The organism is Burkholderia pseudomultivorans (assembly GCF_902499075.1).
GTDB classification, from domain to species: Bacteria; Pseudomonadota; Gammaproteobacteria; order Burkholderiales; family Burkholderiaceae; genus Burkholderia; species Burkholderia pseudomultivorans.
In genome coordinates this window covers 1-229726 of the sequence record NZ_CABVPP010000003.1, presented here as the reverse complement: position 1 = coordinate 229726, position 229726 = coordinate 1, and the positions used below count along the sequence as shown (strand labels likewise).

Below are 229726 nucleotides of genomic sequence, written 5' to 3'. Positions count from 1 at the left end.
CTCGGCGGCGCGAAGCGCCAGCTCGGCGTGCTGCTGTCGACCGGCATGCTGCTCACCTCGCCGCTGGCCGGCTTCGCGGTGCTGTTCGGCCTCGCGATCCGCTTCATCCTGCTGCGCACGCGCGGCGAGCGCGACGTCGCCGAAATGAGCGCCTTCGCCGGCGGCGTGATCGCGGGCGACGCGCTGTTCAGCTTCACGCGTTCGCTGATCAAGCTCAAGTAACTCCGTTTCATCCACAGGACTTTCGATGGACATCACTGCAATCCGCGCCGATACGCCGCTGACGGCCTCGACGATCTACCTCGACACGGCCGCCGCGTCGCTGCCGCCCGAGCCCGTGCTCGACACCGTCAACGACTACCTGCGCGACACGGGCCGGGTCGGCATCTACCTGCCCGCGTTCCGCAAGGCAACCTACGCGCGCGTCGACGCCGTGCGCGCCCGGCTCGCCGCGTTCATCGGTGCGCAGGTCGACGAAATCGCGTTCACCAAGAACGCCACCGAAGCGATCTCGATCGTCGCGCAGGGGATGCGCTGGCAGCCGGGCGACGAAGTGCTGGTCGCCGATACCGAAATGCTCAGCAACCTGCTGCCGTGGAAGCGGCTCGAGACGACGCACGGCATCGTCGTGAAGATGGTCGCCGCGAACGACGAAGGGCTGCTGTCGCCGGATGCGTTCGCGCAGGCGATCACGCCGCGCACGCGCCTGCTCACGTTCTCGCATGTGCCGAACTCGTCGGGCGCGCTGCAGGACGCCGCCGGACTGTGCGCGGTCGCGCGCACGCACGGCGTGCTGTCGCTCGTCAACGCATCGCAAAGCGTCGGCATGGTCGCCACCGACGTGCGCACGCTCGGCTGCGATTTCCTCGCGGGCTGCGGCCGCAAGGCGCTGCGCGCGACCGAAGGCTCGGGCTTCCTGTATGTGAAGCGCGAGCAGGTCGAGACGCTCGAACCCGTGCTCGCGGGCTGGTGGAACGGCGCCTACGATCGCGCGACCGGCGCGCTGTCGTTCGTCGCCGGTGCGAAGCGCTTCGAGGCCGGCTGCCCGATCGTGCCGGCGATCCTCGGCCTCGGCGCCGCGCTCGACTATGCGCAGCGCATCGGCATCGACGCGATCGAGGCGCGTGTGCACGAGCTGACCGCCTACGCGATCGAGCGTTTCGCGACGCTGCCGGGCTTCGAGCTGTACGGCCCGCGCGATGCGGCGCGCCGCATCGGCATCGTGCCGTTCAACCTGCGCGGCGTCGATCCCGCGACGATCGTCGCGGCGCTCGAAGCGCAGCAATGCATCATCGAGGCCGGCAACTTCATGGCCGACGCGATCCTCGCGCGCTATGGCGTATCGACGATGGCGCGCGTCTCGCTGCACTACTTCAATACGCGCGAAGAAATCGACCGCGTCGCCGAACTGATCCGCGCGGCGGCCCGCTGATTCCCTCCCCGACTACCGACACAGGAACCACCATGAACCAACGTTTTCTGCTGATGAGCAGCTCCCGTAAGGACGCGCTCGGCTATCTCGAACACGCGACCGAGCAGATCCACGCGCTGTTCCGCCGCGAGGCGCGCAAGATCGTCTTCGTCCCGTATGCGGGCGTGTCGTTCAGCTTCGACACCTATGAAGGCATCGTGAAGCCCGTGTTCGAGAAACTCGGCTACGCACTCGAATCGCTGCACCACAGCGCCGACCCGCGCAAGACGATCGAGCACGCCGACGCGATCGCGGTCGGCGGCGGCAATACGTTCGCGCTGCTCAAGCGCATGTACGACGCCAACCTCGTCGATGCGATCCGTGCGCGCGTGCACGCGGGCGTGCCCTACATCGGCTGGAGCGCGGGCAGCAACGTCGCGTGCCCAACGATCCGCACCACCAACGACATGCCGATCGTGCAGCCGCCGACGCTGCGCGCGCTCGGTCTCGTGCCGTTCCAGATCAACCCGCACTTCATCAGCGGCAAGCCGGTCGGCCACAACGGCGAGAGCCGCGAGGAACGCCTCGGCGAATTCCTCGACATCAACGCGCCCGAACAGGTGTTCGCGCTGCCCGAAGGTTCGGCGCTGCTGTCCGACGGCACGACCGGCACGGTGCTCGGCGAACGCGGCGCGCTGCACTTCGCGAGCAAGACGGACGTGCGCACGCTGGCGGAAAACGCGAGCTTCCCGCTCGCGTCGATCACCGGCCCGGCCGACATCGACCAGTGGCCGTCGTTCCGGAAATAAGCGCCGCATCTTTCTTTAAAAAAAACAGTCCCATATCGGTTAGGAGACCTTTTCATGAACAAGAAGCTTGCCGGAATCGCACTGCTGGCCGGCGCGACGGGCGTCGCACACGCGCAGTCGACCGTGACGCTGTACGGCGTGATCGACGTCGCGATCGGGTACCAGACGCACACCAACCCGTCCGGCGACCGCACCGTCGGCTTGCAGCAGGGCAACGAAGGCTTCCTGTCCGGCAGCCGCTTCGGGCTGAAGGGCAGCGAGGCGCTCGGCGACGGCTGGAAAGCCGGCTTCACGCTCGAAAACGGCTTTCTCGCGAACAACGGCAAGCTCGACCAGCAGGGGCAGTTGTTCGGCCGCCAGGCGTTCGTGAAGCTCGGCCACGAGCGCTGGGGCGAACTCGCGCTCGGCCGGCAGTACACGACCGGCAACACGATGCTGTACTACGTCGACCCGCTCGGCGTCGGTGCCGCGCCGACCAACTCGTGGCAGGTCTACCTCGTCGGCCAGCGTTACGACAACGCGGTCAGCTACACCGGCAGCTACGGGCCGATGCAGGTAATCGCCGAGTATGCGTTCGGCGGGATCGCCGGCGACACGCGCGCACGCTCGTCGATGTCGCTCGGCGTCAAGTATCAGTCGGGCCCCGTGACCGTGATCGGCGACGCGCAGCAGACGCGCGACACGCAGAGCCGCCGCGCACGCATCTACCTGGCCGGTGCGAAGGCTGCGATCGGCAGCGTGAACCTGTACGCGAACTATCTGCACAGCGATCGCGACGCGGGCTTCGACTCGTCGAACGGCGGCACCGATACCGCGTCGATCACGAGCATGGCGTCCGGCGCGCCGACCGCCGCCGTCACGATCAACTCGGTGTTCGGCTCGCATCGCCGCGACGATTTCTTCACGCTCGGCGCGAGCTGGCGCGCGACGCCGGTATGGAACTTCGTCGTCGCGGGGATGCACAACCGCACGCTCGCCGACGGCTTCAACGGCGCGCGCAGCACCGTATACGGCGTCGCCGACTACAGCCTCAGCAAGCGCACCGACGTCTACCTCGCGACCTCGTACGAGTGGACGCGCGGCGGCTGGTCGGGACTGTTCGGCAACACGACGACCAATGCGGCGGCGGCCACGGGCAGCGCGCTCAACGGTCGCAACGAGCAGCTGTCGGTGCTGCTCGGCCTGCGACATTTCTTCTGATCCCCGCGCAATTTGCCGATGCGGGTCGCGGCGCGGCGCACGACACGCCGCATCGGCACACTGAACCAAGAGGCATTCGATGGCACTGAAACAGACCCTCGTCATTTTCGACGCGCTCGACGGCGCGACCGTCAACGGGCAGGACATCGCCGCGCTGTTTGAGCCGTACGCGGCGCACGTGACGATCGAGGTCACCACGGTCAACAACGAACCGCCGGAAGACCCGACGAAGACGACCGACTTCATCCGCATCGTGATCCCCGGCACACGCGGCAAGACGGCCGGCGGCGACGCGCGCACGCTCGGCATCGTCGGCCGCAACGGCGCAATCGGCGCGCGCCCCGCGAAGTTCGGGATGGTGTCGGACGCGGACGGCCCGATCGGCTCGCTCGCGGCCGCGTTGAAGCTCGCGCAGATGAAGGCGAACGGCGACGTGCTGCCCGGCGACGTGATCGTCACGACGCACCTGTCGACCGACGTGTCGATGAGCGAGAACAACGGCGTGCCGTTCATGGGGATGCCGGTTTCGTCGGCGACGATGAACCGCTACGAAGTGACGCCCGACATGGATGCGATCCTGTCGCTCGATGCGTCGAAGGGCAACCGGATCGTCAAGCAGCGCGGCTTCGCGCTGTCGCCGACCGCCATGCAGGGCTATATCCTGCGCATGGCGCCCGATCTCGTCGCGATCATGGAATCGACGACCGGCATGCCGGCCGTCACGTTCCCGATCTCGCTGCAGGACATCTCGCCGTACGACAACGGGCTGTCGCACTTCAACAGCATCATGCAGCCGCATGTCGGCACCGACAAGCCGGTGGTCGGCGTCGCGCTCACCGCGCGCTCGGTCGTCGGCGGCAGCGACTCGAGCGCGAGCCACGAGATCGACCTGGCCGAGGCCGTGCGCTTCTCCGTAGAAGTCGCGAAGCGCTTCACGGCCGGCGCATGCGAGTTCTACGATGCGAACGAATGGCGCAAGATCCGCAGCATGTATCCGGACCTGCGCGTGTTCCAGGGCTACGGCAACGCGGCGTAACCGGCGGCGGCGACGCGCGGCTCGACGATCGTGCCGCGCGTCGTCCTGTCTCGCTTCGTGCGGCGCTGTGTCGAGGACGCATCGCCTCTTCGCTGCTTCCGCTACTTCGCTACAGAAACGTCTTCAGATTCACTGCCGGATCCGCCAGTTGCACCGGATCGGGCACCGCCCCCGCCGCGATCAGCCGCCGCGACGCGCCGATGTCGCGCCCGAGGTTCGCCGCGGCCACCGCGACGATTCTCCCGTCGTCGCCGAGCCCGAACGCCGTGAACGGCCCGCTCGCCGGATTGCCGCGCACGACGATGGTCCGCTCGCCGCCGAACAGCCCGAGCATCTGCAGGTTGCAGTCGTACTGATCGGACCACAGCCACGGCAGCTCCGCATACGCGTCGTCCGCGCCGAGCGCATTGGCGGCCGCGACGGCCGGCTGGTTCTCGGCGACCTGCCACGACTCGATCCGCACATGACGGCCGAGCAGCGGATTGAAATGCATCGTCACCTCGCCGGTCGCGAAGATCGCGGGATCGTTCGTGCGGCATCCCGCATCGACGCGTATCCCGTTGTCGACGTCGAGACCGGCCGACTGCGCGAGCTCGACGTTCGGCACGACGCCGATGCCGACCACGACGATATCGGCCGGCACGTCGCCGCGGTCGGTCTCGACGATCGCGCCGCCCGCCGCCGCGCGACGAATCGCACGCGGCAGCGTCGCGAGCCGGAACGCGACGCCGCGCGCGTCGTGCAGCTGCCGCGCAAACGCGCCGACGACTTCCGGCAGCGCGCGCTGCAGCAGCCGCGCGGCCGGATCGATCACCGTCACGTCGCAGCCGAGCTGACGCGCGGCGGCCGCGACCTCGAGGCCGATGAAGCCGCCGCCGAGCACCGCGACGCGCCGCCCCGGCGCCAGCTGTGCGCGCAGCGCCCGCGCGTCGTCGACGGTGCGCACGTAATGCGGCGCGACGCCTGCGTCGATCGGCCCGCCGAAGGTCCGCACGCGCGAGCCGGTCGCGAGCACGAGCCGCGCGTATGGCAGCGTAGCGCCGTCGTCGAGTCGCACGCGCTGCGCCGCGCGCTCGATCGCGTCGACGCGCGTGCCGAGCCGCAGCTCGATCCGCTGCGCGTCGTACCAGCCCGCGTCGCGCACGAACGCACGCCGCTCGCCGTCGTCGCTCAGCAGCGCATCCTTCGACAGCGCGGGCCGGTCGTACGGGAGCTCGCGCTCCGCGCCGATCATCACGATGCGCGCGTCGGCATCGCGTTCGCGCAGCGCCTCGGCGGTGCGCCGCGCCGCGTGGCCGGCGCCGACGATCACGAACGGGTCAGCCGACATTGACTTCCACCTGCCCATCGACGATCCGGATCGGATAGGTCCGCACCGGCTCGGTAATCGGCGCGCATTTCGGCGCGCCGGTGCGGATGTCGATCAGCCCCTGATGCAGCGGGCATTCGACGCAGCCGTCCTCCACATAGCCTTCGGACAGCCGCGCATGGCCGTGCGTGCAGAGGTCGTGCATCGCGAACAGTTCGTCGCCGATGCGGAATACCGCGATCGGTTTCTGGCCGGCGACGCGCGCCGCCGGTTCGTCTTCGGAGAATTCGTCGAAAGCGCCGAGCGGATGCCACTCGGCCAGCGTCGTGTCGTTCATGTCGGTTCCTTGCCCGTGCATCAGATCGGCGTCGCGAGCAGCGTCTGCACGCGCGACGTGTCGTAGATCACCCGCTTGGTCTTGTAGCGCAGCCCGTCCGGCGTGCGCACGACCGTGTCGTAGTACTTGCCGGCCTGGTAGACGTTCGATTCGCCGTTGCTGCGCGTCTGCACGACCACGTAGTTGCTCTCGGTGTCGATCTCGCCGTCGCGCTCGGCGACGATCGTCAGGCCCGACGTCATGTGCCGGTACGTATGCTCGTCGTAGATGTTCGCGTGGCGCAGCGACACCACGCGATCGCGCAGCATCCGCTGGTTCGTGCAGTGCACGATCCCGACCGGCAGCCCGAGATCGGCGTTCTCCTTCGGCACGATCTCGTACGTGCAGTCCTCGGTGAACATCGCCGGCCACTGTTCGAGCCGGTTGTTGTCGAGGTGGCCGATATAGCGGTTCTGCAGCATGTACAGCTCGAACCACGTCTTCATGTCTTCCGTCATGTCTCGCTCCCGCTTCAATAGCCCATCAGCTTCTGGTAGCCGACCCAGAACCGGCGGATGAGGCTTTCGGTGATCACCGTGCCCTGCTGGTCCGGATTGCCGCGCGACATCTCGATCACCGACGTCGCGTCGCCGTCGCGCACCGTGCCGCGCTGCACCAGCTCGGTCGCCTCGGTATCCTCCATCGAGATGTAGCCGGCCGGCCCGACGAGGTTGGCCTGCTTGATGCGCAGCGCGCGCAGCTCGGGCGTGTCGTCCGTGTAGCCGAAGAAGTGGAAGATCAGCTCGAAGTTGTCGGGCCCCTTCGGCAGGATCTGCCGCGCGACCAGCGTGTTGTGGATCTGCTGGATCACGAGCTGCGGGAAGATCGGCTGGATGTGGTTCGTGCAGTCCTCGTCGTATTCCGGCACGAGATCGAGGATCGATTCGTCCTCGAGATGAAAACCTTCGTCAAACGAACGGATGTTCTGCTGCTTGTACGCGGCCGACGTGTCGTCGCCGGTCTTCGTCACCGTGATGATGCTGTGCAGCCCGTGGTTCGCATCCGGAATCGAGCGCGCCTTCATGCCGACGCGGAAGATGTTGAAGGTCGTATGGAACAGGTGCAGCATGCTCGCGTGATACGGGTCCTTCACATTCTCCAGGTACAGCTTCCAGTTCGACTTCGAATACTGGCGCGTGCAGCCGAGATACTCGACCGGCTTGTGGAAGATCCGGTCGATCCACGGCCGCATCTGCTCGCCGAGATAGTCGGGCAGCGGCGCGACCTCGTCGCTGAAGCTCGCGAACACCAGCCCGCGATAGCTGTCGACGCGCAGCTTGCGCAGCCCGTGCTGCTTCGGGTCGAAATCGGCCGGCATTCCGGTCATGCCCTTCTGGCCGCGCCGGAACGGCACGCCGAGCAGGTTGCCGGTATTGTCGAAGCTCCACTGGTGATACACGCACGTATGCGAGCTCGCGTTGCCGCGCGACTTGCGGCACACCTGCGCGCCGCGGTGCGCGCAGCGGTTCACCCAGGCGGCGAGCGAACCGTCGTCGGCGCGCGTGACGACGACCGGCGTGTCGCCGACAAAGGTGCTCTTGAAGTCGCCGGGGTTCGGGATTTCCGCTTCCAGCGCGACGAAGTTCCACGTCGGGCCGCGGAAGATGCGTTCCTGCTCGCGGTCGTAGACGGCGCGCGAGCTGAACACCTTGTACGGCACGCGCGAGCCGTCCGCGTGCGGAAAGCTCACGTCGGACGCATCGTCGCGCGAGGCGAACACGACGGGCGATTCTGTCTGCTCCATGTCGGACTCCTTGGGGGTTCCGTTTCGTTGATCGATGGAGCCGATTTTTGAAAAGCTAATATTCGCCGTCTATCCGGAAAGTGCGATTGCGGCGGCGCAGTATCCACTTTCGGCGGATTTCTGCGCTAGCATGACGACACACTCGGCGCGCGATCGCGACCCATTCGTCCGATCGATACGCGCTCCAACAAGGCCGATGCCCATGTCCCCGACGTCGTTCGAGCCGCTCGCGCTGCGCGCGCACCGGCTGTTCGAATCCCGCGATCTCGACGAGACGCGCGAGCGGATCTCGCGCGTGATGCAGCCGCATGCGCTGCTGCCGAGCGGCCGCGTGCGCGGTGCGTCGCATATGGATTTCGTCCGGCTCGGCGGGCTCGGGATCGGCACGATCGCGTTCGGCGACGCGATGCGCGTGCAGGTCGACGCGGTCGACGGCTACTACCTGCTGATGTTCTGCCTGTCCGGACAGGCCGAGGTGCGCGCGATGGGCCGGCAGCTCGGCGTCGACGGGCAGACCGGCGTGCTGTGCGCGCCGGGCGAACGCTTCGACGCGACGCTGTCGGCCGACTGCGAGCAGTTCGTGCTGCGCATCGACGCGGCGACGGTCGGCGCATTGACCGGCGACCCGCGCGCGACGCTCGATCCGGTGCTGCACGTCAGCGATGCGGCGCTTGCCGCGTGGCGCGAGCAGCTGATGCTGGTCGCGCGCTCGCCCGAACTGCTCGAACGCGCGAACGCGAACCCGCGCGTCGCGTCGCAGCTCGAACACCTGCTGATCGACCTGCTGATCGAAGGCCATCCGCCGTCGGCGCTGCCCGCGTCGCGCCACGAACCGGCGCCGGGCTTCGTGCGGCGCGCGCAGGAGTTCGTGAACGCGCACTATGCGCAGCCGCTGCAGCTTGCCGACATCGTGCGCGCCGCCAACGTGCCGGAGCGCACGCTGCGCGACGCGTTCCTGCAGTTTCGCGGGATGAGCCCGATGCAGTACCTGCGCGCGACGCGGCTCGAGCATGCGCGCGAGCTGCTGCGCGCGGCGGCGTCCGACCGGCGGATCGCCGATATCGCGCTCGACTGCGGGTTTACGCACCTCGGACGCTTCGCGATCGCGTATCGGGAAAAATTCGGCGAATCGCCGTCCGATACGCTGGACAGCAGATCGTAGCCGCGCTGCATCGCAGCTCGCCGCGCACGCACCACCGGCACCGCCGCCGCTGCGTCATCCGAATTCGCCGACGCATGAGGGACTCGACCGTTAGTTGCGAATCAGACGATGACGGCTACGCATGCGCGGTCGGCGCGATCATCTCCCGCGCAATCGCGCAGAACGCGCTCGTCGCAGCGCTTTCGCCGTGCAGCCGGCGGCTCATGATGATCGGCGAGGTCGCCGCGGGCTCCGGCAGCCGCCGGTAGACGACGCCCTTCACGCGCACGCCCTCCACGCTCTCCGGCACCAGCGACACGCCGACCTTCGCGGCGACGAGCCCGAGCGCCGTCTGCAGCTCGCGCACCTCGTGGACGGCCGCCGGCACCAGCGCGCCGTCGCGCAGCGCGGACAACTGCTGGTCCGCGAAGCTCGGGCGCGGCGTGCTCGGATAGACGATCAGCGTTTCGTTCGCGATGTCCGCGAGCGTCAGCGGCCGGCCCGCCTCGGCGAGCGGATGGCCGACCGGCACCGCCGCGATCAGCTTTTCCTCGATCAGCGCCTCGCGCACGAGCTGGTCGTCGTCGAAGCGCAGGCGGCCGAACCCGACGTCGATCCGCCCGCCCTTCAGCGCGCCGAGCTGTTCGAGCGTGAACATTTCGATCAGCGACAGCTCGACGTCAGGCTGCCGCTCGCGGAACGCGCGAATCACGTCCGGCAGCGCGCCGTACAGCGTCGACGGCACGAAGCCGATCACGATCCGCTCCGACAGTTGCGCGAGCCGCCGCGTCAGCGGGCCGAGCTCGTCGGCCTGGTCGACGACGCGCTTCGCCTGCGCATAGAACACGCGCCCCGCATCGGTCAGCTTCAGCGGCCGCGCGCCGCGCACGAACAGCGGCAGCCCGAGCTCGTCCTCGATCGCCTGCAGCTGACGGCTAAGCGGCGGCTGCGTCATGTGCAGCCGCTCCGCGGCCCGCGTGATGTTCATTTCCTCGGCCACGGCCATGAAGTACCGAAGCTGACGCAATTCCATTTCATGCTCCGAAGGTATGGAAGTAGTCGGAAAGAGTGTTGGACGGCCGCCCGCCGCCGTTCCTACCATATGCACCGACAGGAGGAATCGCATGATAGCAACTGCCGCCGCCATCGAGCGCATCGAGACGCTGCTCGTCGACGTGCCGACGATCCGGCCCCACAAGCTTTCGGTTGCCACGATGAATTGCCAGACGCTCGTGCTGGTCCGTGTTCGATGCACGGACGGTATCGAAGGCGTCGGCGAGGCCACGACGATCGGCGGCCTCGCCTACGGCGAGGAGAGCCCGGAGAGCATCAAGGCCAATATCGACACCTATTTCGCGCCGCTGCTCGAGGGCATGGACGCGACCCGCCCGGGCGCCGCGATGGCGCGGGCGCGCAAGCTGTTCCAGGGCAACCGTTTCGCGAAGTGCGCGCTCGAGACCGCGCTGTTCGACGCGCAGGCGCGCCGTATCGGCGTGCCGCTGTCCGAGCTGTTCGGCGGCCGCGCGACCGATGCGGTCGACGTCGCGTGGACGCTGGCGAGCGGCGACACGCAGCGCGACATCGCGGAAGCCGAGGCGATGCTCGACGCGCGCCGCCATCGCGCGTTCAAGCTGAAGATCGGCTCGAACGCGGTGGACGACGACGTCGCGCACGTGATCGCGATCAAGCGCGCGCTCGGCGAACGCGGCGACGTGCGCGTCGACGTGAACCAGGCCTGGACCGAAACCGACGCGATCCGGGCCGGCGCGCGGCTCGCGGATGCCGGCGTGAGCCTCGTCGAGCAGCCGATCGCCGCGTCCAACCGCGCGGGCCTGAAGCGCCTGACGCAGCTCGCGCAGATCCCGATCATGGCCGACGAGGCGCTGCACGGCCCGGTCGATGCGTTCGCGCTCGCGCAGGAACGCGCGGCCGACGTGTTCGCGGTGAAGATCGCGCAGTCGGGCGGCCTGCAGGGGGCGGCGCACGTCGCGGCGATCGCGTCGGCGGCCGGCATCGAACTGTACGGCGGCACGATGCTCGAAGGCGCGGCCGGCACGATGGCGTCCGCGCAACTGTTCAGCACCTTCGCGTCGCTGAAGTGGGGCACCGAGCTGTTCGGCCCGCTGCTGCTCACCGAGGAGATCCTCGTCGAGCCGCTGCGCTACGCGGATTTCAAGCTGCACCTGCCGGCGACGCCCGGCCTCGGCATCACCTTCGACTGGGCCCGCATCGAGCGGATGCGGCGCGGCGCCCGCTGATTCCCCTACGACAACCGCCACCGGAGACACAGATGAACAAGGAAGCCATCGACGCGCTGCTGAAAACCTTCGACGATGCCGCCGAGAAGCCCGGCAACCCGCGCGTGCGCGCGATCGTCAACCGGATCGTGAAGGACCTGTGCTACACGATCGAGGATTTCGACGTGCAGCCGAGCGAGTTCTGGACCGCGCTCAACTACCTGAACGAAGCCGGCAGGGAATTCGGCCTGATCGCCGCGGGCCTCGGCTTCGAGCGCTTCCTCGACGTGCGGATGGACGAGGCCGAAGCGAAGGCCGGCATCGAAGGCGGCACGCCGCGCACGATCGAAGGGCCGCTGTATGTCGCGGGCGCGCCGGAATCGGTCGGCCACGCACGTCTCGACGACGGCACCGATCCGGGCCAGACGCTCGTGATGCGCGGCCAGGTGCTCGGCAACGCCGGCACGCCGATCGCGAATGCGCTGGTCGAGGTGTGGCACGCGAACCATCTCGGCAACTATTCGTATTTCGATCCGTCGCAGCCCGCGTTCAACCTGCGCCGCTCGATCCGCACCGACGCGGAAGGCCGCTACAGCTTCCGCAGCGTGCTGCCGGTCGGCTACAGCGTGCCGCCGGGCAGCAAGACCGAGCAGCTGCTCGACCAGCTCGGCCGCCACGGCCATCGTCCCGCGCACATCCACTTCTTCGTTTCCGCGGACGGATATCGTAAGCTGACGACGCAGATCAACATCGAAGGCGATCCGCACATCTGGGACGACTTCGCATTCGCGACGCGCGAAGGGCTGATCCCGGCAATCCGCCAGGCCGAAGGCGCACAGGGCAAGCCGTACGGCATCGACGGCCCGTTCGCGCTGATCGACTTCGATTTCTCGTTGGTCAGGGAGCGCGACAACGTGCCGGCGAGCGAAGTCGAGCGCGCACGCGCACAGGCCTGAACGGCCATTTACAGGACGAACCGATCAAGCAAGGAGTGCGCAATGCTGTTTCATGTGGAAATGACCGTCAAGCTGCCGGCGGACATGGACCCGGTCAAGGCCGCGACGCTGAAGGCCGAAGAGAAGGCGATGTGCCAGCGCCTGATGAACGAAGGCATCTGGCGGCATCTGTGGCGGATCGCCGGGCGTTATGCGAACGTCAGCATCTTCGACGTGGAAAGCGTGCAGCAACTGCACGACCTGCTGAGCCAGTTGCCGCTGTTCCCGTATATGGACCTCGAAGTGCGCGCGCTTTGCCGGCATCCTTCGTCGATTCGGGAAGACGACCGGTAAGCGCGCCATCGTCGCCGCTTCGCGGCGTCGGCTGCGCGCAGACACGGGCGGCCTGCGGTTTCTTCGCGGGTCGCCCGTGTCGCATCTCACTTCCGTGGATCCCCCTTGTCGGCGGCTGCGTCGCCGGATACCTGCGCGACGCGCCGCGCGACGATCGCCTTCATCAGCGTCTCGTCGAAATCGTCGGCGGTCTTCCAGCCGCTGCCGTCCTTGACGAAGGTGAAATCCCCCTTCAACTGCAGCATCGACGGCATGCCGATCGCACCGAGCAACCGGTCGCGGTAGTCGATCAGCAACGGGCACGACACGCGGTCGCCGTCGATCCGGCTGCAGTCCGCGGCCGGCATCACGCCCTGCACGCTGCTGGTCAGCGTCGAAGGGCTGTCGTCGCCCGGCAGCGGTTTGCCGTAGCTCGGCGATCGGTCCGATACCTGCTTGTCGAACCGTGCGACGCCCTCCCTGAACGCGGTGTCGATGACCTCTCGCCCGAGCGGCGCGCCAAGCTTCGGATTCAGGCCTGCCGCGCTGTAGCGGGCCGTCACGTATTCGGACGGGAAAGTCTGCACGACGAACGTACTCGGGTCCTTGTCGTCATGCCGGACGACGTAACCGAGCGTCGTATGCTCGTCGGCGACCGTCAGGTCTGCAAGGCAGCCGCGCGAGCGATTGGCCTCGTCATAGCCGACTTCGCGATGGTTGGCGACATGCGGATAGGTTTTGCTGCCCCCGTCGAGCGCGTGCATCGGGTCCTTCCGCATCATCTCCACGCGCAACTTGAACATCAGCGAATCCAGCGTCTTGACCGTGGTCGACGCGCCGCACATCGGCGTCGATGCCGGCCACAGCAGATAGGCGCCGACCGCGAGCGCGGCAACGAGCACACCGAAACCGGTCAGCATCCGTTGCCGCTTTTGCCCGCGCTGGACCGACGCGATCGTCTCGTCGAGACGCTGTGCGAAGCGGGGCGGATCGATGTCTTGCAGCATGTCCAGCAGAACGAGCTTCGCGCGCACGTCTGAGAAGCTCGAGTCCAGCACCGCCTGCGTCGCTTTCGCCTCGGCCTCGCCGGTCGTATAGCCTTCGGCGATCAACCAGTCGAGCAGGTCGCGGGCGGAGTCGGTATCGGGAATTTCGTCCGGCCTGTCCTTCAGGCGCTGCCCGACGCGCTCCGCCGCCTCCTCCGTCAGATAACCGCCGACTTCGAGCGCCATCAGCAATACGTTACGGTCGTCGCCCTGCGGCGGTTCGGCGGGGTCCGCCTGTTCCAGTGACATGGTTGTTGTTCTCCGTCGAGATCGATTCGCGATGCCCGACGGCACGGGCACGCGATTCCATTAAGCAGACAAATCGCTTCGATCTCCGGAAACTACTGGATTTGGCCGCGCCTGTCGACTCGTTGCGGCCGGCGGCGTGCGCCCGCTGCCGGCACGCGCTACGCTCCCCCGCTGCCGGACACGTTCAATACTCGTGCCCGAGATGCGCGGCAAACCCCACCTTCTCCGGCGCGATTTCCGTCTTCAGCGTCAGCGCAGGAATCTCGTAATCGCCCGCGTTCTGCCGCCGGTACGGAATCGGCGGCGTGTCGCGCAGCGCGTCGAGACGCGCACCGAGCGCCGCGCGCGTCGCGTCGAAACGCGCGCCGTCCATCTTCCCGGTCCGGTAGATCACGAACGGCGGCAGCACGTCGAAGCCCGGGTAGTACAGCATGCCGTGCTGGATCGGGAACAGCAGGTCGTCGATCGGCCCGTTGATGCCGCGCGCGCTGTAGTGCGATTCCCAGCCGCCCGCCGTGACGATCAGCATCGCCCGCTTGCCGGCCAGCGTGCCTTCGCCGTAGCGGTCGCCCCAGTGCGTGTCCGAATGCTCGCCGACGCCGTAGGCGAAACCGTATGCATACACGCGCTCGACCCAGCCCTTCATGATCGCCGGCATCGAGAACCACCACAGCGGAAACTGCAGGATCACCGCGTCGGCCCACTTCAGCCTGGCCTGCTCGCGTGCGATGTCGTCGCGCTGCGTGCCCGTCTCGAACGCGCGCTTCGAGTCGAGCGACGGATCGAAACGCGCACCGGCATCGGGCGCGCGATCGGTCGCGTCGTCCGCGTCGAGCGTCGCCTTCCAGTTCATCGCATACAGGTCGGAGACCTGCACCGCATGGCCGGCCGCTTCGAGATGCGCGACGGCAAAGTCGCGCAGCGCGCCGTTCAGCGAACGCGGTTCGGGGTGGGCATACACGATCAGCACATTCATGTTCGAGACTCCGTCGATGGAATGACCGCAGGATGCCGTTGCCTTCGGTATATTGGAAATGAATTCCCGATATGCCAGGTATAGCGATGAACAATCTCAGGCGCCTCGATCTGAACCTGCTCGTCACGCTCGACGTGCTGCTCGCCGAGCACAACGTCACGCGCGCAGCCGAAAAGCTGAACGTGTCGCAGCCGTCGGTCAGCGTGCAGTTGCAGAAGCTGCGCGAAGTATTCGGCGATCCGCTGTTGTTGCCGGGGCCGCGCGGGATGCGGCCGACCGCGCGCGCGGAAGCGCTGCGCGAGCCGCTGCGCGACGCGCTCGAGGCGGTCGAACGCGCGGTGCTGCCCGCGACGCCGTTCGATCCCGCGACCGCAACTCATACGTGGCGCGTGGCCGCGACCGACTACGGCGAATCGACGATCGTGCTGCCCGCGCTGCCGGCGCTGCGCGCGGCCGCGCCGCACACGCGGCTCGCGGTCGTCGAGCTCGTGCCGCCGCGCATCGAGCAGGACACGGAGCGCAACGGGATCGACCTCGCGTTCCACATGACCGAAGGCTCGCCGGCCGGCGTGAGACGACTGCCGTTGTTCGTCGAGCGCTACGTGCTGGTCGGCCGCGCCGGCCACCCGAAGCTGAAGCGCCGCCCGACGCTCGCGCAATTCGCCGCACTCGAGCACGTGATCGTGTCGCCCGACGGCGGCGGCTTTTTCGGCGTGACCGACGAAGCGCTCGCGAAAGTGGGCGCGACTCGCCGCGTCGCGCTTTCCGTGCCGCACTTCCTGTTCTTGATGTCGGCCGTCGCCGCCACCGACCTCGTCGCGATGCTGCCCGAGCGGCTGGCGCGCGACGCGCCCGCGCTGCGCGTCGTCGAGGCGCCCGTCGAGGTGCCCGGCTACGAGATGTCGATGCTGTGGCACGAACGCGTGCATCGCGATCCGGCGCATCGGTGGCTGCGCGAAACCATCGCGGCATCGGTGTAGCGCGACGGCGCTGTGCCGGTGCGTCGCCGCGTTGCCTGCCGCGCGCAAATTTTCGTGATCCGGGGCTTGAAACCGCATCGGACACTGTATATATTTACAGTGCTTTTGCACCATTTGACCCGAATTCCGTCACCCATCGACGGACGGATTTTTGTGAGGCGACCATGTTCCAGTCATCCGCATTCGATCCCGAGCAACCCGGCTTCAATCCTGTTCATTTCGAGCGTGCCGCGCAGCGGGCGGTCGTCGATCTGCAGCGCGTCGTCGGCGGTCCCGCGCAGCGTGCGCTCGGCCTGCGCCGACGCAGCCACCCGGCCGCGGTCCGCACGATGAGCTGGCGCGCGCTGCTCGACGTCGAAGAGCTTGCGTTCTCGAATTCGGGGTTTCTGAACCGCAACGACCCGACCGTCGTCGACGCGTTCATCCGGCTGCGCGACAGCCGGCTGGTCGCCGCGGACGTCGACGAGCCGGTCGACTGGCATCGCGACGACGACGACCTGCCGGCCGTCTATCTGATCGTCAAGGCGATGCTCGAAGCGGAGGCCGAGGAACGGGCCGAAGCGGCCTGAACCGCGCCGCTCGGCGTGTGCGCGTCGTGCAGACCGCGCGGCGGTAGCGAACGCGTTACAGCCGCGCCGCGAGCCGCGCGCCCTGGTCGATCGCGCGCTTCGCATCGAGCTCGGCGGCCAGCTCCGCGCCGCCGATCAGGTGCACCGAACGCCCGGCCGCCTGCAGCGGCGCGAGCAGCGCGCGCTGCGGCTCCTGCCCAGCGCACAGCACGATCGTGTCGACCTCGATCAGTTCGTGATCGGTGCGCTGCTCGCCGTACGACACGTGCAGCCCGCGCGCATCGATTCGCTCGTAGTTCACGCCGCCGATCATCTTCACCTGCTTCATCTTCAGCGTGGCGCGGTGAATCCAGCCCGTCGTCTTGCCGAGCCCCTTGCCGAGCGGCGCGGCCTTGCGCTGCAGCAGCGTCACTTCGCGCGCGGGCGGCGACACCTGCGCGCGCGTCACGCCGCCGCGCGTCTCGGCCGGATCGGTCACGCCCCACTCCGCTTTCCACTCGTCCAGATCGAGCGCCGGCGACACGCCGTCCTGCACCAGATATTCGGCGACGTCGAAACCGATCCCGCCCGCGCCGATCACCGCGACGCGCGGGCCGACCGGCCGCTTGCCCGCGAGCACGTCGATATAGCTGAGCACGTTCGGCCCGTCCTGGCCGGGAATCTTCGGATCGCGCGGCGACACGCCGGTCGCGAGCACGATCTCGTCGTAGCCGCCCGCGATCAGCTCGCTCGCGTCGACGCGGCGGTTCAGGTGCAGCTTCACGCCGGTCAGCTCGACCTGCCGCGCAAAGTAGCGCAGCGCTTCATTGAATTCCTCCTTGCCGGGAATCTGTCTGGCCATGTTGAACTGCCCGCCGATCTCGGACGCGGCATCGAACAGGTCGACCCGATGGCCGCGCTGCGCGAGCACGGTCGAGCATGCGAGGCCGGCCGGCCCCGCGCCGACCACCGCGATGCGCTTCGGCTGCCGCGTGCTCGCGTAGACCAGTTCGGTTTCATGGCATGCGCGCGGATTCAGCAGGCACGACGCAATGCGGTTCTTGAACGCATGGTCGAGGCACGCCTGGTTGCAGCCGATGCAGGTGTTGATCTCGTCCGCGCGGCCCTGCGCGGCCTTGATCACGAACTCGGCGTCGGCGAGCAGCGGGCGCGCCATCGACACCATGTCCGCGCAGCCGTCCGCGAGGATCTGCTCGGCCACTTCGGGCCGGTTGATCCGGTTGGTCGTCACGAGCGGAATGCCGACCTCGCCCTTCATCTTCTTCGTCACCCACGCGAACGCGCCGCGCGGCACCGACGTCGCGATCGTCGGCACGCGCGCCTCGTGCCAGCCGATCCCGGTGTTGATGATCGTCGCGCCCGCACGCTCGACCGCCTTCGCGAGCTGGACCGTCTCGCGCCAGTCGCTGCCGTCCGGAATCAGGTCGAGCATCGACAGCCGGTAGATCAGGATAAAGTCGCGGCCGACCGCTTCGCGCGTGCGCTCGACGATCTCGATCGGCAGGCGGATCCGGTTCTCGTACGAGCCGCCCCACGCGTCGCTGCGCTTGTTCGTATGCATCGAGATGAACTGGTTGATCAGGTAGCCCTCGGAGCCCATGATCTCGACGCCGTCGTAGCCGGCTTCGCGCGCGAGCTGCGCGCAGCGCACGAACGCACGGATCTGCCGCTCGACGCCGCGCGCGCTCAGCTCGTGCGGCGCGAACGGCGAAATCGGCGACTTGATCTTCGACGGCGCGACCGCGAACGGGTGATAGCCGTAGCGGCCCGTATGCAGGATCTGCAGCGCGATCTTGCCGTCCTCTGCGTGCACGGCATCGGTGATCGCGCGATGCCGGCGCGCGCCGGCCGACGTCATCAGCGTGCCGCCGAACGGCTTGGTCCAGCCGGCCACGTTCGGCGCGAAGCCGCCCGTCACGATCAGGCCGACGCCGCCGCGCGCGCGTTCGGCGAAATACTCGGCCAGTCGCGGCAGCGTCTTGCGGCTGTCTTCGAGGCCGGTATGCATCGAGCCCATCAGCACACGATTCTTCAGCGTCGTGAAGCCGAGATCGAGCGGCGCGAGCAAGTGGGGAAAGGGTGTCGTCATGATCGGCAGGCAGAGAAGCGATGGCTGCATCGTAGGCCGTGCGCCGCGTTGAACGTGAGGGGGCAAACAGCCATAATGCTTGTCATTTCCGGCCAATATCAGATGACCTCCCCACCCCGCAAGGACCGCCTCGGGCTGCGCCGGCCGACGATTCCGGTCGCCTATCCGCGCCTGCTGCTGCAGGCGCTGGCCGCGCGCGGCGTCGACCTCGACGCGGTGCGCGCCGGCACGGGCCTGCGCGACGCGGTGCTGGCCGAGTCCGACGCGCGCGTCGCGCCATCGCAATGGGGGCGGCTCGTGCTCAACGCGATCGACATCGGCGGCGATCCCGGCATCGGCCTCGCGTTCGGGCTGCTGCTGAAGCCGACCGTGCACGGCTTTCTCGGCTATGCGACGCTGACCGCGCGGGACATCCGCGAAGCGTTGCAGGTCACGCACCGCTACTTCCGGATGCGCAATCGCCAGTATCGTCTGACCTATGCAGAGGACGAACGCGGCGCGACGCTCGAACTGCACGGCGTGCAGGCGAGCCCGGTGCTCCAGCATCACGTGATGTTCGAATTCGTGCTGACCGGCCTCGCGCAGAACATCGCGCAATGGGCCGGCCGCGCGGCGCCGGAGATCGCGCTGCGGTTCGCATGGCCGGAGCCGGCCTATTTCGCACGGTATCGCGACCGCCTGCCGCCCGTGGCCTTCGACTGCGCGGCCAATGCGCTGTGGATCGCGCACGACGTGCTCGACTGGCCGCTGCCGTTCGCCGACGACGTCGCGCATCGGCAGGCGCTCGTGCAGGTCGAGCGCGAATATGCGCAGGTCCGCCAGGAGGAAGGCGACCTCGTCGAACGCGTGCGCGCGGAACTGGCGCGCACGGCGGGCGACTATCCGGGGCCCGACACGCTCGCCGATGCGCTGCTCGTGTCGACGCGCACGCTGCGTCGCCGACTGGAAGACGCCGGATCGAGCTATCGCCAGTTGCTCGACGAAGCGCGGTTTCGCGACGCGAAGCAGTTGCTCGCGGCGTCCGATCTCGACCTGAAGACGATCGCCGAGCGCCTGCAATTCACCGACCCGGCGAACTTCACGCGCGCGTTCCGGCGCTGGGCCGGGCAGACGCCGAGCGCCTACCGGGCCGCGGCGGCCGCGGTGTGACGGGTTCGGCGCGACGCGGGGGCGAGACACGCGCCGCACACCCGCGATGGTCGTCGCGCGCGATGCCGCCCGGCAACGCGAAGCGACGCACCATCCATAGCCGGGGCGGCGGCATCCGCATCGACACTGCCGCCCGTTGGCCGCGCTACCGCACCGGCGTCATCTGCCCGTTGTCGAACGTGAAGACGGTCGTCGGCGCCTCCAGCAGTTCGCCCTGTTTCGTGAACGCGTAGGTCGCCGCCACGCCGCGGTGCGATGCCGAGCGCAACGCGGGAATCAGCTTCGCGGGATCGGTCGTCTGCACGGCTTCGATCGTCTTCGCGAGCAGCATCATCCCGTCGTAATACGTGATGCCGTAAGTCTGCGGCTCGCTCTTGAACCGCGCGCGGTATCGCGCGATGTAGTCCCTGCCCGCTTCGGTGCCGTCGAGGCCCGTCCCGCTCATCGCACAAAAGACGTTGCGCGACGCGGCCTGCGCGACCTGCCCCATATTGACCGAACAGATGCCATCGCCGCCGAGCAGCTTCGCGCGCACGCCGCGCTGCACCATCTGCCGGGCCATCGGCGCCGCCTGCGCCGTATAGCCGCCGAAGAAGATCACGTCCGGGTTCTTGCCCTTGATCGTCGCGAGGATCCCGAGGAAGTCGTTCGCCTGCGAATGCGTGAACTCGCGCGCGACGACCTGCAAGCCGAGCGATTTCGCCTTGTCGATGAACTGCTCGGCCAGCCCTTGCCCGTACGCGGTGCGATCGTCGATCACGGCCGCCGTCTTCGCGCCCAGTTTCCCGGCGGCAAACACGGCCATCGACACGCCGAGCACCGAGTCGCTCGCACCGGTGCGGAACAGGTTGTCGTAGCCGAGCGTCGTGAGCTGTGGATTCGATGCGACCGTCAGCATCGGCACGCGCGCCGCGCTGGTCAGGCGCGCAACCGGAATCGCGACGCCCGAATTCTGCGGCCCGAAGAACGCGACCGGCCGCTGGTCCAGCAGGCGCTGCGCGACCTGCACGCCGGTTCGTGGATCGGCCTGGTCGTCCTCGGACATCATCCGGAACCGCACCGGCTGCCCGCCGACCTGAATCGGCTTCGCGTTCAGCGACTCGATCGCGAGCCGCAGGCCGTTCTCGTCGTCCTTGCCGCTGACCGATTGCGGGCCGGTCAACGGCCCCGAGATCGCGACCGTGACGACCTGCTCCGCGCGCGCGATGCCGGTCGCGGCCGCGCCCAATACGAGCGATGCAACAACGATTTTCGTCTTCATGCAGTCTCCTCAACGATTGCCCGCGATATCGCGAGCCGGATTGGGCCGGCGCCCCGGTGAGCGCCGCGCCATCGCGCCGGAATGCGCGTTCTGAGCCGGTTCGATGCCGACACCTCGCAAGTGCGCACGGGACGTGTCCTAATGAAACGCCGGCATCCGTTCGGTAATTGATACGCCATCCTAATTTTCAGAATGAAAACCAGGACGGCCGGACGTGCAGCGCGCCCGGCCGTCGGGATCGGCAGGTGCGTCGCTACAGGTAGATTCGCGCGCCGCCGATACCGTCTTCCGCTTCGATCCGGATCGGCCCCGATGCGGCGGCGATCGTGTCGTACACGGCTTCCGGCACGCACACGACCGGCACCGCGATTGCATAAAGCTCGGCCGCGACGATCGCTCCGATCGAGATGATCAGGTCGCGCTCCTTCAGGATGATCCCGACCGGCCCGGTGCCGTTGCGCACCGCTTCCGCGAGCACGCTGCTGCTCGAACTGGAGCCTTTCGCATGCGCCATCACCATGATCCGGCCCGCGAGGCTTGCGCCGGCCAGCGGATGGCCGCGATCGATGATCCGGCCGGCGGCCGAGTCGTAGCCGCCCCAGAAGCTCAGCGGCTTCTCGAGCACCACCGTTTGCGCAACCGCATGCCCCGCGACGAGCGTATCGCCCGACAGCACCGTGCCCTCGCCATTTGCTTCAGTCATCGAATCGCACCTTTCCTTCAAACGCCGACCGCACGCATTCGCTCATGCTGCCGTACGCGACCGTCACGCCGATATTCGCGGGCGCATACGACGCCCATTTGCCGGAATTGGTCATCACGAGCCCCGACAGTTGCTTCATCACGGGCGTGATGTACGTGCAGGTATCGACGACGATCTGGATGCCGCGCGCCGCGAAGCGGCTCGCGAGACCAAGTTCTTCGAGTTCCCACAGGATGAACCGGCTCGTATTCACGTAGAAATCGCACTTCGGCCGCCCTTCGAAACGGTCGAGCAGCGCATCGAGCGTGCGGAATTCGGCGAGCGAGAAATGCGGCGTGCCGAGCGCGACCGCGACGAGCGCATCGCCTTGCGCCCCGTGGTTCAGCGTGCGGCGAATCTCGACGAGATCCGCCATCGACACGTCGATCGTCTGGCGCGGCGCCTGCCCGTGCAGCGCCGCATCGAGCGTCGGCGCCTCGGGCGTCACGCCGACCGCGTGAAACAGCGCGACGGCCCCGCTCGACGCGGCCGCCGCGCCGAGCGCCTTCAGCTCGTCCTCGGTGGTATCCGCCGGCAGCCCGACGATCACCGGCACGATCGCGCCGGCGATCCTGCCCACCAGCAGGCCGAGCGCCGCGAAGTAGATGTCGCGCGTCGGCAGATGGCTGAAATCCGGCGCCGTGAAGACGATCTGCCCGGCGCGGTTCGCTTCGACATGCAGCCCCGCATAGGGCGCACGCCCCGTGATCGCGGCGGCGAGGTCGAGGAAGTCGCCGTAACGGCTGGTGCGCGCGCCGAGCACCGAATTCGCGAACACGATCGCGTTCGACTCGGCCCATGCGATCTGCTCGCCGCGCGCGGGCCGGTTCTTCAACTGGTAGGGCGCGCAGGTGAAGCTCGACTCGCAGCCGAGTTGCAGATGCGCGTCCATCAGGCGCTGCGCGTCGCGCTGGATCGTGCGGTCGCCGTGGTACAGCTCGGGATGGATCAGGTCGAGCGAGCCGACGTTCAGCGTGGTCGGCACCGCGACCCGCGCGCCGGTCGCGACGAAGTATTCGACGAAGTCGAGGCTCGTCTGGCCGTGATAAAGACAGCCGTCGATGTGCGCCGACGTGATGTCGATCAGGTGCGGCGCGGACATCACGTCCGCCGTGCGCGCGACGATCCGCATCGCCCGCGCGACGCCTTCGCCGAAATCCCCGCGCAACATCGCGTCGTCGCGGTCGCTCAACTGCAACATAAGTCGCTCCTGTCGGCGGCGCCCGGCGCGCCGGCCTGTGAAGTTCGTGGGGCGACTGTACAACTGGAAATAAAATATGTCCAGAAGACTATCCATCCGGACGACATTCAAACCAATTTGTCGGTGAGAGCGACCAATTTCCCGACACGAAGCAACCAAATCGGAAAAGTGGATGCGATTTTGCGCCAATCCGGCACACATCGGATCGTATTCGCCCCGTGTCCGGCAACGGACGCGCGCCGATGCGACGGAGGCGCCAGCGCCTGGAGAAACGGGGATCGACGGAAAACAGGCGTACGCCGGCGGCGAGCAGCCCCGCCGGACGGCTAACGATGAATCAGCGGCACCGCATCGTGCGCGGCCGCCGGCCCGCCGGTGCGACCGCCTTCCGTTACCGCTTGCCGGTCAGCTCGAACAGTTCTTCGCGCAACGCCTTCGCACGCCCCTTGCCGAACTGCGCCTCGAACTCGTCCTGCGCCGCCTGCCACGCGATCTTCGCCTGCGCGAACGTGCTCGCGCCGAGCGCGGTCAGACCGAGCGCATGCGCGCGCGCATCGTGTTCGGACGCGGCCGCCGCGACGAGCCCGTCGCGCTGCAGCGGCTTCAGCGCGCGCAGCAACGTCGTGCGATCCATCACGAGCGCCTCGGCCAGCTCGCTCATCAGCATGCCGGGCCGATGCGTCAGGTTCGCCATGATCGAGAACTGCGCGGGCGTGACGCCGACCGGGGCCAGATGGCGTTCGTACAGTTGCGTGACGAAGCGCGTCGCCTGGCGCAGCGCCAGGCAGTTGCACGCATGGGCAATCTGGATGTCGTTCATGATGCGCAATTTATATGTGCATATGCATAAAGTCAATGTACACTCCGCCGTAACGGCCGGCCAGGAGACGGACATGGACTATATCGACAAGCTGCGGATCTTCCGGTCGGTGGTGGAACTGCGCAGCTTCACGCGCGCCGCCGACATGCACGGCCTCGCCCGCCCGGTCGTGTCGCGCGCGGTCGCGGACCTCGAGGCACGCTTCGGCGGCCGGCTGCTGCACCGGACCACGCGCCAGGTGTCGCTGACCGAAACGGCCGAGCGCCTCTACGAACGCTGCGCGGCCGTGCTCGACGAACTCGACGCGCTCGAAGTCGAGGCGCAGACGCAGACGCGCGAACCCGAAGGGCTGCTGCGCCTGGTCGTGCACACGACGGCCGCGCTGAACCAGCTCGTGCCGCTGATCGCCGGCTTCAAGAGCGCGCACCCGAAGCTGCGCCTCGACGTGACGCTGACCGAGCGGCCCGTCGATCTCGTCGGCGAAGGCTACGACATCGGCATCGTCGTGCCGTACATGCTGACGAGCGAAACGACCGTGGTGCGGCTCATCGCGCGGATTCCGTTCGTGATCGTCGCGACGCCCGCGTATCTGCGCGCGCATCCGCGCCCGGCCACGCCGGCCGACCTCGCCGACCACCCGTTCGTGCCGCTGTCGCCGTCGCTGCGCCGGCCGGCGCTGTCGTTCCGCGTCGGCGGCGACACGCTGACCGTGCCGTTCCGCTTCGACATCTCGTCGAACAGCCCCGTGTTCAACCGCGAGATGGTGATGCACGATTTCGGCATCGGCGTCGTGCCGAAAACGCTCGTCAGCGCCGAACTCGCGTCGGGCGCACTGGTGCCGCTGCTCGAAGACGCCGAACTGCTCGACGCGTTCGTCGAGATCAAGCTCGCCTACGCGAACCGCGCGCTGCTGCCCGCCAAGGTCAAGGCGTTCATCGACTACACGACCCGCTACTGCGAGCACGAAAACTGGATCACGTCGATGGCGGCCTGACGCGCGGGTTCGCGCACGCCGGCCCGCGGTCGATTGGTACGGCCACGACACCAATCTGATCCCGCCTTGCACATCGCTTCGCGCCCGCGCGCCGCTTAACATGTGTACATGCACATAACGACCCTCACCGACGACGATTGCTTCGCGATCCGGCAGGCCGCCCGCCGGATCTCGCAGTTCTACGAACGCTACCTGTCGCAGGCAGGCGTCACGCCGTCGCAGTACAGCATTCTCGCGCTGCTGCGCGAACGGCCGGGATTGACGATGGCGACGTTGTCGGCCGTGCTGGTGATCGAGCGCACCGCGCTGCTGCGCGCGCTGCGGCCGCTGATCGGCGCGGCGCTGGTCGCCGGGCGAACCGAGCCGCACTGCCGCCGGCAGACCTTCGCGCTCACCGCGCAAGGCGAGACGAAGATCGCCGAAGCGCACGCGCACTGGCGCGACGCGCAGCAGGCGTTCGAGCGGCGCTTCGGGCCGCAGCAGGCGGCCCGCCTCAGAGACGAGTTGTTCCGGATCACGCACAACCTGCCGGAACGTTGACCCTTTCCGCGATCGACGCGGTAGCGCCGATCGCATCGGTAAGTGCATATACATAGGTGAATCGATGGATACGACCCAAGCTGCGGCTTCCCGCGAGGCAGCCACAATCGAACCGCCCGCGAAGCAGCGCCGTCGCGTGCCGTGGATGCGGATCGCGACGGGCGCCGTCGCCGTCGTGGTCGTGGCGGCCGCGCTCGACTGGCTGTTCGTACTGCGCTTTCAGGAGAGCACCGACGACGCCTACGTCGGCGGCGACGTGACGGTGCTCGCGCCGAAGGTCACCGGCTTCGTCGACAGGATCCTCGTGACCGACAACCAGCGCGTGAAGGCCGGCGACGTGCTCGTGCAGCTCGATGCGCGCGACTACGACGCGAAGCTCGCGCAGGCCGGCGCGGAAGTCGACAGTGCACGCGCCGCCGTCGCCGAGCTCGAAGCGAAGCAGCAGCTTCAATACGCGGTGATCGGCCAGCATGCGGCCGACAAGAACGCATCGTCGGCCGAGCTGACGCGCGCCGCGTCGGATCGCGTGCGCTACCGCGAGCTCGTGAAATCCGACGCGGTGTCGAACCAGATCGTCGAGCGCGCGGATGCCGACTACACGAAGGCCGATGCCGCCGTCGCGCGCAGCGACGCCGCGCTGCTCGCGTCGAAGCGCCAGCTCGACGTGCTCGGCGCGCAGCTCGCCGATGCGCGGGCACGCGTGAACACCGCGCTTGCCGCACAGCGCGTCGCCGCGCTCAACGTCGAGTACACGACGATCCGCTCGCCGGTCGACGGCTATGTCGGCAACCGCACCGGCCGCGTCGGGATGCTCGCGAACGTCGGCGTGCCGCTGCTGACGATCGTGCCCGCGACGGGGCTGTGGATCGACGCGAACTTCAAGGAGGACCAGCTGCGCAAGATGCGCGCCGGCGATCGCGTCGACGTGACGCTCGATGCGTCGGGCACGCCGCTGCACGGCCGCATCGACAGCCTCGCGCCCGCGACCGGCGCGACCTTCAGCGTGCTGCCGCCCGAGAACGCAACCGGCAACTTCACGAAGATCGTCCAGCGCGTACCGGTGCGCGTGCATCTCGATCCGCAGCCGGGCCTCGAGCCCGTGCTGCGCCCTGGGCTATCGGCGGTCGTGACCGTGCACACCGCGCACGCGCACTGAACGGGAGCCGACCATGACCACCGCTTTCACCGGCGACCCCGCGTCGCAACCGACCCGGCAGCGCATATTCGCGTTTGCGCTGATGTGCGTCGGCTTCTTCATGGCGACGCTCGACATCCAGATCGTCGCATCGTCGCTGCGCGACATCGGCGGCGGATTGTCCGCGAGCCAGGACGAGCTGTCGTGGGTGCAGACCGCGTACCTGATCGCCGAGATCATCGTGATCCCGATGTCGGGCTGGCTGTCGAAGGTGATGTCGACGCGCTGGCTGTTCGTCGCGTCGGCGGTCGGCTTCACGATCACGAGCATGCTGTGCGGCCTCGCGTGGGACATCGACTCGATGATCCTGTTTCGCGGGCTGCAGGGCGCGCTCGGCGCCGCGATGATCCCGACCGTGTTCACGACCGCGTTCGTGCTGTTCCCCGGCCGGCAGCGGCTGATCGCATCGACGACGATCGGCGCGCTCGCGTCGCTCGCGCCGGCGATCGGGCCCGTGATCGGCGGCTGGATCACCGATCAGTGGTCGTGGCACTGGCTGTTCTACCTGAACCTCGTGCCGGGCATTGCGGTGGCCGCGCTGGTGCCGCGCTACGTGCATATCGACGAGCCGAACGTCGGCCTGCTCAAGCGCGGCGACTATCTCGGCATCGCGCTGATGTCGGGCTTTCTCGGCTGCCTCGAATACGTGCTCGAGGAAGGCCCGCGCAAGAACTGGTTCAGCGATCACGTGATCGTCGGCTGCGCGTGGATCGCCGGCATCTGCGGCTTCCTGTTCGTCGTCCATGCGCTGACCGCGGACGAGCCGATCGTCGACCTGCGCGCGCTTGCCGTGCGCAACTTCGGGATCGGCAGCCTGCTGTCGTTCGTGACGGGCATCGGGATCTTCGTGACGGTGTTCCTGACGCCGCTGTTTCTCGCGCAGGTGCGCGCGTTCAGCTCGCTGCAGATCGGCATCGCGCTGCTGTCGGTCGGGGCGTTCCAGTTGATCGCGCTCTGCGCGTACGCGTTCGCGGCGCGCTACCTCAGCCTGCGCGCGCTGCTCGTGTTCGGGTTGATCTGCTTCGGCCTCGGCTGCTACCTGTACACGCCGATCACGCACGACTGGGGCTGGCGCGAACTGCTGCTGCCGCAGGCGCTGCGCGGCATCGGCCAGCAGTTCAGCGTGCCGCCGATCGTCACGATGGCGCTCGGCTCGCTGCCGCAGTCGCGGCTGAAATCGGCCAGCGGCCTGTTCAACCTGATGCGCAATCTCGGCGGTGCGATCGGCATCGCGGTCAGCGCGACGATGCTCAACGACCGGCTGAACTTCCACTATCTGCGCCTGAACGAGCACGTGAGCGCCGGCGAGCCGCAGATCGCGTCGCTGCTCGATCGCCAGGCCGCGTACTGGACGTCGGTCGCCGGCAATACGCTGAACACCGCACAGGCCGGACTCGCGAACCTGCACCGGCTGATCTATCGCGAAGCGTTGACGCTCACCTATGCGGACGCGTACTACGCACTGTCGCTGTGCTTCGTCGTCGCGCTGATCGCCGTCGTCTTCTCCCAACCCATTTCGCTGAACGCGCCGCCGCCCGACGCGCACTGAGGTCATCGTCATGAAAAAGCTACTCGTCGCGCTCGCCGTCAGCGCGTTCGCCGCCGGTTGCGCGGTGCAGCCCGCGCAGCATCCCGCGTTGCCCGATTCGGTCCGCACGCTTGCGCCGGCCGCGTGGGATACCGAGGTCCCGCGTGCGGACATCGACGCCGCCGCGTGGTGGGCGCAATTCCGCGATCCCGTGCTCGACCGCCTGATCGCGACCGTGCTCGACGACAATCTCGACCTGCAGGCGGCCGCCGAGCGCGTGAAGCAGGCGCAGGCGCTGACCGTGCAGAAGCGCGCGGTGCTGCTGCCCGAGCTCGACGCGACCGCGCATGCGTCCGACGCACGCCAGAACATTCCGCCGCCGCTCGGCTACGTGAAGCAGGCCGGCGCGGGCCTCGCACTGAGCTGGTCGCCCGACGTGTTCGGCGGCGAACGGCTCGACCTGCTGGCCGCACAGGCCGCGCTGGTCGGGCAGAAGCACGCGGAAGACGCGATGCGGCTCGCGCTCGCGGCCGACGCGGCTGCCGCGTATGTCGACCTGCGCTGGGCGCAGCAAGAACTGAAGATCCTGCAGGACAACGCGACGATCCGCCATCATGCGCTCGAACTCACGCGCAAGCGGCAGGCGTTCGGACTGTCGACGGAACTCGACGTCACGCGCGCACAGAATCAGCTCGATGCGCTCGAAGCGCGGATTCCGCCGACGCAGGCGCAGATCGCGCATCAGCTCAATCTGATTGCCGTGTATTCGGGGCGCACGCCCGAATCCGTCGATCGGCTCGTGCTCGCGCAGGCCGGCGATATTCCCGCGCCGCCGGCCGGCTCGCCGCAGACGCTGCCTTCTCAGGCGCTGCTGCGCCGCCCCGACGTGCTGGTCGCGTATGCGCAGGTCGAGCAGCGGGCGGCGCAGGTCGGCGCGGCGAAGGCCGAGCGTTATCCGAAGTTCTCGCTGAACCTGACGGACGGGATTCTCGCGGCGTCGTATCTCGGGCTGCCGACGCTGACCGACAATCTGTTCAGCGCGGCCTTGAGTGCGACGAGCCCGATTTTCAATGCCGGGCGGATCACCGCCGATATCGCGCAAAGCGAAAGCCGGATGCGCGAATCGGAACTCGGGTTGACTCAGACGATGCTGCAAGCATTGCGGGAGGTCGAAGATGCGCGCGCCAATCTCGTCAGTACGGACGAAGCGACTCGGCGGCTCGACAGCGCGCTGGCGGCTTCGGACAAGGCGCTCGGGCTCGCGAATCAGCTCTACAAGGGCGGTGCGACGGATTTTCTGGATGTGCTGTCCGCGCAGGAGGTGTATCTGCGCGACTCGGATTCGCTCAATCAGGTGAAGCGCGAGCATGCGCTCGCGGCGGTCGCGCTTTATCGGTCGCTGGGGGGCGGGTGGAGCAGGAATGACGCGGGAGAAGCAGCGGAAGCCGTGGCGAGGAATTGAGGATGCGATGCGTGCACCGGAAAGCCGTCGATTGCCCGGCTTTCCGGCGCCCGCTTCCCGTTGTGCCGGATGCAGGCCCGGGGCCGGGCGTGTGTGTCGACAGCCGGACCCGGCTTAACGATCCAGCGCCAGCTTCGCGCCGAGCCCGAGCAGGATCGCCCCCATCACCGCGTCGATCGGCTTGCGCAGTTTCGCGTAACCGACTTGCACGCGATTCGTCGAAAACAGCACGGCGACCGTGCAGAACCACGTCAGCGACACCGCGACGACGATCGCCAGCGTCGCGCCGTGCACCCATGCCGGCGCATGCGCGGGCAGCAGCGTGACGAACAGGCTGCCGAAGAATGCCGCGGCCTTCGGGTTCGTGAGTCCGACCAGCAATCCCTTGCGGTACGCATGCGCGCCGCCGCGCACGGCCGGCTGGCGCGCGGCTTCCGGCTGCTGCGCCGACTGACGCAGGCTCGACAGCGTCTTGATGCCGAGGTAGATCAGGTACACAGCGCCCGCGATGCGGATCGCCTCGTACAGCCACGCGAGCTTCGCGACGACCAGCCCGAGCCCGAAGATCGCCATCGCCGCCCAGACGGCATGCGACGACGCGATGCCCAGCGCGGCCAGCAGGCCGGCGCGGCGGTTGCCGAGCGCATGGGACGACACGGCGATCAGGTCGGGGCCGGGGCTGACGCAGGCCAGCAACATCACGCCGCCGACTGCGGCGAGTTGGGGAAGATAGCTCATGGCGGTTCGGGTGGTTTCGTGTGGGTGAACGGGAAGACCGGCCTACTCTAGCACGGCGGTTTTCGGCGCGCTCGGCGCGGCCGCGTCACGCGACCGTGCCACGCCGAGCGCTGCGTCGCGTCACAGCGGCGGCCGCTTCAGCTTGACCCAGCGCTGTACCGACGGCCGCTCCCATTGCGCGCGCGCATAGTCGGCCAGACGCTGCGGCACCCGATCGTCGTTCAGCACCAGACGGTTCAGCATCACAGCGAGATCGACGTCGGCGATGCTCCACTCGCCGAACAGGTTCGCCGCGCCCGGCGCGAGCAGTTTGTCGGCGGCCGCGAACAGCTTCTGCGCGGCGGCCTGTGCGAGGTTCGACAGCGGCTCGCTCGACGGGCCGTAGAACAGCACTTCGGTCGACCGTTCGGTGCGGATCAGCATCAGGTCGCTGCGCAGCCATGCCTGCACCTGCCGCGCCCGCGCGCGCTGGCGCGGATCGACCGGATAGAGCCGCACGCCGGGGAAAGTCTCGTCGAGATATTCGGTAATCGCCGACGACTCCGACAGCGCGAAATCGTCGTGCACGAGCGTCGGCACACGCTGCGTCAGCGACGTCGCCGCATAGTCCGGCGCGAAGTGCGCGCGGTTGCCGAGGTCGACGGTCACCAGTTCGTACGGCAGCGCCTTTTCCTCGAGCGCGACGAACACGGACATCGCGTAAGGGCTCGCGTATTGCGCGTCCGCGTAGAGACGAAGATTAACGGTTTGCACTGCAGGCTCCTGATGGATGCGGAGATCGAGTCGGCACGCGTGGCGCGCGCGGCTCCGAAGGGTCAAAACAGCTCGCGACAGTTTAGCAACGCGGTGGCGGGCCGTTGCGGCGAGTCGATGCGCGGCGGCGTTACCCGGCGTCGGGCCAGCGGTATCCGATCACCTCGTCCAGCGGATACGCCAGCTCGCGCACTTCTTCGAGCTGGTTGCCGCCGAACAGATGGACGTGCTCGTCGTCGTGATGCAGGTAGAAGCCGACATGGCCCTTCCAGCTCGCGGGATCGTCGCGCGTCAACACGGCGATGCAGCCGTAGACCGGCCTCTCCAGCGGCCTGCCCCATTCGAGCCAGGAGCGTGCGAGCGCGGAGCCCGTGCCGCGAATCCCGGCGCGCGTCATGCACCAGTTGACGAACGACGAGCACCACGAAATCTTGTCGTCGTAGCCGACCAGGTTCGTCTCATTGTTGTATTCGACGATGCGCGGGTTGATGCTGTCGGGCGGGTGGCGGCGGATGCCGAGTTCGGCCAGCGCGACGGGCATCCACGGGGGATGGGCTGAATTCGGATCGCGTTCGGGGTTCGATCGGGTCACGTCGGTCTCGGTCGGATGGATCGCCGTCAATCTTCGCATGAATGCGGCGACGCGGTTGCGGCGTTTTCCGGAATGCCGCCGAAACCGCGACGGCCGGCCCATGGCGATATGCGACGCTACTTCGCCCTGAAGCGCAACGTATAGCGTCGACTCGCCTGATCGTCCGACTTGCCCGCAACCTCGATGTTGGCAGCCATGCCGTTCATCTGAACCGTCACCGCACCGCCTTCCAGCACTTCGTCCGCGACATGCAGCGCGGTTCCGGCCGGAATCCTGAACTCGAGGTACTGGTGCCGCTCCAGTGCAAGCGAACTCACGCGTTCAGCCGAATTCGCAAAGTAGTTGTCGTCCGGGACATACATCCACGCGCCCGCCGGAATCCGCATGACGTCGACCTCGAACGTCGACGCGAGCACGCCCTCGCGAACACCGGGTTCGCCTTGCGGACTCCGATAGACCGTTATCTTGCGATCCTCGGCGAGATCGTAGCCGGCGATGCGCTGCCGCTTCGCCGACACGCAGGTGAATCGACCGGACTCGTCGATATCGAACGCGCCCTTCGCGCAGCGGACGCCGAACGTGGACCATTCGTGCGGCAACGTGCCGGAGATCGTCCCCACGTGCGTGGCGTCCGTATCGATCGCTTCGATGTGGCTTCCGGTCGGCAAAACGACGTCGCCCGCACGAAAATCCGACGCCAGCGTGCACACGACTTTCTTTTGATAGTCGCGACTGACCTGCCCGGCGCGATGAGAGAACGCGCCGGGCGCGCAAGCGATGCCTTCGAAGCTTGCCGGCCGGGCCAGCGTTCCTTCCGTGAGATAAGTGCCCTTACCGACGGAGGCATCGATCGAGTCGGACGCGAAGTCGCCGCTCACGGCGGCGCCCCACAGCGGCGTGTTCGGCGGGACGGTGCCGCCCGTTACCGCATGCGGCCAGTCGGGGCTCTGCACGACGGTCGACCCTGCCGGGAACGTTGCGCCATCGAAGACGGCAGGCCGCGTCAGATGGTGCGTGTACCACGCGACACTGGCCCGTTCGTAAAGCTGCTCGATCGCGGCGTTGCCGGCGAGCATGACGGCTTCGATGCCCGCGATGACGATGAAGCCGACCAGGCTGCGCTTCCAGAGCCGGTTCGCGCGAATGGTCCGACCGAGGCCGAGCAACGCCACGACGACGACCAGGCCGATTGTCGCGACGAGTGCCAGAAACATCGCAATGGCAAAGCCCGAGATTCCATAGAGCATCAACGCTGGAGTTCCTTTTATCCGGCAGCAAAGTGTGTGTCGAAACGTCGGGAAGAAGCGCGCGGCCGCATTATCGCGACGAGTTTAACCGCAGACGACCCGAAGCGGCCGATCCGCGCGCAGTCCCCCGCGACAGTCGGTTTTGATGTCGAATCGATATCGCTCTAAACTGGGTGCGCCGTGACTGTTGGGTCAACGCCGTCTTGCGTTGCGCTCGTACACACGGTCGACCACCAGACGAACAAACAGGAAAATCTCATGGTCCGTCTTTTCAGGCGCTGGTTCGGTAACAGCAAGGCAGTCGACGCGAACAACCCGCCGGAACCGGCCGAGCCATCGATTTCCGATGCCGAGATGCTGCGCGACTACTTCTCGCCGTCGCCACAGGCCTTGTCGGCCCTCGCCGATCTCGTGGAAATCATCGTCAAGCCGCTCGACGCAGCCGCACGCGAGCGCCTCGTCGCGTATGTACACCACGCGGAGCCAGGCGAGGACGCGTCGTCGATACTCGACTGGGTGCTCACGCGCGATGTCAGCACGACGCCGGAAGTCATCGACACTTCCGACTGGTGCCTGTGCATCTCGGTCGACTGGCGCGCGTCGTATGACATCGAATGGCAGGCAAACCAGATGCTGGATACGCTGGGCGTCGCGGAGCGCTGGACCTGGCGCGCCGACGGCGACGTTCCCGCCGGATTGAGCGTGCTGGGTCGATGGCTGCACGACAAGGGTTATGTGCTGCTGCACCTCGACACCGGCTCCGATGAATACACGGCGTTCGCCGTCAGGCATGAGGACCTCGATCGGGTACTCGCGCTTGCGAAGGCCGCCGGCGCCGATATCTCGACGGACATCGAGTTTCGGTCATAACGCGCCAGCACTCGCGCGTCAACCGCACGCACATCGCATCCCTCGCCCCGGTTTCGACCGCGTCCTGCATCCTCGCACCCCTTCAATATAATTCATGACATGCCGCCGTTTCATGCGCGGTTCACATGCATCGACAGAAGGGACGCCAATGACGCTCGCCCAGTTGCAGGCGCTCGCCGCCGTGGTCGAACTCGGCTCGCTGACGGCCGCTGCCGATCGGCTCAACCGCAGCCAGTCCGCGATCAGTCACGCGCTAACCGAACTGGAGGACCTCACGGGGGTCAAGCTGCTCGCGCGCGACCGTCAGCCCGTCGTACTGACGGCGGCCGGCGAACGCCTATGGCCGTACGTGCGCAACGTGGTGCGCGAAGCGCAGACGCTGCGCCAGCAGTTCAGCCTGTCGCGCGGCAAGCTCGAAGGCCGGCTGGTGGTCGCGTCGCTGCCGAGCGTGTCGCTCGCGTTCGTCGCACCCGCGCTCGAGGCGCTGAAGCAGATGCATCCGGGCGTGTCGGCAGTGCTGCTCGAAGGCACCGACGCGGAAGTCGAAGGATGGATCGAGGACGGCACCGCCGATATCGGCGTGGTGGCGGGCAGCAACACCTTCGCGAACCGTTTGCCGCTGCTCGACGAGGACTTCGTCGCGGTCGCGGCGGCCGGCAGCTTCGACGATCGCAAGAGCGTGTCGGCAAGACACCTGTCCGCGCAGCCGTTCATTTTCTCGAAGGCCGGTTGCGGGCCCGTGATCGCGGATTACTTTGCGCGCGGCGGCGTGCCGCTGCGGGCCGCCTTCAACGTGGTCGAGATGCGCACGATCCTGTCGATGGCCGAGGCCGGCATGGGCGTGTCGATCGTGCCGCGCATCACGCTCACCTACACGCCGTTCGCCGGCCGCGTGCTGACGCTGTCGCCAAAGCTGCAGCGTTCGGTGCGGCTGGCGTGGAACAGGACCGGCAACGCGGTCACCGACGAATTCGTCAGGCTCGTCGCTGAACAACGCGCGAAAGCCGGCACGGCGCGCGGAAAACGAACCTCGAAGCGGGCATCAAAAGAAAAGTAGCGGGCCGCCGTCCGATGAACGGCGCTCATGCGTGGCTTGCAGATTATTCATGCCGGATGCGCCTGATATGCAATACATTGCACGGAGCCTGTCGACCCGACTTTCCCGCCCCCGAAGGAGACCCCCGTGCCGCCGATGTCCACCCTGCTCGCTTTCGGACTCGTGTCGCTCGGCATGGTCCTGACGCCCGGGCCCAACATGATCTACCTGATCTCGCGGTCGATCTGCCAGGGCCGACGCGCGGGCCTGCTGTCGCTCGGCGGCGTTGCGCTCGGCTTCGTGTTCTACATGTTTTGCGCGGCATTCGGGATCACCGCACTCGTGCTGACCGTGCCGTACGCGTACGACGCGTTGCGCGTTGCCGGCGCGCTGTATCTCGCCTATCTCGCGTGGCAGGCGCTCAAGCCGGGCGGACGCTCGGCGTTCCAGGTCCGGCAGTTGCCGCACGACAGCCGCCGGAAACTGTTCACGATGGGCTTCGTCACGAACCTCGCGAATCCGAAGATCGCGGTGATGTATCTGTCGCTGCTGCCGCAGTTCATTTCACCGGGACATGGCAGCGTCCTCGCGCAATCGCTCGCGCTCGGCTGCGTGCAAATCGCGGTGAGCGTCAGCGTCAATGCGCTGATCGCGAGCATGGCCGGCTCCATCGCGGGATTTCTCGCGCGTCGGCCGGGCTGGGCCCTGGTGCAGCGCTGGCTGATGGGCACGGTGCTGGCCGGGCTCGCGGTACGCATCGCGCTGGAATCGCGCCGGTAGAAGGCGTTCTCTTTCCCACGCCGTGATGTAAAACGGCCGCCGTGATCCCACAACGGCCGCTCTCCGGAAACGCGCGACTTCAAGCCGTCACGCACCCCTCATTCATCCACCTTGAACGCCGCAACCAGCGTCGTCAATTCCGCCGCCTGCTGCCGCAAGCTCTCCGCGGCCGCCGCGCTTTCCTCGACCAGCGCCGCATTCTGCTGCGTCATCTGATCGAGCGACTGCACCGCATCGCCTATCTGGTCGATGCCGGCGCTCTGCTCCAGGCTCGCCTCGGCGATCTCGCGCATCATCGCGCTGACGCCCTGCACCTGCGACACCACATCGCTCATCACCGCCCCCGCCTCGGCGACGAGCCGCGACCCGACGTTCACCGTCCCCGCGCTGTGCTCGATCAGCGCCTTGATCTCCTTGGCCGCCTGCGCACTGCGCTGCGCCAGGTTCCGCACTTCCGACGCGACCACCGCGAACCCGCGGCCCTGCTCGCCGGCCCGCGCGGCCTCGACCGCCGCGTTCAGCGCGAGGATGTTCGTCTGGAACGAAATGCTGTCGATCATCACGATGATCTCGGAGATCCGCTGCGATGCGTTGCTGATCTGCTCCATCGTGCTCACGACTTCGCCCACCACCTGCCCGCCGCGCGCGGCCGCATCCGATGCGCCATTGATCATCGTCGCCGCGGTCGTGGCCGTCTCCGTGTTGTTTCTGACGACGGCCGTAATCTCTTCCATCGACGAAGCGGTTCGTTCGAGATTGCTCGACTGCCCTTCGGTCCGCGCGCTGAGATCCGCGTTGCCCGACGCGATCTGCGCGGACCCGGTCGCAATCGACGCCGAAGCCGCACGGATCCGGTGCACGAGCGTCGACAGCGACGACACGAAGCGGTTGAACGCGTCCGACAACTGGCCGATCTCGTCCCCGCCCTCGACGGTCATCCGGCGCGTCAGGTCGCCGTGCCCGCTCGCGATCTCCGACAGCAGCGTCGCCGCGCGCCGGATCGGCGCGGCGATCGCCCGCCCGACGAACCAGATCACCGCCAGCGCGACCCCGAGACCGACCACGGCCGCCACCAGCGCCGCACCATGGATCGCACGCGTCACCGGCCCGAGCAGTTCGTCTTGCGGCACCTCGACGACCACGTACGCATTCAGCTCCGGCACGAACGACGTCGCGATGAAGCGCGCGCCGCCTTCACCGTCGTAGCTCATATACGCATACGGCTTGCCGCTCAGCAGCACCGACGACGCATCGTCCGGCAAGCCCGGCCGATCCTTCATGAAATGCTTGCCGTCGATCAGCGACGTATCGCGATGCATCATGATCGCGCCGTCCGGACGCACCAGATACGCGAAGCCGGTGTCGCCGATCCGGTACGCGGCGATCCCCTTCGCGAGCGCATCGACGGACAGGCTCATGCACGCCGCGCCGATCGGCACGCCGTCGAGTTCGACGCGGCTGTTGATGAACATCATGTAGCCGCCGACCGTCACTTCGTGATCCATGTGCACTTCGTACGGCATGCCCGACGACAGGAAACGCGTGAGCCACTGATCCTGGTCGGTGACCTTGCGCTGCAATCCGGCTTCGTTGTAGTAGTTGCCGCTCTTCACCGACACCCACTGCACGGACGCGGCCTTCTGCTCGTCCTTCACGTTGCGCGCGAGTTGAATCCAGTTGCGCGCGCCGGCGTCGGGTTCGCCGTCGGCTTCCCACTGCAGCAGGAACGCATCGCGCGCCAGGATGCGCGATGCGGCGATCGGCCCGGCAAGCTGGCGCTGCACGTCCGCGCGAATGCCGTTGACGGCCGTCGGCAATTCCTCGTGGACGACGCGCTCGCGCACCGCGTTGCCGATCAGGCGGACGCTCAATCCGCTCGAAATCGCGACAAACACGAGCAGACAGCTCGTCATGCTGAGAATCAGCTTGTTCTGAATGGAAAGCTTGCGCCAGAAATGCATGGAGAACCCTCGGTAACCGCTCGTTCGAGCCAGTTCGGGTTATCGGCACGCGATGCGCGGAACATCATTGCTGATTCTTGATATTCGTCATATCAAATTCGATATGTCGTTGACGGCGCACTGCGTCGTCAATACGCGACGAAGATCGTCACGCGGCGATTGCGTGCGCGCGACGCCGCATCGTCGCCCGCGACCAACGGCTGCGTATCGGCCCGCCCGACTGCCGCGAGCCGGTGCGGCGCGACGCCCCGCTCGGCCAGATAACGGACGACGCTGCCCGCACGCGCCGACGACAGCTCCCAGTTCGATTCGTATTTCGCGTTCGCGATCGGCACGCGGTCCGTATGCCCTTCGACGAGAATGTCGCCGGTCGCATGCGCGCCCAGCGCCTGCGCGATCCGGTCCAGCACTGGTGCCGACTCCGGCAGCAGGCGGGCGTCGCCGACGTTGAACAGGATCTTCGCGTCGATGCCGATCTCGACGCCGTGCTGCACCTTCACGAGCGAAATCCCGCCGTGCGTCTTCAGCGAATCGAGCAGCGCCAGCCAGGCCGGCGTGCGCGCGGGCACGACGGCCTCGGCCGCGCTCGCCGGACTGCCGCCGCTTCGCTCCAGCGTCCGATAGCGCGCGTCGAGCGCGTCGTATTTCGCGAGCTGCAGCACGTACAGCGCGAGAAACAGCACCATCAGCGTCGTGACCAGATCCGCGTACGAAATCAGCCAGCGCCCCGCCTGCGCGCCTTCGGCGTCCTCGTCGTCGCGATCGGCGGATCCCGCGCCCGCCCGTGTGCCGTCAGTGCGAGCGTTCATCGCGAAACTCCGCGTGGATCACCGCCGCTGCCGTTTTGGGCGAACCGAAATTGCACGCGCCGCTCATGCGAGCGACTCCGACGCGCGGCCGCGCACGTCGCCGGTCAGCCGCGTCTCGATCGTATGCGGCGACTCCTTGCGCGAAATCGCCAGCAGGCCGTCGAGATACAGCTTGCGAAACCGCAGTTCGCTGTCGAGCTGCGCACGCAGTTTTCCGTAGAGCGGCAGGAACACCAGATTCGCGAGCGCGAGACCATAGAGCGTCGCGACGAACGCGACCGCAATGCCGGGCCCGAGCTGCGCGGGTTCGAGAATATGGCTCGTCACCTGCACCAGCCCGAGCACCGAGCCGAGAATGCCGAAGGTCGGCGCATAGCCGCCGGCCTGCTGCCATACGCGCGCGGCGGCCAGATGGCTGCGCTCGTACGCGTCGAGCTCGCGCTGCAACGCGTCCTCGATCACGGCGGTCGACATGCCGTTCGCCAGCAACTCGATGCCGCGCCGCGCGAACGGATGAATGCCGCTGACATCCATCGACTCGAACGCGAGCAGCCCGTCGAGCTTCGCGCGATCGCCCCATTCGAGCAGCGCCGACAGATGCGTGCGATCGACCTCGGCCGCCCGCACGAACGCGAGCCGCAACTGCTTCACCGCATCGAAAAAGCGCGCCCACGTGTTCTGGATCATCACCGCGCCGAGCGTGCCGCCCAGCACGATCACGAACGCTTCGAGCTGGAACAGCGTCGCCAGGTGGCCGCCTTCGAGCGTGAAGCCGAACACGATGGCCGCGCCACCGAGCACCACGCCGGCCAGGGTCAACAGATCCATGGCGCGCGTCAGACGTCGGACTCGGACGGCACGGACGACGCCGCGCCCGCGGTCGGCGCCTTGGCCGCCCGCACCGCATCGAGCAGGCGCTGCTCGATCTCGTCCACCTCGGCCGGATCGAGCTTGAGGTCGCGGCGCATCACCCACGACACCTCGTTGCGCCGCACCTCGGTCATCACGGAGAACAGCCGGTCCGCCACCGCGCGGTCGTCGACGCTCGCGATCAGCTTCGCGAGATCGTAGGTATCGAACGCGGCGACGACATCGAACAGCGTGCGCGCGTCGATCCACGCGAGATCCGCGAGCGAACGGATGTCGCCTGCACGCCGCGCGTTGCGCCGGGAAAAATACGCGACACCCTTCTGCTCGACATAACCGAGCACCTTCGACTTGCGGAACGCGAACAGTTCGTCGGCGATCTCGCCATGCGACAGCTTGTTGAGCAGCAGCTTCCGGTCGACGCCGATCAGCGATTCGAGATCGGCCAGTTCGATCAGCTCCAGTTCGCTGTTGATCGACAGGTCGAACTCGCGATCCGCGACCTGCTGCGCGCGATCGACGATGCGCGCGGCATCGAACGCGACGACCTGACGCGCGTCGGCGGACGCGGCGTGCTCGAGCGCGCCGCCGGCCGGGTCGGCCTGCGCGGCTTCGATCGTGACGAGATTGAGCTTTTCCATGCGTCGCAGCATCGCCATCACGTGCGGGCGCGAATGACCGGCGATCGCGCGGCATTTGCGGATCACGTCGGCGAGCGGCACCGCGGCCGTCTCCGCATGCGCGTGCAGCGGGCGGCGGCTCCATGCGTCGCCCGCTTCGCGCACGTTGCCGGACGCCATCAGCGCGAGCACGTGCGCGTACGACAGCACGCCCGGCATGAAGTCGGCGTGCGTGTAGGTCGCAAGCTGGTCGTCCCTGCGCTTCACGCGGCGGATCGTCGTGCGCACGATATGGCGCAGCAGCGCGGACACGCGCTCGATCTCGTCGTCGAGCAGGCTGGCCGGCACGACCGTCAGCTGGCAGAACGACAGCGCCTTCGCGGTATGCGCGCGCGGCTCGGCCGCAAGCAGCGCGGATTCGCCGAAGAACTCGCCGCGACCGAGCGTCGCGAGCACGACCCGCTTGTCGTCGCAGCGCGTCGACAGTTCGACCTTGCCGTCGGCGATCAGGAAGATGACGGCTTCTCCGGCGAAGCCCTCGGCGTAAATGATCTCGCCGGGCGCGGCCGTACGCGTCCACGATTGCTGACGATTCAAGTTGATTCCCCTGCTGCGCTGATTGCCGTCGACCGCGTCGCATGTTCGAAGCATGGATCGGCGGTCGTCCCCGTGACCCGTTTACGTCATCGCGGCCGCGGTTCTTTAGGGAAATCACACTCGCTTCGTCGTGAAATCGATGTCAAACGTTTGCGAGCGATACAGTCGCGCGAAACAAATTTCATTCGCCGCAGCGTCGACGCAAAATCGAAAGCCGCTCGTCAGCTGCGTCGCACCCGCGCCGTTCAGAACTCCATGTCGAGCTCGTCGATATCCTCGTGCTCGGCCTTCGCGCCTTCGATCCATTCGGCGACGAACGGCTGCGCGAGGATGCGCATGCAGTAGTCGGCGATCTCCGGTTCGAGCTTCACGTCGTAGGTCAGGAAGCGCGTGACGACCGGCGCATACATCGCATCGGCGATGCCGATCTCCGCGCCGAACAGCCAGGGTCCGCCGTACGCGGCGAGACATTCCCGCCAGATCGTCACGATCCGCTCGATGTCGTGCTGCGCGCGCGACCAGATCCGGAAGCCGGGAAAATGCGCGCGCAGGTTCATCGGCAACGCGGAGCGCAGCGCACTGAAACCCGAATGCATTTCGCCGCAGATCGAACGGCAATGCGCGCGCGCATGCCGATCCGCGGGCAGCAGTCGCGCCTGCGGCCGGATCTCGTTCAGGTATTCGGCGATCGCGAGCGTGTCCCACACCTGGTTGCCGTCGTGCGTGAGGCACGGTACGAGAATCGACGGCGACAGCAGCAGCAGCTCGGCGCGCGACGCCGCATCGATCGGCACGCTCACCGTCTCGAACGCGAGCCCGCTCAGCTTCGCGAGCAGCCAGCCTCGCATCGACCACGACGAGTAGTTGCGGCTGCTGATCGTCAGCGTCGTCTGTCCGGTGGATTCCATGTCGCTCCCCTGCTGGATGCCGTGCGTGCCCGCGCACCGAAACGGAGGTCGGGCGGCTCGACCGCACCATGCCGGTGCGACGCATTCGCCGAACTGGCGCAGCTCCGCACGCTGTCGCCGCATGCGCGATCGGCACAATCGGCGCGCGCTCGCTGCGCGCGGCGCCCGCGCTGCCGCGCACCATCCGCGCCGCCGTGTTGCCCAATCGCGTGCAACGCGCGTGCCAGCCGCGCACTTGGCACACGGCTTGCCTCGTTCTCTACAACGCAGCGCTACGAGCGACGGTCATGAACCTGCTTGCCTACCCGTTCTATCAATGGTCTGCAGAATGCCTGCGCCCGGCGCGCGCATGGGCGGCCTGCACGCGCGCGACGCTGTCGCAGTGGCCGCCGGCGGCGGCGACGCCGTCGGGCCGCATGCTCGATGCGCTGTGCGAACTGCTCGAATGCTGCGCGTTCTCGCATCGGCGGCCGCCGTTCGGCATCGAGTCGATCGTCGTCGGCGGCGCCGCCGTGCCGATCGTCGAGGAAGCGGCAGCCGTCACGCCGTTCGGCACGCTGCTGCATTTCCGCAAGGCGCGGCCGGTCGCGCGCCAGCCGCGCGTGCTGATCGTCGCGCCGATGTCGGGACACTTCGCGACGCTGCTGCGCGGCACGGTGCACACGATGCTCGCCGACCACGACGTATACATCACCGACTGGCACAACCCGCGCGACATCCCGCTGACGGCCGGGCGTTTCGGCTTCGACGAATACGTCGCGCACGTCATCGACTTCATCCGCCACGTCGGGCCCGATGCGCACGTGCTCGCGATCTGCCAGCCGACGGTCGCGGCGCTCGCGGCGGTCGCGCTGATGGCGGCCGGCGGCGATCCGGCGCAGCCCGCGAGCCTGACGCTGATGGCGGGCCCGATCGACTGCCGCGTGAATCCGACCAAGGTCAACGCGCTCGCGACGAGCCGCCCGATCGAATGGTTCGCGAAGCATCTGATCAGCGTCGTGCCGACCGGCTTCGTCGGCGCGCAGCGGTGTGTCTACCCGGGATTCGTGCAGGTCGGCGCGTTCATGTCGATGAACCCGGACCGGCACGCGGCCTCGTTCGCCGACCTGTATTACGAGCGCGCGAAAGGCGATCCTGCCAAGGCCGATACGCTGCGGCACTTCTACGACGAATACTTCGCGACGGCCGACCTGACCGCGGAGTTCTATCTGGAAACGGTCGAGAAGGTGTTTCAGCAATATGCGCTCGCGCGCGGCGAGCTGACGGTCGGCGGCACGCTCGTCGAGCCGGCGGCGATTCATCGCACCGCGCTGCTGACGATCGAAGGCGAAAAGGACGACATCTGCGCGGTCGGCCAGACCGTGGCCGCGCAGGAGCTGTGCTCGGGATTGCCGCCGTATCTGAAGACCCATCACGTTCAGACGGGCGCCGGCCACTACGGCGTGTTCAACGGCAGCCGCTGGGAATCGCAGATCTATCCGATCGTGCGCGCGACGATCCACGACAACGAGCCGTACGATCGCACGGCCGATGCGGCGGGCCACACGAACGGCATCCACTACGTGACGCTGCGCGCGCTGCTGGACGCGCAGCCGGCGAGCAGCGCGGCCACGGCGAACGTCGTCTCGCCGCAGCCTCACTGAACGCGCATCGCGCCACGCCGGACGGGCGGCCCCGCGCCGCTACGCGCCCGCTTCCCCCCAGGGCGTCGGCGCCGGCACCGCACACGGGCCGTCGACGTCGATCGACTTGAAGTCGGCGGGCCCGACGATCTCCAGATACTCCATGTCCGGCGAGTAGTCGAACAGGTAGTGGACGATCCCCGGCGCCTGATGCACGCAGTCGCCGGCGGCAACCAGCGTCTCCTGCTCGCCGTACATGAAGCGCGCCCAGCCCTTCAGCATGATCACGATATGGAACTCTGCCTCGTGACGATGCCAGCCGGTGCCCGCCTCCGGTGCATGGTTTGCCCTGACAAGCTGCGCGACGACCTTGCCGTTCGTCGCGGCCGCGATGCCGAGATCGCGATACAGAAAGAAGTCGCGCAGGCCCTCGCCCTGAAACGCCGTGTCCTGCGGCTTCACATGGGAAAAACGGGTGGTGGTCGGCGTGCTCATCGCGGCGCTCCTTGATCGACAGGATCCCCGTGACAAGCATTTCGCGTTCCAGTTTGCACACCGGCACGCCGGCCGTGCAAGCGAAGCGCCCGCCGTCTCGGCAAGGTCGACGCCGCGACGCGGTGCGTCGCTTGGGCCGACCCGCCGCGGCGGCGGGCGCAAGGCTGCCCGACAGCCGTCAGGCAACGCGCGCGGGCTGGGCCCCGCGCATCCGGCTTACGAGCAGGCCTTGCCGTGCGACGGATGGAAGCCCTTCGCTTTCGCATCCGCTTCCGACATGTAGCTGCCGTGCTTGGTCTTGCCGTAGTACTTGTCGGTCGGGCAGTGATAGACCTTCGTGCTGTCGTTGACCCACACCTTGCCTGCACCGCCGCCTGCTGCCGCCGTCGTCGCAGGGGCGCTCTTCGCGGGCGCGACGCCCGAAGCAGCGGGTGCGGAAGCCGCGGTTGCCGGCGCCATCGCGGTCGGCGCGCTCGCAGCCGCGGCTGCCGATGCGCCGTACCAGGCCTTCACGCCCTTGTGACCCGCGCACGCCCCCTTCTTCGACGCACCCGAGTAGAACGACCCGTCCTTGCACAGGCCGGTCGTGCCTGCCGGCGCGCTGGCCGGAACCTGTGCGAACGCACCGATCGACATACCCATGCCGGCGACGAGCGCGGCGATCAACATCGTCTTGTTCATGTGTGCTCCCTGTCAGTGGAATTGCCCGGGCTCGGGACGATCAGCGCACCCAGCGGCACACGCGATGGTGGTGATGGTCGAAATGGCACACGCGGTGCGAATGCGCTTCGGCAAGCGTCGGTGCTAGGACTGCACAGGCGACGGCCGCAGCCGTCAGGATCTTTGCGATGCGGGTCATGACATTCTCCTGGGTAGGCCAGCCGGCCGTCCGGCTGTTACGTCCTTAACGCCGGCCGACGACGACCCGTGCACCGCGCCTGCACTGAATTGACGATTCTTGACGTCACCGACAACGAGCTTTCCAAACTTTCAATCCGGAAACAATGTGGAAGTCGAATGACCCGCCGTTGAATGATTCTGCTTGTGTTGCCGGGACGAGCGGAACGAAGCGCCCGCTCACCGCCTGCGCCGCCTGCCCGTCAGCAGCGTCTGCGCGATGACCGCCAGCAGCAGGAACGCGCCGCTCGCGAGGTTCTGATAGTACGGGCTCAGCGTCCCGACCTGATTGATCACGTTCTCGATCACGCCGAGCAGCAGCACGCCCGCGAGCGGGCCGAACAGCGTGCCGACACCGCCCGTCAGCAGCACGCCGCCGATCACCGCCGCGGCGATCGACTGCAGTTCATAGCTGTTGCCGGCTCCCGGCAGCCCCGAATCGAGCCGCGATGCGAGCAGCGCGCCGGACAATCCGGCCAGCGCCCCGCTCAATCCATACGTGACGACTTTGAGCGCCTCGACGTTCACGCCGAGCATCCGCGCGGCCTCCTCGTTGCCGCCGATCGCGAACACGCCCGCGCCATAGCGCGTGTGATTCAGCACGAACGCGGCAACGAGATACGCGATGCCGACGATCCACACGAGATTGCCGATGCCCAGCACCGAGCCGTTCGCGATCGTCGAGAAGAAACCCGGATCGGCGATCAGCATGTCCTGGCTAGCGAGCACGAGCGACAGTCCCTTCAACCCGAGCAGCGCGGCGAGCGTGACGATGAACGGCGCCATCCGCGCCCGCGCGATCAGCCAGCCGTTCAGCAGGCCGATCGTGAGCCCGACGAACACCGGTGCAAGCAGTGCAGCACCCCATCCGTACGGCGCCGCATACGCGGCGATCACCGTCCCGAGTCCGACGAGCGAGCCGACCGACAGGTCGAACCCGCCGAGCACGATCACGAAGCTCTGCCCGATCGTGATCAGCGCGACGAACGCGGCCGCCGCGACGATGTCGAGCAGGTTCGGCATGCTCAGGAAATGCGGAAACACGCGGCCGGCGATCAGGCACACGATCACGAGGATCGCGATGGCGCCGCGCGCCTGCACGAGCCGGATCAAGCGCGCGCGGCCCGGATCGGGCGACGACTGTGCGGAGAGCGGCGTACTCGACATGTCACGCTCCCGAACGCTGCAGATACAACGCGCCGAGAATGAACGCGGCCTTGAGGATCTGCGCGTACGTATAGCTGATGTTGTTCATGATGAAGCTGGCGTCGAGCAGTTGCAGCAGCAGCACGCCGAACACGGTGCCGACGATCGACACGCGGCCGCCCGACAGCGGCGTGCCGCCGATCACCGATGCGGCGATCGCGTCGAGTTCGAAGTTCACGCCGACGTAGTTCGGATCGCCCGCGCCGAGACGCGCGGTGGCGAACAGGCCGGCGAGCCCCGCGAGCGCGCCGCTCGCCGCATACACCGCGAGCAGCGTGCGCCGCACGGGCACGCCGGCGAGATGCGCGGCGTCGCGGCTCGCGCCGACGAGGATCGTATGGCGCCCGAACGTCGTGTTGCGCACGACGAAGAACACGATGGCCGCACACGCGAGCGCGATCAGCATCACGACCGGCAGCCCCGCAAGCGTGCCGATCCCGATGAAGTCGAATGCGTCGGACGGCGGCAGGCTCACGCGCGAGCCGCCGAGCAGCGCCTGCGCAAGCCCGCGTGCCGCGACGAGCAGCGCGAGCCCGGAAATCAGCGGATCGATGTCGAGCCGCGCGACGAGCGCGCCGTTGAACAGCCCGACCGCGAGCCCGATCGCGACGGCCGCGGCGAACGCGGCACCCGTTCCGTACGGCAGGCACACGGCGATCATCGCGCTCGCCAGCGCCATCACCGAGCCGACCGACAAGTCGATCCCGCGCGTCGCGATCGCGAGGTTCTGCCCGAGCGCGATCAGCACGATCGGCGCCGCCTGGAACAGCAGGCTGCGCGCGGCGAGCGGATTCGAGAAGCCGGGCGTGACGATCAGGTTGAAGACGGCAAGCGCGACGAACGCGAGATACACGCTGTGATCGCGCGCCAGCGCGAAAAGCAAGCGGCGCGACAGGCGGCGCGGCGCGTCCGGTTCGCTGATCAGGTTGGCAAGATTCACGCGGTCCTCGTGGTCGGGTCGATGGGCGGTGCGCTAGCTCTGGTTCGCCAGCAGCGCGGTCACGTCGTCGGGGCTCGCGCCGCGCGTCGGCATTTCGCCGCTGGTCGCGCCTTCGTGCAGGATCACGAGCCGGTCGGCCAGTTCCAGCAGTTCCTCCATCTCCGACGAGGTCGCGACCACCGCGAGCCCCGCGTCGGCCAGCCGCTTCACGAGGTCGTGCACTTCCGCCTTCGCGCCGACGTCGATGCCGCGCGTCGGATCGTCGAGCAGCAGCACCGAAGGCTCGGTCGACAGGCAGCGTGCGATCAGCGCCTTCTGCTGGTTGCCGCCGGACAGCGTCGATATCGGCGCGCCCGCGTTTGGCGTCTTGATGCCGAGCTCGCGGATGTAGCGCTCGACGAGCGCCTCCTGCTTGCGCACCGAGATGAAGCCGAAGCGGGCGATGCGCGGCAGCACGCACACGACGATGTTCTCGCGCACCGACAGCTTCGAGAAAATGCCTTCCGAGCGGCGATCCTCCGACAGGAACGCGAGCCCCGCGCGGATCGCGCGCGACGGGTCCGCGCCGGCAAGCACGCGGCCGCCCACGCGCACCGCGCCGCCGTCCGGCTGCTGCGCGCCGAACACGGCCTTGAAGGTTTCCGTGCGGCCCGAGCCGAGCAGGCCGGCCAGCCCGACGATTTCCTTCGGCGCGACGCTGAACGACACGTCGCGCAGCCGCGTGCCCCAGCGCAGGCGCTCGACCGCGAGCGCCGGCTGCCGCATCGCGTCGGCGGCGGCCGCCGGCGCCGGTTCGCGCACGCCGTGCGCGCCGACCTCGCGGCCCAGCATCGCGGCGATCAGCGCCCGGCGCGGCAGCCGGTCGGGCGTATCGCTGCGCACCACCGCGCCGTCGCGCAGCACGGTAAGCCGGTCGCACATCCGGTAGCACTCCGACAGCCGATGGCTCACCAGCACGATCGCGATGCCCGCCGCGCGCAACTGGTCGACGACGCCGAACAGCACCTCCGCTTCCGCGCCGCTCAGCGCGGACGTCGGCTCGTCGAGAATCAGCACGCGCGCACCGAGCGACACGCCGCGCGCGATCGACACCATCTGCTGCTGGCCGAGACCGAGCGCGCCGACCTTGTCCGCCGGATCGACCGAGAGCCCGTAGCGCTCGACGATCTCGCGCGTGCGCGCGCGCATCTCGCGCCGGTCGATCCATGGGCCGAAGCGGCGCGGCTCGTGGCCGAGGAAGATGTTCTCGGCCACGCTGCGCTCGGGAATCAGGTTGATTTCCTGGTAGACCGCGCAGATGCCGGCGCGCTGCGCGGCGCGCGGGCTGTCGAACGACACCGGCGCGCCGTCGACACGAATCTCGCCCGCGTCGGGCTGGTGAAAGCCGGTCAGGATCTTGATCAGCGTCGACTTGCCTGCGCCGTTCTCGCCCATCAGCCCGTGCACCTCGCCGGCGCGCAGCGACAGCGACACGCCGGCGAGCGCGCGCACGACGCCGAACGTCTTGCCGACGCCGCGCGTCTCGAGCACGACGGGCAAGGCTGCGCCGCCATCGGCGGCATCGGGGGCGGCGGGAAGCTGGGGGTCCATCGCGCGTCGCGGTCGGGTTCAGCGCTGCAGCGCCGGGCGATCAGTAGACGAGATTCGCTTCGAGCGAATGCTTCGCATTCGACTTGTCGTACAGCGCGTCTTCCATGATCTGCTTCTGCGGAACCGGCTTGCCGGCGAACCACGCCTCGAGCGACTTGAACGCGAGCGGGCCGAAGCGCGGATTCGTCTCGACGCTCGCCGCGGCCGTGCCGTTCGCGATCGCGGTGACGAAGTCCTTGGTGCCGTCGATCGATACGACGGTCACGCCGCGCTGCTTGCCGGCCTGCCGCAGCGCGGTCATCGCGCCGAGCCCCATCGTGTCCGCCTGCGCATAAACGGCGTTCACGTCCGGATGCGCGAGCAGCACCTGCTCCATCACCTTTTGCGCTTCGGTCGCCGACCAGTTGGCCGTCTGCGACGCGACGATCTTCATGTTCGGATATTTCTTCAGGCCGTCGGCGAAGCCGTCGGTGCGCTGGCTCTCGACCGTGTTGCCGTAGCCGCCCTGGATCTCGGCGATCGTCGCGTGGCCGCCGGTGGCGTCGGCGAGCGCCTGCGCGGCGCGCTGGCCTTGCCGGAAGAAGTCGGAACCGAGGAAGGTGATGAAATCCTGGCACGGCGTGCCGGCCGTCTGCCGGTCGATCGTCACGACCGGGATGCCCTTCGCGCGCGCCTGCGCGAGCGCGGGCTGCAGCCCGGTCGAATCGTTCGGCGCGACGATCAGCGCCTGCGCGCCCTGGTTGATCATGCTTTCGATATCGGCCACCTGCTTCGCCTGGTTCGCGTTCGCATTCGTATACAGCAGCCGCTTGACGCCGGCCGCCTTCGCCGCCGCGCGCACCGACGCCGTCTCGGTCGCGCGGAACGGGTTCTGCTCGTTCTCCGATTGCGAGAAACCGACCACCAGATCGGACAGCTTCACGCTGCCCGGCTTCGGATTCGTGCAGGTCTGCGCGGAACTGGACCCGATCTTCTGCGCATTGTCCTGCGCCTGCGCGAGCGCGACGCACCCGAACGTCACACCCATCGTCACCACGATACGTTGCAGCTGTCCACGGCTCGGCATCATCGTCTCCAGTCGTTGTGATCGGCCCGCGCACCGCGCCGCACGGTCGGCAGCGGCTTCGCGAACTAATATTATTACTCGATATTATCGCCCGCCCGACTCAGGATAATCCCGTAGCGCGGGGCCGCCCCGTCAGATCGGGCCGGGCATCCAGCGCAGCGTCGCTTCGAGCATCTCGCCCGGCGCCAGCACGCAGCCGCCGACGGGCGCCTGCGGGTCGCGCGCGTTGAAGCAATCGGTCGTGTTCGTCACGGGCTCCACGCACAGCGCATGGGCGTCGGCCGGCGCGAACACGACGAGCTGGTCGAACGGCCGCTCGGCCGTCAGCACGATCTGCCGCCCGCGATCCGGCCAGATCACCGCGGCTTCGCGCGTCCAGCCGACGAAATTATTGTCGAGATCGAACGCGTCGACCTGCAGTCCGTCGCGTAGCGCGTCGACGACCGGATGACGACCGACGCGAGTCGGCAGCACGTGCTCGTCGGTGTGCCACATCGCCTCCACCTGCGCCCTCACGACGGTGTGCGGCGTCCTGACGTAGTACGGGTGATGCCCCATGCCGAACGGCATCGGCGTCGTACCGAGGTTGCGCGCGAACAGCGTGATCGACAGGATGCCGCCGTCGAGCCGGATCGACTGGCGCGCCTCGTAGCGAAACGGCCAGTCGCCCGGCCGTCCGGGATCGGGGCGATGTTCGAAGCGCAGCTCGAGCGACGCGTCGTCGCGCCGCGCGACCCGCCAGGGCCGGCGCCAGCCGTGGCCGTGCAGCGCGTGCGCAAACGCATCGTGCGAACCGGACAAGTCGATCGTGCGGCCATCGAAGACGAAGCGCCCGTCGCGAATGCGGTTGCAGTAGGGGAACAGCGGAAAGCTTGCCATGCCGAGCGGATCGCGACCCGCCAGCGCCGCGCCGCTGGCGGGCCGGAACCAGTGCCGCAGGCCGTCGCGCCCGACTTCGTAGTAGGCGGCGAGCGAGCCGCCGACCTGCGGCGCGACACGCACGCGGGTCGTGTCGCTGGCCAGTTCGATCAGCTCGGCGTGGCGAGGATTGTCCATCGGCATCGATCATCCCGGGACGAGACTGACGACCGTGCGACCCGCACGTCGCCCGACGATCCGCGGCCGGCCTTCTTCCTCGGTCGGGCCCGCGAACATGTGCGGGCAAGCATGGCATGCGGCCGCGCCCGCAGTCAATAATATTTGTTGATATTATTAGTTTAGCGTCGGCGGCCGCGTCAGGCAGGAGTAATACTTTATTGCCGGCCCGGTTGGCCGATGCTACTGTCGGGTCAGATCCAGCCCATCCGCTGTTCGTTACCGTTTTTGCTCATCCTGCCGAGGCCGGACCGCGCTCCTACCGTGAAACGCTCTACTCAACGTCGCCCCACGATGACCGACATCGCCAAGCTTGCCGGCGTGTCGCAATCCACCGTTTCCCTCGTGCTGAACAACGCGGCGGGCACCAAGTTTTCGGACGCCACGCGCGAGAAGGTGCTGAAGATCGCGCACGAGCTCGGCTACCGCTTCCTGCCGCGCGAGGTGACGATGACGCGCAACGGCGAGCGCGACCTGATCGTCTATCTCGCCGACGAGATCTCGACGAGCCCGCACCCGGTCGTCAACATCGACGGCGCGCGCGACGCGGCCTATGCGAACGGCAAGATCCTCGCGGTGTACTCGACGCATGGCAACGTCGATATCGAGCGCCAGGTGCTCGACGCGGTGCTCGCGATGCCGAACCTGTTCGGCGTCGTCTATGCGACCGTCTATACGCGCAAGGTCGCGCTGCCGCCCGAGCTGCTGCGCGTGCCGGCCGTGCTGCTCAACTGCTATACGCCGGACAGCGGCCTGTCGTCGATCGTGCCGGCCGAAGTCGCGGGCGGCCACGCGGCGACCGAATACCTGCTGCGCGCCGGCCACCGGCGAATCGGCTACATCAACGGCGAGCCGTGGCAGGACGCCGCGAAAGACCGGCTGAAGGGCTATCGCACCGCGCTCGCGACGGCCGACATCCCGTTCGCGCCCGAACTCGTGCGCGACGGCGACTGGAGCTCCGGCGTCGGCTTCGAGCAGACGCTGTCGCTGCTGCGCGAGCCGCACCCGCCCACCGCGATCTTCTGCGCGAACGACCTGATGGCGCTCGGCGCGATCGAGGCCGTCAAGCATCTCGGGCTGCGCGTGCCCGACGACATCTCCGTGCTCGGCTACGACGACCAGGAAATCGCGCGGCACACGCATCCGCCGCTGTCGACCATCGTGCTGCCGAACTACGAACTGGGCCGCTGGGCGGTCGAGACCCTGCTGCAGGAAGAGCAGAGTCGTGCGGTCGGCATGCCCGTGCGGCGCCGCGCGATCAAGCTCGACGGGCCGCTCGTCGAGCGCGGGTCGGTTCGCACCGTCGAAACGGCCGCGCAGTCGGCCAGCGCCTGAGCGAACGCCGGCGATTGCCCGGCTTCTCTTTTCCCCGAACCGCTCGCCAGGCTCGCACCGCCGGCTGCCGTCCGGCTTCCGGCATGCCTCCCGTCGATATGAATCCCCCCATGGCCGACGCAGGCTTCAGGGTAAACACCATCGCTAAATTATTAGTAATATTTTCGAGGCATTTCTATACTTGCCACGGCACCGGGCAGCAAGCGGTGCCGTGACACAGCACCACGCGACGGCGGGCGGTACCGGGCGCGCGCGTAGCCCGCACCACGCCGACTTCCCCGCCTTGCCCGCGCGCCCCCGCCCGGGCGCCGTGCCGTTGCGCGACGCATCCTGGCCGTAAACCGCTTCATCCGCATCGAGTCACCAGTCGTCCGCTTCTCCTCATTCATACGGAGTCCAGAATGACTATCACGTCTCGTCTCAAGCCCGCCGCGCTCGCGGTCGTCGTGCTGCTCGCGTCCTGCGGCGGCGACGACTCGTCCGCGCCGTCGGCGTCGCTGCTGGCCGCGCGCGCGTCGGTCGACGCGTCGTCGAGCGCCAGCGCCGCCAACACGGCGGCGGCAGCAGCCGATGTCGCCAATGCGATGCACGGCGGCGACCCGACGCATTTCCCGAATCAGCCGATCACGCTCGGCCTGCCGGGGCCGACGCCCGCGCTGCGCGTGTCGGCGCCTGCCGTCGCGCCGTTCGTGCCGGCCGCGCCGCCCGCCGCCCTCGATACGCAGACACTCACGCTCGCCGACTTCGACACCTACGGGCCGGCGTGGACGAGCAGCGGCGCCAACACGATCCAGATCGCCGGCACGAGCCAGGACGGCGCGAAACTCGTCACCAACGCGCAGCACGCGGCCTACGGCCACGCGTCGTACGAGGCGGACGTCACGATCGGCGCGCCCGCACCGGGCGCCGGCACCGCGAACGCGGGCTTCATCGTGCACGTGACCGATCCGACGGTCGGCACCGACGCGCTGACCGGCTACTACATCGGCCTCGACGCGGTGCGGCACGTGGTGCAGGTGGGCCGCGAGCAGAACAACTGGACCGACTTCATCGATTACCCGGCGCCCACGGTCGTCGCGGGCAGCACGCATCACCTGAAGGTCGTCACGCGCAACAACGCGATCGACGTCTATCTCGACGGCACGCAGGTGATCAGCATCAACGACGCGACCAGCGGCCTGACCACCGCGCTGCGCGCCGGCGCATTCGGCCTGCGCCGCTTCGGCGCAAGCGTCGCGTTCGGCAACGTGACCGTGAGCCGCTACCCGGATGTCGCACCGGCGACCTACGATTTCTCGCGCGTGGTCGGCGCCGTGTACAACCCGTGGAACGCGGTCAACGCGATCGACTTCTGGGAAAACTATGATCCGGCAACGGTCGACCGCGAGCTCGACTACGCGCAGACCTACGGCATGAACACGATCACCGTGTATCTGCATTACCTGAACTGGGTCAATGATCGCGTCGCGTTCCTCGCGAAGTTCGACAGCCTGCTCGATATCGCCGCACGCCACGGCCTGAAGGTCGCACCGATCTTCTACGACGACTGCTGGCATACCGATCCGGCCTGGGGGCCGCAGGCCGCCCCGATCTTCGGCGTGCACAACAGCCGCTGGGTGCAGTCGCCGGGGCTGTCGGTCGAGCAGCAGTACCTGCAGCCGGTCGCGGCCGGTGCGTCGACCACCTACAAGCAGGACCTGCAGCACTACATCGCCGATTTCGTGTCGGCGCACCGCAACGATCCGCGCATTCTCTACTGGGAACCGATGAACGAGCCCGGCTGCAGCGGCAACGGCGCGCTGCAGCCGACGCGCGCGATGATGATGAACGATGCGCGCATCGCGATCCTCGCTGCGGGCGCGACGCAGCCGATCAACTCGCCGAACGTGCAGGAACCGGAAGGCGACTACTTCTCCGACTTCCACGCGTTCCATCCGTACGCGATCAACGCGACCACGCCCGACTACTCGCTGCCGCCGAGCCTGCTCGACAGTCTGAACTCCGAAACGCTGCAGCGCGGCTGGCCGGGCGGCCAGGCCGGCCAGACGATGGCCGGCATCGCGAGCACCTACGGCGGCAAGACCGGCTTTCTCGTCTGGGAGCTGATGATCGGCCGCACGAATACGCGCTTCCACTGGGGGCAGACGGCATCCGCGCCCGCGACCGTCGAGCCGGCCACGCCGTTCCAGGGCACGCTCTACCCGGACGGCCATCCGTGGAGCACGGCCGAGGTGCAGGCACTCGCGAGCGCGTTCGGTTCGCGGCTGCGCGTGCTGAATGCGACGTACTACAACGACACGACGTTCACGACGCCGGTGTTCTCGTCGATCACGCCGCTGGTCGACTTCGACCTGAACACGGAGCGCGGCACCGATTCGCCCGACGCGTCGAAAGGGATCAATGCGACGAACTATGCGATCCGCTGGACCGGCGCGCTGGAGATTCCGAAGGCGGACAACTACACGTTCAGCGTGACGAGCGACAACGTCGCACGCGTGTGGATCGACGGACAGAAGGTGATCGACAAGGCGCAGCCGGGGCTTGCGACCGTGAAGGGCCGCATTCGCTTGTCCGAGCGCAGGAACGTGCCGATTCGCGTCGAATACGTGCACGGCAGCGGCGCGGCCAGCATGCACCTGCAGTGGTCGAGCCCCGGTGCGAGCCGCACGAACCTCGTGCGCATCGCCGAGCGGCCGCTGACCGACGCGCTCGCGCAATAGGCGTTCGGCCCGCGCACTGCGGATGCGGCGCGCGGGCCCTGCTGCTTACTTCAACCGCCCCGACAGGAACTGCCCGAGCCGTTCGCTCTTCGGGTTGACGAGAATCTCGTTCGGATCGCCCTGTTCCACGATCTTCCCCTGGTGCAGGAAGATCACGTGATTCGACACGTTGCGCGCAAAGCCCATCTCGTGCGTGACGACGACCATCGTGCGCCCTTCCTCGGCCAGCGCCTGCATCACCTTCAGCACTTCGCCGACCAGTTCCGGGTCGAGCGCCGAGGTCGGCTCGTCGAACAGCATCACCTCGGGCTCCATCGCCAGCGCGCGCGCGATCGCGACGCGCTGCTGCTGGCCGCCCGACAGATGCGACGGATACATCGTCTCGACCCGCGACGGCAGCCCGACCTTCTCGAGATACTTGCGCGCACGCTTCACGGCCTCGTCCTTGCCGATTCCGAGCACGGCCATCGGCGCTTCGATCACGTTCTCGAGCACCGTCATGTGCGCCCACAGATTGAAGTGCTGGAACACCATCGACAGCTTGGTGCGCATCCGCTGCAGCTGCTTCTGGTCGGTCACGCGCAGCGAGCCGTTGCGGTCGCGCGTGGTCTGGATCGCTTCGCTGCCGAGCGTGATCTGCCCCGAGCACGGCTGCTCGAGGAAGTTGATGCAGCGCAGGAACGTGCTCTTGCCCGAACCGCTCGAACCGATGATGCTGATCACGTCGCCGGCCTTCGCCTTCATCGTGACGCCCTTCAGGACCTCGTTGTCGCCGAACTTCTTGTGCAGGTCCTCGACGATGAGCTTGTACATGCGTGTGTTTCCTTTCGAATGCGCGAATGCGTTAGTGGCCGCGGGGCGACAGGTAGGCCAGCCAGCGGGCCTCGAGCTTGCGGAACGCCCAGATGAGCGTGAACACGACCGCCGCATAGATCACGGCCGCGATGCCGTACGCCTGGAACGACATGTAGGTCGCGGAGTTCACGTCGCGCGTGACCTTCAGCACGTCGGGCACGGTCGCGGTGAATGCGAGCGTCGTCGCGTGCAGCATCAGGATCACTTCGTTGCTGTAGCTCGGCAGCGAGCGGCGCAGCGCGGACGGCAGGATGATGCGCGTATAGAGCTTGAAGCGCGACATCCCGTAGGCGAGACCGGCCTCGATCTCGCCCGCCGAGGTCGCCTTGATCGCCCCCGCGAAAATCTCCGTCGCGTACGCGGCCTCGTTCAGCACGAACGCGAGCAGCGTGCAGTTCATCGCATTGCGGAAGAACGTGTCGAGCAGGACGTGGTTGTGCACGACCTGCAGGCTGTAGATGCCCGTGTAGCACATCAGCAGCTGCACGTAGAGCGGCGTGCCGCGGAACACGTACGTATAGAGCCATACGGGCCCCGAGATCCAGCGGTTCGACGACGCGCGCGCGATCGCGAGCGGCACCGCGAGCGCGAAGCCGGCGACGATCGACACGACCAGCAGCCACAGCGTGATTGCAAGACCGCTGAAGCGGTAGCCGTCGGTATACAGATAGCTCTGCCAGTACTGGCTGATGATTTCGATCACAGTGCAAGCCTCCGGACGCCGGCCGAATAACGCTTCTCGAGATGGTGCAGCACGAGGTTCGACACCGTCGTGATCGCGAGGTAGATCGCACCCGCCGCAAGCGTGAAGAAGAAGAAATCGAGCGTGCTCTTGCCCGCATCCTGCGACGCCTTCACGACGTCGGCCAGGCCGATGATCGACACCAGCGCGGTCGCCTTCACGAGCACCTGCCAGTTGTTGCCGATGCCCGGCAGCGCAAAGCGCATCATCTGCGGGAACAGGATGCGGTGAAACACGCGCCAGCCGCTCATCCCGTAGGCGAAGCCCGCTTCGAGCTGGCCGCGCGGCACCGCGAGAAACGCACCGCGGAAGGTCTCGGTGAAGTACGCGCCGTAGATGAAGCCGAGCGTCACGACACCGGCCACGAACGGGTCGATGTCGATCTGGTCCCAGCCGAGCAGGTCGGTCGCGTTGTTCAGCAGGATCTGGATCCCGTAGAACAGCAGCAGCATCAGCACGAGGTCGGGCACCGCGCGGATCAGCGTCGTGTAGAACGTGCCGAGCGACTTGAGCACGCGGTTCGTCGACAGCTTCGCGGCCGCGCCGGCGAGGCCCAGTATCAGCGATGCGGCGAGCGACAGCACCGCGAGCTTCACGGTTTCGACCGTGCCGGCCCACAGCAGCGGGCCAAATCCTTGGAAAATCATGTCAGCGTATCCATCCAGAGAGGCGGGCGGCGCACGCGGCCCGGGCCGCGCGCGCCGCAAAAACGTCAACCGCCGTACACGTCGAACGCGAAGTACTTCTTCTCGAGCTTCTTGTACGTGCCGTCCTTCAGCATGCCGGCGATCGCCGCGTCGATCTTCGCCTTCAGGTCGGCGTCGTCCTTGCGCAGGCCGATGCCCGCGCCGTTGCCGAGCGTCTTCGGATCGTCGATGTCGCCGCCCGCGAACTGGAAGCCCGCGCCGCGCGGCGTCTTCAGGAAGCCGAGGTCGGCCTGCACCGCGTCCTGCAGCGCGGCGTCGAGACGGCCGGACATCAGGTCCTGGTACACGCCGTCCTGGTTCTGGTACGGCACGACCTGCACGCCCTTCGGCGCCCAGTAGGTCTTGGCGTAGGTTTCCTGGATCGTGCCCTGCTCGACGCCGACCGTCTTGCCCTTCAGCGATTCGGCCGTCGGCTGCAGCGTCGAGCCCTTCTTCGCGACGAGGCGCGTCGGCGTGTTGAACAGCTTGTCGGAGAACGCGATCTGCTCGGCGCGCGCGGGCGTCATCGACATCGACGACAGCACGCCGTCGAACTTCTTCGCCTTCAGCGCGGGAATCATTCCGTCGAAGTCGTTCTCGATCCACACGCACTTCGCGTTCAGGCGGCGGCAGATTTCGTTGCCGAGATCGACGTCGAAGCCGACGACCTTGCCGCTCGCGTCCTTCGATTCGAACGGCGGATAACTGGCGTCGACGCCGAAGCGGATCGTCGACCAATCCTTCGCGTGGGCGCCGACGGCGATGCAGGCAAGGGCAACACTGAGCACGAGTTTCTTCATGGCATTCCTGTAAGTGGCCGAGCACGTCAGGGGCACGGCCCCTGCCCAACCTGCGCGCCATCGTCCGGACACCCAAGTTGTACATACAACTTTGCCGTTTACTGGCCTGCACCCGCAATCCGTGTTTATCTCTATTCGGCGCGCACCCCTACCTTTCTGAAAAATTCTCTTTTATTTCAATTAGCTGAGAATGACTTGCAGCGGCATGACGTATTTCGTCGGACGAATGGTTCAGTCGGCATATCGCGCGCATCTGTCTAGACATCAGTCTCGGGAACGGCGTCGCTCCGAAGGCGTCCGGACCGCGTCACGAAACCGCCGGGACCGACGGACGGCCGCGAAATGCGATTGCGATCGCCGAAGCGGCCGGCGAGCTTGTCTATACTTGACGTCGCCGCGCACCGGCCGCCGGCGGCAAACGACGATACGAAACGGCAGCGATAACCGTGCGGTACGCGCGGCCCGGCGCGCGGCGCCCGGTCCGCCGTCTCTCGAACAGCGATGCAATGACCACACCGATCTATCAGGAAATCAAGGATTTCATCCTCGCGCGCATTCATGCCGGCGAGTGGGCGGAAGGCGACCAGGTGCCGTCGGAAAACGAACTCGCGCGCGAATTCAACGTCGCGCGCATGACCGTCAACCGCGCGCTGCGCGAACTGACGGCCGAGCAGGTGCTCACGCGCACGCGCGGCTCGGGCACCTACGTCGCGTCGCCGAAATACGAGTCGACGCTGGTGGCGATCCGCAGCATCTCGGATGAAGTCGCCGCGCGCGGCCACGGCTATCGCGCACAGGTGCTCGAAGTCGGCGCGGCAATCGTCGACGCGAAACTGGCCGACGAGCTGCAGCTCGATACCGGCAGCCCGATCTTCCATTCGCGCGTGCTGCACTTCGAGAACGACACGCCTGTGCAGCTCGAGGAACGCTGGGTCAATCCGGCCTGCGCGCCCGAATATGCGCTGCAGGATTTCACGGCGACGACGCCGAACCAGTACCTGACGCGCGTCGCGCCGCTGCAGCGCGTCGAATACCGGATCGAGGCCGCGATGCCCGATACGGAGACGCGCCGCCTGCTGACGATGGACGAGCGCGAGCCGTGCCTGATGCTGCATCGGCGCACGTGGTCGCAGGGCATGGTCGCGTCGGTGGCGAACCTGTGGCACCCGGGCAGCCGGTACCGCTTCACCGGGCACTTCTGACGCACGCACCGGCCCGGCGTCAGCGCACGCCGGCTCGCGTCCATCGTTCGATCGCGGCGACCGCGCGCGTCGCGCCGTCTTCCCGCGCGATGCGCGCGCCGAGTTCCATTGCACGCGCCCGCGTGTCGTTCCGTTCGGCAAACGCGATCGCGCGAGCGAGCGCGGCGGCCTGCACCGGCCGGCCCGCAACCCGATCCGCGACGCCGAGCCGCTGCAAGCGGTCCGCCCAGAAGAACTGATCGCCCGCGAACGGTACGACGACCGACGGAATGCCCGCACGCGCGGCCGAATGCGCGGTGCCCGAACCGCCGTGATGAATCGCGAGCGACGTGCGCGGCAGCAGCCAGTCGTGCGGCGTGTCGCCGATCACGCAGACCTGCGGCGGCAGCAGCGCCGCGTCGATGCCGCTCCAGCCCGGATAGAACAGCGCACGCCGACCGTCGAGCGCCGTCGCCAGCGCGTCGGCGATCGCGGCGCGGTCGAACCCGGCCATGCTGCCGAAGCCGACATACACGGGCGGCTCGCCCGCGCCGAGAAACGCCGCGAGTTCGGGCGGCGGCGTCCACTGCGGTGCGGCGATGCGCCACTGGCCGCACGCGAGCGCGTGAGCGGGCCAGTCGCCGACATCGGGCAGCAGCGCAGGCGATACGCCGTACAGCATCGGATGATCGGTCCATACGCGCCGGCGCGGCGGCAACCCGCAGACGCCCGCGCGCGCCGCGTTCGTCGCGCGCCTGAACGCATGCCACAGCAGCGCATTCACGCAACGGTGGCTCGCGCGGTTCAGCCAGCGCGGCAGCTTGCGCGGCGGCAGGAACGGCGACGCAAACGCGGCCGTCGGCGTGATCGGGATCATCCCCGCGCCGATCGCCGGCACGCGTCGATACTCGGCGACCGACAGCCCGACGAACGACACCAGCCCCGACACGACGATCGCATCGCAGCCTGCCGAGGCGTCCGCGACTTCGCGCATCCAGGCCGCCGTATTCGCGTTCGCGATCGCCGCGAGCGCCTTCGACGTGTCGTTGAAACCGCCGCGCCCGCGCACGGCATCCGACAACGCGCCGTGCGGCGCGATTGCGCGGCGGATATCGCCGGACAGCGCGACCGACGGCACGCCGGCTGCTTCGGCCGAGCCGAGCGTCGCGCGGTCGGCCAGCAGCAGGACTTCGTGGCCGGCATCGATCAACGCGCGGCCCAGCGCTGCAAGCGGGCGTGTGTCACCTTCGGTGCCGTAGGTGGCGATGACGAGCTTCATGCGGGACTCCTCGTTCGTCGTTCGCGACGGGAATGCGTGGTTTCCAAAAAAGTGCACGTCGTATACTAATGCAATTCGTACACTTTCTTCCGACATCCACGCCATGCCGAATCCGACCGACGATCCGGGCCGCCGCGCGCGCAAGCGCATCCAGATGCTCGCGCATCTCGCCGACACCGCTGCGCGCCTGTTCGATGCGCACGGCTACGACGCCGTGACGATGGAGCAGATCGCCGCGAAGGCGGACGTCGCGAAGCGCACGCTGTACAACCACTTTGCGACGAAGGAAGCCGTGCTCGCGCACTGGCTCGAACATGAACTCGCACGCGATCTCGCGCACCTGCAACGCGACGTCGCGCGCCGCAAAAGCTTCGCGTCGCGCGTCGGCTGCGTGCTCGATGCCTCGGCGGCATGGTGCGAACAGCATCCGGTCCATCTGCTCGCGTATCTGCGGCATCGCTTCCTGAGCATCGGCGCGGCCGCGCCGGACGGCGACCACGCGCACGGCAGCGACATCGCACTCGTCTGGCAGCAGCTGATCGTCGCGGGCCAGCAGGCCGGCGAACTGAACCGCTCGCTGCCGGCCGAGCAGCTCGCGACGTGGTTCCATCACCTGTATCTTGCGGCCATGCTGCGCTGGCTGACCGTGCCGGGCCTGTCGTTGAAGAAGGAATTCCAGTCGGTGGCGCGGCTGTTCGTCGAAGGTGCGCAGGCGAAAACGCCGGCGCCGCCGCGCGGCGCGTCACGCGCGTAACGGAACGCAACTGTATCGGTCGCGACACACGACCGATGCGAAATGCGCCGTGCCGCAGTATGCTGATGACGTACGGCTGCGCAGCGCGCATCGGGCAATCCCGGATTGCACGTTTTCGCGCCGCCGTCGCGACCGCAATCATGCGTTGCAAGGAGGGATTCGTGATGGCCACCACGCATCAGCATTTCCACCTCGAGCTGCGGCATGCCACCGCGCCAACCTATTTCATCAGCTACCTGTTTCCCGCCTTGCTGTTCGCTTACGAACTGCTGCGCGTCGGCCAGTGGATCCGCGATCACGGGATGCACTTCGCCGGCTTCAAGGAGATGGGTTACGAGTATCTGCTGATGCTGCTGTTCGTCGGGCTGCAGATCGTCGTCGAGGCGGTCTTCCTGCTCGGGGCCGCGATGCGCAAGGATCGCGACTTCGAACACCGCCTGCCGAACGTGATTCTCGGCATCGGCTGCTCGATCGCGCTGCTCGCGATCGATCTCGCGATCCAGTTGTCGTTCTGAGGCGGGCGCCGCCGCGCCGGTTGAACGGCTACGCGCGCGCGTCGCGCAGCAGCGCCGCGACGGCGGCCAGCACGTCGTCGGTGCGCTCGCGATGCGGCAGGTGTCCGCACGCGTCGAGCATCAGGAACGACGACGGTCCCGCGACGCGCGCGGCGATCCGCTTCGGATGCACGTCCGAGCCGTATTCGTCGTGCGCGCCGTGAATCGCGAGCGTCGCGCAGCGCACGCGCGGCAGGTCGTCGTCGAGGCTCCAGTCGCGAAACGGCGCCGACAGCCACGTATCGACCCACGCGTGCAGCACCCACTCGGCCTTGTCGCCGTGATAGCGCGCGAGCCGCTCGAGCTGGCCCGGCGCGTCGAACTGGCGCGCCGCGTCGCGAATGCCGCTCAGCGTGCAGTCCTCGACGAACGCCTGCGCGGCGATCGTCACGAGTGCGCGGCAGCGGTCCGGATAGGCGGCCGCGCATCCCGTCGCCATGCCGCCGCCGACGCTGTGCCCGAGCACGACGAACGCGTCGATGCCGAACCGCTCGAGCAGCGCGCGAAACGCGTGGTCGGCCTCGTCGCGCACGAAGCGCAGGCCGAGTCGCCCGGGATGGCGGTCCGAGCGGCCGAAGCCGAGACGATCGTAGGCGATCACGTCGCGTTGCGTGGCATTCGCGAGCCGTTCGGGGAAGTCGCGCCATAGCTCGACGCAGCCGAGCGAATCGTGAAGGAGCAGGATGGGCGCGGCCGGCTCAGGCGCGGCCGGCTTAGGCGCGGCCGGCTCAGGTGCGGCCGGCTCGAGCCTCGACGGATCCACCGCGCCCCGTCCCGCGCCGCCGCACCAGCGTTTTGCGAACAGACGCCCCTGCGGCGTCTCGATGAAGGTCTCCTCGGTCACGATATCGGTCATGTGTCGGTCGTCTGCGTGAAAGCGGCCGCACGCCGGCGGCCGCATCGAATGCCGACGATGGTGGCCCGGCGATGCGCGCCGCGTCAAGCGCGCCGCTGCTTGCACCCGCGCCCAAAAGCAAAACGGGGAGCCCGCGGGCTCCCCGTTCGCGGCGCAACTCGCGCCGCCGGCCTGCGCCCGCGCGAGCGCGCGCTACACCTCGGTCGCGTACAGCGCGTCGCGTTGCGCGTCGCTCAGCGTATCGAGCGGCACGTCGGGCAGGCGATAGCAGATCATCGTGCCGTACAGCTCGGCGAGGCAATTGCTGCCGGCATCGAGCGCGTAGCCGTCCTCGCCGTCCGGCGCCGGCGGGTACACTTCGCGCCACGCATTGATCGCGGCCTCGATTCGCACGATGGAAACGGGTTCGGTCTTCCGCTCGGCGGGTGATGCGCTCATGGATTCCTCTCGGTTGCGCGCTCCGGCGGGCCTGCCCGGCCCGCGCGGAACGATGAAAACGCCGGAGATCGCCGGCCGCGCGCGCCGCACGCAGCGGATGCCGATCCGCGCCGCGCTGGTCGCGCCGGCCGGGTTGCGGCCCGGCAGGGTCGGGCAATATAACCGGCTTTGACCCCGTACAGACAAAAGCCGACCAAAAAAAACGGGAAGCGCGATGCTTCCCGTCCCGATATCGATGGCGCGCCGTCGTGTCGCGCCTGCCCCGCCCGCTTCAGGCTGCCGTTTCCCGCTCGGTCGCGGGATTCGCCTGCACGCCGCGCTGGCCGCGCCGGTTCTCGGCCACCCACGGCGCGATCTCCATCTCTTCGTAGCGCACGAAGCGGCTCTTGTTCGCGAGCCGGTAGCCGAGCCACACGACCAGGAACAGCGGAATGCCGACGTACGTCGCGACGACGCCCGCCCAGTCGATCCGGTTCGCGAGGAACGCCTGATAGTCCTGCCCGAGCGCGATCACGAGACACAGCACGAACGCGAACAGCGGCCCGAACGGGAACCACTTCGACTGGTACGGCAGCTGGTCGACCGCATAGCCCTGCTTCACGTAGCCCTTGCGGAACCGGTAGTGGCTGACCGCGATGCCGAGCCACGCGATGAAGCCCGTCATCCCCGACGTGTTCAGCAGCCACAGATAGACGGTCTTGTCGCCGTACAGCGACGTGAAGAAGCACAGCGCGCCGACCGCGGTCGTCGCATACAGCGCGTTGCGCGGCACGCCGCCCGGCGACAGCTTCGCGAACAGCTTCGGCGCGCGGCCCTCGGTCGCGAGGTTGTACAGCATCCGTGTCGACGCATACATGCCCGAGTTGCCGGCCGACAGCACCGCGGTCAGGATCACCGCGTTCATCACGCCGGCCGCGAACGCGAGGCCCGCATGACGGAACACCAGCGTAAACGGGCTCACGCCGATGTCGGTCACGTCGGTCTTCAGCAGGTTCGGGTCGGTATACGGAATCAGCACGCCGATCACGAAGATCGCGAGCACGTAGAACAGCAGGATCCGCCAGAACACCTGGCGCACCGCGCGCGGAATCGTCGTGCGCGGGTTTTCCGATTCGCCGGCCGCGACGCCGATCAGCTCGGTGCCCTGGAACGAGAAGCCCGCGATCATCGCGACGCCCATCAGCGCCGGCAGGCCGCCCGCGAACGGCGCGTCGCCGATCGTCAGGTTGCCCCAGCCGTTGCCCGGCGCGCCCTTCAGAATGCCGAAGATCATCAGCAGGCCGACGCCGATGAAGGCGACCACCGTGACGACCTTGATCAGCGCGAACCAGTATTCGGCCTCGCCGAAGCCGCGCACGGTGAGCGCGTTGAGCAGGAACATCACGCCGAGGAACGCCGCGCTCCACCAGATGCCCGGCACGTCCGGAAACCAGTAATGCATCACGAGCTGCGCGGCGACCAGCTCGACCGCGATCGTCACCGCCCAGTTGTACCAGTAGTTCCAGCCGAGCGCGAAGCCGAAGCCTTCGTCGACGTATTTCGCGCCGTAGGTCGCGAACGAACCCGACACCGGCATGAACGCGGCCATTTCGCCGAGGCTCGTCATCAGGAAGTACACCATCAGGCCGATCAGCATGTACGCGACCATCGCGCCGCCGGGGCCGGCCTGCGAGATCGACGCGCCGGACGCGACGAACAGGCCCGTGCCGATCGAGCCGCCGATCGCGATCATCGTCAGGTGGCGCGCCTTCAGCGCGCGATGAAGCTTGGGTGGGTTCGCGGACGAACCGGCTTGGTCGGAATTCGGGAGTGCGGACATAAACGAGACGAACGTTGAGCGGGCCGCTGGCAGCCGGGGCCGGCGCGCATCCGGAACCGGGCGCGCTGCGCCGCCTGCGATGCATTTGATGTGGCCCCGATGCGCGCTGCGCGCCGGGCGCCTGCGGCGAAGCGCGGATTCTACCTGATTCGTCGGAGGGACAGCTCACGCGCCGGCGCGGGCAATCGCGTGCAGGCTTTGCAGAATCAACGGCTTGGACGCGTCCGAATCGGCGAATCGCGCGTCATGTATCAGTCGCCCTGTCGAAAACCGGCAAACACGGGATTAATGGAAATGTCCGTCGGCAAGCATCTTAATATTCAGACAAAATGGCGCGCACCCGGTAATCGATTCAATTCGGATCCGTCCCGTTCATTGCGGCAATCGGTAATAAGGCGTAACCGTATCGCACGGCATTCAGCGGCGCGCATTTTGTCGCGCGTCGTCGAATTGCCGGGTTTTCGCGAGATAATGCGCGGCAATTCGAAATAATCAGCATGCGGAACCGCCGACTGCGCGAATATTCCGCCGCCCGCCTACCGAGGATGAAGTCACACCCATTGCTCGCCGCACTGCGTCGCCATACGGCATCCGTCGTGGCCCGCATCCTGTCGCCCCGCGGCGTGCTCGCGGCGGGCATCGTCCTGCTGCTGTTCAGTTGGGGACTTTCCGCGTCGCTGCTGATCGACGCACGCCGCGACGCGTATGAACACGCGGTCGAAAATGCGCGCAACCTGATGCTGCTGATCGAACGCGATATCGCGCGGAATATCGAGCTCTACGATTTGTCGCTGCAAAACGTCGTCGACGGCATGGCCGATCCCGAACTGATGGCATTGCCGCCGCGCCAGCGTCATCGGCTGCTGTTCGACCGTGCCGCCACCGGCGCCTATCTCGGCTCGATTTTCGTCATGGATCCGCACGGCAATATCGTCGTCGATTCGGGCGCATCGCCCGCGCGACACGGCAATTACGCCGACCGCGACTATTTCACTGCGCATCGCGACCGGCGCGTACAGGGCCTGTATATCAGCCGGCCGTATGCATCGCGGCTGCGCGGCGGTGCGCTGACGATCGCGCTCAGCCGCCGCATCGACCGTCCGGACGGCACCTTCGGCGGCATCGTGGTCGGCACGCTCAGCATCGACTACTTCCGCGCGCTGCTCGACGGCCTCGCGGTCGGCCCGCACGGCACCGCGGCGATCGTCGAGGAAAACGGCACGCTGGTGAGCCGCCTGCCGTACGACGCGCGCGTGGTCGGCCTCGACCTGCACGATTCGCCGCTGTTCATCGAATCGCGCCGCAGCCGCGACGGCGTGCTGACCGGCACCGGCGCAATCGACGGCGTGCGGCGCATCTACGTGTACCGCCAGCTTGCCGGATTGCCGCTGATCGTCGACGTCGCGCCCGCCGAGGTCGACGTCTATGCGTCGTGGCGCCATCGCACGATCTCGATCGTCGTGCTGATGAGCCTGTTTACCGGCTTCATCGCGTGGGGCTCGCTGCTGCTGTCGCGCGAGCTGCAGCGGCGGCAGCGCGCCGAATCGAAGCTGTACCGGCTCGCGCACACCGATGCGCTGACCGGCCTCGACAACCGCGGCACCTTCGACACGGTGCTCGCCAACGAGGCGCGGCGTGCGGCTCGCGGCGGCCGGCCGCTGTCGGTGCTGTTCGTCGACGTCGATCACTTCAAGGCGTTCAACGACTATTACGGCCATCTCGCCGGCGACGACGTGCTGCGCCGGGTCGCGCAATGCGCATCGCGCTGCCTGCGCCGCGACAGCGACCAGATCGCGCGCTACGGCGGCGAGGAATTCGTCGTCACGCTGCCGGACACCGACGCGCGCGGCGCGGCGACCGTCGCCGAAGCAATCCGGCGCGCGATCGCGGCGCTCGACATCGAGCATGCGAAGAGCCCGCACGGACGCGTGACGGCGAGCATCGGCACGGCGACCGCCGACGACGGACGCATCCCGCCCGCGACGCTGCTGCGGCTCGCCGACGACGCGCTGTATCGCGCGAAGTCCGGCGGCCGCAACCGCGTGGCCGACGCCGAGCGGAGCGCGGCCGACGCCTGACGCGGCGTCTCGCCGCCGCATCGCCTCGGCGCGACGCGCTGCCGCCCGCTCCCGCCGTGGACAGCCCGCGCGCGTTCGGCTAGCGTTACGTCTGCTCGCACGGCGATGCGGCGCCGGCCGGCGCCCGCGCCGCGGCGCGCGTTCCCGCCCACTCCGCTCCGCCATGACCGCCCAGTTCCCTGCCCGGCTGCCGCCCTTGATCCGCGGCGCGCTTCGTCCGCTGCTCGATCCGTACCGCCGCTACCGCCACGCGAAGCTGATCCATGCGGCGCGCGTCGCGCTCGCGATTCTCGTATCGATCGGGCTGTCGACGGGGCTGCGCGTGCCGCACGGCGAATGGTCGACGATCACCGTGCTGATCGTCGTCGGCGGGCTGCAGCATCACGGCAACATCCGCAAGAAGGCGGCCGAGCGCGCGCTCGGCACGTCGATCGGCGCACTCGCGGGGCTGCTGCTGATCCTGCTGCATTCGGCCGTGCACGCGCCGCTCGCGGTCTACGGGCTGATGGCGATCGCGTGCGGCTTCTGCGCGTATCACGCGATCGGCAAGGCCGGCTATATCGCGCTGCTGTCGGCGATCACGATGGTGATCGTCGCCGGGCACGGCGACAACGAGATCGTCGACGGCCTGTGGCGCGCGGTGAACGTGCTGACCGGCATCGCGATCGCGCTGGCGTTCTCGTTCGCGCTGCCGCTGTACGCGACCTATTCGTGGCGCTACAAGCTCGCCGACCTGCTGCGCGCGTGCGCGGCCGTGCACGTGCGACTCGCCGGCGACCGCCACGTGAGCGACGACGCGCACCTGAAGGAGATGGCCGCGCTCAGTGCGCTGCTGGTCCAGCTGCGTTCGCTGATGCCGTCCGTGTCGAAGGAATGCGGGATCTCGATGGCGCAGCTGGAAGCGATCCAGCGCAGCCTGCGCCTGTGCATCAGCACGCTCGAAATCCTGTCGAGCGTGCTGCCGGCCCGCGACGATGTTGCGGCCCGCGAATACCTGCGCGTCGGCCTGAAGGGCGTGAACCGGCAGATCCGCGACACGCTCGTCGGCGCGAGCCGCGCGCTCAAGTTCGGCACGCCGAGCCGGCTCGCGCCGCGCCGCCGCGCCGGCGGCCTGTCGGGCGACGCGCCGCCGCAGTTGTCCGGGTACGTGTCGATCATGCTGAAACTGGCCGGCGAGGTCGATCAGTTGCGCGAGAAACTGCTGGATACCGCGCGCGCCTGGAATATCTGACGCCGGCGCGCGGCACGCGGCTCGCAACCTTTCAAATTTCATACGAAACGGCGCAAATACCGGATCGCGCCCCGCTTTCCAGCCGCGCTTTCAGCGTTTTTCAGCGTTTCGCGCCGCGGCGACCGTCGCGCCCGACGCGTCGCGAACCGGCCGCCAGGCCCGCCGCGACGGGCCGGAGCCGCCATTCGGGCTAAAATCAGCCCTTGCCCCAACTTCCCGGACAGCCGATACTCGCATATTCCGCGAAATACGATCCCACCGGACTTCAATCCACGGCAATTCCTATGAGCACGATTCTCGAAAGCCTCCCGACCGGCCAGAAAGTCGGTATCGCCTTCTCCGGCGGCCTGGACACCAGCGCCGCGCTGCACTGGATGAAACTGAAGGGCGCCGTCCCGTACGCATACACGGCGAACCTCGGCCAGCCCGACGAAGACGATTACGACGCGATCCCGAAACGTGCGCTCGAATACGGCGCAGCCGGCGCCCGCCTGATCGACTGCCGCGCGCAGCTGGTGGCCGAAGGCATCGCGGCGCTGCAAAGCGGCGCGTTCCACATCACGACGGCCGGCGTCACGTACTTCAACACGACGCCGATCGGCCGCGCCGTGACGGGCACGATGCTCGTCGCCGCGATGAAGGAAGACGGCGTTAACATCTGGGGCGACGGCAGCACGTACAAGGGCAACGACATCGAGCGCTTCTACCGCTACGGCCTGCTCGTGAACCCGGACCTGAAGATCTACAAGCCGTGGCTCGACCAGACGTTCATCGACGAGCTCGGCGGCCGCGCGGAAATGTCCGAGTTCATGAACCAGGCCGGCTTCGCGTACAAGATGTCGGCCGAGAAGGCGTATTCGACCGACTCGAACCTGCTCGGCGCGACGCACGAGGCGAAGGACCTGGAAAGCCTCGAAAGCGGCATCAAGATCGTGAACCCGATCATGGGTGTCGCGTTCTGGCGCGACGACGTGAAGATCGCTGCGGAAGAAGTGACGGTGCGCTTCGAAGCCGGCCAGCCGGTCGCGCTGAACGGCGTCGAGTTCAAGGACCCGGTCGAGCTGCTGCTCGAGGCGAACCGCATCGGCGGCCGTCACGGCCTCGGCATGAGCGACCAGATCGAGAACCGCATCATCGAGGCAAAGAGCCGCGGCATCTATGAAGCCCCGGGCCTCGCGCTGCTGTATATCGCCTACGAGCGTCTCGTCACCGGCATCCACAACGAAGACACGATCGAGCAGTACCGCGAGAACGGCCGCCGCCTCGGCCGGCTGCTGTACCAGGGCCGCTGGTTCGACCCGCAGGCGATCATGCTGCGCGAAACGGCGCAACGCTGGGTCGCGCGTGCGATCACCGGCGAAGTGAAGATCGAACTGCGCCGCGGCAACGACTACTCGATCCTGAGCACGAAGTCGCCGAACCTCACGTACCAGCCGGAACGCCTGTCGATGGAGAAGGTCGCTTCGACGTTCTCGCCGCGCGACCGGATCGGCCAGCTGACGATGCGCAACCTCGACATCACCGACACGCGCGACAAGCTGCGCGTGTATTCGCAAGTCGGGCTGCTGACGCCGGGCGAAGCGTCGGCGCTGCCGCAAATCAAGGGCGACGGCGACAAGTAAGTCGCTTCGTTCGACGCCGTGCCGCATCGTTTGCATGCGGCACGGTCGGGCAGGCTGCCCGTGCCGCGCATCGTTGCGCACGCAGCCTGCCGCTTCCCCTCTCCCCGCCTGTCCGCTGCCCCGCCGTATTCGCATCCCGCCGCGTGACGCGTCAACCGCACTGCACCGCCGCGCCAGTCATGGCAAGCTGCGAGTCGTCCGACTCCCGCCTCGACGCATGACCACCGTTACCGTCATCCACCTGAACGGCCCGATCAACAGCGGCAAGACGACGATCGGCCTCGTAGCAGCCTCATAGCGGCTGCGGCGGCAAGCCTTCCGTCCCGCGCGTGAACCTGCGCTGACGCTGACGTTCCCGCCCGGCCGATCGCGCGCCGCCATGCACGGGAACCGGACGGGTACGCCACGCACCCGTCCGGCTCCCATGCACCGCACACATCGCCGCGCTTACGAGTGATGCCGCACGCCCGGCACGGCCGCTTCCCGCGCCCCCTTGCGGCTCAGCATCAGCGTAACGACCGCCGACACCGCGAGCGTGCCGGCCACCACGTAGAGCCCGGCCGCATACCCGCCCGTCGCGTGCTTCAGCCAGCCGATCGCGAACGGCCCGACGAATCCGCCGAGATTGCCGATCGAGTTGATCATCGCGATGCCCGCCGCCGCGCCGGCGCCCGACAGGAACGCGCTCGGCATCGCCCACAGCGGCGCCTTCGCGGCACTGATCCCGATGTTGACGACGACCAGCGCGAGCACGGTCAGCAGCGCGGTGCTCGCCTGCCCCGCGAACACGAAGCCGATGCACGCGAGCACGCACGGAATCACGACGTGCCACGTGCGCTCGCCGGTGCGATCCGAATGCCGCGCCCACACGATCATCGCGACCACGGCGGCGATGCTCGGAATGCCGGTCAGCAAGCCCGTCTGCCATGCGGTGAAGCCGAACTGCTTGACCATCAGCGGCGCCCACAGGCCGAGCGTGTACAGCCCCGCCGACGTGCCGAAGTAGATCAGCGCGAGCGCCAGCACGCGCGGGTCGCGCAGCGCCTGCCACGCGCCGGCCGTATGCCCCGCGTGCGTGTGGCGCGCGTCCGCCTCCGCTTTCAGCTTCGCGATCAACCAGTCGCGCTCGTCGGCGCGCAGCCACGCAGCCTGCGACGGCGCATCGGTCAGGCACTTCAGCACGACGAAGCCGAGCACCACCGCCGGCAGCGCTTCGACGATGTACAGCAGCTGCCAGTCGGCCAGGCCGAACATCGGCGGCATCTGCATGATCGCGCCCGACAGCGGCGAGCCGAGCGCGGTCGAGATCGGCGCGGCCGCCATGAACCACGCGGCGGCCACCGCGCGCTGCTTCACGGGGAACCACAGGCTCAGGTACAGGATGATGCCGGGGAAGAAACCGGCTTCGGCCATGCCGAGCAGGAAGCGCAGCACGTAGAAGCTGGTCGGCCCGGCCGCGAACGCGGACACGGCCGACACGATCCCCCACGTGATCATCACGCGCGCGATCCAGATGCGCGCGCCGACGCGGTGGAGAATCAGGTTGGACGGCACTTCGAACAGGAAGTAGCCGACGAAGAACAGGCCGCCGCCGAACCCGAACGCGGTCGGCGACAGGCCGATCGCGTTGTTCATCGTCATCGCGGCGAAGCCGACGTTGACGCGATCGAGAAAGCTGACGAAGTAAAGCAGCATCACGAACGGAATGATGCGCCACATCAGTTTCCGTGCGACGCGGGTTTCCAGATCCGCTTGCATGTGTCTCCTCCTTCGAGGTCGGGCCGTGCGCCGTCGGTCGGAGGACCATCGGCGCCGGCCGGCGCCCGGCTCGCGTCGGATGCGCGAGTCGCGGGCAGAAAAAATGCGTGAATGAAGCGAACGGGCGGCGCGCGGCTGGCGGCGCACATGCGCGGCCGCCCGCGCCGCCGTCAGGCCGCGACCGCCGCGTGCGCGACGCGCTCGCAGACGGCCGCCGTCACCTGCACGGTCGTCGCGCTCCCGCCGAGGTCGCGCGTATGCAGCGACGGGTCGGCCGTCACGGCCTCGATCGCCCGCATCACGCGCGCGGCTGCGTCCGTCTCGCCGAGATGCTCGAGCAGCATCACGACCGACCAGAACGTGCCGACCGGATTCGCGAGCCCCCTGCCCATGATGTCGAACGCGGAGCCGTGGATCGGCTCGAACATCGACGGATAGCGGCGCTCGGGATCGATGTTGCCGGTCGGCGCGATGCCGAGGCTGCCCGCGAGCGCGGCGGCGAGATCGCTGAGAATGTCCGCGTGCAGGTTGGTCGCGACGATCGTGTCGAGCGACGCCGGGCGGTTGACCATGCGCGCGGTCGCCGCATCGACGAGTTCCTTGTCCCACGTCACGTCGGGAAATTCCTGCGCGATCTGCTTCGCGATCTCGTCCCACATCACCATCGCGTGCCGCTGTGCGTTGCTCTTGGTGATCACCGTCAGCAGCTTGCGCGGCCGCGACTGCGCGAGCCGGAATGCGAACCGCATGATGCGTTCGACGCCGGCGCGCGTGAGGATCGACACGTCGGTCGCGGCCTCGATCGGATGGCCCTGGTGCACACGACCGCCGACGCCCGCGTATTCGCCTTCCGAGTTCTCGCGGACGATCACCCAGTTCAGGTCGCCCGGCCCGCAGCGCTTCAGCGGCGCATCGATGCCCGGCAGGATGCGCGTCGGGCGCACGTTCGCGTACTGGTCGAAGCCCTGGCAGATCTTCAGGCGCAGCCCCCACAGCGTCACGTGGTCGGGTACGTCCGGATCGCCCGCGGAGCCGAACAGGATCGCATCCTTGCCGCGCAGCGCGTCGAGACCGTCGGCCGGCATCATCGCGCCGTGCTGGCGGTAGTAGTCGGCGCCCCAGTCGAAATCCTCGAACTCGAACGCGAAGCGGTCGCTGCCGCGGGCCAGCGCTTCCAGCACCTGTTTGCCGGCCGGCACCACTTCCTTGCCGATGCCGTCGCCGGGAATCGTTGCGATACGGTAGGTCTTCATGCGGACATCCTCGATTGATCGTGAGCGTGAACGCACTTTACCGAACCGGTATTGCAGAAACCGGGGCTATACTCAAAGCATCTTTAACTTGAATTCATGAATCCCGTCATGGCGGATACCGTCCAGCCGGCCGATCTCGGTTTCTTCTCGACGCTGGCCGCGTCGGGCAGCCTGAGCGCGGCCGCACGCGAACTCGGGCTGACCGCGGCGGCCGTCAGCAAGCGGCTCACGCAGATGGAGCGGCGCGCGGGCGTGACGCTCGTCAATCGCACGACGCGGCGGATGATGCTGACGCCCGAAGGCGACGTGTACCTGGAATACGCGCGCCGGATCCTCGACCAGATGGACGAACTCGGCGAACTGCTCGGCAGCGCGAAACAGCGGCCGAAAGGCCTGCTGCGCGTGAATGCGACGCTCGGGTTCGGGCGCAGCCACGTCGGCCCGGCGATCTCGCGCTTCGTCGCACGCTATCCGGAGGTGTCGGTGCAGTTGCAGTTGTCGGTGATGCCGCCGCCGCTCACCGACGACGCGTTCGACGTGTGCATCCGCTTCGGTGAACCGCCCGACACGCGCATCGTCGCGCGGCGGCTCGCGCCGAACCGCCGGCTGCTGTGCGCGGCACCCGCGTATCTCGCGCGGCACGGCACGCCCGGCACGCCGCACGACCTGACGCGGCACAACTGCATCGGCATCCGGCAAGGCGACGAGGGTTACGGCGTGTGGCGCCTGACGAGCGGGCGCGGCGCGGCCCGTCACACGGAAGCCGTGCGGATCAACGGCAACCTGACGACGAACGACGGCGAGATCGCGGTGAAGTGGGCGCTCGACGGGCACGGGATTCTGATGCGCGCGGAATGGGATCTGCGCGACTATCTCGCCGACGGGCGGCTGGTCGTCGTGCTGCCCGATCATCAAACGCCGAGCGCCGATATCTATGCGGTGTATGCGCAGCGTCACCAGATGTCCACGCGGATTCGCGCGTTCGTCGATTTTCTGGCGGACGAGCTCGGACGCTTGAAAAGCACGTAGCTCGCCGCCGGCTGCGAGACTCCGCCGCCGCGCGCGAACGCGCGGGCCAGGCTCAGCTGACTGCGGCCAGTGCAGCCCGGTCGCGTGCGTCGGCAGCCGTGGCGAACGCCGCACGCGCGCCGTCGGCCGCGGCCGTGCCGTGTTCCGGCTCATGCGCCACGCGTGCATTCGCGGCCGGCCGCCATCCCACTGCCCCCGCCAGCCCTGTGTGTTCGTTCACGGCCTGCACGAAACGCTCGGCGATCCAGTCGACGAACGCGCGCACGCCGGGCGACACATGCCGGCGCTTCACATAGACGGCCGACACCGCGAGCGCATCGGGTTGCCAACGCGGCAGCACCTCGCGCAACCGGCCGGCCTGGATCAGCGGCTGCGCGGCGACGCGCGTCGGCTGGATCAGCCCGAGGCCGTGCACGCCGCAGGCGAGGTACGCCTGCTCGTCGTCCACGCTGACGATGCCGTCGAGCCGCACCTTGCGCACCGCGTCGTCCACCACGAATTCGAGCTCCGCCGGACGCTGGCCGAACACGCGCGACCCGCACACCGCACGATGCGCGTCCAGATCGTCGGGGGTGCGCGGCACGCCGAAGCGGTCGAGATACGCGGGGCTCGCGCACGTCACGCGCTCGAGTGCGCCGAGCCGGCGCGCGACGAGCGACGAATCGGGCAGTGCACCGAGCCGGACGCTGCAGTCGATCGCGTCGCCGATACGATCGCCCGCGCGCCCGGCCACGGCGAGCATCAGCTCCAGATCGGGATGCCGGGCATGAAACTCGCCGAGCGCCGGCAACACGATCGCGCCCGCCACCGACGCCGGCAATTCGACGCGCAGCGGCCCGCTCGGATGCAGCGCGGCGCCCCGGATGCTCGCTTCGAGCTCGTCGACGTCCGCCGTGATGCTGACGCAGCGCCGGTAATACGCGTCGCCTTCGGGCGTCGGCCGCAACGCGCGCGTCGTGCGCACCAGCAGCGGCATGCCGAGCGCCGCTTCGAGCTCCTGCACGGTGCGCGTGGCGGTGGCGCGCGAAATGCCGAGCGCCTGCGCCGCGCGGGTAAAGCTGTTCATTTCGACGATGCGCGTGAAGATGCGCATCGCGCGGATCGGATTGTCCACCGGACACCTCTGCATGGTTGCACTGTGCCGCGGCGCGCGTTCGCGCACCGTGCGTGCGTGTCGATGTCGACGCAAGCCGCGCGAGCGGCGCGGCCGTCGGGTCAGGCGTTCGCCGCCGCGACGCTGCGCGCCGGTTCGGCGAGCAGCCGTTGCGCGAGCGCCAGCGCGTCGTCACGGCTCGCCGCCGCATTCAGCGGATAACCCCAGACCTTCTCGAAGGCGCCCGAAAAGGCATTGAGCGCCACGCGCCGCGCCGCATCGGGCTCGATCGCGATCATCCCGGGAATCCATTCGCGCGACAGCGCGCGGTTGGCTTTGCTCCACTTCGCGAGCTGCTTGCGCATCTCGTGATCGTTGTCGGCGCGATCGTCGCCGGACGGCGCATCGTCGGTCAGAAGAACGAAGCGTTCGCGGCGCGCCAGCAACGCGTCGAGCTCGGCAATCAGGCGGGCGGGATCGGTGTGGGTCGAGCCGCTGTAACGCAGCCAGACAAACGGAAATTCAGTCGTGACGATTTGCATGTCGGCCTCCAGATGAGAACGATTCTCATTTTATGGAACGAGACCTCATGCGTCATTTCTCATCCCGGCCAACTGCTTTTTCAATCCAGCCAACCACGCGCGGGGTGCGCAGCCCGGCGTTTCAGCGCTGCCGGTCGGTCAGGTACTGGGTCGGCGGCTTGCCCGTCGCCTTGCGGAACATCGTCACGAAGCTGCTCGCGCTTTCGTAGCCGAGGTCGATCGCGACCTGATGCACGCGACGACCGGTCGTCAGCATCTGCAGCGACAGCGCGACGTGCAGCCGCCGGCGCCAGTCGCCGAGACTCATCCCGAGCTCCTTCGCGGCAAGCCGCGTGAGGCTGCGCTCGCTGATGCCGGCGCGCCGCGCGAGTTCGGCGAGCGGCGACCTGTCGGCCGGCTCGTCGAGCAGATGATCGATCAGCTTGCGCAGCCGGCGATCGACCGGCATCGGCAGGTACAGATCCTCGACCGGCGCCGCGACCAGCTCGTCGAGCAGCGTCGCCATCAGGCGCCCCTGCGGCCCGTCGACGTCGTACAGATTCGGAAAGCTCGCCGCCTTCAGCAGCAGTTCGCGCAGCAGCGGCGATACGCCGAGCGTGCAGCAGCGCGTCGGCAGCGCGAGCGCGGCGTCCGGCTCGACCAGCACCGCGTAGAACGTCGCGCCGGCCGAGCCGCGCGCCGCGTGCGGGACGTCGCCCGGAATCCACACCGTGCATTGCGGCGGCGCGCTCCATACGCCGCCGTCGATCTCGCAATAGATCACGCCGCTCAGCGTGTAGAGCAGCTGCGCGTGCCGATGACTGTGCCGCTCCAGCCGCCATTCGGGCTCGACGACCGAGCCGCCGAACAGCACGAGCGGGCGCGGCATCGGAGAATGGACTAGGTTCGCCGCCGGGTCGGTGCCGGCGTCGCGTGGAAGGTTTTGCATGGGACGGTCAGATGGAGAACGCCGGCCGCCGCAGCGCGCCGTTTCTCCGTGCTTATACCAGAAAGGCGGCAACGCGGCCGGCCGCTTCGGCAGGCGCATATCGAAGCGCATACAATGCGGCAGACCGCCGCCGCTGCGCCCCCCTTCCGGAGCCGCCATGTTCGACCTGACCACGCTGACCACCTTCACCGCCGTCGTGCTGGGCCTGTTCCTGATTCCCGGCCCCGCCGTCCTGCTCGTATTGAGCCGCACCGTGCAGGGCGGGCGCAAGACCGGCATCCTGACCGGCCTCGGCGTCGCGAGCGGCGACTTCGTGCATACGCTGTTCGCGGCGGTCGGGCTGTCCGCGCTGCTGATGACGTCCGCGCTCGCGTTCAACGTCGTGAAGTGGGTCGGCGCCGCGTACCTGATCTATCTCGGCGTGCGCGCATTGCTGGACAAGCCGTCCGATCCGTCGTTGCCGAAAGTGTCGCCCGTCACGCCGCTGAAGGCCTATCTGCAGGCGATTCCGGCCGAAGTGCTGAATCCGAAGACCGCGCTGTTCTTCCTCGCGTTCATGCCGCAGTTCGTGCATCCGGAGCGCGGTTCGACCTTCGTGCAGTTCGCGGTGCTCGGGCTGATCTTCGTCGTGCTCAGCTCGCTCTACACGACGCTGATCGCCTGCGCGATCCGCCCGCTCGGTCGCGTCGTGAAGCGGCTGACGTGGCTCACGCGCTGGCAGGGCAAGATCATCGGCTCGATCTTCATCGCGCTCGGGCTGCGCGTCGCGGTGCAGCAGCGATGACGGGCAGCACCGCCGTCGCGCCCGCCGACGAGACGCTGTACACGGACGCGCGCCTCGTCGCGCTCTACGACCTGTTCAACGCGGGCGACCACGACTTCGCGTTCTACGCGTCGCGCATCGGCCGCGCGCGGCGACGCATCCTCGATCTCGGCTGCGGCACGGGCACGTTCGCGCGCCGGCTCGCGGCGGCCGGCCACGACGTCGTCGCGATCGATCCTGCACCGGCGATGATCGACCACGCGCGCCGCCAGCCGGGCGCGGACGCGGTGCGCTGGCTCGCGTGCGAGCTGCGCGGCCTGCCGCCCGGTGAACCGTTCGACGCGGTCGTGATGACCGGGCATGCGTTCCAGTGCCTGCTGACCGACGACGACATCGACGCGACGCTGCACGGCGTGCGCCGCGTGCTCGCGCCCGGCGGCCACTTCCTGTTCGAAACCCGCAACCCGCGCGTCGAAGCGTGGCGCACATGGACGCCGCAGCAGTCGGCGCGCCGCGTGGATTCGCCCGAAAGCGGGATCGTCGAGCTTCATCACGCGGGGTACGAGATCGACGGGGCAATCGTGTCGTTCGACACGCACTACCGGTTCCATCGTGACGGCACGCTGCTGAAAAGCGCGAGCCGGCTGCGCTACATCGCGCAACGCGACCTGCATGCGCGCGTGCTCGATGCCGGATTCTCCGGCGTCGAATGGTGCGGCGACTGGCACGGCGCACCGTTCGACGAAGCGACCAGCGCGGAGCTCATCGCGACCTGCCGCGCGTGAATCGCGAACGAACGCTCGCGCATTCGTCCTGCGCCGGCCTCACCCCGCGACCGGCATCGTCTCCACCGCATACGCATGGCGGATCGTGCGCCCGAGCACCGGATCCTCCAGTTCGATCTCGAAGTGCTCGGCCGGCCGGATGCCGCCGATCGCCGCGAGCGTGCCGCCCAGCATCGCGGTGCCGTCGACGAAGCGGCCGCCGTGCCGCGCGAACTGGGCGAGCAGATCGTCCGGCGTGCGCATCGCGGTGACGCTGCCCTGCTGATACAGCACGCGCTCGCCGCCGATCGTCGCGTACGCGCGCAGCACCAGCCGGTCCCAGTGCGCTGCGACGTCGTCGAGACGCCACAGCGTATTCGCGCACGGCTTGCCGCACATCTGCTTCGATACGGTGATCCCGTACGTCTCGACCTCGCGATCGGTGTGGTCGGACGCGACCCCGACAAAGGTCTCGCCGCCGTCGCGCACCAGCACGAATTCCGCTTCGCCGCTGCTCTGCCCGCCCGACACCTGGATCGCCGGCGCCGGATCGAGGCGGTTGGCCGCGACGCGATAGAACACCGGCGTGGTCGCCGGACGCCTGACGCCGAGCGCTTCCAGCTCGCGAATGTGCTTTTCCATGGCCGCGGTATCGCGGCCCGTCCAGCCGGCGATCACGAGCGTGTCGATCGCGATCCTGCGTTCGGTCGTGCCGTCGCGACCGTCGATCGCGAACGTGATGGTTTTCATCGAATGCTCCTCGTGGCGGACGGCGCGCGGCACACGCGCCGCCGTCCGCAATGGTTCGTGAGCCGGGCCGCGACTCAGGCCGGATCGTAGTAGTGGATTTCGAGCAGCACGCAGCCGCCGTTCGACTTGAACGGGCCGTGCCATGCGCCGGGCGGACGCACCGCATACGTGTAGCCGCTGAACGGCGTGCCGCCGTTGCCGTGCGCGTCGTTGCCGACCGTCAGGTCGCCTTCGACGAGAAACACTTCCTCCCAGTAGTCGTGCACGAACGGCTGCTTCGTATGAAGGCCGGCCGGCAGACGCAGCAGGCGCGTGCGGCTGCCGCGCCGGTTCTCGGTGTCGAGCGCGCCCGACAGGATCAGTTCCTGCGCGCCGGAGGCCGGGTCATAGCCTTCCGGCAGCCGCCAGTCGCGGTTCATGTCGAGCGTATGGAATTCGTCGTGGAGCTTGTTGATCGCCATCCTTCCCTCCTGTGTGTCGTAGCGAATCGGGTCGATGCCGGCGTCAAGCGGCGCGCGGCGTCGACAGTTCCTGGTCCAGCGAATAGCTGCCGAGCATCGAATCGACGAGATGCGAGGCGCGCTGCCAGTCGTACGTGCGGTATGCATGGCCTTTCGTGACGAACGACGCGCCGGCATAGAACAGCTCGTACTGGTTGTGGCGCGACGCGAACTCGGAGCCGACCGCGTCCCATGCGAGCTTGAAGAACTTCACGCGCTCCTCTGACGAGCACACCGGCGACTTCTGCGTCTTCTCGATGATGCGCAGCAGATCGGGGTTCTCGAAGTCGCGCACGCTGGACGGCAGCATGATCATTCCGCCGCCGGCCAGTTCGCGCAGCGTGTTGAGCACCTTCGAGTAAAGCTGCTGCGTAACGACCTGCGAGCCGTACAGCATGTTGCGATCGGGCACGTAGTAGCCGTTGACGACGGCGCCCTTCGCCTCCATCCCGTAGACCCACGCCTCGACCATCGACGCTTCGGCCGCAAGCTGGCCCAGCGTCTCGCGCACCTGCGGAAACGCGTTGGTGCCGTTCACTTCGGAGATCTTCAGGCCGAGGCCGACCAGGAAACGCAGCTTCGTCATCAGCCGTATCTGGCACTGGTAGTTCTGGTAGACGTGCGCGGGCGTCGCATGGAACTGCTTCGCGCACATCGCGGTGTCGCCCGCGACGAACACGCGTTCCCACGGCACCTTCACGTCGTCGAAATACAGCACCGCGTCGTTTTCGTCGAAGCGGCTCGACAGCTGGTTGTCGAACACCGACGTCGCGTTTTCCTCGTACGACTTGCGCGACATGATCTTCATGCCCTTCGCGTTCATCGGCACCGCGAACGACAGCGCGTACATCTCGTCGCCCGCGCGCAGCGGCTGGATGCAGCTGCAGAACACCTCGTTGGCCATGATCCCGCTCGTCGCGAGCATCTTCGCGCCGCGCACCGTGATGCCCTCGGCGTCCTGGTCGACGATGCCGACCGCGAGGTACTTGTCTTCCTGCTCGTGCGCGGCCTTCGACTGGTTGGCCTGCGGATTGACGATCACGTAGGTCAGGAACAGGTCGTTGTCGCGTGCGTAGCGGTAGTAGTCGCGCAGCGCGCCGGCGCGGGCCGGATCGTATTGCTCGAACACGTCGGCGCCCATCACCATCCCCGCGATGCACGACGCGACGTGGTCGGGCGAGCGGCCCATGAAGCCGTAATGGAGCTCCGACCAGGCTTCGAGCGCCGCGCGACGCTCGACGAGTTCGTCGTAGGACGTCGGCAATTGCCAGATCTTGCTGACGCGACGGCCCGTATCGGGCGACGCGAACGTCATCTTCGCGACGTTCTCGTCACGCGCCTGGTAGTCGTACAGGCTCGCGTAGCTGCGGATCGAATTGCGGAAGGCCGCGTGCGCCGTGACGTCTCCGACCGGCTGGCCGTTCAGATAGACCTGTCGCCCGTCGCGCAGCGACGCGATGTGCTGAGACCCGTTCTTGATCATGATGTCCTCCTGGGTGGAATGATTCGGACTGCATTCAAGCCGACGGCGCATGCACGCCATCGAGCGTGCGGTAGCGGCCGCCGAAGAAAATCAGCGGGCGCCCTTCCGCGCGCGCCCGGTGCCGCGTCACGCGGCCGACGAAGATCACGTGATCGCCGCCGTCGTAGTGCGCGTACGGCGCGCACTCGAAGGTCGCGAGCGCGTCGGGCAGCAGCACCGAGTCGTCGTCCGGCTCGCCGGCGCGCCAGCCCCACTTGTCGCCGTTGGCCTTCGCGAAGCAGTTCGACAGGTGTTGCTGCGTCTCGTCGAGCACGTTGACCGCGTAGCGATCCGCTTCGAGCAGGCCGCCGAGGCTCAGGCTGCGACGGTCGACCGAAAACAGGATCAGCGGCGGATCCAGCGACACCGAATTGAACGACGCGACCGTGATGCCGATCGGCACCCCCTGCCTGCGCGGCGCGGTAATCACCGCCACGCCCGTCGCGAACATCGACAGCGCGGCGCGAAAGCGCCGTTGTTCGTCCGCGTTCGAGCCGTGGCCGGCCTGGTTCTCGCTCATCTCGCTCTCCTTGAGTTGATCGCGGCTTCCGCCGTGGAATCCTCCCGGCAAATCACCGAAATTTAGCTTTGTTATTTAGCTTTTATTAAATGCAAACAAAACGGCCGACTCAAGCTGTCGTAAACCCTGATCTTCAAAGCTTTGTTTAAAAGACAACCCTACTGGCGGGATGGATGTTGCGCGGCGCTCGCGAATGTCCACGTACACTGCGGACAGCGTCTTTCCCCGGGGTTGTCGCGCACCGCGGCAGCCCCTGCCTTCCGGAGTCCGATTCATGTCAACCCAGCCGACATCCCGTCCGATCTACATGGACTACAGCGCGACGACGCCGGTCGATCCGCGCGTGGTCGAGAAAATGGTGCCGTTCCTCCACGCGCAGTTCGGCAACCCCGCATCGCGCAGCCACAGCTACGGCTGGGAGGCCGAGCAAGCGGTGGAGGAAGCGCGCGCCCACGTCGCTGCGCTGCTCGGCGCCGATCCGCGCGAGATCGTGTGGACGTCGGGCGCGACCGAAGGCAACAACCTCGCGATCAAGGGCGCCGCGCATTTCTATCAGGGCAGGGGCAAACACATCGTCACGGTGAGGACCGAGCACAAGGCCGTGCTCGATACCTGCCGCGAACTCGAGCGCCAGGGCTTCGAACTTACGTATCTGGACGTACAGGAAAACGGCCTGCTCGACCTCGATGCGCTGCAGCAGGCGTTGCGCGCCGACACGATCCTCGTGTCGGTGATGCTCGCGAACAACGAGACGGGCGTGATCCAGCCGGTCGCGGAGATCGGCGCGATGTGCCGTGCGCGCGGCATCGTGTTTCACTGCGATGCGGTGCAGGCGGCCGGCAAGATTCCGGTCGACGTGAATGCGCTGAACGTCGATCTGCTGACCGTGACCGCGCACAAGGTCTATGGCCCGAAGGGCATCGGTGCGCTGTACGTGCGCCGCAAGCCGCGCGTGCGCATCGAGGCGCAGATGCACGGCGGCGGCCACGAGCGCGGGATGCGCTCGGGCACGCTGCCGACGCACCAGATCGTCGGCATGGGCGAGGCGTTCAGGCTCGCGAAGGAAGAGATGGAAGCGGAGAGCCGTCGTGTCGGCGCGCTGCGCGACCGGCTGCTGGCTGGCCTGTCGACGCTCGACGAGGTCTACGTGAACGGCGACCTCGCGCACCGGATTCCGCACAACCTCAACGTCAGCTTCAACTTCGTCGAGGGCGAGTCGCTGATCATGGGGATCAAGGGCGTCGCGGTGTCGTCAGGCTCCGCCTGCACGTCGGCGTCGCTGGAGCCGTCCTACGTGCTGCGCGCACTCGGCCGCAGCGACGAACTCGCGCACAGCTCGATCCGCTTCACGCTCGGCCGCTTCACGACCGAGGCCGAAGTCGACGACGTGATCGCACAGGTGCGCGACACGGTCGGCAAGCTGCGCGCGCTGAGCCCGCTGTGGGACATGCATCTCGAAGGAGTCGACCTGAGCACGATCGAGTGGGCCGCGCACTGAGCGCGTCGCAGCGAAGGGAAACCGCCGGCGCATCGGCGCGCGGCGGCCTTGTGTCAGCCTTTTTCCTGGCGGGCGATCATGTGCGCGAGATCGAGCGTCGCGCGATCGCCGTTGGTGACGAGGCGATCGATCACCGAGCAGAGCACCTTGAATTCGGTCTTCGTCACGCCTTCGAACAGCACGTTGTTGATGCGCTGCTGCGTTTCCGCGAGCGCCTTCAGCAGCTTGGTGCCGGCCGGCGTGACCGTGAGCCGCATCTTGCGCTTGTCGTCGGGATCGGCGCGCTTGTCGATCAGGCCGAGCTTCTTCAGCTTGCCGGTCTCGATCGTGACGAACGCGCCGCTCAGGTGCAGGTGATCGGCGAGGCGGTTGACGGTCACGACATCGTCGTGCGACAAATGCGCGACCGACACGAGCAGCGAATACTGGATGCCAGTCAGGCCGACCAGCGAGCCGAAACCGTCACGCACCGACAGCAGGCGTGCGGCGAACGGCAGCAAACCATTGATCAGGTGCCGGAATTCAGCGTCCGTGCCGTCGATCAGGCACGCTGGGTTGGTAATCGTCAGAACGGACTCCTCTTGCTGCTTGGCCATGACGTTCACGCTCCGTGCGGTCATGCAAATTTAGCTTTGAAACGAAATTATACGGCAAAGGCACATGCGCCCCGGCCCGCCACCGGGCGGCGCGTGCGGCCGCACGGCCCGCTACAGGAGAATTGACCATGCCCTTCCCGCTTCCCGCCGAGTCGGTGCGCGCGCTGCTCGAATGCTATCTGCGTGCGAAGGACCTGAACCGGCCTGCGCTGATCGCCGACTGTTTCGCGGCCGACGCCGAATTGAGCTTTTCGCTCGCGCGCGACGACATCGATTTCCCGGCGCGCGTCACCGGCGCGCCGGCCATTGCGCACACGCTGGTCGGCGATTTCGGCGAGCGCTTCGAGCGCTGCCGAACCTACTATGTGTGCGTGGAGCCGTCGGTAGACGAACAGGGCGTCAGCGAAATGCCGTGGCTCGTCGTGATGCGCCAGAAGGATAACGGCGCATTGCGGATCGGGCACGGTGCGTATCGTTGGCGATTCGCATCGGACGCGCACGGTGCCGGACGGATTGCCGAGTTGCAGATCCATATCGCGCGCATGGATACGATCGACGATCCGCACGCGGCGAAGCTCGACGCGCTGCATGCGGCGTTCGGCTATCCGTGGCTGCCGCCGCAGGCGCTCGCGCGCGGGTTCGCGGCGCTGGCCGCCGCGCAGCCCGACTGGACGTTCATCGCGCCGTTTCGACAGATTGCGGCTGCGACCGGCGCCTGAGCGCGCCGACGCGGCTTACCGCACGACGTCGAGCGCCTGCCGTACGCCGTCCCAGTCGAGCCCGAATCGCGCGAGATACTTGCGCAGCCGGTCCGCGTCGTTCGGCTGCTTCTTGCCCTGCCGCGACACCGCGAACAGCGTGCGCCCCGCTTCCGACAGACTCGCCGACACGCGGCACACGTCGAGCACGCGCTCGAGCTGCACACGGTCGAACAGGTCGAGTTCGGCCGCGCGCGCGCCGAGCACCGCGTCGACGCGCGCGTCCGCACCCGCGCCGCCCGGCGCGGACCACGTGCGCGCCAGCCGCTCGACCTCCTGCTCCGCGATGTCCTCGGTAATGCGGCCCGCGTCGGCCAGCGTCGCCATCCGCGTGACCGACGCCGACAGCTCGCGGAAATTGCCGGCCCACGCCGCGCGCGGCGACGTCGCAAACGCGAGATAGCGCCGCTTCGCCTCGACGTTGAAGCGCACCTGCTCGCCCTGCTCGCGGCCGAAACGGTCGAGCTCGAATTCGAGGTTCGGCTCGATGTCCTCGCGCCGCTCGGCCAGCCCCGGCAATTCATAGGTCCACAGATTGATCCGCGCATAGAGATCCTCGCGGAACGTGCCGGCGGCCACCATCTGCCGCAAGTCGCGATGCGTGCCCGCAATCAGCTCGAAATCGCTGGTCGCCTCGACATCCGCGCCGACCGGCAGGAAGCGCTTCTCCTCGATCGCCTTCAGCAGCATCGCCTGCTCGTCGAGCCCGAGTTCGCCGATCTCGTCGAGAAACAGCAGGCCGCAGTCCGCTGCGCGCAGCAGCCCCGCGCGCGCGGACTGCGCGCCCGTGAACGCGCCCTTCACGTGACCGAACAGCGTCGACATAGCGGCATCGCCGCGCAGCGTCGCGCAGTTGATCTCGATGAACGGCCCGGCGAGCCGATGGCGGCTGCGCTTCAGCTCGTACACGCGTTTCGCGAGAAACGACTTGCCGGCGCCCGTCGGCCCGACGAGCAGCATCGGCGCGCGCGAGCGCACCGCGACGCGCTCCAGCTGCTCGATCAGCGCATTGAAGCGCTTGTTGCGCGTCGCAATGCCGGCCTTCAGGAACGACACCGTCTCGTCGCGCTCGCGCGTGAAGCGCTGCGCGATCCGGTTGTAGCGCGACAGGTCGAGATCGATCACCGACACCGTGCCCGGCCCGCTCGGCCCCTCGTCGGTCTGTTGCGGCGGCCCCGTCTGTACGAGGCGCGCCGGCAGGTAGCGCGCCTCCGCGAGCAGGAACCAGCAGATCTGCGCGACGTGCGTGCCGGTCGTGATGTGGATCAGGTAGTCCTCGCGGTCGAGGTCGAACGGGTACGCGCGCGCGTAGTCGTGCAGCGTCGCGTAGACCTCCTCGAAATCCCACGGATCGCGAATCGCGACCGCCACGGGCCGTACCTCGGTGTGCGGCGAGATGCGCTCGATATCTTCCTTCAGGCGGTTCGCGAGCCGCCCGTAGCTCGGCGGATGCAGCAGTTCGAGCCGGTCGATCGGCAGGTCGGGCTGGTCGCACAGCGAGACCGTCGGCCGCCACTTGCGCCAGCGGCGCTGCACGCCGCCGGCCTGGTCGAGCACGGTGCCGAGAAAACCGATCGCGACGGTCTTGCGCATTTTTTATCCCACAAGATAAGAAGCGATCCGATTGTATCGGAATTTCTCGAGCGCATTTCGTCGACGGCTCTTTGCAGCGCGCGCCAAAGCAACGCAATTCCCCTTCAAATTCAATGACTTGAAAATTATTTTATGTACCGCGATGCCCGCTGGCACGCTCCTCGCTAAATAGAAAGCGCCGGATGTCCCGCTGGCCCGCGAGTGAAGGTTCGCAAGCCTTGCTGGTGCGCCGCCGCCGAACACGATTCGTCGCGGCAGCGCATGCCGCCATGGACAGACGAAGGCAAAGGGGCGCGCACGGCGCCGCGCCCGGGTTCGACTCCCGGGGCGCCCACCGTTCGATAGCTCATAGGTAGAGCAGCCGGCGAAAGCCGGCGTGTAGCGGGTTCGACTCCCGTTCGAACATTGTCCGCAAGGACAATCTCTTGAAACAGCAGTACCCGCCGGCGTGGGTCGCGAGACCCGCCGCGTGTCGGACCGGTTGCGGTTCCGCGCGATCGGCCGGGCAGCCGGACCGCCTGCGCAAGCGCGCATCGCGACACGAAGCAGCAGGTGTCGCCGTGAACGCGAACGCCGGCCCCCGCGCCGCCCGCCCGGTCGCGTCGCGCCCCGATCCGTACGATGCGTGCCGCCCGGCGGTCATCGAAGAAAAGGACAAGAATATGTGGAAGCGTCATGTGGTGAAAAAGAACGAACGCGCGCTGTTGATGAACGAGGGCGATTTCGTGAAGGTGCTCGAACCGGGCGTGTTCCGGGCCTTCGATCCGTTCAAGCGTCTGTCGGTACAGACCGCGCGCCTCGATGCGCCGCTCGCCGACGCGGCGCTCGCCGACTACCTGCGTCACGACGCGGCGGACGTGCTCGCGCAGCACTTCGTTGCGATGGACCTGGCCGACGACGAAGCGGGCCTGCGCTACGAGGACGACGTGCTCGTCGAGATCCTGCCGCCCGGCACGCGGCGTCTGTACTGGCGCGGCCTGATCGCGCATCGGCTCGAGCGTGTCGACCTGTCGCAGGACAGCATGCTGTCGGCCGCGCTGGCGAAGCGCATCGCGCAGCCGGCGCTGCGTGCGCGCGGCGTCGCGGGCCTGACGGGCGTGCTGCTGGCGCAGGTGCCGGCGTACCACGTCGGTGTGCTGAAGATCGACGGCAAGATCGAGCGGCTGCTCGATCCGGGGCTGTCGGCATTCTGGCGCTTCAACCGCGACGTCGCGGTCGAGTACGTCGACCTGCGCGTGCAGTCGGTCGAAGTCGGCGGACAGGAAATCCTGACGCGCGACAAGGTCGCGCTGCGGCTGAACCTGTCGGCGACGTGGTGCTATGCGGACGTGCTGCACGCGTTCGGCCAGTTGCAGAAACCGGTCGAGCACCTGTATCGCGAGCTGCAGTTCGCGCTGCGCGCGGCCGTCGGCACGCGCTCGCTCGACGAGCTGCTGGAAGACAAGCAGGCGATCGACGAGGTCGTGATCGCGCAGGTGCGCGCCCGGCTCGCGAATTCGGGCGTCGAGGTGCGCAGCGTCGGCGTGAAGGATATCGTGCTGCCGGGCGACATGAAGACGATCCTCGCGCAGGTGGTCGAAGCCGAGAAGGCCGCGCAGGCGAACGTGATTCGCCGCCGCGAGGAAACGGCCGCGACGCGTTCGCTGCTGAACACCGCGAAGGTGATGGAAGAGAACCCGACCGCGCTGCGGCTCAAGGAGCTGGAAACGCTCGAGCGCGTCGCGGAACGGATCGACCGCATCTCGGTGTTCGGCGGTCTCGACCAGGTGCTGAACGGACTCGTCAGCATCAAGGGCGCGCAGTAAATGCAACGGCGCGGCGCATCAGCGCCGCGCACGATGAACGATGGAATCAGGTGAAGCCAATGAGTGAAACGGACTATCAGGTGATGGAGCTGGCGAACGGCAAGCCGGTGAAGATGTGGACGAACGGCGTCGCCGTCGAGGAAGACGCGCGCACGCAACTGCGCAACACCGCACAGATGCCGTTTATTTTCAAACACGTGGCGGTGATGCCGGACGTGCACCTCGGCAAGGGCTCGACGATCGGCAGCGTGATTCCGACGCAGGGCGCAATCATTCCGGCCGCGGTCGGCGTCGACATCGGCTGCGGCATGATGGCCGCGCGCACGACGCTGAGCGCAGCCGATCTGCCGGACTCGCTCGCGGGGCTGCGCAGCGCGATCGAACGCGCGGTGCCGCACGGCCGCGCGCCGGGCCGGCGCGATCCGGGTGCGTGGGGCGACCGCGCGCCGGCGACCGTCGCCGATGCATGGAAGTCGCTGCTGCCGGGCTTTCAGCGGATCGTCGACAAGTACCCGAAGCTGGAAAGGACCAACCATTACGCGCATCTCGGCACGCTCGGCACCGGCAACCACTTCATCGAAGTGTGCATCGACGAAGCGGATCGCGTGTGGTTCATGCTGCACAGCGGCTCGCGCGGCGTCGGCAACGCGATCGGCAGCCTGTTCATCGAACTCGCGCAGGCCGACATGCGGCAGCACATCGCGAACCTGCCGGACCGCAATCTCGCGTATTTCAACGAGGGCAGCCGGCACTTCGACGACTACGTCGAGGCGGTCGGCTGGGCGCAGGACTACGCGCGCCGCAACCGTCAGCTGATGATGGAAGCGGTGATCGATGCGGCGCGCGGCGCGATCGGCAAGCCGTTCGCGATCGACGAGCACGCGGTGAACTGCCACCACAACTATGTGCAGCGCGAACGCCACTTCGGCGAGGACGTCCTCGTGACCCGCAAGGGCGCGGTGTCCGCGCAGAAGGGGCAGCTCGGGATCATCCCGGGCTCGATGGGTGCGAAGAGCTTCATCGTGCGCGGGCTCGGCAACGCGGAAAGCTTCTGCTCGTGCAGCCACGGCGCGGGCCGCACGATGAGCCGGACCGAAGCGAAGCGCCGCTTCACCGTCGACGATCAGGTCAAGGCGACGCAAGGCGTCGAATGCCGGAAGGACGCGGGCGTCGTCGACGAAATCCCGATGGCCTACAAGGACATCGACGCGGTGATGGCAGCGCAGCGCAGCCTCGTCGAAGTGATGCACACGCTGCGTCAGGTGGTGTGCGTGAAAGGATAGCGCGGTGCGCGGCCGGTCGAGCTCGACACGTTTCCGCGCGACGTGCCCGATCATCGATGAAGGACGAACGGCGCGATGCCTGCGGGTATCGCGCCGTTTCGCCGTATGCGCTCACTGCTCGACGGCAGTCGCCGCAGCAACGCGCATGCCTGTGCGCGGCTCGGCAACGGATGGACCGGAGCCGGTCTCGACGAGACTAACGGCTATACTCGACGTTGTCCGGCCCGACGCGTAGGGCTTGCTTACGATACGCCGACTGCCGGGCCGCTTCTGCTTTCCGCCCCTCGTCGATACGAACCGCCATGTTTCGCCGCCTTTCGCTCGCCATCGCCGCCACCCTGCTCGCCCCCTCGCTCGCCGCTCACGCGCATCAGTCCGCGCAGCAATCGATCAACCGCAACTTCAGGAACTGGTCCGTCGTCTGCGACAACACCCGCCGCTGCATTGCCGAAAGCGGCGGCGACGATATCGATTCGCGCACCGGCCTGATCGTTCGCCTGACGCGCGATGCCGGCCCGGACGCGCAAGCGTCGCTGGAGCTGTTCGCGACGGCCCCGCTCGACCTGCAGGCCGCACGCGTGGACGGCCGCCCGTTCGACATGATGCCGGCCCGCTGGCAGGCGTCCGACAGCAATGCGAATACCCGGTTGTATCCGTTCCACGCCCGCACCCACGACGCGGCGACGATCGACGCATGGCTCGCCGCGTCGCGCAACGCGCAGACGCTGAGCTTCGGCGATCCGGCATCGGCGTCCGCATCGGCCTCGACGCCGAGTCTGTCCCTGGCGGGATTGAATGCCGCGCTGCTGCTGATCGACGACGCGCAAGGCCGCATCGGCACCGTCACCGCGCTGCTGCGCAAGGGCGGCCGGCCCGCCGCAGCGGTGCCCGCCGCGCCGACGCTGCCTGCCGCACCGACGCCCGCGCCGCCCGCCGCCCGGTTGTCGGCGGCCGAACAGCGCCCGCTCGTCGATGCGGTGCTGGCGAAATTCGGCGGCGACGTGAAGCGCTGCGCGGCCGACATGGAAGACGAGATGTCGCCGCAGGACCGCCGCAAGACGTCGCAGGCGACATCGCTGTCCGCCGACGACGCGCTCGTGTCGATCCCGTGCCAGACGAGCAGCATGTACAACCATACCGACCTCTGGTATCGCGTGCGCCGATCGCCGCCGTACGCGCCGACGCCGGTGGACTTCGGCGAAAACGCGAACGCGGGACTCGATTCGGCCTCGTTCGTCAACGAGCTGACCCAGGCCAGTTACGATCCGGCCGACGCGACGCTGTCGAGCATCGTCCGGCTGCGCAGCGCCGGCGATTGCGGCTCGAGCGCGTCGTGGATCTTCGACGGTCGCCGCTTCGTGCTGAGCGATGTCGCGATCAACGGCACCTGCAACGGGATGTTCCCCGATCAATGGCCGCGCCTGTATCGAACGGCCGGCGCGACGGACAACCGGCACTGACGCGAACATCGGCGCGCACATGCCGGCCGTGGGCGCCGCTGCCCGCTCGCCGCTATCTGCCGCTACCCGTCACTCGCCGACGATCGAAATCGAAAACCCGTCCCAGCCCTTCTGCCCGACGGTCTGCACGGCCGTCGTCGTCAGCCTCGGCTCGGCGGCGATGCGCGCGAATCCTTCGCGCACGCCGACGACGTCCGGATCGCGGTTGTCCGGATCGGCCACGCGCCCGCGCCGCACGACGTTGTCGACCACGATCACCGTGCCCGGCCGCGACAGCTTCAGCGCGGCGTCGAGATAGGCGCGGTTGTTGTCCTTGTCCGCGTCGATGAAGATGAAGTCGAACGGCGCCTCGCCGTCGGCAATCAGCCGCGCGAGACTGTCCTTCGCGCTGCCGACGACGACCGACACCGCCTCCGCGAACCCCGCGCGCGCGATGTTCTGCGTCGCGACCTTCGCATGCGCCGGATTCAGCTCGAGCGTCACGAGCCGGCCGCCCGGCGGCAACGCGCGCGCCAGCCAGATCGTGCTGTAGCCGCCGAGCGTGCCGACCTCGAGAATGCGCCGCGCGCCGCGAATCGTCGCGAGCAGCTGCAGCAGCTTGCCCTGGTTCGGCGCGACGTTGATCGCCGGCAGTCCGGCCGCTTCGCTCGCCGCCAGCGCCGCATCGAGCGCGTCGTCGGACGGCACGAGCGTCGCGGAGAAATAGGCGTCCACCCGGTTCCACTGATCCTGATCCATCACGCACCTTTCGTCTGCGGAAAAAGCCATTCTATGCACCGCACGCCAATAAGCAACGAACCATTCGTTCTAAGTCGGCGCACCGCGTGCCCATATAATCGCCGAACCATCACAACAACAGACGGAGCACCCATGACCGAACAGGCCTCTTCGAAGTGGCGCCTCGAAACCCTCGCCGTGCACGGCGGTTATCGCCCCGACCCGACCACGCGCGCGGTCGCGGTGCCGATCTACCAGACCGTTGCGTACGCATTCGACGACACGCAGCACGGCGCGGACCTGTTCGACCTGAAGGTCCAGGGCAACATCTATACGCGGATCATGAACCCGACGACGGACGTGCTCGAACAGCGCATCGCCGCGCTCGAGGGCGGCATCGGCGCGCTGGCGCTCGCATCCGGCCAGGCGGCCGTCACCTATGCGATCCAGACGATCGCCGAGGCCGGAGACAACATCGTGTCGGCAAGCTCGCTGTACGGCGGCACCTACAACCTGTTCGCGCATACGCTGCCGCAATACGGGATCACGACGCGCTTCGCCGATCCGCGCGACCCGGCCTCGTTCGAGCCGCTGATCGACGCGCGCACGAAGGCGATCTTCGCGGAATCGGTCGGCAACCCGCTCGGCAACATCACCGACATCGCCGCGCTCGCGGACATCGCGCATCGTCACGGCATCCCGCTGATCGTCGACAACACGGTGCCGTCGCCGTATCTGCTGCGCCCGTTCGAGCACGGCGCGGACATCGTCGTGCATTCGCTGACGAAATATCTCGGCGGCCACGGCACGAGCCTCGGCGGCGCGATCGTCGATTCGGGCAAGTTCCCGTGGGCCGAGCATGCGGACCGCTTCAAGCGGCTGAACGAGCCGGACGTCAGCTATCACGGCGTCGTCTACACGGAAGCGTTCGGGCCGGCCGCGTATATCGGCCGCGCGCGCGTCGTGCCGCTGCGCAACATGGGCGCGGCGATCTCGCCGTTCAACGCGTTCCAGATCCTGCAGGGCATCGAGACGCTCGCGCTGCGCATCGACCGGATCAGCGACAACGCGCTGAAGATCGCGCAGCATCTCGCGCGTCACGAACAGGTGGAATGGGTGAACTATGCGGGGCTGCCCGATCATCCGGACCATCCGCTGGTGGCGCGCTATCTGTCCGGCCGTGCACCGGGCATCCTGACGTTCGGCGTGAAGGGCGGCCGCGCAGGCGGCGCGAAGTTCCAGGACGCGCTGAGACTGTTCACGCGGCTCGTCAATATCGGCGACACGAAGTCGCTCGCGACGCATCCGGCCTCGACGACGCACCGGCAGCTGTCGCCGGCCGAGCTGGCGAAGGCCGGCGTGAAGGAGGAAACGGTGCGGCTGTCGATCGGCATCGAGCATATCGACGATCTGCTCGCCGATCTCGACCAGGCGCTCGCGCAGGTCTGACGCTTCGCGCGCGTCGGCGGCATGCGCGCCGCCGATGCGCGTCGCTTCACGACGGCGCGTGCGTCACGCGTCGCCGCGTCCCGCACGGCGGCGCTGCGCGAGCCAGTCGAGCAGCTGCCGCCCGTCGCGTTCGCCGAACCAGCGTGCGTGGCCGAGCAGATAACCGTCGTACGCAATGTCGACGGTCTCCGGCGCCTCGACAATGCAGCCGAAATACGCGACCTCCGACAACGCGAACTCCGTATGCACGATCGGCAGCAGCGCCACCAGCGCCGCATACGCGTCGTCGCTCAGCGGTTCGAGCGCTTCGTAGCCGTCGAGCAGCGCGTCGATCTGCGCATACTCGACGCGGCGCGCATCGGCCGGCGCGAGCCAGTCGATCGCATTGCGCTCGATCGCGAGCGCGAGGTCCATCACCGCGCAGGTGCGATCCGACAGGCCGAAATCGAGCACGGTCTGCACCTGCGCGCCCGGCTCGGCGCCGGTCCACAGCAGGTTCGACGCATGCCAGTCGCCGTGCGTCCACAGCGGCGCAAGCGCGGGCAGCAGCGGCGCGAGGCGCGCATGATACGGACCGATCGCGTCGGCCACATCGCCGCGCCAGTCGCGTGCGTCGAGCGCACGCACCAGCAGCGGCTGCGCATCGACCCAGCGTTCGAGCGCGCCCGCGAGATCGGCGCACGACAGCACGCGAAAACTCGACAGCAGCGTGCGCACCGGCCGCGCAGGTGCATCGTAGCCGGCCGACACGCGATGCAGGCGGGCCAGCGCCTGGCCGGCCGCATGCGCATGCGACGGATGCATGAACGGCTTCCACGACATCACGCCGCGATAGGCATCGACGCCCGGCGCGACCACGTGCACCTCGTAGGTCCAGTCGCCGAATGCGAACGCCGTCGCGCCGTCGCGCGCCGCGAGCACTTCCGGCACCGGGCAGCCGTGCGCACGCAGATGCGCGATGAAGCGATGCTCTTCCTCGAGCCCCGCGACGTCGCGCAGGCTCACGTGATGACGCTTGACGAACAGCGGCGCGCGGCCGTCGGCCATGCGCACCAGCGCAGCCGCCGAGAACGGCCGCGGGCTGTGCCACGTCAGCCGCTCGGGCTCGCCTGCGCCGTCGATGCGCGCGAGCACCGCCGCGACTTCGTCGTGCGTCATCAGCGGCCAGTCGCGTTCGGCCTGCTCGCCGTCGACGCCGAATTGCGGCGGCGCGATGTCGCGCGATACCGGCCCGTCCGGCTCGAGAGGGAATGACATGAACGACCTAGCTCCGTAAACGAATCATCGCGTGAACCGCGGTGCGAACCCGAGCGGGCTCAGCGCGCGCCGTCGCCCGCCGCAAGCGTGGACCTGCCCGCCGCGCGCAGCGCGTCGGCGGTCCGGCTCCAGTCGCGCCAGCCGACCACCGCCAGCCCGATGAACAGCGCATAGAGCCCGGCCGTCAGATACAGTGCCTTGAATACGAACATCCCGACGTACACGACGTTCACGACGATCCACAGCCCCCACGACGCGATATAGCGCCGCGCGGTCCAGTACTGCGCGACGAGGCTGAATGCGGTCAGCGACGCGTCGACGAACGGCAGCGCCGCGTCGGTCCAGCGCGCCATCATCCCGCCCAGCAGCGCACTGCCGACGACAGCCGCGATCAGGTCGGGCAGCATCTGCCGCGGCCGCACGCCGGTCACGGGCGCCACGTCGCCGGCCGGCGCCGCCGCACTGCCGCCGGCCTCGCTCGCGCGCTGCGCGAGCCAGCGCTGCCAGCCGTACACCTGCAGCACCGCGAACGCGCCCTGCAGCAGCATGTCCGAGTACAGCTTCGCGTCGAAGAAGATCCAGCCGTACAGCGCGACCGACGCGAGGCCGACCGGCCAGCACAGCATGCGCCGCTTCGCGGTCAGCCAGATCGCGAGCGCGCTGACGATCACGCCGGCGATTTCGAGTGGGGACATCGTCCGTGCTCTCCAGTGGTGCCGACGGGCCGCCGCTCACGCGGCCGGCGCCGGCCGGTCAGAAATCATAGGTCAACGATACGCGAGCCGTGCGCGGCGCGCCCGGGAACAGGTACGCGTCGCCCTGCTGCTCGCCCGCGTCGCGCCAGTAGAACTTGTTGAACAGATTGTCCACCGACACGCGCAGCACCGTGCGATGGCCCGCGATCTTCGTCGTGTAGCGCGCGCCGAGATTGAACACGAACCACGACGGCACGCGCGCGGTGCCCTCCTCGTTCGCGTTGCGGGCCGCGCTGTACTCGACGCCGCCGAGCAGGTTCAGGCCCGCGACCTGCGGCACCGCGTAATCCGCGTACAGCGACGCGCGCAGCGCGGGCACGTTGATGATCTGGTGCCCTTCGTACGCGGGCGAGCCCGAATCGTACGCGCGGGCGCGGATCGCCGCGACGCTGGCCGTCAGCGACAGCCGCTGCGTGAGCCGGCCAGCCGCGCCGAGCTCGATCCCCTGGTGCCGCTGCGTGCCGCGCTGCACGAACGTATAGCTGGTGCCCGACGCGTCCGGATCGGCGAACTGGAACGGCTTGCTGATCGAGAACACGGCGGCCGTGAGGCTCAGCCGGTCGAGCCAGTCGTACTTCGCGCCGAGTTCGACCTGATGCGATTCGACCGGCGGCAGGAACGCATATGCGTTGGTCGCGCGCACCGGCGCCTGGTCGCCGAGCGACAGCGCCTTGCTGTACGACGCGTACAGCGACAACGCGGTCACCGGCTTGTAGACGAGCGCGACCTGCGGCAGGAACACCGAGCGGTCGGTATGCGTGGCCGGACCGTCGAGGCTGTCCCAGCTGCGCTGGCGCAGCAGCACTTCCTTGCCGCCCGCGAGCACCTGCCAGTGTTCGCCGAGGCTGATGCGGTCGAGCCCGAACACGCCGTACTGCCACGCATCGAGCTGCGGATACGACGGCCCCGCCACGTTCGGCGACGGCGGAAACGCGACATCGGGACCGTAGATGTTCTCGCTGCCGACGTAGTCGTACACCGCATCCGCCATGTGCACGACGCGACGCTGCACGCTCAGGCCCAGCGTCAACTCGTGCCGCAGCGGCCCGGTCGTGAACTTGCCGGTCGTCACCGCGCGCAGGTCGTCGTTGCGACGATACTCGCCGGGGCTGCGGAAGTCGTACACGTCGTAGTCGCCGTTCGCGCCGAAGAAGAACGGCGACGTCGCGCCGGCCGCGCAGCTGGCCGCGTACGCGCAGCCGTACGGAAACGCGCTGTTGTCGTCGATCATCGTGCGGCTGCGGCCCGCAGCAATGTATGCGCGCCAGTTGTCGCTGAACTGGTAGTCGAAGCGTGCGTTCAGGTTCAGCGCGTCGGTGGTGACGGGCTTCGCCCACGGCTGCGTGCCGAGCGCCTTCGACGTCGTGTTGACCGACGGCACGACGGTGCCGCCCAGCAGTTGATAGCCGGGCGCGGAACGCTGGATCCACTGCTGGAATTCGGCGTTGAGCTGCAGGCTCGCGCGCGGGTTGATGTCCCAGTCGGCGGCGATCGAGCCGAACGTGCGCCGTCCGTTCGTGCCGTCGATATACGAGTGCATGTTCTCCTTCGCGGCGTTGATCCGGAAGCCGAACTGATTGTCGGGGCCGAAGCGGCGTCCGAGATCCACCGCCGCCGACGTCGAGCCGCGGCTGTCGACGCCCGTCGTCACGCTCGCGACGTTCGCGGAGCGCTTGGTCACGAAGTCGATCACGCCGCCCGGTGCGACCACGCCGCTGTCGATGCCCGCGAGGCCTTTCAGGATCTCGACGCGCTCCTTGTTCTCGAGCGGCACGTTCTGCTCGCCGGACACCGTCAGCCCGTCGATGCGGATCGCGCTCGCGAGGTCGACCGGGAAACCGCGGATCGCGAAGCCTTCGTAGTAGCCGACCGGCGCATAGTCGTTGACGACCGACGCGTCGTTGCGCACCACGTCGCTCAGCCGCTTCGCCTGCTGGTCGTCGAGCTGCGCGCGCGTGACGACGCTCACCGAGGCGGGCGTGTCGCGCAGCGGCGCGTCGTCGAGACCGGCCACCGATGCGTCGCGCGCGCGATAGGTGCTGCCGCGCTCGCCGCTGACCGTGATGGTCGGCAGCGTCGCGCCGGCCGTCGCATCGGCGTCCGGCGCCGGCGCATCGCCGGGTGCCGCGGCGGCCTGCGCCGCGAAAAGCGTGATGCCGAGACCGACGCCGAGCCCGACATTCGCGCGCCGCCGCCGTGCGGCCGACGCTGTTGTTCTATTCACCGTCATTGTTCTGGATGGAAAACTCGCCACTCAACCCTGTCGAAACCCGAAGCCCGTTACGAAGCCGCAAAGCGCCGCGCGATACGCTGTCCTGTCGCCGCCCTGACGCCGCTCTCGTGGCGCAGGGTCACGCACGCATACGCGCGCCATTCGCCTGAAGACAAAACCGCATGCGCGCCGGTCGAGCAGGGAATCGCAAGAGGGAACACCGGATTCGGGCGATGCGCCGGCAACGGCGCGGCCCGTCAGCGGGCCGGTCGCCGGTGCGTATATCGTGCGGCCGGCTGCCTCGCGCGGCCGTTGCATGCGGGGGACGCTTCAGACGCCGCGGCGCGGCAGGCGACGCGCGCAGTGCGCGCCGTTCCGGGGAACGGCCGACTGTCCGTCGCGCGCGACATCGCGGCGCGGCGCGCATTTTACCCCGGGTGGACGGGGCGGCAGGGAAAACCGCCGGCGGCGGCGGTCGGCGCTTCGAACCGGTCGATAAACGGCGGAACGAGATTTCGGCCGCCCCGGCGGAGGGCGGCGCGGCGGCATCGGGCCGCCGCAGCCGAGCTATGCGGTATCGGCAGCCTTCAGTCCGCGCGCTTCGATCATCTTCTGACGCATCACGAACTTCTGCACCTTGCCCGTCACCGTCATCGGCAGCTCGTCGACGAAGCACACGTATTTCGGAATCTTGTAGTGCGCGATCTGTCCGTGACAGAACGCGCGCACGTCGTCCTCGGTCATCTGTTCGTCCGCGCGCAGCACGATCCACGCGCACAGCTCCTCGCCGTATTTCGGATCGGGCACGCCGAACACCTGCACGCTCTGGATCTTCGGATGCCGGAACAGGAATTCCTCGATCTCGCGCGGATAGATGTTCTCGCCGCCGCGAATCACCATGTCCTTCAGCCGGCCGACGATATTGCAGTAGCCGTCCGCGTCGAGCGTCGCGAGATCGCCGGTGTGCATCCAGCCGTCGACGATCGTCTCGCGCGTCTTCGCCTCGTCGTCCCAGTAGCCGAGCATCACCGAATAGCCCTTCGTGCACAGCTCGCCGGTCGCGCCGATCGGCACGATATTCCCTTCCGGATCGACAATTTTCACGTCGAGATGAGGCTGCACGCGCCCGACCGTCGTCGTGCGCTTCTCCAGCGGATCGTCGGTCGAGCTCTGGAACGACACGGGGCTCGTCTCGGTCATCCCGTACGCGATCGTGATCTCCGACAGATGCATCTGCGACACGACGCGCTTCATCGTCTCGATCGGACACGGCGAGCCGGCCATGATCCCGGTGCGCAGCGTCGACAGGTCGAACTTCGCGAACTCCGGATGATCGAGTTCCGCGATGAACATCGTCGGCACGCCGTGCAGCGCGGTGCAGCGCTCCTCCGACACCGCCGCGAGCGTCGCGACCGGGTCGAACGCCTCGCCCGGAAACACCATCGCCGCGCCCTTCGACACGCACGCGAGCACGGCCAGCACCATGCCGAAGCAGTGATACAGCGGCACCGGAATGCACAGCGCGTCCTGCTCGCTGAAACGCATCGCCATCGCGATGAAGCGTGCGTTGTTGACGACGTTGCGATGCGTAAGCGTCGCGCCCTTCGGGCTGCCGGTCGTGCCGCTCGTGAACTGGATGTTGATCGGATCGGTCGACGCGAGCGTCGCGCCGAGCGCATCGAGCCGCGCGAGGTCGAGCGTGTCGCGACCCTGCGCGACGACGTCCGGATAGCGCAGCATGCCCGGCGTGTTACCGTCGCCCATCCGGATCACGATGCGCAGCTCGGGCAGCCGCGCCGCGCGCAGCTCGCCGGGCGCGCTATGCGCGAGTTCCGGCGCGAGCGCCTGCAGCATCTCCAGGTACGCCGACGACTTGAACTGCTCGGCCGCGATCAGCGCGCGGCAGCCGACCTTGTTCAGCGCGTATTCGAGTTCCGCGAGCCGGTAGGCGGGATTGATGTTGACGAGGATCGCGCCGATGCGCGCGGTCGCGAACTGCGTGAGCAGCCACTCGCTGCGGTTCGGCGACCAGATGCCGACGCGGTCGCCCTTCGCGATGCCGAGCGCGGCGAGCCCCGCTGCGAGCACGTCGACCTCGTGCGCGAACTCGCGCCAGGTCCATCGCACCTGCTGCTCGCGAAACACGACAGCCGGCCGCGCCGGAAAGCGCGACGCGGTATCGCGCAGCAGCGCGGCAACGGTCGCGTCCGACAGCGGCACGTCGGTGCGGCCGCGCACGATCGACAGTCCGTCGTGCGGCGCGCCGTCTGCGATGACGGTAGTCATGCAAGGTCTCCTGTTCGGTTGCGCCGTGCGTGCATCATCGCGTGAACATCTGCGCGGTCGTGATCGCCATGTCGCCGCCCGGCACGCGGATGTCCTTCAGCTTCTTCAGCGTATCGGCGTCGTACACGGCGACGGTGTTGAACGTGCCGGCCAGATAGAGCTTGCTGCCCGCGCGGTTGAACGACAGGCAGTAGTACGAGTGATCGAGCGGCGCGGCCTCGATCAGCTTCTCGTGCTTCACGTCGTATTTCGTCAGCCGGTTCAGCACGCCGTACATCAGGTTCGGATCCTTCGGCGACAGCCCGCCCGTAAAATACACCTCGGTCACCGGCGCGAAATCCTTCACCGTCGCGTTGCCCGACTTCAGGTCGATGTCGACGTAGCCGTACATCGTCTGGGCGGAGGCCGGATCCTTCCTGTCGTCCTTGAAGCGGTCGGCCGTGTAGAGCAGGTTGAACGTATGCTGCGGACGCTGCTGCGGCCACACGTACAGCACGTCGGGCTGCCCGTACAGCGGCCGCTTCCAGTTGCGCAGCGGCACCGCGACGTCGTACTTGCCCGTCTGCGCGTTCATCCGGTAGATGTCCGCGCCGACGATGAACAGCGAGCCGTCGTCGGCGGCCTGCAGCATCGTCGTCTGGCGCGGCGCCGCGAACGTGCGCACCGGTTTCGCATCGAGCCCGCCGTCGGTCCGGTACACCTGCAGGCGCGGCGACTGCACCTCGTAGCTGTCGCGGTTCAGCCTGGTCGGGTTGACGACGCTGTAGATCTCCTTGCCGTCGGGGCTTACCGCGATCGAGAACATCGCGCGCGCACGTTCGTTGCCCGCCTCGGCAAGCTCCGCATGGAACACGGTCTTGCACGAATCGAGATCGACGCCGTACAGGTCGCCGTAGTGATTGTTCAGCACGTACGCGCGCGTGCGGTCGGGGCTGATCTGGATCGTGCCGGGCCCGAACGCGTCGGGCAGCGTGCAGGTCTTGACGACGCTGTCGGTGCCCGCGTCGATCACCGTCAGGTTGTTCGGATAGTTCGTGACGGCGAGGTATTCGCGTCCGGCCTGCAGCGGGCCGTCGGCGGCGGCCGACAGCGTCGCGGCCGATGCGAGCGCCGCGGCGAGCAGCGCCCGGCTCAGGGGTGTCGTGAATCGCATGGAGAATCCTTGGTCGGAGCCGGGTGGATCACTTGTCTTTGGGGAACACGCTGCCGAGCTGGCGCCAGTCGGTGCCGGAATCGGCCGCGTGCTTGTTCCAGTCGGGATAGGTGCTCATCATGTCGGGCACCTGCGCGGGCCACCAGCACGGGTCGGAGCAGCCGTACAGGTCGGCTTCCATCGGCTGGCACAGCGACGCGACGCCGCCGAACACGTCGGTCTCCCAGCCGGGGTCGGTGGTCGACGTGCAGCCCGCGACCGACGTCATCGCGACGACTTCCTCGAGCCGGTCCTGCTGCGCGGCTTCCTCGAGCTTTCTCGCCTTGTTGTTGAGCGGCTTCAGATGTTTCATGGTCAGTTCGCCTTCCGCGGAATGAGGTAAGTGTCGATGAACGCCGGATTGCCGGCGACGATCCGGCTGTAGACCTCGATGCCGAAATCGATCCAGTCGCGCATCAGCTCGCAGTAGTGATAGGTCGGATGCGCCGGGTCGCCGTAGCGTGCATAGCTCTCGTGATAGCAGCCGCCCGAGCACAGGTTGCGGATCCGGCAGGTCTCGCAGCCGGTGCCGCTGCGCTCGAGGCGCTGCGACAGGAAGTCGTTGAGCTGCGCCTGCGCGACGCCGTCGCGCACGTTGCCGAAGGTCGGCAGCGTCGAGCCCGTGAAGCGGTGGCACAGGTTCAGGTCGCCCTTGTGGTCGACCGCGAGCATCTTGAGCCCTGCGCCGCACGGCAGCGATTTCTTGTGCCCTTCGTGCAGATCGGTGATCAGCTGGTGCAGGTTCGAGAAGCCGATATTGCGGTTCTCTAGCGCGGCGGCGAGATAGCGGCGGCCGAGCGCCTTCATGTTCGCGAACACCTGCGCGAGCGCGTCGGGCTGCAGGTTGAACGTGTCGAGCTGCCCCGACGTGACGGGCGCGAAGCCGACTTCCGCGAAGCCAAGTTCGTTGAACAGGTGATCCCAGATTCCTTCGATGTCGGTCACGCCGCTCGTTAGCGTCACGCGTGCGCCGACCGGCCGGCTGCGATAGCGCCCGAGCAGCATGTCGACCTTGCGCCGCACGACGTCGTAGGTGCCCGCGCCGCCGACCGTGCGGCGGTTCAGGTCGTGGATCGAGCGCGGCCCGTCGATGCTGACCGACAGCCCGAAGCGATGCGCGTCGAGCCAGTCGACGATCTCCTCGGTCAGCAGCGTCGCGTTGGTCGTCATCACGAACTCGACCTGCTTGCCGAGTGCGCCGAACCGCAGCTCGCAGTACTCGACCATCGCCTCGATCAGCTTGCGGTTGCTGAGCGGTTCGCCGCCGAAGAACACGACCGTATAGCGCGGCAGGTCCGGCGACTCCTTCAGCAGCATCTCGACCGACGCCTTCGCGGTGTCGAGGTCCATCCGCCGCCCGGCGGACGGCGTGTCGAGGTCTTCCTTGTAGCAATACGTGCAGCTCAGGTTGCAGCCGGTGTTCACGTTCAGCACGACCGTATCGATCGCGGTGCGCTCGACGCGCTTCACCGCGATCTCGGGCGTGAGCGGCGAGCCGTCGCTGACGACCTCGAGGGCCATCAGCTCGCCGAGCGTTTCGGCAAGTTCGCCGCGCGGCGAGCGACCGCCGAGCCGCGCGAACAGCTCGTCGGCCGTGCAGCTGCTCGCACGCAATGCGTCGAGGATGTCGGCCGTCACGCGATCGGCCGCGAACAGCGAGCTGCTCGGCACATGGAACATCAGGCGCTCGTCGTCGACCCGTACTTCATGCACGTTGCGTTCGACCACGTTCAGCAGGGCGCTCATCGGATTCTCCTTGCGTTCGTCGATTCGGACCGGGCCGCGTCGCGGCCCGGCGCCAGCGGATGCGGGGTCGCTCAGGGCAGCGGCGGATTGTTCCAGCGCTGCACCGCGACGATCATGCGCCCGGTGCCCGTCACCGTGCGCGCTCCGTCGGTCACCGTCGCGACGACGTTCAGGTTGCCCGTGTTGTTGGTGCCCATCCGGCGCGCGGGATTCGGCCCCGCGTCACCCGGCGTGAAGATCCCCGTCGATGCCTGCATCACGCCCGCGAACTGCGTGTCGCGATCGCCCTTCGCCTGGTCGTCGAACGGCGCGACCGACCATTGCGCGGGCACCACGCCGATACGAAACGGCTTGCCGGCGCCGTCGACGCCCCATGCGACCGCGTCGAAACGGCCCTCGACCTTCGGCGTCGCGCCGCCGTTGCCGCCGATGCGCGCGACCGCGAAGTCCGGTTCGACCTTCACGTCGCGAATCTCGCGATAGACCGCGAAGCCGTCCGCACGCGCGGCGCCGACGCTCACGCTGCGCGGACCGGCCGCGCTGCCGTCGGCCGCCTTCACGCGCACCCGCAGATAGCCGGGCGTGCGTTCGAGCACCGATGCGACGGTCACGCCGGGGCCGAACGCCGGCGCGCCCTGCAGGTTCGTGCCGACGATCGTCACGTCGGTCTCGGTGCCCGCCTTCACGTAAGCGGGCTGCACCGCGACGATGTGCGGCTTGCCGAGCTTCGCCGCGCTGAAGTCGAGGCCGCGCTCGTCATGCGCATCGTCGAACATCCGGCCGCGCATCTCGCCGTCGGTCGCCATCAGCACCTGCCGCATCGTCGTATCGCCGACCTTCACGCTCGCGCGCCATTCGTAGCCCGTGTAGAGCGTCGCGGTGCCGGTGCCTTCGAGCGGGCTGCCGTCCGCGAAGCGCCCCTTCAGCTCGACGTCGAAGCGGTCGCCCGCGCCGCCCTTCACGGTCATCGTGCCGTACGCGTCGCCCTTGCCGGGCATGTGGCCGCCGAAGCTCCACGTGCCGGCGAGCGCGGTCGCGGGCGGATGATGCTGCTTCCAGTCGGTCCACGCGCGGCTGTCGTACGGGTAGTCCTTCGCGAGCATCGGCGCCATCTCGGTCAGCGCGATCTTCAGCCAGTCGCGGTCGCGGCCCATCGCCGAATACTCGATCGACGGCCATTGCCCGAGGTGAAAATTCACGAGCCGGTCCCATTCCGCGACCGGGCGGCGCTGCAGCAGCGGACGCGCGGCCGAGTGGCAGCGCGCGCACATCTGCCTGAACTCGTCGTTGCCGGCCGTCTCCTGCGTGTTCAGCCGGCGCTCCGGCGCATAGCGGAAGTCCTTCGTCTCCGACGGCGCAAGACCCTGCGTATCCGACAGGTACTTGACGAGGATGCGCCGCTCGTCGTCGCTGATCGTCAGGCCGTGCATCGTCTGCATGCGCGCAATCGTCATCAGCCAGCCTTCCGGCGTCTTGCGCTGGTGACTGATGCGGCTCCACGAATCCTTCGACTCGGCCGCGTGACAGGCGGCGCAGGTCTGGCTCAGGATCGCGTGGGCATCGCGCGGCGCCTGGGCCTGCGCGTGCGCCGCGCCCGAGGCCAGCGCAAGCGCGCCGGCGGCCGCGGCGGCCACGGCCGCGCGGCGCGGCCTGCTGCGTCGAATGAAAGTCTTGAACAAGGCTCTGCTCCTTTACGTGGGGTCTCGATTCGTCCGGCATCCAGCGCTGCGGCGCTTGTCGGATGCTCTTCAAGCACAGGCCGTGCCAATTGCCGGCGTCGAGTTCGCCACAAGGAAAACACGCGTTTTCGCCGGCGAACGCTCGGGAAAATCCCGATTCAAACCGGCGCGCCAAACCGGCATTCGCGCGCCATTGCAGCGGTTTCGCACGACGCATGCGCCGCATGTCGCGTCTCACGTTGCACGCCGATTCTCAAAATGAGACAACGCGCGCCCGGCGCGGCGCGAACCCGCCGCGTCGCGTCGTGGTGTGCGCATCGCGCCGGCCGCCCCGCCGCGCATGGCTTGCCCGCCGCGTCTCTGCACGCGCGCGCGGCGCTTGGTATGGAAGCTGCTTCGCGGCTCTGCACCCGAACCCCGATGAGCGAGGAGCTTCCATGCAGGCAACGTTGTCCTTACTTCCGCAAACCCACACGTTCATCGCGCGCGCGCCGTCGATGCTGATCGGCGACGCGTGGCTCGGCGCCGAAAGCGGTGCGACGCTGGCGGTCCGCAATCCCGCGACCGGCGACGAGCTGTGCCGCGTGCCGGCATCCGGCGCCGCCGACGTCGATCGCGCGGTGCGCGCCGCCCGCCAGGCGTTCGACGATTCCGCGTGGAGCCGCATGCGGCCGCGCGAACGGCAGAACCTGCTGTGGCGCCTCGCCGATCTCGTCGAACGCGACGCGCAGCAGCTCGCCGAGCTCGAATGCGTGAACAACGGCAAGAGCGCACAGATCGCACGCGTGATGGACGTGCAGCTGTCGATCGATTTCCTGCGCTACATGGCCGGCTGGGCGACCAAGATCGAAGGCTCGACCGTCGACGTGTCGATGCCGCTGATGCCCGACAGCCAGTTCCACGGCTTCATCCGGCGCGAGGCGGTCGGCGTGGTCGGCGCGATCGTCGCGTGGAATTTCCCGCTGCTGCTCGCGTGCTGGAAGCTCGGCCCCGCGCTCGCGACCGGCTGCACGATGGTGCTGAAGCCCGCCGACGAAACGCCGCTCACCGCGCTGCGGCTCGCCGAGCTCGTGCAGGAAGCCGGCTATCCGGCCGGCGTGTTCAACGTCGTGACCGGCACCGGCGTCGACGCGGGCGCCGCGCTCGCGCAGCATCCGGACGTCGACAAGCTGACCTTCACGGGCTCGACCGAGGTCGGCAAGCTGATCGGCAAGGCCGCAATGGAATCGATGACGCGCGTGACGCTCGAACTCGGCGGCAAGTCGCCGACCATCGTGTTCGACGATGCCGACCCGGCCGTCGCGGCGGCCGGCGCGGCCACCGCGATCTTCTTCAATCACGGCCAGGTGTGCTGCGCAGGCTCGCGCCTGTACGTGCAGCGCAAGCACTTCGACCGCGTGGTCGGCGACGTCGCGAATATCGCGAGCAACATGAAGCTCGGCAACGCGCTCGACCCGAGCGTCGACATGGGCCCGCTGATCTCGCTGAAGCAGCAGCAGCGCGTGGCCGGCTACATCGAGCGCGGCCGCGCACTCGGCGCGCAGCTCGCGTGCGGCGGCGAAGCGTACGGGCCCGGCTACTTCGTGAAGCCGACCGTGCTCGTCGACGTCGACCAGAAAGGCCCGCTCGTGCAGGAGGAGATCTTCGGCCCGGTGCTCGTCGCGATGCCGTTCGACACGATCGACGACGCGATCCGGCTCGCGAACGACACGCGCTACGGGCTCGGCGCGAGCATCTGGACCAACAACCTGTCGGCCGCGCACCGGATGATTCCGAAGATCCGCTCCGGTTCGGTGTGGGTCAACTGCCACAGCGCGCTCGATCCGGCGCTGCCGTTCGGCGGCTACCGGATGTCGGGCTTCGGCCGCGAAATGGGCGCGGCCGCGATCGAGCACTACACGGAGCTGAAATCGGTGCTGATGAACGTATAGCCGCAGCGCGCGGCCGCGCCCCCGCCCGTGGTCCGCCCCTCGGCGGGAAACGGGTCGCCGACGGGGGCGCGAACGGCCCGCCGGCGCGCCACGCGAACCCAAGCCGTTCGAGGACGTCCGCCCCGCCCATCGCCATGCACGTCGCCCCCTCTCCTCAGCCGCTGCGCGCGCGCCCGCGAATCGCCCGCGCCGCCGCGTCCCGCCTGGGTCTTAGGTTTTTGACCGGATGGATTTATGCCCGGGCTTATGCCAGACTCGGCGGGCCTTTTTGCGTGCGGCCGCGCCGGATCGGACGGCCCGACAATCTCCTGAGGAGGGGCGACGTGCAAGACTACTTCCCTTCCGGCCAACGAGTTCCGGACCGGCTGCAAGCGGCCCGCCTGATTCGCGAACGGCTGCGTTCGGACGGCGTGCTTCCGCAAGGCTACCTGCGCATCGAAATCGACCAGTCATGGCGGCGCAGCCTCGACCACGGCGTGCGCTGGGACGACGACGCGCGGCTGAACCTGCATGAATTCTGCAATCTCGACGAACTGCGCGACGCGAACCGCCTGCTGCTCGACGCAGCCGCGCCGGAACTCGACTTCCTCGCCGAGCGCTGCGGACGCGACGGGATGATCCTGCTGGCCGATGCGCGCGCAACGATCCTGTCGGTCGAAGGCGACGCGAGCCACCTCGCCGCGATGGGCATCGGCGACATCCGCGCCGGCGCGAGCTGGTGCGAATCGCTGCGCGGCACCAACGCGCTCGGCACCGCGCTCGTCGAAGGCCGCCCGGTCGCGATCGACAGCGGCGAACATTTTCTCGGCCGGCTGAGCCGCTTCTCGTGCCGCTCGCAGCCGCTGCGCGACCCGCACGGCAACACGATCGGCGTGCTCGACCTGACGCGCGAAGGCGAACTGCCGCTCACGCTCGACGGCATGTCGATGCTGATGAGCGCGGCGGCCACCCATATCGAGACGCGGCTGTTCGACGCGTATTTCCCCGAGCACGTCGTGCTGCGCTTCCATCCGCGCCGCACCTATCTCGAATCGAGCTGGAGCGGCGTGCTCGCGGTCGCGGAAGACGGCCGCATCGTCGCGGCCAGCGCGCATGCGTGCGAACTGCTCGGCATCGCGCGCGACACGCTGATCGGCCGCCGCTGCGAAAACGCGTCGCCCGCGCGCCTGCCGTCGTTCATCGCGTTCGCCGAGCAAGGCGGGATGCTGCGCATCGAAGGCGTCGACGCCGCGTTCCACTGCAAGGCGCTGCGCATGCCGCGCGCGACGCGCGTGCCGGCGCTGCGCGCCGGGACGTCGACGCCGGCGGCCGACGCGCGCAGCGATGCGGGCGCGACCGCGCTCGCCGCGCTGGCGGGCCGCCAACCGCGCCTGCTGCGTGCGCTGACGATGGCGCGGCAAGGCCTCAACAACGGGCTGCCCGTGCTCGTGCAGGGCGAGACCGGCACCGGCAAGGAAGTCGTCGCGCGCGCACTGCACGACGCGAGCGTGCGGGCCGGCAAGCCGTTCGTCGCGGTGAACTGCGCGTCGATTCCCGAAGGACTGATCGAGTCCGAGCTGTTCGGCTATCGCGACGGCGCATTCACCGGCGCGCGCAAGGGCGGCATGACGGGCCGGCTGATGCAGGCGCACGGCGGCACGCTGTTTCTCGACGAGATCGGCGACATGCCGCTGCAACTGCAGGCGCGGCTGCTGCGCGTGCTGCAGGAGCGCAAGGTCGCGCCGCTCGGCGCGGGCGACGAGCAGGCCGTCGACATCGCGGTGATCTGCGCGACGCACCGCGACCTGCAGACGATGGTGCACGACAAGACCTTCCGCGAGGATCTCTACTACCGCGTGCACGGCGTGAACGTGCTGCTGCCCGCGCTGCGCGAACGCGACGACATCGACCTGATCGTCGCCGCGCTGCTCGCACGGCTCGGCGCGCCGCAGGTGGGCATCAGCGCCGAACTCGCCGACGTGTTCCGCCAGCACCGCTGGCCCGGCAACATCCGCCAGCTCGAAATGGTGCTGCGCACCGCGCTCGCCGTGCGCGCCGATCACGAGCACGTGCTCGGCCTCGATCATCTGTGCGACGGCTTCATCGACGGCGTGTGTCCGCCGCCAAACGGCTCGTCGGGACTGATCCGCCGCCACGAGGACGAGCTGATCCGCGAATCGCTCGCGCGCCACGGCGGCAACGTCGCAGCCGCCGCGCAGACGCTCGGCATCAGCCGCGCGACGCTGTATCGCCGGCTCAAGCGTTTACAGCCATGATGCCGCGCGCGCCTTCGTCCGCCCTCCGCCCGCCGCGCCGATGCTGAAACTCCTGCTGCGTTTCGTGAAGACCGACGATCGCGCGCAGCTTGCGCGCGCGCTCGGCTGGCTGTACGGCTTCGTGCGGCCGCACCGGCTCGCGATCGCGGGCCTGCTCGCGCTGTCCGCATGCGCATCGCTGCTCGCGCTCGCGCAGCCGTGGCTCACGAAGGAGCTGATCGACCGCGGGCTGGTCGGCAAGGACTTCCGGATGCTGGTCGCGATCGCGTGCGCGATGGTGCTCGCCGGATTCGTCGGCACGCTGCTCGGCGGCATCAACCGCTACCTGCATACGCGGCTGTCGGGCCGCGTGCTGTTCTCGCTGCGCAGCGCCGTGTATGCGCACCTGCAGCGGCTGTCGCCGTCGTTCTTCGGGCAGCGCCGCCTCGGCGACCTGCTGTCTCGCCTCGACGGCGACGTCGCCGAGATCCAGCGCTTCGCGCTCGATGCGCTGTTCTCCGCGGTGTCGAACGTGATCGGCCTGGCCGGCACGCTCGTGCTGCTCGTCACGCTGTCGTGGAAGCTGTCGCTGCTCGCGCTGCTGCTGATCCCGTTCGAGATCCTGTGGCTGCGCACGATGCGCCGCAAGGTCGAGCGCGACGCGCGCGCGGTGCGCGAAGGCGCGGCCGACGTGTCGTCGTTCCTCGTCGAGACGCTCCCCGCGATGAAGTTCATCCAGGCCGCCGGGCGGCAGCGCTCGGAACAGGCACGGCTCGACGGGCTCGGCGAGCACTACATGCAGCGGCTGCTGAAGCTGCAGGTGACGGAGTTCGTCACGCAGTCGGTGCCCGGCACGCTGACGTCGCTGTCGCGCGCGGGCGCGTTCGTCGTCGGCGGCTACTGGGTGATCCGCGGCGACTGGCCGCTCGGCTCGCTGATCGCGTTCTCGAGCTATCTCGGGATGGCGATCGGCCCGGTGAAGAGCCTGCTCGGGCTGTACGTCGCGCTGCAGCGGATGACGGTCAGCCTCGGCCGCGTGATGGAACTGCAGCGCGCGCCGGTCGCCGTGCAGCCGCCGGCCGCGCCGCGCGACCTGCCCGCGCGCGGCGACCTCGAATTCGTCGACGTCTGGTTCGCGCACGACCAGCGCGAACAGCCCGTGCTGCAAGGTGTCGATGCACGCGTGCCGGCCGGCAGCAAGGTCGCGCTGTCGGGGCTGTCGGGCAGCGGCAAATCGACGCTGATCGACCTGCTGCAGCGCTTCTACGATCCGCAGCGCGGCAGCGTGCAGATCGGCGGCATCGACCTGCGCGACGTCGATCTCGACGCGTTGCGCCGTCATGTCGCGGTGGTCAGCCAGGACATCGTGCTGTTTCGCGGCAGCCTCGCCGACAATATCCGCTACGCGGCGCCGCTCGCATCGCGCGACGACATCGCGCAGGCCGCGCGCGTCGCGCGGCTCGACGAACTGGTCGCGACGCTGCCGGGCGGCCTCGACGGTGCGGTCGGCGAGCGCGGCCAGCAGTTGTCGGGCGGCCAGAAGCAGCGCATCGCGATCGCGCGCGCGCTGCTGCAGGCGCCGTCGATCCTCGTGCTCGACGAGGCGACGTCGGCCGTCGACGAGGCGACCGAGCGGCAGGTCATCGCGCAGATCGACATGCTGTTCGGCGACCGCACGCGCATCCTGATCAGCCATCGCGCATCGACGCTCGCGGACGTCGACCTCCATTTCGAGCTGGTGGACGGCCGGCTCGCAAGGCGCGCGCAGCGGGATGCCGTGCATGCGTGACGACCGCTCGACGATCCGCGTCGGCGTCGTCGACAGCGGCTATCCGTCGTCGCTCCGCGCACGCGTGGCCGATGCGCGACGCTTCTCGTTCGACGACGCGGGCGCGCTGCAGGCAGGCGCCATCGAACCCGACCGGCTTGGCCACGGCAGCGCGGTCTGCACGACAATTTCGGCGGCCGCGCCCGACGCCCGACTGCTCGTCGCGCAAGTCTTCGACGCGCGCGGCGTGACGAGCGCCGCGCAGATCGCGCATGCGATCCGCTGGCTGCTGACGCGGCACGTGCACCTCATCAACCTGAGTCTCGGCGTGCGCGCCGACCGCGACACGCTGCGCGACGCATGTGCGCAAGCCGTTGCGCAGCGCGTCGCCGTGTTCGCATCGAGCCCCGCGCAGGGAATGCCGGTATTTCCGGCCAGCTATCCCGGCGTCGTGCGCGTGACCGGCGACGCGCGCTGCGCGCCCGGCCAATGGTCGTGGCTCGACAGTGCGCAGGCCGATTTCGGCGCGCGCGTGTCGAGCGGCGCGTCGCATGCGCCGGCCGGCGCCAGTATCGCGTGCGCGGCGCTCAGCGGCCACGCGGCCGGCTGGCTGTCGCGGCATCGCGATGCCGATACCGCCGCGCTGCTCGAACACCTGCGCACGAACGCCGCCTTCGTCGGCGTCGAGCGGCGCAGCTGCGCGTCATGAGCCGCGCGCCGATCGTCGTGCTCGGCGCGGGGCCGGCGGGCGCCGCCGCCGCGCTCGGTCTCGCGCGGCTCGGCTACCCGGTCACGGTCGTCAGCGAATGGCGGCGCTTCGATGCGGTCGAAGGCGTGTCCGCGCGCGTGCTGCAAGGGCTTCGCCATGCCGGGCTCGCGCAGGCGGCCGACTGCGCGCTGCCGCCGTGCGCGCGCATCACGCGCTGGAACGGCGACACGCGCACGCTCAACCACGAACACCTGATCGATCGACGCCGCTTCGATGCGGCGCTGCGCCGCGATCTCGCCGAGGCGGGCGTCGCCGTCCTGGAAGCGACCGTCCGCGCGGTGCAGGTGAACGACGACGGGCATGCAATCCGCATCGACATGCAGGGCGGTACAGATACGCTGCGCGCGGCCTTCGTCGTCGAGGCGCGCGGCCGGCTCGCGCCGCTCGCGCGCGACGCCACGCGCGGACCGCAAACGCTCAGCCTGCTGAACACATGGCAAGGCGCGCCGGGCGACGCGGCGTCCGCGGTCGAGAGCCTGCCCGACGGCTGGGCGTGGATGGCGCGGCTGCCCGACGGCCGCTGCTACTGGCAGGCGACGCTCGATGTCGCGAGCACGACGCTGCCGCCGCGCGACGCGTTGCCCGCATGGTGCGCGGCGCAGCGCCACACGCCGCTCGCGCGAGATTTCTTCGGGGCTCATGCCACCGACGATGCACGCGTGTTCGCGCGCACCAGCAGCGCGACGCTGTGCGGCGACACGGGCGGCGCGAACTGGCTGCGCGTCGGCGACGCGGCGATGGCCGTCGATCCGCTGTCCGGCAACGGCATCTTCCAGTCATTGTCGTCCGCGCTGCAAGCGCCGGCCGTCGTCCATACGCTGCTCGCGCATCCCGATCGCGCCGCGCTGGCGCTGCGCTTTCACCAGCGCCGCGTCGGCGCGCTGTTCACGCGCTTCGCGCGCATCGGCCGCGACTTCCACGCGCTCGAAACGCAGTGGCCCGACCGGCCGTTCTGGCATGCGCGCCGCAGCTGGCCCGACGATGTGCCGTCGCACCGCGCGGCCGATTTCGATGCGCTCGCGATCGAGCGCGCACCCGTGATCGACGGCGACACGATCGCCGAGGCCGACGTCGTGACCAGCCCCGACCAGCCGCTCGGCATCTGGCATCTGCAAGAGATCCCGCTCGCGCCGATCGTCGCGGCGCTGCGCGCGCAGCCCGCCGCGCAGGTGCTGGCCACGCTCGCACCGCCGCAGGCCGCGCTCGTGCGCCGGTGGCTCGAAACCCAGGGTTATCCGTTCGCGCGCGCGTGACGCGCGGCGTTCCCGCCTCCCCCTTGTCCGTTCGGCCCGCACCGGCCGACATGCACGGCCTACACGCGTTCGTGCGCGCTTCCGTCTCAACTTGAGACTTCCCATGCGACACGCGATGCGAATTGCTACGCCGCTTGCGCGGGATCAAGCGCCGCCCGGTCGCGCCCGCCGAATGAAATGGAACGCCGACCGTGCATTGCGGTCTTGAAAGGGCGGATGGCATGCCATCTGCTTATCGAATGTCACGCACCGCACACGCCGTGCGCCGGACCATCGACTGTTTCACTTGCGAGCCCGTATCCCACATGAAAAAGACTTCTCTCGTCCTGTCGGCAGGATTCCTGATCGGTTGCGCGAACGCGCATGCGCAAAGCTCGGTGCTGCTGTTCGGCGTCCTCGACGAAGGCATCAACTACACGAACAACGTCGGCGGCAAGTCGTCGTGGCAGATGGCGAGCGGCGATCTGTCGACGAGCCGCTGGGGCATCAAGGGCAACGAGGATCTCGGCGGCGGACTGCATGCGATCTTCGACCTCGAAAGCGGCTTTGCGATCGAAAGCGGCCAGCTCGGCTACGGCGGCCGCCTGTTCGGCTTCCAGTCGTATGTCGGTTTGCAGTCCGATCGTCTCGGCACGCTGACGCTCGGCCGCCAGTTCGACAGCGTCTCCGACACGATCGGGCCGCTGACCGCGAACGGCAGCTGGGCCGGCTTCCTGTTCTCGCATCCGCTCGACAACGACAACACCGATGCGTCGTTCCACGCGAACAACGCGGTGAAATACACGAGCCCGACGATCGCCGGCGTGTCCGGCACCGTGATGATCGGGCTCAGCAACGCCGCCGCCGGCTTCACGCAGAACCGCATGCTCGGCGTCGGCCTGAACTACACGTACCGGACGCTGTCAGTCGCCGCCGTCTACGAAAACCTGTCGAACCCCGGCACGACGACGGGCGGCGCGCTGACACCCGACGACACCGGCTTCGTCGCCGGCAACCAGAAGATCTACGGGATCGGCATGAACTACGGGATCGGGCCCGCGACGCTCGGCGCGGTCTATTCGCACGTGAACGTCGGCCGGCCCGACGCGTCGCTGTATGCGGGCGATCTCGGCCTCGCGAACGCGCGGCTCACGTTCGACAATCTCGAGGTCAACGCGAAGTACGACATCACGCCGGCGCTGATGGTCGGCGGGATGTACACGTATACGCGCGGCGGCCTCGACCGCGCCGGCGCGAAGTCGTCGCTGCACTGGAACCAGCTCGGCGCGATCGCGCAGTACTCGCTGTCGAAGCGCACGTCGGTCTATACGCAGATCGCGTATCAGCAGGTGGACGGCAGCGCGACCGGCACGCCGCTCGACGGCGCGCTCGTGCCGGGCTCGCCCGGCGCATCGTCGAACGGACACCAGATCGTCGGACGCGTCGCGCTGAATCACGCGTTCTGACGGGCGGCGGCGCGGCACGCGGCGCTCAGAACCCCTGCATCGTCACCGACGGATCGACGACCAGGTGCACGACGCCGTAGATCGCCGCGCCGACCAGCAGCGCCAGGATGATCGCGACGAACGGCAGCAGCGTGAAGTTGACGTTCGCGAGATCGGCTGCGTGCGCCTTGCTGTTGCGCACGCCGAAGAAACTCCACAGAACCAGGCGGATCATGCCGAGCAGCTTCATGATTGGTGCTCCTTTCATCTATCGGTTGACGCTATCGTCGATCCGACGGGCATCCGAAAAAAGAAGCAGTTGCGCGCGATTTTCGCGCAGCACGCGGACTGCGGCAGCATGTCGCAGCGCGCGGCCGGTCAGCCGAATTGCGGCGCCCGCTCGACCGCCGACCAGCGGAACGGCAGCACGGCCGGGCTGCGCCGCACTTCCTGCAGATGAAAGCGCACGACCCGCTGCGCGCCGGCGAACGATTCGACCAGCGGCCCGTCCCAGACGATCTCCGCGCGTGCGGCGACATGCAGCAGGTCGCCGCGCTCGAAATCGACGAACAGCAATCCCGCGCGCGGATCGAGCTGCAGATTGCCGAGCGTGTTGAACAGCCGGTTGCCGCTGAAATCCGGCGTCGTCAGCGTGCGCGCATCGTCGACCCGCACGAAGCCCGGCATCCCGCCGCGATGCGACACGTCCGCGCCGCGCGCGACACCCGCCTCCGCCGATCCGTTGGCGCTGGCGACGAAGAACGTGTCGGCTCCGGCAAGCAGCGCAACATCGGCGTCGCTCAGCCGGTCCGATCGCTGCGGCGCAGATCGTGCGGCGGCGTCGCGCGGCACGAAGGCCGGCGTGCGCGCCTGGATGTATTTCGCGCAATTGCCGAAGCTTTGCTCGACGACGACCGTCAGCGCATCGCCGTCGACGGCCTGCACGACGCCATTGACGCGGTTGCGCCGGCGCGTGCCGAACTCGATGCCGAGGCCGCCGAGCAGCGCACCCGGCCGCCACGCACCGGACAGCGGATCGCCCGGCAGCGCATGTCCGGCGATCCGCAGCGTACGCGCATCGGGCGACGACACGAATCCCGGTTCGCCGACGCGCAGCGTCGCCCACGGCTGGCCGCCGTCGTCGACGCCGCCGAGCACGAAGAACGGCAGTTGCGCATGGAACGCGCGATGCTGGTCCGGCATGAAGCGCCGGATGCCGCGCAGGCCGATCGCGCTCGCGGCATCGATCACGCCCGCGCGCTGCTGCACGGCCAGTTCGCCCGCATGAAACGGCGAGCTGGCGAGATCCCATCCCGGTATCGCGGCGGTCGGCGGCTTCATCTCGTTCTCCCGAAACGGCGGCCGCTAGGCGGCCAGCAGGCCCGCGCGCGTCGGCTGCATGCCGATGAAGCCCGGCAGCGCCTCGATGCGCGCGAGCCACGCGCGCAGGTGCGGATACGCATCGAGCGACACGCCGCCTTCCGGCGCATGCGCGATGTACGTGTAGGCGGCAATATCGGCGATCGTCGGCCGTGCGCCGGCCGCGAACGGCTTGCCGGTCAGTTCGCGATCGATCACGTCGAGCAGCTTCTCGGCCGTGCGCTTGGCCGCATCGTGGTCGAGCGTCGCGCCGAACACCGTCACGAGCCGCGCTGCCGCGGGCCCCGACGCGATCGGGCCGGCCGCGAACGACAGCCAGCGCTGCACCGTCGCCGCGCCCGCCGCATCGTCGGGCAGCCAGTGCGCGTCGCCGTAGCGCTTCGCGAGGTACACGAGGATCGCGTTCGAGTCGGCGAGCACGGTGCCGTCGTCGTCGATCACCGGCACCTGGCCGAGCGGGTTGAGCGCGAGGAAGGCCGGTTCGCGCTGCGCGCCGGCCGCGAGATCGATGTCGACCGTCTCGAACGGCAGGCCCAGCAGCGACAGGAACAGGCGGACCCGATGCGCATGCCCCGACAACGGGAACGAATAGACGCGAATCGGGGCGACGGGCTTGCTGGCTGCGGGCTTGCTGGCGGCGGACATGAACACACTCCACTATCACGCGCCGCCGGAAATCGGCGACGAACGGCACCAGCGTAGCGCGCGCCGTTCGCACGCAGAAGAGCGATAATCGCGGAAACATTATCCTTTCCGACAGGACAATCGACGATGGCCGATCTGCGCAACGTGAACCTGAACCGGCTGGCGATCTTCGTCGCGGTGGTCGACGCCGGTTCGCTGACCGCCGCGGCCGAGCGGCTCGGCCTCGCGAAGACGGTCGTCAGCACGCACATGCAGCGCCTCGAATCCGAGGTCGGCGCGAACCTGCTGGTGCGCACGACGCGCCGGCTGAGCGTGACCGACGCGGGGCGCGCATTCTACGACGCGTGCCGCGACATCGTGCGGGCGACCGAACACGCGCTCGACGCGGTGTCGTCCGACACCGGGCCGCTGCGCGGCACGCTGCGCGTCAGCGTGCCGATCGACTACGGCGCACAGGTGGTCGCCGCCGCGATCGTCGCGCTGCGCGACGCGCATCCGGCGCTCGACGTCGAACTGATCGCAAACGACCGCGTCGTCGACCTGGTCGCGGAGAACCTCGACGTCGCGATCCGCATCGGCCGCCTCGCGGATTCGAACTACCGCGCGGTGCAGCTCGGCACCTACGAGAAATGGCTGGTCGCGAGCCCCGCGTTCGTCGCGCGCCACGGTCTGCCGAAAGACCCGTCCGCGCTCGCGGCGCTGCCGTTCGTGATGCTGTCGTCGCTGCCGCGCCCGCATACGCTCGAACTCGAGCACACGCGCGGCGGCAGCGCGTCCGTACGCTGCGCCGCGCCGGTCGTGTCGAACACCGCGACCGCGTGCCGCGCGATCGTGCTCGCGGGCGGAGGCTTCGGGCTGCTGACGGATTTCTCGATCGCGGACGACGTCGCGGCCGGCCGGCTCGTGCGGCTGCTGCCGGCGTGGCGCTCGGCGCCGGCCGGCATTCACGCGGTGTTTCCGTCGACGCGACTGCCGTCGCCGAAGGTGCGCGCGTTCGTCGACGCGATGAAGGCGCGGATCGGCGAGATGCCGGCGCGTGCCGGCCGTCCGGCGCGCAAGACCGGCCGCAGCGGTTGAGCCCGATCGCCGTCCGCGCGACGCGGCAGCGCTACGCGAGCCCGTTGCTCACCGCGTAATGAAACAGCTCGGCATCGTTGTTGATGCCGAGCTTGTCCATCGCATTGTGCTTGTGGGTACTGATCGTCTTGATGCTGCGATCGAAGTGCAGCGCGATGTCCGTCATCGTCATGCCGTTCGCGCACAAGCGCACGATCTCGATTTCGCGCGGGCTGAGCGGGCGCGCGCTGTCCGCATCGACGGCGGCCGAGTACGTCGGGTGCACCGACGCAGTCGAATAGCTGCGTCCGTGATACGCGGCCATGATCGCGCGCGGCAGCTCGTCCAGGTCGCTGCGCTTGCCGACCACGGCCAGCGCGCCGGCATCGCGGATATGCTGCAGCAGCGCGGGATTGTCGAGCATCGTCAGCACGACGAGCCGCACCTGCGGGAACGCCGCACGAATCGCTTCGAGCATCAGCAGGCCGTCCGCGTGCCGATGCCCCGGCATCGCGAAATCGGTCACCACCACGTCGCAACATGTGCGCGCAAGACAGTCGAGCAGCGCGCCCGGCTCGCCCGCCTCGTCGACCACGACCAGATCCGGCGCCCCGGAAAGCACCTGACGAATCCCCAGCACCGTCAACGGATGATCATCCGCTATCACAACCCGCACGCTCACGCCTCGCCCCCTTTGCGTTGCTCCTGTCCCACGCCGCCGGGGCGCTCGACGCTCGCCGCCAGACGTTCCACATGCGCGATCAGATAGTCCATCGCGCTCATCATCTCGGCGCCCGCCGCGCGTATCGCGCGGGCATCGCCGAACGCCGCACTGGCGCGCAAACCGTCGACCAGCGCGTCGACGTGCGGCTGGCGGAACAGGCTGAAGGTTCCGCTTGCCGTATGGCACCACCTGCGCAGCGCAATCCGCTCGTCGTCGCGCAGCGCGTTCGCCAGCGCATCGCGATCGTCCGACAACGACCGGCGACACAGCGCGAGTATATCGAGCACGCTCGAATCGGGGCGTGACGAAATCCCGAAGGCAAGCAGCAGCACGTCGTCGTCGAGCGCCGCGGCGTCAAAGTACCGCACCGTCGCGGCGGCTTCGCGCGCGCGCGGCGCAACGCCGTCGCGCCGGTGCGCCGCGCGCATCGCCGTATCGAGCGTCGCGCGCAGCAGCTGCGCGTCGACCGGCTTGCGCAGGCACGCCGCCATGCCCGCGTCCATGCCGCGCCGGTCGTCGGCGAGCGCGGTCAGGCCCACGACCGGCAGCGATCGCAGATGCGGTCTTGCATGCGTGCGCAACGCGTGGGTCAAGGCCGCACCGTCCATCCCCGGCATCAGGCAGTCCGTGATCACGACATCGACGTCGGCCGCGCCGGATTCGAGCGCATCGAGCGCAGCGCGGGCGCTGCCGCATGCCGTCACGCGATGCCCGATCTGTTCGAGCCGACGCTGCAACGCTTCGCGATGCAGCGCGTGATCGTCGACGACCAGCACGCGACAGCCGTCGCCCGGCGAGTGCCGCGCGTCCGCGGCCGGTTCGGTGTCCGCCTCCGGTTGCAGCGTGCACGCGCGGTTGCACGCCTCGACGAAATCGCACCACGCAAGCGGATCGCAGCCGAGCCGCACCGATGTCCGTGCGTAGCCCGGCTCGCGCAGCTCGACCCGCACCGCCGCCGCGCCGGGCAGCGCGCTGACCCATATCGCGTCCGACGCCGCATCGCACGCGACGACGCGCATGCCGGCCGCCGCTGCATACGCGCGCAGCACATCCGCAGTCCACGCATCGTGATGCTCGACGACCATCGCGCGGCCCGCGAGCGACGCGACTGAACGATGCGCAACGACGACCGGGCAGCGCAGCCGCAGCGTGGTCGTCGTACCGGCGCCCGGCTCGTTCGTCAGGCTCAGCTCGCCGTCGAGCAGCGCCGCGAGCTGCCGCGAAATCGCGAGGCCGAGCCCCGCGCCGGCGCCGTCGCGCCGCACGCCGTGCAGGCCCTTCGCATCGGGTTCGACGAGATGCGGCCAGACGTGTTCGGCGATGCCGCCGCCGGTGTCCGCGATCGTGACGATCCATGTCACCTCGCCGTCCACGCACGCGGTGGCATCGGCATCGAGCGTGACCGTGCCGGATGCGGTGAACTTGATCGCGTTGCCGAGCAGATTGACGAGAATCTGCCGCACGCGATCGCCGTCGGTCCGCAGCACCGCCGGCACGGCCGCACTCACGCGCTGGCGCAACTGCAAGCCCTTCGCACGGGCCTGCGGCGCGAGCAGCGCGAACACGTCGTCGAGCAATACGCGCGGCTCGACCGCGCCGCGGCTGACGGCCACGCGGCCGGCCTCGACGTGCGCCGCATCGCCGATATCGTCGAGCAGACGCGACAACGACTCGCCCGAGTCGTGCACGAGCGTCAGCAGACGCCGCTGCTCGGCAGTCAATGCGCCGTCTCGAACGAGATCGACGAGCGCGACCATCGCATGCAGCGGCGTACGCAGTTCATGACCGGTCACCGCAAGCGCATGACGGGTCGCGTGCAACGCGGCCCGCGCGCGCGCCAGCTCGCGTCGCATGCGCATGCACGCGAACCCGGCCGCCAGCATGCCGGCCGTCAGCGTCGCACATGCGACGCGACCTGCCGTATCGGACGCTGCCGACCCATTCGCGGTCGCCTGCGGACGTTGCGCGCCGTTCGCGGTGCCCGGCGGCATGGCGAACGCCACGCGGCACAGCATCGCGATGCAGATCGCCGCGCACAATCCCTGCACGATCCGGTATCGCCTGTTCGCTATCCCATCCGACGCCCCGTCTATCTGCTCGCATCGACTGCGCGCGGCGTTGCCGCTGGTTCACCGGAGATTGGCCGAATCCCCGCGCAGTCCGCGTCGACGATGCGCCGTCGTGACAGGCCCTCGGGCCCCACGACGGACCATCGCATTCCGCCTGGCCGGACGCATCGCGCCAGCCGTCGCGGCGGCCGTTTTTTCATTCTGCTCGCCCGCCCACGCCGTGTCAGTACCGCACGTCGACGACCACGCTGTCCGTGTACGTGCCGATCGGCGGCGTCGCCTGGTCCGGATAGATCCGGGCCGCGTACGGGAACTGCTGGGTCGACTGGCCGTCGGCCGCGCCGGCACTGTTCACGCGATTGGTCGCCTGCCCCCATACGGTGCTGCCGCCCGCGCTGTACAGGTCGTATTGCAGCCGGTTCGCGCCGCTCGCCATCTGGCGCCGCCCGCTGGCCGCCGCGTTGTTGCCTGCGCTCAGGCCGACCGTATAGACCATGCCCTTCGTGCAGACCAGCGACAGGCTGCCGCTCACCGGCGCGAAGCTCGATACGGTGGGTGCGGCGCCGAAACTGACATCGGGCGCATTGATCATGCAGTCGTTCGTCACGGTCAGCGTCACCGGCACGGTCACGGTCGTCGCACCGTCGTTCCAGCCGATGCAGAAGATGATGCCGATCCCGCCGCAGACATGCCAGTTCCAGTTGATCGTCAGCATGTCGGTATAGGTGCCGGCCGCGACATTGCTGCCGATCGACGTGCGCAGGTAGAGCGGCAGCGGCACCGACGAGCCGCCACCGAGGCCAAGGAAGCTCAGGAACTGCGTACTCGCCCAGTTGTAGGTCTGGCCGGGACTGAGTTGCGTCGAGTAGTCCTTGTCCGCGTACAGCGTGTACGGAATCGCGTCGCCCGTCGGGCCGGTCAGCTTGCCGCCGTTCGCCGACGCGATCGTCCCGTTGATGTAGTTGCCGATCACGAGGAACGCCGCCAGCGCGCCGCCGCATGACACGCCGCTGTTGACGGACGAGGTCGTCTGCGCCTGGTTCCTGACGGCGAACGACGTGACCGTGCCGAACGCGGCCGGCATCGGCGACGAAGTCGTGCAGTCGGCGTGCGCTTGCAGCGGCGCGAGCAGCCCGAGCGCCGCGGTCAGCACGATGCGGCGCATCAATTGGCCAATGATTTCCATTCTGTCGATCCTGTTGTCATTCGCCGCAGACGAGCGGCCCGACCCGGCTCGTCGCGTTCGCGTTCATGTCGGCGTCGAAGCGCGCGTCGCAATGGCTGCCGTCCGGCTTCGTCACGCTCAGGTGATTGACGGTGGACAGGCCTTCGAAATAGGTCTCGCCGTTCCAGCCGACCAGCGCGGTCTGCCCGCTCTCGCGATGCACGACGCGCGATCCGACCTTGAGCGGCTTGCCCGCGCCGTCGACGAGCCGGATGCTCGCCGCCACGATCCGCTCGATCGGGAACGAGACCAGCGCGCCCGCGCGCTGCCGCACCGCGACGCGGCGCTCGACCGTCGGCACGCGCAGGTTGGCCGGCAGGCCGAGCGGATCGATCTCGTACTTGGCCGCATAGAACGACGGCGACCACGGCACCAGCAGATGGCCGCCCGCATCGGTCGTGCCGACCAGCTGGTTCTCGTAGCGCACCGGCACGCCCTTCTGGCCTTGCGTGTCGATCAGCACGAATGCATCGTCGACGCGATTGGCGGGCAGTACCGCGCCGTCCATCACGACCACCGAGCCCTGCATCTCGCCCCAGCGCGTATAGCCGCCCTGGCGCGAACCGTAGCCGTACACGCCGCCCTGCACCTGGAAGTAGCGGTTGCGCCACGTCATGTCGGCCTGCTGGTAGTGCGATGCGCCGCCCGCGTATGCGAGGTTCCAGCCGAGGCCGCCGTCGCTCGGCACGCTGCGGCTGTACTGCGCGCGCTCGGTCCAGTTGCCGTCGCCGTCGCGCGTCGCGCCGGTCGTCACCACGCCGCGGCCGCCGATCGGCACGATCAGCTGCATCTGCGCGGCGACGCCGCGATCGCCGATCGTCTTGTTGAGCGACGCATAGAGCGTCGCGCGCCCGAACAGCGGCCGCGTATACGACAGGTTCGCGATCCGCGTGCGCGAGCCGTCGCCGCCGCGCACGTCGAAGTAGCCGCCGCCGAGCGTGCCGCCGAGGGCGCCGAGATTCAGCGCGCCGGTTGCCTGCGTGCTGCTGCGAACCAGCCGGTAGCCGATGTTCGACGGCAGGTCGTAGACCGACAGGTCGCGGAACCCGCCGGTGCGCTGGATCCGCTGCAGCGCGACGCTGAAACGCTGCGACGTGTAGCTGTAGCCGAACGCGTACTGCTGCCCCGACGAACCGGCGAGGCTGCTCTGCGTCGCCGCCGCATTGAGCACGCCGAACATGCCGACGCCGAGATCGAAGCCGAGCCCGCCGAGCGCGAGCCGCTCGCCGCCTTCCGCATGCCCTTCGACGGTCAGATAGTCGGTCAGGCCGTAGCGCGCGGTGCCCGACGCCGCGAACTTGCCGTACGAGAACGAGCTGATCCCGTAGTTGCGGCGCATCGCGCCCAGCGACAGCGCGTAGTCGACCAGCCCCTTCTGCAGCAGCGTGTTGGCGACGTAGAACGGGATCGTGGTCGCGACCTGACGGCCGAGCGCGTCGGTCGTCACGACCGTCGCCTCGCCGGCACCGTTGATGAACGGCACGTTGTCGAGCGCGAACGGCCCCGGGTTCACCTGCCCGCTCGCCGTCTTGCTGCCGTTGACGAACAGGTCGACCGCGGTCGGCACCGCCGCCTGCCCGGCGAACTGCGGCAGCGGATAGGTGACGATGTCCGGCCGCACCGCGAAGTCGCGCGCGACCGACACGCCGCCGAGCCGCACGGCGCTGGTCCACGACAGCGCGCCCGTGATCACGTCGCCCGCCGAATAGGTGATCATCCGGTCCTGGTCGGAATAGCTCCAGGTGGTGTCGTAGCGCAGATAGCGGTTGTCGCCCGGCGCGCCCGCGCCGCTGCCGTACGACTTGCGGTAGACGCCGGTGTTGGCCAGCGTGCCCCATCGGTCGAACAGCCGCTGCTCGGTCCAGGCCGACGTATAGCTCGGCCCACGCGTCGGCGAACTGGTGTAGACGTCGTAGTTGAACAGCATCCCGAAGCTGACCGCTGCCGGCGTGCGGTCGTACAGCCGCGCGGATCCGACCGTCTGCTGCGGCAGCCAGTCCGGCGGCACGGTCAGCGCGAGACGCTGACCGGTGCTGTCGTACTCGACCTCGACGCCGTCCAGCTTCGCGAGATCGACCATCCGGTCGGGCTCGGCGCCGGTGCGCACCGACACCTTCGCGAGATCGCCGGCGCGCACGTAGTACGCGCCGTCCTGATAGCGCACCGGCACGATATGCCCGGTCGGCAGCGCATTGACCACCAGCTCCAGATACAGCGTGGCGCTGCGCATCGACTGGCTCGGCGGCGGCAGCGCGCGGCCGAAATTGTCGGCCAGCTGCAGCGCGTCGTGCGCGTGCGCCGATCCCGCCGCCGCGAACGCGAAGCCGACCGCCCACGCGGCGCCGCGCAGGCGCGGCAACCGCTCGCCCTTCATTCGAATCCCCCGCTTCAAGGCCGTCCCCGTGTCGTTGATGTGCTCGTCTGTTGTCGACGGCGCGATGTCACTGGCGCGCGTCGCCGGCGTCCGGTTCGATCGCGACGCCGGTCTTGCCGTTGACGGTCGCGACCAGCTTCGGCGCGGCCGCGAGCCTGACGCTCTCCGGCAGTTCCCAGCGCATTTGCGCGCCGGGCAGCACGTAGCCGAGCAGCCCGCGCGCGACATCGGTGCGCGCGCCCGGCGCGTCGAACGCGACCTGCGTGATGCGCGCGTGCACCGGGCCGCGATTCGTCATCACGAGCCAGCGCTTGCCGCCGTCGCGCGCGACATGCCAGCTCAGCGCCGGCTGCGCAGCCGTGGCCGGATCGCGTTTGCGCTCCGGGTTCTCCTTGGTCCACAGCCCCTGTCCGTATACGAACAGCGGGATCGAGTAATGCATCTGGAACTTCACGCCGAGCTGCGCGCGACCGTCCTGCTGCGCGGCGCCGTCGTCCGGCTGCGGGATTTCGTCGATCAGCACGCGATACGCTTCCTCGGTGCCGGGCGCGCTTTCCGCGAGTCGCGTCAGCCGGATCAGCTGACGCTTGCCGGGCGGCACCGTCGCCATCGGCGGACTGCCGGCGATGCGGTTCTGGTCTTCCGCATACAGATCCTCGCCGCCTTCCTCGCGCCAGCCGAGCACGCGGATCTGCAGCGTGACCGGCCGCGTATCGCGGTTTTCGAGCCACAGCGCGGCCGCCCGCTGATCGCTGTCGATCACCGGATCGATCGGCCAGATCATCACGGAAGCGGCAGCCTGCGCAGCGCCCGCCCCCGCGAGCGACAGCGCGGCGAGCGCGACGCGCATCGCACGCTGCAGCGTTCGGCCGGCACCACGATCGACGACTCCATCATTCATCATGTATTCCTGATTGATTCAGTAGCTCAGCGTGACCTGCGCGACATCGGTATAGGTGCCGACGGGCACCGCGCCGCCGGGCAGCGTGAGCGCGCCGTAGATCGGCAGGCTCGTCGCGCCCGACACCGGGATCGAGATCGTCTGGCCGACGCCGATCGCCTGCGTATGCGCCGCGTCCGCGTACAGGCGGTACGCGACCCGCGCGCCGCCGGGGCCTTGCAGGTTGCGCTGCGTATTGCCCGCGCTCGGCTGGCCGCCGCCGTCGACGCTCATCTTCAGCGTCGAGCCGGGCGAGCATTCGATCTGCAGCGCGCTGCCGCTCGTCGCCGCGCCGACGTCGCCGGTCGCGATCGCCGGATGCGCGCCGAAATCGAGCGTGCCGAAATTCAGCCCGCTCCCCGCGCCGCCGCCCGCGACGCCGCACCCCGCGACGATCTGCGCGCTGACCGTGAAAGTCGCGGTCGTCGGCACCGCCGTATCGGCCAGGCTCGCGGCCGGCAGCACGACGGCGCCGAGCACGCACGCGACACTTTTGCTCGTCCACATAGCGATAGGAAAAGTGAGGCGCCCCGCGGCTTTCCCGCGAAAACCGCAAGGCTGGAACGGATGGCAGCGCGACGCTTACCAGCCGAGCGTGACGTTCAGCACGTCCGTGTAGGTGCCGGCGGCCAGCGCGCTGCTGCTGGTCTTGTTCGCGACGCCGTAGATCGGCAGCTCGAACGCGGCGCCCGGCGTCGGCACGGCCACCGCCTGCGCGGTGCCCGCGACGTACTGCTTCGCATGCGCGGAATCGGCATAGACCTCGTACGGCACGTAGGCCGCGCCGTTCGCCAGCGCGCGCGTGCCCGCGCCGATGCCGGTGCCCTTGCCCGCGTTCTGGCCGCCGTCGACCGTTACCTGCACCGACGATACGTCCGGCGAGCAGGTCACCTGCGTCGCCGTCGACCCGCCGCCGGTCGCCTGCGAATTGAGCGAACCCGTGAAGCCGCTCGGCTGCGTGCCGAAGTCGAGGGTCCCGAAGGTGGTCGAGCCGACCGAGCCCGACCCCGCGTCGATTGCGCAACCGGTGGTCAGCACGAGCTGCGCATTCACCGTCCCCGTAAGCGGGCTCGTCTGGGCTTGAGCGGCCGCGCAAGCCGATGCGAAAGCGACGGTCGCCAGAAGTTTCCACTGAGCGTTCATGTTTTTTCCTTGATGAATAAAAGAACTGCTGCTGCGTCATTCGCCCTGCGTCACCAGTCGAGCGTGATGCCGAGCAAATCCTCGTAAGTCCCGGCCGGAAGCGGCTGCGCGTGGCCCTGGACGACGCCGAACAGCGGCAGCGCGACCTCGGCGTGCGCGCCGTCGACGCGAAACGACTGCGGCACCAGCGGCACGTAAGGCACGCTGCGCGCCGGATCGCGGTACACGTTGTAGGCCGCGCGCGCGACGACGCGCCCCGTCGCGTCGCGCTTCGCGACGTAGCGCGTCGATTGCGCGCCGTTCCGCCCGCTGTCGATCGAAACCAGGAAGCCGTCGATGTTCGGGCTGCAGGCGATGCGTACCTGCCCGCCACCGGTCGCACGACCATCGGCGGTCGGATAGTCCGCCCAGGTCGGTCCGTGCTCGCCGAAGTCGAGCCGGCCGAAATCGGTGGCGCTCGCCACGCCGCCGATCTGGCAGCCGCTTCGCACCTGCAGGCTGACGTCCATCGCGCCCGACAATTGCCCCGCATGGACGCAAACGAACGGAAACGCCAATAACCCGGCGCCGATTATCTTTTTCGTTCGCACGATTATTCCGATCCCTTGCAAGATTCGCGTTGATTGCTGCGCATAAAAAACCAGCCGGTATTGAACCCGCTCGTTTCATATGCGCAACGGCTTTTCGGCGAGAAATAATCTCCGCTCTCCGAATAAATCGGAGCCGGCATTATTGAGACGGACGAACTGCCCCCGCCGGCCCATGCGCAAGGCATGCCGGTTCGGCGCAATCCCCTGTGACGACGGCTATTCCGCCATTCCTTTCATAAAGAACGGCTCAGCTCGATGGTTTTTTTGCGATAGGCTTCATTGCATCCCCCGTTTTCGAATTTCGATTTCTTAATAATTATCCGAATGATGAGTAAATTACATTTGCCTGACCATCGGAATATTCCGACCTCGCGCCAATTTGACAATATTTAAAGATCTCCCGCAGAAATGGGAAGTCGCCGGCCGGACGCGTGTGTGCGAACGGTTATCTAACGGCAGACAGAAGCGCCCGTCGAATGGAAGGAGAAACGGGATTAGAAGAACTCGACCGCCGGCGGGAAGAACGTCGCGCTACACGCCGGCCAGCCGCGCCTGCAACGCATCGACCGCCGTCGCGACAAACGACAGGAACGCGCGAATCCGCGCGGTATCGCGCAGATCCGGATGGGTCAGCAGCCACAGGTCGGTCGCCAGTTCGTCGATCCGCTCGCCGATTCGCACGAGATCGCGGTCGCCGTCGGCGAGATAGCACGGCAGCACGGCCGCGCCGATGCCCGCGCGAGCGGCGGCGAACAGGCCCAGCAGCGTATCGACGCGATACGCGCAGCGATCGTCGACGCCCCGTGCGCGCATCCATTGGTCGAGCTGCCGGTAGCCCATGCGCGGGTCCGGACCGATCCACGCGAGGTCCTCGCCGCGTGCACGCCATGCCGGCGTCGCGTACACCGCCTGCGCGATCGTCCCGATCCGCCGGCCGACCAGCCATTCGGGCGGCGACGACGACGGGCGGATCGCGACGTCGGCCTCGCGCTTCGACAGGTCGAACACGGCGTTCGATACGGATACGTCGAGCGCGATGTCGGGGCACGCGTGCCGGAATGCCGCGAACACCGGCGACAACAGCCCGGCCAGCAGCGTGTCGGTCGTCGTCACGCGCACGGTGCCCGACGGACGCACGTCGCGGCCGGCCACGCGCCGCTCGACGCCGTGCACCTCGTCCTGGATCCGCTCGGCGGCGGCCGCGACGTCGTCGCCGGCCGGCGTCGGCGCGTACCCGCTTCGCGTGCGCTCGAACAGCCGGACACCCAGGCCGGCCTCGAGCGCCGCCAGCCGACGAAAGACCGTCGCGTGACTGACGCCGAGCCGCCGCGCCGCGCCCGCGAGCGATCCCGCCTGCGCGACGGCCAGCACGAGCCGCAGGTCGTCCCAGGACATCCGCTGTTCGTCCATGCAAACTCCGTTTGCGAAATTGGCCAGTTCCGGTTCATTTTCGCAACGCGTACCGTATCAGGCAAATACCGGCGCAAGCCGCCGCGCCTTCTGCGCCTCTCGGACAAACAGGAGCCTCGTCGTGAATACGCTGATCGTCCACTGCCATCCGGAAGCCCGCTCGTTCAATGCCGCGCTGCGCGACACCGCGGCGCAAGCGATGCGCGATCTCGGCCACGACGTCGACGTGTCGGATCTCTATGCGGAAGGTTTCGATCCGGTCGAGGCGCCGCGCCACTACCGGCATCGCGCCAACGCCGAGGTTTTTTCGGCGCTGGTCGAACAGCGTCACGCCAGCACGCACGGCACGCTGCCCGACGACATCCGCCGCGAGATCGCGCGCCTGGAGAAAGCGGATCTGGTCGTGCTCCAGTTCCCGCTCTGGTGGCACGCGCCGCCCGCGATGCTGAAAGGATGGTTCGATCGCGTGTTCGTCAACGGCGGGCTGTATTCCGGCAGCCGGCGCTACGATCGCGGCTATTTCCGCGGGCGGCGCGCGATCTGCTCGGTGACGACCGGCGCGCCGGCCGCGACGTTCGGGCCGGGCGGCCGCGGCGGCGACATCGACCTGCTGCTGTGGCCGCTCCACTATTCGCTGCACTACATGGGCTACGACGTGCTGGAACCGGTGCTCGCGCACGGCGTGCAGGATGCGCGCGGCGGCTACCGGTATCAGGAAGATGCAGCGCTGGCCGCGTCGTTGAGCGCGCACCGCGCGCAGCTCGCGCGCCGCCTCGCAAACTGGCGAACCGACACGCCGCTGCGATTTCCCGGCTGGGACGACTGGGACGAGCACGGCATGCTGAAACCGGAACGCACGGATGTGCTCGCGCCGTTCGGGCGGCGATCATGAACCGTCAAAACGCACGGTTTCTCGGCGCAGACCATGCGCGGCGACTCACCCGTCTCGGCCTGCCCCCAGCGTCCCCAGCAACACCTTCCTGCAACTCGCGATCATCTGCGACTCGGCATCGCGATACTCGGTCAGCAGCCACGCCGCACCGACATTCGTCATCGCGCCGACGAGCGCCAGCCCGATCAAGCGCTGCTCGGTGCGCTCCGCGGCCGTCGCGGGCTCGCGCGACGCGCCGATCGCCATGATCAGCTTGCCGAAATCGAGCAGCATTCGCTGATACGTCGCGTCGGTGTCGGCACTGACGCCCATCACCTCGAGCAGCAGCACGCGCGCCGCGCACGGGTCGCGCAGGAACGCGAAGAACGCGGCCAGCCCCGCATCGACGCGCTCGCGCAGATCGCCGCCGCGCGCGGCCACCGCCGCCGCTACCGCGTCGTGCAGCTGCTGCGCGTGATGCAGGTACGTGCAACGCAACAGGTCCTCGGTGCTGTCGAACGCCGCATAGAAATAGCGATCGTTCAGCTTCGCTTCCTGACAGATCGACCGCACGGTCGCCTTGCGGAACCCGACCGTGCCGAACACGCGCGTGGCCGCACGAATCAGCGCGTCGCGCCGCTCGGCCGCGCGTACCTCCGGCGCCACGCCGCCATACGATCTACCCCTTTTTTCCGTTTCGAGTGCTTTCTCCATTCCGCTATTTGACATCAGGACACCCTAAAACTAAAGTGGTGACAACAAACACCACAATAGACGCGCCATCGGCGCCAGGCAAGCGGAACGGGAGGGACGACGCATGAAAGGGTTTTCCGGCAAGGTCGCCGCGATCACGGGCGCCGGTTCGGGCATGGGCCGCAGCCTCGCGGTCGAACTTGCGCGGCGCGGCTGCGAGGTCGCGATCGCCGACGTCAACGAAGTCGCGCTCGCCGGCACGGCCGCCGCATGTGCGCGGCACGGCGTGCGCGTGTCCACGCGGCGGCTCGACGTCGCCGATCGCGACGCGGTGTTCGCGTGGGCCGATTTCGTGCGCGCGCAGCACGGCAAGGTCAACCTGATCTTCAACAACGCGGGCGTGTCGCTGGCGGCCAGCGCCGAAACCGCGCGCCTCGCCGATCTCGAATGGATCGTCGGCATCAATTTCTGGGGCGTCGTGCACGGCACGCAGGCGTTCCTGCCGCACCTGCGCGCGTCCGGAGACGGCCACGTCGTCAATACGTCGAGCCTGTTCGGCCTCGTCGCGATGCCCACCCAAAGCGCGTACAACGCGACCAAGTTCGCGGTGCGCGGCTTCACCGAAGCGCTGCGGATGGAACTCGAACTCGACGGTGCACCGGTCAGCGCGACCTGCGTGCATCCGGGCGGCGTCGCGACCAACATCGTCGATGCGGGCCGCGTCGACACGAGCATCCACGCGCTCACGGGCCAGGACGAAGCGACCCATCGCCGCCAGGCGAACCGCCTGATCAGTGCGACGACGGCCGACGCCGCCGCCCGGCAGATCCTCGCGGGCGTCGAGCGCAATGCGCGCCGCGTGCTGGTCGGCGCCGACGCGCGCCGGCTCGACCGGATCGCACGCCTGCTCGGCGCCGGCTACCAGTGGCTGATGCTTCGCCACGTGCGCCGCGCCCGCGCGCGCAATCTCGAACGCGCGCACGCAGCGGGCGCGCTCCCGACCACGCCGACCAAGGACCCCGCATGACCCCGACGACGACGACCGACCGGCGCGACGCGCCGCCCGAGCCTGCCGGCAGCCGCCGCGACGGCGGCAATCTCTGCGACCTCGACGTGCTGATCGTCGGCGCCGGCCTGTCCGGCATCGGCGCCGCGTATCACCTGAAGCAGCGCTGCCCGTTCGCGAGCGTCGCGATCGTCGAGGCGCGCGACGCGATCGGCGGCACCTGGGACCTGTTCCGCTATCCGGGCATCCGTTCGGATTCCGACATGTTCACGCTCGGCTACAGCTTCCGCCCGTGGCACAGCGACAAGGCGATCTCGGATGGCCAGACGATCCTCGACTACATTCGCGACACCGCACGCGCCTACGGCATCGACAAGACGATCCGCTACGGACAGAAGGTCGTCGCGGCCGATTGGGATTCGAACCGCGCACGCTGGACCGTGCGCGTCGAGCGCACGCGCGACGGCGCGACCGACACGCTCGTCTATACGTGCCGCTTCCTGTACATGTGCAGCGGCTACTACGACTACGACGCGGGCTACCAGCCCGACTGGCCCGGCATGGATGCGTTCGAGGGCCGCCTCGTGCATCCGCAGCACTGGCCGAAGGACCTGTCGTACGCGAACCGGCGCGTGGTCGTGATCGGCAGCGGCGCGACCGCCGTCACGCTGGTGCCGTCGATGGCCGCGGACGCGCAGCACGTGACGATGCTGCAGCGCTCGCCGACCTACATCGTGTCGCTGCCCGCGCGCGACAAGATCGCGAATGCGCTGCGCAGCGTGCTGCCGTCGCGGCTCGCGCACCGGCTGGTGCGGATCAAGAACGTCCTGCTGACGATGTACTTCTACAATCTCGCGCGCCGCAAGCCCGACGCGACGAAGAAGTTCATCATCCGCGCGGCCGGCAAGCAGCTCGGCCCCGGCTTCGACGTCGCGAAGCACCTGACGCCGCGCTACAACCCGTGGGACCAGCGGCTGTGCCTCGTGCCGAACGGCGACCTGTTCAAGTCGATCCGTGCGGGCCGCGCGTCGATCGTCACCGACGAGATCGAGCGCTTCACGCCGACCGGCATCCGCCTGAAGAGCGGCCAGCAGCTCGACGCGGACGTGGTCGTCAGCGCGACCGGGCTGAAGGTGAAGATGCTCGGCGGCGCGCAGGTGACGGTCGACGGCCGCGCGGTCAACCTGCCGGACACCGTGTCGTACAAGGGCATGATGTACAGCGGCGTGCCGAACCTCGCGTCGTCGTTCGGCTATACCAACGCATCGTAGACGCTGAAGGCCGAGCTGATCGCGCGCTACGTGTGCCGGCTGCTCAACCACATGCACGCGAACGGGTACGACACCTGCGTGCCGCGTCTTCGCGCGGGCGACCTCGGCGACGTGCCTGCCGTCAACCTGAGCTCGGGCTACATCCAGCGCGCGGCCGGCATCCTGCCGAAGCAGGGCCACCGCAAGCCGTGGAAATTCCATCAGAACTACGTGCTCGATCTCGCCTCGCTGAAGTTCAGCGCACTCGCCGATTCGGCGATGCACTTCGAACGCCGCGCAAAAACCGTCCCGGCAGCCGCGCCGGTTGCCGAACCCGTACTCGAAACCCGCTGAGGCCGACATGAGCACGACGCTGCATCTGATCCAGAACGTACTGATCGCCGCCGTCGCGGTGTTCGCGGCCCTCGCGCTGTTTGCCGCCTACGTCGCGCGCCGCGTGACGCGCGCGTTTCCGCCCGAAGGGCGCTTCGTCGACGTCGGCGGCGACCGCATCCACTATGTCGAATACGGCAACGGGCCGCCGCTCGTGTTCGTCCACGGGCTCGCCGGGCAGTTGCGCAACTTCGCGTACCTGCCGCTCGCGCGGCTCGCGCAGCGGCATCGCGTGATCCTGCTCGACCGGCCCGGCGCGGGCCGCTCGATCCGCGGCGCAGGCTCGCAGGCGAACGTCTACGCGCAGGCGCGCACGGTCGCCGCGTTCATCGACGCGCTGCGGCTCGACCGGCCGGTGCTCGTCGGCCACTCGCTCGGCGGCGCGATCGCGCTCGCGGTCGGCCTCAATCATCCGGAGCGCGTGAGCCGGCTCGCGCTGATCGCGCCGCTGTCGCACCCGCAGTCCGAGCCGCCGGCGCCGTTCCGGCCGCTGATGCTGCCGTCGCCGCTGGTGCGCCGCTTCGTGTCGTGGACCTTCGCGATTCCGCTGACGATCCTGACCGGCCGCAAGGCCGTGCGCCAGGTGTTCGCGCCCGAAGACGTGCCGCGCGACTTCCCGGTCAAGGGCGGCGGCCTGCTCGGGCTGCGACCGGACAGCTTCTATGCGACGGCCACGGACCTGTTGTCCGCGCCGACCGACCTGCCCGCGATGGAGCAGCGTTATGCGGAACTGGCGCTGCCGGTCGACGTGCTGTACGGCCGCGCCGACCCGATCCTGAACTGGCGCGAGCACGGCGAGGCGCTTGCGCAGAAGTCGGCGCGCGTGCGGCTGAAGGTCGTCGAGGGCGGCCACATGCTGCCCGTGACGATTCCGGATGCGACCGCCGACTGGCTGCTCGACGTCGCGGCCGAACCGGTCGATGCGGCAGCGCAGGCGCAGCAGGCAGCGCGCGTCGAGCACTGAGTAACCGTCGTCCGGGTTCGTTCTGGCTCGCCCGGCGGCGGCCGCGTGCATGAGCGCGTCCGATACCGAGGCCGGCGAAATGTTCGCGTGGCGGGCAGGCCCGGCTGGCGGGCATTCCGGTCGTCGATCGGCGTGCGCCAGGCCGCCGAAAGACGCGACGGACGCTCAGGTTTCGTCGTCCGGCAGCGTCAGGCCGAGCTCCGCGATCACCTCGCGCGCGCTGCGGAACGCCTCGACCGCCGCCGGCGCGCCCGCGTAAAGCGCGCTGTGCAGCAGCACCTCGCGAATCTCGACGAGGCTCGCGCCGTTGTTGAGCGCGCCGCGCACATGCCCCTTCAGCTCCGTGCTGCGGCCGAGCGCCGCCAGCATCGCGCACGTGCACAGGCTGCGCGTCTTCAGGTCGATCCCGCCGCGCTGCCACGTGCTGCCCCACGCATGCTCGTTCAGCCAGTCCTGCAGCGGCCGCGAAAAGCCGTCGAGATCGCGCATCGCGCGCTCGACGAACGCCTCGCCCATCACGTCGATCCGCCGCGCCTTGCCGTCTTCCCTGTCCTGTTCGCTCATGTGCGTGTCCTTCCTGTATGGAGTCGCGGCCGCTTCGGCATACCGGCGACCGGGGACGTCGCACCATGTTTGCGGAGCCCCGGCGTTTCGTCAAAGATTCTTCGCCCGGTCGGCCGCCGCGTAACGTCAGGTCGGTCACGTCCCGCGCTACGTAACATCCGGCCGCGCGTTACGGCGCCTTACGGGAACATCGCGACAAGCTGGCCGCCGCGTCACGCATGCCCGTTCCGCGAAAGCGCCGTTATCCCGTTTAAATCGCGCCGAAACTCCCGATTCCTGCAATAAAGCGCAAGACCGTTTCGCGAAACCTGCCGTGGCGCGGAATTTGCAGTGGAGGCTTGGACACATTTCCAATGTCGAGGCCAACATGCATAACTACTTCAAAAAGACGACCGTATCGCTGGCTGTCTCGTCGCTTCTCGCCCTGTACGGCTGCGGCTCCGTCGACGGACCGACCACGCCGCCCGTCGTGAAACCCAGTTCGTCCGGGACGTCCGGCGGGGGCACGTCGGGGACGTCGGGTAGCTCGGGTACGTCGGGGAGCTCCGGCAGTTCGGGGACGTCAGGCACTTCCGGCACCTCGGGTACTTCCGGCACCTCGGGCACGTCCGGCACCTCGGGCACGTCCGGCACGTCGGGTACTTCCGGCACGTCGGGTACTTCCGGCACGTCGGGTACTTCCGGCACGTCGGGTACTTCCGGCACCTCGGGCACGTCCGGCACGTCCGGCACGTCCGGCACGTCGGGTACTTCCGGCACGTCGGGTACTTCCGGCACGTCGGGTACTTCCGGCACGTCGGGCACGTCCGGCACCTCGGGCACTTCCGGTACGTCGGGGACTTCCGGTACGTCGGGCACCTCGGGCACCTCGGGCACCTCGGGCACCTCGGGCACCTCGGGCACGTCCGGCACCTCGGGCACTTCAGGTACGTCGGGGACTTCCGGTACGTCGGGAACTTCCGGCACCTCGGGCACCTCGGGCACTTCCGGCACCTCCGGCACCTCCGGCACCTCCGGCACCTCGGGCACTTCCGGCACCTCCGGCACCTCGGGTACGTCCGGCACCTCCGGCTCCGGCGTCACCCCGCTCGGCAACGTGCTGCAGAAATCCGGCAACCTCGTCACGTCGCTCGGCACCGCAGTCGCGAACGGCGGCAGCCAGATCGGCGGCGTGCAGATCCCCGGCACCAACCCGACGACGGCCACCAGCATCGGCAATGCGGTCACGAGCCTCGGCAACGGCGTGCAGTCGCTCGGCAACGGCGTCGCGGCCGGCCTCGGCTCGATCGGCGTGTCGGCGAACCCGCTCGGGCCGACGCTGACGTCGACCACCGGCCTGCTGACGGGTGCCGGCGGCGCGGTCAACAACCTCGGCAACGCGGTCAAGAGCCTCGGCTCGGGCCCGCTGTCGCCGCTCTCGCCGGTGACGACGCTGGTCGGCGACCTCGTCAACACGGTCGGCGGCGCCGTCAACTCGACCGCGTCGGGCCTCAACACCGCACTGAGCAGCTCGCCGGTCCAGCAGCTCGAAACGCAGCTCGGCAAGGTGATCAACCCGATCACGAACACGCTGACCGGCGGCGTCCAGACGCCGGGCGTCACGCAGACGCTCGGCGGCGCGACGCTGCTCGGCACGCCGCTGAACGGCCTGCTGGGCGCGCTCGGCAACGGCCTCGGCCTCGCCGGCTCGAAGGTCGGCGGCGCAACCGACAATTCGCTCGGCCAGGGCCTCGGCGGCGTCGTGACCCAGCTCGGCAACACGGTGACGTCGACCGGCGGCCTGGTGCACGACAACAGCGCGGGCAGTTCCAGCAGCGGCACGGGCGGCAGCAACCCGCTCGCGCCGATCACCGGCCTGCTCGGCAACCTGACTGGCGCGCTCGGCGGCGTCGGCGGCAGCTCGAGCGGTTCGGGCGGAACCAGCGGCACCGGCGGCAGCAACCCGCTCGCACCGATCACCGGCCTGCTCGGCAACCTGACCGGCGCGCTCGGCGGCGTCGGCGGCAGCTCGAGCGGTTCGGGCGGCACCAGCGGAACGAGCGGCACCGGCGGCTCGGGTGTCGGCGGCCTGCTGTCGCCGGTCACCAACCTCGTCAACGCGCTGACGCCGCTCGGCGCCAGCCTGACGGGCACGGTCACGACGCCGGGCGGCAACGTGACGGGCAGCCTCGGCGGCCTGCTGACGAGCGGCCCGGTCGGCACGCTGACCGGTTCGCTGACGACGCCCGCCGGCGGCGCAGGCGCCAACGGCACGGTCACCCCGGGCAGCGCGGCCGGCACGGTGACGACGCCGGGCGGCAGCGGCACCGTGTCGGCCGGCCTGAGCGGCAGCTCGAACGGCGGTGCGGCAGGCGGTACGAACAACCTGCTGTCGCCGGTGACGAACCTGCTCGGCGGGCTGCTGGGCGGCGGCACCAAGAAGTAACGCAGTCTCCATCAGAACGACAGGCCAATGGCCGGGCGCGCGATTTCCGACAGCCCGGCCGACAGCCGGCGTCACCCGCCAAGCGGGGACGCCGGCCACGTTCCCGACGAGGATCACACCATGAATTCCACGCTCGACGGCATCGCCGCGGTCCAGGACCACCCGCCCCGTTCCGCCACGCCATTTCGCGCCGGCCTGCTCGGCATCACGGCCGGTCTGGTCGCGCTGTGGATCACGCGCGACCAGCCGGGTCTCGACGCGGCGACGCGCGCCGTGATCGCGAGCCTCGCGATCATCGGCACGATCGCGCTGCACGAACTGCTGATCTCGCGCATCTACCTGCGCCCGAGTGCGGGGCTGTCGCGCCAGGCCGTGCGACCGCTCGGCATCGCGCGCGTCGCGACGCGGCTCGGCGCGCTCGCGTCGATCTACGCGGGCATCGGCACGATCTACTGGCTGCTGCCCGAATACCACAGCACGTTCTACCTGCCGTTCTGGTCGCTGCTGCGCTCGCTCGCGCCGTATGTGATCGTCGCCGCGCCGTTCTACTTCGCGTGGATGGATCGCCACCAGCGCGACACCGACGACGCCTATCTGCTGTGGGGCCGCTTCCTGTTCCGCCGCGACAGGCCGGCAAGCTGGCAGCCGGTGCGCGAAATGCTCGCGGGCTGGGGCGTAAAGGCGTTCTTCCTGCCGCTGATGACCGTCTACCTGTCGAAGGACGCCGACCATCTGAGCGCGTCGCTGACCCACGCGATGAACGCGCCGATGACGCTCGCGACCTTCATGTTCCTGTACGACCTGTCGTTCACGATGGACCTGATGTTCGGCACGGTCGGCTACCTGTGCACGTTCCGCATCCTCGACAGCCATGTGCGCACCGTCGAGCCGACGGCGCTCGGCTGGACCGCCGCGCTGATCTGCTACCAGCCGTTCTGGTCGCTGATCTCGAGCAACTACATCCGCTACGAAGGCTCGATGTTCTGGGACAACTGGCTGCTGTCCGCCCCGACGATCCGCGTGGTCTGGGGTACCGTCATCATCCTGCTGCTGATGACCTACGCACTGTCGACGATCTCGTTCGGGCTGCGCTTCTCGAACCTCACCAACCGCGGGATCATCACGTCGGGCCCGTACCGCTTCACGAAGCACCCCGCCTACATCACGAAGAACCTGTCGTACTGGATGGTGTCGGTGCCGTTCGTCGAGCCGCTCGGCTGGCAGGTCGGACTGATGCACTGCGCGGGGCTCGTCGCGGTCAACCTGATCTACTACCTGCGCGCGAAGACGGAAGAACGCCACCTGATGCGCGATCCCGACTATCGCGCGTACGCCGAATGGATCGCGCAGCACGGGCTGTTCGCGCGGATCCGGCAGGCCTTCGGCGGACAGCGCCAGCCGGCCTGACGCATCGGCGGGCGGCCGCACCGGCGAAAGCGCCGGACGGTCGCCGCGCCGCCTGGTCGCCCCCACGTGCCCACGTGCCCACCCGGCCCCGCCTGCGGCCGATTGTCGCGAAACGACGCGATTTCCTGCTTTTCATCGCTTTTCGTCGCTTTTCCCCGTCGATCCGGTTGTCCCGCTCGATCGCCTCGCGTATGGTGCTGGCCGTCCGCGTGCGCCACGCCGCCGGACACCCGACCGTCGTCGTCCGACGACGGCCGCGCGGGCCATGCCCGCCATCACCGTCTCCGCGGCGCCCCCGTGCGGCGCCGCGCATGCTTGATTGAGGAGAGAGGCGTGATCCACAAGGTCCTGATCCTGTTCGCATTCTGCATCGCGGGTCTCGCCGCGATCGCCGCCGGTTTCCAGCACATCCCCGGCTGATTCGCGGCCCCGGCCCGCTCGTCGAGCCGGGGCCGCTTCCATGCCCGTTCCCTGTTCCTGTTGCGATGAACCTCTTTCCCGATACGCCCGAGACGGGCGTCCTTTGCCATGCGCATCGACGTACAGCATTCCCAGCGCGACATCGACGACGAACTCGATGCGCTCTATGCACGCCTGCACCAGCCGGGCCACCGGCTGCACGGCCTGCCGGCCGTCGCACTCGGCCGCTCGGGCCTGATCGTGCGCCACCGCGAAGCGGACGGCGAATACTTCCTGTATGTGGAAAACCCGGCCGCCCGCGAACTGGCCGGCTACACGGTATTCAACCGTCTGCCTGAAATCCCGCGCCGCGCCGACCGCCATCTGCGCGCGCCGCACACGCGACTGCGCGGCTCGGCGCAGCGCCGGGGCGTCGCGACGACGCTGTACCGATGGGGACTCGATGCGGGTCTGTGCCTGATCAGCGGCGCGCGCCAGTCGGTCGGCGCGGCGCAGCTCTGGGGCGCGCTCGCGCATGACTACCGGCACGGCTTCGTCGACGTCGAGGGTCGCGCGCTGCGCTATCTCGGCGCCACCGTGCCGGACCACGTGCACGATGCGCTGCATACGCGGCGGCTGTTGCTCGGCCGCGGCTGGGATCTCGCGGCATTTGCGCGGGCGACGGGCATGGCTGACGCGGCGTCGCGATGACGCGGGCTTGCGCATCCGCTCGCCGAAGTCCGCGCCGCGGCCGCTCGTGCCGACGCTACCGCTTGCCCCGCGCGCCCTTCTTCGCGGTCTTCGCGCGCGGCGCTTCCTTGTCGGGCTGCGCGCCGCCGCCGGCGAGGTCTTCGAGCCAGGCCAGCGCATCGACGTAGGACAGGAACTGCTGCAGATATGCCGGCGACAACTCGCGCATCACCGACAGCGACCGGTGCACGAGGCTGTTCGAATTCAGCGGCCCCGCGTTGCGCGGCACCTGGTCGAGCGACTGCCGGTACTGCTTCTCGGTGCGGACCTTCGACCACGTCGCGCGGAAGTAGTCGATCAGCGCGGGATCGATCCCGCGCCGGTCGGCCGGTGCATCGCGCGCCAGCCGTTCGACGAGCGCCGCCAGTGCGCCGCGCGTCGGCGCGAGCGGCACCGCATCCGCCATCGACGTTTCGTGCGCGCTCGGCGCATCGCCGGCGCGCGCGACGATCTGCGCGTAGTCGTCCAGCAGGGTCGCGAGCCGCGCGTCGAGCAGCCGGCGCGCGTCGCCGTCGAGCGCGGCCGCGCGCCGCTCGAGCGCGTCGAGCCGTTGGAACCGCACCGGATCGAGCCGATCCGCGTGCTGCTCGCGCCACGCGTCGAGTTGCACGCGGGCGGGCGTCGCGTCGTGCGTCACCGCGCCTTCCCTCCGTTCGACGCGGTCTTGCGCGGCACCGGCGCGATCTCCACGCGGCGGTTCTTCGCGCGGCCTTCGTCGTCCGCATTCGAGCTGACCGGCTGCTCGGAACCGAACGCCGCCGCGAACACCGACGCAGCCGGCACGCCGGCATCGATCAGCGCACGCGTGACCGTCAGCGCACGCTTGGCCGACAGCTCCCAGTTGTCCGCGAACAGCCGGTTGCCGGCGCGCACCTGCTGGTCGTCCGCGAAGCCGCTGATCATCAGGATCTCGTCGCGCGTCTTCAGGTACGCAGCCAGCGGGCCGGCCAGCGTCTTCAGCAGGTCGCGGCCTTCCGGTTGCAGCTGGTCGGAATTCAGCGCGAACAGCACGTTGCCGCTGATGCCGATGCGCCCGTTCACGAGCGTCACGCGGCCGGCCGCGAGCGGGCCGGCCAGCGCCTGTTCGAGCGACTTGCGCTGCTGCGCTTCCTGCTGGCGCGCGCGCACCGCTTCCTCGAGCTTCGACGTGAGCTGCAACTGCATGCCGATCACGCCGACGAGGATCAGCACGAACGCGCCGAGCAGCACCGACATCAGGTCGGCGAACGCGGGCCAGACCGGCGCCGATTCCGCGCCGCCGTCGATTTCGTCGTGCATGCGTTACGCTCCGACGGACGCGCGCCGGCCGGCGAGCTGTTGCAGGTCTTCGACGATCTGCTTCTGCGACATCATGCTGAGGTCGATCACCTCGCGCGCCTGCGCGACGTAGTACTCGAGCTGCTCGTCGCTGCGCGCGAGCGACTTCTCGAGCGCGGCCTCGATGCGCTGCAGATGCGCGAGCAGCTTGTCATTCGACTCGCCGAACGCCTGTACGGCCATCCCGAACGCGTCGCCGAGGCTCGCGACCTCGACCGCGCCCGCCGTGACCTGCGCGGTCGCCGAATCGAGCCGGTGCGCCTGCGCTTCGACGGTGTCGTTGAAACGCGCGCCGATACGGTCGAGCAGGTCCGCCGACGTGCTGACGAGCGCGTCGATCGCGCCGCGCTGTTCGGTCGACGCATGGTTGACGGCGCCGAGCAGCGTTTCGAGCGTCGCGAGCAGGCGGCTGCGCTCCTCGAGCATCGCGGTGTCGTGCGCCAGGCTGTCGGACAGCCGCTGGCGCAGCTCGGCGACGACGTCGGCCGCGGCCTTCGGCGCTTCCGATGCGGCCTGCACGAGGCGCGCGATCTCGTTGATCGTGTCGCTCGCATGCGCCTGCGCCTGCGCGGTGATGTCGTTCGCGGTGCGGGCCAGCGTGTCGCAGATGTCCTGCTGGCGCGTCGCGGCCTGCGCGCTCGTCTGCTGCCATTCGTCGCGCAGCGCGGCGGCCATCGCGGCCAGCGAGTCGTTCCAGGCCGACAGGCGCTGTTCGTCGCGCGCGGCCAGTTGCGATTGCAGGCCCGTGTGCGATTCGCGGATCGTCGCCAACAGGTCGTTCGAGCGCTGTTCGAAGGTCGCGGCCTGTGCGGCGAGATCGCGTGTCGTTTGAGCGAGCGCGTCGCAGATTTCCTGCTGACGGCCCGCGCTGTGCACGCCCGCTCGCTGCCATTCGTCGCCGAGCTTCGCGGCCAGCGCGGCCAGCGAGTCGCTCCACGTCGACAGGCGTTGCTCGTCGCGCGCGGCCAGTTGCGATTGCAGGCCCGTGTGCGAATCGCGGATCGTCGTCAGCAGATCGTTCGAGCGTTGTTCGAAGGTCGCGGCCTGTGCGGCGAGATCGCGTGTCGTCTGGGCAAGTGCATCGCAGATTTCCTGCTGACGGCCCGCGCTGTGCACGCCCGCGCGCTGCCATTCGTCGCCGAGCTTCGCGGCCATCGCGGCCAGCGAGTCGTTCCATGCCGACAGGCGTTGCTCGTCGCGCGCGGTCAGTTCCGATTGCAGGCCCGTGTGCGAATCGCGGATCGTCGTCAGCAGATCGTTCGAGCGTTGTTCGAAGGTCGCGGCCTGCGCGGCAAGGTCGCGTGTCGTCTGGGCCAGCGCATCGCAGATTGCCTGCTGGCGGCCCACGCTGTGCTCGCCCGCACGCTGCCATTCGTCGCCGAGCTTCGCGGCCATCGCGGCCAGCGACTCGTTCCACGCCGACAGACGCTGCGCGTCGCGCGACGCCAGCTCGGTCTGCAAAGTCGCGTGCGCGTCGCGCATCGCGGCGAGCGTCGATGCCGAATGCCGCTCGAACGTCGCGGCGGCCTCGCCCAGCGCGCGCGCATGCTGGCCGGCCAGCGCGTCGCCGACCTGCTCCTGACGCGCCAGCGCATCGCGCCACGCGTCGGCCAGACGACCCTCGGTCGATTCGAGTCGCGTCGCGACGCCGTCGAGCAGGTCCGTCGAACGCCGCGCGAACGTGTCGGTGAACTGGCCGAGCGTCGTCTGCAACTGCTGCGCGACGGCGTCGCCGGCGCGACGCTGCTCGTCGAGCGCGCGCGTCCAGACGGCCGTCACGTTCTCGGTGGTCTTCTCGAAACCGTCCGTCAGCCCGTCGAGCTGGCGCTGCACGGCGCCCGTCACGGTGTCGCGCAGCGCGGCCATCTCCTGCGCGAGGCCCGTCATCGTCGCCGCGACGACCGGCTGCAACGCGGCGCCGGCCACGCGCGCGCTTTCGGCGGCGCTTTCCTTCAGCGCGTCGCCGACGTTCGACGCCAGCCCCGCATACGCGCGCTCGGTCCGATCGAAGAACGCCTGCTGGCTTTCGAGCTGGCGATCGTGCAGCGCGACGCTGCGCGCCTCGAGCGTCGTCATCATGGTCTGCAACCGGTCGACCAGCGCCGGCATCACGTCGGCCTGGCGCTGCAGCAGCCGGAACGACTCGTCGCGCTGGTGCGCATGCGAATGCACGCGCAGCGTCGTCGCGATCCTCGCGTCGAGCTGCGCGGCCGCGTCGATCCGCTCGCGGCGCGCGAGCGCGGACATCAGCCCGAGCATCGCGGAAGTCGCGACGCCGGCGATCGACGTGCCGAACGCGAACCCGAGACCCTTCACCGGCGCGATCAGCGACGCGCGGATCGCGTCGAGGTCGGTCGCGCTTTCGAGCGCGGCGCCCGTGCCCTTCAGCGTGACGACCATCCCGAGCAGCGTGCCGAGCATCCCGAGCAGCACCAGCAGGCCGACCAGATAGGGCGTCAGCGACGGGCCCGGCAGCGCGACGCGCGCGCCTTCGACACGCGCGCGCACCGCGCCGCGCAGGCCCGGATGCAGCGTGTCGAGCCATGCGTCGAGCTTCGCGGGCGGTTCGGACAGGCCCGCGACCGCGTGCGACAGCGTCGCGGTTGCCTGCCGGTAGCGCTGCAGCTCCCAGGCGCCCGCGACGTAGCACGCGCCGATCAGCAGCGTGACGGCCGCCGCGAGCGGGTTCGACGCGACATAGCCGACGCCGATCCAGCACACAGCGATCAGACCGGCGATGAAGACAACGAGATCAAGACGAATTCTGGACATAGCGTAGTAAACAGACCTAGCAGGTACGAAGGGCCGCGAGCAGCCCCTCGACCGTTTGAAACCGGATTTCGAGTTCGGCGAGCAGGACGCTCTGCATCTCGTCGCGGAACGTGTCGAGCCATGCGCCGGGCACGATCGCCGCGGGCCGCGCGGCGTCGGCATCGGCATCGGTCGGCGCGTCGGCCTGTGCGGCGGCGAGCGCCTGACGCTCCGCGTCGCGCAGCTTCTCGAAGCGCGTGCCGAGCAGCGCGGGCACGGCCGACAGCAGGCTGCGCTCGCGCGCGCCGAGCACGCGCTCCATGATCGCGTCGAGCGACGCGAGCCGCGCCATGCCCGGCGAGCGCGCGGCAAGCGCGACGCGCAGGCGGCCGCGCAACTGGCCGATCGCCGTTTCCATCTCCTGCTGCAACAACAGCGTGCGCTGGCGGAAATCGGCGAAATCGGCCGTGTCGGCAGGCGGCGGTGGCGGCTCGCCCGGGCGTCGCCGCGTGCGCCGCTGGTTGAGCGCGGTGATGGCCTGCGCGAGGTCGTGGCGCACGCGCGCGCAGTCGCGCTCCGCGTCGTGGCCGCGCACGCCGGCCGCGACGCCGGGCGGGCTCGCGTTCAGCGCGGACGACAGCGTGATCGCGTCGGTCCAGCCGAGCCACTGGCTCAGTCGGTCCGACAGCGTCTGCCGTGATTCCGCGACGTCGGCATCGGCCAGGCGCGCGAGCAGCCGAACGAGGGTCGGTCCACTCAAGGCCGGGCGCGGGGAAGCGTGCACCATGCTGCGAACAGTCAAAAAAGGCAGCAGTTTACACGTCGTCGGGACAGGGGCCGCCAGAATCGCGGCAGCGATGGCGAATGGCCTGCCGCGAGACGGGCCACGATGCCCGCCGGACAAGGCGTGCCGCGTATCGCGGGCCGGTTTGCAACGGCCGGATGCCGGCCCGGAGCCTTGTCTCGGCAGCAACGGTCATCCGTCTGACGGCGCAATCGGCAATGACGTTTCAGCCGGTCGCTCGAACGCTGACGAAGCCGCGTTTCAGGCCCGCGACGCCCGCATGCGCCCTTTCCCGGCAAGACCGGATGCCGGAATGGTCCGTCGTCGAACTGCGTCGCACAAAGGGCATGCGCGGCGCCCGCGCCGCCCGTCAGATCCCCGCTTTCGGCGCGTTCAGGATCAGCCGCAGCCCGAGCAGCGTGATCGCGCCGGCGGCGATCCGGTCGACCCATTTCTTCGCGCGCAGATAGAGTTCGCGCGGCCGGCGCGTCGAGAAGCACAGCGCGACGATCGTGTACCAGCCGAATTCGACGCCGAACACCAGCGGCGGCAGCGCCAGATAGCACCACAGCGGCGGATGCTGCGGCAGCAGCGCCGCGAAGATGCTGCCGTACCAGATCGCCGTCTTCGGGTTGCTGAGCTGGGTCGTGAGGCCCGTCCAGAACGACCTGCTCGCGCGGCCGGCGCCCGCGGCCTGCGGATCGTCCATCGCGATCGGCCGATCCGCGCCGCGCCAGATCTTCGACGCCATGTAGATCAGGTAGGCGCCGCCCGCCAGCTTGAGGCCGACGTACAGCCATTCGACGGCCTGCAGCAGCGTATAGAGCCCGGCCAGCGCAACGCCGCCGAACACGATGCCGCCGATGCCCATGCCGAGCGCGGTTGCGAGGCCGTCGCGGCGCGACAGGCCGATCGAGTTGCGGGCGACCAGCACGAAGCTCGGGCCCGGAATCATCGCGCCGAGCCACAGCGCGGCCAGAATGGCGAATACGGCAGCCGATGCAGTCATCGGAATCTCCTTGAGCGGACCCGACGGTCCAGCGGACGATTCTGGCACGCTTCCCGCGCGGCCGAAAGCCGGCGCGCGCTGGTATGCTGGCGTCGCCCGCGCGCCGCGCTACGCGACCTGTCCCCGTGAGCACCTCCACTGCCATGAAGCCGATTCAGCTGCTGCTCCCGCTGCTTGCCGCGCTGTCCGCCAGCGCACGGGCCGACGACCTGCCGAAGTCGATCGCGGCGCAACTGCCGCCCGGCTACCAGCCGATGCTCGCGCAACCGGGGCCGGACCTCGACCATGGACGGCACAGCTTCCTCGTCGTCGTGCACCGCGACGTCGACACGCGCGACAACCCGTCGCCGCGCCCGCTGCTCATCTACGAGGAACAGGCCGACCATACGTACCGGCTCGCGGCGCGCAACGACAGCGTCGTGCTGCACGCGAACGATGCGATGCAGTGCGATCCGTTCGAATTCGCCGACGACGGGCTGGCGGTGAAGGGTCGCTATTTCACGGTGCAGAACGAAGTCGCGTGCGGACAGCACTGGAGCGACTACGTGACGTTCCGCTACGACCCGCGCACGCACGGCTGGGTGTTTTCGAGCCAGATCGATACCGAGTCGTTTCCGCTCGACGACCAGCCCGACTCCGTCACGGTGACGCGCGCCGATCCGCACCGGCCGGTGTCGTTCAGCCAGTGGCGCCGCAAGGAATGAAAACTGCGCGTCGCGCGTATCGATGCCGGCGGCAGCGCCGTTTTTCAACGCAGCGACCGGTGGCCGCCCGGCATGCGGTGCGCAAGCGGTTGCCAACCGGTCTACCATAGGCGCTCGCCGTCTCGCGAACGGGCACCCGCGCGCCGAACGGCATGGCCCCGCATGCTTGTCCCACGTTGAACCAGCGCAGGAGGACGTCATGACGCAACACTTCGACGCGATCGTCATCGGCACCGGGCAAGCCGGTCCGCCGCTCGCCGAGCGGCTGTCGCGCGCCGGCATGAAAGTCGCCATCGTCGAGCGCAACCGTTTCGGCGGCACCTGCGTGAACACCGGCTGCATTCCGACCAAGACGCTGATCGCCAGCGCGTACGCCGCGCAGCTCGCGCGGCGCGCGAGCGAATACGGCGTGTCGGTCGGCGGCCCCGTCAGCGTCGACATGAAGGCCGTGAAGGCGCGCAAGGACCAGATCGCCGGCCGCTCGAACCACGGCGTCGAGCAATGGGTGCGCGGGCTCGACAACGCGACCGTGTTCCAGGGGCACGCGCGCTTCGAACGCGCCGACGCGGTGCGCGTCGGCGACACGCTGCTCGAAGCGCCGCGCATCTTCATCAACGTCGGCGGGCGCGCGCTCGTGCCGCCGATGCCGGGCCTCGACACGGTGCCCTACCTGACCAACTCGACGATGATGGACGTCGACTTCCTGCCCGAGCATCTCGTGATCGTCGGCGGCAGCTATGTCGGCCTCGAATTTGGCCAGATGTACCGCCGCTTCGGCTCGCGCGTGACGATCGTCGAGAAAGGCGCGCGGCTGATCCGGCGCGAGGACGAAGACGTGTCGCAGGCCGTGCGCGACATTCTCGAACACGAAGGCATCGACGTGCAGCTCGACGCAAACTGCCTGAGCGCGCGGCGCGACGGCGACGGCATCGCGATCGGCCTCGACTGCGCGGGCGGCGGCCGCGAGGTCGCGGGCTCGCACCTGCTGCTCGCGGTTGGGCGCGTGCCGAACACCGACGATCTCGGGCTCGACCGCGCCGGCGTCAAGACCGACGCGCACGGCTATATCGAGGTCGACGAACAGCTTCGCACCAATGTCTCCGGCATCTGGGCGCTCGGCGACTGCAACGGGCGCGGCGCGTTCACGCACACCGCGTACAACGACTACGAGATCGTCGCGGCCAACCTGCTCGACAACGACCCGCGCAAGGTGTCCGACCGCGTCACCGCGTATGCGATGTACATCGACCCGCCGCTCGGGCGCGTCGGGATGACGCTCGCGGAAGCGAAACAGACGGGCCGCCGGCTGCTGGTCGGCACGCGTCCGATGACGCGCGTCGGCCGCGCCGTCGAGAAAGGCGAGAGTCAGGGTTTCATGAAGGTGATCGTCGACGCGGACAGTCACGCGATCCTCGGCGCGTCGATCCTCGGCGTCACCGGCGACGAGGTCGTGCACGGCATGCTCGACGTGATGACGGCCGGCGCGCCCTACACGACGATCAGCCGCGCGATGCACATCCACCCGACCGTGTCGGAACTCGTACCGACGCTGCTGCAGGACCTGCATCCGGTCGAATGACGCGCGACGGGCGCGATGTGCGACCGTCGCGCGTGTGTGCGGTCACGTCTCGAAATAGCGCGGCCGGTCGATATCGGCGATCAATCCCGGCTGCGACGGCGCCCAGTCGAGCGAGACGCGCGTGCGTTCGCTCGTCGCCGCCGCATCCATCCCCGCGAACATCGCGAACCAGCCGAAGTGTTCGGCCGCCTCGTGCGCGGACTTCGCGACGACCGGCAGGTTCAGCCGGCGGCCGATCACTTCGGCGATCTCGCGAAACGGCACGCCCGTATCGGCGACCGCGTGATAGCGCGCACCCGCCGCACCGCGCTCGACGGCGAGACGATAGACGCGCGCCGCGTCGAGCCGGTGCACGGCCGGCCAGCGGTTGCCGCCGTCGCCAATATAGGCCGATGCGCCCTTCTCGCGCGCGAACGCGATCAGGCGCGGCACGAACCCGTGATCGCCGTCTCCGTGCACGGACGGCGGCAGGCGCACGACCGACGTGTGCACGCCGCGCGCGTCGAGCGCGGCCGCGGTCGTCTCGGACGCGCGCGGATAATTCGCCGAGACCGGCACCGGCGGATCGTCCTCCGTCGCCGCACGACCGGGCGCGACGAGCGCGAGCCCCGACGTGACGACGAGCGGCCGCGACGAGCCGGCCAGCGCCGCGCCGAGCGTCTCGATCGCGCGGCGGTCGAGTTCGCAGTTCTCGGCAAAACGCGAGAAGTCGTGATTGAATCCCGTGTGGATCACCGCGTCGGCGTGCGCGGCGCCGCCGGCCAGGCTGTCGAGATCCTCGAGCGACCCGCGATGGACATCGGCGCCGGCCGCCGCCACCGCCGCGGCCGCCGCGTCGGAACGCGCCAGGCCGAGCACCGAGTGCCCGGCGGCAATGAGTTCGGCCACGACGGCGGAACCGACGAAGCCCGACGCTCCCGTGACAAAGACACGCATGTTCAAACCCTCCGGATGGCATGGAGGATTACTATCCGTCGACGGCCGCCCACGGTGAAGCCGTGACGGTTTACTGGTAAACGGACTAACAGGCTATGGCTGACGCACCCGACAACCTGCTCGGCGCGTACCTTCGGGACCGCCGCGAGAAACTCGACCCGGCCGCGCTCGGGCTGCCCGTCGGCCGACGTCGCACGCCGGGCCTGCGGCGCGAGGAAGTCGCGCAGCGCGCGCATGTGAGCGCCGCGTGGTACACGTGGCTCGAACAGGGGCGCGGCGGCGCGCCGTCGGCCGACGTGCTCGACCGGCTCGCGCGTGCGCTGATGCTGAACGAAGCGGAGCGCGAGCACCTGTTCCTGATCGGTGTCGGCCATCCGCCCGAAGTGCGCTACCACGCGACCGAACACGTGACGCCGCGCGTGCAGCATGTGCTCGATTCGCTCGAAGCCAGCCCGGCGATCGTGCGCACGGCGACCTGGGACGTGATCGCGTGGAACGACGCGGCCGCCGCGACGCTGACCGACTACGCGACGCTGCCGCCGCACGCGCGCAACATCCTGCGGCTGATCTTCGTCGACAGCGGCGTGCGCGATGCGCAGCCGAACTGGGAACGCGTTGCGCGGTTCGCGGTGGGGGCGTTTCGCGCCGATGTCGCGCGCGGCGGCGCGACGCGGACCGTGCAGGCCTTCGTCGACGAGATGCGCGCGACGAGCGCCGAATTCGACGCGATGTGGCGCGACCACGCGATCAGTTCGAGCGACGAAGGCACCAAGGAGATTCGCCATCCGGCCATCGGACGCATTTCGCTCGAGTATTCGACGTTCACCGTCGGCGGCCGGCCCGACCTGACGCTCGTGATCTTCACGCCCGAGACGGCAGTCGATCGTGCGCACATCCGGACGCTGGTGGCTGCGCGGGCAGCGGCGGCCAAGGCGCTCGATATTCACTCGTGACCGAGCCGAGGGCGGTGGTGAAGGCGGAACCGCGAAAATGTCGGCGCCGTGGCAACGCCGAGCGCTGCACGACGGGTGCTGAACGTCGATACCCGGATATGCATTCTTGCTCCCATACCAGTCTTTCCCGTTCATAGGGCGACGGAGTAATTCCGGCGTCGATCGCGGTCGATAACGCCGACTGAACGCAGCGAATGCGGCTGGCGCGGAGATTCCGTGCGCATGCCGACATGAGCTTTTCCTTACCGTCTCCTCGATCGATAAAGCGTGGGCCAGTCACCGGGTTCAAAACCACCGCAGCTATCCTGCCGCGACGCGGCCGAAATCCGGAATGCCCGACCATCCCAGATCCATTCGGCCCGAAACCCGCAATCCGCCAGCCCGCGCCCCTTGGCAAACGTCGACAGGACACCGGTAGCAGGATCAAAGCTCGGTTCGACCAGCGACGGGTCCAAGACGCCCCCTGCCGGGTCACTCAGCTTGATGGGCTCGGGCGCCCCGTTACCGACGCGAGGAACGACGAACACGTCCGACGATCCTTGGTAGGCTCCCTGAATGCAGGGAAGGAAAACCAGCGCCTGTCGTCCATCGAGTGCATGCGCGCTTTCATCGAGGTACTTCGACGCATTCTCCTCGCAACGACTGGCGTCCCGGCTACGCTGCGCACGCTCGATCAGGCTCTCTTCTTCTTGATCGGACAACTGCGCAGCGATCTTCCGCGTCGGTACGATCGGGAGCTGCGGTGCGGATGTAACCCGGGACGCGGGCGCGGAGCCCTTGCGGATCAACGCGGTCACGCCGCCGATTCGCCCTCCCACGCCTGCCGCTGTTCGGCAGATGACAAATCGGTAATCCGCACGTCACCTTTCGACAAGCAACGGCATGGAGAATCGAAGTTCCACAAACGCTGTCCGGTGCAAACATCATGATGTTTCTTCGCACGAGAATCGCGACAGTCGTCGCTACCGTTGCGGCGCTGTTCGCTGTGCTCGGCGCCGGAGGTCTGGCCTTCATGTACTCCGGAATATATGACGTCTCGGCAAGCGTCAAAGACAACCCGATCGTGGCGAAGCTGCTTCACGGCACTTACGAAGCCTCATTGCATCGGCATGCCGGATCCGACGTCGCGCCCGGCGACTTGCTGTCGTTTGAAAATATTCGCTCGGGTGCGCGCATGTATGACGCCAGCTGCGCCCTCTGCCACGGTGCGCCAAACCGGCCGCTGAGCGCCGTTGGACAGGGGATTCAGCCTGCCGCTCCCGCGCTGCTGTCCACGAGCCGTCGAAACAAGCCCGTGCTGATGTTCTGGACGATCAAGCATGGCGTGAACATGACGGCCATGCCTGCGTTCGGGAAGACGCAGTCGGATGGCGCGATCTGGCAAGTAGCGGCATTCATTTACGCCGAACGCGGAATATCGAAGGAAAAATACGGCCTGCTCGTACACGGTAACGGGCAGACTGACAGCGCGGCGGCATCTTCTAAGGAGCCGATATCGGCGCCTGATAGAGACTGACGGAACTCGGAGGGACATAAAAGCACCAACCACTCACCCCCACACAAACGCCGCCACAACCTCCACGACACCCTCCGCCAGCGGCAGATCCGGATTCGAATAAGCAGCGATGTTCTCATGCCGATCCGACGTGCGAACCGTTTTCAGAACATGATTGGCATCGGCGATCAGCGCCATTTCAGCCCGCGGATTGGCCTGCTTCAACCGCTCCGCATCCTGAATGCCGACCTGGATATCCCGCGTGCCCTGCACGATCAGCACGGGCTTCAAGCAATCCGCGATCAGCGCGGCCGGATCGATCGTCAATTCGCTGATCAGGAAGCGCTGGACTTTCGGCGCGAACAGTTGCATCAGCGCCGGATGAATCCGGCTCGCGTCCACCCGCTCCCCGCTCTCCAGCGACGCGAGTATCGACATCGCGTTTTCCAGCACGGGCGCATTCGCCGGGTTGTCCTGCAATTGTTGCCTCAACACCTGCCCCACCGGACGTCCCGCCGTGGCGACCAGGATCAGGCCGGCAACGTCGGCCATCTGCCGCGCCGCCAGCAACGCCACCAGCCCGCCCTCGCTATGCCCGAGCAGCCACACGCGCGAAGCGCCCGTCCGCGCGCGGATGGCCGCGACCCAGGCGTGAATGTCGGCGACGTAGTCGTCGATCGCGACATCGTTGGCATCAGGTATCGCCGACGCACTGCCGTACATGCCGCGCTTGTCGATGCGAACCGACGCGATCCCGCTGCCGAGCAATCCCTCCGCGAGCAACCGGCAGGTCGAAGGCTGCCCCCCGGCCGGCCCGTTGCCATTCCTGTCGGTCGCACCCGAACCCGGCACGATCAGCACCACCGGCGCATCGCCGGCGGACGGCGACAACAGCGTGCCTTTCAACGACCCGGTCGGCCCCGGCGCCTCGATTTCCGCCTGCACTGCCGCCGATAAAGAACTGCCCGAATGAAAATCCATGGTTGTTGCGATACGCGAAAGAAGCGCCATCCACGTCGTGTCCGACGGCGCGCGAGCCGACCGGCACGGTCCGGGGGGAACGGCGACGCCCCGGCAGCACAGCGTTCGATTGTCGACGATGACGCCTGCGCCGTCGAGCATCAGCGCGTAGCCAGGCGTCGACAACCTGCCGCCTCCCCGACGCATCGACAAAGCATAAAAAAGCCGGCCCGAACTGGACCGGCCTCGCCGACGTCGCATCGCGCAATCAACCGGTCATCCGTCCCGCTCAGTAACGACTCCGCCCCCACAGCGTCGCCGGCTCGTCGAGCAGACGCCGCACTCCGCTGCGCGCATACGTCGCTTCCGCGACCTCGTTCACGCGTTCGAGGATCTCGTGCTCGTCGACCGACAGCACGCGGCGGTCCTCCATCAGCACGCGGCCGCCGACCATCGTCATGCACACGTCGGCCGCGTTCGCGAAGCAGGTCACGCGATAGACCGGCATGTTCATCGGCATCATGTGCGGCCGGAACAGGTCGACCAGGATGATGTCGGCAAGCTTGCCCGCTTCGAGCGAGCCGACCTCGTGATCGATCGACAGCGCCTTCGCCGCATCGATCGTCACCATTTCCAGCACCTTGCCGTGCGGCAGCACGTCCGGGTCGCGGAAGTGCCGGCGATGGTAGTGCATGCACTGCCACATGTGCCGGAACATGTCGTAGCCGCGATCGGGCGCCGCGCCGTCCGACGCGATCGCGACCGTCACGCCTGCGTCGATCAGTTCGGGCACCGGGCAGCGTCCGATGATCGACATGATCGCGCTCGGGTTGTGGACGATCGCCGTGCCCGTCTCGACACAGGCCGCGATGTCGTCGTCGGTCAGGTCGATGCTGTGCGACATGAACGACGTGCGGCCGAGCAGCCCGAGTTCGCGATGCGCAAAGGCGAGCGTGCCGGCACGGTGCCCGTCCTGCGTGAACGTCAGCCCGCGCTCGCGCGCGAGCGCGCCGTAGCGCGCCGCCTGGTCGCGAAAGTCGCGCTCGTATTGCGCGAGTTCGGGGTCGTGGTCGGGGCAATAGACGGGCAGCGTCAGCGCGATGCGGATCCGGCCGTCGGCGTCGCCGTGGCACGCATCGACGATGTCGTTGCACACGTCGTACATCGTGTCGAAGTCGATGTCGCGCGTATCGCTGCCGTCCGTCGTATGGCGCGTATACGCGCGCGGCGCAGGCGGCCGCGACGGGCCGACCGCGACGATCGAGCGCGTGCCGGTGCGCACGACGGCGTCGCAATGACGGCGCGCGTAGACGGGATCGTCGACGCGCATGATCGAGTTGCCGCCGCCGAGCAGCGACACGCCGGTCGTCACGCCGGCCTTCAGTCGTTCGAGCGCCGCCAGATGCGATTCGGTTTCCCAGAACGCCTCGTCCGAGCCGCGCGTGTAGATCGTCTCGGCCGCGGCCGTCCATGCGTCGCCGTCCGCGCCGCCGATCGTGCGCAGCATCGCATGGCCCGCATGCGCATGCGCGTCGATCAGGCCCGGCAGCACGGCCTTGCGGTGCGCGTCGATCGTGCGTGCCGCGCGGTAGCGCGCCTGCAGCGCGTCGGTGTCGCCGACGGCGACGATGCGCTCGCCCTTCACGGCGACCGCGCCGTTCTCGATCACGCGCCGCTGCGGATCGAGCGTGATCACGCAACCGTTCGCGATCAGCACGTCGATCGCTTCGCGATGGTCGTCGATAGTCATGACCTCAGGTCCTGGTGTGGTTCGGGTTCGATGGAGTCCGGCCGCGCAACGAAGCCGGACAGTAAAAAGCTCGCGCCCGTCATGCGGATCCGACCGTCGTCACGCCGCGCGCGCGCAGCCTGCGCTGCACCGCGCTGATCGCGACGAACACCGCCGCGTTCACGGCGAGCGCGACCAGCCCCGGGTTGATCGACGTCAGCGTGCCCGGCGCACCGGGCAGCAGCGACGCGAGCGTCACGCCATAGTAGTTCGTCATCGCGATCACGACCGCGCCCGCGGCGATCCCCGCGAACGCGCCTTCGCGCGTGCCGAACGGCCGCTTCAGGAAACTCGATGCGAGCATCGGCACCAGCTGCGTGAGCAGGCTCGACGAGAAGATCGCCAGCGTGACGAAGGTCGCACCGCCGCGCAGCACGAAATAGACGACGACCAGCGTGAAGATCGGCAGCGCGATCCGTGCGACGCGCGCGACGTCGCGATCGGTCGCGTGCGGCGCGAAGCCTTCGCGGTAGATGTTGCGCGCGATCGTCGTCGATGCGTTCAGCATGATCAGCGAGCCCGGCACCAGCGCGGTCAGCAGCCCCGTGCCGCCCACCACGCCGACGAACCAGGCCGGAAAGGTCTGCTTGACGAGCCGCAGCAGCGCGAGATCGGTCTGCGCGCCTTCGAGCCCGTGCACGGTCAGCACGGCCGCGAAGCCGACGAGGAACAGGAACGCGATCAGCACCTGGTACAGCGGCATCAGGATCACGTTGCGGCGCAGCGCGCGCTCGTCCTTCGCGACGTAGATCGCGGTGAAACCGTGCGGATACAGGTAGTAGCCGAGCGACGTGAGCAGGATCGTCGAGTTGTACCAGCTCAGGTTGAAGCCGTGCGCAGGCATCCGCAGCAGTTCGGGATGCACGGCGTCGATCTTCGCGAACATCGCGCCGAGGCCGCCGTAGTAATGGATCGGCAGGTACAGACCGAGAAAGATCGCGATGCCGAGGATCAGTGCGTCCTTGACGATCGCGATGTTCGCCGAGCCGTGGATGCCCGACACGACCATGTAGGCCGCCATCAGCGTCGCGGCGATCCAGATCGCGGCCGACTGCGGGATCAGCCCGTACGACATCTCCGACACGATCACGCCGAGCCCGCGCAACTGGATCATCAGCAGCGACACCATCGCGAACACCGCGACGACCGACACGAGCACGCCGATCGCGCGGCTGTCGTACTTCGACGCGAAGTAGTCGGCGAACGATACGAGCCCGCGCTCCTTCGCGTAACGCCAGATCGCGGGCAGCATCCAGTAGCCGATCACGAACGCGAGGCAGCCGTACGACAGGATGTAGAACGCGGGCACGCCCTTGCTGTAGGTCCAGCCGCTCGCGCCGAGGAACGAGAACGTCGAGAACGCCTCGCCGGCCATCAGCAGGAACGTGAGCAGCGAGCCGAAGCCGCGCCCGCCGACCGCCCACTGCTCGAGGCTCAGCGTGCGGCCGCGCCGCGCCATCAGCCCGATCGCGAGCGCGCATGCCGCAAACGCCGCGATGATGACGATCGATGCGTTCATCGCGCGTCTCCCGTGCGGCCGTCGCGGGCCGCGTCGCGTTCGTCGAGGCGGAACAGGATCGCGAGAATCGCGGCGGTCGCCGCCATCCAGATCAGGTTCCACACGAGCAGGAACGGCAGCCCGAACAAAAGCGGACGCACCTCGGCGATCGAGCCGCCTGCATACATCCCGACGAACGGCAATGCCGCCAGCAACAGTTTGAGTTTCATGTCAGCCTCCCGGAAGACGCGCGTACGCATCGGAACATCGATACTTCAGAGTTTCTGGCGGATGCCCGGCGACGAGCGCGACCTGCGTGTACGTGCAGCCGGCCGCTGCCATCGGCGCGGGCCCGATTTGCCAGGCGGATTGGCTCTTCAGGTTGTTCGTACAGGTCACGCCGCGTCGACGATCCCGCACGGCGTCACGCTCGACTGCGCGTGCGCGGCGGCCGCCTTCCCACCCTTGACTCGGACCATTTGCGTCATCTCCTCTCCAAACCTGCTCGTCGATGTTTTTGTCTGTCGAATCTGCCGATCCACACCGGCAAGGCCGGGGTTGTATAGACAGTCCCTGATGGTATCCAGCCGAATTCGCATGCAGAAATGAAATGTTCAACTGGCGGGCAGTGGCAAATCGAATGATGGGGAAGCGGGACGGCATCGGCCGGAAAAACACGCTCCTGCAAGAGAAACGAAACCGAATGCACCCGCCGCGTATAGCGCGTCGAACCTCGGCACGCAGGGCTTGCGTAAGCAAGCTGACGAAACGGCGACGCGACCATCATTTGCGGGAGTGATGACATCCCCCTTTTTCTGCGGATTTGACCGGTGTCGGCGGCACCGACAACACTAGCCCGCAGTGCCGCATCGAGACGGCGCGATCCCGAGGTAGATCGAGCAGCCGCGCGAATACGCCGAGCTACTGCCGCATGTACGCGGGCATGTCGACGTTCGCGTAGTCATGAAACCCCGCTCCCGTGCGCACGCCGTCGCGTCCGGCCATGCATCGTATTGCGCACGACGCTACCCGCCGAACACGAACTGCTCGCACGACATTTCGCGGGGCTGACCGAGCTGCCGATGGCGCGCCGCTTCGAACTGCCCGTCTGGGATCGCGGCGAGCAGGACGTGCCCGTGCTGCGCGACGCGCTCGCGAGCCTGCAGGGGACCATCACCGAGATGAAGGAAGTCGGCTCGCATTCGGTGATGTTCATCGAGGCGACGACGATCCGCGTGCGCGACGACGGCGACAGCCTGATCTATTTCAGCCGCGCATTTCACCGCGTCGCGCGTACGACTTGCGTACGCTGAGCGGCACATCCACCCGCTGACTACGCGGGCGTTCGCAACGCGCGCTGCCCGGCCGCGAACGCCGCGCCCGCGAACAGCGTCAGCGCCGAATACACGAGCCCGCGCGCGAGCCCTGCGCTGTCCGATACCCAGCCGATCGCGACCGGCCCCGCGATCTGGCCGAACGCGAAAACCGTCGTGAACGCGCTGATGCCTTTCGCCCAGCCGTCGGGCGGCAGGTTGTGCCGCACGAACGCGGTCGTCGACGCGACCGCCGACAGGAACGTCGCGCCGAACAGCACGCCCGACGCGAACGCGGCGACCGGATGCACGACCAGTGCGGGCATCAGCGTCGCGACGCCGAGCAGTGCGTTGAGCACCGCCAGCGCCTGCCCGCCGCGCATCCGGTCGAGCAGCCCCGACCACAGCCGTGCCGACCCGACGGTCGCGACGCCGAGTATCACGTAGAACGCGGAGACCACGGTGCCGCTCATCCCCGCACCGCGCAGCAGTGCGACGATGAAGGTCATGTAGCCGATATAGCCGACGCCGAACAGCCCGTAGCCGGCCAGCGCGAGCGCGAAGCGTGCGGGGCTCGCGGCCGCGGCCGTCGCGGCTGCGCCGTGCGGCCTGGCCTGCGCCGGATGCGCGCGCTCGATGCGGCGCGCGGCCGACACGGCAGCCGCCGCGAACAACGCGCACGCGAGTGCGAGCGCGAACCACGCGGGCTGCCAGCCGTGAACGCGATGCACGAGCGTCGCCGGCACCAGCAGCGACGACGCGACGATGCCCCAGCCCGTGCCGCCGTAATAGAGTCCGAGCAGCAAGCCGGCATCGCGCGGCGACGCCGACGCGAGCCGTGCGGCCAGCACGCCGCCGCTGATGAAGATCAGCGCGCTGCCGACGCCGGTCGCGAGCCGCTGCACGAGCAGCGCGTCCATCCCGGAACTGAGGCCGCATGCGGCCATCAGACACGCAGTCAGCGCACAGCCCGCCGCGAACAGCGTGCCGGCCGCCCAGCGCCGCGACAGCAACGGAAACGCGAGCGCGCCGACCAGGTAGCCGGACGCGTTGGCCGTGTTCAGCGCACCGGCCTGCGCGAAGCTCCAGCCGAGATCGGCCTTCATCGGCGGCAGCAGCAGCGCATACGAGAAGCGCGCGAGGCCGAGCGCGATCGCGCTGCCGAGCGACAGGCTGATCGCCAGCCGCCACGCGGCCATGCGATCGGGGTCCGTCTCAGCGACCTCCGCTTGCGATGAGCGGGCCCGCTCGGGCGGCGGCACGGTGCGCATCGGATCGTCTCCGCCGAGATTCGAATCGTCGCGTGTCTGCATGCTTTTACGCCGGCACGTCGCCGCCAAGCCACTTGTACATCACGAGGCAGTCGACGAACCCGTGCCGCGCATGACGATACGCGCGCGGCAGGCGACCGACGACGTCGAACCCGAGTTTCTGCCACAGCGCGACCGCCACTTCGTTGGTCGCGACCACCGAGTTGAACTGCATCGCGAGAAAGCCGCGCTCTCGCGCGACCTGCTGCGAATGCTCGCACATCAGCCGCGCGACGCCGCGTCCGCGTGCGGCCTCGCCCACCATGTAGCCGCAGTTGCAGACATGACCGCCGGGGCCGGCCGCGTTCGCCTTCAGGTAGTACGAACCGAGCAGCACGCCGTCCTCCTCGGCGACCCACGTGCACAGCGGCGCATCGAGCCACTGCACGCGCGCCGCGTCGGGCGTCGTCGCGGGATCGAACGCATAGGTTTCCTGCGCGGCGACCACCGCGTGATAGATGGGCCAGAACCGGGCAAAGTCGTCGTCGGTCATCGGGCGAAGCGTGATCATGCGGATGCTCTCTTCAAGTAGATAGTTCGCGCACGGCGTCTGCAGTGCAAAGCGCGACGATGCGAAATCGCCGCCGATTTCCTGAAACGGCTCGCAGCCGGACGCCGAATGAAGTTTTGGCCCCGATACTAAATTAATTGCCCCGACCCAGCATTGGTGTTTTCCCACGCCGCCCGAACCATCGGCACCGATGCTTGCGACGGTGCGACATCGTTTTATAAAAAGCGACCGGTTATTTTTTTCAATGACGCGCGTCCGGCATGATCTCGCGTACGCGGCGACCCCACGCCGTGACGACAACCATCCTGCACCGGCGGAGACGACATGAAGAAAGGCCCTTCCCTCAAGATCCTTGCGCTGCTTTGTTGCATCGGCATCCAGTACGCGACGTCCGCTGTCGCTGACGAACCGAAGAAGGTCGCGTTCGTCGACACGGGCAACACCGGCCGCAGCGTGATGGCCGAAGCGATCGCCGGCCAGCTGATCGAGCAGCGCCATGCGCACATCGCGGTAATCTCGCGCGCCGTCGACGAGGACCCGTACGACGTGAAGCCCGAGGAAAACGGCGTGATCCTGATGAAGCGGCGCGGCATCGACATGTCCGCGCATCGCTCGGTGCAACTGAGCGCGAACGACGTCAAGCATTCCGACGTGATCCTGACGATGACCGACAAGCACAAGGAGAAGGTGCTCGCGCTCTACCCGTCGGCCGCAGGCAAGGTGTACACGCTGGCCGAATATGCGACCGGCAAGCACCAGGACGTGCCCGACGCATGGGGCAAGCCGATCGACTTCTACGAGTCGGTGACCGCGCAGCTCGACACGTTCATCCCGCCTGCGCTCGACAAGGTCGCGACGACGGCGCCCGCCAAGCAGTAACACCCGGCCGCCTGTCGGCCCGCGAGCGCGATGCGCCGCGGCCGGCGGGCTGTCGCCTTGCACGCACGCTTTGCCGCCTTCGCGCCGCCCCCGACGCGCACGCCCCCGCATTGATTTCCCGCTCCCTCCTCCACCTCGCCCGGCCATTCGGCCGAATCGCCGCCGTCCGCGTCGAATGAAAGAATGTTCGTCGTATACGTCGCGGCTCACGTCGCCGAAAACGCCGGACCCGAAAGGCAGCGCCATGCCGGCTGCCGGCGCCGGTATCCGGACCGCATCATTTTCCTTCCACCCATGTAACTTATAAGCTACAATGCTCTCCAAGTTCGAACTGCTTCGCTATCGACGCGACGACGGTCGCGAGCCTTTCACCGAATGGCTGAACGCCGTGCGCGACAAGACCGTGCAGGCGCGCATCCGCGAACGCCTGCGTCGCGTGGAGGCGGGCAATTTCGGCGATTGCGAGCCGGTCGGCGAAGGGGTGATCGAACTGCGCATCCATGTCGGCGCCGGCTATCGCGTGTATTTCGGCCGGTACGGCGACGCGCTGATACTCCTGCTGTCCGGCGGCGACAAGCGCCGTCAAGCCGACGACATCGGGCACGCGAAGGAATGCTGGTCGAACTGGAAACGGAGGCAAATGTGAGCAAGCTCAAAGGCGCGGTGTCGCACCACGACGCGGAAGTCGCCGAACTGCGCGCCGACCGCGAACTCGCGGTCGCGTATCTGAAAGTCGCCATGGAATCGCTCGACGATCCCGACAACCGCGCGGGCGCGCTGCTCGCGCTGCGCACGGTCGCGGAGGCTTATGGCGGGCTCGGCGCCGTCGCGGCCGAAGCCGGCATCAGCCGGGAATCGCTGTACCGCACGCTGTCGCCGAACGGCAACCCCACGCTGAAAACCCTGCTCGCCGTCCTCAAGACCGTCGGCCTGCGCCTGTCGGTCGTGCCGGCCGATCACGCATCCGCATAAGCGCGCCCGTCGGCGCCGCCGCCTCGCCGCTCACGGCTCGACCGTCCACACCAGCAGCACGCCGGCCGGCGCCGCATCCATCCGCGCCGGCGGATGCACGATCGTCGGCATGATCGCCAGCGCCTGCGCCAGCGTCGCCGCATCGTCGATCGGCGTCGTGCGCACGATCGTCATCAACCGCGCCGGGTGATGCAGCGTCTCGCGATACAGCGCGCCGTACCACAGCGGCCGCGTGCCGCGCGCATCCGACAGCACGTACGGATAGCGCCACAGCCGCAGCACGAGTCGGCTGTCCGGGCTGCCCGGCTCGACGCGAACGAACACGCGATGCGTGCTCTCGCCGTGCGTATAGCGCGGCAGCACCGGCAGCGTATCGGCCGACGCCTGCGGCAGCAGCCAGCGCAGCGCAGTCTGCGGCGACCACGGCGTCGCGCGCTGCCAGCCGGCCAGCGCGAGATGGCGAGCGAGCGTGTCCGGCGCCACGCACCATTGCAGCGGCAGATACTCCTCGCGATCGCCGCCGATCTCGGTGCGCCGCATCGGCACACGCTGCCAGCCGCCGCGCATCCACTGATCGACGGTCATCGCGACCACGTCGCCCGGATGCGGACGCAAGCCGCGATCGGCCTGCCATTGCGCGGGAATCATCCACACGCCGGCGGTCGCCAGCACCACGACCAGCGTCACCAGCGCCCCCACCGGCTGCACGTGCTCGCGCACGCGCCAGTACGCATACGCACCCGCCAGCAGCGCGAACCACGCGAGCCCGAGACTCCAGCCGCCGAGCAGGCCCGACAGCCACGTGTCGCCGACATACAGCCGCGCGAACCCGCCCAGCACGATCCACAGCACGACCGCCGTGACGACCGGAATGCGCCAGAGCACAGGCCGGTCGCGCACGAGCAGCCAGCCGACACCGCTGCTCGCGAGGATCGCGAATGCCGCGTCGGCATCGGGCAGCGGCATGTGCGGCGCACCGGGCGGCAGGCTCGCCGGCGTCGCACCCGGCGGCGTGATGCCGAACGCCGGCACGAGCACGATCGCGATGCCGATCGTCGCAAGCCACCACGCCGCGCTCAGCCAGCAGCGATGAATCATCAGCCACACGAGGAACGCGGCCGACACGATCAGCCCCGCATCGCGCCCGTGCAGCACGGCGAGCGCGCGCATCGCGGCGTCCACCGGCGGCGTGCGCAGGTTCTGCAGGAACACGTACAGCGCGACATCGGCATGCATCAGCGAATCGTTCGCGACGACGTCCTGCACGACGCCGCCGAACAGCCACACGCAGCCGACGAACAGCAGCGCCAGCACGGGCACCGCACCGGGCAGCCGGCGCGCGCGCGCGATCGCGTCGTGCAGCCGCGCGCCGAACCGCGGCCAGCGGCGTGCGCACGCATGCGCGGCCGCGACCAGCGCGCGGCGCAGCAGCGGCCAGCCGCGCCGCAACGTGATGCGCACGCCGAACCACACCGCCGCGACCAGCGCGGCGACGACCATCAGGATCACCGCGACCCGCACGCTGATTGCCGCGGCCAGCACCGCCGACGCGCCGAACAGGATGCCCGGCGCGACGTGGACCGGCGCCCACACCAGCGCCGATACGACATTGACCGGGTAGAACGACCGGCGCGGCAGCGTCGCGCAGCCGACCACGACCGGCACGACCGCGCGCACCGGCGCGAGAAAGCGGGCGAGCACGATGCTCTTCGTGCCGTGGCGCAGCACGAACTGCTCGCCGCGTGCATACGCGGCCGCGTAACCGAACCGCACCCACCAGTTGCGGATCATCCCGCGATAGCGCCGCCCGAGTTCGTAGCTGATGCCATCGCCGGCGATCGCCCCGGCGGCCGCAATGCCGATCGTCGTCCAGCCGTCGAGCGCGCCCGCCCCGATCAGCGCACCGGCCGCGAACATCACGGCGCCGGCCGGCACGATCGTGCCGATCAGCGCGATCGCCTCGGCGCAGGCGGTCGCGAACACGATCGCCAGCACGAGCGAAGGATGCGCGCCGATCGTGCCGAGCCACGCATGGATCATGTCGCTCATCGCGCGCTCCGGAAGACGGCGCCACCGCGGGCGCGCACCGGGCGCCGCGCGATCGCGTCGGAAACGTTCATCGGTTCATCCGCGCGTGCATGCCGTCGCGCGATCGGGGTGCGTCAGTCGAATTCGTGCCGACGCGCATCGGCCTCGAGCGGCGCGGCATCGTAGCCGACCGTCGCAATCTCGTGCAGATAGCGCGCCAGAAACGCGCCGACCGACCCGGCGGCCTCGTACTGATGCACATGGCGGAATTCGTGGGTGAGCAGCCGGCGCGTATCGTGCCCGCGCAGCACGAACACCGCATGGCCGAGCGTCAGGCCGATCGTGCCGGGCGACAGCAGCCCGGTGTCGCGCGCGATCGCCGCGAGCGTCGGCGTGTCGGGAAACGGCAGCCGATCGGCGACCACCACGCGGATCCGGTCCGGCTGCGCGACGCCGACCGACCGCGCGTCGTCGGCCTGCGACGGCGTCAGCGGCATGCCCTGCGCGAGCCCGCGCGCGGCCTGCGCTTCGGCCCATGCGACGGCGTCGGGCAGCGCGGACGGCAGTACGTCGGCAAGATCGATCATCGCGGGCTCTCCTCGGATCGCATGGTTGCTTCGGGCACCAGTTTAGTCCCGAATCGGACCGGTTCGCGACGCGTCGCGCGGCGCGCTGGGCCCGGCAGCTTGCAAGCGCTGCCGCCGGGACAGCCGATCGATGCCGGTATCAGGGAATACCCTTGATTCACCCTTGCCGATTATTTCGTTTCGGCATACATTCCGCCCGCTGCCATCCCGAAAATTTCCTCGATGTGTATCGTTTTTCGAATCGACGGAATATATTGGTCAGAAGAACGGTCGCGGCGGCGACCGGTCAGCCGTCCCGCCGTGTCATCCCGAAGAGGATCGCCAGGGTCTGTTTACCTATGAAACGCACATGCGAATGCCCGAAACCGCTCGCAGCGCACGCAGCGGCGAGCGTCGTCCGGTCGAGCGGGGCAAGCGACGCGCGACGTCGTCAGGCGAACGAGTCAAGACGCTCCCGTGACACGAACTTGCCAACCTGGGGTTGCCTCGCGAGCGGCCGTTCGCATGGCAGCGCATACACGTCTCACAGGGAAACCGACCGTAGATGATCCGGGTAATTCTCGCTGACGACCACGCAGTCATGCGCGACGGGCTGCGTCACATCCTGGAAACGGCAGGCGGCTTCGAGATCGTCGGCGAGGCGAGCGACGGCGCGGCCACGCTCGCGCTGGCCGAACGCGGCGTCGCCGACGTGCTGCTGCTCGACCTGTCGATGCCGGCCCCGACCGGCATCGAGCTGATCCGGCTGGTCAAGACCCACGCACCGTCGCTGCGCACGCTCGTGCTGACGATGCACGCGGAGGCGCAGTACGCGGCGCGCGCGTTCAAGGCCGGAGCGACTGGCTACCTGACGAAGGACAGCGCGACGGCCGAACTGGTCGAAGCCGTCGGCAAGGTGGCCGCCGGCGGCGTCTACGTGAGCCCGTCGGCGGCCGAGAGCCTCGCGCGCACGCTGCGCACGCCGGCCGAGACGCTGCCGCACGAGCGCTTGTCTGCGCGCGAACTCGACGTGATGCGCCGCATCGTCGCGGGCCAGACCGTCACGCAGATCGCATCCGCGCTCGACCTGAGCGCGAAGACGGTCAGCACGTACAAGATGCGGATTCTCGAGAAGATGGAACTGCCGCACGAAGCCGCGCTGATCCGCTACGCGGTGCGGCACGACCTCGACCTCGGCATCGACGACGCATGACGCACGCGCCCTCCTTCCCTCCCGCTTCCGTCGACGACGACGATCCGGACGGTTCGCGCCTGTTCATGTCGTCGCTGCCGCCCGGACGACGCGAACGGCGCGTCGCGATCGTTACCGTGCTGATCTCGGCCGCGCTGTTCGTCGCGCTCGCGCCGTTCGCCGGCAGGCCGCTCGCGCCGGTGTTTGCCTTCATTCCCGTGTATCAGTCGGCGATCGTCGTCAACGACATGGTGACGGCCGGCCTGCTGCTCGGCCAGTACGCGATCCTGCGCGAGAAGGCGCTCGTCGCGCTCGCGGGCGGTTATCTGTTTACGGGCTTCATGGCCGGCACGCACATGCTGACCTTTCCCGGGCTGTTCGCGCCGACGGGCCTGCTCGGCGCCGGCGAACAGACGACCGCGTGGCTCTATCTGTTCTGGCACGGCGGCTTTCCGCTGACCGTCGCCGCCTACACGCTGCTGCGCGCGGCGCCGCGCCCGCGCCCCGTGCCGGCGCCGCGCCGCGCGGTGATTCCGGTGATGCTGTGCATCGCCGCGGCGGCGGCCGCGACCGTCGCGCTCGCGTTGCTCGCGACCCTGGGCCACGACCTGTTGCCGCGCATCATGCGCGGCAACCGGATGACCGCGACGATGTCGAACGCGATCACCGTCGTCTGGATGCTGAACCTGTTCGCGCTCGTGCTGATGTGGCGACAGCGCCGCCGTCATTCCGTGCTCGACTTGTGGGTGATGACGGTGCTCGTCGCGTGGCTGTTCGATCTCGCGCTGTCGTCGATGCTGAATCACGGGCGCTTCGACCTCGGCTTCTATGCGGGACGCACCTACGGCCTCGTCGCGTCGGGCGTCGTGCTGTTCGCGCTGCTGTTCGAAAACGGCCGCCTGCATGCGCAGACGGTGCGCGCGCTGGCGGGCGCGCGCTACCAGCATCAGCTCGTGGTACAGAAAAGCGCGCAACTGAACGATGCGAACGAACGCCTCGAGCAGCGCGTCGCCGCGCGCACCGCACAGTTGAGCGCGTCGAACCGCGACCTGCGGCGCGAAGTCGGCGAGCGCGTGCGTGCGCAGCGGGCGCTGCAGGCGTCGCGCGAGGAACTGCGCGAGATCGCCGCGATCAGCGCGAGCGCACGCGAGGCCGAGCAGCGCCGCATCGCGCGCGAACTGCACGACGAACTCGCGCAGACGCTCGCGACGCTGAAGAACGATCTCGAATGGCTGCTCGATCGCGTGCCGCAGGACGATGCGTCGCTCGCACGCAAGATCGCGGCCATGCATGCGCTCGCGCGCGGCGCGGTTGCCGCGACGCGCCGCATCGCGTCGGATCTGCGTCCGCTGATGCTCGACGATCTCGGGTTCGCGGCGGCAATGCAGTGGCTGGTCGAGGATTTCCGGCACCGGCACGGGATCGGCTGCAAGCTGCACGTGACGCCGCCCGAACTGCAGCTCGACGAACCGTATGCGACGACCGTGTTCCGCATCGCGCAGGAGGCGCTCGCGAACGTGGCGCGGCACGCGGCCGCGTCGCGTGCGGAGGTGACGCTCGTGCGCGGCGACGGCACAATCGCGCTGACGATCCGCGACGACGGCGCAGGCTTCGATCTCGGCGCGCCGCGCAAGTCGGGGTCGTTCGGGCTGGTCGGCTTGCGCGAACGCGCGTATCTGGTGGGCGGCACCTTGACGATCGAAGCCGTGCTCGGCAAGGGAACGACGGTCGAGGTCGAGATTCCGCTGGCGTCCGCGCAGGTCGCGGTCGCCGGCGCCGAAGGCGGCAGGTCGTCGGCGAACCGATAGGCGGCGACCTCCCGCCCCGTCACGCCTGCGCGGTCGCCAGCGCGCGTTCCGAGCGCGTCCATGCGACCAGCGCGCCGATTCCGAGCAGCGCCAGACACACGATCGGCACGATCATCGGCCCGAACGCGGTGCCCGTCACCTTGCCCGCGAACGGCATCAGGTTCTGGCTGAAGAAGCCGCCGAGATTGCCGATCGAATTGATCGCCGCAACGCTCGCGGCTGCCCGCGCGCCCGTGAAGTAGCGCGGCGGCATCGACCAGAAACACGGATACAGCAGCGGAATGCACGCGCCGCCGAGCACGAGCGCGACGAAGCGCAGCGGCGTCGAAGGCAGCACGAGGCTCAGCAGGAAGCCGAGCGCGCCGAGCGCCGCGACGATCGCGATCGTGCGCAGGATGCTCTTCGCGCGGCGCAGCTTCGCCGGCAGCCACGACAGCAGCAGCACCGCGAGCGCCCACGGCAGCATGCTCAGGAACCCGTTGACGCTGCTCGACACGCCGAACGACTTCACGAGCGTCGGCAGCCAGTACGTGACGCCGTACAGCGACGTCGACATCAGCATGTAGGTCGCCGCGAACAGCATCACGCGCGGATCGAGCAGCGCCTTCCACGGCTGCGCATGCTCGGCCTGTGCAGGCTTCTCGCGTTCGAGCGCGGCCGCGACGATCTGCTTCTCGCGCGCATCGAGAAAACGCGCGTCGCGCAGCGAGGCCGGCAGCACGCGGAACACGACGATCGCGACGATCACGGCCGGAATGCCGGTCGCGACGAACACCCATTGCCAGCCCGCAAGGCCCCACACGCCGTTCAGGCTCAGCAGCGCACCGCCGACCAGCGAGCCGAGCATGTTCGCGAGCGCGCTGCCCAGCGTGAAGATGCCGAGCACCTTCGCGCGATAGCTCTGCGGAAACCACAGCGTCAGGTAATAGATGACGCCCGGATAGAACCCGGCCTCGGCGATGCCGAGCACGAAGCGCAGCGCGCAGAACGCGGGCATCGACGTCGTGAAGCCCATCAGCACAGTGATGAGTCCCCACGTCAGCATGATCCGCGCGAGCCAGACGCGCGCGCCGTAGCGATGCAGCGCGAGCGTGCTCGGCACCTCGAACAGCAGGTAGCCGATGAAGAACAGCGACGACGCCAGCCCGAACGCGGCCTCCGTCATCCCGAGACTGTGCACCATCTGCAGCTTCGCGAAGCCGACGTTCTGCCGATCGATGAATGCGATCAGGAACATCACGACGAGGATCGGCATCAGGCGCCGCGCCATCTTCGACATGATGCGCTGTTCTTCGGCGGACGCGGGGTCCAGGGTTTCGGTGGCGCTCACTGCATGCTCCTCGTGAATCGGTTGCGGATAGATCGGATGTGTGCCGCGCGCCTGACGCCGCGCGCGGATGAATGATGTCGCCGGCGTTCAGCCCGACCGGTAGTCGTCGAGCATCGGCGCGAACATCTCGTGCCAGGCGCGCGGCTTCGCCTTGATCGTGCCGGCCAGATACAGGAAGTCGACGTAGTCCATCAACTGGTTCGGGCGCACCGAGAAACGCGTTTCCGGCGCGGCCAGCATCTGCATCACGTCGTCGTGCGACACGCCGACGCCGGACGACGCCGCGTACAGCGCGGCCGCCGCGCGCGGATCCTGCGCGATCAGGCGGTTCGCTTCGTCGAGCGCCCCGAGAAACGCGGCCGCGAGCGCGGGCTGCGCATCGACGAGCCGCTTCGGCGCGAACACGACGTCGAGCGTCAGCGGGCCGAGCACGTCGACGGAACGGACGACGCGATGAATCCCCGGCTGCCGCAGCTCGAGCGTCGAGAACGGCGGCGACGTGAAGTGCGCGGTCACGCCGTTCTCGCGGCGGATCAGCGCCTGCATCGCCTGCGGATGCGGCAGGTTTACGGTGATCGAATCGAGTTGCGCGAAATGCGCGGGGCCGAGTTGCCGGCTCGCGACCATCTGCAGCACGACCGCCGACAGCGACGTGCGGATGCCCGGCACCGCGATCCGGTCGGACGGCGTGAAGTCGCGCAGCGTCGCGAGGCCCGGACGGTTCGCGTTCAGCGACAGCGACGTGGTCGACAACCCGCTGATGCCGATCACCTCGACGTTCGGAATGCCGCGCGCCCGCGCCCACAGCTCGATGAAGCCCGGCGCGCCGGCGGCCGCGAAATCGAGCGTGCCGGCCATCATCGCGTCGTTGACCGAGTTGCCGCCATCGAGCAGCACCCAGTCGACCGCGACGTCGCGCACGCCGTGCCGCGCCGCATGTCGTTCGAACAGGCGCTGCTTCTCCATCACGAGCAGCGGCAGGTACAGCACGCCATAGCCTTTCGAGATCCGCACCGTGCGCGGCTTCGCGCGCACCAGCGACGGCGCGGCCAGCGCGCCGAGCCCGGCCGCGACCAACGCGCGGCGGCGCAGCGACGTCGTCATGCGCATGCCTCCCGGCCGCATCCGGCGCACGGCATGCGGCAGGCGGTGCGACGCGGGCGCACGCCGGCCCGCATCGCGCTGCGCCGCGCGTTCGTCGCGCCCGTGACCTGCTGCATGTCGTCGTCTCCTTGGCTATTGGATTTGGTCGCCTTCTCCGGCCCGACACAGGTTATCGACCGAGTCTGAGAAAATGCTGACATCCCGGCCTCGGGAAAACCCCTAAACCCTCTTCTCTGCAGAACGGCACCATGCGCATTCTCGTCGTTGAAGACGATGCCGAAATCGGCGCGGCGGTCCGCAGCCGCCTCGCGCGACTCGGGCACGCGGTCGATCTCGAAACCGACGGCACGACCGCGAATGGACTGCTGCGCGTCGAGCGCTTCGACCTCGTCGTGCTCGACGTGATGCTGCCCGGCCTCGACGGCTTCGCGGTGCTGCGCAACCTGCGCGCGTCGGGCAGCACGACGCCCGTGCTGCTTCTCACCGCGCGCTCGGCGATCGACGACCGCGTGAGCGGCCTCGGCCTCGGTGCCGACGACTATCTGGTGAAGCCGTTCGACTATCGCGAACTCGACGCGCGCGTGCAGGCGCTGCTGCGTCGCAACAGCGGGCACGCGAACGACGTGCTGACGCTCGGCGGCCTCGTGATCGACCGCAGCAGCCGGCTCGCGGAACTCGACGGCCAGCCGCTGTCGCTGTCGCGCCAGGAGTTCGCGCTGCTCGAAATCCTGGCCAGCCGGCCGCAGCGGATCTTCTCGAAGGAGGAGCTGCTGAACCAGCTGTTCAGCTTCGGCAACGAGCCGACCGCGAACGCGGTCGAGCAATACGTGACGCGCGTGCGCCGCAAGCTGTCGGGCAGCTCGGTCGAGATCCGCACCGCGCGCGGGATGGGGTATCAGATTGCGGCGCTTTGACTGGTTCCCGAAGACGCTGTTCGGACGCACGCTGCTGTTCGTCGCGTTCGTCGTCGCGACCGGCGCGTTCGCGCTGGCCGGCATCGCACGCTACTACGCGGGCGTCGCGGCCGAACGCGCATACGACCAGCTGCTCGCCGGCGCCGCGATCCAGGTCGCCGAGAACCTCTACGTGCAGGGCGGCGTGCTCGCGCTGAACCCGCCGGTAGCCGCGCTGTCGACGCTGTCGCGCTACGACCTCGTCTACTACAAGGTCGTCGATTCGCGCGGCATCGTCGTGGCCGGCTACAACGACCTCGCGAGCCCCGCGACGCTCGCCGCCGCGAAGCAGGGCCCCGCGTTCGCGAACGCGCGCTACCAGGGGCATGCGGTCCGCACCGCGAGCATCGCGCGCTACATGCCCGAGGAGCGCGTGCCCGGCTGGGCGCTCGTCACCGTCGCGCAAACCACGCATGCGCGGCAACAACTGACGAACGACATGAGCTTCAAGGTCTGGACGCTGATCCTGCTGATGAGCGTGCTCGCGATCGGCGCGAGCGGCCTCGCGATCCGGCGCGGGCTGCGCCCGCTCGCGCAGATCGGCACGATCATCGCGGCGCGCGACCCGGCCGACCTGCGGCCCGTCGCGGTCGATACGCCGAGCGAGATCGACGCGATCATCGGTGCGATCAACGGGCTGATGCACCGCCTCGCGGAACGGATCAACGCGATGCAGCGCTTCATCGCCGACGCCGCGCACCAGATGCGCACGCCGCTCGCGCGGCTCGACGCGCAGATCGAACTGCTCGACGGCGAGGCCGATCCCGCGCGCCACGCGGCGCGGCTCGATGCGCTGCGCGCGACCAGTGCGGACGTCGGCCGGCTCACCGGTCAGTTGCTCAATCACGCGATGGTGATCCACCGCACCGAGGTCGTGCCGCTGCAGCCGGTCGATCTCGCCGCGCTCGCGAAGGAAGTGCTCGGCCGCACGATCCCGCTCGCGGGCGAGCGCGACGTCGCCGTCGCGTTCGCGAGCGACGCGCCGCACGCGTGGATCGACGGCGACGCGATCAGCCTGCAGGAAGCGCTGTCGAACGTGCTGCACAACGCGCTGCTGCACGGTCATGCGGACGATATCGTCGTGTCGGTCGCGAGCGGAGAAGGCACGGTGACGCTGACCGTCGCCGACAACGGACGAGGCATTCCGCGCGAGCATTGGGACGCGGCGTTGCAGCCGTTCGTGCGGATCGCGCCGGACGGCACCGAGCGCCGCACCGGCTCGGGCCTCGGGCTCGCGATCGTGCAGGAAGTGATGAAGGCGCACGGCGGGCGCATCGAGTTCGCGTTTCCGGATGCGGGCGGGTTTGCGGTCGTGCTGACGTTTCCGCGAGCGGCGGCGGCCGGCTAAGCGTCTGCCCACGAATCGACGACGCTCGATCGTCGCGCGTTGCACGCTGTCGCCGCACTCACGCAGCCACCGCTTCCCCGCCCAGATACGCATCGCGCACGCGCTCGTCGCCGAGCAGCGTCTTCGCCGCGCCTTCGAGCACGACGCGCCCGGTCTGCAGCACGTATCCGTAATGCGCGATCTCCAGCGCGAGGCTCGCGTTCTGCTCGACCATGAACACCGTCACGCCCTGCCGGTTGATCGCGTCGATCAGCTCGAGCACCTTGTCGACGTAGAGCGGCGACAGCCCCATCGTCGGCTCGTCCATGCAGATCAGCTTCGGCCGCGCCATCAGCGCGCGCGCCATCGCGAGCATCTGCTGCTCGCCGCCCGACAGCGTGCCGGCGCGCTGCGCGAGCCGCTCTCGCACGCGCGGAAACAGATCGAGCACGCGTTCGTAGTCGTCGGCGACCGCCGCGCGGTCGCCGCGCGTGTATGCGCCCATCAGCAGGTTCTCGCGCACGCTCATGTCGCCGAACAGCCGCCGCGCCTCCGGCACGGCCGCGATGCCGCGCCGCACGCGCTGCGGCGTCGCGAGGCCCGTCACGTCGTCGCCGTCGAAGCGCACCACGCCGCGGCGCGGCCGCATCAGCCCGAGGATCAGCTTCATCGTCGTCGACTTGCCGCTCGCGTTGCCGCCGAGCAGGCTGACGATCTGCCCGCGGCCGACTTCGAAGTTCACGTCGAAATGCACCTGCACCGGTCCGTAGAACGTGTCGAGGTGTTCCAGCTTCAGCAACGCATCGGTCATGGTCGTATCGGATTCCGAATAAAGCGTGCTCATGCGGCCGCCTGCGCCGCGCGATCGGCCGGTGCGCCGCCCGCGTGGCGGCGGCCGAGATAGGCTTCGATCACGCGCGGATCGTGACGCACGTCGCGCGGCGCGCCTTCGGCGATCTTCACGCCGTTGTCGAGCACCATCACGCGGTCGGACACGCGCATCACGAGTTCGAGCTTGTGCTCGATCAGCAGGATCGTCAGGCCGCGCGCCTTCAGCGAGCGGATCAGCTCCAGCATCTCCGCGGTCTCGGTCTCGTTCATCCCGGCCGTCGGCTCGTCGAGCAGCAGCAGGCGCGGATGCAGCGCGAGCGCGCGGCCGATCTCGACGCGCCGCCGGTTCGCGTACGACAGGCTGTGCGCCGGATGATCGATGCGCGGCGTGAGCCGCTCGCCGAACCCGGCGACGATCTCGCGCGCCTCGTCGCGCAGCGCCGCTTCCTCGCGCCGCACCGACGCGGGACGCAGCAGCGCGCGCAGCACTTCGGCCGCCGCGCCCAATACGGGCCAGCCCGGCCGCGCCGCGCGCAGCCGCGCATGCGCGCCGATCAGCACGTTGTCGAGCACGCTCAGGTTGCCGAACACGCGGCCGTGCTGGAACGTGCGCGCCAGTCCGAGCGCGGCGAGCCGCTCGGGCGCCGCGCCCGTGATGTCGCGGCCGTCGAACGTCACGCGCCCGGCATCGGGCCGGTCCGCGCCCGCGATCAGGTTGAACAGCGTCGACTTGCCCGCGCCGTTCGGCCCGATCACGCTCAGCAGTTCGCCTTCGGCAAGCGTCAGGCTCGCGCCGTCGAGCGCGGTCACGCCGTCGAAGCGACGCGTTAGCCCCTGCACGTCGAGCAAGGTGCGGCGGGTGGTGGTCATCGCATTCCTCCTTACACCGTGCCGAGCAGGCCCTGCGGCCGGAACCGGACGAGCAGCAGCAGCACGAGACCGTAGATCAGCATCCGGTAGTCGGCCGCCCAGCGGAACAGTTCGGGCAGGCCGATCAGCGCGAGCGCGCCCGCAATGCCGCCGAGCACGTTGCCGAGCCCGCCGAGGATCACCATCGTCAGCGCGAGGATCGACACCTGCGAATCGAAGGTCTGGTGATTGATGTAGCTGTACAGGTGCGCGGCAATGCCGCCGCTCACGCCCGCCGCGACACCGCCGACCGCGAACGCGATCGCCTTGTAGCGATTCGGTGCGATCCCGTGCGCGCGCGCGGCGACGTCGTCCTCGCGCACCGCGCGCAGCGTGCGGCCCAGATGCGAACGCAGCAGCCGCACCTGCACGAGCGCGAACGCGACGAGCACCGCGAACGTGAACCAGTACGCCGCCTGCGCGGTCGACGCCCACGGCAGCGGCGCGATGCCGGTGATGCCGAGCGGGCCGCGCGTGAGGCCGTCCCAGTTCAGGATCACGAGGCTCACCACTTCGCCGATGCCGAGCGTCGCGATCGACACGTAGTGGCCGCGCAGCCGGAACGCCGGATAGACGAGCAGCGTGCCGAGCACGGCCGTGATCGCGCCCGCGCACGGGATCGTCACGGCCGGCGACCAGCCGAGATCCGACGACAGCAGCGCCGATGCATACGCGCCGATCACGAGCAGCGCCGCATGGCCGAGCGAGATCTGCCCGACCGTGCCGGCGACGAGCGTGAGGCTCAGTGCGAGCAGGCCGTACAGCCACGCGTTGGTCAGCGTCTGCAGCACGTATGGCGATGCGCCGAGCCAGGGCAGCACGGCCGCGAACACGACCAGCGCGACGATCGCCGGGCGCGGCACGCGCAGCGCTTTCGCGGCCGCGAGGAAGGTGCCCGTCATCGGCTCGGGCGGCAGCGCGCGGTTCGCGCTGAACAAGCCGTTCGGCCGCCAGACCAGGAACACGATCAGCAGCCCGAACGCGAACAGGTCGCGATAGCTCGTGCCGAACAGCGCGACGCCGTAGCTTTCGACGAGCCCGAGCAGCAGGCTCCCCGCGATCGCGCCCGGCACGTTGCCGAGCCCGCCGATCAGCAGCGCGACGACGCCTTTCAGCGTCGCCTGGAAGCCCATCGCCGGATCGATGCTGTTGTAGTACATGCCGACCAGCAGCCCGCTCACGCCGCCGAGCGCGCATGCGATCGCGAACACCGTCTGGTTCACGCGGTCGACGTCGACGCCCATCTGCAGCGCCGCGTCGCGATCCTGCGCCGTCGCGCGCACGGCCCAGCCGAGCCGCGTGAAGCGCAGGAAGCCGTACAGCAGCGCGGCCGCCGCGATGCCAATGCCGGCGATCAGCAGATCGAGCGACCCGAGCGTGGCGCCGCCGAGCCGCAGATGCCAGTCGGGCAGCGGCGTCGGCACCGCGCGCGGGTCCGCGCCGAACGCGAGCTGCGCGAGCTGGTCGAGGATGAAGCTGATGCCGATCGTCGCGAGCAGCGGTGCGATGCGCGCCGCATGACGCAACGGCCGCAGCCCGATCCGTTCGATCGCGACGCCAAGCGCACCGCAGCCGACGACCACCGCCGCGAGCGCGACCGGCAGCGGCAACCCGAAGCGCGTCAGGCACAGCCAGCCGATGAACGCGCCGACCATATAGACCGAGCCGTGCGCGAAGTTGATCAGATGCGACACGCCGAAGATCAGCGCGAGCCCGACGGCGAGCAGCGCGTAGATATTGCCGACGATGAGGCCGTTGAGCGTGTAGTCGAGCCAGGATGCCATCGCGATTCGTCCGGTACGGTTCTTCAGCGCGCCGCGAGCTGCGGCCTGGCGCCGTCCCACAACGCCCAGCGGCCCTGCTTCACGACGAGATACACGGTGCGCGCGCCCGCGACGCGGCGCGTCTGCGGATCGAAACGCACCTTGCCGAAGATCACGCTCGGCACGTCGCTGATCTTCGCGAAGCCGTCGTGCGCCGCCTGGCGGGTCGTGCCGTAGCGACGCAGCACCTCGGCCGACAGGATCAGCGCGTCGTATGCGCGCGCGACGAACGAGTCGGGATCGGCGTGGAATTTCGCGCGATAGCGCTGCACGAACGCCTGCACCTCGGGGCGCGGTTCGGCCGGGAAGAAGTTCGATTCGGTGTAGACGCCTTCGACGGCCGTGCCGCCCAGTTCGAGGAACTTCGGCGAATACACGGAACCGACCGCCGCGATCGGCAGCGCGATGCCCGACGTGCGCGCCTGCCGCACGATCTGCGCGCCGTCCGCGTAATACGAGATCAGCACGATCGAGTCGGGCTTCGACTCGCCGATCCGCACGAGCGTCGAGCGGAAATCCTTTTCGGCCGGTTGATAGCCTTCGGCCGCGACGACCTGCGCGCCGAGCGCCGCCGCCGCCTTCGCGAAGATGTCCTTGCTGGTGCGGCCCCAGTCGGTGTTCAGGTACAGCACCGCGATCCGTTTGAAGCCGAGTTCCTTCACCGCGTAGCGCGCGAGCAGCGGCTGTTCCTCGGCCTGGCTCAGCGCCGTGCTCCACAGATAGTCGCCGCCCTTCGTGAAGTCCGGGTGCGAGTTCGTGAAGCCGAACTGGATCAACTGTCCGCGCTGATAGATCGGCGACGCGGCCATCGACGTCGCGCTCGAAAAGTCGCCGAGCTCGATCACCACGCGCGGATCGGCGACGAACTTCTGCGCGATCGCCACCGCCTGGCGCGGATCGCTGCGGCTGTCCTGGAAGTCGATCGCGAGCGGCCGGCCGTGTATGCCGCCGCTGCCGTTGATTTCATCGAGTGCGAGGTCGAAGCCGCGCTTCCACTGCTCGCCGTATTGCGCGTCCTGTCCCGTGAGCGGCCCGCTCACGCCGACGACGACCGGCTCGCCCGATACGCCCGCGGCGAGCGCGGCGCCCGTCGACAAGCCCCATGCGGCCGCGAGCGCCGCCACCGTGCCCAGCACGCGCCGCCATGCGCCGCGCGCGTCGTTCCCCGAAACGTTCATGCATCCCCCAACGTCAGTCAGTCGAAAAGAGTGAGGGCATGAAACCATCGGGGTCCGGACGATCCAACGAAGTTTTGCGCATATCGATATCGCGGCGCGCGCGTAGCGCATCGCGCGCGTCGACGGCCACTTTCGCATCCGGCATCGCGCGGCCGCGACGAGGCGCGCCCATCGTGTTGATTCGATTGCCGTTTCCGGTCCTGCGGTGCACGTGCGAGATGCGCATGCGCGCATAGCCGGCAATGACGACGCGCGCGTCCTTCGCAGTTTTCGCGCTGTCGATAGCAAAAATCATTATAAGAATTGCGCATGCTCGCGCTCCTACAATGCGCAAATCGCATCATCGGAACGCGTCATGGAGCTGCATCAACTCGAGGCCTTTTCCGCCGTTATGTCGGCCGGCAGCGTGACCGGCGCGGGCGAACTGCTCGGCCGTTCGCAGCCCGCCGTCACGCGGCAGATCCAGGAGCTCGAGGCCGATCTCGGCTATGCGCTGTTCGACCGTCACGGCCCGCGCGTCACGCCGACGCGGCGTGCGTTCCTGCTTTACGAGGAAGTCGAGCGCTCGCTGATCGGTCTGCGCGCGATCGACGCACGCGCCCGTGCGATCGGCAGCGAAACCGCTCAACCCGTGCGCATCGCCGCGACGCCCGCGCTCGCGGCCACGATCGTGCCGGCCGCGCTCGCCGCGCTGCACGACGACACGCACGCACCGCACTACCAGCTGCGCAGCGAATCGGCCGAACACGTCGTGCACGAAGTGCTGGCCGGCACGGCGGACGTCGGCGTCGTCACGCTGCCGATGGCGCACGGCGGGCTCGACGTGCACTGGATTGCGCAGACGCCCTGCGTCGCGGTGCTGGCCGCCGGCGATCCGCTCGCGGCGCAGCCGCGCATCGCGCTGCGCGATCTCGCGCGACGCCGCATCGTGACCGTCGCGAACCGCCATCGATTGCGCCAGCGGATCGACGCGGCATTCGCCGCCGCGCGCGTCGAGCCGCGCGTATTCATCGAGACCAATGCATCGCTCAACGCGGTGATGGCCGCGCGCGCCGGCGTCGGGATCGGCATCGTCGATCCGGCGACGGGCGTCGCGCTGCCGGTGGACGGCGTCGTCGCGCGGCCGCTCGACGTCGACATTCCATTCGCGTTCGGCGTCGCGACGCCGGCCGGCAAGATGCGCACGGCGGCCGTCGATGCGCTGCTCGACGCGTTGCATCGCACGACGCGCGCGCTGTTCGACGATGCGATCTTTCACGATGCGTCCGCACACGACGCGCTGCTGCGCGGCGACCGCCCGCGCACGCGGGCGCGCCGGCCGCGCCAGGAGGTTTCCGCATGACGGCTTTCCGCACCTTTTCGAACAACGAAACGAAGGACGAACAATTCGCATGACGACCTCACTCGACGCACTCGAATCGCGGCTCGCCGAGGACCTGCGCTGGCTCGACCTGCCCGCACCGTCGTGGGTGCCGCCGCGCGATGTCGACGGCGAGCGCGTACTCGACGTTGCGATCGTCGGCGGCGGAATGGCGGGGCTCGCGGCCAGCGCCGAACTGCGGCTGCTCGGCATCGACAACCAGTGCGTGATCGACCGCGCGCCGGCCGGCTACGAAGGCCCGTGGGTCACGTTCGCGCGGATGGACACGCTGCGCTCGCCGAAGCAGCTTGCGGGCCCCGCGCTCGGGCTGCCCGCGCTGACGTTCCGCGCCTGGTTCGAAGCGCAATACGGTCGCGACGCATGGGACGCGCTCTACAAGATTCCGCGCACGCAATGGATGGACTATCTGCGCTGGTATCGGCGCGTGCTCGACCTGAACGTACGCAACGACACGACGCTCGTCGCGCTGCGCCCGCGCGACGACGGCCTGCTCGCGCTCGATCTCGACACGCACGGCCACGCGCAGACGCTGCTCGCGCGCCACGTCGTGCTCGCCACCGGCCGCGACGGGCTCGGCGGCCCGTACGTGCCGCCCGTCGCGCGACGCGCGCCGCGCACGCGCTGGGCACACTCGTCGGAGCCGATCGACTTCGCGGCGCTGGCCGGCAAGCGCGTAGGCGTCGTCGGCGCCGGCGCGTCCGCATTCGACAACGCGGGCACCGCGCTCGAAGCGGGCGCCGCACGCGTCGACCTGTTCTTCCGCCGCACGGACATTCCGCGCATCAACAAGCTGACCGGCATTGGCAGCCCGGGCCTCGTGCACGGCTACGCCGACCTCGACGATGCCAGCAAGTGGCGCTTCATGCACTACGCGCTGACATCGCAGACGCCGCCGCCGCGCGACAGCGTGCTGCGCGTGTCGCGCCACGCGCAGGCTGTCTTTCATGCGGGCAGCCCGATCGAGACGCTTGCCGAGCACGCGGACGGGCTCGAAGTCACGACGCCGCGCGGCCGCTACGTCGTCGACTTCCTGATCTTCGCGACGGGTTTCCATTCGGACTGGACGACGCGCGCGGAATTCGCGGCGTTCGGTGCGCACGTGCGGCGCTGGAAGGATCGCTATCGCCCCGCGCCCGATACCTGGCTCGACGAGCTGGCCGAGTCGCCCGACCTCGGCCCCGCATTCGCGTTCCGGGAGCGCGAACCCGGCGCGTGCCCGGCCGTGACGCGCATCCATTGCTTCAACCATGCGGCGAGCCTGAGCCACGGCAAGCTGTCCGGCGACATTCCCGCGATCAGCGCAGGCGCCGAACGGCTGGCGCGCGGCATCGCGAGCCGGCTGTTCGACGCGGACCGCGACCGCCACTACGACGCGCTGGTCGCGTTTGCAAACGCCGAGCTGCAAGGCGACGAATGGCGCGACGCCGATGCGTAAGCGCCTGTTCCATTGACGATGACGGATACCGAAACGATGACCGATTCCCTCACGCCGGCCGATGCGCCGGATACGATCGACCGCGTGGCCGGCCTGCGCGCCGGCGATGCCACGGCCGCACTGCGCCGCGCACGCGACAAGGTGCGGTTGCATACGCAGCTCGGCGAAGCGGCGCTGTTCGATCCCGCGCTGCCCGAGCTGTCGCCGGTCGAGCGCCTGCATGCGGCGCGGTATGTCGCGCAGCGCTCGAACGCGCCCGCCCTGGCGTCGCTCTATCGCGCGCGTCTGATCGACGCCGGCGGCAGCGACGCCGACATCGCGCAGGCGGACGCCGATGCGTTCGACGCGCTGCCAGCGCGGCTCGGCGCAATCCTCGCGCATGCGCGGCTTCTGACGACGTCTCCCGCCGCTGCGCGCCAGTCCGATCTCGACGCATTGAAAACAGCCGGCCTCACGACGCCCGCGATCGTCGCGCTGTCGCAGCTCGTCGCGTTCGTCGCCTATCAATTGCGCGTCGCGGCGGCTGCCCAGGCATTGCAGGCGCGCGTCGCGAAGGAGGCCGCATGACGACGCATGCTCACGGCTTCACGTTCGACACGCTCGGCTGGCGTGCGTGGCTCGACACCGTGCCGCTCGACGCGGCGACGCCCGAACAGCTTGCGGTGCTCGACGCGAGCCATCCGCAGGCAAAGACGTCCGATTACTATCTGCTGCTCGTTCATCTGCCCGAGATCCTGCGGCAGCGTTCGGGCGTATTCAACGCGATCATGTACGGGCCCGGCGGGCTGTCGCGCGCGGAGCGCGAACTGGCGAGCACGGTGGTGTCGCGCGTGAACGGCTGCGTGTACTGCGCGTCCGTGCATGCGCAGCGCTTCGCGCAACTCGCGAAGCGCACCGACGCGATCGAGCAGGTGTTCGACGCTCCGGCGACGGCCGGCACGACGGCGCGCGAACGCGCGATCGTGCGCTATGCGATCGCGCTGACCGAGCGGCCGGATGCGGTCGGCGCGGACGATATCGCGGCGCTCGAAGCCGAGGGGCTCACGCACGAGGAAATCCTCGACCTGTCGCATGCGGTCGCGATCTTCGGATGGGCGAACCGGTTGATGCTGACGCTCGGGGAGCCGGAGTTTGCGGAGGCGGGAGGACGGTAGCGCGGGCGATGCGTCGTCTGTCGTTGCGGTCGGGTGGGGGAACATGCTCATGCGGCGCCGGTCGCTGGCGGGTGAGCGCATGGACTTCCGATGCGGCGGCAATCTTTTTCACGTCATCGCTCGTCCGACTGCCTCGATACGCGTCAGAACATTCATACGACGCATACCATACGCACTGGCCGCTCACGCCTTATGCGTCGACAACAAAATACTCGTCTCCGTATTCGCGATCCCGTCGATCAACCGGATCGCGCCGAGCACGCGGTCGAAATGCTCGAGCGAATCGGCGTGCAGTTCGGCAACAAGATCCCAGCGCCCGTTCGTGCTGTGTATCGCCGCGACGTTCGGATGCCCGCGCAGCACCTTCACCACTTCCGCACCGCGATTGCCCTGCACCGCGATCGACATCAGTGCGCGGATCCGGTGCCGGTCGGCCGCGGGCTTCAGCCGCACCGTATAACCGACGATCACGCCGTTCTTCTCCAGCCGCGTCAGCCGGTTCTGCACCGTCGCGCGCGCGACGCGCAGCGCCTTCGCCAGCGCGACGACCGGCAGCCGCGCGTTGTCGCGCAGCAGCGCAATGAGCTGTCGGTCGACGTCGTCGAGCGTAATCATGGGCGAACCTTCCTGTTGAACGTGCAGAGCGCGCACGGGCCGGCAAGCGTGCCGCACGCCGCGCATTCCAGCCAGTGGCGAATGAACAGATTGTCATCCTGAACCGGCATTTTGACAAATCCATCGATAAATCTGCCACTTTTGCTGTCTATTTGTTGGCTTCACTCGCGGAAATAATGTCTCCATCGACCGGCTGCCCCGGCCGCGCCGACGCGTTTCGACGTGCCGGCGCCCGCGCAGCGGCGCTATCGGCAAAACCATGGAGACAGACTCATGACCCGCTTCCTCGACGTTCCCGCCACCGCCCGACTGATCGCGCAGACCGGCGTCACGCCGTTTCTGCGCCAGCTCGTCGACACGCTGCGTGCCGACTACCTGCACTGGGCCGATTTCGACAAGTCGCCGCGCGTCGCGTGCCACTCGCGCGACGGCGTGATCGAACTGATGCCGGTCGCGAACGCGTCGCTGTTCGCGTTCAAATACGTGAACGGCCACCCCATCAACGCCGCGCGCGGAATGCACACGGTGATGGCGTTCGGCGCGCTCGCCGAAGTCGAAACCGGCTACCCGCTGCTGCTCGCCGAACTCACGTTGACGACCGCGCTGCGCACGGCCGCGACCTCGGTGCTCGCCGCGCAGGCGCTCGCGCGGCCCGACTCGCGCACGATGGCGCTGATCGGCAACGGCGCGCAGAGCGAGTTCCAGGCGATCGCGTTCCATACGCTGCTCGGTATCGACGAAATCCGCGTGTTCGACGTCGACCCGCGCGCGACCGACAAGCTGGTGCGCAACCTCGCCGCGTATCCGGCGCTGCGCGTCGTGCGCGCCGCGTCGACCGCCGAAGCGGTGCGCGGCGCCGACATCGTGACGACGGTCACGGCCGACAAAGCCTACGCGACGATCGTCACGGCCGATATGATCGAGCCGGGCATGCACCTGAACGCGGTCGGCGGCGACTGCCCGGGCAAGACCGAGCTGGAAGCGGACGTGCTGCGCGCGGGCCGCGTATTCGTCGAGTTCGAACCGCAGTCGCGCATCGAGGGCGAGATCCAGCAGATGCCCGCCGATTTCCCGGTGACCGAACTGTGGCGCGTGCTGCAGCACGAAACGACCGGCCGCGAGCGCGCCGACGAGATCACGGTGTTCGACTCGGTCGGCTTCGCGCTCGAGGATTACTCGGCGCTGCGCTACCTCTATGCGCTGGCGCAGCAGCACAACGCGGGCGTCGAGATCGCGCTGATTCCGCCAGCCGTCGATCCGAAGAACCTGTTCGCGCTGATCGACGATCCGGCCGCGGTCGCGCACGGCCACGCGGCATTCGTCGCCGAAGCCGTCGCCGCGTTCGCGCGCTGATGCTCCGAATGCCGGGCGGCACGCGCCGCCCGGCCCCTCGCCTTTCGCTCCCGCTCCTCATGAACCTCGTATCGATCCAGGCACCGGCCGCCGTCGTGATGATCCGGCCGCACCGCTTCGTGCCGAACCCGCAGACCGCGGCCGACAACGCATTCCAGCGCACGGCGTCGGCCGGCGGCGCATCCGACGTGTCCGCGGCCGCACGCGACGAAGTGAGCGCCGCCGCGCAGACGCTCGCCGACGCCGGCGTGCGCGTGCACGTGTTCGACGATCACGGCGAGCGCGACACGCCCGACTCCGTATTCCCGAACAACTGGTTCTCGACGCATCCGGGCGGCCACGTCGCGCTGTATCCGATGCACAGCCCGAACCGCCGCCGCGAGCGGCGCGCCGATATCGTCGAGATGCTGAAGGCCGAGTACCGCGTGCAGGATGTGATCGACTACTCGGGACTCGAATACGACGACGTGTTTCTCGAAGGCACCGGCGCGATGGTGCTCGACCACGTCGCGCGGATCGCCTACACCGCGCGTTCGCGCCGCGCCGATCCGGTCGCGCTCGAACGCTTCTGCACGCATTTCAATTTCGAGCCGATCTGCTTCGATACGGCCGACGCCGACGGTCGGCCGATCTATCACACCAACGTGATGATGAGCGTCGCGACCGAGTTCGCGATGGTCGGCCTCGACCTGATCGCGGACGGCCGTCGCCGCGACGAGATCGCGCGCCGCCTGGCCGAGACGGGCCGCACGGTGATCGCGCTCGATGCGGCGCAGATCGCAAATTTCGCGGGTAATACGCTGGAATTGTCGGGGCGGGACGGGCGCGTGCTCGCGCTGTCGCGGCGCGCGTTCGATTGCCTGACGCGCGAGCAGCGCGCGACGATCGAGCGTTCCGCGCGGCTGCTGCCGCTCGACGTGCCGACGATCGAACTGGCCGGCGGATCGGTGCGCTGCATGCTCGCAGGCATTCACCTCGCGCGGCGCACGGCCGCGCCGGAGGCGAGCAACACGACGCTCGTCGAGTCGGTCGACCGGCAGCGCGAACCCGCAACTCACGCCTGACGCAGGCCTGCGCGAGCGCTTGCCTGCCGATGCCGCGCGTCGGCAGGCAATCTGCCATCGTGACGATGCCGGGAATCACACCACAAGGCGCGCAGCGTCACTGCAAGGAATCCGAACGACCCACCCCGCTCGGCTCGCCGCCCGTCAATCCCCCAGCAGCTTCAACCCGGCCGGCAGCGTCTCGCCGAACACGCGCACGGTGTCGGCCTCGTCGAACGCGATCGCTTCGCGCACCATGTCGATCCACGCCGGCGACGCGTTCGCCGCGCCCAGCCGGCGGATCACCGCGTCGCGCGTGTCGGCCGGCAGGTCGCGCGAGCGGTCGCCCGTCATCCGCGCGATCTGCGCGGCCGCGAACGCGGCCGGCTCGACCTGCTTCCAGTCGAGCGCGAACAGCGCATCGAGCCATTCGCATGCGACATCGGCCGGCACCACGGTGTGCGCGCTGCCGTAGAACGGGCGCCGCGCGCCGATGCGTCCCAGCGCCCATGCGCACAGCGCGCGCTCGGCCGGCTTCTGCAATTGCGCGATCAGGCGCTCGGCCAGCTCGATCTTGCGCTCGACCGGCAAGCGTTCGAGCGACGCCGACAATCGCGTCATGTCGGCCGGCCCGACCTTGTCCGGGTCGAACGGCAGCTTGCGGCGCTTGTCGTCGGGCGACGGTTCGAGGAACGCGATCGCGTCGCGCACCTGCGTCTGCGCGTCGTCGTCGAGGCCGCCCGCTGCGCGCCGCCACAGCGTCCACCACTCGGACCAGACCTGCCCGTCGTTCACATACTGGATGCCGTCGTCGAACAGCGGCCACAGTTGCTCGATGCGCCATGCGTCGAGCGGATGGCCGAAGCCCGGGCGCACGCAATAGCCGGCCAGGTTCAGCCACGCGCGTTCATGATCGGCCGAACGCCGCCGGCGACGCGCACGCGCGAGCAGCGCGTCGAACAGTTCGCGCGCGAGCGCGACGTCCCACTCGTCGCGCGGGCCGAGCACCTGTTCGAGCTGCGCGCGCAGCCGGCGCGTGTCTTTCGGCGTGACGTTCGCCGCGCGGCTGCCGAACGAGCGGTCGATCAGCTCGATCGCCTGATCGACACGCGGGTGTCGCGCGGGCGCGGCTTCGTCGTCCTGCGCCGGCGCATCGCCGCGCAACTGGAATTCGAGCCGCCAGCGGCGTGCCGCGTCGTCGGTCGCGATGCAGTGCATTTCGAGCGTGCCGACTTCCGTCAGCGACGCGGTGAGCTTCACCGGCGTCTCGCGCGCGCCGCCGCCCGCCTGCCGGTCGACGACGGTCGCGATCGGCGGCAGCCGCACGAAGTCGCCGCCGTCGAGCGTGATGAGGTCGCCGGGGCGATACGCGGTGTCGGCCACCGTCGACACGAGGTGGAAGCGCACCGGCTGCCCGAGCTGCAGCGCGAACGTGCGATCTTCGAGGCGGATCTCGCGGCCCTCTTCCGCGCCGCGCGGCAGCAGGCAGACGCCGCGCGCGGCCGCGTCGCCGTCGCCATCGCCGAGCACGAGGAAGTAGCTGCGCGCGGAGCCGCCGCCGATGCGCGGCGCATGGCCTGCGCGCGCGAGGCCGTAGGCGACCGCGCCCCGCGCGACCGCCACGTCCGGATGCGCGTTGTGGAGTACGTCGAGCGCCGCGCCGCGCCACGCGCCGAGCGTCTGCGCGAGACGGCCGGCCAGCGCGTGCGCGCGAAACACGCCGCCGTTGAGCAGCAGCGTGTCGGGCAGCGGCCCTTCCGCGTGTCGGCTCAGAAACGCCGCGACGTGCCGCGTGACGGCCGGGTCGCTCGCATACGGCAGCCCGAATTCGACGATCGCGGCCCGCGCGCGGCGCGGCAGCTCGCCGGCCTCGACCTGCGGAAAGAATCCATCGACGACGATCTGCTCGACTTCGCGCCGCGTCAACTCCGCCGAACGCGCGCCGCCGACGAGCCGGCTGCCCGCGCCAAGCAGCGTGACGGTGACGGACGCCGGCGCATCGTCGCCGAGCAGGCGCTCCTTTGCCGCACGGCAGCGCTCGACGAGCTGCGACAGGCTCGCGGCCGACAGCCGCGCGCCGGGCTCGGTCAGCCGCGGTTCCACGAGACGCGCCAGCGCGAGATCCATGTTGTCGCCGCCGAGCATCAGGTGATTGCCGACGCCGACGCGCGTGAAAGTCGGCTCGCCGTCGTCGCCGGGCGCGACGTCGACGAGCGTGAGATCGGTCGTGCCGCCGCCGACGTCGCAGATCAGCACGCGCCGCGGCGCGGCGAACCGGTCGCGCAGCGCGTCGCGCTGCCCGTACAGCCAGTCGTAGAACGCGGCCTGCGGCTCCTCCAGCAGCCGCAGCGCGGGCAACCGCGCGCGGCGCGCGGCCTCGACCGTCAGTGCGCGCGCACCGTCGTCGAACGACGCGGGCACCGTGAGAATCACGTCCTGCTGCGCGAGCGGCGCATCGGGAAAGCGCGCGTCCCATGCGTCGCGCACGTGCGCGAGATAGCTCGCGCTTGCGTCGACCGGCGACACCTTGTCGACGCCGTCGGCCGCGCCCCACGGCAGGATCGGTGCGAGCCGGTCGACCGACGCGTGCGACAACCAGCTTTTCGCGCTGGTCACGAGCCGCCCCGGCACCTGCGCGCCGAGCGTGCGCGCATAGCGGCCGATCACGGGCGGCAGCGCACTGCCGTTGCCGCCGTCGCGATCGCCCGGACCGCGACGGCCGCCGGCCGTGCCGCCCGCCGCGTCGCGCGCGCCGGACGCCTGCCACGGCAGCCGCAGCGCCTCCGCCGCAAGCTCGCCCGGCGCCGGGTGATAGCGGACCGACGGCAGCAGCGGCTGCGCGGCCACCGCGCCGGGCCCGACCAGCTGCTCGACGTCGAACACGCGGATCGCGTCGGAGCCGGCCGCGACATACGCGACGACCGTATTGCTGGTGCCGAGGTCGATACCGACCGTATAGCGCTTCATCGCACTCAGGCAGTGCCGCGCACGTCGAACTCGACCTTCCAGCGCTCGTCGGTGCCGCTCGGGATCGCTTCGAGCTCCAGCGTACCGGCCTCGGTCACGCGCGCATGCAGCCTCACGGGCACGATCTCGCCGACCGTGCGCCCTTCGGCGGGCAGCGTCGCCTGGATTTCCTCGAGTTCCTGCAGCTCTTCCGGCGACCAGTAGTCGAGCAGCGTGCCGACCTGATCCTGACGGCGCACCGACGAACCGAAGAAACGGAACTGCACCGGCTCGCCGACGACGAGGCCGAACTCCTGCGGCGGCAGCGCCGCATCCGAGCCCTCCTCCATCCCGAACGGTGCGACGCACAGCGCCTGCACCGGCGGTTCGAGCCCCGGCACCGCGGGCATCGCCGATTCGATCGCCACGTAGTACGCACGCGCCGTGCCGCCGCGAATCCGCACGCCGCGGCCGCGCTTCACGTAGCCGTAGTACGCCGCGCCGCGCGCAACCGCGAGATCGAGATCCGCGCCTTCGAGCAGGCGCGCGGGCGGCGCGCCTTCGGCGGCGAGCCAGCCGTTGAGCGTGTCGAGCACGCGCTGCGTGAGCAGCGTCGACTTGAACACGCCGCCGTTGAACAGCACCGCGGTCGGATGCAGGAACGTCGCGCCGGCCGGCAGCGTGCGCTGCACGCCTTCGAGCGTGTCGAGCGCCGCGACCTGGCGGCCGAGGAACGCCGCGAGATGGCGCGTGATGCCCGCGTCCTGCGCATACGGCAGGCCGAGCTGCGTCAGACCGACACGCGCGCGGCTGACCGGGCGCGCGGCCGCGTCGACCTGCGGGAAGAAGCCTTCGAGGATCGTCTGCGTGAGTTCCGCGCGTGTCAGCTCGGTGCGGATCGAGCCGCCGATCAGCTTCGAGCCGCGGCTCGGCACGACCAGCGGCACCGCGTCGGTCGTCGGGTCGGACAGCAGCGTCTCCTTCGCGCCGCGGCACGCATACGTGAGTGCGCGCAACTGCCACGGATCGGCCTGCGTGCCCTGCTGCGCGAGCTTGCGCGCGACCACGTGCGCGAGCGCGAGGTCCATGTTGTCGCCGCCGAGCAGGATGTGCTCGCCGACGGCCACGCGATGCAGCTCGAGATTGCCGTCGCGCTCGACCACCGCGATCAACGACAGGTCGGTCGTGCCGCCGCCGACGTCGACGCACAGGATCAGGTCGCCGACCTTCACCTGCTTGCGCCAGCCGCCTTCGCTCTTCTGGATCCAGCTGTAGAGCGCGGCCTGCGGCTCTTCGAGCAGCGTCATCCGCGAATAGCCGGCGGCGCGCGCGGCCTCGGCCGTCAGTTCGCGCGCGGCCGGGTCGAACGACGCGGGAATCGTGACCGTCACGTCCTGCTCGACGAACGGCGCGTCCGGATGCGCGTGATCCCAGGCCTCGCGCAGATGCGTCAGGTAGCGGATCGAGCTTTCCAGCGGCGACACGCGCGCGACCTCGGGCGGCGCGTCGCTCGGCAGGATCGCCGCGCGGCGATCGACGCCCGGATGGCACAGCCAGCTCTTCGCGCTCGACACGAGGCGGATCGGCGTGCCCGCGCCGCGGCTGCGCGCCATCTCGCCGACCGCGAACTCGCGCGAGGCCGTCCACGGCAGCGTCAGGTCGCCCTGCGTCAGCTCGCTCGGGTGCGGCAGGTAAAGAAACGACGGCAGCAGGTCGCGCGACTCCAGCGCGCCGGGCGCGGTGAGCTGCGCGATCGGCAGCACCTGCTGCGCGATCGTCTCGCCGTCGCTCGCGGCGCTGTCGACGTACGACAGCGCGCAGTGGGTGGTACCGAGGTCGATACCGATCGAATAGCGCGGATCGCTCACAGTTCCACCTCCGCCGGTGCGACCACCGATGCGTCATGGCTGCCCGTCAGCTTCGGCAGGCGCACGTCGGCGACGCGCCAGCCGCGATGGCTGATCGTGCCCGTAAACGGCGCCGAACCGACCACGTTGCCGGTCACGCGCACGGCCGTCGCGTCGAAGCCGGCCGGCAGCGTCACGCGGCTGCCTTCCGCCTCGTCGCGCACCGGCACGATCGTGAAGTGCTCGCGCAGCGCGGCGCGGCAGCCGTCGTGCACGAGGCGCGCGGCCGCGCCGATATCGGCGTCCGCGTAACCCGCGATGTCTTCCTCGACGAAATCGATGAAGCGCGCATCGCGCTGCAGCAGGCCGAGCAACTGCAGCGCAGCCTGCGGGCTCGCTTCGCGCAGTTCCGGCGCAGGAGCCTTGACGGGCGCAGGCGCAGGCGCGGGTTGCGGTGCGGGTGCGGCAGCCGGCGTCGGCGCGACCGGAGCCGGGACGCCGTCGCGCACGCGCAGCACGCCGGCGGCGAATTCGCGATTGCCGAGCACGGAGAAGAAGGTCCCGACGGCAAGCGACAGCCGGCCGAAGAAGGACAGGTTGGATTCGGGCATGAGGTCTGGACTCCTGTGGGCTCGCCGCGCGGCGAGCAATCTTGCCTGGGCGCCGGGCGGCGGCGCGCGGCACGCGCACCGCGCCGCCCGGCGCGTGATTCTGGCCCCCTCGCGGGGTGCGGAAAACCCGTATTTTGCCCTGTGGCGGACGAACCGGGCAGAAGTTGGGGGACAGACCGTCGCGATGCAGCCATGGCAGGCCCGCCGGAATGCACGTCGTGCGCGGCCGGCGGCCGTGCTGCGCCGCATCAGCGCGCGTTGCGCCGCTTCGCACGCTTCGCTTCGAATTCGCGCGACAGCATGCCGAGCGTGACTTCGCCGAAGCGCGCGAGCAGCGTCGCCTCGGCCTCCTTCAGCGTCGCCAAATGCGCGTTGACCGCCTGCTCGACCAGGCATTCGCGCTCGTCGTCGGAGACGAGATCGGAAAACGGCGGCGGCTCGCCCACCGCGCGATAGACGTCGAGCAGCGTGATGTGGGCGCGCGCACGCCGATGGCGAACGATCTCGCGCAGCAATCCGGCTGCGAATTCGACGAAGGGCCGCTGGGTACCGCGATTCGCGTCGGCGCATGGAGGCAGACGAGCGCCGCCGGCGTGTTCGCGGTCGACGACGCGGCGAGCCTGACGCGCAATGCGACGTTCGCATCCGCGTCGGGGGTGGCGGCGGGCGTCGGCGTACACCGCTCGCCGATCTGCAGGCTGTACACGTGATGAGGCAGCGCAAGGCGGTGTCAGGCGATGCGCGGCGAGCGCACCGCACTTGCCCTGCGCCGCCAGCGCCCCCTCACGCCCCTCACGCCGCCTTGCGTGTGTCCGCGATCCGCTGCGGCGCCTTCGGCCGCGCATACAGCCGTTCGAGATACGCGCGCAGCTGCGGGAACGGCTCGAGCAGGTTGCACTCGCCGGCCCAGTCGATCAGATAGGCGGTCACGCAGTCGGCCACCGTCAGCGTGTCGCCGACGATGAATTCGCGCCCTTCGAGATGCCGTTCGAGAATCGCGGCCATCGTCGTGAAGTCCTCTCGCGCCAGCTCGATATCGGCCGGACTGCGCTTCTCCGGCGGATAGATGAACGAATGCCGCGTGATCCGCCACAGCGGCTGTTCGAGTTCCGTGACCGCGAACATGACCCAGCGATAGGCTTGCGCGCGCTGCGCCGGATCGACGGGGAGCAGCCCCTTCTCCGGGTACTTGTCGGCGAGGTACAGCACGATCGCGGCCGACTCGGGAATCACGAGATCGCCGTCCACCAGCACGGGTACCTTGCCGGCCGGGTTGAGGCGCAGGAATTCGGGCCGCTTGTGCTCGCCCGCGGGCAGGTTGACCGACACGAATTCGAAATCCGCATCGAGCTCCTTGAGCCCCCAGAGCGCGCGCTGCGACCGGGTGCCGGCGAATCCGTAAAGCTTCATCGCAAATCTCCATTCGGAAAGATCGGGGAAACGTCGCGCGGGCGACGGCGCACGCCGCTCGCCCGCCGCCGCTCATCTGCCCGGAATCGGCAGCACGGGCATCACGTCGATCGTCTCGCCCGGGAAAATCGTGAAATGCGGGTGGCCCTCGAACATCCGCGCCGCTTCGTCGTGCGATGCGGCCCGCACGACCGTGAACGCGCCCATCGCATTGGCCGTATCCGCGATGCCGCGCGCACCGATGGTCTTGGTCTTGCCGAGCGGCCCGCCGAGCTCGACGATCGCGTCGCGATGCCGCTCGGCCCACGCGCCCCATGCGGCCATGCCTTCCTGCTCCTTCGCGCGCCGCTCCTGGTCCGGCAGCGCGGCCCACGCCTTCATCCGCGGACTCTCCTTGCTGCCGAGGAATACGGCGAGATACAACTGCTGTTGCGCACTCATGCTTTCTCCTCCAAGGACGGGCGCGGCGGGCTACCGCGCCTCGACCTTGACACGATAGGTTGATATCAACACAATTGCAACATGGCACGCAAAGAAAAGCTCCCTTTCGAAACGACGCTGATGGTGCGCGACTGCTGCCTGTGCCTGCACATGCAGCGCGCGGCACGCAATCTCGCGCGGATCTTCGACGATGCGCTGCGTCCGCTGGACCTCACCAACGGCCAGTTCTCGCTGCTGATGTCGTTGAACCGGCCGCAGCCGGCGCCGATGAAAGCGGTGGCGTCGCTGCTCGCGATGGATCGCACCACGCTGACGGCCGCGCTGAAGCCGCTCGAACGGCGCGGCCTCGTGACGATCGAGCAGGATCCGGACGACCGGCGCAGCCGCCTGCTCGCGCTGACGCCCGCCGGCGATCGGCTGCTGGCCGAAGCGTTTCCGCTGTGGCAGCAGACGCATGCCGAGGTCGAGAAGCCGTTTCCGCCGGGCGACGTCGACCGGCTGCGCGACCAGCTGCGCACGCTGTCCGAGGATCCGTCGGCGCGCGACTGAGCCGGTGCGGAATTTTTCTCTCCACGCGCGGTGCCGCAGACGTATCCTTCACGACGGCATTCGATTCCGCCCATCAGGAGAGACATCGATGACAACTGCTGACAAGCATGCCCGTTTTCGCGCGCTGCACCGCGCGGGCGATCCGCTGATCCTGTTCAACGTCTGGGATGCCGGCAGCGCCCGCGCAGTCGCCGACGCCGGCGCGCCGGCGCTGGCGACCGGAAGCTGGTCGGTCGCGAAGGCCAACGGTTTCGCGGACGGCGAACACATTCCGCGTGCGCTGGTGATGGAAGTACTCGCTCGCATCGTCGGCGCGACCGACCTGCCGGTGACCGTCGACCTCGAAAGCGGCTACGGCGAGCGCCTCGACGACGTCGCGGAGACGATCGCGCTCAGCATCGACGCCGGCGCGATCGGCTGCAATCTCGAGGACAGCGTGCCCGCGACGGGCGAAGTGCGCAGCGTCGAAGCGGCCGCCGCCCGCATCGCGGCCGCGCGCGCGTCGGCGGACAAGAAGGGGGCCGGGTATTTTATCAACGCGCGCACGGACGTGTTCTTCGTCACGCCGGCGGAACGGCACGACGAGCAGCTGGTCGACGCGGTTCTGGCGCGCGGACGCGCATATGCCGACGCGGGCGCCGACGGGCTGTTCGTGCCCGGCCTCAAATCCCCCGCGCTGATTCGCCGGCTGACGGCGGCATCGCCGCTCCCGGTCAACGCGATGCGCGTCGCGGAAACGCCGACGCTGGGCGAACTCGCCGATTCCGGCGTCGCGCGGATCAGTCACGGCCCCTATCCGTATATCCAGGCGATGAAGGCGCTCGCCGCGCTCGTGCAGCCGCGCGGCTGATGCGCATGCGCGGGCGGCCGGATGCCCGGACGCGATCCGGCCGCCCCGCTTGCGACATCCCTTACGACACCGCTTCCACGCGCTTCGGCACGCCCGTGACGATCGTCGCGACCGCGACGGCCAGCACGACCGCCGCGGCAACGAACACGCCGGCCGCGCCGTTCGCGTCGAACACGACGCCGCCCGCCGCCGCACCGGTCGCGATCGCGAGCTGGATCGCCGCGACGATCAGCCCGCCCGCGCTCTCCGCCTCGTCGGGCACGGTGCGCGTGACCCACGTCGACCACGCGACCGGCACGCCGCCGAACGCCATCCCCCACAACGCGACGAGCACCGCGTCGAGCAGCGGCGCGCGGCCAAGCGCGACGAGCGCGATGCCGAGTACGACCATCAGCGCGGGCATCGCGATCAGCATCGGCCTCAACCGGTGCTCGAGCACGCGGCCCGCGAGCGACGTGCCGACGAAGTTCGCAACGCCGTAGCCGAGCAGGATCGCCGACAGCCCGTTCACGTCGACGCCCGCGACCTGTTCGAGAAACGGCCGCAGATACGTGAAGAACGCGAAATGCCCGGTGAACACGAGGATCGTCGCGAACATCCCGAGGCCGACGGTCGGCCGGCGCAGCACGTCGATCAGCGTGCGCAGCCGCGTCGTGCCGCTCGGCGGCATCGACGGCAGCGTCGCCGCCTGCGACAGCAGCGCGACACCGCCGAGCCCGGCCGCGATCAGGAACACGTTGCGCCAGCCGATCAGGTGGCCGAAGTAGCTGCCGAGCGGCGCGGCGGCGATCGTCGCGACGGCCACGCCGCTGAAGACGATCGACAGCGCGCGCGGCACCATCGCGGTCGGCACCAGCCGCATCGCGGTCGCCGTCGCCATCGTCCAGAAGCCGCCGAGCGCGACGCCGAGCACGACGCGGCCGATCAGCAGCATCGTCAGGTTCGGCGCGAACGCGACCGCGAGATTCGATGCGACCAGCAGCACCGAGAACGCGAGCAGCACGCGGCGCCGGTCGATCGTGCGCGTCGCGGCGGCAATCAGCAGGCTCGTGACGAGCGCGACCGCGGCCGTGGCCGTGACGGCCTGCCCGGCGACGCCTTCGGTCACGCCGAGACTGTCGGCCATCGGCGTGAGCAGGCTCGCCGGCAGGAATTCGGCCGTGACGAGCCCGAACACGCCGAGCGTCATCGCGAAAACAGCGCCCCAGGCGGGCTCGCGGGGGGCCGCCAGCGGGGCGGCGGTAGACATTCCGGGGTTCATGTGTCGTTCCGTTCCAGATAGGGATAAATACCGATGACGGCGTATCCTAAGGAACGACAGCAGGACGGTCTATGACATACAATCCGACTTTATTGATCGAACGTCCGAATCCGATGGCCGAGCCCTTGCTTCCTCCCGTCCCCGACGCGCACGACCTCGTCAGCGAGCTGCTGCTCGGGATGCGCCTGAGCGGCGTCCAGTACCGCCGCATCCAGGTCGCGCGGCCATTCGGGCTGAGCTTCGGTCACGCGCCGGGGCGCGCGCAGTTCCATTTCGTCGGACGCGGCCCCGTGCTGCTGCGCGACGCGGCCGGCGCGACGATGCAGCTCGAGGCCGGCGACGCGATCCTGCTGCCGCACGGCAACATGCATGCGCTGGTTTCCGACCCCGACGCGCCGTGCCGCGAGATCAACGGCTTCGAAGCCGCGAAGATCTGCGACACGGTCGCGTCGGTCGGCTCGGCCGGTGCGCCGCCCGCCTGTGCGACAACCGAGCCGGGTGCCGGCGACGCGCTGATCTTCAGCGCGTGCATGGAACTCGATCTCGGCGGCATGCAGCCGCTGGTCGGCACGATGCCCGAGTTCATGCACGTCGGCACGCTGCTCGCGCGCTATCCGGAAATCCGCCCGATGCTCGACGCGATGGAGCGCGAAGCGTGTGCGGAGCGCGCCGGGTTCGCGGGCATCCTTGCGCGGCTCGCGGATGTCGTCGCCGCGTTCATCGTGCGCGGCTGGGTCGAGTGCGGCTGCGGCGACGCGACCGGCTGGGTGCAGGCGCTGCGCGAACCGAAGCTCGGCCGCGCGATCGTCGCGCTGCATCGCGATCCGGGCCGCAACTGGAGCGTCGCGGAACTGGCCGCCGAAGCGGGCGTGTCGCGCTCGGTGTTCGCCGAGCGCTTTCTTGCGGCGACCGGGATGGCGCCGGTGCGCTACCTGACCGAACTGCGGATGCGGCTCGCCGCGCAATGGATCGCGCGCGATCGCGAGGCGATCGAAACCGTCGCGTACCGGCTCGGCTACGGGTCGCTGGCCGCGTTCAGCCGCGCGTTCAAGCGCGTGGTCGGCCGGCCGCCGGGTGCGGTGCGGGTCGGCGCCGACGTGGATGGCGCGCCCGTTCACGGCACGAGCGGGACGTAGCCGCCGGCAAGCGGCTCGCTACTCGCGCGGCGGTGCTGCGGCCAAGGGCAGCCGCTGGCGGCGTGCTGCTCGCCGCCGCCGTCATTCGTTTCGAATCACCCGCTGCGCGCTTCCAGCCGATCGATCAGCACCGTCGCGCACTGCACGGCCAACGCTGCACACTGTTGCGCATCGACGGTCGCACCGCTCGCGACGGTGCCCTGCACGATCCGGCCCAGCAGTTCCTTCGACAGGTCGGCGATTTCATCGTCTCGTTCCGTCATCGTTCCTCTCCTGCGCGCCGACCGGCGTCGATCGTGCGCGCGTGATTGCGGGCGCCGCAACGTCCGCCCTTGCTCGTCGACTCCGGCCGCGCGCCGCCGCACCGGCGCCGCTCAGCGCGGCTCCGCCCGCACCACGATCTGCGCCTGCGTATCGCGCTCGATGCGTTCGAGCGACGCGCGCAGCGCCGCGAATTCGTCGGGCGTGCACACCTGCCGGCCGAAATCCGCGTTCATCCGGCGCGTGACCTGCACGACGCGCGCGGCCGAATCGAATATGTAGTGCGACGTGAAGTCGATGAAACGATCGTGCACGCTCATGTCGACCGGCAAGTCGGTCACGACGACATCGCGCGGCAGCGCGATCTGCGCGGTCTCGTCGAACGTGCCGCCGATGCAGACCCACGGCTGCGTGCGCACGGGCTCCTCCAGCCAGCCGTCGACCTGCGTCGCGATGCCGCCGGTCAGGCTCGACAGCGCCGGCACCGCCGTCGTGCCGTCGGGCCACACCAGGTGATCGAGCGTGCCCGACATCGTCACGTCGAACGGCCCGTCCGTCGCGCCGCGCTCGCCGGTCGCGATCTGCGCGCGCCCGCGCAGCCCGCTCAGCCGCAGACGTTCCGCGGCCAGCTGCGCGATGCGTTCGGGCGGCGCGCGGCGAAACACGTTGCGCTCGAGTTCGGCGGTCCAGCCGTCGTCCTCGATATACGCATGAAACCACTCGGCGCCGCGCTGCGCGGCGTCGATGTCGAGCCGCGCGAGGCGGCGCCGCGGCTGCGTGGCCGGCGTGCGCGACAGCACGCCCGTGTCGACGAGCAGCGCCGGACGATCCATCACGATCGGCGGCAGGTAGCCGAACGCGATGCCGGCCGTGGTCGTGTCCGCGTAAAGCCCGAGATCGGGCAGCCATGTGATCGCGTGATTGATCGCGCCGCCGCCGTAGCCGGGCACGGCCGGCAGCGTATAAACGGATCCGAGGTTGATCAGCACCGGTTCGCTGCGAATGCCGACCGCCGCGAGCAGCGCGCCGAACAGCGCGACGTGATCCTTGCAGTCGCCGTAGCGGTTGCGCAGGATGTCCGTCACGCGATGCGGCGCGGCCGCCGTCTCGCCGAGAAACAGCGCGACGTAGCGCACGTTCGCCTGCACCCAGTCGTACAGGATGCGTGCCTTGTCGCGCGGATCGCCCGCGTTTGCCGTGAGCGACTGGGCCAGCCGCACGACGGCCGGATCGTTCGCGCTCGGATCGACCGCCGCGTTGCGGTAGCGCGCGGCGAACGCCGCATAGTCGGGCAGCGTCGACACGACGAGCCGGTCGCCGTAGGTCGGATAGCCGACCGCGCCGTGCTCGATGCGGTCGTACGGGCCGTGCCGGTAATCGAACTCGTAGCGCGTGCGGCCGTTCGCGGTCACCGGCGGCAGCGCGACGTAGCCGCGCGCGTCCGCGTAGAGCGGCATGTCGGCCGGCAGGTCGAAGATCAGCCGCTGGCTGTCGACCGGCTCGCGCGACGGCTCGACCGTGTAGCCGAAGTAGCCGGCATTGACCGGCCTGGTGCGCGTCTTGCGGAACGCGACGCGCGTGCTCGACCCGGCTTCGACGCCGGGAAACACGACCGTGCGCAACAGGCCGTCCTGGAACGTCGGCGCGCCGGCCGAGCGCGGTTCCTGCACGTCGCGGATGGCGTCCGCGCCGACCGGATGCGCGACGCCGTCGCGGTCGATCGTTTCCGCCGCGAGCAACTCGACCTTCTCGAGGTTCTTGTCGAACCACACGTAGCGCTGCGCGATCGCGTCGATCCCGTTCGCATTGTTCGCGCGCAGCGTCGAATCGTCGTGCTCGTCGAGCGAGCCGTCGTGCTGGATCACGAATACGTGCGTGTCGTCGACCAGCGTGACGGACGCGCCGTCGCCGGCTTCGGCATGCGCGGGCCGCGCCAGCACGCCGACGCCGAGCACCACGGCGCCGGCGAGCACGCAACCGGTCAATCGGGAAAAAGGATGCAGCACGTCGAACCTCGGTGCACGTTCGTGTCGGGACGCAACGATCGCGCGCCGGCAGTGCACGCGGGCATGCCCGCCGGGCTTGTCCAGTGTGGGTGACGCACCGGCGAGCGTCAAGCGACGTGGCGAGCGCTCGTCGAAACGCCACGGTATTCACGATCGCACGATTCGGACCTTGTGCATTTCGGCCGCGATCTGACCGCCATTTACATCACGTTGTGATATATAATTCGAACAGGCGACAAAGGGCACATGACGTCGCCGGCGCCGATACGGCGCCGACGAACACGACCGGCCCGGGATGGGGAAGGAGGCAATCGTGTTGATCGACAACGATTTCGAAATCGGTTATCTCGTGGTGGCGTTCGCGCTGCTCGGCGTGATCCTGTTCGGCGCGCTGCTGACGGCGCTGCATCTCGAACGCTGGCATCCGAAGCTGATCGGCGCCGCGCTCGGCGCATTGATCGGCATCGCGCTGATCGAAGCGATGCCGATGCTGACCTGAGCGCTTGCCGCAACGCGGCGCCTATTCGTCGGATCAAATTCCGCTGCGGCGTCCGTGCGCGACGCGGGGGTCGGAACGATGGCCGCCGCCAGGAGGACTACCATGGAGATACCGCTCTGCATGCGTTATCGCCGCTGCGAAATCCGTGCGTGCGCGCTCGTCGAGCCGCTGGCCGGCGAAGGCCTCGAACTCGGCGCGCTGTACCAGCCGCTCGCGGTCGTCTGCTGGTACGACGCCGGCGGGCGTCACGAAGCGCATCTGCTGGATCCGAAGCACCACGTGTTCCGCAGCGACGCGGACGCGGTCAGGCTCTCGATCGCGCTGGCCAAGCGCTTCATCGATACGAAGCTCGCCGGCGCCTCGATGCCCGCAGGCTGACCGTCCGCCGCGACGCGCATCCCAGCCCCACCTGCCGGAGGCGACATGGAACACGACATCGTCCAGATCATCATCATGCTCGCGGTCCTCGTATTTGCGGTGCTGTTCTTCGCGGAGCGGCGCAGCCGCGACCGGGCGCGCGACAGGCTGCTGCACCGGCCCTCGCGGCGTTCGCCGCGCTCGCACACGCACCGTCATCCGTAATCGCGACAACGCCGCGCGCGGCAATGCGCGGCGCACCCGCGCGGCGGGCCGGACCAAAAAATCGGCCGCCGGCACCCGCATCGTGCGATGCGGGGCCGGCGGCCTTCCAGCGGAGGTCCATCACATGGCGGCGCGCGCGCGATGCGCGCCTACATACCCCACATCACGTGCCGGCCCTGCTCGCGAGCCGCACGCATCATGTCCAGCAACGGCCATGCCCGTTGCGCAAGGCCGCCCGCGTGCGGCGACAGCTCGACCCGCACCGTGGGCGTCGAATGTTCGTGCGCGCTTTGGCGCGCGACGTCGTCCCTGATGGCCTGTTCGAGCCGCGCGATCGCGCCCGGCAGCTCGTCGACGGCAATCACGCCGCGCACGTCGAGCCCCTTGCCGACGAGTCCGAGCAGGTACTGCGCCAGATCGCGCAACATCACGATATCGGGTGCGGCGGATGAGCGAAACGTAACCAGCATCGTCATTTCCCCATGTCCTTACCGCGGCGCCGCCTCCGGCCGCTGTCGCGGGCCGGTCGCCTCGTTCTTTCGGACCGGACATTCGCCCGGCGCGATATGTGCGTCGCCGAGCAATTCGCTCACGCATTCATGACGTGAGCGGCACGAAGCATCTGCTTTGATTTTATATCGCGTTGTGATGTATTCAACCATGCGGAACCCGAATCGTCGGACAGCCCGCTTCGCGAAAGCACCCGGACCCGGCCGGACGATCCACGGTAGCGCGTGCAGGCGCGCCCCGCGAGACTCGCCGCCCTGCATGTACCGCGCTTTCCGGAGTGCGGCCATGCTCCTCTCCCCGGCACCGGGGCGAAGCGGTATCGCCGCCTGAAACCAACCGACACACGCGCGCTCCACCGGTCCGCACACGCGCTGGGAATCGAGCGCCAGTCCCGCACCGCTTTCGACGTGTAAGCGAACGGCGCGGCCGGCGCGTCACGGTCCCGCCGGCGGGCTCGGCAAACCCGCGCCGCCCGATCGCGCCGCGACAAATCGACCGGCCGCCGTTTCCCGCCCGCGCCCCCCGCGCCTTCCTCCCCCGCCCGCCTCACCGCGCCGACTCGATCGCCGCCCGCATCCCCTTCGTGCGTTGTTCCCCGCATTTCGGGTTTTGTGCGCGCGCAACAATGGCGATGCCTCGCGAGCGGCGCGATGCGCGGCCCTTGCGCCCGCGTCGCGCCGCTCGCGGCGGTCTTCAAAAACCACATCTCACGAGGACATACCATGCAACTCCAATCGCATCCCGCTTGCCGTCCGTTCTACGAAGCCGGTGAACTCACGCAGTTGACGGCGTTTTACGAAGAAGGCCGAAACATCATGTGGATGATGCTGAGATCGGAACCGCGGCCATGCTTCAACCAGCAGCTCGTCACCGACATCATCCACCTCGCGCGCGTCGCACGCGACTCGGGGCTGCCGTTCGACTTCTGGGTGACAGGCTCGCTCGTCCCCGAGCTGTTCAACGTCGGCGGCGACCTGAGCTTCTTCGTCGACGCGATCCGCAGCGGCAAGCGCGACCTGCTGATGGCCTATGCGCGCTCGTGCATCGACGGCGTGTACGAGATCTACACCGGCTTCGGCACCGGCGCGATCTCGATCGCGATGGTCGAGGGCAGCGCGCTCGGCGGCGGCTTCGAGGCGGCGCTCGCGCATCACTACGTGCTCGCGCAGAAGGGCGTGAAGCTCGGTTTCCCCGAGATCGCGTTCAATCTGTTCCCGGGCATGGGCGGCTACTCCCTCGTCAAGCGCAAGGCCGACCGCATGCTCGCGGAGCAGCTGATCTCGACCGGCGAGGCGCATGCGGCCGAGTGGTACGAGGACCGCGGTCTGGTCGACCAGACCTTCGATGCAGGCGACGCCTATCTCGCGACGCGCACCTTCATCGACGTGACGAAGCCGAAGCTGAACGGCGTGCGTGCGATGCTGCGCGCGCGCGAGCGCGTGTTCCAGCTCACGCGCTCCGAGCTGATGGACATCACCGAAGACTGGGTGCACGCGGCGTTCACGATCGAGCCGAAGGACCTCGCGTATATGGAACGCCTGGTGATGCTGCAGAACCGGCGCGTGTCGAAGCTGCGCACGGTGTGACGTGACGGCGGCGGCCGCCGGATTCCGGCGGCCGCGACAACGGATGGCTCAGGCGATCAGCCGGAGCTTTCTGGTCTCCGCGAGCCAGGCCTCGAACGCCTGGGCCGGCATCGGCCGCGCGTAGTAGTAGCCCTGCGCGTGGCCGACGTCGATCTGCTTCAGGAACCCGGCTTCCTCGTGCGTCTCGACGCCTTCGGCGATCACCGAGAAGTTCAGCGCATTCGCCAGCGACACGACCGAGCGCACCAGCGCCTGCGAGCGCGGATTGCGGTCGATGCCGGTGATGAAGCTGCGATCGAGCTTGATCGCATCGAGCGGCAGCCGCGACAGCTGCGACAGCGACGAATAGCCGGTGCCGAAATCGTCGAGATGGACCTTCGCGCCGAGCTGGCGGAACTGCTTCATCAGCCCGTGCGCGGCATCCTCGTCCTCGATGAAGCAGCTCTCGGTCAGCTCGATGTCGAGCAGGCCCGGCTTCAGCCCGGCGCTGTCGAGGATCGAAGCGAACTGGTGCACGATGTTCATGTCCTGCAACTGTCGTGCGGAGACGTTCACCGCGATCCGCACGCCGAGCCCCTTCGCCTTCCACGCGGCAGCCTGCGCGGCGGCCGTGCGCATCACCCAGCGTCCGAGCGGCGCGATCAGGCCCGACTCTTCCGCGAAACGGATGAACTCGACCGGCGCGACGAGCCCGCGATCCGGCGACTGCCAGCGGATCAGCGCCTCGACCGCCTGCACGTCGCCCGTCGCGATATCGACCACGGGCTGGTAGTGCAGCACGAACTGCTCTTCCTCGAGCGCCTTGCGCAGGTTCGTGTCGAGCCACATGTACTTCGCGACCCGCTGGTTCATCTCCAGCGAGAACACGCGGTACGTGTGCTTGCCGGCTTCCTTCGCGACATACATCGCGGTATCGGCGTTGCGGATCAGCGTCTCGAGCGAATCGCCGTGCTGCGGATGCATCGCGATGCCGATCGAGCAGCTCGTGTAGACCTCCATCAGCCCGAGATGAATCGGCGTGCGCAGCCGCTCGAGGATGATCTGCGCGGTCGCTTCGAGCAGCGCGCGCGTGCCGTTCTCGAACAGCACGAGGAACTCGTCGCCGCCGAGCCGCGCGAGCGTCGCGCCGGACGGCAGACAACCGCTGATGATCGCCGACACGTCCTGCAGCAGCCGGTCGCCGGTGATGTGGCCGTAGTGATCGTTGACGCGCTTGAAATTGTCGAGATCGAGAAACAGGATGCCGACCTGGCCCGGCTTGTCGCGGCCCTGCTCCGCGATCACCGCATGGATGCGCTCGCTGATCGCATGACGGTTCGGCAGCCCGGTCAGCACGTCGGTGTTCGCGAGCTCGATGAGCCGCTGCTGCGCATTGCGCTCCTCGGTGATGTCGATGCCCGAGCAGATCAGGAACTGCTCGTCGACGCCGCTGCCGCTCTGCACGAACTTGTTGCGGAACTGGAACAGGCGCGGCCCGTTGACGGTGTTGATGTAGCGCTCGACCGCGAACGCCTGGTTGCTCGCGAAAAACCCGGTGATGTTGCTGCGCGACTGCGCGCCCTGCTCGGGGTTCATGAACAGCTCGAACGCGCTGCGGCCGATCACGTCGACCTCGCGCTTGCCGGTCACTTCCTCGCACAGGCGGTTGAAGCGCTGCACCATCCCGTTGCGGTCGAGGATCACGACGAGCGAGTTCACCTCGGAGACGACCTGCTCCGCGAACGCCAGCCCGTGCGCGAGATCGCCGGCCACGGACACGGTGTCGGAATACGCGGAAGCGGTGCCGGCCCAGTCGGTCGTGTTGACCTTCCTGCCGACTAGATGCAGCGCCACCGGATGGCCGAACAGCACGATGTCGAGCACCAGGTGCGATGTAACGCCCGTCAGCGCGCGAATCCGCGCGGCCTGGTCGGCCGTCAGCGCGACGCCGATATTGGTCATGCCGCGCACGGCGGCGAGTTCAAGCGCGTTGCTGTCGCTGCCGAGACGCCAGCAGGGGCTGCGCGTACCGACATGCGCCTCGAGCACCGCGCTATCGTTTTCGTCATCCATGGACACGCCCCGACCCAGAAAAAACGCACAGTGTAGACGGAGGCGGGTTCGCCGACCGCTGGTCCGGACTCGCCGCACGCCTGGCCAGGCGGCGGCCGACAGCCGCAACAACGGTCCTCGTCCCGTACTTGTTCCCAACTCATGCGACCCGGCGCTCGCCGATCACGCACGGGTTCTGCCAATCGAGTGACGAAGCCATCTTATCAAATGCCGATGCGGATTGGCATTCACATTTCATTCGGGGTGTCAAGGAATCAAGACTCGACTGATCGGTGCATGTTTTCATGCGCAGCCCCCATCGGGCGCCGCGCGCCGCGACGGGCAACGGCCGCGGCGCGGCGGGCGGGATCCCGCGCCGGACGGGCGTTTGCGAAAAATCTGAAAATCCGGGGACGGATCTATTACCAAAACGGAAAAATGGGAACGAATCGACACGAATTGACGCGGGCCGGGACAATTTCCATTCGGTTTAGCGGGAATACGCGATTTTAATTTCCCCGAACGCGGCAATAACACACTGCATTCCGGGAGACGGGGCATTTTGTCGGCGCAACGACCGGCACCGGAGCGACAAAACCCCGATGTCGGCGCGCGTGGGACGCGGTCGCCCCGTCATGGCCGGGCCGCGGGCGCAGGATGGCGACCGCCGCCCGGATGACCCGCCTCAGCCCGCGACGCCGTATCCGCCGCCGCCCGGCGTCTCGACCACGAACACGTCGCCCGGCGCCATCTGCGCGCGGCCGATATGGTCGAGCGTCTCGATCGTGCCGTCCGCGCGCTCGATCGTGTTGCGGCCGAGCGCGCCCGGCTCGCCGCCCGCCGCGCCGAACGGCGCGTGGATCCGGTTGTTCGACAGGATCGACGCGGTCATCGGTTCGAGGAAGCGGATCCGCCGCACCGCACCATCGCCGCCGCGCCAGCGTCCGGCGCCGCCCGAGCCCGCGCGGATCACGTGCGAGTCGAGCCGCACCGGGTAGCGCCATTCGAGCACTTCCGGATCGGTCAGCCGCGAATTCGTCATGTGCGTCTGCACCGCGCCGACGCCTGCGAAGCCGTTGCCCGCGCCGCTGCCGCCCGCGATCGTCTCGTAGTACTGATACTGCGCGTTGCCGAACGTGAAGTTGTTCATCGTGCCCTGGCTCGACGCGACGCAGCCGAGCGCGCCGTACAGCGCGTTGGTGATCGCCGACGACGTCTCGACGTTGCCCGATACGACGGCCGCCGGATACTCGGGGTTCAGCATCGAGCGCTCGGGCACGATCACCGTGAGCGGCTTCAGGCAGCCGGCGTTCAGCGGGATGTCGTCGCCGACGAGCGTGCGGAACACGTACAGCACCGCGGCCATGCACACGGCCTTCGGCGCGTTGAAGTTGTTGTCGAGCTGCGCGGAGGTGCCCGTGAAATCGATCGTCGCACCGCGGGACGCGCGATCGACGCGAATCGCGACGCAAATCTCCGCGCCGTTGTCGAGCGGATAGCGGTAGTCGCCGTCCTGCAGCGCGCCGATCACGCGCCGCACGGCCTCCTCGGCGTTGTCCTGCACGTGCCCCATGAACGCGAGCACGACGTCGCGGCCGAACTGCGCGACCATCCGGCGCAGCTCGTCGACGCCCTTCTGGTTCGCGGCGATCTGCGCGCGCAGGTCGGCCATGTTCTGCTCGACGTTGCGCGCCGGATAGCGTCCCGACGCGAGCAGCGCGCGCGTGTCCACATCGCGCAGCGCGCCGGCCGATACCAGCAGCCAGTTGTCGATCAGCACGCCTTCCTCGTCGATATGCGTCGAATCGGGCGGCATCGAGCCCGGCGTCGTGCCGCCGATGTCCGCATGGTGGCCGCGCGAGCCGACATAGAACAGCGGCGCGTCCGAGCCGTCCGCGAACACCGGCGTGATGACCGTCACGTCGGGCAGATGCGTGCCGCCGTGATACGGGTCGTTCAGCATGAACACGTCGCCGTCGCGCATGCGGCCGCGGTTGCGTTCGATCACCGTGCGGATGCTCTCGCCCATCGAGCCCAGATGTACCGGCATGTGCGGCGCGTTCGCGATCAGGTTGCCGTCGCCGTCGAAGATCGCGCACGAGAAGTCGAGCCGCTCCTTGATGTTCACCGAGTACGCGGTGTTCTGCAGCCGCAGCCCCATCTGCTCGGCGATCGACATGAACAGGTTGTTGAAGATCTCGAGCCGCACCGGATCGGCGTCGGTGCCGAGCGAGCGGCGCGTCGGCAGCGGCGTCGTGCGCGTCAGCACGAGGTTGCCCTGCGCGCTCATCTGCGCGCGCCAGCCGGGCTCGACGACGGTCGTGCCGTTGCGCTCGGCAACGATCGCCGGACCGTCGATCGCGTCGCCGGCCAGCAGCGTGTCGCGCACGTACAGCGCCGCGTCGTGCCACGCACCGCCCGAATAGAAACGCACGGTCGTGTCCGCCACCGGCGCGCCGTCGGCGCGCGGCGCGAGCGGCGCGATCTCGACCGGCGCGTCGGAGCGGCCGATCGCCTCGACCGACGCCAGCTCGGCGACCAGCGGCGTGCCCGGCATCAGGAACGCGTAGCGCTGCCGGTACGCGGCCTCGAACGCGTGCTGCATCGCAGCGACGCTGCCGGCCGGCACGTCGAGCGCCGAATCGGTGCCCTGGTAGCGCAGGTGCACGCGCCGCTCGGTCGCGATCCGTTCGGGCGGCACGCGCTGTTCGAGCAGCGCGCCGACCGCCTCGTCGGTCAGCCGGTCGAGCGCCGCGTTCAGCGCCGGCAGCGAGTCGTCCGACAGCACGGCTTCGACCGCGCGCTCGCGCATCGCGGTCTGGTCGGCGAGGCCCATCCCGTAGGCGGACAGCACGCCCGCGAGCGGATGCGCGAACACCTGCGTCATGCCGAGCGCGTCGGCAACGCCGCACGCATGCTGGCCGCCCGCGCCGCCGAAGGTCGTCAGCACGTAGCGCGACACGTCGTGGCCGCGCTGCACCGAGATCTTCTTGATCGCGTTCGCCATGCTGCCGATCGCGATCTCGAGGAAACCTTCGGCCAGCGCCTCGGGCGTCTCGCGTCGGCCGGTCGCCGCGTGGATCTCGTCGGCGAACGCCGCGAACTTCGCGGCCACGCCGTCGCGGTCGAGCGGTTCGTCCGCGTGCGGGCCGAACACGCGCGGGAAATAGTCGGGCTGGATCTTGCCGAGCATCACGTTGCAGTCGGTCACGGTCAGCGGGCCGCCGCGCCGGTACGCGGCCGGCCCCGGGTTCGCGCCGGCCGATTCGGGCCCGACGCGCAGCCGCGCGCCGTCGAAGCCGAGCACCGAGCCGCCGCCCGCCGCGACCGTATGGATGCTCATCATCGGCGCGCGCATCCGCACGCCGGCCACCTGCGTCTCGAACACGCGCTCGAACTCGCCGTTGTAGTGCGACACGTCGGTCGACGTGCCGCCCATGTCGAAGCCGATCACGCGCTCGAAGCCGGCCGCGCGCGCCGCGCGCACCATCCCGACGATGCCGCCGGCCGGCCCCGACAGGATCGCGTCCTTGCCCTGGAACGCGTCGGCGCGCGTCAGGCCGCCGCTGCTCTGCATGAACTGCAGGTTCACGCCCGGCATCTCGCGCGCGACCTGCTCGACGTAGCGGCGCAGGATCGGCGACAGATACGCGTCGACGACCGTCGTGTCGCCGCGCGACACCATCTTCATCAGCGGCGACACCTCGTGCGACGCGGACACCTGCGTGAAGCCGATGCGACGCGCGAGCTGCGCGAGCGCGCGTTCGTGCGCGGTATAGCGATAGCCGTGGATCAGCACGATCGCGAGTGCGCGCACGCCCGCGTCGAACACGCGGCGCAGCGACGCTTCGGCGCGATCGAGATCGAGCGCCTCGACCACGTCGCCGTGCGCGCCGACGCGCTCGTCGATCTCGACGACCGTCTCGTACAGCGCATCGGGCAGCACGATGTCGAGATCGAACAGGCGCGGCCGGTTCTGGTACGCGATGCGCAGCACGTCGCGAAAGCCGCGCGTCGTCGCGAGCGCCGTGCGTTCGCCCTTGCGTTCGAGCAGCGCGTTGGTCGCGACCGTCGTGCCCATCTTCACCATGTCGACGCGCGCAGGCGTGATCGGCTCGCCGTCGGCGAGGCCGAGCAGGTGGCGGATGCCGGCCACCGCCGCGTCGCGATACTGCTCGGGGTTTTCCGACAGCAGCTTGTGCGTGACCAGCGTGCCGTCGGGCCGGCGCGCGACGATGTCGGTGAAGGTGCCGCCGCGGTCGATCCAGAATTGCCAGCGCGCGGTGTCGGAGGGAACGGGGGAAGTGTGTCGGTCAGTCATGGCGATGAAATCGATGCGTCGTGAAATCGAAGGACGAGCGCCGTCGCACGGCGCGCATCGCGCGCCGCGTCACGGTGCCGGTCATCAGGGAGAAAAGGTGTGCGGGCGATGCGCCGCTTACGCGGCGTCGAGTTCGCGGCCGCGCGTCTCGGGCAGCGTCAGCGCGGCGACGATCATCACGCCGTATGCGGCGACCGCGAAGATCCCGATGCTCGCGCCGAGCCCGTAGTGCTTCGACAGCGCGCCGATCAGGAACGGGAACAGTGCGCCGACCGCGCGGCCCACGTTGTAGCAGAAGCCCTGCCCCGAGCCGCGCACGCGCGTCGGGAACAGCTCGGTGAGGAACGCGCCCATCCCCGAGAAGATGCCCGATGCGAAGAAGCCGAGCGGAAAGCCGAGCCACAGCATCGACGTGTCGGTCAGGTTCAGCGACGTGTACGCGAACGCGATCACCATCGAGCCGAGCGCGAACAGGATGAAGTTCGGCTTGCGGCCGAGGCGGTCGGTCAGGTACGCACTCGTCAGGTAGCCGACCCACGAGCCGAGGATGATCATCGCGAGATAGCCGCCCGTGCCCATCACCGTCAGGTGCCGCTCGGTCTTCAGGAAGGTCGGCAGCCACGTCGTGATCGCGTAGTAGCCGCCCTGCGCGCCGGTCGTCAGCAGCGCCGCGCGCAGCGTCGTCGTGATCAGCTGCGGCGCGAAGATCTCGGTGAGGCGCGGCGCATCGGCGACGCGCGCCTGTGCGGCCTTTTCCTTCTCGTAGACGTCGGGCTCCTTCACGTAGCGGCGAATCACGACGACCAGCAGCGCGGGCGCGAGCCCGACCAGGAACAGCGCACGCCACGCGAGCTCGGCCGGCATCAGCGAGAACATCAGCGCATACAGCAGCGCGCACAGTCCCCAGCCGATCGCCCAGCCCGACTGCACGAGGCCGACCGCCTTGCCGCGGTCGCGCGCGCGGATCACTTCGCCGATCAGCACCGCGCCGGCCGTCCATTCGCCGCCGAAGCCGAAGCCCATCAGCGCGCGCGCCGCGAGCAGCTGATGGTAGTTCTGCGCGAGCCCGCACAGCGCGGTGAACACCGCGAACCACAGCACCGTGAGCTGCAGCGTGCGCACGCGGCCGATCCGGTCGGACAGGATGCCCGCGATCCAGCCGCCGAGCGCCGACGCGAGCAGCGTGATGGTGCCGATGAAGCCCGCATCGGCGAACGAGATGCCCCAGGTCGCGACCAGCGTCGGGATCACGAACGACAGCATCTGCGTGTCCATCCCGTCGAGCATGTAGCCGACCTTGCAGCTCCAGAACGCGCGGCGCTCGCGCGGCTGCGCGTCCGCGTACCACGAGAACAGGCCGTTGCGCGCGGGGCCCGCGGCTTCGGCGTCGGCCGCCGCAAGCGTCTTGCTTTCCATGGTCAATCTCCTGTTGAAATGCGCGGTCAAAATCGAGTCGTGGCGTGCACGCGCCGTGCGCGGCGCCGGGCCGCGGATGCGCGCCGCCCTCCGGTCGGGCGGATCGTCTTGCTGTCGCGGCGGCGGGCCGCGACGTAGTCGGGACGACGGCCGCGCGGGCCGCCGCGGTATTGCGTCAGAACACGGCCAGCGACGCGTTCGTGATGTCGGTCATCAGCATGTGGCCGGGCGTATGCGCGATCGCGAGCGGCAGCTTCGCGTCCATCAGCGCGGTCTGCGGCGTCACGCCGCACGCCCAGAACACCGGCAGCTCGCCGTCGCGGATCGTCACGGCGTCGCCGAAATCGGGCGCGCCGAGATCGGCGATGCCCAGCTCCTGCGGATGGCCGATATGGATCGGCGCGCCGTGCACGCCCGGAAAACGGCTCGTGATCTGCACCGCGCGGATCGCGTCGGCGCCGCGCATCGGCCGCATCGACACGACCAGCTGGCCGCCGAAGATGCCCGCGCGACGGTTCGGGATCGACGTGCGGTACATCGGCACGTTGCGGCCCTCCTCGACATGGCGCAGCGCGATGCCTTCGCGCGCCAGCATGTCCTCGAACGAGAACGAACAGCCGATCGCGAACACGACGAAATCGTCGCGCCACAGCGCGTCGAGCGATTCGACACGCTCGGTCAGCCGGCCATCGCGATACACGTTGTAGCTCGGCACGTCGGTGCGGATGTCGAGATCGTCGCCGAGCCCGTCGAGCCGGAATGCGCCCGGTTCGCCGACGCCGAGCAGCGGGCAGGCCTTCGGGTTCGCCTGGCAGAAGCGCAGGAAATCGTGCGCGTACGCGTCGGGCAGGATCGCGAGATTCGCTTGCGCGAACGGGCCGCACTGGCCGGCGGTCGGGCCGCGGAAGGCGCCGCGGCGCACGGACTGGCGAAATTCGGAAGGCGTCATCGTATTCATCGGCATATCGGGAAGTCGGCAGGATGACGGGATGCGTCATCGGATACGGCGAAGAATAGAAAAGAAAAAAATTTGTCGCCAACGAGTTTTTTTGCGCTTCCTGTATAGAATCTCTTAACAACTCTCGGGGTTTTCCCCGGGTTTCGTTCAGTTTTCGTCGCGGGCAAGCTGCGCGCCCACCGCTTTTCCGATCGCCATGAACACGCGTTTCCTCGAAACCTTCGTCACGCTCGCGAAACTGCGCAATTTCCGCACGACGGCCGCCGCGCTGCACGCGACGCCGGCCGCGATCTCGCAGCGCATCAAGGCGCTCGAGGACGAACTGCAGACCGTCCTCGTCGATCGCGACAGCCGCGAATTCCGGCTCACGCCGAATGGCGAGTACCTGCTCGGCTATGCGCAGGCCGTCGTCGAGGCGACGCACGAACTGCAGGCGGCCGCGTCCGGCGAAAGCGCGCTGCGCGGCAAGCTGCGGCTCGGCGTGATCGAGACGGTCGTGCACAGCTGGCTGCCGCACTATCTGCGCCGCCTCGCGGCCGACTATCCGCAGCTCGAGATCGACCTGACCGTCGACGTCAGCGTCGTGCTGCAGCGCAGACTGATGGCGGGCGAGCTCGACCTGATCATCCGCGTCGAGGGCAGCGACGAGGCATCGGTCGTCTGCGACGCGCTCGCGAACTATCCGGTGCGCTGGATCGCGCGCGCGGGGCTGCTGCCGAATACGCGCACGGGCCTCGCGCGGCAGGTGCTGCGGCAGCCGATCCTGACCTACGGGCGCGGCACCGCGCCCCACCGCGCGCTGGAGGACATCGTGCGCACGCTCGCGCACGCGCACGGCGTGCCGTTGTCGGAAACGCGGATCACCGGGTCGCCGTCGATCTCGGTGATCGTGCAGCTCGTGCGCGACGGGTTCGGCGTCGCGGCGATTCCCGGGTTGTTTGTCGATGCGCTGATCGAAAGCGGCGAAGTGGTCGAACTGCCGCTGCAGCCGTCGCCGCCGTCGATCGTCGTGTCGATGTCGCGGCGCGCCGACGCGCCGCGGTTCGTGCACGGCGCGTCGATCGCCGCGCGCGCGGCGTGTCACGAGTACTGCGAGAAGAGCAACCGGCGGCTCGTCGAAGCGCTGTGAGGCGCGACAAGCGCTGTCGCCCCGATCGACCGGTTCGACGTTGCCGCGCGGATTGCCCGCAATCGCGCCGGTCAGTGCGACCGGCCCGGATCGGTGCCCGGCGCGAACTCGACGCCGCGCAGCACTTCCGCGAACTTCGCCGTCCGCAACACCGCGAACTGCTCGTGCGCGGCCGCCGACGCGCTCGTATTGCGCAGCACGTCGCGCACCGCGACCAGCCGGTTCGGGTCCGCGCCGACGTCGCCGTTGCCGCTGACCGTCGACGTGATCGCCCAGATCGTGACCGTGCCGTCGGGTTCGACGCGGCCCGTCAGGTTGCGCAGGCCGTCCGTCGCCGGCGCCCACGGCAACCCTGTCGCCGCATTGTTGCCGGTCGGGTAGCCGGCCACCGAATACGGCGTACCGAGATTCAGGCCGTTCTGCAGCGTGTACGCCAGCTTCCATTGCTTCGCGGTCGCGTCGTATACCCACTTCTGCAGACCCGCGCCGGTCTGCGCCGCCGCGTGCGAATACAGGTCCTGGCCGCCCGTGTAGCCGTCGCCCTCGTCGGCGACATACAGCGTGTTCGCGTCGGCGAACCAGATCCCGAACGGATAGGACAGCGTCGTCGCACTCTTGTTCGGCGTCGACGGGAAGCCGGCCAGCACGCACATGTTGCTCGGCAGCCCCGTCGTCTGCAGCGTGGCGGGGTTGAACGCGAGCGGCGCGGTCGGCAGCGCGGCCTTCGGCGACGGCACGCCGACACCCGACGGGCACGCGGCGCCCGTCGTATCGACGAAGTACACGGTATTCACGCCGTTGCTGCCGCTGCCCTTCGTGTAGTACACGACGTTGTCGTGCACCGCGATCCCGCGGAAGTTGTCGTCCTTGCCGATCTTGTCGGCCTTCGCGCCGAGCTGCGTGACCGAGAAGCTCGCGAGCGGCGTCGGCGCGCCCGGGTTCTGCTGCGCTTCATGATGCTTCGATGCGTCGATGAACTGGGCGCCCGCGCCGAGGATCACGCCGTGCGGCTGCGGATTCGCGCCGTTGCCGGCATTGCCCGACGTGTAGTAGATGTCGCGGCCGCCGAGATTGTTCAGGATTGCCGCGCGTCCGTTGTTGCCGCTGTACGCGTTGGTCTCGGTGAAACGGAAGTGCCCGTGACGATCGACGCGCGCCACCGCGCGATAGAAGTTCTGCCCGACCGGATTCGTCTTGTCGACCACGTCCGGCGTATTCGAGTTCGACGCGTCGATCGTGTCGACCGGCGCGACGTAGCCCATGAACGTCAGGTAGTTGCCGTCGGCGGACAGGTGCAGCCCGAGTTCGGACTTCGAGCTGAAGCTGGTCACCAGCTGGTCGTGCGCAAAACCCTTCTGCAGGCTGTTCGGCACTTCGAGCGTGCTGACGAGGCCGCCCGCCGGCGTGATCTGGTCGAGGAAGATGCGCGACGTGATGCCGAAGCTGCCGTCGTAGAGATCGTTGTTCCACACGTACGGATACGTGCCGTCGTTTGGCGCGCCGGTCGCCGCGCCGCACCCGCCGGTGGTCTGCGCGCAGTTCGGCGGCAGGATCGCGCCGGGCTGGACGTTGGCCGACAGGTTGTCGTAGACGCTGCGACTGAGCACCAGGAAGCCCGGCACGAAACGGCCGGTGTTGCCGTCGGCATCCGGCGCGGCTTGCGCGCCGATACTGACGGCGATCAGCGTCAGGGCAACGGCGGGAACGGTGCGGGCGCGCAGCGCACGGCGGCGCATCGCGGACATGGCGAGGTTGGGCATGGAAAGGCTCCGTACGACATCGAGTGGGAAGAAATGTTGGAGGACAGGCTGACGACGGAAAGCCTCGCCACCTTAGCCATGCTTGATGAAAAATTGATTGCGCCCGGCATCGGGTAAACCGGAATGCGGGCGCCGCGTTCGCATTTTTTCAGGATCGTTTTTATATGCAATGCGAATGAAAACAATCCGTCGGCATTGCGTACGCGAATTGACGCCGTCACATCATCTCGATGACATCATCGGGCGCCGCAGCGCGGACGCCCGGTTTCGCTTACGCGGACTGACCCGTATGCGGCTTCGCGAGATTGCCGTCCCCGTACTCGCGCAGCACCTTCGCGATCACGACGCGATAGCCGTCCAGCCAGCGCGCCTGCTTCGCCTTCGCCTCCCGATGCGCAGGATCCCGCATCAACTGCTGCAGCGCTTCTTCCGATTCCCAGTAGTAGACGTTCTGGATCAGCCCCGCCTCGACGTTCTCCCACGTCTCCTCGCCGAGATAGCCGGGCGTCGCGCGCGCGAGGTCGGCGATCTGCCGGTCGAGCCGGTGAAACTCGTCGTCATACCGACCGGCCCGAAAGATGAAAGTCGATGCGTACATGTGCGCCTCGTCCGACACGATGGAAAGAGCGTCGAGTGTAAGGCATGCGCGGCGCGCCGCGCCCGTCACGTCGCAAGCGGTTCGGCGCCGAGCCAGCCCTCGATGCGCGCGGCATCGTCGTTCGCGCCGGCGGCAGGCGCCGGCATCGCGACCAGCGCCTGCCGCGCGCGCTCGAAAGCCTGCGCGAACGCGCGCAGTTCGCGTGTCGCGGGCCGGTCGTCGAGACGACGGCGTGCGAGCGCCGCGTCGACGCGCGCATCGATCAGCGCGAGCTGAGCGCCGATGAAATCGATGCACAGCGCGCGGCAATGCGCGGAGATCGACGCGACCGCCAGCAGCACGGGCACCATCGACATGGTCAGGTAAGCGCCGGGCGCGAGCCGCGTCGTCAGATCGCTCCCCGCCTTCCCGTCGCCGAGCAGCGACGCGGACACCGCGTCGCGCCACACCGCGCGCTCGAACACGAGCGCATCGCGATACGCATCGAGCGCCGCGCGATCGGCGATGCGCCCCGCCGTCAGCAGCGGCGTCGCGAACGCCGCATCCGCCGCACGTGCATCGCCGACAATGCACTGCGCGCCCAGCCACGCCGCTTCCGCACGCCGCCCGGCAAGCACCTGCGGCTGCAGCCGGTCCGGCAGCATCGGATCGAGCGGCACCGCGCCGCAGATCGACGGTTTGTCGGCATGTACGCTGCACCGGCCGTCGTCGGCCAGCGCCGGACAGCGGCCCAGCGACGGATAGTCGTAGCCCTGCAGCGTCAGCGCGAGCCAATCGCCGCACGCGCCGCCGACACGATGGAACAGCGTATCCGCAAGCGCATCGCAGGCCGCAACGTCGTCCGCATCGAGCAGATGTTCGCGGCCGCCCGCCAGCCAGCGCTCGCCGATCCGCCGCTTCGGCACGCGATGAATCGTCAGCGCGCCGACGAAGCGTTGCCGATGCCGGAACAGCTCGCGCAGCGACAGCGTCGGCGCGCTGTTGCAGCAGCGGCCGCATGCATTGCAGGCCAGCGCGTACGTGTCTACCACGGCCGTCGCACCGAGTCCTGGTAGCGCGTCAGGATGAAGCGCGCGACGTCGTCGGAGTGATACGCGGCGACGAGCTGCGCGACCCACGGCTTCGCGCGATCGGCGTCGCGCACCGTCAGCACGTTCGCATACGGCGAGCGCGCGTCCTCGATGCCGATGCTGTCGCGTGCGGGTTGCAGGCCGGCGCGCGTTGCGTCGTCGTTGTCGATCGCGACGAACGCGGCCGTATCGAGCGCCGCGTAGAGGCGGTCGCCGCGCAGTGCGACGAGCTTCAGCCCGAGCCGGTTGCCCGTCACGTCGCGCAGCGTCGGATGCAGGCCGGCCCGTTCGCGCAGCGTCAGCAGCGTGTCGTTCTGCAGCAGGATCAGCGCACGCGCCATCCCGCGCGGGTCGGCCGGGATCGCGACGGTCGCGCCCGGCTGCAACGCGTTCAGGCTCGTCAGCTTGCGCGAATAGAGCGCCATCGGCAGCGTGACGGTCGGCGCGACTTCGGTCAGCGCATAGCCGTTCGCGCGACGCGTCGCCGCGAGCTGCTGCGCGTCCTCGAAGCTCGCCGCATCGATGCGGCCGTCGGCCAGCGCGGCGTCGATGCGCGACGCGTCGCCGAATTCGACGACATCGATGTCGAGCCCGCGCGACGCGGCGACCCGTTTCACTTCGTCCATGATCTGCGCGTGTACGCCGCGCGTCACGCCGACCCGCACGCGCGGCGCGCCGGCCTCCGCTGCCTGCGCGACACCCGGCGCAAACCCGGCAAAACCCGCGACGGTCAACAGCAATACCGCGATGCCATTCCCGATGCGCGTCACGATGCATCCCTCAGGATCGTGCGGAACCCGATGTGCGACGCGCCGAGATCGGCTTCCTGCTGCTCGCGCGACGACGCGCGGTAGCGCACGCAATAGTCGCGCGAGCACAGGAACGAGCCGCCCTTGATGACCATCGGCGTATCGTGCCGGCGCGTCGCCGGTGCGACGGCCGCCGTGTCGCCGTTCGTATGCGACTGGTGCGGACCGGTGTAGACGTCCTTGGTCCACTCCCATGCATTGCCGATCATGTCGTAGAGCCGGAAGCCGTTCGCCGCATAGCAGCCGACCGGCGCGAGCCCCGCATGGCCGTCCTCCGCCGTGTCGAGCACCGGAAACGGCCCCTGCCAGTAGTTCGCGGCCGGCTTGCCCTGCGCGTCGCGCGGCGCCGCGTCGAGCGACGCGTCGTCGCGGCCGGCCTTGCCCGCGTATTCCCATTCGGCCTCGGTCGGCAGGTCGCGGCCGAGCCAGTGCGCGTAGGCGAGCGCATCGCGCTGCGTGACGAGCGTGACCGGCAGGTTGCCGCGCCCGTCGATAGCGCTGCCGGGACCGCGCGGATGACGCCACGACGCGCCCTTCACCCACGACCACCAGGCGAGGTCGCGCGCATTCAGCTCGTCGCGCGTCGGCACGTGGAACACGGCCGCGCCGCCCTGCTGCTCGGCCTCGGTCACGTAGCCGGTCGCCTGCACGAACGCGGCGAACTGCGCGACCGTCACGTCGGTCTGGTCGATCCAGAACCCGCCGACGCGCGTCCTGCCGTCGCCGGACGGCCGCTCGTCCGCGTAGCCGCGCGTGCTGCCGAACACGAATGCGCCGCCGGCCAGGTGCACCATCCCGGCCTTCGGATCGTCGCGCCAGTTCGCCGGCACTCCCGAATAGCGCTCGCACTGCCGCTCCGAGCCGAGCGGCGCGAGCGCACGGCCGCGATTCGCGCCGTCGAACGCGCTGTCCGGCGACGCCGGCGAATGCGCATAGCCGGCCGCGAACGCCGCGGCAAACAACGCGACGCCGCCCGCCGCGCCGATCGTCCAGAACCGCATCGCCCGATCCTCAGTAGTAGCCGCGCGGACGCAGCGGCTCGACGCCGCCGACGTTGCTCATGTAGGTCTTCCACTGGGCGACCAGCGTCTGGATCACCGACGGATTCTGCGCGGACACGTCGGTCGTCTCGCCGCGGTCCGACGCGAGATCGTAGAGCTGCCAGTGCCCGTCGAGCGGCCCGAGCGGCGGTTCGGTCCACAGCGCCTTCCAGCGGCCGTCGGCGCTGCGCAGGTACGCGCGGCCGTAGGCTTCGTCGCCGAACGGCGTCGTATGCACCTCGCCGGCGGCGCTGCCGGTCAGCACCGGCAGCAGCGACTGGCCCGTGACCGGATACACGTAGCGGTTGTTGTAGACGACCTTGCCCTTGTTCTGGTCGACGCCCGTCAGCGTATTGACGAGCGGCGGCGCCGGCTGCGACGGCGGCGTGACGCCCGCGACCGCGAGGAAGGTCGCGGTGTTGTCGGTCACGTGCGTGAACGCGCGCAGCGTCGGCAACTGCTGCGCCTGACCCGGCAGATGGACGATCGTCGGCGTCGATACGCCGCCTTCGGCCGAATAACCCTTCGTGAGCCGGAACGGCGTCGCGCTGACCTCGGCCCAGCGCAGCCCGTACTGCAGCCGCTGCGCGTTCTGCTTGCCGTTGTCGGTGCCGAGCGCCGAATAGGTCGGCTCCTGCGCGTTCGCGGTATCGGTCGCGGTCGGGTCCGCGCCCGAATCGATCGGCCAGCCTTCCGCGCCGTTGTCCGACTGGAACATGATGAAGGTGTTGTCGTACTCGCCGATGTCCTTCAGGTGCTGGATCAGCAGGCCGATGTTGTAGTCGAGGTTCTCGACCATCCCCGCATAGATCTCCATGTAGCGCGCCTGCGCCTTGCGCTCGGCCGGCGACAGGCTCGCCCACCGCTTGTCGACCTTGCCCGCGCCGTAGTCGCTGTAGCCGTCGGCCGCCGAATGCACGGCGCTGATGTACTTCGCGTTCGCGGTGCCGTCGTTCGCCGTCGCGGGCGACGCGGTGGTCGTCTCGGGCAGGCCGTCGAACGGCTTGAAGTCGGCCGGAATCAGGCCGAGCGCCTTTTGCCGTGCGATCCGCGCGTTGCGGATCGCGTCGTAGCCAGCATCGTAGACGCCCGCGTACTTGTGCAGCCACGGGTCCGGCACCTGCAGCGGCCAGTGCGGCGACGTGTACGCCGCGTACGCGAAGAACGGCTTGCCGTCCTGCCGGTTCGAATCGATGTACTCGATCAGCTTCTGCGTATAGAAGTTCGTCGAATAGAACACGGCCGGGCTGCCGCCCGCGCCGCCCGGCTGCCCGGGCTGGCCCGGCTGCACGTAGCGGCCGTCCTCGGTGTAGTTCGACGAGCCGGCCGGCTCGTGCGCGAAGTGGTTGGTCGCCGCGCCGCCGAGCAGCACGTAGCTGCGCTCGAAGCCCCACTGGTCGGGCGTCTGCCCGCTGCCGGTCGCGCTGCCGACGATCCCCGAGCCGATATGCCACTTGCCCGCGATATACGTGTGGTAGCCGGCATCCTTCAGCAGCTGCGCGACCGACAGCGCGCGGTCGTTCAGGTAGCCCTCGTAGCCGGGCAGTCCGCGCCGCTCGTCGGTCGGCACGCCCATCGTGCCCTCGCCGACCAGATGGTGATCGGTGCCTGAAATCAGCATCGCGCGCGTGATCGCGCACACCGTGCCCGTATGGTGGTTCGACAGGATGCGGCCCGACGCGACCAGCGCGTCGAGGTTCGGCGTATCGATCTCGCCGCCGAACGCATGGATGTCGGAGTAGCCGAGGTCGTCGGCCATGATGTACAGGATGTTCGGGTGCTTCGCCGCCGGCGTCGCATCGGCCTGCGGCGGCGTGCTTTCGCCGACGCCGCCGCACGAGGCGAGCGACAGCGCGCCGGCGGCGATCGCGCCGACGACGCGCAAACGGAACGGGACCAGACGTGACGCGGAGAGGCTCATGCTTGTATCACCTGATGATCGGGATCGGCGATGGTAGCGCCGGGCACGCGGCGGCCAAAGTCCGAATCGTCACAAGCAAACGGGCGGGTGGAATATCGGGACAGCCGAATGGCCGGGCATCGCGGCACGGGTGGGTGCGCCGGGCAGGTGCGTCGTCGCGTGTGCCGCGCATGGGGAATCTGGTGATCCCCGGAATCCGGATCCGGACGCGCGTTCGAACTTGTCTTATTGGATTTACGCTCTTATTCGTAAATTAACGATTAATTTACCGACAAGACTCGGACAGCAAATCATATAAATTCAAAAATCTCACACTCCAAACCCATACAAATCTGAACTTTAAAGATCAAAACAATCGAACCAAAAAACAACAACTCCACACTTCCCCAATCTCAATATCAAGCAAAAATCTCTGGTTATTCATGTAGATACAAAATCCCCACCGCTTATCCCATAAAAACAACCGCACCAAAATAAATCACGCAAGATAAAATCCGCGAGATTTCATCCCACTCTCCCTCCGGACATGCGTAACTCGATTTGCGCAGTGCGAGCAATATGCGCTGCCGCATTATTGTTGCGCTGCATTGCGTCCACCGCCCAGGACAGTCGCCCGATCCCGTCGCTTTCGGACGCTACGCGCCACCAGGAGCAGCAGATCGACCGGTTGCGGGAACAGCTCGCACCGTCGCCGGACGCGCTGTCCGCGCGAGCGCCGCGTGCATCCGATTCGTCAACGCTGCCGGTCGAATCGCCATGCTTCGCGGTCCATACGATCGAATGGCGGGGCGCCGACGCGTTTCCGTGGCTGGCGCGCGAAGCGCCGCCCGAACCCGTGTGCATCGGTCCGCACGGTCTGCGCATGCTGCGCGACCGGGTCACGCGCCGGCTGATCGCGCGCGGCTATATCACGTCCGCGGCCGGCATTCCGGAACAGGATCTGTCGAGCGGCCGGCTCGTCGTCGACATCCTGCCCGGCCGCATCGGTGCGATTCGCGACGAACACGGCCGGATCGGCCGGCCCGCCGCCCTCTTCCCGCAACACGCTCGCGGACTGCTCAACGTTCGCGATCTCGACCAGGCGCTCGAGAACGTGCGGCGGCTGCCCGGCCAGGCCGCGACCGCATTCGAGCTCGTGCCCGGCGCGACGCTCGGCGACACCGACATCGTCGTCCGCCATCCCGATGCCGCGCGCCGCGTTCGCTTCATCGCGACCGCCGACAACGCGGGGCTCGACGCGACAGGACGCAACCAGCTCGGCGCGATCGTCGCGATCGATTCGCCGCTGCACCTCTACGACCAGTTCGTCGCCACCTACAACACCGATGCCGCGCTGCGCGACAAGGCGCTCGGCTCGCAGGCAAAAAGCGCCGCCTGGAACGTGCCGGCCGGCTACGCATCGGTGTCGTTCGGCGTCAGCGAATGGACGTCGCGACAGACGCTGCCCGCCGATGCGCGCGGCATCGCCGGGCCGCCGCTCGCGCAGCGCACGCGCCGCTACGAGGCCGGGCTCGCATTCGTGCCGCACCGGTCGAGCCACGGCAAGACCACGCTGCGATTGCGCCTGTCGCGGCGCGAGGATCGCAGCTGGCTCGGCCCGACCGAGCTCGATGTGTACCGGCGCGACATCGTCGGCTACGACGTCGGCATCGCGCATCGCGAGAAGCTCGCGAACGGCTCGATCGACGCGGGTCTCGGCATGCGCGGCAGCGTCGCGGGGCTCAGCGCGCATCCGGGCCGCGTCAACGACCGGCCTTCGTGGGACGGCCGTTACCGGATCCTCACCGCGACGCTCGGCGGCGACGCGCGCTTCCGCATCGGGCCGCGCCGCGTCGGCTATCGCGGCGCCTTGCTGCTTCAGCATGCGCCCGGCACCGCGCCGTCGACCGAGTTCATGCAGATCGGCGGCCGCTACACGGTGCGCGGCTTCGACGGCAATCACACGCTCGCCGGCGCGAGCGGCTGGACCTGGCGCAACGAACTCGCGACAGGCGCGTTCGGCGCAAACGAAATCTATGCCGCGCTCGACGCGGGCCGCGTGGCCGGCGCCGGCGCGTCGGAGGGCGCCGGACGGGCGGGACGCACGCTCGTCGGCGCCGCGATCGGCATGCGCGGCGGCGACCGGCTGCTCGGCTACGGCGTCGCGCTCGGCGTGCCGCTGCGCAAACCCGCGTCGCTGCAGACGGCCGCGGTCGCGCTCGACGTGACGCTGACGGCCCGCTTCTGATTTTCGCGCGCATGCGCGCCTGTCGTTCGTCATGGAGGAAACATGTGATGTAGATCGCCATCCGCCCGCGGCCGCGCCCCGCGACGGCCCGCCACGGCCCGGCCTGCGCCGCGCCGGCCCTTCGAACCACCACCATCGGGAAGACCATGCAACACACCACCCAAGCACACCGCCCTTCGCCCCGGCCCGGCACGCGCCGCGCGCTGGTCGCCGCGCTCGCATGCACGATGCCGCTGCTCGCCGCGCAGCTCGCGCATGCTCAGGCAGCGCCGCTCGTCGTCGATCCGTCCGCCGCGAATCGCCCGGCGCTCGCGACCGCGGCGAACGGCACGCCGATCGTCAACATCACGGCGCCCGACAGCGCCGGCATTTCGCACAATCGCTTCACCGAGTACAACGTCAATCCGGCCGGCCTCGTGCTGAACAACAGCACGTCGGCAGTCGATACGCAGCTTGCGGGCCGCATCGACGGCAATGCGCTGCTCGGCGGCGCGCCCGCGTCGGTGATCCTGAACCAGGTAACGGGCGTCAATGCATCGGTGCTGGCAGGCGCGACGGAAGTCGCGGGGCAACGCGCGCGCGTGATCGTCGCGAATCCGAACGGCATCAGCATCGACGGCGGCAGCTTCATCAACGCGAACCGTGTATCGCTCGTCGCCGGCACCACGGAATTCGACGACGGCGGCACGATCCGCCGGTTCCGCACCGAAAACGGTCGCATCTCGATCGACGGCGCCGGACTCGACGCACGCAACGTCGACCAGCTCGACCTGGTCTCCCGCACGCTCAAGGTCAATGCGGCGCTGCACGCGCGCCGGGCGACGCTCGTCGCGCACCGCGGCACGGCGGACGTCGAACGGCCGGGGAGCAGCCAAGTCTCAAGCCGGGCCGACGGTGCGGTGCCCGACGTCGCAATCGACGTGTCGGCGCTCGGCAGCATGCATGCGTCCGGCATTACGATGCACGGCTCGTCGGCGGGTGTCGGCGTCAATCTCGCCGGCAAGGTCGATGCGGTCACGGGCGGGATCTCGATCCTGTCGGACGGACGCGTGCAGGTGCAGAACGGCGCGAGCCTGACGGGCGGTGGCGTCGCGATCGACGGCAATCTCGACAACGCCGGCACCGTGCGTGCCGGCAGCGGGCTCAGCTTGATGGGCAACCTGCGCAACGCATCGACCGGCCGGATCGAGAGCGACGGCGCGCTGTCGTCGATGGGCAGCGTGAGCAATGCCGGCGCCATGCACGCGGATGGCTCGATGAGCCTGATGGGCTCGCTGGTGAACGAACGCAGTGGCCGGATCAGCAGCTACGGCCGGATCAACCGGATGGGCGGGATGACCAATCTGGGCGAACTGGTGCAGTTCATGAAGCGGCCGGAGGCGGCGGCGCCGGTGGGTGACAAGCCGGTCGCGCCGACTGCGCCCGTTGTTGTCGTAGAGAAGCCTGTTGAGCCTGAAACTGCCACACCGGTGGCGGAAAAACCGGTCGCGCCGACGTCGCCGGTTGTTGTCGCAGAGAAGCCCGCTCAGCCGGAAACCTCGGCGCCGATCGCGGAAAAGCCGATCGCGCCGACTCCGCCCGTCGTGATCGCAGAGAAGCCCACTCAACCGGAAACCTCGGCGCCGGTCGCGGAAAAACCGATCGCGCCGACTCCGCCGGTCGTCATTGCCGAGAAACCTGCTCAACCGCAAATCCGGCCACCGGTCGCGAACCCATTCGTTCCGCCGATCGCCGTCTCGGTGTTCCCGCCGATGCCGGCATTCCCGCCGGCCGTGTTCATCCCGAGCCGCCCGTTCGTCACGCCGCCGTTCGCGTTCAGGCCGATTCCGGCGCCCGTGGTCCCGACGTTCGGCACGATAGCGATGCCGCCGATGTTCGCGCAGCCGGCCGCGTTCAATCTCGCGTTCGCGCCGAGGTTCTGATCGTCGCCGGCAGGTCGGCGGCTCGCCGCCGACCGCGACTCATGTCGCATCGAGTCGGCCACGCCCGGTCGCCGCCCGCATCATGCGCGGCGTCCGGGCGTCTCTCCTCGAAGCGGATTCATCGCCCCACCTTCCCGCCCGCGCCTCACACCCGCCGCTCCGTCATCGGCATCGCACGCCGCGACGCGATCCGCAAGCCGAGCACGCCGCCCGCGAGCAGCGCGACCGCAACGAGCAGCAGCGCGAGATCGTACGAATGCGTGACGTCCTTGATCCGCCCCATCACCGGCGGCAGCGCCAGGCCTGCGATATTCGCGACCGCGTTGATCAACGCGATCGACGCGGCCGCCGTCAGCCCCGATACATACTCGGTCGTCACGGCCCAGAACACCGGCGTCGCCGCCCAGTTGAAACCGACCGCGAGCACCAGCAGCGCATACGCGACGGGCAGCACAGGCGTGTAGATCGCGCCCGCGAGCAACGCGCCGGCGAGCAGCATCGGCACGCCGAGATGCAGCGCACGCTCGCCGCCGAGATCCGAATGCCGGCCGTTCACATACATCGCGACACACGCGAACAGGAACGGCAGCGCCGACAGGCTGCCGGCCGCAAAACTCGATTGCCCGGACAGGCTCTTCACCAGCAGCGGCAGGAACAGCGTCAGGCCGATCGTGCCGAACGCCTGCAGCAGCCAGAACGCGGCCAGCGCCCACACCTTGCCGTCGCCGAACGCGCGGCGCAGCGCGACACCGTGCGACAGGTGCTCGCGCGGCGCACTGTCGCGCAGCGTCGCCTCGAGCCACGCGCGTTCGTCGGCCGGCAGCCAGCGCGCATGCGCGGGCGTATCGGGCAGACGGCGCAGCACGACGATGCCGAGCAGCAGCGCCGGCACGCCTTCGAGCAGGAACAGCCAGCGCCAGCCCTCGACGCCGAACACGCCGTTCAGGTTCAGCAGCGCGCCGGACAGCGGCAATCCGATCACCGACGCAAGCGTCGCGCCGATATAGAAGAACGACATCGCACGCGCGCGATCGCTCGCCGGATACCACGCGGACAGGTAGTAGATGATCCCTGGCGTGAAGCCGGCCTCGGCCGCACCGAGCAGCAGGCGCATCGCGTAGAGTTCGCCGGGCGTGCGCACGGCGCTCATCGCGGCCGCGACGATGCCCCACGTGATCATGATGCGCGCGATCCAGCGGCGTGCGCCGACGCGCGCAAGAAACAGGTTGCTCGGCACTTCGAACAGGATGTACGTCACGTAGAACAGCCCGGCGCCGAGCCCGTACATTTCCGCACTGAGGCCGAGGTCGGCGTTCATCTGCAGCGCGGCGACCGAGATGTTCGAGCGGTCGATGTACGCGACGAGGTACAGCAGCATCAGGAACGGAATGAGGCGCAGGTTCAGGCGCCGCATCGTCGCGGCGTGCAACTGCGGGACGGCAGCGGTCATCGATGTGTCTCCTGGATCGTGTCGCCGGCCGGCGCGGCTTCGCGCACGGCCGGCAGCAGCGTCGCGCCGCGTGGTGCGCGACGTCATGCAATGCAGTCTAGGAGTGACGGGAAAATCGCGTCAATTATCGGGAAGCCGTCTCGATATGTGAGATATCGGCATGCCGGTGCGCGACAGGCTGCGTGCACACGCCCGTCGCTCAGTAGCGCATCACGAGATACAGCCCGGCTGCCGCCAGCGCCATGCCGGGCCATGCGAGCGCGCCGATCGTCTCGCCGAGCACCGCCAGCGCGAACGCGAGCGCCCACGGCGACGCGATCGCGACCGAGCCTCGCGCGAGGATCACCAGCACCGCGCCGGCGAGCAGCGCGACGACACAGGCATAGCGCAGCGCGAGAAACGTCAGCGGGTCCGCATCGCGCAAGCCGAGCTTCAGGAACACGAAGCCGCCCGACCACAGCAGCAGGAACAGCACAGGCGCTGCGCGCAGCCAGCCGGGCTTGCGACCGAGATCCGATGCGTCGGCCACGCTCATGGGTTTTCCGAAACGGTTGCGATGCGGCCATCATGCGCGCCGGCGACGCACCCGTCAGGCGGCGGATGCAGAATGAGCGGCGGCGCGATCGCGCCGCCGCTGCTGCATTGTCCGCTCAGAACTTGTGCCGGATCCCCGCGTGCACCATCACCTGCTTCGACGTCGACGACAGGTCCGCCGCGCCCGGGATATACGCCTGATCGAGCGACGAGCCCGTCGCGTCGCCGGCGACGCGCTGGTAGGCGCCCATCACGTACAGGTCCGTGCGCTTCGACAGGTTGTAGTCGGCCATCAGCCCGATCGAATGGATCTTCGGCTTCGCGGTGCCGGTCGTCGCGTCGTAGCGCACCGTCGTGTACACGTACTGCGCACCGACAAAGAACGCGGGCGTGAACTGATACTTGCCGTTGACTTCGAAGTTCTGGTACTTGATCGACGTGACCGTTCCGCCGGCAAGCGGGCCCGTCACCGGCTCGATCGTCTCGTCGCCGAACAGGTAGCCGACGTTCGCGCTTGGCCGCGTGACGTTGCTGTTCGTGTACGCGAACCCGACCGTCGCCGGCCCCGCCGTATAGTTGACGCCCGCGCCGAAAATCCGCAGCCGCGACGACACGAAGTTCGCGTCGGCCCCGACCGAGCCCGATCCGGCGATCGCGCCGCCCGAGGTCGCGCCCGGGTTATTCGCGTTCAGGAACGCCGCGCCGACCAGCAGCCCGCCGTGCTCGTACTGCGCGCCGACACTCCATTGACGGTTGTTCGCGAAGCCCGTGTCGTTGCTGAAGCTGTACGTGCCGCCGAACGAGAAGCCGGCGAAGTCCGGGCTCGCGTATTTCACCGTGTTGTTCACGCGGAACGTGTTGCCGGTGTTGTCGTTGTCGAGCGGATGCGAGAACGGGTAGACGCCCCAGCTTCCGTTCGCGGTCGTCGGCGCGAGATAGTCGACGACCGAATCGTACTGGCGGCCGAGCGTCAGCGTGCCGTAACGCGTGCTGCCGAGCCCGACATACGCCTGCCGCCCGAACATGCGGCCGCCCTGCGCGAGCGTGCCGCTGTTCACGTTGAAGCCGTTCTCGATCTGGAACAGCGCGCTGTAGCCGCCGCCCAGGTCCTCGGTGCCCTTCAGGCCCCAGCGGCTGCCCTGCGCGAAGCCGCTTGCCATCTGCCACGCGCTGTGGCCGCCGACGTTGTTCGTATAGTCGATGCCCGCATCGACGAGGCCGTACAGCGTCACGTTGCTCTGCGCGAACGCGGGCGCCGCACACAGCGCCGGAATCGCGACGAAAGCCAGTCTCCAGTTCATTCGTGATCCTTATTCATTTTTTGATGCCTCGCGCGATGCGAATCGTCGTTCGCCCGTCGTCGGGCATCGTTCCCCTGCCGTTCCCGGCGCGTAGCGCACGCGCCGGGCCCCCTTCCCGCTTACTTCGCGCCGTAGATGTCGAAGTCGAAGTACTTGCGGTTGATCCGCTGATACGTGCCGTTCGCGAGAATCGTCGCGAGCGCGCGATTGAACGCCTCGCGCAGGTCGGTGTCCTGCTTGCGCAGGCCGAGCCCGTCGCCCTGTCCGAAATACTTGACGTCGTCGATCGGCGCGCCGACGAACGCGAAATCCTTGCCCTGCGGCTTCTTCAGGAAGCCGTCGCTGGCCGCGATCGAGGCCTGGAACGCCGCGTCGAGACGCCCGGTGACGAGGTCGGCATAGACCTGGTCCTGATTCTGGTACGACACGATCTGCGCGCCGGCCGGCTGCCAGTTCGCGATCGCGTAGTCGGCCTGCGCGGAGCCCTGCTCGACGCCGATGCGCTTGCCTTTCAGCGAATCCGCGCTCGGCAGCAGCGGCGAGCCCTTGCGCGCGATCAGCCGCGCGGGCGCATTCGAGATCCGGTTCGTGAACGCGATCTGCTGCGCCCGCTTCGGCGTGATCGTCATCGACGACGCGATCACGTCGAACTTGCGCGCGAGCAGCCCCGGAATCATCCCGTCGAAGCTCGATTCGACCCACACGCAGCGCGCATGCAGCTCCGCGCACAGCGCGTTCGTAATATCGATGCCGAATCCGGTCAGCGTGCCGTCGGGCAGCTTGTATTCGAGCGGCGGGTAGGTCGGATCGACCGCGAGGCGGATCTCCTTGCCCGTCCAGTCGCCGGCATGCGCCGCTCCTGCCGCCAGCGCCACCGCGAGCGCCATCGTCCATTTCTTCATTGCCAGTCTCCTTGTGTGAATCGAAATCGTCCGGCGCGTCACGCGAGGTAGCGCTCGGCCAGCGCGACCCAGTAGCTCGCGCCCGTCGCGAGGCACGCGTCGTTGAAGTCGTAGCCGGGGTTGTGCAGCCCGCAGCCGGCCGCGCCCTCGCCGTTGCCGATCGACAGGTAGCTGCCGCGGCACGCGTTCAGCATGAACGCGAAATCCTCGCTGGCCGCGATCGGCCGCAGATGCGGGATCAGCGAATCGTCGCCGCCCCATTCGCGCGCGACGTCGCGCGCGAACGCCGTTTCCTCAGGATGATTGACCAGCACCGGATAGCCGTGCCGGTAGTCGATCTCGGCCGTCGCACCGTAGCTCGCGGCCTGTCCGTGCACGATCTCGTGGATGCGCCGCTCGAGCAGCGCACGCACGTCCGGCGACAGCGCGCGCACGCTCAGTTCGAGTTCCGCATGCGGAGGAATCACGTTCGACGCGGTGCCCGCGTGGATCGAGCCGGCCGTGACGATCGCCAGCTCCTGCGGGTTCACGTTGCGCGACACGATCGTCTGCAGCGCCATCACGATCGATGCGCACACGACCACCGGATCGATCGTCGTGTGCGGCGCCGCGCCGTGCCCGCCGCGCCCGGTCACGCGCACGCGCACCTCGTCGGCCGAGGCCATCGCGGCGCCGTCGCAGAAGCCGAGCACGCCGGCCGGCAGGCCCGGCACGTTGTGCATCGCGAACACCGCGTCGCACGGGAACTGCTCGAACAGCCCGTCGTCGAGCATCCGCTTCGCGCCGCCGAGCCCTTCCTCGGCCGGCTGGAAAATCAGGTTCAGCGTGCCGTGGAAACGCTCGCGCTGCGCGAGGCAGCGCGCGGCGGCCAGCAGCATCGCCGTGTGGCCGTCGTGGCCGCATGCGTGCATCACGCCTTCGCGGCGGCTTGCGTGCGGCAGCCCGGTCGTCTCGACGATCGGCAGCGCGTCCATGTCCGCGCGCAGCCCGAGCCGCTTGCCGGCGCCGCGCGCGAGCGTGCCGACCACGCCCGTGCCGCCGAGGCCGCGTGTGACCCGATAACCCCATGTTGTCAGGCATTCGGCCACCAGATCGCTGGTCGCGTGCTCCTGGAAGCCGAGTTCCGGATGCGCGTGCAGCCGGCGCCGCAGCGCGATCATGTCGGCCTCGATCGCCGCCATTTCAGGTGGAATGCGTGCTGGATTCAACCCCGATACTCCTCGATGCCTGTCGTCGCCGATCGCCGGGATGGCGGATCGTGGCAGGATCGTATGCAGCGAAAATCCCGGCGAACAGCCCCGGTTTCGTTATGATGACAACATTTGGTTGTCAGGTATCGCACCATGAAACTGCATCAACTGCAGGCGCTCGTCGCGAGCGCCGAAGCCGGAAGCATCCGCGGCGCGGCGCGCACGCTCGGGCTGTCGCAGGCGGCCGTCACGCGCGCGCTGCGCGAACTGGAGGCCGGCGAGCGGCTGCCGCTGCTCGTGCGCGCGCCGGAAGGCATCGGCTTCACCGCATATGGAAAGGCGCTGCTGACGCATGCGAAGCTGGTGCTCAAGCAGCTCGAACACGCGCACGACGATCTCGCGCAGATGCGCGGTCGCATCGAGGGGCGGCTGAGCGTCGGCGTCACGCCGTGGCTGACGCTGACCTTCCTCGCGGAAACGGTGCTGCGCTTTCGCGAGCGGATGCCCGACGTGCGGCTCGAACTCTACGAAGCGCTGATGGCCGTCGCGCAGCCGCTGCTGCGCGACGGCAGCATGGATTTCGCGCTCGGCCACGTGCAGCCGGGCGGCAGCGCGCAGGAATTCGCGTTCGAGCCGATGCTGCGCTACGACACGTCGGTGATGGTGCGCGCCGGTCATCCGCGCGAGCGTGCGCGGTCGATCCACGAACTGCTCGACGACGACTGGGTGCTGAATTCGACGGCCGACGGCCAGACCGCGCTCGTCGACTACCTGTTCACGCGCCACGGCGCGCAGCTCGACGAACGGCGCATCGTGCGCGCGCAATCGGTGTCGATGCTGCAGACGATGCTCGAACAGGCCGACATGTGCACGTGGTGCCCGACGATCCTGGCCGCGGTGCCGACCTTCGGCGAACGGATGCGGGCGCTGTCGCTGCAGGAGACCTTCGAGCCGCGCGAACTCGGCATCGTCACGCGGCGCAGCAGCACGCTGAGCGACGCGGCGCGCTGCTTCATCGACTGCCTGCTGCAGGTGATCCGCCGGCATGCGCGCTCGGCGCGCAAGGAGGACCTGGCGCTGTTCAGGACGGTGTCGCTGATGATCTGATGCGGGGCGAACGCGACGCGCCACCGCGCCGCGTCACGTCGCTCGTCATCGCCGCGGGGTCCTGCGTCAGATCTTCGCGGTCAGCGTGATCCCGACCGTGCGCGGATCACCGTACAGCACCGGATACGCGCCATACGACGGCAACAGTTCGAGCTTCTTGTAGACCTTGTTGGTCAGGTTCGTCACATAGCCCGTCACGATGTACTTCTGGTTCGGCGTCGTGTACGACACATGCGCGTTCAGCACCGTATAGCCGCCCTGCCAGAGCTGCGGCAAGGTCTGCCGCGTCGCGCTGAAGTATTCGCGGCTGCGGTAGTTGACGTCGCCGCCGGCCGTCAGCGTGCCGAACGACACCGGCACGCGGTAATCGAAGCCCGCGTTGATCGTCGTATGCGGCGACCGCGCGAACGAGTTGCCGACCGCGGTCGGCACGTAGCGGAACTCGGTGTAGCGCGTATTCAGCATCCCGAGGTTCGCAAACAGGTAGAGGCTGTTGATCGGCTGCGCCTTCAGTTCGAGCTCGAAGCCGTCCGCGCGTCCCTGCCCCGCGTTCGACAGCGTCGACACCGGCGGCCCGCCGAACGGGTTCGGCGCGAGCGCGAAGACCTGGATGTCGCGGTAGTCGTAGTGGAACACGCTCGCGTTGACGATTAGGCGCTTGTCGAACCACTCGCTCTTGATCCCCACTTCATAGTCGGTCAGGTATTCCGGCGACACGGTCGACACCGTGCTTTGCGTATACGCGTTGCCGTTGTAACCGCCCGATCGGAAGCCGCGCGCATAGCGGAAGTACGCACGCACGTTGCTGGCGAGCGCGTATTCGGGCGTAAAGTCCCAGGTCGGCGCGCGCCACGTGTTCGTCTGGTTCTGCCGCGCGCTGACCGCGAGCGGCGACGACACCGACGACGGCGACCACCAGCTGTTCGGATCGCTGAACGTCACGTTGCCGGTATCCTGCAGCCCAGTCAGGTTGATGTTCTTGCGCTCGATCGTGTAACGCAGCCCGGCCGTCACGTTGAAGCGGTCGGTGAAGCGGTACTTGACGCTGCCGAAGATCGCCGCGCTCTGCGTATGCTGCGTGAGGTCGGTCAGGTGATAGTACGCTGGCGACGGCGAGCCGGGCAGCCCGCCGCCCGCGCCCTGCTCCGCGAGCTGCTCGGTGAACAGGTGCGTGCCGACGAGCCAGCTCAGCCGGTCGTTCTGCGGCGATTCGAGACGGAACTCCTGCGAAAACTGGCGACTCGACAGCCGGTCGTGCGTACGCGCGGCGTCGAACGGCGAATAGTCCTCGTCGTCCTGATACCAGCGATGCAGCCCTTCGAACGCGGTGATCGACGTCAGCGTCACGGCCGGATTGATGCGCCAGTGCGCAGTCAGCGACGTGCCCCAGGTCGAGATGTGATCGCTCGACGGCGCGTTGAGCGACACCGTATACGGATCGCTCGACCCGACGAAGCCGAACTGGTTCGCGCCGCTCGGCCCAGCACCTTCCGCATGCCACGCATTGCCGCCGCCCGTATAGTTTCGGCCGTGGATGTTGAACAGGAAGTCGGTATCCGACGTCGGCACGGCCAGCACCTGGAAACGCACCGCGTTGTCGTGGAAGCCGCCGAAGCGGCCCTGCTGCACGGTGTTCGTATAGAAGCTGTCGGCGTTCTCGTGATACACCGACACGCGCGCGGCGAGCACGTCGTTGTTGCCGATCGGCCCGCCGATCGCGGCTTCCGCGAGCCGGCTGTTGTACTGGCCGATGCCAAGCTTGCCGTAGCCGCTCACGTCGAACGTCGGCTTCTGCGACGTGATGCTGAGCGCGCCGCCGACGGTATTCTTGCCCCACAGCGTGCCCTGCGGCCCGCGCAGCACTTCGATGCGGTCGAGATCGAACAGCGGGAAGCCCTGCCCGAACACGCTATTGATATACACGTCGTCGAAATAGACGCCGATCGGGCTCAGCGACAGGTCCGACGGATCGTTGCTGCCGACGCCGCGCAGGAACCAGCGCGGCCGCTCGCGGCCTTCGGTCGACTGGCCGGTGAAGTTCGGCACGTACTTCGTCACGTCGTTGACCACGCGCAGCTCGTTGTTCCTGATCGCGTCGCCGCCGATTGCGCTGACCGCAACCGGCACGTCCTGGATGCTCTCCTTGCGCCGGCGCGCGGTCACCGTCACCGCGCCGAGGTTCGTTTCATGCGCGGTGGTCGCGCTCTTCTTCCGCGACGGCAGGGAAGCCGCATCGGCGGCAGCCTGCTGCGCCGGGTTTGCGTCCGGCGTCCCCGCCGTCGTCGCGCCGTCTTCCGCCCATGCGGGCATCGATACGAAGCCGCCCGTCAGCAGTCCCCCCAGCGCGGTGACGATTACTTTTTTCCTGAACATCGATGAGTTATCCTGTTTGATCGGTTGAACGCATGTGCGTGCGCGACGCACCACGTTGGGTATTGCAATTCGGATGCCAGCATCGACATGCCCACGGCACGGGGGTTTGCGCCGCACGCACGACGAGCCGTTGCTGCCTGCGCATCTGTGAGGTGGTGTCGGGGTGTTTGCCACGCAACACTCGCGTGTCGCATCGCAAGGCGTCATCGCGCATCCGCGGACAGCGGCAGCGCGGCATCGCGCCGCGCGCGCCGCAGCATGACTGCACTGATGCCCACCACCGGCAGCCAGCACAGAAACACCGACGGCAACCCGACCATCGGCGCAAGCGCGCTACCGGCGAGCGGGCCGCAGAACGCGCCCGTCATCGACGCGAGGTTGTAGAGGCTCGATACCTGGCTCTTGTCGACGGGATGACGGCCAAGGCGCTGCATGTTGACGAGATGCAGCAGCGACGAGCCCGCGCACAGTGCGGCCAGCCCCGCGCCGACGATCCACGCCTCGCGCGCGAGGCCGAGCGCGAGCAGTCCCGTGACGCCGCCCGCGACACTCAATGCGTAGCAGCGCGCGTCGCCCCAGCGCGACGCGACGCGGCCGAGCCCGAACAACGCGACCACGGCGACGACGCCTTGCAGCGTCAGCAGCGCGACCGCCTGCGTCTGCGACAGACGCAGATACTGGATCGCGAGCACGACCGTGTAGGTGCCGGCCAGCGAGCGCGTCGCGCTGTTCACGGCTTCGGTTGCGAGCTGTTCCCGCACGTCGCGATGGTTCGCGAGCGACAGCAGCGCGCGCAGGCCGCCCGTGCCGGGATGCGCGGCGCCCGACGCAGCGGTATCCGCATCGCCGAGCAGCGCGCGGCTGAACAGCGCCATCCCTGCGAAACTCGCCGACACTGCGCAGAACGTCGCGACCGGCCCGTGCGCGCCGATCAGCCAGCTCGCGAGCCACGGCCCCGTCATGCCGGTGCCGACCGACATCGCCGCGCGATACCAGCCGGCGCGCGCGACGCCGATCTGCGCGAGGCGCGCGAGAAACACACCGCCGATCGATACGATGCGAAACGGGATGCACAGTCCGATCAGCCATTGCGTAAGCGCGATCAGCGGCCATGCGCCGGTAAACGGCACGACAAGGTTCAGCAGCATCGGTCCGAGGCTCGCGGTGAAATACACGCGCCGCGCGCCGTAACGGACGATGAGCAGCCCGGCCGGCAGCGTCATCAGCGCGATACCGAGCGGTTCCATCGCCGCGATGATGCCGAGCTTCGCGCTGTCGACGCCGAGCTGCAACGCATAGAGCGTCGTCGCGAGCTGCGCCATGCTGATCGTCGTGCCGCTCGCGAGCGCGAGCAGCATGAAGCCGCCCGTGAAGCGCTCGCGCAGCCATGCGCCGGCGACGCGGTTCGCCGTGCTCACCGCGCCGCGTCGCGAGACAGCGCCGCGATGCCGTCGAACGCGCGCCGGTCGATCCATGCGCGCATGTCGAAATCGGCCGGCAAGAAATGCCAGTCGACGAGGAAGCGCTTGAAATCGTCGAGCGCGGCGATCGACGCGTCGTCGAGATCCGTGCGCAGGCGCCGATGCACGTCGGCGCCGTAGGCAAGCCGCAGCCAGTCGTGGCCCGAGCCCGTCTCTCGGCCGAGGTAGCCGAGCACTTCGTGTTCGTGGTCGCGCGCCCAGCCTTCGACGTCGGTCACGCGCGCGAGAAAGCGGCTGACGATGTCCGGATGCCGGTCGAGCGTCGACGCGTTGACGGTCAGCGGCCGCGGCGAACCATTGTTGATGCGGATTTGCGGATCCGGATGGAAGCCGATGTCGACGACCGGCTGCGCGCCGATCAGATGTGCGGTTTCGAGGCCGAGCGAGCCCTTCACGTAGATCGCATCGACGTCGCCACGCACCAGCGCGGCCGCCTCGGCCGCATAGAGCCGGCGGCTCGACAGGCTCGCGGGATGGCTGAACGCCGCCTCGCGGGTCGCCGGCGTCGGCACCGGTGCACGCAGGTTCGACGCGGGCACGTCGACCCATTCGACGTCGGCGGCGCCGAGCCCGTCGAGCGACAGCGCGCTGACGAAGCCGCGCAGCGCGGCCGCACGGAAGATGTCGATCCGCTCGCCGTCGCGGCGCGGCAGTCCGATACGCCGGCCGCGCAGGTCCCTCGGCCGCTTCAGCCCGGCTTCCGGCAGCGCGACGATCGCCTGCGCCTCGTCGACCCAGGTCAGCGCGATCGCGCGCGTGTCCGCGCCGGCCGCGCGCGCCCACAGCGCGGGAATGCTGCCGCCCTGCCGGAACGCGTTGTCGAGCGAATGATCGATATGCGCGTGATGCAGCGTCGCGTGCTGGCTCTCCTGCAGCGCGCGCACGGTGATGCCGTCGCCGGCGAATTCGCTGTCGAGCCAGCCGAGATGCGCGGCGATGCCGAGCGGCGTCGGCACGGGACAGCGCGTGTACCAGATCGACTGGACCTTGTGTGAAGCCGTGGTGCTCATGAATGCGTTCGGTAAAGGAGTCGTGGAAAGCCGCATCAGCCGCGTGGCGCGGTCAGCACCGACAGCCGCGTGATGCCCGCATGCTCGATCGCGGCCATCAGCTTCGCGACCGTGCCGTACGGCACGTGCTCGTCCGCCTGCAGGTCGAGCGCGACGTCGGGCCGGCCCGCCTTCAGCGCCGCGAGCTCGGCCGGCACCGCAGCGAGCGCGACCGCGCGCTTGTCGAGATAGACGACGCCCTTGTCGTCGACGCTCACGGTGACGTTCGGCTTGCGATCGGCGGGCGCGGTCGCGACCGTGTTCGGCAGGTTCACGTGGACCGCGTTGTTCAGCAGCGGCGCGGTGACGATGAAGGCGACGAGCAGCACCAGCATCACGTCGACGAGCGGCGTGATGTTGATTTCGCTGAGCACGTCGTCGTTGTCGGAAGAGGACGAGAAAGCCATTATGCGAACGCCTCCTGACGGGTTTCGGTCGCGCGGCGCGCCGGCGCAGCCGCAGCGGCCGGCACGCGGAAGCCGGCCTTCTGCGCGAGCGTGACGAAGTCGGTCGCGAACGCGTCGAGATCGGCCGACGCGGCCTTCACGCGCCGCACGAAGAAGTTGTACGCGAGCACGGCCGGCACGGCGACCGCGATGCCGATGCCGGTCGCGACGAGCGCTTCGCCGATCGGTCCGGCAACGACGTCGATGCTCGCCGACGCGCTGTGCGTGATCGCGGTCAGCGCATGGATGATGCCGAACACGGTGCCGAACAGCCCGACGAACGGCGCGGTGCTGCCGATCGACGCGAGCACCGCGAGCCCCGCTTCCTCGCGGCGGCGTGCGTGCTGGATCTGCTGGCGCAGATGGCGTTCGAGTAGGTCGTGGCGGTTCCAGCTGTGTTCGAGGTCGTGCGCGTTGCCCTCGTCGGCGCGCCGCAGCACGTCGAAGCCGGTGGCCGCGAGCTCGCCTGCGGGGCTGTTCGCGCCGTCGAGCGCGGCCGCTTCCTGGAAGCTGTTCGCAGCCCAGAACGCCTTCGTGTAACGCCGGTTGCGCGCGCTCGCGCGCAGGCTCTGGATCGCCTTCACGACGATCAGCGTCCACGTGACGACGGAGAAGATGACGAGCAGCCAGAGCGCGCCCTGGACGATGAAAGTGGTCGAGATACCGTTCATGGTTTGCATTCCCTTGAAGATGTGACGAGCTGATCCGTGGGTCAGCCCAGCTTGAAATCGATCGGCACGTTTACCCAGCCGTCGACGGCCTCGTCGCCGCGTTTCGCGGGCACGAAGGTCCAGCGCCGGACGGCGGCAAGCGCCGCGTTGTCGAGCACGCGCCGGCCGCTGCTCGTCTTCACCTCGACCGAGTCGGGCGAGCCGTTCGCAAGCACGTGCACGCGCAGCACGACGCGCCCTTCCCAGCCCTGGTCCTGCGCGAACGCCGGATAGTCGGGCGCCGGGTTGCGCAGATAGGCCGCGTCGCCGATCGGCGCGGTTTCGCGGACGGGCGCGGCAGGCGTCGGCGCAGGCGCGGGCGCGGGTGTCGCAGGCGCGGCCGCCAGCGGCGTCGCGGCC

The 229726-nt window shown here is 68.7% G+C and carries 206 protein-coding genes, 1 tRNA gene and 4 pseudogenes (1 of these 211 cut by a window edge); 85 read left to right on the top strand and 126 right to left on the bottom strand.

What is annotated here, in order from left to right; translation table 11 throughout:
- The 5 genes from BST28156_RS04580 to BST28156_RS04560 all read left to right on the top strand — a co-directional run.
- Positions 1-222: the final stretch of an OPT/YSL family transporter gene (locus tag BST28156_RS04580; RefSeq protein WP_174901633.1), read on the top strand. The gene continues 1398 nt to the left of window position 1, outside the view; 222 of the gene's 1620 nt are visible here — the last part of the coding sequence; the start codon falls outside the window, past its left edge; it ends in the stop codon at positions 220-222.
- 25 nt (positions 223-247) lie between these two features.
- Positions 248-1432, top strand: coding sequence for an aminotransferase class V-fold PLP-dependent enzyme (locus BST28156_RS04575; protein ID WP_174901632.1), 1185 nt, complete (start codon positions 248-250; stop codon positions 1430-1432).
- Positions 1433-1464: 32 nt separating this feature from the next.
- A complete protein-coding gene (gene pepE / locus BST28156_RS04570; protein WP_174901631.1) occupies positions 1465-2220 on the top strand; it encodes a dipeptidase PepE in 756 nt (251 codons plus the stop codon).
- 54 nt (positions 2221-2274) lie between these two features.
- Positions 2275-3420 carry a porin gene (locus BST28156_RS04565; RefSeq protein ID WP_174901630.1) on the top strand — a complete coding sequence of 382 codons (1146 nt, stop codon included), beginning with the start codon at positions 2275-2277 and terminating at the stop codon, positions 3418-3420.
- Between the two features lie 79 nt (positions 3421-3499).
- Positions 3500-4456, top strand: a complete 957-nt coding sequence (locus BST28156_RS04560; RefSeq protein WP_174901629.1) for a DUF1177 domain-containing protein — start codon at positions 3500-3502, stop codon at positions 4454-4456.
- 109 nt (positions 4457-4565) lie between these two features.
- Here BST28156_RS04560 and andAa read toward each other — a convergent pair whose 3' ends face one another.
- From andAa to andAc, 4 genes are read right to left on the bottom strand one after another with little or no spacing between them, the layout of a single operon-like run.
- Positions 4566-5786 carry an anthranilate 1,2-dioxygenase system ferredoxin--NAD(+) reductase gene (gene andAa / locus BST28156_RS04555; RefSeq protein WP_174901628.1) on the bottom strand — a complete coding sequence of 407 codons (1221 nt, stop codon included), beginning with the start codon at positions 5784-5786 and terminating at the stop codon, positions 4566-4568.
- A complete protein-coding gene (gene andAb / locus BST28156_RS04550; protein WP_040130295.1) occupies positions 5776-6102 on the bottom strand; it encodes an anthranilate 1,2-dioxygenase ferredoxin subunit AndAb in 327 nt (108 codons plus the stop codon). The genes andAa and andAb overlap by 11 nt, the downstream gene beginning before the upstream one ends.
- 20 nt (positions 6103-6122) lie before the next feature.
- On the bottom strand, positions 6123-6599 hold the full coding sequence (gene andAd, locus BST28156_RS04545) for an anthranilate 1,2-dioxygenase small subunit AndAd (RefSeq protein WP_060245761.1): 477 nt from the start codon (positions 6597-6599) through the stop codon (positions 6123-6125).
- Between the two features lie 14 nt (positions 6600-6613).
- Positions 6614-7885, bottom strand: a complete 1272-nt coding sequence (gene andAc / locus BST28156_RS04540; protein ID WP_174901627.1) for an anthranilate 1,2-dioxygenase large subunit AndAc — start codon at positions 7883-7885, stop codon at positions 6614-6616.
- A gap of 202 nt (positions 7886-8087) precedes the next feature.
- On the opposite strand from andAc, the gene andR reads away from it, so the two are divergent.
- A complete protein-coding gene (andR, locus tag BST28156_RS04535; protein WP_174901626.1) occupies positions 8088-9047 on the top strand; it encodes an anthranilate 1,2-dioxygenase regulatory protein AndR in 960 nt (319 codons plus the stop codon).
- A gap of 115 nt (positions 9048-9162) precedes the next feature.
- Here the strand turns inward: andR and BST28156_RS04530 are convergent, their stop codons facing one another.
- Complete coding sequence (locus tag BST28156_RS04530; protein ID WP_174901625.1) at positions 9163-10059, bottom strand: LysR family transcriptional regulator; 897 nt, start codon at positions 10057-10059, stop codon at positions 9163-9165.
- 91 nt (positions 10060-10150) lie between these two features.
- Between BST28156_RS04530 and BST28156_RS04525 the strand changes: the two genes are divergently transcribed.
- From BST28156_RS04525 to catC, 3 genes are read left to right on the top strand one after another with little or no spacing between them, the layout of a single operon-like run.
- Complete coding sequence (locus BST28156_RS04525) at positions 10151-11284, top strand: muconate/chloromuconate family cycloisomerase (RefSeq protein WP_174901624.1); 1134 nt, start codon at positions 10151-10153, stop codon at positions 11282-11284.
- A gap of 32 nt (positions 11285-11316) precedes the next feature.
- On the top strand, positions 11317-12219 hold the full coding sequence (gene catA / locus BST28156_RS04520) for a catechol 1,2-dioxygenase (protein WP_174901623.1): 903 nt from the start codon (positions 11317-11319) through the stop codon (positions 12217-12219).
- A 42-nt stretch (positions 12220-12261) separates the two neighbouring features.
- Positions 12262-12552 (top strand): muconolactone Delta-isomerase, encoded by a 291-nt coding sequence (gene catC, locus BST28156_RS04515; RefSeq protein WP_009687773.1) that lies wholly within the window; start codon positions 12262-12264, stop codon positions 12550-12552.
- A gap of 86 nt (positions 12553-12638) precedes the next feature.
- Here the strand turns inward: catC and BST28156_RS04510 are convergent, their stop codons facing one another.
- A complete protein-coding gene (locus tag BST28156_RS04510; RefSeq protein ID WP_060245753.1) occupies positions 12639-13826 on the bottom strand; it encodes a hypothetical protein in 1188 nt (395 codons plus the stop codon).
- A 184-nt stretch (positions 13827-14010) separates the two neighbouring features.
- Positions 14011-14802: an NAD(P)H-dependent oxidoreductase gene (locus tag BST28156_RS04505; RefSeq protein WP_174901622.1), complete on the bottom strand. Its 792-nt coding sequence runs from the start codon at positions 14800-14802 to the stop codon at positions 14011-14013.
- Between the two features lie 86 nt (positions 14803-14888).
- On the opposite strand from BST28156_RS04505, the gene BST28156_RS04500 reads away from it, so the two are divergent.
- Positions 14889-15782, top strand: coding sequence for a LysR family transcriptional regulator (locus BST28156_RS04500; protein ID WP_174901621.1), 894 nt, complete (start codon positions 14889-14891; stop codon positions 15780-15782).
- Between the two features lie 164 nt (positions 15783-15946).
- Complete coding sequence (locus BST28156_RS04495) at positions 15947-16351, top strand: DUF2471 family protein (RefSeq protein WP_060245750.1); 405 nt, start codon at positions 15947-15949, stop codon at positions 16349-16351.
- A 55-nt stretch (positions 16352-16406) separates the two neighbouring features.
- Here the strand turns inward: BST28156_RS04495 and BST28156_RS04490 are convergent, their stop codons facing one another.
- Entirely contained in the window at positions 16407-18440 is a 2034-nt protein-coding gene (locus BST28156_RS04490) for an NADPH-dependent 2,4-dienoyl-CoA reductase (protein WP_174901651.1), read from the bottom strand.
- Between the two features lie 75 nt (positions 18441-18515).
- Here BST28156_RS04490 and BST28156_RS04485 point away from each other — a divergent pair, with 75 nt between their 5' ends.
- The gene (locus BST28156_RS04485; protein WP_174901620.1) at positions 18516-19589 is read left to right on the top strand and encodes an AraC family transcriptional regulator; all 1074 of its coding nucleotides are present in this window, start codon (positions 18516-18518) and stop codon (positions 19587-19589) included.
- 145 nt (positions 19590-19734) lie between these two features.
- Here BST28156_RS04485 and BST28156_RS04480 read toward each other — a convergent pair whose 3' ends face one another.
- From BST28156_RS04480 to BST28156_RS04465, 4 genes are all read right to left on the bottom strand, one after another.
- Complete coding sequence (locus tag BST28156_RS04480) at positions 19735-20850, bottom strand: branched-chain amino acid ABC transporter substrate-binding protein (protein ID WP_174901619.1); 1116 nt, start codon at positions 20848-20850, stop codon at positions 19735-19737.
- A 253-nt stretch (positions 20851-21103) separates the two neighbouring features.
- On the bottom strand, positions 21104-21553 hold the full coding sequence (locus tag BST28156_RS04475; protein ID WP_174901618.1) for an aconitase X swivel domain-containing protein: 450 nt from the start codon (positions 21551-21553) through the stop codon (positions 21104-21106).
- Positions 21546-22793 carry an aconitase X gene (locus tag BST28156_RS04470; RefSeq protein WP_174901617.1) on the bottom strand — a complete coding sequence of 416 codons (1248 nt, stop codon included), beginning with the start codon at positions 22791-22793 and terminating at the stop codon, positions 21546-21548. The genes BST28156_RS04475 and BST28156_RS04470 overlap by 8 nt, the downstream gene beginning before the upstream one ends.
- A gap of 391 nt (positions 22794-23184) precedes the next feature.
- Entirely contained in the window at positions 23185-23613 is a 429-nt protein-coding gene (locus BST28156_RS04465) for a MarR family winged helix-turn-helix transcriptional regulator (protein ID WP_060245746.1), read from the bottom strand.
- A 73-nt stretch (positions 23614-23686) separates the two neighbouring features.
- On the opposite strand from BST28156_RS04465, the gene BST28156_RS04460 reads away from it, so the two are divergent.
- The 5 genes from BST28156_RS04460 (at position 23687) to BST28156_RS04440 (ending at position 29332) form a co-directional block, all read left to right on the top strand.
- On the top strand, positions 23687-24607 hold the full coding sequence (locus tag BST28156_RS04460; RefSeq protein WP_174901616.1) for a LysR family transcriptional regulator: 921 nt from the start codon (positions 23687-23689) through the stop codon (positions 24605-24607).
- A 108-nt stretch (positions 24608-24715) separates the two neighbouring features.
- The gene (locus BST28156_RS04455) at positions 24716-25147 is read left to right on the top strand and encodes a MarR family winged helix-turn-helix transcriptional regulator (protein ID WP_174901615.1); all 432 of its coding nucleotides are present in this window, start codon (positions 24716-24718) and stop codon (positions 25145-25147) included.
- A gap of 64 nt (positions 25148-25211) precedes the next feature.
- Positions 25212-26303: an HlyD family secretion protein gene (locus BST28156_RS04450; protein WP_174901614.1), complete on the top strand. Its 1092-nt coding sequence runs from the start codon at positions 25212-25214 to the stop codon at positions 26301-26303.
- A gap of 13 nt (positions 26304-26316) precedes the next feature.
- Positions 26317-27891 (top strand): DHA2 family efflux MFS transporter permease subunit, encoded by a 1575-nt coding sequence (locus BST28156_RS04445; protein ID WP_174901613.1) that lies wholly within the window; start codon positions 26317-26319, stop codon positions 27889-27891.
- A gap of 10 nt (positions 27892-27901) precedes the next feature.
- Positions 27902-29332: an efflux transporter outer membrane subunit gene (locus BST28156_RS04440; protein WP_174901612.1), complete on the top strand. Its 1431-nt coding sequence runs from the start codon at positions 27902-27904 to the stop codon at positions 29330-29332.
- Positions 29333-29446: 114 nt separating this feature from the next.
- On the opposite strand, the gene BST28156_RS04435 is transcribed toward BST28156_RS04440, so the two are convergent.
- The 4 genes from BST28156_RS04435 to BST28156_RS04420 form a co-directional block, all read right to left on the bottom strand.
- Positions 29447-30070, bottom strand: coding sequence for a LysE family transporter (locus BST28156_RS04435; protein WP_174901611.1), 624 nt, complete (start codon positions 30068-30070; stop codon positions 29447-29449).
- 120 nt (positions 30071-30190) lie between these two features.
- Entirely contained in the window at positions 30191-30823 is a 633-nt protein-coding gene (gene yfcF, locus BST28156_RS04430; protein ID WP_174901610.1) for a glutathione transferase, read from the bottom strand.
- A 130-nt stretch (positions 30824-30953) separates the two neighbouring features.
- Positions 30954-31364 carry a TIGR02594 family protein gene (locus BST28156_RS04425; protein WP_174901650.1) on the bottom strand — a complete coding sequence of 137 codons (411 nt, stop codon included), beginning with the start codon at positions 31362-31364 and terminating at the stop codon, positions 30954-30956.
- 167 nt (positions 31365-31531) lie between these two features.
- On the bottom strand, positions 31532-32293 hold the full coding sequence (locus BST28156_RS04420; RefSeq protein ID WP_174901609.1) for a hypothetical protein: 762 nt from the start codon (positions 32291-32293) through the stop codon (positions 31532-31534).
- Between the two features lie 129 nt (positions 32294-32422).
- Between BST28156_RS04420 and BST28156_RS04415 the strand changes: the two genes are divergently transcribed.
- The 4 genes from BST28156_RS04415 to BST28156_RS04400 all read left to right on the top strand — a co-directional run bounded on the left by BST28156_RS04415 (position 32423) and on the right by BST28156_RS04400 (position 35348).
- Positions 32423-32830 carry a hypothetical protein gene (locus tag BST28156_RS04415; RefSeq protein ID WP_174901608.1) on the top strand — a complete coding sequence of 136 codons (408 nt, stop codon included), beginning with the start codon at positions 32423-32425 and terminating at the stop codon, positions 32828-32830.
- Between the two features lie 186 nt (positions 32831-33016).
- Positions 33017-33532 carry a DUF6630 family protein gene (locus tag BST28156_RS04410; protein ID WP_174901607.1) on the top strand — a complete coding sequence of 172 codons (516 nt, stop codon included), beginning with the start codon at positions 33017-33019 and terminating at the stop codon, positions 33530-33532.
- 148 nt (positions 33533-33680) lie between these two features.
- Positions 33681-34589, top strand: coding sequence for a LysR family transcriptional regulator (locus BST28156_RS04405; protein ID WP_174901606.1), 909 nt, complete (start codon positions 33681-33683; stop codon positions 34587-34589).
- 126 nt (positions 34590-34715) lie between these two features.
- The gene (locus BST28156_RS04400) at positions 34716-35348 is read left to right on the top strand and encodes a LysE family translocator (protein ID WP_174901605.1); all 633 of its coding nucleotides are present in this window, start codon (positions 34716-34718) and stop codon (positions 35346-35348) included.
- 98 nt (positions 35349-35446) lie between these two features.
- Here BST28156_RS04400 and BST28156_RS04395 read toward each other — a convergent pair whose 3' ends face one another.
- From BST28156_RS04395 to BST28156_RS04375, 5 genes are all read right to left on the bottom strand, one after another.
- Positions 35447-37309: a methyl-accepting chemotaxis protein gene (locus tag BST28156_RS04395; RefSeq protein WP_174901604.1), complete on the bottom strand. Its 1863-nt coding sequence runs from the start codon at positions 37307-37309 to the stop codon at positions 35447-35449.
- A gap of 128 nt (positions 37310-37437) precedes the next feature.
- Positions 37438-38118 (bottom strand): OmpA/MotB family protein, encoded by a 681-nt coding sequence (locus tag BST28156_RS04390; protein WP_174901603.1) that lies wholly within the window; start codon positions 38116-38118, stop codon positions 37438-37440.
- Between the two features lie 63 nt (positions 38119-38181).
- Entirely contained in the window at positions 38182-38946 is a 765-nt protein-coding gene (locus BST28156_RS04385) for a flagellar motor protein (protein WP_060245731.1), read from the bottom strand.
- Positions 38947-38954: 8 nt separating this feature from the next.
- On the bottom strand, positions 38955-40202 hold the full coding sequence (locus BST28156_RS04380) for a Crp/Fnr family transcriptional regulator (protein WP_060245730.1): 1248 nt from the start codon (positions 40200-40202) through the stop codon (positions 38955-38957).
- A gap of 245 nt (positions 40203-40447) precedes the next feature.
- Positions 40448-41110, bottom strand: coding sequence for a glutathione S-transferase family protein (locus BST28156_RS04375; protein ID WP_060245729.1), 663 nt, complete (start codon positions 41108-41110; stop codon positions 40448-40450).
- Between the two features lie 287 nt (positions 41111-41397).
- Between BST28156_RS04375 and BST28156_RS04370 the strand changes: the two genes are divergently transcribed.
- A complete protein-coding gene (locus BST28156_RS04370) occupies positions 41398-42753 on the top strand; it encodes a polyhydroxyalkanoate depolymerase (RefSeq protein WP_174901602.1) in 1356 nt (451 codons plus the stop codon).
- Between the two features lie 39 nt (positions 42754-42792).
- Here BST28156_RS04370 and BST28156_RS04365 read toward each other — a convergent pair whose 3' ends face one another.
- From BST28156_RS04365 to BST28156_RS04330, 8 genes are all read right to left on the bottom strand, one after another.
- Entirely contained in the window at positions 42793-43227 is a 435-nt protein-coding gene (locus BST28156_RS04365) for a cupin domain-containing protein (protein WP_060245727.1), read from the bottom strand.
- A 216-nt stretch (positions 43228-43443) separates the two neighbouring features.
- Positions 43444-43908 (bottom strand): DUF3761 domain-containing protein, encoded by a 465-nt coding sequence (locus BST28156_RS04360; RefSeq protein WP_174901601.1) that lies wholly within the window; start codon positions 43906-43908, stop codon positions 43444-43446.
- A 40-nt stretch (positions 43909-43948) separates the two neighbouring features.
- Entirely contained in the window at positions 43949-44086 is a 138-nt protein-coding gene (locus BST28156_RS04355; protein WP_167361720.1) for an HHHH-motif protein, read from the bottom strand.
- 218 nt (positions 44087-44304) lie between these two features.
- A complete protein-coding gene (locus tag BST28156_RS04350; RefSeq protein WP_174901600.1) occupies positions 44305-45291 on the bottom strand; it encodes an ABC transporter permease in 987 nt (328 codons plus the stop codon).
- 1 nt (position 45292) lies between these two features.
- Positions 45293-46270 carry an ABC transporter permease gene (locus tag BST28156_RS04345; protein WP_174901599.1) on the bottom strand — a complete coding sequence of 326 codons (978 nt, stop codon included), beginning with the start codon at positions 46268-46270 and terminating at the stop codon, positions 45293-45295.
- Positions 46271-46303: 33 nt separating this feature from the next.
- Complete coding sequence (locus BST28156_RS04340; RefSeq protein WP_174901598.1) at positions 46304-47860, bottom strand: sugar ABC transporter ATP-binding protein; 1557 nt, start codon at positions 47858-47860, stop codon at positions 46304-46306.
- A gap of 40 nt (positions 47861-47900) precedes the next feature.
- Positions 47901-48929: an ABC transporter substrate-binding protein gene (locus tag BST28156_RS04335; RefSeq protein WP_174901597.1), complete on the bottom strand. Its 1029-nt coding sequence runs from the start codon at positions 48927-48929 to the stop codon at positions 47901-47903.
- A gap of 129 nt (positions 48930-49058) precedes the next feature.
- A complete protein-coding gene (locus BST28156_RS04330) occupies positions 49059-49988 on the bottom strand; it encodes an aldose 1-epimerase (protein WP_174901596.1) in 930 nt (309 codons plus the stop codon).
- Between the two features lie 327 nt (positions 49989-50315).
- On the opposite strand from BST28156_RS04330, the gene BST28156_RS04325 reads away from it, so the two are divergent.
- Positions 50316-51356 (top strand): LacI family DNA-binding transcriptional regulator, encoded by a 1041-nt coding sequence (locus BST28156_RS04325; RefSeq protein WP_060245721.1) that lies wholly within the window; start codon positions 50316-50318, stop codon positions 51354-51356.
- A gap of 401 nt (positions 51357-51757) precedes the next feature.
- Positions 51758-54076 (top strand): PA14 domain-containing protein, encoded by a 2319-nt coding sequence (locus tag BST28156_RS04320; RefSeq protein WP_174901595.1) that lies wholly within the window; start codon positions 51758-51760, stop codon positions 54074-54076.
- A 45-nt stretch (positions 54077-54121) separates the two neighbouring features.
- Here BST28156_RS04320 and BST28156_RS04315 read toward each other — a convergent pair whose 3' ends face one another.
- The 4 genes from BST28156_RS04315 to BST28156_RS04300 form a co-directional block, all read right to left on the bottom strand.
- The gene (locus BST28156_RS04315) at positions 54122-54889 is read right to left on the bottom strand and encodes an ABC transporter ATP-binding protein (RefSeq protein WP_174901594.1); all 768 of its coding nucleotides are present in this window, start codon (positions 54887-54889) and stop codon (positions 54122-54124) included.
- A 31-nt stretch (positions 54890-54920) separates the two neighbouring features.
- On the bottom strand, positions 54921-55634 hold the full coding sequence (locus BST28156_RS04310) for an ABC transporter permease (protein WP_060245718.1): 714 nt from the start codon (positions 55632-55634) through the stop codon (positions 54921-54923).
- Complete coding sequence (locus BST28156_RS04305) at positions 55631-56320, bottom strand: ABC transporter permease (protein WP_059480776.1); 690 nt, start codon at positions 56318-56320, stop codon at positions 55631-55633. The genes BST28156_RS04310 and BST28156_RS04305 overlap by 4 nt, the downstream gene beginning before the upstream one ends.
- Before the next feature lie 65 nt (positions 56321-56385).
- Positions 56386-57159 (bottom strand): ABC transporter substrate-binding protein, encoded by a 774-nt coding sequence (locus BST28156_RS04300; RefSeq protein WP_060245717.1) that lies wholly within the window; start codon positions 57157-57159, stop codon positions 56386-56388.
- A gap of 506 nt (positions 57160-57665) precedes the next feature.
- Between BST28156_RS04300 and hutC the strand changes: the two genes are divergently transcribed.
- Complete coding sequence (gene hutC / locus BST28156_RS04295) at positions 57666-58361, top strand: histidine utilization transcriptional repressor HutC (protein ID WP_174901593.1); 696 nt, start codon at positions 57666-57668, stop codon at positions 58359-58361.
- A gap of 19 nt (positions 58362-58380) precedes the next feature.
- On the opposite strand, the gene BST28156_RS04290 is transcribed toward hutC, so the two are convergent.
- On the bottom strand, positions 58381-59619 hold the full coding sequence (locus BST28156_RS04290) for a glycosyltransferase (RefSeq protein WP_174901592.1): 1239 nt from the start codon (positions 59617-59619) through the stop codon (positions 58381-58383).
- Positions 59620-59722: 103 nt separating this feature from the next.
- On the opposite strand from BST28156_RS04290, the gene BST28156_RS04285 reads away from it, so the two are divergent.
- Together BST28156_RS04285 and BST28156_RS04280 are read left to right on the top strand one after the other, a co-directional pair.
- Positions 59723-60373, top strand: a complete 651-nt coding sequence (locus tag BST28156_RS04285; RefSeq protein ID WP_174901591.1) for a TetR/AcrR family transcriptional regulator — start codon at positions 59723-59725, stop codon at positions 60371-60373.
- Positions 60374-60537: 164 nt separating this feature from the next.
- A complete protein-coding gene (locus tag BST28156_RS04280; protein WP_060245905.1) occupies positions 60538-60888 on the top strand; it encodes a hypothetical protein in 351 nt (116 codons plus the stop codon).
- A gap of 28 nt (positions 60889-60916) precedes the next feature.
- On the opposite strand, the gene BST28156_RS04275 is transcribed toward BST28156_RS04280, so the two are convergent.
- From BST28156_RS04275 to BST28156_RS04265, 3 genes are all read right to left on the bottom strand, one after another.
- Positions 60917-61783, bottom strand: a complete 867-nt coding sequence (locus BST28156_RS04275; protein WP_174901590.1) for an alpha/beta fold hydrolase — start codon at positions 61781-61783, stop codon at positions 60917-60919.
- 192 nt (positions 61784-61975) lie between these two features.
- On the bottom strand, positions 61976-62221 hold the full coding sequence (locus tag BST28156_RS04270) for a DUF3717 domain-containing protein (protein WP_009688424.1): 246 nt from the start codon (positions 62219-62221) through the stop codon (positions 61976-61978).
- A 271-nt stretch (positions 62222-62492) separates the two neighbouring features.
- Positions 62493-64040: an amino acid permease gene (locus BST28156_RS04265; RefSeq protein WP_060245712.1), complete on the bottom strand. Its 1548-nt coding sequence runs from the start codon at positions 64038-64040 to the stop codon at positions 62493-62495.
- Positions 64041-64585: 545 nt separating this feature from the next.
- On the opposite strand from BST28156_RS04265, the gene BST28156_RS04260 reads away from it, so the two are divergent.
- The 3 genes from BST28156_RS04260 (at position 64586) to argG (ending at position 68971) form a co-directional block, all read left to right on the top strand.
- The gene (locus BST28156_RS04260; RefSeq protein WP_174901589.1) at positions 64586-66118 is read left to right on the top strand and encodes a sensor domain-containing diguanylate cyclase; all 1533 of its coding nucleotides are present in this window, start codon (positions 64586-64588) and stop codon (positions 66116-66118) included.
- Between the two features lie 163 nt (positions 66119-66281).
- A complete protein-coding gene (locus BST28156_RS04255; protein ID WP_174901588.1) occupies positions 66282-67349 on the top strand; it encodes an FUSC family protein in 1068 nt (355 codons plus the stop codon).
- Positions 67350-67633: 284 nt separating this feature from the next.
- Entirely contained in the window at positions 67634-68971 is a 1338-nt protein-coding gene (argG, locus tag BST28156_RS04250) for an argininosuccinate synthase (protein WP_060245709.1), read from the top strand.
- Between the two features lie 447 nt (positions 68972-69418).
- Here the strand turns inward: argG and BST28156_RS04245 are convergent, their stop codons facing one another.
- Positions 69419-70729, bottom strand: a complete 1311-nt coding sequence (locus BST28156_RS04245; protein WP_060245708.1) for an MFS transporter — start codon at positions 70727-70729, stop codon at positions 69419-69421.
- A 170-nt stretch (positions 70730-70899) separates the two neighbouring features.
- Complete coding sequence (locus tag BST28156_RS04240; RefSeq protein WP_174901587.1) at positions 70900-71982, bottom strand: tartrate dehydrogenase; 1083 nt, start codon at positions 71980-71982, stop codon at positions 70900-70902.
- A gap of 108 nt (positions 71983-72090) precedes the next feature.
- On the opposite strand from BST28156_RS04240, the gene BST28156_RS04235 reads away from it, so the two are divergent.
- Positions 72091-73011, top strand: a complete 921-nt coding sequence (locus BST28156_RS04235; RefSeq protein ID WP_174901586.1) for a LysR family transcriptional regulator — start codon at positions 72091-72093, stop codon at positions 73009-73011.
- Positions 73012-73063: 52 nt separating this feature from the next.
- Here BST28156_RS04235 and BST28156_RS04230 read toward each other — a convergent pair whose 3' ends face one another.
- The 3 genes from BST28156_RS04230 to BST28156_RS04220 form a co-directional block, all read right to left on the bottom strand.
- A complete protein-coding gene (locus BST28156_RS04230; RefSeq protein WP_254596344.1) occupies positions 73064-74125 on the bottom strand; it encodes a LysR family transcriptional regulator in 1062 nt (353 codons plus the stop codon).
- A 101-nt stretch (positions 74126-74226) separates the two neighbouring features.
- Entirely contained in the window at positions 74227-74646 is a 420-nt protein-coding gene (locus BST28156_RS04225; RefSeq protein WP_060245705.1) for a hypothetical protein, read from the bottom strand.
- A gap of 121 nt (positions 74647-74767) precedes the next feature.
- The gene (locus BST28156_RS04220) at positions 74768-75574 is read right to left on the bottom strand and encodes an AraC family transcriptional regulator (RefSeq protein ID WP_174901584.1); all 807 of its coding nucleotides are present in this window, start codon (positions 75572-75574) and stop codon (positions 74768-74770) included.
- 157 nt (positions 75575-75731) lie between these two features.
- Here BST28156_RS04220 and BST28156_RS04215 point away from each other — a divergent pair, with 157 nt between their 5' ends.
- Both BST28156_RS04215 and BST28156_RS04210 read left to right on the top strand, forming a co-directional pair.
- Positions 75732-76358, top strand: coding sequence for a LysE family translocator (locus BST28156_RS04215; RefSeq protein ID WP_060245703.1), 627 nt, complete (start codon positions 75732-75734; stop codon positions 76356-76358).
- Positions 76355-77122, top strand: coding sequence for a class I SAM-dependent methyltransferase (locus BST28156_RS04210; protein ID WP_174901583.1), 768 nt, complete (start codon positions 76355-76357; stop codon positions 77120-77122). The genes BST28156_RS04215 and BST28156_RS04210 overlap by 4 nt, the downstream gene beginning before the upstream one ends.
- A 39-nt stretch (positions 77123-77161) precedes the next feature.
- Here BST28156_RS04210 and BST28156_RS04205 read toward each other — a convergent pair whose 3' ends face one another.
- From BST28156_RS04205 to BST28156_RS04190, 4 genes are all read right to left on the bottom strand, one after another.
- Positions 77162-77851 (bottom strand): DUF2848 domain-containing protein, encoded by a 690-nt coding sequence (locus BST28156_RS04205; protein WP_174901582.1) that lies wholly within the window; start codon positions 77849-77851, stop codon positions 77162-77164.
- Between the two features lie 74 nt (positions 77852-77925).
- The gene (locus BST28156_RS04200) at positions 77926-78312 is read right to left on the bottom strand and encodes a cupin domain-containing protein (protein ID WP_060245701.1); all 387 of its coding nucleotides are present in this window, start codon (positions 78310-78312) and stop codon (positions 77926-77928) included.
- A gap of 43 nt (positions 78313-78355) precedes the next feature.
- Positions 78356-79834 carry a 4-hydroxyphenylacetate 3-hydroxylase family protein gene (locus tag BST28156_RS04195; protein ID WP_174901581.1) on the bottom strand — a complete coding sequence of 493 codons (1479 nt, stop codon included), beginning with the start codon at positions 79832-79834 and terminating at the stop codon, positions 78356-78358.
- A 34-nt stretch (positions 79835-79868) separates the two neighbouring features.
- Entirely contained in the window at positions 79869-80393 is a 525-nt protein-coding gene (locus BST28156_RS04190) for a flavin reductase family protein (RefSeq protein ID WP_060245699.1), read from the bottom strand.
- A gap of 274 nt (positions 80394-80667) precedes the next feature.
- On the opposite strand from BST28156_RS04190, the gene BST28156_RS04185 reads away from it, so the two are divergent.
- Entirely contained in the window at positions 80668-81891 is a 1224-nt protein-coding gene (locus BST28156_RS04185; RefSeq protein WP_060245698.1) for an IscS subfamily cysteine desulfurase, read from the top strand.
- A 53-nt stretch (positions 81892-81944) separates the two neighbouring features.
- On the opposite strand, the gene BST28156_RS04180 is transcribed toward BST28156_RS04185, so the two are convergent.
- Positions 81945-82487, bottom strand: a complete 543-nt coding sequence (locus BST28156_RS04180; protein ID WP_060245902.1) for a MarR family winged helix-turn-helix transcriptional regulator — start codon at positions 82485-82487, stop codon at positions 81945-81947.
- 128 nt (positions 82488-82615) lie between these two features.
- Between BST28156_RS04180 and BST28156_RS04175 the strand changes: the two genes are divergently transcribed.
- Positions 82616-83206: a nuclear transport factor 2 family protein gene (locus BST28156_RS04175; protein ID WP_174901580.1), complete on the top strand. Its 591-nt coding sequence runs from the start codon at positions 82616-82618 to the stop codon at positions 83204-83206.
- 15 nt (positions 83207-83221) lie between these two features.
- Here the strand turns inward: BST28156_RS04175 and rtcR are convergent, their stop codons facing one another.
- Positions 83222-84838 (bottom strand): RNA repair transcriptional activator RtcR, encoded by a 1617-nt coding sequence (rtcR, locus tag BST28156_RS04170; protein ID WP_174901579.1) that lies wholly within the window; start codon positions 84836-84838, stop codon positions 83222-83224.
- A gap of 335 nt (positions 84839-85173) precedes the next feature.
- Here rtcR and BST28156_RS04165 point away from each other — a divergent pair.
- From BST28156_RS04165 to BST28156_RS04150, 4 genes are all read left to right on the top strand, one after another.
- Positions 85174-85244: transfer RNA gene (locus BST28156_RS04165), tRNA-Phe, on the top strand.
- 256 nt (positions 85245-85500) lie between these two features.
- Complete coding sequence (locus tag BST28156_RS04160; RefSeq protein ID WP_174901578.1) at positions 85501-86643, top strand: slipin family protein; 1143 nt, start codon at positions 85501-85503, stop codon at positions 86641-86643.
- Positions 86644-86702: 59 nt separating this feature from the next.
- Positions 86703-87926: an RtcB family protein gene (locus BST28156_RS04155; protein WP_174901577.1), complete on the top strand. Its 1224-nt coding sequence runs from the start codon at positions 86703-86705 to the stop codon at positions 87924-87926.
- Positions 87927-88228: 302 nt separating this feature from the next.
- Positions 88229-89386 carry a DUF1176 domain-containing protein gene (locus BST28156_RS04150; protein WP_174901576.1) on the top strand — a complete coding sequence of 386 codons (1158 nt, stop codon included), beginning with the start codon at positions 88229-88231 and terminating at the stop codon, positions 89384-89386.
- A 69-nt stretch (positions 89387-89455) separates the two neighbouring features.
- Here BST28156_RS04150 and BST28156_RS04145 read toward each other — a convergent pair whose 3' ends face one another.
- Positions 89456-90124 (bottom strand): O-methyltransferase, encoded by a 669-nt coding sequence (locus BST28156_RS04145; protein ID WP_174901575.1) that lies wholly within the window; start codon positions 90122-90124, stop codon positions 89456-89458.
- 132 nt (positions 90125-90256) lie between these two features.
- Between BST28156_RS04145 and BST28156_RS04140 the strand changes: the two genes are divergently transcribed.
- Positions 90257-91552: an O-acetylhomoserine aminocarboxypropyltransferase/cysteine synthase family protein gene (locus BST28156_RS04140; protein ID WP_174901574.1), complete on the top strand. Its 1296-nt coding sequence runs from the start codon at positions 90257-90259 to the stop codon at positions 91550-91552.
- Positions 91553-91615: 63 nt separating this feature from the next.
- Here BST28156_RS04140 and BST28156_RS04135 read toward each other — a convergent pair whose 3' ends face one another.
- From BST28156_RS04135 to peaA, 8 genes are all read right to left on the bottom strand, one after another.
- Positions 91616-92809 (bottom strand): phosphotransferase enzyme family protein, encoded by a 1194-nt coding sequence (locus BST28156_RS04135; RefSeq protein ID WP_174901573.1) that lies wholly within the window; start codon positions 92807-92809, stop codon positions 91616-91618.
- A 59-nt stretch (positions 92810-92868) separates the two neighbouring features.
- Entirely contained in the window at positions 92869-93504 is a 636-nt protein-coding gene (pnuC, locus tag BST28156_RS04130; RefSeq protein WP_174901572.1) for a nicotinamide riboside transporter PnuC, read from the bottom strand.
- Between the two features lie 58 nt (positions 93505-93562).
- Complete coding sequence (locus BST28156_RS04125; protein WP_174901571.1) at positions 93563-95794, bottom strand: TonB-dependent siderophore receptor; 2232 nt, start codon at positions 95792-95794, stop codon at positions 93563-93565.
- A 549-nt stretch (positions 95795-96343) separates the two neighbouring features.
- Positions 96344-98062 carry an AMP-binding protein gene (locus BST28156_RS04120; protein WP_174901570.1) on the bottom strand — a complete coding sequence of 573 codons (1719 nt, stop codon included), beginning with the start codon at positions 98060-98062 and terminating at the stop codon, positions 96344-96346.
- 34 nt (positions 98063-98096) lie between these two features.
- On the bottom strand, positions 98097-99215 hold the full coding sequence (gene peaD / locus BST28156_RS04115) for a quinohemoprotein amine dehydrogenase subunit beta (protein ID WP_174901569.1): 1119 nt from the start codon (positions 99213-99215) through the stop codon (positions 98097-98099).
- A gap of 28 nt (positions 99216-99243) precedes the next feature.
- Positions 99244-99567, bottom strand: coding sequence for a quinohemoprotein amine dehydrogenase subunit gamma (gene qhpC / locus BST28156_RS04110; RefSeq protein WP_009689614.1), 324 nt, complete (start codon positions 99565-99567; stop codon positions 99244-99246).
- 2 nt (positions 99568-99569) lie between these two features.
- Positions 99570-101000, bottom strand: a complete 1431-nt coding sequence (gene peaB / locus BST28156_RS04105; protein WP_174901568.1) for a quinohemoprotein amine dehydrogenase maturation protein — start codon at positions 100998-101000, stop codon at positions 99570-99572.
- A gap of 71 nt (positions 101001-101071) precedes the next feature.
- Positions 101072-102679, bottom strand: a complete 1608-nt coding sequence (gene peaA / locus BST28156_RS04100; protein WP_174901567.1) for a quinohemoprotein amine dehydrogenase subunit alpha — start codon at positions 102677-102679, stop codon at positions 101072-101074.
- On the opposite strand from peaA, the gene BST28156_RS04095 reads away from it, so the two are divergent.
- The 7 genes from BST28156_RS04095 (at position 102672) to BST28156_RS04065 (ending at position 112079) form a co-directional block, all read left to right on the top strand.
- Entirely contained in the window at positions 102672-102941 is a 270-nt protein-coding gene (locus BST28156_RS04095; protein ID WP_174901566.1) for a hypothetical protein, read from the top strand. The two genes, peaA and BST28156_RS04095, sit on opposite strands and share 8 nt — an antisense overlap.
- A 175-nt stretch (positions 102942-103116) precedes the next feature.
- Positions 103117-104610 (top strand): aldehyde dehydrogenase family protein, encoded by a 1494-nt coding sequence (locus BST28156_RS04090; RefSeq protein WP_174901565.1) that lies wholly within the window; start codon positions 103117-103119, stop codon positions 104608-104610.
- Between the two features lie 323 nt (positions 104611-104933).
- Positions 104934-106865 (top strand): sigma-54-dependent Fis family transcriptional regulator, encoded by a 1932-nt coding sequence (locus BST28156_RS04085; RefSeq protein WP_174901564.1) that lies wholly within the window; start codon positions 104934-104936, stop codon positions 106863-106865.
- A gap of 40 nt (positions 106866-106905) precedes the next feature.
- Positions 106906-108633: an ABC transporter ATP-binding protein gene (locus tag BST28156_RS04080; protein WP_174901563.1), complete on the top strand. Its 1728-nt coding sequence runs from the start codon at positions 106906-106908 to the stop codon at positions 108631-108633.
- The gene (gene qhpE / locus BST28156_RS04075) at positions 108626-109321 is read left to right on the top strand and encodes a subtilisin-like serine protease QhpE (RefSeq protein ID WP_174901562.1); all 696 of its coding nucleotides are present in this window, start codon (positions 108626-108628) and stop codon (positions 109319-109321) included. The genes BST28156_RS04080 and qhpE overlap by 8 nt, the downstream gene beginning before the upstream one ends.
- Complete coding sequence (gene qhpG / locus BST28156_RS04070; protein ID WP_174901561.1) at positions 109318-110634, top strand: flavin-dependent monooxygenase QhpG; 1317 nt, start codon at positions 109318-109320, stop codon at positions 110632-110634. The genes qhpE and qhpG overlap by 4 nt, the downstream gene beginning before the upstream one ends.
- A 305-nt stretch (positions 110635-110939) precedes the next feature.
- Positions 110940-112079 (top strand): porin, encoded by a 1140-nt coding sequence (locus BST28156_RS04065; protein ID WP_174901560.1) that lies wholly within the window; start codon positions 110940-110942, stop codon positions 112077-112079.
- Between the two features lie 25 nt (positions 112080-112104).
- Here the strand turns inward: BST28156_RS04065 and BST28156_RS04060 are convergent, their stop codons facing one another.
- The 3 genes from BST28156_RS04060 to BST28156_RS04050 all read right to left on the bottom strand — a co-directional run bounded on the left by BST28156_RS04060 (position 112105) and on the right by BST28156_RS04050 (position 114083).
- Positions 112105-112308 carry a DUF2970 domain-containing protein gene (locus tag BST28156_RS04060; RefSeq protein WP_060247356.1) on the bottom strand — a complete coding sequence of 68 codons (204 nt, stop codon included), beginning with the start codon at positions 112306-112308 and terminating at the stop codon, positions 112105-112107.
- Between the two features lie 128 nt (positions 112309-112436).
- On the bottom strand, positions 112437-113399 hold the full coding sequence (locus tag BST28156_RS04055) for a pyridoxamine 5'-phosphate oxidase family protein (protein WP_174901559.1): 963 nt from the start codon (positions 113397-113399) through the stop codon (positions 112437-112439).
- 24 nt (positions 113400-113423) lie between these two features.
- Positions 113424-114083, bottom strand: a complete 660-nt coding sequence (locus tag BST28156_RS04050) for a glutathione S-transferase family protein (protein WP_174901558.1) — start codon at positions 114081-114083, stop codon at positions 113424-113426.
- A gap of 126 nt (positions 114084-114209) precedes the next feature.
- Between BST28156_RS04050 and BST28156_RS04045 the strand changes: the two genes are divergently transcribed.
- Positions 114210-115160 carry a LysR family transcriptional regulator gene (locus BST28156_RS04045; RefSeq protein WP_174901557.1) on the top strand — a complete coding sequence of 317 codons (951 nt, stop codon included), beginning with the start codon at positions 114210-114212 and terminating at the stop codon, positions 115158-115160.
- A gap of 31 nt (positions 115161-115191) precedes the next feature.
- Here the strand turns inward: BST28156_RS04045 and BST28156_RS04040 are convergent, their stop codons facing one another.
- The 9 genes from BST28156_RS04040 to BST28156_RS04000 all read right to left on the bottom strand — a co-directional run bounded on the left by BST28156_RS04040 (position 115192) and on the right by BST28156_RS04000 (position 125614).
- Entirely contained in the window at positions 115192-115821 is a 630-nt protein-coding gene (locus BST28156_RS04040) for a response regulator (protein WP_174901556.1), read from the bottom strand.
- Positions 115818-117911 carry an ATP-binding protein gene (locus tag BST28156_RS04035; RefSeq protein ID WP_174901555.1) on the bottom strand — a complete coding sequence of 698 codons (2094 nt, stop codon included), beginning with the start codon at positions 117909-117911 and terminating at the stop codon, positions 115818-115820. The genes BST28156_RS04040 and BST28156_RS04035 overlap by 4 nt, the downstream gene beginning before the upstream one ends.
- Before the next feature lie 244 nt (positions 117912-118155).
- Positions 118156-119118: a Csu type fimbrial protein gene (locus BST28156_RS04030; protein WP_174901554.1), complete on the bottom strand. Its 963-nt coding sequence runs from the start codon at positions 119116-119118 to the stop codon at positions 118156-118158.
- A 16-nt stretch (positions 119119-119134) separates the two neighbouring features.
- Positions 119135-121531 (bottom strand): fimbria/pilus outer membrane usher protein, encoded by a 2397-nt coding sequence (locus BST28156_RS04025; RefSeq protein WP_174901649.1) that lies wholly within the window; start codon positions 121529-121531, stop codon positions 119135-119137.
- A 67-nt stretch (positions 121532-121598) separates the two neighbouring features.
- Positions 121599-122432 carry a fimbrial biogenesis chaperone gene (locus tag BST28156_RS04020; RefSeq protein WP_230960628.1) on the bottom strand — a complete coding sequence of 278 codons (834 nt, stop codon included), beginning with the start codon at positions 122430-122432 and terminating at the stop codon, positions 121599-121601.
- A gap of 18 nt (positions 122433-122450) precedes the next feature.
- Entirely contained in the window at positions 122451-122978 is a 528-nt protein-coding gene (locus BST28156_RS04015) for a Csu type fimbrial protein (RefSeq protein WP_174901553.1), read from the bottom strand.
- A 75-nt stretch (positions 122979-123053) separates the two neighbouring features.
- Entirely contained in the window at positions 123054-123614 is a 561-nt protein-coding gene (locus BST28156_RS04010; RefSeq protein WP_060247378.1) for a spore coat protein U domain-containing protein, read from the bottom strand.
- A gap of 50 nt (positions 123615-123664) precedes the next feature.
- Positions 123665-124204 (bottom strand): Csu type fimbrial protein, encoded by a 540-nt coding sequence (locus BST28156_RS04005; protein WP_437341283.1) that lies wholly within the window; start codon positions 124202-124204, stop codon positions 123665-123667.
- 531 nt (positions 124205-124735) lie between these two features.
- Positions 124736-125614, bottom strand: coding sequence for a LysR family transcriptional regulator (locus tag BST28156_RS04000; RefSeq protein ID WP_174901552.1), 879 nt, complete (start codon positions 125612-125614; stop codon positions 124736-124738).
- 121 nt (positions 125615-125735) lie between these two features.
- On the opposite strand from BST28156_RS04000, the gene BST28156_RS03995 reads away from it, so the two are divergent.
- The gene (locus BST28156_RS03995; RefSeq protein ID WP_174901551.1) at positions 125736-126506 is read left to right on the top strand and encodes an NAD(P)H-dependent oxidoreductase; all 771 of its coding nucleotides are present in this window, start codon (positions 125736-125738) and stop codon (positions 126504-126506) included.
- A 45-nt stretch (positions 126507-126551) separates the two neighbouring features.
- Here BST28156_RS03995 and BST28156_RS03990 read toward each other — a convergent pair whose 3' ends face one another.
- Positions 126552-127214: a TetR/AcrR family transcriptional regulator gene (locus BST28156_RS03990; RefSeq protein WP_060247384.1), complete on the bottom strand. Its 663-nt coding sequence runs from the start codon at positions 127212-127214 to the stop codon at positions 126552-126554.
- A gap of 88 nt (positions 127215-127302) precedes the next feature.
- On the opposite strand from BST28156_RS03990, the gene BST28156_RS03985 reads away from it, so the two are divergent.
- The 3 genes and pseudogenes from BST28156_RS03985 to BST28156_RS03975 all read left to right on the top strand — a co-directional run bounded on the left by BST28156_RS03985 (position 127303) and on the right by BST28156_RS03975 (position 130791).
- Positions 127303-128205 (top strand): SDR family NAD(P)-dependent oxidoreductase, encoded by a 903-nt coding sequence (locus BST28156_RS03985; protein WP_174901550.1) that lies wholly within the window; start codon positions 127303-127305, stop codon positions 128203-128205.
- Positions 128202-129788, top strand: a pseudogene (locus BST28156_RS03980) (flavin-containing monooxygenase). Before BST28156_RS03985 ends, BST28156_RS03980 begins: the two are co-directional and overlap by 4 nt.
- Positions 129789-129795: 7 nt before the next feature.
- The gene (locus tag BST28156_RS03975) at positions 129796-130791 is read left to right on the top strand and encodes an alpha/beta fold hydrolase (protein ID WP_174901549.1); all 996 of its coding nucleotides are present in this window, start codon (positions 129796-129798) and stop codon (positions 130789-130791) included.
- Between the two features lie 165 nt (positions 130792-130956).
- Here BST28156_RS03975 and BST28156_RS03970 read toward each other — a convergent pair whose 3' ends face one another.
- Positions 130957-131355 carry a carboxymuconolactone decarboxylase family protein gene (locus BST28156_RS03970; RefSeq protein ID WP_174901548.1) on the bottom strand — a complete coding sequence of 133 codons (399 nt, stop codon included), beginning with the start codon at positions 131353-131355 and terminating at the stop codon, positions 130957-130959.
- Positions 131356-131730: 375 nt separating this feature from the next.
- A complete protein-coding gene (locus tag BST28156_RS35050; RefSeq protein WP_367651219.1) occupies positions 131731-132582 on the bottom strand; it encodes a highly repetitive protein in 852 nt (283 codons plus the stop codon).
- Here BST28156_RS35050 and BST28156_RS35045 point away from each other — a divergent pair.
- The 3 genes from BST28156_RS35045 to BST28156_RS03955 all read left to right on the top strand — a co-directional run bounded on the left by BST28156_RS35045 (position 132527) and on the right by BST28156_RS03955 (position 136297).
- Positions 132527-133780, top strand: a complete 1254-nt coding sequence (locus tag BST28156_RS35045; RefSeq protein ID WP_310722007.1) for a collagen-like triple helix repeat-containing protein — start codon at positions 132527-132529, stop codon at positions 133778-133780. The two genes, BST28156_RS35050 and BST28156_RS35045, sit on opposite strands and share 56 nt — an antisense overlap.
- Before the next feature lie 120 nt (positions 133781-133900).
- The gene (locus BST28156_RS03960; protein ID WP_174901546.1) at positions 133901-135187 is read left to right on the top strand and encodes an isoprenylcysteine carboxylmethyltransferase family protein; all 1287 of its coding nucleotides are present in this window, start codon (positions 133901-133903) and stop codon (positions 135185-135187) included.
- A gap of 528 nt (positions 135188-135715) precedes the next feature.
- Positions 135716-136297, top strand: a complete 582-nt coding sequence (locus tag BST28156_RS03955) for a histone acetyltransferase (protein WP_174901545.1) — start codon at positions 135716-135718, stop codon at positions 136295-136297.
- Positions 136298-136352: 55 nt separating this feature from the next.
- Here the strand turns inward: BST28156_RS03955 and BST28156_RS03950 are convergent, their stop codons facing one another.
- The 5 genes from BST28156_RS03950 to BST28156_RS03930 all read right to left on the bottom strand — a co-directional run bounded on the left by BST28156_RS03950 (position 136353) and on the right by BST28156_RS03930 (position 142197).
- Positions 136353-136973, bottom strand: coding sequence for a DUF2894 domain-containing protein (locus BST28156_RS03950; RefSeq protein WP_174901544.1), 621 nt, complete (start codon positions 136971-136973; stop codon positions 136353-136355).
- The gene (locus BST28156_RS03945) at positions 136970-137614 is read right to left on the bottom strand and encodes an OmpA family protein (RefSeq protein ID WP_060247403.1); all 645 of its coding nucleotides are present in this window, start codon (positions 137612-137614) and stop codon (positions 136970-136972) included. The genes BST28156_RS03950 and BST28156_RS03945 overlap by 4 nt, the downstream gene beginning before the upstream one ends.
- 3 nt (positions 137615-137617) lie before the next feature.
- Entirely contained in the window at positions 137618-140425 is a 2808-nt protein-coding gene (locus BST28156_RS03940; protein WP_174901543.1) for a DUF802 domain-containing protein, read from the bottom strand.
- A 16-nt stretch (positions 140426-140441) separates the two neighbouring features.
- Positions 140442-141191, bottom strand: a complete 750-nt coding sequence (locus tag BST28156_RS03935) for a DUF3348 domain-containing protein (RefSeq protein WP_174901542.1) — start codon at positions 141189-141191, stop codon at positions 140442-140444.
- A gap of 367 nt (positions 141192-141558) precedes the next feature.
- Entirely contained in the window at positions 141559-142197 is a 639-nt protein-coding gene (locus BST28156_RS03930) for a LysE family translocator (protein ID WP_060247410.1), read from the bottom strand.
- Positions 142198-142340: 143 nt separating this feature from the next.
- Here BST28156_RS03930 and BST28156_RS03925 point away from each other — a divergent pair, with 143 nt between their 5' ends.
- Positions 142341-142901, top strand: a complete 561-nt coding sequence (locus BST28156_RS03925) for a hypothetical protein (protein ID WP_174901647.1) — start codon at positions 142341-142343, stop codon at positions 142899-142901.
- 199 nt (positions 142902-143100) lie between these two features.
- On the top strand, positions 143101-144480 hold the full coding sequence (locus BST28156_RS03920) for an FAD-containing oxidoreductase (RefSeq protein WP_174901541.1): 1380 nt from the start codon (positions 143101-143103) through the stop codon (positions 144478-144480).
- A 42-nt stretch (positions 144481-144522) separates the two neighbouring features.
- On the opposite strand, the gene BST28156_RS03915 is transcribed toward BST28156_RS03920, so the two are convergent.
- Positions 144523-145416 (bottom strand): SDR family oxidoreductase, encoded by an 894-nt coding sequence (locus BST28156_RS03915; protein WP_174901540.1) that lies wholly within the window; start codon positions 145414-145416, stop codon positions 144523-144525.
- Between the two features lie 95 nt (positions 145417-145511).
- Here BST28156_RS03915 and BST28156_RS03910 point away from each other — a divergent pair, with 95 nt between their 5' ends.
- The gene (locus BST28156_RS03910) at positions 145512-146369 is read left to right on the top strand and encodes a helix-turn-helix transcriptional regulator (protein ID WP_174901539.1); all 858 of its coding nucleotides are present in this window, start codon (positions 145512-145514) and stop codon (positions 146367-146369) included.
- A gap of 242 nt (positions 146370-146611) precedes the next feature.
- Here BST28156_RS03910 and BST28156_RS03905 read toward each other — a convergent pair whose 3' ends face one another.
- Positions 146612-147187, bottom strand: coding sequence for a DUF1176 domain-containing protein (locus BST28156_RS03905; RefSeq protein WP_302477999.1), 576 nt, complete (start codon positions 147185-147187; stop codon positions 146612-146614).
- A 107-nt stretch (positions 147188-147294) separates the two neighbouring features.
- On the opposite strand from BST28156_RS03905, the gene BST28156_RS03900 reads away from it, so the two are divergent.
- Positions 147295-147885, top strand: coding sequence for a c-type cytochrome (locus BST28156_RS03900; RefSeq protein WP_174901537.1), 591 nt, complete (start codon positions 147295-147297; stop codon positions 147883-147885).
- A gap of 33 nt (positions 147886-147918) precedes the next feature.
- Here BST28156_RS03900 and BST28156_RS03895 read toward each other — a convergent pair whose 3' ends face one another.
- The 4 genes from BST28156_RS03895 to BST28156_RS03880 all read right to left on the bottom strand — a co-directional run bounded on the left by BST28156_RS03895 (position 147919) and on the right by BST28156_RS03880 (position 152341).
- Complete coding sequence (locus BST28156_RS03895; protein WP_254596342.1) at positions 147919-149010, bottom strand: alpha/beta hydrolase; 1092 nt, start codon at positions 149008-149010, stop codon at positions 147919-147921.
- Between the two features lie 103 nt (positions 149011-149113).
- Entirely contained in the window at positions 149114-150574 is a 1461-nt protein-coding gene (locus BST28156_RS03890; protein WP_174901536.1) for an amidohydrolase family protein, read from the bottom strand.
- A 79-nt stretch (positions 150575-150653) separates the two neighbouring features.
- On the bottom strand, positions 150654-152132 hold the full coding sequence (locus tag BST28156_RS03885) for a sodium:solute symporter family protein (protein WP_174901535.1): 1479 nt from the start codon (positions 152130-152132) through the stop codon (positions 150654-150656).
- Positions 152129-152341 (bottom strand): DUF3311 domain-containing protein, encoded by a 213-nt coding sequence (locus BST28156_RS03880; protein ID WP_009692339.1) that lies wholly within the window; start codon positions 152339-152341, stop codon positions 152129-152131. The genes BST28156_RS03885 and BST28156_RS03880 overlap by 4 nt, the downstream gene beginning before the upstream one ends.
- Positions 152342-153136: 795 nt before the next feature.
- Here BST28156_RS03880 and BST28156_RS03875 point away from each other — a divergent pair.
- A pseudogene (locus BST28156_RS03875) lies at positions 153137-153424 on the top strand (flavin reductase); the annotation flags it as partial.
- Between the two features lie 20 nt (positions 153425-153444).
- Here the strand turns inward: BST28156_RS03875 and BST28156_RS03870 are convergent.
- Both BST28156_RS03870 and BST28156_RS03865 read right to left on the bottom strand, forming a co-directional pair.
- Entirely contained in the window at positions 153445-154695 is a 1251-nt protein-coding gene (locus BST28156_RS03870; protein WP_174901645.1) for a YbfB/YjiJ family MFS transporter, read from the bottom strand.
- A gap of 46 nt (positions 154696-154741) precedes the next feature.
- Entirely contained in the window at positions 154742-155245 is a 504-nt protein-coding gene (locus BST28156_RS03865; protein WP_060247471.1) for a GNAT family N-acetyltransferase, read from the bottom strand.
- Positions 155246-155569: 324 nt separating this feature from the next.
- On the opposite strand from BST28156_RS03865, the gene BST28156_RS03860 reads away from it, so the two are divergent.
- The 3 genes from BST28156_RS03860 to BST28156_RS03850 all read left to right on the top strand — a co-directional run bounded on the left by BST28156_RS03860 (position 155570) and on the right by BST28156_RS03850 (position 157096).
- A complete protein-coding gene (locus tag BST28156_RS03860) occupies positions 155570-156124 on the top strand; it encodes an arsenate reductase/protein-tyrosine-phosphatase family protein (RefSeq protein WP_174901534.1) in 555 nt (184 codons plus the stop codon).
- Positions 156125-156437: 313 nt separating this feature from the next.
- Positions 156438-156770: a type II toxin-antitoxin system RelE/ParE family toxin gene (locus BST28156_RS03855; RefSeq protein ID WP_060247473.1), complete on the top strand. Its 333-nt coding sequence runs from the start codon at positions 156438-156440 to the stop codon at positions 156768-156770.
- Positions 156767-157096 carry an addiction module antidote protein gene (locus BST28156_RS03850; protein WP_009694245.1) on the top strand — a complete coding sequence of 110 codons (330 nt, stop codon included), beginning with the start codon at positions 156767-156769 and terminating at the stop codon, positions 157094-157096. The genes BST28156_RS03855 and BST28156_RS03850 overlap by 4 nt, the downstream gene beginning before the upstream one ends.
- 30 nt (positions 157097-157126) lie before the next feature.
- Here BST28156_RS03850 and BST28156_RS03845 read toward each other — a convergent pair whose 3' ends face one another.
- Positions 157127-159145, bottom strand: coding sequence for an LssY C-terminal domain-containing protein (locus BST28156_RS03845; protein ID WP_174901533.1), 2019 nt, complete (start codon positions 159143-159145; stop codon positions 157127-157129).
- A gap of 113 nt (positions 159146-159258) precedes the next feature.
- Positions 159259-159711 carry a hypothetical protein gene (locus BST28156_RS03840; protein WP_174901532.1) on the bottom strand — a complete coding sequence of 151 codons (453 nt, stop codon included), beginning with the start codon at positions 159709-159711 and terminating at the stop codon, positions 159259-159261.
- A gap of 544 nt (positions 159712-160255) precedes the next feature.
- Here BST28156_RS03840 and BST28156_RS03835 point away from each other — a divergent pair.
- On the top strand, positions 160256-160903 hold the full coding sequence (locus BST28156_RS03835; protein WP_060247478.1) for a response regulator: 648 nt from the start codon (positions 160256-160258) through the stop codon (positions 160901-160903).
- On the top strand, positions 160900-162690 hold the full coding sequence (locus BST28156_RS03830) for a sensor histidine kinase (RefSeq protein WP_174901531.1): 1791 nt from the start codon (positions 160900-160902) through the stop codon (positions 162688-162690). Before BST28156_RS03835 ends, BST28156_RS03830 begins: the two co-directional genes overlap by 4 nt.
- Positions 162691-162709: 19 nt before the next feature.
- Here BST28156_RS03830 and BST28156_RS03825 read toward each other — a convergent pair whose 3' ends face one another.
- Complete coding sequence (locus tag BST28156_RS03825; RefSeq protein WP_060247604.1) at positions 162710-164020, bottom strand: MFS transporter; 1311 nt, start codon at positions 164018-164020, stop codon at positions 162710-162712.
- Between the two features lie 87 nt (positions 164021-164107).
- Positions 164108-165124: an ABC transporter substrate-binding protein gene (locus BST28156_RS03820; protein ID WP_174901530.1), complete on the bottom strand. Its 1017-nt coding sequence runs from the start codon at positions 165122-165124 to the stop codon at positions 164108-164110.
- Positions 165125-165372: 248 nt separating this feature from the next.
- On the opposite strand from BST28156_RS03820, the gene BST28156_RS03815 reads away from it, so the two are divergent.
- Entirely contained in the window at positions 165373-166038 is a 666-nt protein-coding gene (locus BST28156_RS03815) for a response regulator transcription factor (protein ID WP_040130416.1), read from the top strand.
- Positions 166025-167425, top strand: a complete 1401-nt coding sequence (locus BST28156_RS03810; protein WP_174901529.1) for a sensor histidine kinase — start codon at positions 166025-166027, stop codon at positions 167423-167425. The genes BST28156_RS03815 and BST28156_RS03810 overlap by 14 nt, the downstream gene beginning before the upstream one ends.
- A 58-nt stretch (positions 167426-167483) precedes the next feature.
- On the opposite strand, the gene BST28156_RS03805 is transcribed toward BST28156_RS03810, so the two are convergent.
- From BST28156_RS03805 to BST28156_RS03785, 5 genes are read right to left on the bottom strand one after another with little or no spacing between them, the layout of a single operon-like run.
- On the bottom strand, positions 167484-168248 hold the full coding sequence (locus tag BST28156_RS03805) for an ABC transporter ATP-binding protein (RefSeq protein WP_174901528.1): 765 nt from the start codon (positions 168246-168248) through the stop codon (positions 167484-167486).
- On the bottom strand, positions 168245-169105 hold the full coding sequence (locus BST28156_RS03800; protein ID WP_174901527.1) for an ABC transporter ATP-binding protein: 861 nt from the start codon (positions 169103-169105) through the stop codon (positions 168245-168247). Before BST28156_RS03800 ends, BST28156_RS03805 begins: the two co-directional genes overlap by 4 nt.
- 11 nt (positions 169106-169116) lie before the next feature.
- Complete coding sequence (locus BST28156_RS03795; protein WP_060247607.1) at positions 169117-170928, bottom strand: ABC transporter permease; 1812 nt, start codon at positions 170926-170928, stop codon at positions 169117-169119.
- Between the two features lie 23 nt (positions 170929-170951).
- Positions 170952-172145, bottom strand: a complete 1194-nt coding sequence (locus tag BST28156_RS03790; protein ID WP_060300076.1) for an ABC transporter substrate-binding protein — start codon at positions 172143-172145, stop codon at positions 170952-170954.
- Positions 172146-172158: 13 nt separating this feature from the next.
- Positions 172159-172440, bottom strand: coding sequence for a hypothetical protein (locus BST28156_RS03785; protein ID WP_174901526.1), 282 nt, complete (start codon positions 172438-172440; stop codon positions 172159-172161).
- Positions 172441-172500: 60 nt separating this feature from the next.
- Here BST28156_RS03785 and BST28156_RS03780 point away from each other — a divergent pair, with 60 nt between their 5' ends.
- The 4 genes from BST28156_RS03780 to BST28156_RS03765 are packed head-to-tail and all read left to right on the top strand — an operon-like array spanning position 172501 to position 176115.
- Complete coding sequence (locus tag BST28156_RS03780) at positions 172501-173487, top strand: LysR family transcriptional regulator (protein ID WP_174901525.1); 987 nt, start codon at positions 172501-172503, stop codon at positions 173485-173487.
- A 49-nt stretch (positions 173488-173536) separates the two neighbouring features.
- Positions 173537-174961 carry an NAD(P)-binding domain-containing protein gene (locus tag BST28156_RS03775; protein ID WP_174901524.1) on the top strand — a complete coding sequence of 475 codons (1425 nt, stop codon included), beginning with the start codon at positions 173537-173539 and terminating at the stop codon, positions 174959-174961.
- Between the two features lie 36 nt (positions 174962-174997).
- Entirely contained in the window at positions 174998-175528 is a 531-nt protein-coding gene (locus BST28156_RS03770) for a CMD domain-containing protein (protein ID WP_174901523.1), read from the top strand.
- On the top strand, positions 175525-176115 hold the full coding sequence (locus BST28156_RS03765; protein WP_174901522.1) for a peroxidase-related enzyme: 591 nt from the start codon (positions 175525-175527) through the stop codon (positions 176113-176115). Before BST28156_RS03770 ends, BST28156_RS03765 begins: the two co-directional genes overlap by 4 nt.
- 183 nt (positions 176116-176298) lie before the next feature.
- On the opposite strand, the gene BST28156_RS03760 is transcribed toward BST28156_RS03765, so the two are convergent.
- Positions 176299-176730: an Lrp/AsnC family transcriptional regulator gene (locus tag BST28156_RS03760; RefSeq protein WP_009694543.1), complete on the bottom strand. Its 432-nt coding sequence runs from the start codon at positions 176728-176730 to the stop codon at positions 176299-176301.
- Between the two features lie 273 nt (positions 176731-177003).
- Here BST28156_RS03760 and ocd point away from each other — a divergent pair, with 273 nt between their 5' ends.
- Together ocd and ctlX are read left to right on the top strand one after the other, a co-directional pair.
- Entirely contained in the window at positions 177004-178083 is a 1080-nt protein-coding gene (gene ocd, locus BST28156_RS03755) for an ornithine cyclodeaminase (RefSeq protein ID WP_174901521.1), read from the top strand.
- A gap of 59 nt (positions 178084-178142) precedes the next feature.
- On the top strand, positions 178143-179147 hold the full coding sequence (ctlX, locus tag BST28156_RS03750; protein WP_174901520.1) for a citrulline utilization hydrolase CtlX: 1005 nt from the start codon (positions 178143-178145) through the stop codon (positions 179145-179147).
- A gap of 144 nt (positions 179148-179291) precedes the next feature.
- Here the strand turns inward: ctlX and BST28156_RS03745 are convergent, their stop codons facing one another.
- The 4 genes and pseudogenes from BST28156_RS03745 to BST28156_RS03730 all read right to left on the bottom strand — a co-directional run.
- On the bottom strand, positions 179292-182093 hold the full coding sequence (locus tag BST28156_RS03745) for an Hsp70 family protein (RefSeq protein WP_174901519.1): 2802 nt from the start codon (positions 182091-182093) through the stop codon (positions 179292-179294).
- Between the two features lie 5 nt (positions 182094-182098).
- Positions 182099-183940: an Hsp70 family protein gene (locus tag BST28156_RS03740; protein ID WP_060247504.1), complete on the bottom strand. Its 1842-nt coding sequence runs from the start codon at positions 183938-183940 to the stop codon at positions 182099-182101.
- Positions 183937-184530 (bottom strand): DUF2760 domain-containing protein, encoded by a 594-nt coding sequence (locus BST28156_RS03735; RefSeq protein WP_174901518.1) that lies wholly within the window; start codon positions 184528-184530, stop codon positions 183937-183939. Before BST28156_RS03735 ends, BST28156_RS03740 begins: the two co-directional genes overlap by 4 nt.
- 248 nt (positions 184531-184778) lie before the next feature.
- Positions 184779-185003, bottom strand: a pseudogene (locus BST28156_RS03730) (transcriptional regulator); the annotation flags it as partial.
- Here BST28156_RS03730 and BST28156_RS03725 point away from each other — a divergent pair.
- Positions 185004-185240, top strand: a pseudogene (locus BST28156_RS03725) (NAD(P)/FAD-dependent oxidoreductase); the annotation flags it as partial.
- An 82-nt stretch (positions 185241-185322) separates the two neighbouring features.
- Here BST28156_RS03725 and BST28156_RS03720 read toward each other — a convergent pair.
- Positions 185323-185940 (bottom strand): glutathione S-transferase family protein, encoded by a 618-nt coding sequence (locus BST28156_RS03720; RefSeq protein ID WP_174901517.1) that lies wholly within the window; start codon positions 185938-185940, stop codon positions 185323-185325.
- 72 nt (positions 185941-186012) lie between these two features.
- Positions 186013-186381, bottom strand: a complete 369-nt coding sequence (locus BST28156_RS03715) for a YciI family protein (RefSeq protein ID WP_060247515.1) — start codon at positions 186379-186381, stop codon at positions 186013-186015.
- 81 nt (positions 186382-186462) lie between these two features.
- Between BST28156_RS03715 and BST28156_RS03710 the strand changes: the two genes are divergently transcribed.
- Positions 186463-186930 carry a MarR family winged helix-turn-helix transcriptional regulator gene (locus tag BST28156_RS03710; protein WP_060247517.1) on the top strand — a complete coding sequence of 156 codons (468 nt, stop codon included), beginning with the start codon at positions 186463-186465 and terminating at the stop codon, positions 186928-186930.
- Positions 186931-187018: 88 nt separating this feature from the next.
- Positions 187019-187780 (top strand): isocitrate lyase/PEP mutase family protein, encoded by a 762-nt coding sequence (locus BST28156_RS03705; RefSeq protein ID WP_174901516.1) that lies wholly within the window; start codon positions 187019-187021, stop codon positions 187778-187780.
- A gap of 61 nt (positions 187781-187841) precedes the next feature.
- Here BST28156_RS03705 and BST28156_RS03700 read toward each other — a convergent pair whose 3' ends face one another.
- Entirely contained in the window at positions 187842-189041 is a 1200-nt protein-coding gene (locus BST28156_RS03700; RefSeq protein WP_174901515.1) for an MFS transporter, read from the bottom strand.
- A 71-nt stretch (positions 189042-189112) separates the two neighbouring features.
- Here BST28156_RS03700 and BST28156_RS03695 point away from each other — a divergent pair, with 71 nt between their 5' ends.
- Positions 189113-190177: an AraC family transcriptional regulator gene (locus BST28156_RS03695; RefSeq protein ID WP_174901514.1), complete on the top strand. Its 1065-nt coding sequence runs from the start codon at positions 189113-189115 to the stop codon at positions 190175-190177.
- Between the two features lie 95 nt (positions 190178-190272).
- Here BST28156_RS03695 and BST28156_RS03690 read toward each other — a convergent pair whose 3' ends face one another.
- Positions 190273-190440 carry a hypothetical protein gene (locus BST28156_RS03690; protein WP_174901513.1) on the bottom strand — a complete coding sequence of 56 codons (168 nt, stop codon included), beginning with the start codon at positions 190438-190440 and terminating at the stop codon, positions 190273-190275.
- Between the two features lie 111 nt (positions 190441-190551).
- A complete protein-coding gene (locus BST28156_RS03685) occupies positions 190552-192444 on the bottom strand; it encodes a transglutaminase family protein (protein ID WP_174901512.1) in 1893 nt (630 codons plus the stop codon).
- Positions 192445-192757: 313 nt separating this feature from the next.
- Between BST28156_RS03685 and BST28156_RS03680 the strand changes: the two genes are divergently transcribed.
- The 3 genes from BST28156_RS03680 to BST28156_RS03670 all read left to right on the top strand — a co-directional run bounded on the left by BST28156_RS03680 (position 192758) and on the right by BST28156_RS03670 (position 193525).
- Positions 192758-192943, top strand: coding sequence for a hypothetical protein (locus tag BST28156_RS03680; protein ID WP_060247612.1), 186 nt, complete (start codon positions 192758-192760; stop codon positions 192941-192943).
- A 102-nt stretch (positions 192944-193045) separates the two neighbouring features.
- The gene (locus BST28156_RS03675; protein WP_060247526.1) at positions 193046-193321 is read left to right on the top strand and encodes a hypothetical protein; all 276 of its coding nucleotides are present in this window, start codon (positions 193046-193048) and stop codon (positions 193319-193321) included.
- A gap of 45 nt (positions 193322-193366) precedes the next feature.
- Positions 193367-193525, top strand: a complete 159-nt coding sequence (locus BST28156_RS03670; RefSeq protein WP_174901511.1) for a hypothetical protein — start codon at positions 193367-193369, stop codon at positions 193523-193525.
- 149 nt (positions 193526-193674) lie between these two features.
- Here the strand turns inward: BST28156_RS03670 and BST28156_RS03665 are convergent, their stop codons facing one another.
- On the bottom strand, positions 193675-193995 hold the full coding sequence (locus BST28156_RS03665) for a DUF1840 domain-containing protein (protein ID WP_174901644.1): 321 nt from the start codon (positions 193993-193995) through the stop codon (positions 193675-193677).
- Positions 193996-194757: 762 nt separating this feature from the next.
- Between BST28156_RS03665 and BST28156_RS03660 the strand changes: the two genes are divergently transcribed.
- Positions 194758-195621 (top strand): crotonase/enoyl-CoA hydratase family protein, encoded by an 864-nt coding sequence (locus BST28156_RS03660; RefSeq protein WP_060247528.1) that lies wholly within the window; start codon positions 194758-194760, stop codon positions 195619-195621.
- A 48-nt stretch (positions 195622-195669) separates the two neighbouring features.
- Here BST28156_RS03660 and pdeR read toward each other — a convergent pair whose 3' ends face one another.
- From pdeR to BST28156_RS03640, 4 genes are all read right to left on the bottom strand, one after another.
- Entirely contained in the window at positions 195670-197673 is a 2004-nt protein-coding gene (gene pdeR, locus BST28156_RS03655; RefSeq protein WP_060247531.1) for a cyclic di-GMP phosphodiesterase, read from the bottom strand.
- 664 nt (positions 197674-198337) lie between these two features.
- Positions 198338-201973: a hydantoinase B/oxoprolinase family protein gene (locus BST28156_RS03650; protein WP_174901510.1), complete on the bottom strand. Its 3636-nt coding sequence runs from the start codon at positions 201971-201973 to the stop codon at positions 198338-198340.
- A 117-nt stretch (positions 201974-202090) separates the two neighbouring features.
- Entirely contained in the window at positions 202091-203389 is a 1299-nt protein-coding gene (locus BST28156_RS03645) for an MFS transporter (protein WP_060247534.1), read from the bottom strand.
- A gap of 175 nt (positions 203390-203564) precedes the next feature.
- Positions 203565-204338, bottom strand: coding sequence for a putative hydro-lyase (locus tag BST28156_RS03640; RefSeq protein ID WP_060247617.1), 774 nt, complete (start codon positions 204336-204338; stop codon positions 203565-203567).
- A 205-nt stretch (positions 204339-204543) separates the two neighbouring features.
- Here BST28156_RS03640 and BST28156_RS03635 point away from each other — a divergent pair, with 205 nt between their 5' ends.
- The gene (locus tag BST28156_RS03635; RefSeq protein ID WP_009694167.1) at positions 204544-205476 is read left to right on the top strand and encodes a LysR family transcriptional regulator; all 933 of its coding nucleotides are present in this window, start codon (positions 204544-204546) and stop codon (positions 205474-205476) included.
- A 71-nt stretch (positions 205477-205547) separates the two neighbouring features.
- Here BST28156_RS03635 and BST28156_RS03630 read toward each other — a convergent pair whose 3' ends face one another.
- The 6 genes from BST28156_RS03630 to BST28156_RS03605 form a co-directional block, all read right to left on the bottom strand.
- Positions 205548-207236: a hypothetical protein gene (locus BST28156_RS03630; protein ID WP_174901509.1), complete on the bottom strand. Its 1689-nt coding sequence runs from the start codon at positions 207234-207236 to the stop codon at positions 205548-205550.
- A gap of 271 nt (positions 207237-207507) precedes the next feature.
- Positions 207508-207834: an antibiotic biosynthesis monooxygenase family protein gene (locus BST28156_RS03625; RefSeq protein WP_060247619.1), complete on the bottom strand. Its 327-nt coding sequence runs from the start codon at positions 207832-207834 to the stop codon at positions 207508-207510.
- A gap of 65 nt (positions 207835-207899) precedes the next feature.
- Positions 207900-208865 (bottom strand): YkgJ family cysteine cluster protein, encoded by a 966-nt coding sequence (locus BST28156_RS03620; protein ID WP_174901508.1) that lies wholly within the window; start codon positions 208863-208865, stop codon positions 207900-207902.
- Positions 208859-209665 (bottom strand): MetQ/NlpA family lipoprotein, encoded by an 807-nt coding sequence (locus BST28156_RS03615; RefSeq protein ID WP_174901643.1) that lies wholly within the window; start codon positions 209663-209665, stop codon positions 208859-208861. Before BST28156_RS03615 ends, BST28156_RS03620 begins: the two co-directional genes overlap by 7 nt.
- Positions 209666-209670: 5 nt before the next feature.
- A complete protein-coding gene (locus tag BST28156_RS03610; RefSeq protein WP_174901507.1) occupies positions 209671-210714 on the bottom strand; it encodes a formylglycine-generating enzyme family protein in 1044 nt (347 codons plus the stop codon).
- Positions 210715-210724: 10 nt separating this feature from the next.
- Positions 210725-212674, bottom strand: a complete 1950-nt coding sequence (locus tag BST28156_RS03605; protein WP_174901506.1) for an arylsulfatase — start codon at positions 212672-212674, stop codon at positions 210725-210727.
- A gap of 667 nt (positions 212675-213341) precedes the next feature.
- On the opposite strand from BST28156_RS03605, the gene BST28156_RS03600 reads away from it, so the two are divergent.
- Both BST28156_RS03600 and BST28156_RS34950 read left to right on the top strand, forming a co-directional pair.
- Positions 213342-214901: a ShlB/FhaC/HecB family hemolysin secretion/activation protein gene (locus BST28156_RS03600; protein WP_254596341.1), complete on the top strand. Its 1560-nt coding sequence runs from the start codon at positions 213342-213344 to the stop codon at positions 214899-214901.
- Between the two features lie 146 nt (positions 214902-215047).
- Positions 215048-216823, top strand: a complete 1776-nt coding sequence (locus tag BST28156_RS34950; RefSeq protein WP_174901504.1) for a filamentous hemagglutinin N-terminal domain-containing protein — start codon at positions 215048-215050, stop codon at positions 216821-216823.
- A 145-nt stretch (positions 216824-216968) separates the two neighbouring features.
- On the opposite strand, the gene BST28156_RS03590 is transcribed toward BST28156_RS34950, so the two are convergent.
- The 5 genes from BST28156_RS03590 to BST28156_RS03570 all read right to left on the bottom strand — a co-directional run bounded on the left by BST28156_RS03590 (position 216969) and on the right by BST28156_RS03570 (position 222218).
- Positions 216969-218273: an MFS transporter gene (locus BST28156_RS03590; RefSeq protein WP_174901503.1), complete on the bottom strand. Its 1305-nt coding sequence runs from the start codon at positions 218271-218273 to the stop codon at positions 216969-216971.
- 199 nt (positions 218274-218472) lie between these two features.
- Positions 218473-218808 carry a hypothetical protein gene (locus BST28156_RS03585; protein ID WP_174901502.1) on the bottom strand — a complete coding sequence of 112 codons (336 nt, stop codon included), beginning with the start codon at positions 218806-218808 and terminating at the stop codon, positions 218473-218475.
- Positions 218809-218923: 115 nt separating this feature from the next.
- Positions 218924-220108 carry a porin gene (locus BST28156_RS03580; RefSeq protein ID WP_060247557.1) on the bottom strand — a complete coding sequence of 395 codons (1185 nt, stop codon included), beginning with the start codon at positions 220106-220108 and terminating at the stop codon, positions 218924-218926.
- Positions 220109-220227: 119 nt separating this feature from the next.
- Positions 220228-221010 (bottom strand): ABC transporter substrate-binding protein, encoded by a 783-nt coding sequence (locus BST28156_RS03575; protein WP_060247559.1) that lies wholly within the window; start codon positions 221008-221010, stop codon positions 220228-220230.
- 38 nt (positions 221011-221048) lie between these two features.
- A complete protein-coding gene (locus BST28156_RS03570) occupies positions 221049-222218 on the bottom strand; it encodes a M20 aminoacylase family protein (protein ID WP_174901501.1) in 1170 nt (389 codons plus the stop codon).
- Between the two features lie 135 nt (positions 222219-222353).
- Between BST28156_RS03570 and BST28156_RS03565 the strand changes: the two genes are divergently transcribed.
- Positions 222354-223307 carry a LysR substrate-binding domain-containing protein gene (locus BST28156_RS03565; RefSeq protein ID WP_060247563.1) on the top strand — a complete coding sequence of 318 codons (954 nt, stop codon included), beginning with the start codon at positions 222354-222356 and terminating at the stop codon, positions 223305-223307.
- A 66-nt stretch (positions 223308-223373) separates the two neighbouring features.
- On the opposite strand, the gene BST28156_RS03560 is transcribed toward BST28156_RS03565, so the two are convergent.
- The 6 genes from BST28156_RS03560 to BST28156_RS03535 all read right to left on the bottom strand — a co-directional run.
- Positions 223374-225680, bottom strand: coding sequence for a TonB-dependent receptor (locus BST28156_RS03560; RefSeq protein WP_174901500.1), 2307 nt, complete (start codon positions 225678-225680; stop codon positions 223374-223376).
- Positions 225681-225883: 203 nt separating this feature from the next.
- The gene (locus BST28156_RS03555; protein WP_174901499.1) at positions 225884-227098 is read right to left on the bottom strand and encodes an MFS transporter; all 1215 of its coding nucleotides are present in this window, start codon (positions 227096-227098) and stop codon (positions 225884-225886) included.
- Complete coding sequence (locus BST28156_RS03550; protein WP_059480965.1) at positions 227095-228171, bottom strand: ABC transporter substrate-binding protein; 1077 nt, start codon at positions 228169-228171, stop codon at positions 227095-227097. Before BST28156_RS03550 ends, BST28156_RS03555 begins: the two co-directional genes overlap by 4 nt.
- Before the next feature lie 35 nt (positions 228172-228206).
- Complete coding sequence (locus BST28156_RS03545) at positions 228207-228617, bottom strand: ExbD/TolR family protein (RefSeq protein WP_009694203.1); 411 nt, start codon at positions 228615-228617, stop codon at positions 228207-228209.
- Positions 228617-229327: a MotA/TolQ/ExbB proton channel family protein gene (locus BST28156_RS03540; RefSeq protein WP_174901498.1), complete on the bottom strand. Its 711-nt coding sequence runs from the start codon at positions 229325-229327 to the stop codon at positions 228617-228619. Before BST28156_RS03540 ends, BST28156_RS03545 begins: the two co-directional genes overlap by 1 nt.
- A gap of 41 nt (positions 229328-229368) precedes the next feature.
- On the bottom strand, positions 229369-229726 hold a 358-nt coding region (locus tag BST28156_RS03535), incomplete at its 5' end, for an energy transducer TonB (RefSeq protein ID WP_254596340.1).

Bases quoted from the DNA above. Each gene is read 5' to 3' on its own strand.
- BST28156_RS04370 (WP_174901602.1), top strand. From the start codon at position 41,398: ATGAACCTGCTTGCCTACCCGTTCTATCAATGGTCTGCAGAATGCCTG.
- BST28156_RS03930 (WP_060247410.1), bottom strand. From the start codon at position 142,197: ATGACTGCATCGGCTGCCGTATTCGCCATTCTGGCCGCGCTGTGGCTC.
- BST28156_RS04150 (WP_174901576.1), top strand. From the start codon at position 88,229: ATGTTTCGCCGCCTTTCGCTCGCCATCGCCGCCACCCTGCTCGCCCCC.
- qhpG (WP_174901561.1), top strand. From the start codon at position 109,318: ATGAGCCGCGCGCCGATCGTCGTGCTCGGCGCGGGGCCGGCGGGCGCC.
- BST28156_RS04240 (WP_174901587.1), bottom strand. From the start codon at position 71,982: ATGAAGACCTACCGTATCGCAACGATTCCCGGCGACGGCATCGGCAAG.
- BST28156_RS03835 (WP_060247478.1), top strand. From the start codon at position 160,256: ATGATCCGGGTAATTCTCGCTGACGACCACGCAGTCATGCGCGACGGG.
- BST28156_RS03700 (WP_174901515.1), bottom strand. From the start codon at position 189,041: ATGAACCCCGGAATGTCTACCGCCGCCCCGCTGGCGGCCCCCCGCGAG.
- BST28156_RS04525 (WP_174901624.1), top strand. From the start codon at position 10,151: ATGATAGCAACTGCCGCCGCCATCGAGCGCATCGAGACGCTGCTCGTC.
- BST28156_RS03715 (WP_060247515.1), bottom strand. From the start codon at position 186,381: ATGAGTGCGCAACAGCAGTTGTATCTCGCCGTATTCCTCGGCAGCAAG.
- BST28156_RS03975 (WP_174901549.1), top strand. From the start codon at position 129,796: ATGAGCACGACGCTGCATCTGATCCAGAACGTACTGATCGCCGCCGTC.
- BST28156_RS04415 (WP_174901608.1), top strand. From the start codon at position 32,423: ATGGTGCGTGTACCACGCGACACTGGCCCGTTCGTAAAGCTGCTCGAT.
- BST28156_RS03920 (WP_174901541.1), top strand. From the start codon at position 143,101: ATGACGCAACACTTCGACGCGATCGTCATCGGCACCGGGCAAGCCGGT.
- BST28156_RS04120 (WP_174901570.1), bottom strand. From the start codon at position 98,062: ATGACTACCGTCATCGCAGACGGCGCGCCGCACGACGGACTGTCGATC.
- rtcR (WP_174901579.1), bottom strand. From the start codon at position 84,838: ATGCGCAAGACCGTCGCGATCGGTTTTCTCGGCACCGTGCTCGACCAG.
- BST28156_RS04135 (WP_174901573.1), bottom strand. From the start codon at position 92,809: ATGTCATTCCCTCTCGAGCCGGACGGGCCGGTATCGCGCGACATCGCG.
- BST28156_RS04500 (WP_174901621.1), top strand. From the start codon at position 14,889: ATGAACAATCTCAGGCGCCTCGATCTGAACCTGCTCGTCACGCTCGAC.
- BST28156_RS03645 (WP_060247534.1), bottom strand. From the start codon at position 203,389: ATGGAAAGCAAGACGCTTGCGGCGGCCGACGCCGAAGCCGCGGGCCCC.
- BST28156_RS04560 (WP_174901629.1), top strand. From the start codon at position 3,500: ATGGCACTGAAACAGACCCTCGTCATTTTCGACGCGCTCGACGGCGCG.
- BST28156_RS04190 (WP_060245699.1), bottom strand. From the start codon at position 80,393: ATGAGCGAGAACCAGGCCGGCCACGGCTCGAACGCGGACGAACAACGG.
- catC (WP_009687773.1), top strand. From the start codon at position 12,262: ATGCTGTTTCATGTGGAAATGACCGTCAAGCTGCCGGCGGACATGGAC.
- BST28156_RS04010 (WP_060247378.1), bottom strand. From the start codon at position 123,614: ATGAACGCTCAGTGGAAACTTCTGGCGACCGTCGCTTTCGCATCGGCT.
- catA (WP_174901623.1), top strand. From the start codon at position 11,317: ATGAACAAGGAAGCCATCGACGCGCTGCTGAAAACCTTCGACGATGCC.
- BST28156_RS03870 (WP_174901645.1), bottom strand. From the start codon at position 154,695: ATGCGCACCGTGCCGCCGCCCGAGCGGGCCCGCTCATCGCAAGCGGAG.
- BST28156_RS03815 (WP_040130416.1), top strand. From the start codon at position 165,373: ATGCGCATTCTCGTCGTTGAAGACGATGCCGAAATCGGCGCGGCGGTC.
- BST28156_RS04025 (WP_174901649.1), bottom strand. From the start codon at position 121,531: ATGAAGGGCGAGCGGTTGCCGCGCCTGCGCGGCGCCGCGTGGGCGGTC.
- BST28156_RS03720 (WP_174901517.1), bottom strand. From the start codon at position 185,940: ATGAAGCTTTACGGATTCGCCGGCACCCGGTCGCAGCGCGCGCTCTGG.
- BST28156_RS04045 (WP_174901557.1), top strand. From the start codon at position 114,210: ATGGCCGATCTGCGCAACGTGAACCTGAACCGGCTGGCGATCTTCGTC.
- peaD (WP_174901569.1), bottom strand. From the start codon at position 99,215: ATGCGATTCACGACACCCCTGAGCCGGGCGCTGCTCGCCGCGGCGCTC.
- BST28156_RS03775 (WP_174901524.1), top strand. From the start codon at position 173,537: ATGACGACCTCACTCGACGCACTCGAATCGCGGCTCGCCGAGGACCTG.
- BST28156_RS04215 (WP_060245703.1), top strand. From the start codon at position 75,732: ATGTTCGACCTGACCACGCTGACCACCTTCACCGCCGTCGTGCTGGGC.
- argG (WP_060245709.1), top strand. From the start codon at position 67,634: ATGAGCACGATTCTCGAAAGCCTCCCGACCGGCCAGAAAGTCGGTATC.
- BST28156_RS04060 (WP_060247356.1), bottom strand. From the start codon at position 112,308: ATGAAGCTGCTCGGCATGATCCGCCTGGTTCTGTGGAGTTTCTTCGGC.
- BST28156_RS03780 (WP_174901525.1), top strand. From the start codon at position 172,501: ATGGAGCTGCATCAACTCGAGGCCTTTTCCGCCGTTATGTCGGCCGGC.
- BST28156_RS03860 (WP_174901534.1), top strand. From the start codon at position 155,570: ATGAAGAAAGGCCCTTCCCTCAAGATCCTTGCGCTGCTTTGTTGCATC.
- hutC (WP_174901593.1), top strand. From the start codon at position 57,666: ATGACCACACCGATCTATCAGGAAATCAAGGATTTCATCCTCGCGCGC.
- BST28156_RS03560 (WP_174901500.1), bottom strand. From the start codon at position 225,680: ATGTTCAGGAAAAAAGTAATCGTCACCGCGCTGGGGGGACTGCTGACG.
- BST28156_RS03610 (WP_174901507.1), bottom strand. From the start codon at position 210,714: ATGCGGTTCTGGACGATCGGCGCGGCGGGCGGCGTCGCGTTGTTTGCC.
- pnuC (WP_174901572.1), bottom strand. From the start codon at position 93,504: ATGTCCCCACTCGAAATCGCCGGCGTGATCGTCAGCGCGCTCGCGATC.
- BST28156_RS04315 (WP_174901594.1), bottom strand. From the start codon at position 54,889: ATGTACAAGCTCATCGTCGAGGACCTGCACAAGAAGTTCGGCGACAAC.
- BST28156_RS03795 (WP_060247607.1), bottom strand. From the start codon at position 170,928: ATGGCATCCTGGCTCGACTACACGCTCAACGGCCTCATCGTCGGCAAT.
- BST28156_RS04125 (WP_174901571.1), bottom strand. From the start codon at position 95,794: ATGACGGTGAATAGAACAACAGCGTCGGCCGCACGGCGGCGGCGCGCG.
- BST28156_RS03735 (WP_174901518.1), bottom strand. From the start codon at position 184,530: ATGCCCGAATCCAACCTGTCCTTCTTCGGCCGGCTGTCGCTTGCCGTC.
- andAa (WP_174901628.1), bottom strand. From the start codon at position 5,786: ATGTCGGCTGACCCGTTCGTGATCGTCGGCGCCGGCCACGCGGCGCGG.
- BST28156_RS03550 (WP_059480965.1), bottom strand. From the start codon at position 228,171: ATGAGCACCACGGCTTCACACAAGGTCCAGTCGATCTGGTACACGCGC.
- andAb (WP_040130295.1), bottom strand. From the start codon at position 6,102: ATGAACGACACGACGCTGGCCGAGTGGCATCCGCTCGGCGCTTTCGAC.
- BST28156_RS03935 (WP_174901542.1), bottom strand. From the start codon at position 141,191: ATGGTGCACGCTTCCCCGCGCCCGGCCTTGAGTGGACCGACCCTCGTT.
- BST28156_RS04305 (WP_059480776.1), bottom strand. From the start codon at position 56,320: ATGATTTTCCAAGGATTTGGCCCGCTGCTGTGGGCCGGCACGGTCGAA.
- BST28156_RS04385 (WP_060245731.1), bottom strand. From the start codon at position 38,946: ATGGATCTGTTGACCCTGGCCGGCGTGGTGCTCGGTGGCGCGGCCATC.
- BST28156_RS04265 (WP_060245712.1), bottom strand. From the start codon at position 64,040: ATGTCCGCACTCCCGAATTCCGACCAAGCCGGTTCGTCCGCGAACCCA.
- BST28156_RS03820 (WP_174901530.1), bottom strand. From the start codon at position 165,124: ATGACGACGTCGCTGCGCCGCCGCGCGTTGGTCGCGGCCGGGCTCGGC.
- BST28156_RS03945 (WP_060247403.1), bottom strand. From the start codon at position 137,614: ATGCACGACGAAATCGACGGCGGCGCGGAATCGGCGCCGGTCTGGCCC.
- BST28156_RS04405 (WP_174901606.1), top strand. From the start codon at position 33,681: ATGACGCTCGCCCAGTTGCAGGCGCTCGCCGCCGTGGTCGAACTCGGC.
- BST28156_RS04435 (WP_174901611.1), bottom strand. From the start codon at position 30,070: ATGAGCTATCTTCCCCAACTCGCCGCAGTCGGCGGCGTGATGTTGCTG.
- BST28156_RS03540 (WP_174901498.1), bottom strand. From the start codon at position 229,327: ATGAACGGTATCTCGACCACTTTCATCGTCCAGGGCGCGCTCTGGCTG.
- BST28156_RS04465 (WP_060245746.1), bottom strand. From the start codon at position 23,613: ATGAACGACATCCAGATTGCCCATGCGTGCAACTGCCTGGCGCTGCGC.
- BST28156_RS04325 (WP_060245721.1), top strand. From the start codon at position 50,316: ATGACCGACATCGCCAAGCTTGCCGGCGTGTCGCAATCCACCGTTTCC.
- BST28156_RS03805 (WP_174901528.1), bottom strand. From the start codon at position 168,248: ATGAGCACGCTTTATTCGGAATCCGATACGACCATGACCGATGCGTTG.
- BST28156_RS03670 (WP_174901511.1), top strand. From the start codon at position 193,367: ATGGAACACGACATCGTCCAGATCATCATCATGCTCGCGGTCCTCGTA.
- pepE (WP_174901631.1), top strand. From the start codon at position 1,465: ATGAACCAACGTTTTCTGCTGATGAGCAGCTCCCGTAAGGACGCGCTC.
- BST28156_RS03970 (WP_174901548.1), bottom strand. From the start codon at position 131,355: ATGAGCGAACAGGACAGGGAAGACGGCAAGGCGCGGCGGATCGACGTG.
- BST28156_RS04200 (WP_060245701.1), bottom strand. From the start codon at position 78,312: ATGGCGATCAACAAGCTCCACGACGAATTCCATACGCTCGACATGAAC.
- qhpE (WP_174901562.1), top strand. From the start codon at position 108,626: ATGCGTGACGACCGCTCGACGATCCGCGTCGGCGTCGTCGACAGCGGC.
- BST28156_RS03840 (WP_174901532.1), bottom strand. From the start codon at position 159,711: ATGATCGATCTTGCCGACGTACTGCCGTCCGCGCTGCCCGACGCCGTC.
- BST28156_RS04445 (WP_174901613.1), top strand. From the start codon at position 26,317: ATGACCACCGCTTTCACCGGCGACCCCGCGTCGCAACCGACCCGGCAG.
- BST28156_RS03800 (WP_174901527.1), bottom strand. From the start codon at position 169,105: ATGACCACCACCCGCCGCACCTTGCTCGACGTGCAGGGGCTAACGCGT.
- BST28156_RS04395 (WP_174901604.1), bottom strand. From the start codon at position 37,309: ATGCATTTCTGGCGCAAGCTTTCCATTCAGAACAAGCTGATTCTCAGC.
- BST28156_RS04065 (WP_174901560.1), top strand. From the start codon at position 110,940: ATGAAAAAGACTTCTCTCGTCCTGTCGGCAGGATTCCTGATCGGTTGC.
- BST28156_RS04460 (WP_174901616.1), top strand. From the start codon at position 23,687: ATGGACTATATCGACAAGCTGCGGATCTTCCGGTCGGTGGTGGAACTG.
- BST28156_RS04180 (WP_060245902.1), bottom strand. From the start codon at position 82,487: ATGGCCAAGCAGCAAGAGGAGTCCGTTCTGACGATTACCAACCCAGCG.
- BST28156_RS04175 (WP_174901580.1), top strand. From the start codon at position 82,616: ATGCCCTTCCCGCTTCCCGCCGAGTCGGTGCGCGCGCTGCTCGAATGC.
- BST28156_RS04565 (WP_174901630.1), top strand. From the start codon at position 2,275: ATGAACAAGAAGCTTGCCGGAATCGCACTGCTGGCCGGCGCGACGGGC.
- BST28156_RS04335 (WP_174901597.1), bottom strand. From the start codon at position 48,929: ATGATGCCGAGCCGTGGACAGCTGCAACGTATCGTGGTGACGATGGGT.
- BST28156_RS04270 (WP_009688424.1), bottom strand. From the start codon at position 62,221: ATGAGCGCATCACCCGCCGAGCGGAAGACCGAACCCGTTTCCATCGTG.
- BST28156_RS03590 (WP_174901503.1), bottom strand. From the start codon at position 218,273: ATGACCGCTGCCGTCCCGCAGTTGCACGCCGCGACGATGCGGCGCCTG.
- BST28156_RS03885 (WP_174901535.1), bottom strand. From the start codon at position 152,132: ATGAACGCATCGATCGTCATCATCGCGGCGTTTGCGGCATGCGCGCTC.
- BST28156_RS04480 (WP_174901619.1), bottom strand. From the start codon at position 20,850: ATGAAGACGAAAATCGTTGTTGCATCGCTCGTATTGGGCGCGGCCGCG.
- BST28156_RS04510 (WP_060245753.1), bottom strand. From the start codon at position 13,826: ATGTCACTGGAACAGGCGGACCCCGCCGAACCGCCGCAGGGCGACGAC.
- andAc (WP_174901627.1), bottom strand. From the start codon at position 7,885: ATGGAGCAGACAGAATCGCCCGTCGTGTTCGCCTCGCGCGACGATGCG.
- BST28156_RS04470 (WP_174901617.1), bottom strand. From the start codon at position 22,793: ATGTTGCAGTTGAGCGACCGCGACGACGCGATGTTGCGCGGGGATTTC.
- BST28156_RS04365 (WP_060245727.1), bottom strand. From the start codon at position 43,227: ATGAGCACGCCGACCACCACCCGTTTTTCCCATGTGAAGCCGCAGGAC.
- BST28156_RS04495 (WP_060245750.1), top strand. From the start codon at position 15,947: ATGTTCCAGTCATCCGCATTCGATCCCGAGCAACCCGGCTTCAATCCT.
- BST28156_RS04455 (WP_174901615.1), top strand. From the start codon at position 24,716: ATGCACATAACGACCCTCACCGACGACGATTGCTTCGCGATCCGGCAG.
- BST28156_RS04050 (WP_174901558.1), bottom strand. From the start codon at position 114,083: ATGTCCGCCGCCAGCAAGCCCGCAGCCAGCAAGCCCGTCGCCCCGATT.
- BST28156_RS03770 (WP_174901523.1), top strand. From the start codon at position 174,998: ATGACCGATTCCCTCACGCCGGCCGATGCGCCGGATACGATCGACCGC.
- BST28156_RS04375 (WP_060245729.1), bottom strand. From the start codon at position 41,110: ATGGAATCCACCGGACAGACGACGCTGACGATCAGCAGCCGCAACTAC.
- BST28156_RS04245 (WP_060245708.1), bottom strand. From the start codon at position 70,729: ATGCAAGCGGATCTGGAAACCCGCGTCGCACGGAAACTGATGTGGCGC.
- ocd (WP_174901521.1), top strand. From the start codon at position 177,004: ATGACCCGCTTCCTCGACGTTCCCGCCACCGCCCGACTGATCGCGCAG.
- BST28156_RS03665 (WP_174901644.1), bottom strand. From the start codon at position 193,995: ATGCTGGTTACGTTTCGCTCATCCGCCGCACCCGATATCGTGATGTTG.
- BST28156_RS03575 (WP_060247559.1), bottom strand. From the start codon at position 221,010: ATGAAGAAATGGACGATGGCGCTCGCGGTGGCGCTGGCGGCAGGAGCG.
- BST28156_RS03760 (WP_009694543.1), bottom strand. From the start codon at position 176,730: ATGATTACGCTCGACGACGTCGACCGACAGCTCATTGCGCTGCTGCGC.
- BST28156_RS04140 (WP_174901574.1), top strand. From the start codon at position 90,257: ATGACCGAACAGGCCTCTTCGAAGTGGCGCCTCGAAACCCTCGCCGTG.
- andAd (WP_060245761.1), bottom strand. From the start codon at position 6,599: ATGACGGAAGACATGAAGACGTGGTTCGAGCTGTACATGCTGCAGAAC.
- BST28156_RS04145 (WP_174901575.1), bottom strand. From the start codon at position 90,124: ATGGATCAGGATCAGTGGAACCGGGTGGACGCCTATTTCTCCGCGACG.
- BST28156_RS03635 (WP_009694167.1), top strand. From the start codon at position 204,544: ATGAACACGCGTTTCCTCGAAACCTTCGTCACGCTCGCGAAACTGCGC.
- BST28156_RS03675 (WP_060247526.1), top strand. From the start codon at position 193,046: ATGGAGATACCGCTCTGCATGCGTTATCGCCGCTGCGAAATCCGTGCG.
- andR (WP_174901626.1), top strand. From the start codon at position 8,088: ATGTCCCCGACGTCGTTCGAGCCGCTCGCGCTGCGCGCGCACCGGCTG.
- BST28156_RS04235 (WP_174901586.1), top strand. From the start codon at position 72,091: ATGGCGGATACCGTCCAGCCGGCCGATCTCGGTTTCTTCTCGACGCTG.
- BST28156_RS03830 (WP_174901531.1), top strand. From the start codon at position 160,900: ATGACGCACGCGCCCTCCTTCCCTCCCGCTTCCGTCGACGACGACGAT.
- BST28156_RS04355 (WP_167361720.1), bottom strand. From the start codon at position 44,086: ATGACCCGCATCGCAAAGATCCTGACGGCTGCGGCCGTCGCCTGTGCA.
- BST28156_RS03690 (WP_174901513.1), bottom strand. From the start codon at position 190,440: ATGACGGAACGAGACGATGAAATCGCCGACCTGTCGAAGGAACTGCTG.
- BST28156_RS03790 (WP_060300076.1), bottom strand. From the start codon at position 172,145: ATGAACGTTTCGGGGAACGACGCGCGCGGCGCATGGCGGCGCGTGCTG.
- BST28156_RS04055 (WP_174901559.1), bottom strand. From the start codon at position 113,399: ATGAAGCCGCCGACCGCCGCGATACCGGGATGGGATCTCGCCAGCTCG.
- BST28156_RS04505 (WP_174901622.1), bottom strand. From the start codon at position 14,802: ATGAATGTGCTGATCGTGTATGCCCACCCCGAACCGCGTTCGCTGAAC.
- BST28156_RS04475 (WP_174901618.1), bottom strand. From the start codon at position 21,553: ATGACTGAAGCAAATGGCGAGGGCACGGTGCTGTCGGGCGATACGCTC.
- BST28156_RS03960 (WP_174901546.1), top strand. From the start codon at position 133,901: ATGAATTCCACGCTCGACGGCATCGCCGCGGTCCAGGACCACCCGCCC.
- BST28156_RS04185 (WP_060245698.1), top strand. From the start codon at position 80,668: ATGTCAACCCAGCCGACATCCCGTCCGATCTACATGGACTACAGCGCG.
- BST28156_RS03990 (WP_060247384.1), bottom strand. From the start codon at position 127,214: ATGTCAAATAGCGGAATGGAGAAAGCACTCGAAACGGAAAAAAGGGGT.
- BST28156_RS04090 (WP_174901565.1), top strand. From the start codon at position 103,117: ATGCAGGCAACGTTGTCCTTACTTCCGCAAACCCACACGTTCATCGCG.
- BST28156_RS03630 (WP_174901509.1), bottom strand. From the start codon at position 207,236: ATGCCCAACCTCGCCATGTCCGCGATGCGCCGCCGTGCGCTGCGCGCC.
- BST28156_RS03785 (WP_174901526.1), bottom strand. From the start codon at position 172,440: ATGATTTTTGCTATCGACAGCGCGAAAACTGCGAAGGACGCGCGCGTC.
- BST28156_RS03865 (WP_060247471.1), bottom strand. From the start codon at position 155,245: ATGATCACGCTTCGCCCGATGACCGACGACGACTTTGCCCGGTTCTGG.
- BST28156_RS03890 (WP_174901536.1), bottom strand. From the start codon at position 150,574: ATGACTATCGACGACCATCGCGAAGCGATCGACGTGCTGATCGCGAAC.
- BST28156_RS03585 (WP_174901502.1), bottom strand. From the start codon at position 218,808: ATGAGCGTGGCCGACGCATCGGATCTCGGTCGCAAGCCCGGCTGGCTG.
- BST28156_RS04575 (WP_174901632.1), top strand. From the start codon at position 248: ATGGACATCACTGCAATCCGCGCCGATACGCCGCTGACGGCCTCGACG.
- BST28156_RS04020 (WP_230960628.1), bottom strand. From the start codon at position 122,432: ATGAATGATGGAGTCGTCGATCGTGGTGCCGGCCGAACGCTGCAGCGT.
- BST28156_RS03705 (WP_174901516.1), top strand. From the start codon at position 187,019: ATGACAACTGCTGACAAGCATGCCCGTTTTCGCGCGCTGCACCGCGCG.
- BST28156_RS04530 (WP_174901625.1), bottom strand. From the start codon at position 10,059: ATGGAATTGCGTCAGCTTCGGTACTTCATGGCCGTGGCCGAGGAAATG.
- BST28156_RS04220 (WP_174901584.1), bottom strand. From the start codon at position 75,574: ATGCAAAACCTTCCACGCGACGCCGGCACCGACCCGGCGGCGAACCTA.
- BST28156_RS03985 (WP_174901550.1), top strand. From the start codon at position 127,303: ATGAAAGGGTTTTCCGGCAAGGTCGCCGCGATCACGGGCGCCGGTTCG.
- BST28156_RS04285 (WP_174901591.1), top strand. From the start codon at position 59,723: ATGCCGAATCCGACCGACGATCCGGGCCGCCGCGCGCGCAAGCGCATC.
- BST28156_RS03745 (WP_174901519.1), bottom strand. From the start codon at position 182,093: ATGAAGCGCTATACGGTCGGTATCGACCTCGGCACCAGCAATACGGTC.
- BST28156_RS03900 (WP_174901537.1), top strand. From the start codon at position 147,295: ATGATGTTTCTTCGCACGAGAATCGCGACAGTCGTCGCTACCGTTGCG.
- BST28156_RS03765 (WP_174901522.1), top strand. From the start codon at position 175,525: ATGACGACGCATGCTCACGGCTTCACGTTCGACACGCTCGGCTGGCGT.
- BST28156_RS04000 (WP_174901552.1), bottom strand. From the start codon at position 125,614: ATGGACGAACAGCGGATGTCCTGGGACGACCTGCGGCTCGTGCTGGCC.
- BST28156_RS04300 (WP_060245717.1), bottom strand. From the start codon at position 57,159: ATGAAGAAACTCGTGCTCAGTGTTGCCCTTGCCTGCATCGCCGTCGGC.
- BST28156_RS03660 (WP_060247528.1), top strand. From the start codon at position 194,758: ATGCAACTCCAATCGCATCCCGCTTGCCGTCCGTTCTACGAAGCCGGT.
- BST28156_RS04275 (WP_174901590.1), bottom strand. From the start codon at position 61,783: ATGACCGATATCGTGACCGAGGAGACCTTCATCGAGACGCCGCAGGGG.
- BST28156_RS04225 (WP_060245705.1), bottom strand. From the start codon at position 74,646: ATGCAAATCGTCACGACTGAATTTCCGTTTGTCTGGCTGCGTTACAGC.
- qhpC (WP_009689614.1), bottom strand. From the start codon at position 99,567: ATGAAACATCTGAAGCCGCTCAACAACAAGGCGAGAAAGCTCGAGGAA.
- BST28156_RS04160 (WP_174901578.1), top strand. From the start codon at position 85,501: ATGTGGAAGCGTCATGTGGTGAAAAAGAACGAACGCGCGCTGTTGATG.
- pdeR (WP_060247531.1), bottom strand. From the start codon at position 197,673: ATGGATGACGAAAACGATAGCGCGGTGCTCGAGGCGCATGTCGGTACG.
- BST28156_RS04330 (WP_174901596.1), bottom strand. From the start codon at position 49,988: ATGCCGATGGACAATCCTCGCCACGCCGAGCTGATCGAACTGGCCAGC.
- BST28156_RS04155 (WP_174901577.1), top strand. From the start codon at position 86,703: ATGAGTGAAACGGACTATCAGGTGATGGAGCTGGCGAACGGCAAGCCG.
- BST28156_RS03880 (WP_009692339.1), bottom strand. From the start codon at position 152,341: ATGAAACTCAAACTGTTGCTGGCGGCATTGCCGTTCGTCGGGATGTAT.
- ctlX (WP_174901520.1), top strand. From the start codon at position 178,143: ATGAACCTCGTATCGATCCAGGCACCGGCCGCCGTCGTGATGATCCGG.
- BST28156_RS03855 (WP_060247473.1), top strand. From the start codon at position 156,438: ATGCTCTCCAAGTTCGAACTGCTTCGCTATCGACGCGACGACGGTCGC.
- BST28156_RS34950 (WP_174901504.1), top strand. From the start codon at position 215,048: ATGCAACACACCACCCAAGCACACCGCCCTTCGCCCCGGCCCGGCACG.
- BST28156_RS04350 (WP_174901600.1), bottom strand. From the start codon at position 45,291: ATGTCGAGTACGCCGCTCTCCGCACAGTCGTCGCCCGATCCGGGCCGC.
- BST28156_RS04205 (WP_174901582.1), bottom strand. From the start codon at position 77,851: ATGAAAACCATCACGTTCGCGATCGACGGTCGCGACGGCACGACCGAA.
- BST28156_RS03695 (WP_174901514.1), top strand. From the start codon at position 189,113: ATGACATACAATCCGACTTTATTGATCGAACGTCCGAATCCGATGGCC.
- BST28156_RS03940 (WP_174901543.1), bottom strand. From the start codon at position 140,425: ATGTCCAGAATTCGTCTTGATCTCGTTGTCTTCATCGCCGGTCTGATC.
- BST28156_RS04260 (WP_174901589.1), top strand. From the start codon at position 64,586: ATGAAGTCACACCCATTGCTCGCCGCACTGCGTCGCCATACGGCATCC.
- BST28156_RS03545 (WP_009694203.1), bottom strand. From the start codon at position 228,617: ATGGCTTTCTCGTCCTCTTCCGACAACGACGACGTGCTCAGCGAAATC.
- BST28156_RS04390 (WP_174901603.1), bottom strand. From the start codon at position 38,118: ATGAACGCTCGCACTGACGGCACACGGGCGGGCGCGGGATCCGCCGAT.
- BST28156_RS03915 (WP_174901540.1), bottom strand. From the start codon at position 145,416: ATGCGTGTCTTTGTCACGGGAGCGTCGGGCTTCGTCGGTTCCGCCGTC.
- BST28156_RS04410 (WP_174901607.1), top strand. From the start codon at position 33,017: ATGCTGCGCGACTACTTCTCGCCGTCGCCACAGGCCTTGTCGGCCCTC.
- BST28156_RS03650 (WP_174901510.1), bottom strand. From the start codon at position 201,973: ATGACTGACCGACACACTTCCCCCGTTCCCTCCGACACCGCGCGCTGG.
- BST28156_RS04210 (WP_174901583.1), top strand. From the start codon at position 76,355: ATGACGGGCAGCACCGCCGTCGCGCCCGCCGACGAGACGCTGTACACG.
- BST28156_RS04280 (WP_060245905.1), top strand. From the start codon at position 60,538: ATGGCCACCACGCATCAGCATTTCCACCTCGAGCTGCGGCATGCCACC.
- BST28156_RS04015 (WP_174901553.1), bottom strand. From the start codon at position 122,978: ATGTGGACGAGCAAAAGTGTCGCGTGCGTGCTCGGCGCCGTCGTGCTG.
- BST28156_RS04320 (WP_174901595.1), top strand. From the start codon at position 51,758: ATGACTATCACGTCTCGTCTCAAGCCCGCCGCGCTCGCGGTCGTCGTG.
- BST28156_RS04195 (WP_174901581.1), bottom strand. From the start codon at position 79,834: ATGATCAAGAACGGGTCTCAGCACATCGCGTCGCTGCGCGACGGGCGA.
- BST28156_RS03710 (WP_060247517.1), top strand. From the start codon at position 186,463: ATGGCACGCAAAGAAAAGCTCCCTTTCGAAACGACGCTGATGGTGCGC.
- BST28156_RS04425 (WP_174901650.1), bottom strand. From the start codon at position 31,364: ATGCCCGTCGCGCTGGCCGAACTCGGCATCCGCCGCCACCCGCCCGAC.
- BST28156_RS03955 (WP_174901545.1), top strand. From the start codon at position 135,716: ATGCGCATCGACGTACAGCATTCCCAGCGCGACATCGACGACGAACTC.
- BST28156_RS04490 (WP_174901651.1), bottom strand. From the start codon at position 18,440: ATGACGACACCCTTTCCCCACTTGCTCGCGCCGCTCGATCTCGGCTTC.
- BST28156_RS04030 (WP_174901554.1), bottom strand. From the start codon at position 119,118: ATGGAAATCATTGGCCAATTGATGCGCCGCATCGTGCTGACCGCGGCG.
- peaB (WP_174901568.1), bottom strand. From the start codon at position 101,000: ATGAGCGCCCTGCTGAACGTGGTCGAACGCAACGTGCATGAAGTACGG.
- BST28156_RS03580 (WP_060247557.1), bottom strand. From the start codon at position 220,108: ATGAACTGGAGACTGGCTTTCGTCGCGATTCCGGCGCTGTGTGCGGCG.
- BST28156_RS03640 (WP_060247617.1), bottom strand. From the start codon at position 204,338: ATGACGCCTTCCGAATTTCGCCAGTCCGTGCGCCGCGGCGCCTTCCGC.
- BST28156_RS04485 (WP_174901620.1), top strand. From the start codon at position 18,516: ATGCTTGTCATTTCCGGCCAATATCAGATGACCTCCCCACCCCGCAAG.
- BST28156_RS03925 (WP_174901647.1), top strand. From the start codon at position 142,341: ATGAAGCCGATTCAGCTGCTGCTCCCGCTGCTTGCCGCGCTGTCCGCC.
- BST28156_RS04340 (WP_174901598.1), bottom strand. From the start codon at position 47,860: ATGGACCCCCAGCTTCCCGCCGCCCCCGATGCCGCCGATGGCGGCGCA.
- BST28156_RS03625 (WP_060247619.1), bottom strand. From the start codon at position 207,834: ATGTACGCATCGACTTTCATCTTTCGGGCCGGTCGGTATGACGACGAG.
- BST28156_RS04440 (WP_174901612.1), top strand. From the start codon at position 27,902: ATGAAAAAGCTACTCGTCGCGCTCGCCGTCAGCGCGTTCGCCGCCGGT.
- BST28156_RS03605 (WP_174901506.1), bottom strand. From the start codon at position 212,674: ATGAGCCTCTCCGCGTCACGTCTGGTCCCGTTCCGTTTGCGCGTCGTC.
- BST28156_RS03565 (WP_060247563.1), top strand. From the start codon at position 222,354: ATGAAACTGCATCAACTGCAGGCGCTCGTCGCGAGCGCCGAAGCCGGA.
- BST28156_RS04255 (WP_174901588.1), top strand. From the start codon at position 66,282: ATGACCGCCCAGTTCCCTGCCCGGCTGCCGCCCTTGATCCGCGGCGCG.
- BST28156_RS04290 (WP_174901592.1), bottom strand. From the start codon at position 59,619: ATGAAGCTCGTCATCGCCACCTACGGCACCGAAGGTGACACACGCCCG.
- BST28156_RS03910 (WP_174901539.1), top strand. From the start codon at position 145,512: ATGGCTGACGCACCCGACAACCTGCTCGGCGCGTACCTTCGGGACCGC.
- BST28156_RS03845 (WP_174901533.1), bottom strand. From the start codon at position 159,145: ATGAGCGACATGATCCATGCGTGGCTCGGCACGATCGGCGCGCATCCT.
- BST28156_RS04450 (WP_174901614.1), top strand. From the start codon at position 25,212: ATGGATACGACCCAAGCTGCGGCTTCCCGCGAGGCAGCCACAATCGAA.
- BST28156_RS04360 (WP_174901601.1), bottom strand. From the start codon at position 43,908: ATGAACAAGACGATGTTGATCGCCGCGCTCGTCGCCGGCATGGGTATG.
- BST28156_RS04080 (WP_174901563.1), top strand. From the start codon at position 106,906: ATGCTGAAACTCCTGCTGCGTTTCGTGAAGACCGACGATCGCGCGCAG.